Annotated in this window: 173 protein-coding genes, 2 tRNA genes, 3 rRNA genes, 1 other RNA gene and 3 pseudogenes (1 of these 182 cut by a window edge); 74 read left to right on the top strand and 108 right to left on the bottom strand. The window is 52.4% G+C overall.

Annotation, left to right across the window (positions count from 1 at the left end):
- The 4 genes from BQ5456_RS10040 to BQ5456_RS10025 form a co-directional block, all read left to right on the top strand.
- Positions 1 to 2,985 (top strand): helicase-related protein (locus tag BQ5456_RS10040; protein ID WP_071129838.1); only part of this gene is annotated, 2,985 nt, incomplete at its 5' end.
- Positions 2,982 to 3,764, top strand: a complete 783-nt coding sequence (locus BQ5456_RS10035; RefSeq protein WP_033499419.1) for a DUF4391 domain-containing protein — start codon at positions 2,982 to 2,984, stop codon at positions 3,762 to 3,764. The genes BQ5456_RS10040 and BQ5456_RS10035, both read left to right, overlap by 4 nt.
- Positions 3,748 to 4,542 carry a hypothetical protein gene (locus tag BQ5456_RS10030; protein ID WP_033499420.1) on the top strand — a complete coding sequence of 265 codons (795 nt, stop codon included), beginning with the start codon at positions 3,748 to 3,750 and terminating at the stop codon, positions 4,540 to 4,542. Before BQ5456_RS10035 ends, BQ5456_RS10030 begins: the two co-directional genes overlap by 17 nt.
- Before the next feature lie 11 nt (positions 4,543 to 4,553).
- The gene (locus BQ5456_RS10025; RefSeq protein ID WP_197702168.1) at positions 4,554 to 5,789 is read left to right on the top strand and encodes a site-specific DNA-methyltransferase; all 1,236 of its coding nucleotides are present in this window, start codon (positions 4,554 to 4,556) and stop codon (positions 5,787 to 5,789) included.
- Positions 5,790 to 5,842: 53 nt separating this feature from the next.
- Here the strand turns inward: BQ5456_RS10025 and BQ5456_RS10020 are convergent, their stop codons facing one another.
- Positions 5,843 to 6,502 (bottom strand): DUF4368 domain-containing protein, encoded by a 660-nt coding sequence (locus BQ5456_RS10020; protein WP_308197613.1) that lies wholly within the window; start codon positions 6,500 to 6,502, stop codon positions 5,843 to 5,845.
- A 173-nt stretch (positions 6,503 to 6,675) separates the two neighbouring features.
- Positions 6,676 to 8,595: a tetracycline resistance ribosomal protection protein Tet(W) gene (tet(W), locus tag BQ5456_RS10015; RefSeq protein ID WP_071129837.1), complete on the bottom strand. Its 1,920-nt coding sequence runs from the start codon at positions 8,593 to 8,595 to the stop codon at positions 6,676 to 6,678.
- Positions 8,596 to 9,200: 605 nt separating this feature from the next.
- Here tet(W) and BQ5456_RS10010 point away from each other — a divergent pair.
- The 6 genes from BQ5456_RS10010 to BQ5456_RS10510 are packed head-to-tail and all read left to right on the top strand — an operon-like array spanning position 9,201 to position 15,874.
- The gene (locus BQ5456_RS10010) at positions 9,201 to 9,926 is read left to right on the top strand and encodes a hypothetical protein (RefSeq protein WP_197702167.1); all 726 of its coding nucleotides are present in this window, start codon (positions 9,201 to 9,203) and stop codon (positions 9,924 to 9,926) included.
- 1 nt (position 9,927) lies between these two features.
- Positions 9,928 to 12,990 (top strand): type III restriction-modification system endonuclease, encoded by a 3,063-nt coding sequence (locus BQ5456_RS10005; protein ID WP_033499421.1) that lies wholly within the window; start codon positions 9,928 to 9,930, stop codon positions 12,988 to 12,990.
- A gap of 1 nt (position 12,991) precedes the next feature.
- Positions 12,992 to 13,876, top strand: coding sequence for a DUF4238 domain-containing protein (locus tag BQ5456_RS10000; protein WP_071129836.1), 885 nt, complete (start codon positions 12,992 to 12,994; stop codon positions 13,874 to 13,876).
- 24 nt (positions 13,877 to 13,900) lie between these two features.
- Complete coding sequence (locus BQ5456_RS09995; RefSeq protein ID WP_022349657.1) at positions 13,901 to 14,119, top strand: hypothetical protein; 219 nt, start codon at positions 13,901 to 13,903, stop codon at positions 14,117 to 14,119.
- Positions 14,120 to 14,170: 51 nt separating this feature from the next.
- Entirely contained in the window at positions 14,171 to 15,160 is a 990-nt protein-coding gene (locus BQ5456_RS10515) for a DUF262 domain-containing protein (protein ID WP_205407874.1), read from the top strand.
- Positions 15,161 to 15,169: 9 nt separating this feature from the next.
- Positions 15,170 to 15,874, top strand: coding sequence for an HNH endonuclease family protein (locus BQ5456_RS10510; protein WP_205407873.1), 705 nt, complete (start codon positions 15,170 to 15,172; stop codon positions 15,872 to 15,874).
- A gap of 3 nt (positions 15,875 to 15,877) precedes the next feature.
- On the opposite strand, the gene BQ5456_RS09985 is transcribed toward BQ5456_RS10510, so the two are convergent.
- Genes BQ5456_RS09985 through BQ5456_RS09975 form a run of 3 tightly spaced genes read right to left on the bottom strand, consistent with a single transcriptional unit; the run spans position 15,878 to position 17,584 of the window.
- Entirely contained in the window at positions 15,878 to 16,303 is a 426-nt protein-coding gene (locus tag BQ5456_RS09985) for a plasmid mobilization protein (protein ID WP_022349659.1), read from the bottom strand.
- Positions 16,304 to 16,308: 5 nt separating this feature from the next.
- Positions 16,309 to 17,379 carry a site-specific integrase gene (locus BQ5456_RS09980; RefSeq protein ID WP_022349660.1) on the bottom strand — a complete coding sequence of 357 codons (1,071 nt, stop codon included), beginning with the start codon at positions 17,377 to 17,379 and terminating at the stop codon, positions 16,309 to 16,311.
- Position 17,380: 1 nt separating this feature from the next.
- The gene (locus tag BQ5456_RS09975) at positions 17,381 to 17,584 is read right to left on the bottom strand and encodes a hypothetical protein (RefSeq protein WP_006681531.1); all 204 of its coding nucleotides are present in this window, start codon (positions 17,582 to 17,584) and stop codon (positions 17,381 to 17,383) included.
- Positions 17,585 to 17,724: 140 nt separating this feature from the next.
- On the opposite strand from BQ5456_RS09975, the gene BQ5456_RS09970 reads away from it, so the two are divergent.
- Entirely contained in the window at positions 17,725 to 18,138 is a 414-nt protein-coding gene (locus BQ5456_RS09970) for a helix-turn-helix domain-containing protein (RefSeq protein WP_022349661.1), read from the top strand.
- 618 nt (positions 18,139 to 18,756) lie between these two features.
- On the opposite strand, the gene guaA is transcribed toward BQ5456_RS09970, so the two are convergent.
- A complete protein-coding gene (gene guaA, locus BQ5456_RS09965) occupies positions 18,757 to 20,349 on the bottom strand; it encodes a glutamine-hydrolyzing GMP synthase (RefSeq protein ID WP_071129835.1) in 1,593 nt (530 codons plus the stop codon).
- 152 nt (positions 20,350 to 20,501) lie between these two features.
- Between guaA and pta the strand changes: the two genes are divergently transcribed.
- Both pta and BQ5456_RS09955 read left to right on the top strand, forming a co-directional pair.
- Entirely contained in the window at positions 20,502 to 22,016 is a 1,515-nt protein-coding gene (gene pta / locus BQ5456_RS09960) for a phosphate acetyltransferase (RefSeq protein ID WP_071129834.1), read from the top strand.
- Between the two features lie 23 nt (positions 22,017 to 22,039).
- The gene (locus BQ5456_RS09955; RefSeq protein WP_071129833.1) at positions 22,040 to 23,230 is read left to right on the top strand and encodes an acetate/propionate family kinase; all 1,191 of its coding nucleotides are present in this window, start codon (positions 22,040 to 22,042) and stop codon (positions 23,228 to 23,230) included.
- A 99-nt stretch (positions 23,231 to 23,329) separates the two neighbouring features.
- On the opposite strand, the gene BQ5456_RS09950 is transcribed toward BQ5456_RS09955, so the two are convergent.
- The 7 genes from BQ5456_RS09950 to BQ5456_RS09920 form a co-directional block, all read right to left on the bottom strand.
- The gene (locus tag BQ5456_RS09950; protein ID WP_071129832.1) at positions 23,330 to 24,619 is read right to left on the bottom strand and encodes an FtsX-like permease family protein; all 1,290 of its coding nucleotides are present in this window, start codon (positions 24,617 to 24,619) and stop codon (positions 23,330 to 23,332) included.
- Positions 24,609 to 25,325, bottom strand: a complete 717-nt coding sequence (locus BQ5456_RS09945) for an ATP-binding cassette domain-containing protein (protein WP_071129831.1) — start codon at positions 25,323 to 25,325, stop codon at positions 24,609 to 24,611. The genes BQ5456_RS09950 and BQ5456_RS09945 overlap by 11 nt, the downstream gene beginning before the upstream one ends.
- The gene (locus BQ5456_RS09940; protein WP_071129830.1) at positions 25,309 to 25,758 is read right to left on the bottom strand and encodes a ribose-5-phosphate isomerase; all 450 of its coding nucleotides are present in this window, start codon (positions 25,756 to 25,758) and stop codon (positions 25,309 to 25,311) included. The genes BQ5456_RS09945 and BQ5456_RS09940 overlap by 17 nt, the downstream gene beginning before the upstream one ends.
- A 27-nt stretch (positions 25,759 to 25,785) precedes the next feature.
- Entirely contained in the window at positions 25,786 to 26,511 is a 726-nt protein-coding gene (locus BQ5456_RS09935) for a glycerophosphodiester phosphodiesterase family protein (RefSeq protein WP_071129829.1), read from the bottom strand.
- Positions 26,502 to 27,323, bottom strand: a complete 822-nt coding sequence (locus BQ5456_RS09930; RefSeq protein WP_071129828.1) for a M23 family metallopeptidase — start codon at positions 27,321 to 27,323, stop codon at positions 26,502 to 26,504. Before BQ5456_RS09930 ends, BQ5456_RS09935 begins: the two co-directional genes overlap by 10 nt.
- Before the next feature lie 81 nt (positions 27,324 to 27,404).
- Positions 27,405 to 28,448: a hemolysin family protein gene (locus BQ5456_RS09925; protein WP_071129827.1), complete on the bottom strand. Its 1,044-nt coding sequence runs from the start codon at positions 28,446 to 28,448 to the stop codon at positions 27,405 to 27,407.
- Positions 28,441 to 29,793 carry a hemolysin family protein gene (locus BQ5456_RS09920; RefSeq protein ID WP_071130046.1) on the bottom strand — a complete coding sequence of 451 codons (1,353 nt, stop codon included), beginning with the start codon at positions 29,791 to 29,793 and terminating at the stop codon, positions 28,441 to 28,443. The genes BQ5456_RS09925 and BQ5456_RS09920 overlap by 8 nt, the downstream gene beginning before the upstream one ends.
- A 237-nt stretch (positions 29,794 to 30,030) precedes the next feature.
- Here BQ5456_RS09920 and BQ5456_RS09915 point away from each other — a divergent pair, with 237 nt between their 5' ends.
- The gene (locus tag BQ5456_RS09915; RefSeq protein ID WP_083378483.1) at positions 30,031 to 33,756 is read left to right on the top strand and encodes a multifunctional oxoglutarate decarboxylase/oxoglutarate dehydrogenase thiamine pyrophosphate-binding subunit/dihydrolipoyllysine-residue succinyltransferase subunit; all 3,726 of its coding nucleotides are present in this window, start codon (positions 30,031 to 30,033) and stop codon (positions 33,754 to 33,756) included.
- 101 nt (positions 33,757 to 33,857) lie between these two features.
- Here the strand turns inward: BQ5456_RS09915 and BQ5456_RS10755 are convergent, their stop codons facing one another.
- The 3 genes from BQ5456_RS10755 to BQ5456_RS09910 all read right to left on the bottom strand — a co-directional run bounded on the left by BQ5456_RS10755 (position 33,858) and on the right by BQ5456_RS09910 (position 35,049).
- The gene (locus BQ5456_RS10755) at positions 33,858 to 33,932 is read right to left on the bottom strand and encodes a 50S ribosomal protein bL37 (protein ID WP_373277209.1); all 75 of its coding nucleotides are present in this window, start codon (positions 33,930 to 33,932) and stop codon (positions 33,858 to 33,860) included.
- A 134-nt stretch (positions 33,933 to 34,066) separates the two neighbouring features.
- Positions 34,067 to 34,351 (bottom strand): hypothetical protein, encoded by a 285-nt coding sequence (locus BQ5456_RS10335; protein WP_143037077.1) that lies wholly within the window; start codon positions 34,349 to 34,351, stop codon positions 34,067 to 34,069.
- Positions 34,348 to 35,049 carry a sigma-70 family RNA polymerase sigma factor gene (locus BQ5456_RS09910; RefSeq protein ID WP_083378482.1) on the bottom strand — a complete coding sequence of 234 codons (702 nt, stop codon included), beginning with the start codon at positions 35,047 to 35,049 and terminating at the stop codon, positions 34,348 to 34,350. Before BQ5456_RS09910 ends, BQ5456_RS10335 begins: the two co-directional genes overlap by 4 nt.
- A 96-nt stretch (positions 35,050 to 35,145) precedes the next feature.
- Between BQ5456_RS09910 and BQ5456_RS09905 the strand changes: the two genes are divergently transcribed.
- Genes BQ5456_RS09905 through rsgA form a run of 3 tightly spaced genes read left to right on the top strand, consistent with a single transcriptional unit; the run spans position 35,146 to position 37,852 of the window.
- Entirely contained in the window at positions 35,146 to 35,532 is a 387-nt protein-coding gene (locus BQ5456_RS09905; protein ID WP_143037076.1) for a hypothetical protein, read from the top strand.
- 3 nt (positions 35,533 to 35,535) lie between these two features.
- Positions 35,536 to 36,864, top strand: coding sequence for a 3-phosphoshikimate 1-carboxyvinyltransferase (gene aroA, locus BQ5456_RS09900; RefSeq protein WP_071129825.1), 1,329 nt, complete (start codon positions 35,536 to 35,538; stop codon positions 36,862 to 36,864).
- A complete protein-coding gene (rsgA, locus tag BQ5456_RS09895; RefSeq protein WP_071129824.1) occupies positions 36,851 to 37,852 on the top strand; it encodes a ribosome small subunit-dependent GTPase A in 1,002 nt (333 codons plus the stop codon). The genes aroA and rsgA overlap by 14 nt, the downstream gene beginning before the upstream one ends.
- On the opposite strand, the gene hisN is transcribed toward rsgA, so the two are convergent.
- Complete coding sequence (gene hisN, locus BQ5456_RS09890; RefSeq protein WP_071129823.1) at positions 37,814 to 38,605, bottom strand: histidinol-phosphatase; 792 nt, start codon at positions 38,603 to 38,605, stop codon at positions 37,814 to 37,816. The genes rsgA and hisN overlap by 39 nt on opposite strands.
- Position 38,606: 1 nt before the next feature.
- Entirely contained in the window at positions 38,607 to 39,365 is a 759-nt protein-coding gene (locus BQ5456_RS09885) for a type I 3-dehydroquinate dehydratase (protein ID WP_071129822.1), read from the bottom strand.
- A gap of 89 nt (positions 39,366 to 39,454) precedes the next feature.
- Between BQ5456_RS09885 and BQ5456_RS09880 the strand changes: the two genes are divergently transcribed.
- Entirely contained in the window at positions 39,455 to 40,705 is a 1,251-nt protein-coding gene (locus tag BQ5456_RS09880; RefSeq protein ID WP_071130043.1) for an exonuclease SbcCD subunit D, read from the top strand.
- The gene (locus tag BQ5456_RS09875; protein WP_071129821.1) at positions 40,706 to 43,780 is read left to right on the top strand and encodes an AAA family ATPase; all 3,075 of its coding nucleotides are present in this window, start codon (positions 40,706 to 40,708) and stop codon (positions 43,778 to 43,780) included.
- 42 nt (positions 43,781 to 43,822) lie between these two features.
- On the opposite strand, the gene BQ5456_RS09870 is transcribed toward BQ5456_RS09875, so the two are convergent.
- From BQ5456_RS09870 to fdxA, 5 genes are all read right to left on the bottom strand, one after another.
- The gene (locus BQ5456_RS09870; RefSeq protein WP_071129820.1) at positions 43,823 to 44,518 is read right to left on the bottom strand and encodes a metal-dependent transcriptional regulator; all 696 of its coding nucleotides are present in this window, start codon (positions 44,516 to 44,518) and stop codon (positions 43,823 to 43,825) included.
- A 15-nt stretch (positions 44,519 to 44,533) separates the two neighbouring features.
- On the bottom strand, positions 44,534 to 45,202 hold the full coding sequence (locus BQ5456_RS09865; protein ID WP_071129819.1) for a vitamin K epoxide reductase family protein: 669 nt from the start codon (positions 45,200 to 45,202) through the stop codon (positions 44,534 to 44,536).
- 111 nt (positions 45,203 to 45,313) lie between these two features.
- Positions 45,314 to 46,654 (bottom strand): citrate synthase, encoded by a 1,341-nt coding sequence (locus tag BQ5456_RS09860; RefSeq protein WP_083378480.1) that lies wholly within the window; start codon positions 46,652 to 46,654, stop codon positions 45,314 to 45,316.
- Between the two features lie 106 nt (positions 46,655 to 46,760).
- Positions 46,761 to 47,921: a succinyldiaminopimelate transaminase gene (gene dapC / locus BQ5456_RS09855; RefSeq protein ID WP_071129818.1), complete on the bottom strand. Its 1,161-nt coding sequence runs from the start codon at positions 47,919 to 47,921 to the stop codon at positions 46,761 to 46,763.
- A 77-nt stretch (positions 47,922 to 47,998) separates the two neighbouring features.
- A complete protein-coding gene (gene fdxA / locus BQ5456_RS09850; protein WP_071129817.1) occupies positions 47,999 to 48,325 on the bottom strand; it encodes a ferredoxin in 327 nt (108 codons plus the stop codon).
- A 38-nt stretch (positions 48,326 to 48,363) separates the two neighbouring features.
- Between fdxA and BQ5456_RS09845 the strand changes: the two genes are divergently transcribed.
- Positions 48,364 to 48,597, top strand: a complete 234-nt coding sequence (locus BQ5456_RS09845; protein ID WP_083378479.1) for a hypothetical protein — start codon at positions 48,364 to 48,366, stop codon at positions 48,595 to 48,597.
- 25 nt (positions 48,598 to 48,622) lie between these two features.
- Here BQ5456_RS09845 and typA read toward each other — a convergent pair whose 3' ends face one another.
- On the bottom strand, positions 48,623 to 50,548 hold the full coding sequence (gene typA, locus BQ5456_RS09840; RefSeq protein WP_071129816.1) for a translational GTPase TypA: 1,926 nt from the start codon (positions 50,546 to 50,548) through the stop codon (positions 48,623 to 48,625).
- A 112-nt stretch (positions 50,549 to 50,660) separates the two neighbouring features.
- Entirely contained in the window at positions 50,661 to 51,434 is a 774-nt protein-coding gene (locus BQ5456_RS09835; protein WP_071129815.1) for a general stress protein, read from the bottom strand.
- A 185-nt stretch (positions 51,435 to 51,619) separates the two neighbouring features.
- Between BQ5456_RS09835 and BQ5456_RS09830 the strand changes: the two genes are divergently transcribed.
- The 6 genes from BQ5456_RS09830 to BQ5456_RS09805 all read left to right on the top strand — a co-directional run bounded on the left by BQ5456_RS09830 (position 51,620) and on the right by BQ5456_RS09805 (position 56,779).
- The gene (locus BQ5456_RS09830; protein WP_071129814.1) at positions 51,620 to 52,933 is read left to right on the top strand and encodes a magnesium transporter MgtE N-terminal domain-containing protein; all 1,314 of its coding nucleotides are present in this window, start codon (positions 51,620 to 51,622) and stop codon (positions 52,931 to 52,933) included.
- Entirely contained in the window at positions 52,917 to 53,495 is a 579-nt protein-coding gene (locus tag BQ5456_RS09825) for a DUF1003 domain-containing protein (protein ID WP_071129813.1), read from the top strand. Before BQ5456_RS09830 ends, BQ5456_RS09825 begins: the two co-directional genes overlap by 17 nt.
- 90 nt (positions 53,496 to 53,585) lie before the next feature.
- Positions 53,586 to 54,707 (top strand): P-loop NTPase, encoded by a 1,122-nt coding sequence (locus BQ5456_RS09820; RefSeq protein ID WP_071129812.1) that lies wholly within the window; start codon positions 53,586 to 53,588, stop codon positions 54,705 to 54,707.
- Positions 54,708 to 54,766: 59 nt separating this feature from the next.
- Positions 54,767 to 55,408 (top strand): O-methyltransferase, encoded by a 642-nt coding sequence (locus BQ5456_RS09815; protein ID WP_071129811.1) that lies wholly within the window; start codon positions 54,767 to 54,769, stop codon positions 55,406 to 55,408.
- A gap of 193 nt (positions 55,409 to 55,601) precedes the next feature.
- Positions 55,602 to 56,297 carry an LOG family protein gene (locus tag BQ5456_RS09810; protein WP_071129810.1) on the top strand — a complete coding sequence of 232 codons (696 nt, stop codon included), beginning with the start codon at positions 55,602 to 55,604 and terminating at the stop codon, positions 56,295 to 56,297.
- 287 nt (positions 56,298 to 56,584) lie between these two features.
- Positions 56,585 to 56,779: a DUF3117 domain-containing protein gene (locus tag BQ5456_RS09805; protein ID WP_071129809.1), complete on the top strand. Its 195-nt coding sequence runs from the start codon at positions 56,585 to 56,587 to the stop codon at positions 56,777 to 56,779.
- Positions 56,780 to 56,867: 88 nt separating this feature from the next.
- Here BQ5456_RS09805 and BQ5456_RS09800 read toward each other — a convergent pair whose 3' ends face one another.
- The 3 genes from BQ5456_RS09800 to BQ5456_RS09790 are packed head-to-tail and all read right to left on the bottom strand — an operon-like array spanning position 56,868 to position 60,004.
- Positions 56,868 to 58,091: a BMP family lipoprotein gene (locus BQ5456_RS09800; RefSeq protein WP_071129808.1), complete on the bottom strand. Its 1,224-nt coding sequence runs from the start codon at positions 58,089 to 58,091 to the stop codon at positions 56,868 to 56,870.
- Entirely contained in the window at positions 58,088 to 59,185 is a 1,098-nt protein-coding gene (locus BQ5456_RS09795; RefSeq protein WP_071129807.1) for a mannose-1-phosphate guanylyltransferase, read from the bottom strand. Before BQ5456_RS09795 ends, BQ5456_RS09800 begins: the two co-directional genes overlap by 4 nt.
- A 27-nt stretch (positions 59,186 to 59,212) precedes the next feature.
- A complete protein-coding gene (locus BQ5456_RS09790) occupies positions 59,213 to 60,004 on the bottom strand; it encodes a DeoR/GlpR family DNA-binding transcription regulator (RefSeq protein WP_071129806.1) in 792 nt (263 codons plus the stop codon).
- A gap of 127 nt (positions 60,005 to 60,131) precedes the next feature.
- Here BQ5456_RS09790 and BQ5456_RS09785 point away from each other — a divergent pair, with 127 nt between their 5' ends.
- Positions 60,132 to 61,400 (top strand): YihY/virulence factor BrkB family protein, encoded by a 1,269-nt coding sequence (locus BQ5456_RS09785; protein ID WP_071129805.1) that lies wholly within the window; start codon positions 60,132 to 60,134, stop codon positions 61,398 to 61,400.
- Positions 61,401 to 61,461: 61 nt separating this feature from the next.
- Here the strand turns inward: BQ5456_RS09785 and BQ5456_RS09780 are convergent, their stop codons facing one another.
- Complete coding sequence (locus tag BQ5456_RS09780; RefSeq protein WP_071129804.1) at positions 61,462 to 62,694, bottom strand: hypothetical protein; 1,233 nt, start codon at positions 62,692 to 62,694, stop codon at positions 61,462 to 61,464.
- 356 nt (positions 62,695 to 63,050) lie between these two features.
- Between BQ5456_RS09780 and BQ5456_RS09775 the strand changes: the two genes are divergently transcribed.
- Genes BQ5456_RS09775 through lipA form a run of 4 tightly spaced genes read left to right on the top strand, consistent with a single transcriptional unit; the run spans position 63,051 to position 67,298 of the window.
- Positions 63,051 to 64,343, top strand: a complete 1,293-nt coding sequence (locus tag BQ5456_RS09775; protein ID WP_071129803.1) for an O-acetylhomoserine aminocarboxypropyltransferase/cysteine synthase family protein — start codon at positions 63,051 to 63,053, stop codon at positions 64,341 to 64,343.
- 42 nt (positions 64,344 to 64,385) lie between these two features.
- Positions 64,386 to 65,573, top strand: coding sequence for a homoserine O-acetyltransferase MetX (gene metX / locus BQ5456_RS09770; protein WP_083378478.1), 1,188 nt, complete (start codon positions 64,386 to 64,388; stop codon positions 65,571 to 65,573).
- A gap of 59 nt (positions 65,574 to 65,632) precedes the next feature.
- A complete protein-coding gene (gene lipB, locus BQ5456_RS09765; protein ID WP_071129802.1) occupies positions 65,633 to 66,298 on the top strand; it encodes a lipoyl(octanoyl) transferase LipB in 666 nt (221 codons plus the stop codon).
- Positions 66,282 to 67,298 (top strand): lipoyl synthase, encoded by a 1,017-nt coding sequence (lipA, locus tag BQ5456_RS09760; protein ID WP_071129801.1) that lies wholly within the window; start codon positions 66,282 to 66,284, stop codon positions 67,296 to 67,298. The genes lipB and lipA overlap by 17 nt, the downstream gene beginning before the upstream one ends.
- A gap of 425 nt (positions 67,299 to 67,723) precedes the next feature.
- On the opposite strand, the gene BQ5456_RS09750 is transcribed toward lipA, so the two are convergent.
- The 3 genes from BQ5456_RS09750 to BQ5456_RS09740 all read right to left on the bottom strand — a co-directional run bounded on the left by BQ5456_RS09750 (position 67,724) and on the right by BQ5456_RS09740 (position 71,030).
- Positions 67,724 to 68,083: a cupin domain-containing protein gene (locus BQ5456_RS09750; protein ID WP_071129799.1), complete on the bottom strand. Its 360-nt coding sequence runs from the start codon at positions 68,081 to 68,083 to the stop codon at positions 67,724 to 67,726.
- Positions 68,084 to 68,116: 33 nt separating this feature from the next.
- Positions 68,117 to 68,920, bottom strand: a complete 804-nt coding sequence (locus BQ5456_RS09745) for a methyltransferase domain-containing protein (protein ID WP_071129798.1) — start codon at positions 68,918 to 68,920, stop codon at positions 68,117 to 68,119.
- 547 nt (positions 68,921 to 69,467) lie between these two features.
- Complete coding sequence (locus BQ5456_RS09740) at positions 69,468 to 71,030, bottom strand: class I adenylate-forming enzyme family protein (RefSeq protein ID WP_071129797.1); 1,563 nt, start codon at positions 71,028 to 71,030, stop codon at positions 69,468 to 69,470.
- 138 nt (positions 71,031 to 71,168) lie between these two features.
- On the opposite strand from BQ5456_RS09740, the gene BQ5456_RS09735 reads away from it, so the two are divergent.
- A complete protein-coding gene (locus BQ5456_RS09735) occupies positions 71,169 to 71,930 on the top strand; it encodes an NADPH-dependent oxidoreductase (RefSeq protein WP_071129796.1) in 762 nt (253 codons plus the stop codon).
- Between the two features lie 69 nt (positions 71,931 to 71,999).
- Here BQ5456_RS09735 and BQ5456_RS09730 read toward each other — a convergent pair whose 3' ends face one another.
- Positions 72,000 to 72,593 carry a methylated-DNA--[protein]-cysteine S-methyltransferase gene (locus tag BQ5456_RS09730; protein ID WP_235858575.1) on the bottom strand — a complete coding sequence of 198 codons (594 nt, stop codon included), beginning with the start codon at positions 72,591 to 72,593 and terminating at the stop codon, positions 72,000 to 72,002.
- A 162-nt stretch (positions 72,594 to 72,755) separates the two neighbouring features.
- Here BQ5456_RS09730 and BQ5456_RS09725 point away from each other — a divergent pair, with 162 nt between their 5' ends.
- Complete coding sequence (locus tag BQ5456_RS09725) at positions 72,756 to 74,849, top strand: SpaA isopeptide-forming pilin-related protein (protein WP_143037075.1); 2,094 nt, start codon at positions 72,756 to 72,758, stop codon at positions 74,847 to 74,849.
- 335 nt (positions 74,850 to 75,184) lie between these two features.
- Here the strand turns inward: BQ5456_RS09725 and BQ5456_RS09720 are convergent, their stop codons facing one another.
- Positions 75,185 to 77,968 (bottom strand): InlB B-repeat-containing protein, encoded by a 2,784-nt coding sequence (locus tag BQ5456_RS09720; RefSeq protein WP_235858574.1) that lies wholly within the window; start codon positions 77,966 to 77,968, stop codon positions 75,185 to 75,187.
- 174 nt (positions 77,969 to 78,142) lie between these two features.
- Between BQ5456_RS09720 and BQ5456_RS09715 the strand changes: the two genes are divergently transcribed.
- Positions 78,143 to 78,373 (top strand): PTS sugar transporter subunit IIB, encoded by a 231-nt coding sequence (locus BQ5456_RS09715; RefSeq protein WP_071129793.1) that lies wholly within the window; start codon positions 78,143 to 78,145, stop codon positions 78,371 to 78,373.
- A 13-nt stretch (positions 78,374 to 78,386) separates the two neighbouring features.
- On the top strand, positions 78,387 to 79,127 hold the full coding sequence (locus tag BQ5456_RS09710; protein ID WP_071129792.1) for an HAD family hydrolase: 741 nt from the start codon (positions 78,387 to 78,389) through the stop codon (positions 79,125 to 79,127).
- Positions 79,128 to 79,154: 27 nt separating this feature from the next.
- Here the strand turns inward: BQ5456_RS09710 and malQ are convergent, their stop codons facing one another.
- The 3 genes from malQ to BQ5456_RS09695 all read right to left on the bottom strand — a co-directional run bounded on the left by malQ (position 79,155) and on the right by BQ5456_RS09695 (position 83,844).
- Positions 79,155 to 81,332 carry a 4-alpha-glucanotransferase gene (gene malQ, locus BQ5456_RS09705; RefSeq protein WP_071129791.1) on the bottom strand — a complete coding sequence of 726 codons (2,178 nt, stop codon included), beginning with the start codon at positions 81,330 to 81,332 and terminating at the stop codon, positions 79,155 to 79,157.
- 46 nt (positions 81,333 to 81,378) lie between these two features.
- Complete coding sequence (gene ettA / locus BQ5456_RS09700; protein WP_071129790.1) at positions 81,379 to 83,061, bottom strand: energy-dependent translational throttle protein EttA; 1,683 nt, start codon at positions 83,059 to 83,061, stop codon at positions 81,379 to 81,381.
- Positions 83,062 to 83,154: 93 nt separating this feature from the next.
- Complete coding sequence (locus BQ5456_RS09695) at positions 83,155 to 83,844, bottom strand: single-stranded DNA-binding protein (protein ID WP_071129789.1); 690 nt, start codon at positions 83,842 to 83,844, stop codon at positions 83,155 to 83,157.
- Between the two features lie 156 nt (positions 83,845 to 84,000).
- On the opposite strand from BQ5456_RS09695, the gene BQ5456_RS09690 reads away from it, so the two are divergent.
- The 3 genes from BQ5456_RS09690 to BQ5456_RS09680 all read left to right on the top strand — a co-directional run bounded on the left by BQ5456_RS09690 (position 84,001) and on the right by BQ5456_RS09680 (position 86,027).
- A tRNA-Arg gene (locus BQ5456_RS09690) sits at positions 84,001 to 84,076 on the top strand.
- Positions 84,077 to 84,346: 270 nt separating this feature from the next.
- Positions 84,347 to 85,468 (top strand): IS1249 family transposase, encoded by a 1,122-nt coding sequence (locus BQ5456_RS09685; protein ID WP_328585296.1) that lies wholly within the window; start codon positions 84,347 to 84,349, stop codon positions 85,466 to 85,468.
- A 334-nt stretch (positions 85,469 to 85,802) separates the two neighbouring features.
- Positions 85,803 to 86,027, top strand: a complete 225-nt coding sequence (locus BQ5456_RS09680; RefSeq protein WP_071129787.1) for a helix-turn-helix transcriptional regulator — start codon at positions 85,803 to 85,805, stop codon at positions 86,025 to 86,027.
- A 36-nt stretch (positions 86,028 to 86,063) separates the two neighbouring features.
- On the opposite strand, the gene orn is transcribed toward BQ5456_RS09680, so the two are convergent.
- A complete protein-coding gene (gene orn, locus BQ5456_RS09675; protein WP_071129786.1) occupies positions 86,064 to 86,690 on the bottom strand; it encodes an oligoribonuclease in 627 nt (208 codons plus the stop codon).
- A 105-nt stretch (positions 86,691 to 86,795) separates the two neighbouring features.
- On the opposite strand from orn, the gene ilvA reads away from it, so the two are divergent.
- Positions 86,796 to 88,043: a threonine ammonia-lyase IlvA gene (gene ilvA / locus BQ5456_RS09670; protein WP_071129785.1), complete on the top strand. Its 1,248-nt coding sequence runs from the start codon at positions 86,796 to 86,798 to the stop codon at positions 88,041 to 88,043.
- Positions 88,044 to 88,181: 138 nt separating this feature from the next.
- On the opposite strand, the gene BQ5456_RS09665 is transcribed toward ilvA, so the two are convergent.
- A complete protein-coding gene (locus tag BQ5456_RS09665; RefSeq protein WP_083378475.1) occupies positions 88,182 to 91,292 on the bottom strand; it encodes a UPF0182 family membrane protein in 3,111 nt (1,036 codons plus the stop codon).
- A 118-nt stretch (positions 91,293 to 91,410) separates the two neighbouring features.
- Here BQ5456_RS09665 and BQ5456_RS09660 point away from each other — a divergent pair, with 118 nt between their 5' ends.
- Entirely contained in the window at positions 91,411 to 92,028 is a 618-nt protein-coding gene (locus tag BQ5456_RS09660; RefSeq protein WP_071129784.1) for a PPA1309 family protein, read from the top strand.
- On the opposite strand, the gene BQ5456_RS09655 is transcribed toward BQ5456_RS09660, so the two are convergent.
- Positions 91,988 to 93,079, bottom strand: coding sequence for a YlbL family protein (locus BQ5456_RS09655; protein WP_083378474.1), 1,092 nt, complete (start codon positions 93,077 to 93,079; stop codon positions 91,988 to 91,990). The genes BQ5456_RS09660 and BQ5456_RS09655 overlap by 41 nt on opposite strands.
- Before the next feature lie 117 nt (positions 93,080 to 93,196).
- Here BQ5456_RS09655 and BQ5456_RS09650 point away from each other — a divergent pair, with 117 nt between their 5' ends.
- The gene (locus tag BQ5456_RS09650) at positions 93,197 to 94,798 is read left to right on the top strand and encodes a zinc-dependent metalloprotease (protein ID WP_071129783.1); all 1,602 of its coding nucleotides are present in this window, start codon (positions 93,197 to 93,199) and stop codon (positions 94,796 to 94,798) included.
- Between the two features lie 110 nt (positions 94,799 to 94,908).
- Positions 94,909 to 95,850 carry a hypothetical protein gene (locus tag BQ5456_RS09645; protein ID WP_071129782.1) on the top strand — a complete coding sequence of 314 codons (942 nt, stop codon included), beginning with the start codon at positions 94,909 to 94,911 and terminating at the stop codon, positions 95,848 to 95,850.
- On the opposite strand, the gene BQ5456_RS09640 is transcribed toward BQ5456_RS09645, so the two are convergent.
- Positions 95,847 to 97,892: an ATP-dependent DNA helicase UvrD2 gene (locus BQ5456_RS09640; protein ID WP_083378473.1), complete on the bottom strand. Its 2,046-nt coding sequence runs from the start codon at positions 97,890 to 97,892 to the stop codon at positions 95,847 to 95,849. The genes BQ5456_RS09645 and BQ5456_RS09640 overlap by 4 nt on opposite strands.
- 10 nt (positions 97,893 to 97,902) lie before the next feature.
- Positions 97,903 to 98,958 (bottom strand): NAD(+) diphosphatase, encoded by a 1,056-nt coding sequence (gene nudC, locus BQ5456_RS09635; protein WP_083378472.1) that lies wholly within the window; start codon positions 98,956 to 98,958, stop codon positions 97,903 to 97,905.
- Positions 98,959 to 99,119: 161 nt separating this feature from the next.
- Between nudC and rph the strand changes: the two genes are divergently transcribed.
- Both rph and rdgB read left to right on the top strand, forming a co-directional pair.
- Entirely contained in the window at positions 99,120 to 99,854 is a 735-nt protein-coding gene (gene rph, locus BQ5456_RS09630) for a ribonuclease PH (RefSeq protein WP_288816333.1), read from the top strand.
- The gene (gene rdgB / locus BQ5456_RS09625) at positions 99,851 to 100,510 is read left to right on the top strand and encodes an RdgB/HAM1 family non-canonical purine NTP pyrophosphatase (protein WP_071129780.1); all 660 of its coding nucleotides are present in this window, start codon (positions 99,851 to 99,853) and stop codon (positions 100,508 to 100,510) included. Before rph ends, rdgB begins: the two co-directional genes overlap by 4 nt.
- Before the next feature lie 22 nt (positions 100,511 to 100,532).
- Here rdgB and BQ5456_RS09620 read toward each other — a convergent pair whose 3' ends face one another.
- Genes BQ5456_RS09620 through BQ5456_RS09605 form a run of 4 tightly spaced genes read right to left on the bottom strand, consistent with a single transcriptional unit; the run spans position 100,533 to position 103,026 of the window.
- Entirely contained in the window at positions 100,533 to 101,318 is a 786-nt protein-coding gene (locus tag BQ5456_RS09620; protein ID WP_071129779.1) for an MBL fold metallo-hydrolase, read from the bottom strand.
- Positions 101,315 to 102,130, bottom strand: coding sequence for a glutamate racemase (gene murI, locus BQ5456_RS09615; protein WP_071129778.1), 816 nt, complete (start codon positions 102,128 to 102,130; stop codon positions 101,315 to 101,317). The genes BQ5456_RS09620 and murI overlap by 4 nt, the downstream gene beginning before the upstream one ends.
- A gap of 9 nt (positions 102,131 to 102,139) precedes the next feature.
- The gene (locus tag BQ5456_RS09610; protein ID WP_071129777.1) at positions 102,140 to 102,733 is read right to left on the bottom strand and encodes a DUF2017 family protein; all 594 of its coding nucleotides are present in this window, start codon (positions 102,731 to 102,733) and stop codon (positions 102,140 to 102,142) included.
- Positions 102,730 to 103,026 (bottom strand): ATP-dependent Clp protease adaptor ClpS, encoded by a 297-nt coding sequence (locus tag BQ5456_RS09605; RefSeq protein ID WP_071129776.1) that lies wholly within the window; start codon positions 103,024 to 103,026, stop codon positions 102,730 to 102,732. Before BQ5456_RS09605 ends, BQ5456_RS09610 begins: the two co-directional genes overlap by 4 nt.
- Positions 103,027 to 103,170: 144 nt before the next feature.
- Here BQ5456_RS09605 and BQ5456_RS09600 point away from each other — a divergent pair, with 144 nt between their 5' ends.
- Positions 103,171 to 104,565 carry a nicotinate phosphoribosyltransferase gene (locus BQ5456_RS09600; protein ID WP_071129775.1) on the top strand — a complete coding sequence of 465 codons (1,395 nt, stop codon included), beginning with the start codon at positions 103,171 to 103,173 and terminating at the stop codon, positions 104,563 to 104,565.
- A gap of 141 nt (positions 104,566 to 104,706) precedes the next feature.
- Here the strand turns inward: BQ5456_RS09600 and BQ5456_RS09595 are convergent, their stop codons facing one another.
- On the bottom strand, positions 104,707 to 105,021 hold the full coding sequence (locus tag BQ5456_RS09595; protein WP_235858573.1) for a DUF3039 domain-containing protein: 315 nt from the start codon (positions 105,019 to 105,021) through the stop codon (positions 104,707 to 104,709).
- 273 nt (positions 105,022 to 105,294) lie between these two features.
- On the opposite strand from BQ5456_RS09595, the gene ssrA reads away from it, so the two are divergent.
- The 7 genes and pseudogenes from ssrA (at position 105,295) to BQ5456_RS09565 (ending at position 109,407) form a co-directional block, all read left to right on the top strand.
- Positions 105,295 to 105,673: a transfer-messenger RNA gene (gene ssrA / locus BQ5456_RS09590) on the top strand.
- A 193-nt stretch (positions 105,674 to 105,866) separates the two neighbouring features.
- Complete coding sequence (locus tag BQ5456_RS09585; RefSeq protein WP_071129773.1) at positions 105,867 to 107,006, top strand: site-specific integrase; 1,140 nt, start codon at positions 105,867 to 105,869, stop codon at positions 107,004 to 107,006.
- Between the two features lie 95 nt (positions 107,007 to 107,101).
- Entirely contained in the window at positions 107,102 to 107,686 is a 585-nt protein-coding gene (locus BQ5456_RS09580; protein ID WP_071129772.1) for a hypothetical protein, read from the top strand.
- Between the two features lie 286 nt (positions 107,687 to 107,972).
- Positions 107,973 to 108,038 (top strand): annotated as a pseudogene (locus BQ5456_RS10750) (zinc-ribbon domain-containing protein); the annotation flags it as partial.
- 18 nt (positions 108,039 to 108,056) lie between these two features.
- Entirely contained in the window at positions 108,057 to 108,650 is a 594-nt protein-coding gene (locus BQ5456_RS09575) for a hypothetical protein (protein WP_071129771.1), read from the top strand.
- A gap of 208 nt (positions 108,651 to 108,858) precedes the next feature.
- On the top strand, positions 108,859 to 109,065 hold the full coding sequence (locus tag BQ5456_RS09570) for a hypothetical protein (RefSeq protein WP_071129770.1): 207 nt from the start codon (positions 108,859 to 108,861) through the stop codon (positions 109,063 to 109,065).
- Positions 109,066 to 109,077: 12 nt separating this feature from the next.
- Positions 109,078 to 109,407, top strand: coding sequence for a hypothetical protein (locus BQ5456_RS09565; RefSeq protein WP_071129769.1), 330 nt, complete (start codon positions 109,078 to 109,080; stop codon positions 109,405 to 109,407).
- Between the two features lie 7 nt (positions 109,408 to 109,414).
- On the opposite strand, the gene BQ5456_RS09560 is transcribed toward BQ5456_RS09565, so the two are convergent.
- The 5 genes from BQ5456_RS09560 to BQ5456_RS10665 all read right to left on the bottom strand — a co-directional run bounded on the left by BQ5456_RS09560 (position 109,415) and on the right by BQ5456_RS10665 (position 112,057).
- Positions 109,415 to 110,383, bottom strand: a complete 969-nt coding sequence (locus BQ5456_RS09560; protein ID WP_071129768.1) for a hypothetical protein — start codon at positions 110,381 to 110,383, stop codon at positions 109,415 to 109,417.
- The gene (locus BQ5456_RS09555; protein ID WP_071129767.1) at positions 110,383 to 110,637 is read right to left on the bottom strand and encodes a hypothetical protein; all 255 of its coding nucleotides are present in this window, start codon (positions 110,635 to 110,637) and stop codon (positions 110,383 to 110,385) included. The genes BQ5456_RS09560 and BQ5456_RS09555 overlap by 1 nt, the downstream gene beginning before the upstream one ends.
- A gap of 220 nt (positions 110,638 to 110,857) precedes the next feature.
- On the bottom strand, positions 110,858 to 111,451 hold the full coding sequence (locus BQ5456_RS09550) for a DUF1700 domain-containing protein (protein WP_071129766.1): 594 nt from the start codon (positions 111,449 to 111,451) through the stop codon (positions 110,858 to 110,860).
- 2 nt (positions 111,452 to 111,453) lie between these two features.
- On the bottom strand, positions 111,454 to 111,786 hold the full coding sequence (locus BQ5456_RS09545; RefSeq protein ID WP_071130035.1) for a PadR family transcriptional regulator: 333 nt from the start codon (positions 111,784 to 111,786) through the stop codon (positions 111,454 to 111,456).
- Positions 111,787 to 111,931: 145 nt separating this feature from the next.
- Positions 111,932 to 112,057 (bottom strand): hypothetical protein, encoded by a 126-nt coding sequence (locus BQ5456_RS10665; protein WP_268872102.1) that lies wholly within the window; start codon positions 112,055 to 112,057, stop codon positions 111,932 to 111,934.
- Between BQ5456_RS10665 and BQ5456_RS10630 the strand changes: the two are divergent.
- A pseudogene (locus BQ5456_RS10630) lies at positions 112,004 to 112,114 on the top strand (N-acetylmuramoyl-L-alanine amidase); the annotation flags it as partial. The gene BQ5456_RS10665 and the pseudogene BQ5456_RS10630 sit on opposite strands and share 54 nt — an antisense overlap.
- A 190-nt stretch (positions 112,115 to 112,304) precedes the next feature.
- Here the strand turns inward: BQ5456_RS10630 and BQ5456_RS09540 are convergent.
- Positions 112,305 to 112,817, bottom strand: coding sequence for a VanZ family protein (locus BQ5456_RS09540; RefSeq protein ID WP_071129765.1), 513 nt, complete (start codon positions 112,815 to 112,817; stop codon positions 112,305 to 112,307).
- Between the two features lie 61 nt (positions 112,818 to 112,878).
- Here BQ5456_RS09540 and BQ5456_RS09535 point away from each other — a divergent pair, with 61 nt between their 5' ends.
- On the top strand, positions 112,879 to 113,487 hold the full coding sequence (locus tag BQ5456_RS09535) for a major tail protein (RefSeq protein ID WP_071129764.1): 609 nt from the start codon (positions 112,879 to 112,881) through the stop codon (positions 113,485 to 113,487).
- 15 nt (positions 113,488 to 113,502) lie between these two features.
- Positions 113,503 to 113,931, top strand: coding sequence for a polysaccharide deacetylase family protein (locus tag BQ5456_RS09530; RefSeq protein ID WP_071129763.1), 429 nt, complete (start codon positions 113,503 to 113,505; stop codon positions 113,929 to 113,931).
- 190 nt (positions 113,932 to 114,121) lie between these two features.
- On the opposite strand, the gene BQ5456_RS09525 is transcribed toward BQ5456_RS09530, so the two are convergent.
- Positions 114,122 to 114,610 carry a hypothetical protein gene (locus BQ5456_RS09525; RefSeq protein WP_071129762.1) on the bottom strand — a complete coding sequence of 163 codons (489 nt, stop codon included), beginning with the start codon at positions 114,608 to 114,610 and terminating at the stop codon, positions 114,122 to 114,124.
- Between the two features lie 61 nt (positions 114,611 to 114,671).
- On the opposite strand from BQ5456_RS09525, the pseudogene BQ5456_RS09520 reads away from it, so the two are divergent.
- The 3 genes and pseudogenes from BQ5456_RS09520 to BQ5456_RS09510 all read left to right on the top strand — a co-directional run.
- Positions 114,672 to 115,022 (top strand): annotated as a pseudogene (locus BQ5456_RS09520) (phage tail protein); the annotation flags it as partial.
- Entirely contained in the window at positions 114,991 to 115,917 is a 927-nt protein-coding gene (locus BQ5456_RS09515) for a recombinase family protein (protein WP_083378469.1), read from the top strand. The pseudogene BQ5456_RS09520 and the gene BQ5456_RS09515, both read left to right, overlap by 32 nt.
- 78 nt (positions 115,918 to 115,995) lie before the next feature.
- A complete protein-coding gene (locus BQ5456_RS09510) occupies positions 115,996 to 116,490 on the top strand; it encodes a hypothetical protein (protein ID WP_071129759.1) in 495 nt (164 codons plus the stop codon).
- 422 nt (positions 116,491 to 116,912) lie between these two features.
- Here the strand turns inward: BQ5456_RS09510 and BQ5456_RS09505 are convergent, their stop codons facing one another.
- The 5 genes from BQ5456_RS09505 to BQ5456_RS09485 form a co-directional block, all read right to left on the bottom strand.
- Positions 116,913 to 117,497 carry a class I SAM-dependent methyltransferase gene (locus BQ5456_RS09505; RefSeq protein WP_071129758.1) on the bottom strand — a complete coding sequence of 195 codons (585 nt, stop codon included), beginning with the start codon at positions 117,495 to 117,497 and terminating at the stop codon, positions 116,913 to 116,915.
- 9 nt (positions 117,498 to 117,506) lie between these two features.
- Positions 117,507 to 118,259, bottom strand: a complete 753-nt coding sequence (locus tag BQ5456_RS09500) for an ABC transporter ATP-binding protein (RefSeq protein WP_071129757.1) — start codon at positions 118,257 to 118,259, stop codon at positions 117,507 to 117,509.
- Entirely contained in the window at positions 118,259 to 119,353 is a 1,095-nt protein-coding gene (locus tag BQ5456_RS09495; RefSeq protein WP_083378468.1) for a FecCD family ABC transporter permease, read from the bottom strand. The genes BQ5456_RS09500 and BQ5456_RS09495 overlap by 1 nt, the downstream gene beginning before the upstream one ends.
- A gap of 9 nt (positions 119,354 to 119,362) precedes the next feature.
- The gene (locus tag BQ5456_RS09490; RefSeq protein ID WP_205407872.1) at positions 119,363 to 120,499 is read right to left on the bottom strand and encodes an ABC transporter substrate-binding protein; all 1,137 of its coding nucleotides are present in this window, start codon (positions 120,497 to 120,499) and stop codon (positions 119,363 to 119,365) included.
- A gap of 259 nt (positions 120,500 to 120,758) precedes the next feature.
- The gene (locus tag BQ5456_RS09485) at positions 120,759 to 121,988 is read right to left on the bottom strand and encodes a reverse transcriptase family protein (RefSeq protein WP_071129756.1); all 1,230 of its coding nucleotides are present in this window, start codon (positions 121,986 to 121,988) and stop codon (positions 120,759 to 120,761) included.
- A 397-nt stretch (positions 121,989 to 122,385) separates the two neighbouring features.
- On the opposite strand from BQ5456_RS09485, the gene BQ5456_RS09480 reads away from it, so the two are divergent.
- Positions 122,386 to 122,622 (top strand): hypothetical protein, encoded by a 237-nt coding sequence (locus BQ5456_RS09480; protein ID WP_071129755.1) that lies wholly within the window; start codon positions 122,386 to 122,388, stop codon positions 122,620 to 122,622.
- 161 nt (positions 122,623 to 122,783) lie between these two features.
- The gene (locus BQ5456_RS09475) at positions 122,784 to 123,869 is read left to right on the top strand and encodes a hypothetical protein (protein WP_143037074.1); all 1,086 of its coding nucleotides are present in this window, start codon (positions 122,784 to 122,786) and stop codon (positions 123,867 to 123,869) included.
- Between the two features lie 150 nt (positions 123,870 to 124,019).
- Here the strand turns inward: BQ5456_RS09475 and BQ5456_RS09470 are convergent, their stop codons facing one another.
- Positions 124,020 to 125,174, bottom strand: coding sequence for a pyridoxal phosphate-dependent aminotransferase (locus BQ5456_RS09470; protein ID WP_071129753.1), 1,155 nt, complete (start codon positions 125,172 to 125,174; stop codon positions 124,020 to 124,022).
- Between the two features lie 270 nt (positions 125,175 to 125,444).
- On the opposite strand from BQ5456_RS09470, the gene BQ5456_RS09465 reads away from it, so the two are divergent.
- From BQ5456_RS09465 to treZ, 4 genes are all read left to right on the top strand, one after another.
- Positions 125,445 to 127,340 carry an ADP-ribosylglycohydrolase family protein gene (locus tag BQ5456_RS09465; protein ID WP_071129752.1) on the top strand — a complete coding sequence of 632 codons (1,896 nt, stop codon included), beginning with the start codon at positions 125,445 to 125,447 and terminating at the stop codon, positions 127,338 to 127,340.
- A 190-nt stretch (positions 127,341 to 127,530) separates the two neighbouring features.
- The gene (gene glgX / locus BQ5456_RS09460; RefSeq protein WP_071129751.1) at positions 127,531 to 129,663 is read left to right on the top strand and encodes a glycogen debranching protein GlgX; all 2,133 of its coding nucleotides are present in this window, start codon (positions 127,531 to 127,533) and stop codon (positions 129,661 to 129,663) included.
- A 16-nt stretch (positions 129,664 to 129,679) separates the two neighbouring features.
- The gene (gene treY, locus BQ5456_RS09455) at positions 129,680 to 132,199 is read left to right on the top strand and encodes a malto-oligosyltrehalose synthase (RefSeq protein ID WP_071129750.1); all 2,520 of its coding nucleotides are present in this window, start codon (positions 129,680 to 129,682) and stop codon (positions 132,197 to 132,199) included.
- Positions 132,200 to 133,999 (top strand): malto-oligosyltrehalose trehalohydrolase, encoded by a 1,800-nt coding sequence (gene treZ, locus BQ5456_RS09450; RefSeq protein ID WP_071129749.1) that lies wholly within the window; start codon positions 132,200 to 132,202, stop codon positions 133,997 to 133,999.
- A gap of 123 nt (positions 134,000 to 134,122) precedes the next feature.
- On the opposite strand, the gene BQ5456_RS09445 is transcribed toward treZ, so the two are convergent.
- A complete protein-coding gene (locus BQ5456_RS09445) occupies positions 134,123 to 135,484 on the bottom strand; it encodes a carboxylate--amine ligase (protein WP_071129748.1) in 1,362 nt (453 codons plus the stop codon).
- Between the two features lie 18 nt (positions 135,485 to 135,502).
- Positions 135,503 to 136,309, bottom strand: coding sequence for an aspartate/glutamate racemase family protein (locus BQ5456_RS09440; RefSeq protein ID WP_083378467.1), 807 nt, complete (start codon positions 136,307 to 136,309; stop codon positions 135,503 to 135,505).
- A gap of 169 nt (positions 136,310 to 136,478) precedes the next feature.
- Here BQ5456_RS09440 and BQ5456_RS09435 point away from each other — a divergent pair, with 169 nt between their 5' ends.
- Both BQ5456_RS09435 and BQ5456_RS09430 read left to right on the top strand, forming a co-directional pair.
- A complete protein-coding gene (locus BQ5456_RS09435; protein ID WP_159428789.1) occupies positions 136,479 to 137,054 on the top strand; it encodes a DUF3000 family protein in 576 nt (191 codons plus the stop codon).
- Positions 137,051 to 138,250, top strand: a complete 1,200-nt coding sequence (locus BQ5456_RS09430; RefSeq protein WP_071129746.1) for an HRDC domain-containing protein — start codon at positions 137,051 to 137,053, stop codon at positions 138,248 to 138,250. The genes BQ5456_RS09435 and BQ5456_RS09430 overlap by 4 nt, the downstream gene beginning before the upstream one ends.
- Before the next feature lie 56 nt (positions 138,251 to 138,306).
- Here BQ5456_RS09430 and BQ5456_RS09425 read toward each other — a convergent pair whose 3' ends face one another.
- The 26 genes from BQ5456_RS09425 to BQ5456_RS09300 all read right to left on the bottom strand — a co-directional run bounded on the left by BQ5456_RS09425 (position 138,307) and on the right by BQ5456_RS09300 (position 174,546).
- Positions 138,307 to 138,924 (bottom strand): NanQ anomerase/TabA/YiaL family protein, encoded by a 618-nt coding sequence (locus BQ5456_RS09425; protein WP_071129745.1) that lies wholly within the window; start codon positions 138,922 to 138,924, stop codon positions 138,307 to 138,309.
- On the bottom strand, positions 138,911 to 142,246 hold the full coding sequence (locus BQ5456_RS09420) for a glycoside hydrolase family 2 (RefSeq protein WP_071129744.1): 3,336 nt from the start codon (positions 142,244 to 142,246) through the stop codon (positions 138,911 to 138,913). The genes BQ5456_RS09425 and BQ5456_RS09420 overlap by 14 nt, the downstream gene beginning before the upstream one ends.
- Entirely contained in the window at positions 142,239 to 143,903 is a 1,665-nt protein-coding gene (locus BQ5456_RS09415) for an MGH1-like glycoside hydrolase domain-containing protein (RefSeq protein WP_071129743.1), read from the bottom strand. The genes BQ5456_RS09420 and BQ5456_RS09415 overlap by 8 nt, the downstream gene beginning before the upstream one ends.
- 4 nt (positions 143,904 to 143,907) lie before the next feature.
- Positions 143,908 to 144,852: a carbohydrate ABC transporter permease gene (locus BQ5456_RS09410; RefSeq protein ID WP_083378466.1), complete on the bottom strand. Its 945-nt coding sequence runs from the start codon at positions 144,850 to 144,852 to the stop codon at positions 143,908 to 143,910.
- Positions 144,842 to 145,792: a carbohydrate ABC transporter permease gene (locus tag BQ5456_RS09405; protein WP_083378465.1), complete on the bottom strand. Its 951-nt coding sequence runs from the start codon at positions 145,790 to 145,792 to the stop codon at positions 144,842 to 144,844. Before BQ5456_RS09405 ends, BQ5456_RS09410 begins: the two co-directional genes overlap by 11 nt.
- Before the next feature lie 6 nt (positions 145,793 to 145,798).
- Positions 145,799 to 146,950: an ABC transporter substrate-binding protein gene (locus BQ5456_RS09400; RefSeq protein WP_268872107.1), complete on the bottom strand. Its 1,152-nt coding sequence runs from the start codon at positions 146,948 to 146,950 to the stop codon at positions 145,799 to 145,801.
- Positions 146,951 to 147,198: 248 nt separating this feature from the next.
- Positions 147,199 to 148,149: a DMT family transporter gene (locus BQ5456_RS09395; RefSeq protein WP_235858572.1), complete on the bottom strand. Its 951-nt coding sequence runs from the start codon at positions 148,147 to 148,149 to the stop codon at positions 147,199 to 147,201.
- A gap of 277 nt (positions 148,150 to 148,426) precedes the next feature.
- Positions 148,427 to 148,543, bottom strand: a 5S ribosomal RNA gene (gene rrf, locus BQ5456_RS09390).
- A gap of 168 nt (positions 148,544 to 148,711) precedes the next feature.
- Positions 148,712 to 151,796: ribosomal RNA gene (locus BQ5456_RS09385) — 23S ribosomal RNA — on the bottom strand.
- 279 nt (positions 151,797 to 152,075) lie between these two features.
- A 16S ribosomal RNA gene (locus BQ5456_RS09380) occupies positions 152,076 to 153,616 on the bottom strand.
- Together the 16S, 23S and 5S rRNA genes form the textbook arrangement of a ribosomal RNA operon.
- 574 nt (positions 153,617 to 154,190) lie before the next feature.
- A complete protein-coding gene (locus BQ5456_RS09375; RefSeq protein ID WP_071129742.1) occupies positions 154,191 to 155,198 on the bottom strand; it encodes an aldose 1-epimerase in 1,008 nt (335 codons plus the stop codon).
- Between the two features lie 84 nt (positions 155,199 to 155,282).
- On the bottom strand, positions 155,283 to 158,180 hold the full coding sequence (locus tag BQ5456_RS09370) for a leucine--tRNA ligase (protein WP_071129741.1): 2,898 nt from the start codon (positions 158,178 to 158,180) through the stop codon (positions 155,283 to 155,285).
- 144 nt (positions 158,181 to 158,324) lie between these two features.
- Positions 158,325 to 159,215, bottom strand: a complete 891-nt coding sequence (locus BQ5456_RS09365) for a cell division protein FtsQ/DivIB (RefSeq protein ID WP_071129740.1) — start codon at positions 159,213 to 159,215, stop codon at positions 158,325 to 158,327.
- Complete coding sequence (gene murC / locus BQ5456_RS09360; RefSeq protein WP_071129739.1) at positions 159,212 to 160,624, bottom strand: UDP-N-acetylmuramate--L-alanine ligase; 1,413 nt, start codon at positions 160,622 to 160,624, stop codon at positions 159,212 to 159,214. The genes BQ5456_RS09365 and murC overlap by 4 nt, the downstream gene beginning before the upstream one ends.
- Positions 160,621 to 161,742: an undecaprenyldiphospho-muramoylpentapeptide beta-N-acetylglucosaminyltransferase gene (gene murG, locus BQ5456_RS09355; protein WP_071129738.1), complete on the bottom strand. Its 1,122-nt coding sequence runs from the start codon at positions 161,740 to 161,742 to the stop codon at positions 160,621 to 160,623. Before murG ends, murC begins: the two co-directional genes overlap by 4 nt.
- On the bottom strand, positions 161,732 to 163,078 hold the full coding sequence (locus BQ5456_RS09350) for an FtsW/RodA/SpoVE family cell cycle protein (protein ID WP_159428788.1): 1,347 nt from the start codon (positions 163,076 to 163,078) through the stop codon (positions 161,732 to 161,734). The genes murG and BQ5456_RS09350 overlap by 11 nt, the downstream gene beginning before the upstream one ends.
- A gap of 1 nt (position 163,079) precedes the next feature.
- Positions 163,080 to 164,507, bottom strand: coding sequence for a UDP-N-acetylmuramoyl-L-alanine--D-glutamate ligase (gene murD / locus BQ5456_RS09345; protein WP_071129737.1), 1,428 nt, complete (start codon positions 164,505 to 164,507; stop codon positions 163,080 to 163,082).
- Positions 164,508 to 164,515: 8 nt separating this feature from the next.
- Positions 164,516 to 165,628 carry a phospho-N-acetylmuramoyl-pentapeptide-transferase gene (gene mraY / locus BQ5456_RS09340; protein ID WP_071129736.1) on the bottom strand — a complete coding sequence of 371 codons (1,113 nt, stop codon included), beginning with the start codon at positions 165,626 to 165,628 and terminating at the stop codon, positions 164,516 to 164,518.
- Positions 165,628 to 167,160: a UDP-N-acetylmuramoyl-tripeptide--D-alanyl-D-alanine ligase gene (locus tag BQ5456_RS09335; RefSeq protein ID WP_071129735.1), complete on the bottom strand. Its 1,533-nt coding sequence runs from the start codon at positions 167,158 to 167,160 to the stop codon at positions 165,628 to 165,630. The genes mraY and BQ5456_RS09335 overlap by 1 nt, the downstream gene beginning before the upstream one ends.
- 36 nt (positions 167,161 to 167,196) lie before the next feature.
- Complete coding sequence (locus tag BQ5456_RS09330; protein WP_083378463.1) at positions 167,197 to 169,140, bottom strand: peptidoglycan D,D-transpeptidase FtsI family protein; 1,944 nt, start codon at positions 169,138 to 169,140, stop codon at positions 167,197 to 167,199.
- A gap of 9 nt (positions 169,141 to 169,149) precedes the next feature.
- On the bottom strand, positions 169,150 to 169,572 hold the full coding sequence (locus tag BQ5456_RS09325) for a cell division protein FtsL (RefSeq protein WP_083378462.1): 423 nt from the start codon (positions 169,570 to 169,572) through the stop codon (positions 169,150 to 169,152).
- 1 nt (position 169,573) lies between these two features.
- Entirely contained in the window at positions 169,574 to 170,560 is a 987-nt protein-coding gene (gene rsmH, locus BQ5456_RS09320; RefSeq protein WP_071129734.1) for a 16S rRNA (cytosine(1402)-N(4))-methyltransferase RsmH, read from the bottom strand.
- A gap of 124 nt (positions 170,561 to 170,684) precedes the next feature.
- Entirely contained in the window at positions 170,685 to 171,116 is a 432-nt protein-coding gene (gene mraZ, locus BQ5456_RS09315; RefSeq protein ID WP_071129733.1) for a division/cell wall cluster transcriptional repressor MraZ, read from the bottom strand.
- 356 nt (positions 171,117 to 171,472) lie between these two features.
- Complete coding sequence (locus BQ5456_RS09310; protein WP_071129732.1) at positions 171,473 to 171,895, bottom strand: DUF3040 domain-containing protein; 423 nt, start codon at positions 171,893 to 171,895, stop codon at positions 171,473 to 171,475.
- Positions 171,896 to 171,948: 53 nt separating this feature from the next.
- Entirely contained in the window at positions 171,949 to 173,202 is a 1,254-nt protein-coding gene (gene dinB / locus BQ5456_RS09305) for a DNA polymerase IV (RefSeq protein ID WP_071129731.1), read from the bottom strand.
- A gap of 3 nt (positions 173,203 to 173,205) precedes the next feature.
- Entirely contained in the window at positions 173,206 to 174,546 is a 1,341-nt protein-coding gene (locus tag BQ5456_RS09300) for a PAC2 family protein (RefSeq protein WP_071129730.1), read from the bottom strand.
- 132 nt (positions 174,547 to 174,678) lie between these two features.
- On the opposite strand from BQ5456_RS09300, the gene BQ5456_RS09295 reads away from it, so the two are divergent.
- The gene (locus tag BQ5456_RS09295) at positions 174,679 to 176,961 is read left to right on the top strand and encodes a HelD family protein (protein WP_071129729.1); all 2,283 of its coding nucleotides are present in this window, start codon (positions 174,679 to 174,681) and stop codon (positions 176,959 to 176,961) included.
- 77 nt (positions 176,962 to 177,038) lie between these two features.
- Positions 177,039 to 178,247, top strand: coding sequence for a phosphoglycerate dehydrogenase (gene serA, locus BQ5456_RS09290; RefSeq protein ID WP_071129728.1), 1,209 nt, complete (start codon positions 177,039 to 177,041; stop codon positions 178,245 to 178,247).
- On the opposite strand, the gene nrdR is transcribed toward serA, so the two are convergent.
- The gene (gene nrdR / locus BQ5456_RS09285; protein WP_235858570.1) at positions 178,216 to 178,710 is read right to left on the bottom strand and encodes a transcriptional regulator NrdR; all 495 of its coding nucleotides are present in this window, start codon (positions 178,708 to 178,710) and stop codon (positions 178,216 to 178,218) included. The two genes, serA and nrdR, sit on opposite strands and share 32 nt — an antisense overlap.
- Before the next feature lie 157 nt (positions 178,711 to 178,867).
- The gene (locus BQ5456_RS09280; RefSeq protein WP_071129727.1) at positions 178,868 to 179,455 is read right to left on the bottom strand and encodes a hypothetical protein; all 588 of its coding nucleotides are present in this window, start codon (positions 179,453 to 179,455) and stop codon (positions 178,868 to 178,870) included.
- Between the two features lie 155 nt (positions 179,456 to 179,610).
- Between BQ5456_RS09280 and lexA the strand changes: the two genes are divergently transcribed.
- The 3 genes from lexA (at position 179,611) to BQ5456_RS09265 (ending at position 181,064) form a co-directional block, all read left to right on the top strand.
- A complete protein-coding gene (lexA, locus tag BQ5456_RS09275; protein ID WP_205407870.1) occupies positions 179,611 to 180,300 on the top strand; it encodes a transcriptional repressor LexA in 690 nt (229 codons plus the stop codon).
- 205 nt (positions 180,301 to 180,505) lie between these two features.
- A tRNA-Met gene (locus tag BQ5456_RS09270) sits at positions 180,506 to 180,579 on the top strand.
- A gap of 80 nt (positions 180,580 to 180,659) precedes the next feature.
- Positions 180,660 to 181,064, top strand: a complete 405-nt coding sequence (locus BQ5456_RS09265) for an OsmC family protein (RefSeq protein ID WP_083378459.1) — start codon at positions 180,660 to 180,662, stop codon at positions 181,062 to 181,064.
- Between the two features lie 105 nt (positions 181,065 to 181,169).
- Here the strand turns inward: BQ5456_RS09265 and BQ5456_RS09260 are convergent, their stop codons facing one another.
- On the bottom strand, positions 181,170 to 182,750 hold the full coding sequence (locus tag BQ5456_RS09260; protein ID WP_071129724.1) for a UDP-N-acetylmuramoyl-L-alanyl-D-glutamate--2,6-diaminopimelate ligase: 1,581 nt from the start codon (positions 182,748 to 182,750) through the stop codon (positions 181,170 to 181,172).
- A 67-nt stretch (positions 182,751 to 182,817) separates the two neighbouring features.
- Positions 182,818 to 183,669, bottom strand: a complete 852-nt coding sequence (locus tag BQ5456_RS09255; RefSeq protein WP_071129723.1) for a PHP domain-containing protein — start codon at positions 183,667 to 183,669, stop codon at positions 182,818 to 182,820.
- Positions 183,670 to 183,704: 35 nt separating this feature from the next.
- On the opposite strand from BQ5456_RS09255, the gene BQ5456_RS09250 reads away from it, so the two are divergent.
- On the top strand, positions 183,705 to 185,279 hold the full coding sequence (locus BQ5456_RS09250) for an aminopeptidase P family protein (RefSeq protein ID WP_071129722.1): 1,575 nt from the start codon (positions 183,705 to 183,707) through the stop codon (positions 185,277 to 185,279).
- A gap of 11 nt (positions 185,280 to 185,290) precedes the next feature.
- Here the strand turns inward: BQ5456_RS09250 and BQ5456_RS09245 are convergent, their stop codons facing one another.
- From BQ5456_RS09245 to BQ5456_RS09200, 10 genes are all read right to left on the bottom strand, one after another.
- A complete protein-coding gene (locus BQ5456_RS09245) occupies positions 185,291 to 186,061 on the bottom strand; it encodes an amino acid ABC transporter ATP-binding protein (RefSeq protein WP_071129721.1) in 771 nt (256 codons plus the stop codon).
- A gap of 5 nt (positions 186,062 to 186,066) precedes the next feature.
- Positions 186,067 to 186,720, bottom strand: a complete 654-nt coding sequence (locus BQ5456_RS09240) for an amino acid ABC transporter permease (protein ID WP_071129720.1) — start codon at positions 186,718 to 186,720, stop codon at positions 186,067 to 186,069.
- 45 nt (positions 186,721 to 186,765) lie between these two features.
- A complete protein-coding gene (locus tag BQ5456_RS09235) occupies positions 186,766 to 187,572 on the bottom strand; it encodes an amino acid ABC transporter substrate-binding protein (protein ID WP_071129719.1) in 807 nt (268 codons plus the stop codon).
- Between the two features lie 191 nt (positions 187,573 to 187,763).
- A complete protein-coding gene (locus BQ5456_RS09230) occupies positions 187,764 to 189,599 on the bottom strand; it encodes a dipeptide ABC transporter ATP-binding protein (RefSeq protein WP_083378531.1) in 1,836 nt (611 codons plus the stop codon).
- Positions 189,600 to 189,631: 32 nt separating this feature from the next.
- On the bottom strand, positions 189,632 to 190,579 hold the full coding sequence (locus tag BQ5456_RS09225; RefSeq protein WP_071129718.1) for an ABC transporter permease: 948 nt from the start codon (positions 190,577 to 190,579) through the stop codon (positions 189,632 to 189,634).
- A complete protein-coding gene (locus BQ5456_RS09220; protein ID WP_071129717.1) occupies positions 190,572 to 191,498 on the bottom strand; it encodes an ABC transporter permease in 927 nt (308 codons plus the stop codon). The genes BQ5456_RS09225 and BQ5456_RS09220 overlap by 8 nt, the downstream gene beginning before the upstream one ends.
- A gap of 148 nt (positions 191,499 to 191,646) precedes the next feature.
- Positions 191,647 to 193,305: a peptide ABC transporter substrate-binding protein gene (locus BQ5456_RS09215; RefSeq protein ID WP_071129716.1), complete on the bottom strand. Its 1,659-nt coding sequence runs from the start codon at positions 193,303 to 193,305 to the stop codon at positions 191,647 to 191,649.
- Between the two features lie 233 nt (positions 193,306 to 193,538).
- Entirely contained in the window at positions 193,539 to 195,053 is a 1,515-nt protein-coding gene (locus tag BQ5456_RS09210) for an amino acid permease (protein ID WP_071129715.1), read from the bottom strand.
- A gap of 17 nt (positions 195,054 to 195,070) precedes the next feature.
- Positions 195,071 to 196,672: a peptide ABC transporter substrate-binding protein gene (locus BQ5456_RS09205; RefSeq protein ID WP_083378458.1), complete on the bottom strand. Its 1,602-nt coding sequence runs from the start codon at positions 196,670 to 196,672 to the stop codon at positions 195,071 to 195,073.
- A gap of 257 nt (positions 196,673 to 196,929) precedes the next feature.
- Positions 196,930 to 198,612 carry a DUF885 family protein gene (locus BQ5456_RS09200; RefSeq protein ID WP_071129714.1) on the bottom strand — a complete coding sequence of 561 codons (1,683 nt, stop codon included), beginning with the start codon at positions 198,610 to 198,612 and terminating at the stop codon, positions 196,930 to 196,932.
- A 129-nt stretch (positions 198,613 to 198,741) separates the two neighbouring features.
- On the opposite strand from BQ5456_RS09200, the gene BQ5456_RS09195 reads away from it, so the two are divergent.
- Positions 198,742 to 199,347 carry a class I SAM-dependent methyltransferase gene (locus BQ5456_RS09195; RefSeq protein WP_071129713.1) on the top strand — a complete coding sequence of 202 codons (606 nt, stop codon included), beginning with the start codon at positions 198,742 to 198,744 and terminating at the stop codon, positions 199,345 to 199,347.
- A gap of 337 nt (positions 199,348 to 199,684) precedes the next feature.
- Here the strand turns inward: BQ5456_RS09195 and BQ5456_RS09185 are convergent, their stop codons facing one another.
- The 4 genes from BQ5456_RS09185 to BQ5456_RS09170 all read right to left on the bottom strand — a co-directional run bounded on the left by BQ5456_RS09185 (position 199,685) and on the right by BQ5456_RS09170 (position 202,081).
- A complete protein-coding gene (locus BQ5456_RS09185; protein WP_071129711.1) occupies positions 199,685 to 200,041 on the bottom strand; it encodes a hypothetical protein in 357 nt (118 codons plus the stop codon).
- Positions 200,042 to 200,051: 10 nt separating this feature from the next.
- Positions 200,052 to 200,441 carry a hypothetical protein gene (locus tag BQ5456_RS09180; RefSeq protein ID WP_071129710.1) on the bottom strand — a complete coding sequence of 130 codons (390 nt, stop codon included), beginning with the start codon at positions 200,439 to 200,441 and terminating at the stop codon, positions 200,052 to 200,054.
- Positions 200,442 to 200,535: 94 nt separating this feature from the next.
- Positions 200,536 to 200,763: a HypC/HybG/HupF family hydrogenase formation chaperone gene (locus BQ5456_RS09175; RefSeq protein ID WP_071129709.1), complete on the bottom strand. Its 228-nt coding sequence runs from the start codon at positions 200,761 to 200,763 to the stop codon at positions 200,536 to 200,538.
- Between the two features lie 58 nt (positions 200,764 to 200,821).
- Positions 200,822 to 202,081 carry a reducing hydrogenase subunit alpha gene (locus tag BQ5456_RS09170; protein ID WP_071129708.1) on the bottom strand — a complete coding sequence of 420 codons (1,260 nt, stop codon included), beginning with the start codon at positions 202,079 to 202,081 and terminating at the stop codon, positions 200,822 to 200,824.
- Positions 202,082 to 202,104: 23 nt separating this feature from the next.
- Between BQ5456_RS09170 and BQ5456_RS09165 the strand changes: the two genes are divergently transcribed.
- A complete protein-coding gene (locus BQ5456_RS09165) occupies positions 202,105 to 202,461 on the top strand; it encodes a hydrogenase maturation nickel metallochaperone HypA/HybF (protein WP_071129707.1) in 357 nt (118 codons plus the stop codon).
- Here the strand turns inward: BQ5456_RS09165 and BQ5456_RS09160 are convergent.
- On the bottom strand, positions 202,409 to 203,086 hold the full coding sequence (locus tag BQ5456_RS09160; protein WP_083378456.1) for a hydrogenase maturation protease: 678 nt from the start codon (positions 203,084 to 203,086) through the stop codon (positions 202,409 to 202,411). The genes BQ5456_RS09165 and BQ5456_RS09160 overlap by 53 nt on opposite strands.
- 14 nt (positions 203,087 to 203,100) lie before the next feature.
- Positions 203,101 to 204,363: the 3' portion of a Ni/Fe-hydrogenase, b-type cytochrome subunit gene (gene cybH, locus BQ5456_RS09155; RefSeq protein WP_083378455.1), read on the bottom strand. 51 nt of this gene lie beyond the right edge of the window; the window shows 1,263 of its 1,314 coding nt (coding positions 52–1,314); its start codon lies beyond the right edge, outside the window — the gene reads right to left on this strand; the stop codon is at positions 203,101 to 203,103.

Raw genomic sequence — 204,363 nt, 5'->3', positions numbered from 1 at the left:
GGGCTCGAGCTCACGCTGCGCAACAACCTAAACCAACGCGCGCTCGCCCGCGAATGCGCCGAGTGGATCCGCGAGAAGGGCGTCTTCAAGTCCGCCAAGACGTCCGGCGCCATTCAGCCGGGCGGCACCTACGTGGTGGAGAACCCATCCGGCGACGACCACGCCTTCATGGGCGCCGCCGCGAACTTCACGCAGGAGGGCCTCGGCTACGAGCGCCGTCCGGGAACCGTGACCTGCGTGAGCCATTTCGAGAACGCGACCGAGGCCGTCGGCCTCAAGATGATGTTCGAGTCGGTCTGGGACAACCCTGCCATGGTCGAGGAGGTCACCGCGCAGGTGGCCGCCCAGGTCGAGACGCTCTACCGCGAGAACCCGCCCGAGTTCATCTATTTCCTGACCCTGTACCACCTGTTCCGCGACTTCATGGAGGACGACGAGGACAACGGCATCCGCCCCGGCCTCAAGTTCGAGGAGTCCGTGGTCTGGAGCAAGCTCTACGACTTCCAGAAGGACGCCGTCGTGGGCGCCATCCGCAAGCTGGAGAAGTACAAGGGCTGCATCATCGCCGACTCGGTGGGCCTGGGCAAGACCTACGAGGCGCTCGCCGTCATGAAGTACTACCAGGAGCGCAACGACCGCATCCTCGTGCTGTGCCCGAAGCGCCTGCGGGACAACTGGACCCTGTGGACGCAGGACAACGACGACCGCAACCCGCTGGCCGACGACCGCTTCAGCTACACGGTGCTCAACCACACCGACCTGTCGCGCTACCACGGCATGAGCGGCGAGGTGGACCTCGAGCACCTGCGCTGGGGCCACTTCGACCTCCTCGTCATCGACGAGAGCCACAACTTCAGGAACAAGAGCACCGACGCGGACAAGACCGACCGCTACACGCGCCTCATCGAGGACGTCATCAAGTCGGGCCAGCGCACGAAGGTGCTCATGCTCTCTGCCACCCCGGTGAACAACCGCCTGCTCGACCTGCGAAACCAGATCGAGCTCATCACCGAGGGAGACGACGCGTACCTCGCCGATACCGATGGCATCCCGTCGATCACCCACGTGACGCGCGTCGCCCAGCAGAGGTTCAACGAGTGGAGCAAGCTCTCCGACTCCGAGCGCACGACCGAGAGCTTCGTGAACGCGGTGAACGCCGACTACTTCAAGCTGCTCGACGTGCTGACCATCGCGCGCAGCCGCAAGCACATCACGAAGTACTACGGCGCCGCGAGCGGTACCTTCCCGGCGCGCCGGCCGCCCCTGTCGTTTCAGACGCCCATTGACCTAGAAGGCGAGCTGCCGCCGATTGCCGTGCTCAACGACATGATCGCCCAGCTCACGTTCGCCCAGTACCAGGTGCTCTCCTACGTGCGCGCCGACCAGCGCCGCAAGTACGAGGACCGCTACGGGGACACGTGGGGCAAGGACTTCGAGAGCCAGGTCCACCGCACGACGGCGGTGGCCAACCTCATGCGCGTCAACGTCCTCAAGCGCATGGAGTCCTCCGTGAACAGCTTCCGCATCACGCTGCGACGAATCCTCGACGGCTGCGTCGACCTGCGCGCGAGGCTCGACGCCGACGCGTCGGGGGTCGCCTACGGCACCGAGGGCCTCGAGGACGGGTTCGACGACGACGATGCCGAGGAGTTCGAGGCCGGCGGCAAGGTGCGAGTCGACCTGCGAGACGTCGACGCCCTGCGCCTGGGCCAGGACCTCGACTTCGACATCCAGGTGCTCCGGGCCCTGCTAACCTATGCCGACGCGGTGACGCCCGAGCGCGACGCCAAGCTCGTGAAGCTGCGCGACTTCATCGCGGGCAAGGTCAGCGAGCCGTACAACCCCGGCAACCGCAAGGTGCTGGTGTTCAGCGCGTTCGCCGACACGACGGCGTACCTTTTCGAGCAGCTGGCGCCCTGGCTGAAGCGCGAGCTCGGAATCGAGTGCGCCGAGGTGGCGGGCAGCTCCAACCGGACCTACTCGCTGAAGCTTCCCAGGACCACCTTCGAGAACATCCTCGCGAGGTTCTCTCCCGTCTCAAAGGAGCTGCCGGAGAGCCAGCGGGAGCTCGGCGAGATCGACGTCGTCTTCGCGACGGACTGCATCTCCGAGGGCCAGAACCTGCAGGACTGCGACTGCCTGGTGAACTACGACATCCACTGGAACCCCGTGCGTATCATCCAGCGCTTCGGCCGCATCGACCGCCTGGGATCGAAGAACTCCCAGATCCAGCTGGTCAACTTCTGGCCGGACATCGCGCTCGACGAGTACATCCAGCTCGAGGGCCGCGTGAAGGGGCGCATGGCGCTGCTCGACGCGTCGGCAACCGGCGAGGAGAACGTGCTGGAGGCCAAGGGCAATGGAGAGATGAACGACCTCAAGTACCGTCGCCGGCAGCTCCAGCAGCTCAAGAGCGAGGTGCTCGACCTCGAGGACATCTCGGGCGGCATCTCGATCACGGATTTCGCCTTCGACGACTTCCGCGTGGAGCTCCAGCGCTACGCCAAGGAGCATCCCGGCGCGTTGGAGAACTCGCCGGCGGGACTGCACGCCGTGGCCCCCATCCCCGACGAGCTTCGCAGCGACGTGAAGCCAGGCGTGGTCTTCTGCCTCAAGCAGAACGACGAGGGCAACGATCCCAGGGACACGAACCCTGTCTTCCCGTACTACGTGGTGTACGTGTCGGCCGACGGCGAGGTCATGACGAAGCACACCCAGCCCAAGCCGGCGCTCGACATCATGCGCGCCGTCTGCTCTGGGCATCCCGAGCCCATCGCTAAGCTGTGCCGCGAGTTCAACCGCGAGACCCGCGACGGGACGAGGATGGACGCCTACACCGACCTGCTTGACGATGTCGTTGCGGCCATCACCGGAACGCAGCAGGACAAAGGCATCGAGAGCCTGTTCAGCCTGGGAGAGGTCGGCAGCGGCACCGTCATGGGCTTCAACGACTACTCGTTGGTATGTTTCGCGGTGCTGCGATGAGCGGCATCGACTGGAACGGAATCCTGCGCCTGCCCGAAGCGGCGCTCGCGGGATGCCGCCGCATTCCCAAGACGGTGCTCGTCAAGCAGGCCATGCTCACCAAGACCGAGCAGAAGAGGCTCGACAAGGTCGCGCGCCTCGAGCACTTCGCCACGGTCCAGAAGTCCACGACGCGCATCCCGCCGTACGAGGACGACGAGCGCAACGTGCAGAGCGTCGTCTTCCTCCGTTGCGAGATGACAGCCGGGACCATGGCGGTGGCCGAGGTGGCGGAGCTCGTGCACAAGTGCTTCCCGAACCCGACGGTGCTCCTGGTCGAGGCGGGCGGCTGCGCGTGCATATCGGTCGCCCTCACGCGGAGGAGCCAGGCCGAGCAGGGCGCGACGGTCGTCGACCGAGTCGAGTCGACGGGCGCGTTCGATCCTGGCCGTTCAGAATACGCGGACTTCCTAGGCGCGCTGGCATTCGGGCGGCTCTCGCAGGGCGACCTCTGGGAGTACCTGGTCGACCTGTCGCGCACCGTAGCGCTGTCCCGCGCGATTGGCGGCCTGGGGTTCTACCCCGTATGCCCCGCTCGAGACCGGGAAAAGCTGATCGCCCTCACGTCGCGCTACGATGAGATGGGAGCCTCCGTCAAGCGGCTGAAGGAGCAGCGGCGGTCGAAGGACATAACGCTCAACGAGTCCGCGAAGCTGAGGATGGAAATGAAGGAAGAGGAGCGACGCCTGAGGGCGGTCGCCGATGAGATAAAGGAGATCTGCAATGGCCGTTCTAGATGAGTATATTTTGCGAGCGGCGCGCCTTTTGAGTGATGCTGCAGATGAGGATGTTGATGCGCTCTGCCGTGAAATCATGCAGGTCTTCGACCTCGACTACACTAACCCCGAGGCTTTAAAATATATCAATTCCTCAAGCTCATTTCGCTACTCGAAAAGCGACCTAGGGATGATTCTCCAGAAGCTGCGCCTAAAGCGGGAAGACTCAGACGACAAAGCGTTCGGTGCCGCATTCTGCGCAACTATAACGCAGCATATCAGGAGACTGGAGCAAGCTCTTGAAGAGGGCGTGAAAGACGACGAGCTCAAAGCCGTATACGACTCAATCGACTACGTCTACGCAAACGCGAGGGGCTACGACTCCTACACGGACGGACTAGCCTCCTATTCCTATGGGTCTTCCAATCGCAATGATTTCAACGATGAACAGACGCAACTACGTATCGACAAACTGAAGCATTTCCGTGATGAGGAGCTCCGTAAGCTGAAAATCGCCGAAGCGCAGGGCGCTAGCGTCAGCCTCACGGCATCCGCCACGAGCAACGTACAGGTCACGTTAGAGGCAACCTTTGAACAGATTGACAAATTGCCAGAGACAACGCTTTCCGATGACGAGAAGACGCTGCTCAAAGGGATGATGGGCGATCTCAACACAAAAGATAAAAGCAAACGGGGCAGCAAGCTTGACAAACTCCTGAGCTGGCTTGCCGGCAAGGGCACCGACGTTTTTATTGCCGCCATGCCCTACATAGTTCAACTAATCAAATCTCAACTTTCCTAGGAGGAGACCTCATGGGCGAGATAGAAAAGATGACTCTTGAATCGGAGAGTCTTATTGACGACCGCCTGAATAAGCTCAAGGAGCTGATGCCCGAAGTGTTCTCCGAGAGCGGAATCGACTTCGACAAACTGCGGCTGGAGCTTGGCGACGAGGTAGACGAGGGCCTGGAGCGCTATGCGTTCACGTGGCCCGGCAAGGCCGATGCCATCCGCCAGTCGCAGATGTCCAGCACTGCTACTTTGCGTCCCCGTATCGAGAAAAGCCGCAGCCGCGATGGAGAGGATGGGTCCTTCGACTCGGACAACATTTATATCGAAGGCGACAATCTCGAGGTGCTGAAGCTCCTACAGCGCGGCTACCACGGCAAGGTCAAGATGATCTACATCGACCCACCCTACAACACGGGTCACGACTTTGTCTACAAGGACAATTTCGGCAACTCTGTCGATAACTATAAGGAGCAGGCGGGACTCGCCGGCCAGTCCAACGCCGACACAAGTGGCCGCTACCATAGCGACTGGTGCTCGATGATGTACCCTAGGTTGAGACTGGCTCGAGAGCTCCTAACCGACGATGGCGTCATTTTCATTTCGATTGACGATAACGAAGACCGCAATTTGCGCATCCTCTGTGACGAGGTGTTCGGAGAGGCAAATTTCGTTTCTCAGCTAATCTGGGAACGAGCTTACTCGCCCAAGAATGACGCCAAATACGTTTCAAATAGCCATGATTATGTTCTCGTATACGCCAAATCCATTGAGCGCTTTGTGATTGGACGCCTGCCGAGAACAGACGAGGCAAACGCCCGCTACAAGAATCCAGACAACGACCCTCGAGGCGTTTGGAAGCCAAGCGACCTCAGTGTAAAGACTTACAGCCCAGATTCCGACTATCCAATCACAACGCCCTCGGGGCGTGTTGTAGAGCCTCCAGCAGGACGCTGCTGGAGGCTCTCGCGAAACGCGTTTCGCGAGAGACTCCAGGATAACCGCATTTGGTTTGGCCCAAACGGCGACAGCGTCCCTTGCATCAAGCGTTTCCTAACAGAGCTCAAATATGATGGAATGGCTCCAACTTCAATCATGTTTTACAAAGAAGTGGGTCACAGCCAGGAAGGCGCCAAGGAGCTCGTATCTCTATTTGACGGAAAGGGCTATTTCGATGGACCGAAACCGACGAAACTACTTCAGCGCCTGATAACCCTTGCGAATCTGCTAATGTGCGATAAAGAAGTAATAGAAGTGTAAAAAATTTTGCCGTTCCTATCCGGCACTTAGGGCTGTGTCGGATAGGTCAGGCGTTAGGCTTCCGGCAAGTCTATCTTGCCGACAAAGCTGTAATAAATCTCAATGTCCTGCCTGCGGGTGCCGTTCTCGTCATAGCTGCACTCATGCACGACGATTTTCTCAATCATTTCCCGCAAGAGGGTGGGGGTCAATTCTTCAAAAGCAAGGTGCTTTCTCACAATCCCCATGAATTTCTCGGCGTTGACGGTGGCGGCCTGCGACTTGGAAAGTTCCTCCTGCAAAGCGGCAGCCCGGTCTTTCAGTTCCCGCTGCTCCTGCTCATAGTCCGCCGACAGCTCCATGAAACGCTCGTCGCTGATTTTGCCGCTTACATTGTCCTCATACAGCCGCTTGATAATGCGGTTCACTTCGGCAATGCGTGTCTGGGCCTGTTCAAGCTGCTTCGTGGCTGCGGCGGTCTTTCTCTTGCCGCCGATTTCGTTCTGCTGGATGAGCAGCTTTACAAAGCGGCTCTCATGCCTGGCGGCGTATTCCGTCACTTGCCGGAGATTGGAAAGCACGCCCGCCGTCAAAAGGTCGGTGCGGATAAAGTGTGCCGTACAGTCACGGGTACGCTTCTTGTAGCTGCCGCAGATATAACAGTCCTGCTTGCGGTTCTTGTTCTGATACCGCTGCTGATACAGCACATGGCCGCAGTCGGCGCAGAACAGCATACCCCGGCTAGTTCTTCCTGTGTCATTCCCAATTGTGTTCGCAGATGACGTATTTGCTTTCCTGTTGTAATATTCGTCTGTTCCTGGTTCAAAATAGTTTCTCCTCTCTGATACTGATTTTATCAATGATATTTCGCAATAGCCAGCAATGAACGCTTGCATTGCGCAAGACGTTACATTATCTTCTGAAACATATAGCGCACCTTGTCCAGGCGGCTGTTTGGACGGCGGGGCTGGATGACTGGCTTGCCGACAGCGGCCTGATACCCTTTCAGTTCTGTAAGGCATACGCTCTGCCCGTTGGTGTAAAAGGCCTGATCAGTACGGTATGCCTGTATACAGCGGGCGGGAATCTCGCCAGTAAAGACAACTTCATCCTTTTTTACCTGGACCGTTTCGATGGTGGCACAGTATTTCGGTGCATCATGATAAGCCCTGGAAAGATATTCCCGGGGCGCATAGAGGGTGAAGGAGAGATAAGGTTCCAGCAGTTGCGTCCCTGATTCCTTCAATGCCTGTTCCAATACAATCGGGGCCAATGAGCGGAAGTCCGCCGGCGTGCTGACCGGACTGTAATAAAGCCCGTATTCAAAGCAAATCTTACAGTCCGTTACGTTCCAGCCGAACAAGCCCTGCTCCAGCCCGTAACGGATACCATCCCTGACAGCGTTTTGAAAACTCTGGTTCAAGTATCCCAGCGAAACCCGGCTCTCGTATTGTACACCGGAGCCAAGCGGGAGTGGTGTAACAGACAGTCCGATGGATGCCCAAAACGGGTTGGGCGGCACCTCGATATGGATGGTGTGGCTGGCTGCTTTGAGCGGCCGCTCCATATAAATGACGGTGGGTTCCTTTACCACTGTTTCAAGCTTGTATTTTTCCGACAGCAAAGCGGAAACAACCTCCAACTGCACCCGGCCCAAAAAAGAAAGAATGATCTCATGGGTGATGGAATCCACCTCGCAGCGCAAAAGCGGGTCAGTATCCGCAAGTTGCGTAAGAGCGTCCAGCAGCCGTTCTCTTTGCGCTGCCGTTTTCGGCGCAATCGACGTCCGCAGCATGGGGAGGGGGTCCTCACGCCACCTTTTACGAGGGAGCCGGGTTGGGTCCCCTAATACATCGTTTAACCTCACGCTGTCGCTGGGAAGGATAACAATTTCACCCGGATAAGCGGTGTCTGTCCGAACAATTTCCCCTTTGGATGGAATACGCATCTCTGTGATTTTCAGCTTTTCTCTCCCGGCCAGGGCCACCGTATCCCGCAGGCGCAGCGTTCCGCTGTATAGCCGTAGATAGACACGCCGCTGGCCGCAATCTGTATACTCCACCTTGAAAACGCTGCCGCATAGGGCGGCGCTCCCCTGTTCCCCAATCGGTTGGAACAGCCCTGTCACCGCATCCATCAACGGTTGAATGCCAAGGCCCTTTTTGGCGCTGCCATAATAGACCGGGAACAGGGAGGCGTCTTGAACCCGCCGCTGTTCCTCCCGCACAAGTTTTTCCCGGCTGATTGGTTCTCCTGCGATATACTTTTCCAATAATTTATCGTTATTTTCGATGACCGCATCCCATGCTTCTATGTCGGTATTTTCCTCCAGGACTATTTCCGGGGACAGCGACACCGTCTGCTTGATGATAATATCGGCGGAGAGCTTATCCCGAACAGACTGAACCACGCTCTGCAAATCAACGCCAGCCTGGTCGATCTTGTTGATAAAGATAACGGTGGGAATGTTCATTTTCCGCAGGGCATGGAACAGAATACGGGTCTGGGCCTGCACGCCATCTTTAGCGGAGATCACCAAGATGGCCCCATCTAAAACAGCCAAAGAGCGGTACACCTCCGCCAAAAAATCCATGTGGCCGGGCGTATCCACAATGTTGACTTTACATCTGTGCCACTGGAAGGAAGTGACTGCCGCTTGAATGGTAATCCCACGCTGCCGCTCCAAAAACATGGTGTCCGTCCTCGTTGTCCCTTTTTCGACGCTCCCCGGTTCTGAAATGGCTCCGCTGGCATATAGCAGGCTCTCCGTCAAGGTCGTCTTTCCAGCGTCTACATGGGCAAGAATTCCAATATTGATTATTTTCATGTGATTGTCCTCCCTTTACTGCCCCGAAGGGCATAAAAATCCCCAGCAGTAAAATACTTTTACCGCTGGGGATGATAATTTGCGGACATACACATATACAGCATACACCTGTTTGTGAGTGCTGTTTTTGGGGATATGTCAAAATTGATAAGGCAAAAGTATTCTTAAATTGGGTACAAAAAACTAAGCCCCTACAAAAGGGACTATCATAATCCTTTGTTCCCACTATTTGATTATAGTTTTATTTAAGAATACCTTGCCGCATATTTTTTACTCCTTTTCTGTACTTGAATTATTATATCACATCAGTTTTAGGAAAACAAGTATCTAAAAGAAATTTTTCTTCCCCTTATATGTAACAATCATACCGGCTTCCTAACGTTCAGAATGGTTTCTACTGTCTGCTGCGGTGTTTGGTTGGAATTGTCCAGCCAAAAGCCGATCCGTGGTGTTGTCTGCATTTTACTAAATACAAATTCAATGTATACAGAAAGAAATATATAAGGAGTGGGAGGGATTCCGCCGTAGTCGGCATTGTAGGAAAATCCAAAAGTTTAGATTTTCTCAAAATGCTTATCTTTTGGTCTTTGGTTCGGAATAGTGTAGTGCTGGCGGTCTATCTATTGTTTTCGGTTGCTTGCTTCTTTACCGTACATGAGCATTTAAGCACGGGTGATATTGTGCTTGATTTTTTCTCAGGCTCAGCATCGACCGCCCATGCCATGTTCCTGCAGGAGCTCGGAAAAGATGATCGCTATCAGTTTATCCTTGTCCAGCTTCCAGAGCCTTGTGACCCGAAACGCGACGCCTACAAGGACGGGTATGAGACTCTCTGCGACATAGGCGAAGGACGCATTCGCCGCGCAGGCGACAAAATCAAAACCGAGCTCGAGGAATCCAACCGTCAACTCAAGCTTGGCGAGGGACCCAAGCAGCTTCCCGACATCGGCTTCCGTGTGTTCGAGCTCGATGAGTCCGGCATTGAGAAGCCCGAGCCCGGTCAGCTCCTCTTCGACGTGGTCAAGCCCGATCGCTCCGATATGGATATCGTCTTCGAGATGATGCTCAAATGGGGCCTCGAGCTCACGCTGCCCGTCGAGAAGTCTGAAGCCGCGGGCTATCCCATCTGGTCCGTCGCTTGCGACGAGCTCGTCTGCTGCATGTCCCGAGGCCTCACCATTGAGGCGCTCGAGGCCATCGCCGACATGGAGCCCAGGCGCGTTCTCATCCTCGATTCCGTCCTCGACGACACCCTCAAGCTCAACGCCGTGCAGATCTTCAAGCACGCCGGCGAGCGCATGGGCTGTGAGATCGAATTGAGGACGGTCTAGCATGGCGGCGCTCGAGTTCAAGTTCTCATCCGACCAGCAGCACCAGCTGGAGGCCATCGAAGCAACCTGCGATCTGTTCCGCGGACAACAATTTATTGGCAGCGTATTCTCCGCCGATTCCGGCCGCAAAGGCCAGACGGCAATCGGCGAGCTCATGGTCGGCCACGGCAACGAGCTTCGCGTGGCGCCGGGCCAGCTCCTCGACAACCTGCACGCCGTGCAGGAGGAGGGCTGCCTCCCGGCAACCGACGTCCTCACCGATGGGCGCCTGCGAGACTTCACCGTCGAGATGGAGACCGGCACCGGCAAGACCTACGTCTACATCCGCTCCATCTACGAGCTAAACCGCCGCTACGGCATCACCAAGTTCGTTATCGTCGTGCCGAGCGTGGCCATCCGCGAGGGCGTCCTCAAGAGCCTCCAGACCACCCGCAGGCACTTCGAGACGCTCTACGACCGCACGCCGCTCGACTACTTCGTGTACGACTCGAAGGACATGGGGCCGGTGGGTAACTTCGCCACGTCGAGCTCCATCCAGGTCATGGTCATCAACATCGACGCGTTCAACAAGGGCCTCGAGAAGGATGGCACCGCGAAGGAGGGCAACCTCTTCCACCGTCCCAGCGAGAAGCTCACCGGCGGCTTCAGCCCTCGCGAGCTCGTGAGCGCCTGCAAGCCCGTCGTCATCATCGACGAGCCCCAGAGCGTCGACAACACCAAGCAGGCCAAGGCCGCCATCAAGAGCCTGAACCCGCTGTTCGTGCTGCGCTACTCGGCCACGCACAAGCAGGCCTACAACATGATCTACCGCCTCACGCCGGTCGACGCCTTCGAGCGCCACCTGGTGAAGGGCATCTGCGTGGACTCGATCAAGGCCGAGGCGAACCTCAACGGCGCGTACGTGAGGCTCGAGTCCGTCAAGTCCGACCCGTTCTCCGCCAAGGTGTCCATCGACGTGCGCCAGGCCGACGGCACGCAGAAGCGCAAGGCCGTCACGGTGAAGACCGGCAACGACCTCTACCAGAAGAGCGGCGAGAACAGCGACTACGAGAGCGGCTGGGTGGTCAACAACATCGGCGCCGCAGTGGGCGACGAGTTCATAGAGTTCCAGAACGGCGAGGTGCTCGAGCTCGGCGAGGCGCTGGGCGACGTCAACGAGGAGGTCGTCAAGCGCGCGCAGATCCGCCGCACCATCGAGGACCACCTGGCCCGCCAGTTCGAGCTGTGGCCGCGCGGCGTGAAGGTGCTCTCGCTCTTCTTCATCGACCGCGTCGACCGATACCGCGTCTACGAGCCCGAAGTCCACGGCGGCCTGTACGCCCTGATGTTTGAGGAGGAGTACGCAGGTGCCCTGAACTCGAAGGCGCCTCGTCGCATCGCAAAGGCGGCGGGGATCGGCAAGGGCACGTGGCTCGAGTGCTACGAAGCCGTCGGCGCCCCGCTGGTGCGCGACCCCCACGCCGTGCACCAGGGATACTTCGCCAAGGACAAGAAGGGCAAGTTCAAGGACTCCAAGGGAGCCGCCGGCACCGCCGACGACGCCGGGGCCTTCGAGCTCATCATGCAGAAGAAGGAGACGCTCATCTCCTTCCCGGACGGCAAGGACGCGGACAAGGACGTCTCTTTCGTCTTCAGCCACTCCGCGCTCAAGGAGGGCTGGGACAACCCCAACGTGTTCCAGATCTGCACGCTCGTCGAGACAAAGGACAACCTGACCAAGCGCCAGAAGATCGGCCGCGGTCTGCGCCTGTGCGTGAACCAGGATGGCGAGCGCCTGTACGACCCAGAGGCGAACGTGCTCACCGTCATCGCGAACGAGAGCTACGACGACTTCGCCAACGGCCTGCAGAAGGAGCTTGAGGCTGAGGACTTCAAGTTCGGCGTCATCACTCCGGAGAGCTTCACGAAGGTCACGGTCAAGGGCGATGATGGCGTCGAGGAGCGCCTGGGCTACGAGAAGTCCAAGCAGGTCTACGACCACCTCGTCGCGACCGGCATGGTCGACGACAAGGGCGCGGTGACGCCCGAGCTGAAGGCGGCCGCCGAGGAGGGCAAGGTCGAGCTCCCCGCCGAGCTCGAGCCTGCCAAGGAGCAGGTCGAGGCGATCATCATCCACAAGTCCCAGAGGGTCCAGATCCGTGACAAGGCCAAGGAGGTCTCGGTCGAGCTGCAGAAGGACGTCACGCTCGACCCTGCGTTCCAGGCCCTGTGGGACCGCATCCGCCAGCGCACGCGCTTCCAGGTCGAGGTCGACTCCGGCAAGCTCATCGAACATGCCATCGAAGCTGTCGACGGCATGCTCGCCGTGCGCCCGCCCCAGGTGACGAGCGAGCGTGCCTCGCTGGGCATCGACGACGCGGGCGTGAGCGCCGAGGGCACGGGCACCTCCGTGGTGTCCGTTTCGGGAAAGGTGAAATACGACCTTCCCGACCCGATCGCAGAGCTGCAGGACGCCGTCGGGCTCACCCGCGGCACCATCAAGGCGATCCTCGAGGGCTGCAGCCGCCTCGACGAGTTCGAGATCGACCCCGCGACCTTCCTCGCGCAGGTCGGCGACAAGATCAACCGCGTGAAGAACGACCTCATCGCCCAGGGCATCAAGTACGTGCGCCTTCCCGAGGACGAGTGGTACACCATGCGCGACCTCGAGCTTGACGACTACACGGCCTACCTTGGGCAGAACGCGTGGAAGCCGGACATGACGAGCAAGAGCCTGTACAACTACGTGGTCTACGACTCGGCGGGGGTCGAGCGCTCCTTTGCCGAGGCTCTAGACAAGCAGGAGGAGGTTCTCGTGTTCGCGAAATTGCCCTCGGCGTTCAAGATCGACACGCCGCTCGGCAGTTACAACCCCGACTGGGCGTACGTCGAGGAGGCCGACGGCGAGCGCCGCGTGTACTTCGTGACCGAGACCAAGGGCGGCAAGAACGGCGAGCCCGCCCTGCGCGACGCGGAGAAGATCAAGATCGGCTGCGCCAAGAAGCACTTCGAGGCGCTGGACCTCGGAAACGACTTCCATTACAACGTGCGCACGACCTACCAATACGAGGCGGTGAAGGCTTAGGATGTCGAAGCTGCCCGGAAAGATGACGCGAAAGCAGCACTGGGTGCCGCGGTTCTACCTGCGCCATTTCGCGGATTCCTCCGGGCAGCTTCATGCCTACAGCAGACAGAAGGGCTCCTTCTTCCGCACGAATTGCGAGAACCTTTGCAGCATGCGCGATCTTTATGAGGTCGAGCATGCCGATGCGACAGGCGATGCGACAGACAGATTCTATGCGCAGAACCTCATCGAGGTTAAGCTATCTGAGCTCGAGAGCCGCATCGCGCCGCTTTACGATCGCTTTTTGGAACGCCAGAAAGAAGACCAGTGCGAAGACGAAGGGTATTCTGATGGGAAAGCCGCCGTTTGCGAGCTGGCAGCAAATATCATCGTCCGGCACCCTATCAGTATGCGCGTCGACAAGAAATGGTCACGCGAGACTGCCGAAGAGCTGCTCAGAAACGTTCATCTGACACCCTATGAGCTCGGCTTGCTCGATTGGTCGGATTGGCGCGGGGATTCCCAAGCGGTGGTCGAGCTTGCCGCCGCCGCAACCATGCTCTTCTCCAACGATGATATTGTGCCAGTTAACCGTATTCGAAAGGCTTTTTTTGAGAAGAGCTTCTCCATCCTTAGGGCACCCGTCGGCTCAGGGTTCGTTACGACGTCGATGTCTATGTTCATCATCGGGCCCGAGGACGACTCGTACGATTTTCATCTCGCGTATATGCCGTTGAGCAGTGAGTATGCTGCGGTCTTTTCAGATGACCCTCTATTTCCGCCGTTTGCGAGACTCGGTTTTTCGGGCGTCGAGTTCATGAACCGACTTCTTCTGCTTAACTGCGAGCATTGGGATGTCGCCATATCGAGGGGAAGCGGCCCGCTCGAGCACGCGGTACGCGATTGAAGTCAAGCGAACAGTGCCGAATTCATGCACGAGATGTTCACGCGCGACGGCAGGGAGCTATCCCTCGACACAGTGATCTACGACCGCTCGAAGAAGAAGGGGCAGACGATGATCGATACCATCGACCGTGGCTGCCTCGAGGGCGGCTGCCTTGATGACGAGGACCTGCGCATCATCTTCGAGCACCTTCTGGGGAGAAGACGGCAAGGACCGGGAACATTAAAGGGTCAAGCAGCGTATTGATAAAATTGACCCCGCCAGCAATAACCGCAAAGGATAGATAGGGCTTTAAGGATGGATGCAGGAAAAGCAACGATAAGCGGCGTGTTCAACGGATCGCGCCTGCTCGAAATACCTTTTTACCAAAGGGCGTACGTCTGGGGAGAAGAGCAATGGGAGCGTTTCCTCGGCGACATGGAGTTCGTCACGGCCTCGAAGCGGCCCTATTTCCTGGGCTCCATCATCCTGAAGCAGGCCTCCTCCGGCAACACCTGGTCCGAGGTCTCCGAGGTTCGCACCGTCATCGACGGCCAGCAGCGACTCACGACCATGGTCATCTTCTTCAAGGCACTCTGTGCAAAAAACGGCACCAACAATTTGTTTGAGCGAGATTTCGTCCTGGAGACCGGCGATGTCGCCTTGCGGCACGGCAAGTACGACCGGCAGGATTTCGAAAAGGTCGTCAGCGCCACGGGCTGCGAACCCCTCGAGGGCTCCTCGGCCATCGTCCTTGCCTACAACTACTTCCTCAAGAATATCGACCCGGAGAAGGTCGACAGGAACACGATCAAGTCGAACGTCCAGTTCGTCTGCATCGATCTTACCGAGGGCGAGGACGAGCAGCAGATATTCGACACCATCAACTCGCTCGGGGTGCGCCTGACGACGGCGGAGCTCCTTAAGAACTACTTCTTCAACCGCGAGAACGAGCAGGCGTTCAAGGAGTGCTGGGAAGACGTCTTCGAGCCCACGGCTGAGAAGAGGGAGTATTGGGAGCAGGAGATCGTTACCGGGCGCATCAAGCGCACGCTCGTCGACCTCTTCTTCGACGCGTTCCTCCAGATTCTGGTCCAGGACAAGAGGCGTGGCGTCACGACCGAGGACAAGCTCTTCTATTCGCGTACTTCGAACCTCTTCCAGTCCTACAAGGATTTCATCGGCAGGTACTGCAACGGCGACAAGGTCGAGATTCTCGACAACATGAAGGCGTATGCCGAGGCGTTCGAGTCCACGTTCGACCCTGGCTACTGCGACGCGGACATCCCCTCCGCTTCCGGCGTCTAGCGCCTGAACGTGCTGATATTCGGCCTCAAGAACTCGACGCTCATCCCGTACGTGCTCTACGTTCGAAAGAACGCGGAGTCTTCGAGCGAGGAATCTAAGATCTACGCCCTGCTTGAGAGCTACATCGTCCGCCGAATGCTGGTTCAGGCGACCACGAAGAACTACAACAGGCTGTTCACCTCGCTGATCTTGAACGAGGTGAAGGACGCGGAGGCGCTGAGGGAGGCTCTCGAAGCCAATGACGAGGCGACGACGTACATGCCCGGCGACGCCGAGGTTCGAGCGGCATTCGAGGAATCGTGTCTGTACAACCTCCAGTCCAAGGGCGTCCTCTATCTGCTGGAAAGCGCCATTCGTCCGGGCATGAGCAGCACGGCCCTGCTCGGGTTCAACCAGTACACCCTCGAGCACATGATGCCCAAGAAGTGGCGCAACAAATGGGGAGCCCTCGACGATGAGGCTGCCACGCGAAGGGACCGGAAGCTCCTCACGCTCGGCAACCTCGCCATCATCACGCATTCGCTCAACGCCTCCATCCGCGATGCCGATTGGCCCACCAAGAAGCAGGGAAAGGGATACAAGGACGGCCTTGCCCTCTGCGCCGCCGGCCTTGCGACCATGGCCGGCGCCCTAGAGAAGGAGTCTTGGAACGAGGGCGATATCGCCGATCGCGCCGAATGGCTTGCGGACAAGGCGTTGGAGGTCTGGCGCTAGGCCCTACCTGCGTCCCATCTCGAAGATGCTTGCGGTGTCGGAACCCGCATCGATGACGGATGGAACCGGCTCTTCCAAAAACGTAGTTCGTGGCGATGTCTCTTCCGTCGGCGCGTCAAGAGGCTCGCCGAGCGCTAGGAAGAACCTCATCACGTGCTCAATTCTCTGTTGCAGGGACTCGCTCAGCTCGCCGTAGGAGGCCGCCAGCCGCACCTCCTTGGCCAATTCCGCCATCGAGTCCCTCAGTGCCTTCTGCACGCTCACGGAGGGCCTCACCTCGACCTGGGTATCGGTGAGCTTGGCGATGATGTAGTCCTGCCTGTTCATGCCGCTCCAGGCTGCCATCTCGCATATGAGCTTGCGCTCCTCGGGCGTGCAGCGGAACGCCATCGTCTTGCTGCGCTTGCGGGCGCTGTTCTCGCACGGCATCCTTCTTACCCCCTCGCCCCGTCGAGCGCGGCGGCCATCTCGTCCTGCTTCGTGGGGAACAGGTGCGCGTAGCGGTAGGTGATGTCCACCGCCTCGTGGCCCATGCGCTCGGCGATGGCCAGCGCGGAGAAGCCCATCTCTATCAGCAGGCTCACATGGCTGTGGCGTATGTCGTGTATGCGGATGCGCTTCACGCCCGACGCCTTGCACCCGCGCTCCATCTCGTGGGCCAGGAAGTGCTTGGTCACGGCGAACAGGCGCTCGTCGGGGGCGACGTCGTCGCGCATCTCGATGAAGTCCGCCATCTCGTCGCGCAGGAAGGCGGGCATGACGATCGTGCGCACGGACTTGGGCGTCTTGGGGTCGGTCACGGTGTCAACGCCGTTGAGGCTCTGGTACGACTTGTTGATGCGCAGCCGCGAGCTCTCCAGCATGAAGTCGGACGGCGTGAGCGCCAGGAGCTCGCCGCAGCGTATGCCCGTCCAGTAAAGCAGCTCGAAGGCGTGGAATGAGAGAGGCTTGTCCATGACGGCCTCGCTGAACCTCAGGTACTCGTCCTTGGTCCAGAACTGCATCTCGCCGCCCTTCTTCGAGCCTATCTTGTCGACCCTGCGCACCGGGTTGTCGCTGAGGCCGTAGTAGCGCTCGGCGTGGTTGAAGATGGCGTTGAGCTGGTTGTTCACTGTGCGCAGGTACGTCGGTGCCCAGGGCTTCCCGTCGGCGTCCCGGTGCTCGGTGAGCTCGTTTTGCCACCTGATGACGTCGATCGGCCTCACGTCGCACATGCGCATGTCCCCGAAGAACGGCACGAGCTTGTCGTTGATGATGTACTCCTTGGTGATCCACGTGTGCTCGCGTATGCGCGGCTTCACCTCGGAGGCGTACACCTCGACGAACTCGGAGAACGTCATGTCCATGGCCCCGCCGTTAAGGCTCTTGAACTGGCTCTCCCACACTGCGGCCTCCACCTCGGAGGAGAAGCCGCGCTTCGTCTTGTGGCGCTTCGAGCCGCGGGCGTCGCGGTAGTAGCACTGCACGTAGAACGTGCCGTTGCCGTCGTCCTTGTACACGGGCATGTCAGTCCACCTCCGGGAAGTACAGGGCGTCGAAGACGTCGCTTCGAACGCGCCCGCGGATGACCACGCGCCCGCGCGCCTCCTGCTCGGCGTTTATCTTCCTGATCACCTCGTAGGCGCTGCCTTTCTTGATCCTCAGCAGCTCCGCGACCTCGTCGGCGTCCAGCATGTGCGGCCTCGGCGTCTTCGCCACCTTCTCGTCCATGGCTCCTCCAATCAATGGCGTACGGATACGTACGGTTCACAGATTCAGAGTAAACGTACATATCTGTACTGTCAATAGAATTGCGTACATTTGCGTACGCTGATAAGATGTGCTGGTACGTAATTCCAGGAGGAGGGCTCATGTCCGTAGGCGAGAACATAAGGCGGTACCGCAAGTCGCGCGGCATGACGCAGGCGCAGCTCGCCGAGGCGGTCGGCCTGACCGAGGGGGCCGTGCGCCACTACGAGAGCGGCATCCGCGCCGTGAAGCCCGAGCTGCTCGAGTCCATCTCCGCGGCGCTCGGCGTGTCCGTCAACGCCCTCAAGGATTACGGCGTCGAGACTGCGGGCGACCTCATGTCGCTGCTCGTGCGGCTCGAGGACTCCTTCGGCATCGTGCCCGCAGCCGACGGCACGGGCCTCTCCCTGAACCCCAAGGCGCCGCACGCGCCCAAAGCCGCGATGGCGATCGAACTGTGGGCAGAGAAGCGCGCGCAGCTCGAAAACGGCAAGATCGACGCCGACGAATACGAGGACTGGAAAGCCTCGCTGTAGCGGCTCTCCGCATTTCGCGATCAACGCAACCGAATCAGGACGGTGGACCAGGCGGCGAGCGCCGCTCGGGCCTGCGTAAGCTGAGTTTTTACTCCCCATTGCATGCCAAGGCATTTCCGGCGCACCTGGGGAGTAAATGACGCGGTGGCTTACACGGCGGCACGCGGCAGTACGCCGCGGCATTTCCCCTGGTTACTCCCGTTTTCATTGAGGCGGCGAGATTCTTTACTCCCCATTAACCACCTGGGAAAACGCTGTGAGAAGACCGCCGAAAAGCCTATTGAGTTCGATTTGAGTTTCACAGGCCCCGAAACGGCCCCGTTTGGCTCTCGGAGACAAAAATCGCGCGTCTACTCACTTGGGATGAATCCTTACTCCCGTTCCTCCGAATGCCGCACCGTGCCTTGCCGTCTTGAAACACGGGGGAGTAAATTGCGAAATCGCAGGTGAAAGGGAGTAAAACGACAAAGAAAAAGCCTCCGTCCCAACGCGGGAACGGAGGCTCGGTTATCGTATTTACTCACCAACATCGCTGGCGGCTTTGCCATGACTCTCGTACGAAACGAAACTCAGCGGCACAGTGCGGCACTCAAAAATGCAGGTCAGAACCCTATCAGCCTACTCCCACTCGATGGTCCCCGGGGGCTTGGAAGTGCAATCCAACACCACCCGATTAATCTCGGGAACATCCCCGGTAATCCGGTTAGTAATCCGTTCCAGTACCTCGTAAGGCAATCGGAACCAGTCGGCGGTCATCGCGTCCTCGGTAACCACTGGGCGAATAACTATCGGATGCCCATAGGTACGGGCATCGCCTTGTACCCCTACGCTGCGCACATCTGCCAAGAGGACTACCGGGCATTGCCAAATCTGGCGATCAAGGCCGGCAGCGGTGAGTTCTTCGCGAACTATCAGGTCAGCGGCACGCAAAATATCTAGGTTCTCTTTGGTCAGCTCCCCCAGGATTCGCACTCCGAGACCTGGACCGGGGAAAGGTTGACGCCACACCAGATTTTCCGGTAGCCCTAGCTCGGTTCCTAGGGCGCGTACCTCATCTTTAAACAGACTGCGTAACGGTTCGATCAGCTCGAAAGACAAATCTTCGGGCAGCCCCCCAACGTTGTGGTGAGACTTGATGTTGGCCGCGCCTTCTCCCCCACCAGATTCCACCACGTCCGGATACAAAGTTCCTTGCACCAAGAACTTTATTTCTTCTCCGGCTTCGCCGGCTTCTTTCACTAGGGCGCGCTGGGCGTCCTCAAAAGCGCGAATAAATTCCCGCCCAATAATCTTGCGTTTTTGTTCAGGATCTTTCACTCCGGCGAGGGCCTTCAGGAAGCGTTCAGATTCATCAATGGTTACGATTTTTACCCCGCTAGAGGCAGCATAATCACGTTCAACCTGTTCCCGCTCGCCAGCCCGCAGCAAACCGTGGTCTACAAAAATACAGGTAAGCTGATCACCTACAGCCCGGTGTACCAGAGCGGCCGCCACTGAGGAGTCAACTCCCCCGGACAAACCACAAATCACTCTAGCGTTTCCGACCCGCTCACGAATCTGGTGGATTTGGTGTTCTGTAATAGAGTGCGGATCCCAGTTAGGCTCCAGACCAGCCGCTTTAAACAGGAAGTTCTTGATTAGCTGGCTGCCGTATTCACTGTGACGCACCTCGGGATGCCATTGCACTCCCCAAATAGGACGCCCCTCAATTTCGAAGGCCGCAATCTCAGCCCCCGGTGAACTGGCCACCACTTTTGCCCCTTCCGGCAGCGCCTTGGCCTCGTCATTGTGCGACATCCACACCACCTGTTGGGCGGGAGTGTCCGCAAACAAGGGGCAGTCAGTAGCGACTTTCGCTTCCGCCTTGCCATATTCATGGCGCCCCGCACTCGCAACTTTGCCCCCCAACATTTGGGTTAGCATCTGGAATCCGTAGCAGATTCCCAAAATCGGCACTCCGCTGTCTAAAAGCTGCGGATCGATGTGGGGAGAACCCTCTGCATAAGCGGAATTAGGTCCCCCGGAGACAATCAATGCCAGGGGTTTCCTCGCTAAAATCTGCTCGGCAGATAGTTTCGGAGAAACAATTTCAGAATAGAGATGGGCTTCTCGTACCCGCCGCGCAATCAGTTGGGCGGTTTGTGCACCCATATCGAAAACCAGGACGGGACGTACCCAATCGGGACTTGATTCATTCACGTATCCCAGCATACCGGGAATTCATTCCCGGAGTCTGCCCCAGGAAAAAATAATCGCCCGCCAGCAATCACCACAAACTGTTATTTTGCTTTTATTTGGCTATCAATTGACCTGATAGTCTAGGGGTGGACAGTTTTTAAAAGATCGGAGGGGGAAGGCTACCTATGAAAAAATCCTATTATCTAGCTCCTTTACAGGCAGATATTAATACCGAAACTATTGCTAAATCCTTGGCAGAGCTGCTAGGAAACTACCCCATACAGAGAGTTTTCCAAAAGGGATTACCTTCCCCCGAAGAGTGGATTCTAAAATCTGAGGAAGCAGCGCAGCAAATAATAAAGGCTTTTGCTAACAATAAGGACGCCCTCTATGACGGCGCTTACGCGACTGCCTCTGCCAGCTTAGATATCACCGAGGTGCACTCCCGCGCCGCCGCCCACCTACTGGCTCCCATGATTTTATTGATTGATGCCGCTGGAATGGACGAGGAGGCCGCTATCAGCGCCAGCCATATAATGGCGCTAACGGCTTCCCACCATGGCGGCACTCCGGTGGGAACTATTTTAATTAATGCCACGTTCACTCCTTCGGTAGGCCTGGAGCATGCCCCGGTAGCCACAGTAAGCGGCTCCCAGGTTACCGTCGCTGACCTCGCTCCCCTCCGCCCGATTTTGCAAAACCCGCCGCGCGTCGCAATCCCCCCGCTTGCCTATCAGGGAATCCTGACCGAGCGAGCAAAAGCTACCCCGCGTACTATCGTGCTGCCCGAGTCTGAGGATGACCGGGTACTACAGGCAGCGGCGCAAATTTTGCAGTTGTCGGCTGCGAATATCATTCTGCTAGGCGAAGAGGACGAAGTTACGACCCGCGCCCAGGAACTCCAGCTCGATTTGAGTGACGCTAAGGTAGTTTCGCTGCGGGATGAAGCCTTGATGGAGCGTTACAGTCAGCGACTTAGCGAATTGCGAGCCCATAAGGGAGTCACCCCCGAAAAAGCCCGGGAACTGCTGACAGATTCCGCTTACTTTGGAACTATGATGATTGCCTGCGGCGACGCCGACGGCATGGTGTCAGGTGCCTGTCACACCACTGCAAATACTATCCGTCCCGCCCTCCAGATTATTAAGACTAAGCCCGAAGTTTCGACCGTATCCGGGGCGTTCTTAATGCTGTTTTCTGATCACGTGGATCTGTATGCGGATTGTGCGGTTTCGATTAATCCTGATAGTAACCAGTTAGCCGATATCGCCGCCTCTAGCGCCAAAACCGCTACCCAATTCGGGATTGACCCCAAAGTCGCCCTCATCTCCTATTCCACCGGAGAATCTGGCAGCGGAGAAACCGTCACCAAAGTGGCTGAGGCCGTTAAATTAGTGAAAGCAAATCACCCCGAGCTGGCGGTAGATGGTCCTTTGCAATTTGACGCCGCCATTGACCAGAAAGTGGCCGCCACCAAACGCCCCGATTCGCCGGTAGCTGGGCAAGCCAACGTTTTTGTGTTCAACCACCTCGATGTTGGCAACTGCGTCTACAAGGCGGTACAGCGCACCGCCGGAGCACTCGCAGTCGGCCCGATTCTGCAGGGATTAAATAAACCGGTCAATGACCTCTCGCGCGGAGCATTAGTAGCAGATATTGTTAATACCATCATTATTACTGCCATCCAGGCGCAGGGATAATCCCCTACAAGGAGGAGGGAAACATGGAAAACGATACCATTTTGGTGATTAACTCCGGTTCGTCATCGATTAAATACAAACTGATCAACCCGGAGAGCAAAGAAGAAATAGCCTCCGGAATTGTCGAGCAGATTGGCGAAGAGCGCAGTCGTATTAAGCACGTCTACCAAGACGAAGAACATCAAATGCGACGCCCGGTTCGCGATCACCTAGAGGGGATGGCGGTTGTAGAAGAACTCTTCGAGAACATCGGTCCTGCGCTTGAAGACTCCCAGGTGGTCGGAGTGGGGCACCGCATCGTGCAGGGCGGTCCTTATTTTTCGGGACCAGCCGTTATCGATAAGACCGTACATTCCCTGATTGAGGAGCTTTGCCCCCTCGCCCCCTTGCACAACCCTGCCCACTTGAAAGGCATCGATGCCGCTAAACGTATCCTGCCGAAAGTGCCGCACGTAGCAGTGTTCGATACTGCCTTCTTCAATCACCTCCCGGAAAAGGCCTACACCTACGCCCTGAAACGATCTGTCGCCGAAAAATACCGGATTCGGCGCTACGGTGCACATGGTACTTCCCACCAATACGTTGCCCACCGCGTACGCTCCCTATTGGGGACTGCCGATTTAAAGCAGATTGTTTTGCACCTGGGAAACGGGGCATCAGCGTCGGCGATTATCCGCCACCACCCGGTAGAAACCTCTATGGGATTAACCCCCCTAGAGGGGCTAGTAATGGGAGGACGCACCGGCGATATCGATCCGGCAGTAGTGTTCCACTTGTATCGGGAAGGCAAGATGAGCATCGATGAAATCGATGAGCTTCTCAACCGGCGTTCCGGCATGAAAGGCCTAACCGGTCATAACGATATGCGTGAAAACTGGAAACTAATCGAAGCGGGAGATGAACAAGCCGAAATGGCGATGAAAATTTATTTGCATCGCCTATTGAAGTACGTGGGTGCCTACTGGGCGGTCATGGGAGGGCTGGACGCCCTCACTTTCACCGCCGGAGTTGGTGAAAATGATCCCGGGGTTCGCGCGGCGCTGTGCCGTGATCTTGCCTTTATGGGAGTAAAAATTGACCCAGAGGTAAATAAAGAACATTTCACCCGGGAAGCCATCATCTCTACCCCCGATTCTTCAGTAAAGGTACTGGTGGTTCCCACTAATGAAGAGTTAGCAATCGCCCAACAGGTGTACTCGCTGGTCAAGCTATAACCAAAGAACTTTATCCGTTCTAAAAGGCGGGGATGGGACGTTTCCTATCCCCGCCCTCTTTTACTATTGCCAGCTACCGGGTCTGGCTCGGCTTATTCTCTAGTTAGTTTTTGCGGGAGGCTGATTTCTCCGGGTATTTTTTAGCGCCCTAAACATTGCTAATACGCAGCACAAAACCCCAAGGGCTGCGGCTAGAGCTAGGAAGAATAATACGATATGCGGTGCGCCAGTATCGGGACTGATAATGATTTGTTGCAGAGCATAGCCAACTATTACTCCCGCGAGGCTGCCCCCGATACCGAGTAATATGGCTTGAGCTGCCAGAACTTGAGAAACCAGATGAGGGGGAGCGCCGACACGTTGCAAGACCCAGAAACTCTCACGCTGCCTAAGAATCAATCGCGTCATGGCCGGCAGATTAAGCAAGAACAATCCCAGCAGATAAACGCCCACTGCCGGTAAGAACAGCAAGATACGCTGGGCAAAACTAATCGCTTCAAAATCCCAATATGGCCGGTCATCCGCGTTAATAACTCGCAAATGGGCAGCATTCAACTTACTCCTTTCTTCCGGAGATATTTCAGTATCCGCTAATACTTGGATGGAGTAAATAAAGTAAGGAAATTTCTTTTCCTGCTCGGTAAGTTTAGCGAATGGCCAGGTCGGGACAGTTTCTTGATTTTGCAAGCTAGCGGGAGACTTAAGAAAAGTATTTTTCGCGCTTGGCGCCAATCGGAACTGTTGCCACGAGCTGTGGGGCGCCGAAAACATTCCCACCACCCGATACTTTCTGTCCTTCAGACAAGTGTTGGCGGAACAGATTTTACTGCCAAAGACTTCCTCCCCCACTTTTACGGACAACTGCTTCGCGGTTTTTCGGCTTAAAGAAATTTCATCGATTTTAACCGGATTTTTTCCTTTTACTGCCGTATCTGCCAGTGGATCTAGAAGCTGCCAGTTTGCCGCCAGCCCCGCAAGTTCCGCACGATCGCCCTCAGAGCTAATCGTCAGAAAACTTCCGGAGCTGAAAATTAGGGGTTCTTGCCGGGTTTTTCCGAGAACTTTTGGCAAATCTTCATTGTCGGGAACAAAAGGATTTGCCCCCTCCCCGATTTGCCATTGCCGCTGGCCGTCGGTAGTTAAAAACTCCAGACCATCCACTTGTTGCCAAGTAAGCCCGGGACGGTACTCTACGGCGGCGCTCGCTGCGGGGAAAACTGCTTCTTGCGGAGAAGCCGCCACCGGATCTCGGGTTACCTGCGAGATTGTCACTACAGTCATTTGCCAAGCTGCTAGCATAATCAGAGCAAAAGCTAGCGTGGAATAGCGGGAATTTCGGACAAGACCCCGGTAGCCCAATCTCCATACCAAACCGGCCCTAGTCATCATCCTGCTCCCCTGCAGCTACCGCTGCCGATTGAATTGTCAAGGAGCGGTCAGCAAAGTCTGCTAGAGATTCTCGAGCCGAAAACAACACACAAGAACTACCGTTTTCCACTTGCTTGCGCAGTAGCTGCAAAATCTGTTCGCCCTCTGCCGCATCTAGTTCTAGTTCCGGATCGAAAGCTAATATCAGTTTCGCTCCCCCCAGTCCGGCTCTGGTTATCGCCACTTTTTGCTGGTTGAAAATCCCTATTTGTTGGGGATAGTGATCACCAATCTTAGAGGCACGCACATTTGCTAAAGCTACCCCGGCGCGCGATAGTGCCTGCTGGTGGCTAATCCCGGAAAGTTCATAAACCAGCGCTATATTCTCGGCGACAGTTAAATCACCAACCAGGTTTCCCGAGGGCATCACCACCCCGAGCTTTTCCCGTCGCAGCCAAGCACGCTGCTGGGGACTCATGGATCCTAAATCTTGTCCCTCGATTTCAATACTGCCCTCACTGGGGTCATCTAGACCAGCAATCAGGTTCACGAGAGCAGCATTGACAGAAGCGGGGGCAATAACTGCCAGTACCTCTCCGGCTCTAACCGTGAAAGATACCCCTGCCAGCAGCGGTTCCGCGGGGTTGTCCCCTGGGTAGTAAACCTCGTTCAGGCGCGCCCTGGGAACTTCTAGCTGTTTAACCGGGGAATTAGTTTTCCTGCTCATATTGGGTCATTAAATCAATACGTCGCTGATGACGCTCTCCCCCGGAAAACGGCTCTGCTATGAAAGCATCAATTATGGCTAAAGCCTGGGAGGTTTCATGCATCCGCGCCCCCACTGCCACAATCTGAGCGTTATTGTGTTGGCGTGCCAGCTTAGCGGTTTCCAGACTCCAGGCCAGGGCTGCCCGGATTCCCTTAACACAGTTCGCGGCCATCTGTTCGCCGTTACCGGATCCCCCGAGTACCACTCCTAAGGAGCCTTCATCAGCTAAGACGGCCTGGGCGCAAGGAATACAGGTGTTGGGATAGTCATCTTGGGCATCATATTCTTTAGCCCCATGATCGATTACTTCCAGACCTTGCTCTTTTAAATGAGCCACCAATGCTTCTTTTAGTTCAAATGCCGCGTGATCGCAGGCTACGTGAATTCTCATACCTCAACTCTACCAGGGCGCGGCTAACTAAATCGTTGCCAGCAATGTTTTTAAACGTGCCGGATAGTCAGTCATAATCGCGTCTACACCTAAGCGAGCTAGTTCCCGCATTTCTTGTTCATTATTGATAGTCCAAGGCTCTACCCGAATTCCTTGGTGATGACACCAAGCAACAAACACCCGGTCAACGATAGTTATTCCCCGCCACTTGAGGGGTACCTGGGCGAAGGTTCCCGAAGTTTTCAGTAGCTGGACATTTGCGCTGTGAGCAGCAATAACTGCCTTTAACACTTCGCGTGGTGAGAGGGAGGTTTGTGCTTCTGGGTGCAGTTTTCGCACTTCGCGCAGCGTCTTGGTAGAAAACGAAGAAAAAACTACCCGCTCCCAAGCGTCCGTATCACTGACTGCTTGTAGAGCTCCTTTGAGGGCGCGAGGTTCTTTAATATCCACGTTATAGGCGAGGTCGGGGAAGTCTTCCAGGGCGCTTTTTAGCGATATCGGGCGCTGACCTTGCGGACTGCGAAGAGCGAAGTATTCGCGGGAGGAAAGCTCCCCAACTTTACGCGAATCCCCCCAGGGATTATCCAGCTGCTCATCATGTTGCAGGACTACGGTTCCATCTTTCAGGGCGCGCACATCCGTTTCAAAGCGGCTAACTTTCAGCGAGGACGCGTAAATAATAGATTCCCGGGTGTTCTCCACCGTTTCCCCGCCGCCCCCTCGATGGGCAATTATCTGCGGAACTAATTGCATTTTTGCCCTAGATAACGAAAGTGATGGGATTCTAGCCAGGGTACCGGATCTATGTAGTTTTCTTCCTGGTCTGGCATTATTTCAAAATGCAGATGGTTTCCGGTAGAGTTCCCGGTTGACCCTACCGCCCCCAACTTATCTCCCGCTTTGACCTTTTGCCCTACCGTAACAGCGAAAGACCCCGGAAGCATGTGCTTGTACTGGGAAAAAACAACTCTTCCTTCTATGAGGTGTTTAACTCGCACAGTGTTTCCGCCCCCACTTATGGATCCAACAAAGACTACTTCCCCATCGGTTAAAGCGTGAATCGGAGTGCCGGCAGGCGCGGAAAAATCAGTGCCCGTATGCAGTTTACGGATTCCTGAAATTGGGTGAATACGATTTCCAAAGGGAGAGGTTTGCCTGAAAGTTCCGCGCTCCAAAGGAAATAATATTGCGCCCTCGTTGTCCATCTGTTCGGCACCTTTGTTGCCGGAACCTACGTTAGAGAACTGACACTGAGGATCCGCGCTCAAAATACGCGCACGGGTATTAGCCGCCGGATCTGGAACTAATCCAGTTTCCAGGTCTCCGCTGGCGAGCTTATTTGGGCTTTCCGCCCAGCTCTTAGAAGCTCCCTCTACCGAAAGCACATGCGCGGTCATTAATCCTGGTTTTTGTGCCTGCACAAATCCGGTCAGCGGAGCGATGATGGTGACTGTGGCTAGCCCTAAAATCACCAGGGCGCGCGGAATTGCCGCAAATCGCTGCAAACGCCGCCGGCGGGCGCGTTGGGCGCGGCGAGAACGCTTGGGCATAGCCGATTCGTGCATACCTACTTCCTCCGGGAAATTAACCAACCCTGAAATGATAACGAATTTATAACGATTTTTCCAGGGCGGGAAGTATCATCCTTATTCCAAATTACGCTGCATAATGTCGCGGACTTCCCCCACCAGCTCTTCCAAGATATCTTCTAGGAAAATAGCCCCCAAAGTTTGACCGTTTTCAGTTACCTTCGCCAGGTGAACTCCGGTTTTCTGCATTACCCGCAGCGCCTCCTCGACTTCTTCATCGGGGGAAACTTCGGGCAGGACCCGGATTCGCCAAGATTCCAGCGGCGCCTCACGTGCGGCAGTAGAATCAGCAAAAATTACGTCCTTAATATGCAAATATCCCCGTAAAGTCCCGGATTCATCGCTAATCGGGAAACGGGAAAACCCGGTCTTCGCTACCTCCGCCTCAAAATCAGCCGCCGAAAGTGGCCAGTTCAAAGTGATTAAGTCGCTGCGAGGAATCATCGCCGAACGCACGTCCTCTTTAGAAAATTCCAAGGTGCCAGATAGCAGTCCCAGGTCATCCCGCAAAGTCCCTGCCGCCGTGGACTTAGCGACAATCGCAGACATCTCTTCAATGGTGAAAGATTGCGCCACCTCTGTACGGGGAGTAACTCCCACCAGTTTCACAAACCAGTTAGCTGTCGAATCCAGCGCATGAACAATCGGTCGTACCGCGCGAGCAATCCGTACCAGGTGCGGGGAGATCACCAGGCAAACCCGCACTGCCGCTGCCACTGTTAGATTCTTCGGAATCATTTCCCCTAATAAAATATGGAGGAAGACCACTAGCACCAGCGCAAACACAAAAGCAATCGGATGAGCTAGCGCGGGGGAAACCCCGAAGAAATTTAAAGGTCGCAAAATTAAATGTGCCAGTGCCGGTTCGGCAACTGCCCCGAGTCCCGTAGAAGCCAAAGTAATCCCCAACTGGGTTACCGCTAGCACTAAGGAAACATGCTCTACCGCCCACAGCGCTGCTTTGGCTCCCCGTTTTCCTTGCGCGACCAGAGGCTCGATTTGTGAGCGCCGGGTAGAAGTAACCGCAAACTCGCCGGCAACAAAGAAGGCGTTAGCTGCCAGCAAAATCAAAGCCACTAATAAAGCCACCCAATCAGACATGACTATCACCCTTGCGCGGTTGCTTACGGTGAGTTTGAGATACGGGAGAAGTGGGTTCCGGCACGCCGGCTGTTATCAAAACTTTTTCTATGCGGCGCCCATCCATTTTGGCCACTGTCAAAGTGTGCGAACGGACTTTAACGCTCTCCCCTACTTGGGGTATCTTTCCCAAAATTACTAGCATCAACCCGGCTACGGTTTCATAAGGGCCATCATCTGGCAGCACTACATCGATACGGTCGGCTATTTCATCAGGACGCAAATCCCCATCCACCAGCCATTTATTCTTACCTTCCAGCCGGATCCCGCGCCTACGCAAGTCATGTTCGTCAGCTACTTCCCCCACGATTTCTTCCACAACGTCCTCTAAGCTAACGATTCCGCAGGTACCGCCATACTCGTCAACTACCACCGCCATTTGCAGATTAGCGGCCCGCAGCTGCACTAAAAGCGGCGCCAGTCGTACAGTTTCCGGAACTCTAAGCGCCTCTACCAGTAAGGGCTGTGCAGTCACTGGCACCTTTTTCCGCTTAGCAAATGGCACCGCCACTGCCCGGCGCAAATGCACCAACCCCAAGATATCGTCTGCATCCTTGCCCAGAACCGGAAAACGCGAATGTCCCGTACGTCGGGAAAGCTCTACCACGTCCTCGGCGCTTTGGTTCGCCTCTAAAGATTCCATCCGGCGCCGGTCAGTCATTACGTCACGGGCACAAAGTTTTCCTAGACCCACTGAACGGGTAAAAATTGTGGCAGTAGATAAATCCAAAGTACCGGCTTCGGCACTGTGACGCACCATAGCCGCCAGTTCCGAGGCGGATCGCGCCGAAGACAGCTGCTCTAAAGGCTCTACCCCCAAGGCTCGCACCACCTGGTTAGAAAGCCCGTTCAAAACCGTGATTATCGGCTTGAATATTACGGTGAACGCGCGCTGAAAGGGAGTAACCATCCGCGCCACTTCGAAAGGTTTAGCTAGCGCCAGATTCTTGGGGAACAACTCGCCGAATACCATAGAGAAGGCGTTAACCAGCACCAACGCTACTATCACCGCTATAGCAGTGGCCAGCGAGGCAGCTAGTTTTACATCCTGCAACAGCTCAGCAAATAAGGAGGTAAGCGCATTTTGGGTGGTGTATCCCAAAAGGATGGTGGTGAGGGTGATTCCCACCTGCGCCCCTGAAAGCTGGGTTGATAAATGTTGGAGAGATTTCAACACTCCCGCGGCGCCTTTTTCCTTACGCTTGGCTCGCCCCTCTACCTGAGCGGGATCTAAAGCCACCATCGAGAATTCAGCGGCCACAAATAGGGCGGTACCGATAGTGAGTAATACACCCAAAAGCACCATTAGCAGGTAGTAAATACTCGCAGGCAACTACACCACCGTTACCCGATAGTTGGGGTTAGGCCGCACAACAAACACCTCTTCAAGTAGGCAATACGTAACTTATTTTAATAGCAATCTACCAATGTTGGTAAAGCCTAAATAAACTCTCTCAATATCAAGAGAAATGCTAGGACTTTAGAACTAATTAGGCTTAGTATCTTAGTGGATACTTTCTCACCATCCAGAAAAGGAAGCGCCATGCCTAATTCGGAACATCAAATGGATCAGTCGGTAAGCCCAATCAACCAGGAGATTATTGATGAACTCTATGACAAATACTGCAAGGATCCTCTGTCAGTTCCCGAGGATTGGCGGGAATATTTCGCCGCTCTAGAGGCTCGCAATGCACAAATAAAGGATCCGGAATCCGAAGAATCCGAACCGCACCAGGTAACCCCTACGGGATCGGCAGTTAGCGGTCGGGATGTTACCCGCTCGGATTTACCCCCGGCTCCCCCGGTGGCAGCCTCGGAACCGACTTCCCCCTATGTCGCCAGGCAAACTGCCCTTGACCTGGGACCTGGCAGCCCTGGCGGGGAGGAAGACCAGGTGGAACGGTTACGTGGGGTCGCCAAAGCAGTAGTTAAGAATATGGATGAATCGCTGAAGATTCCTACCGCTACCTCTGCCCGTGAGATTCCCGCCAAATTGCTAATTGAAAACCGCAAGGTAATCAACACCCATTTGGCGGCCACTACCGGCGGTAAGGTTTCCTTCACCCACCTGATTGGCTACGCCATTATCGAGGCGCTGGTGGAAATGCCGTCAATGAATGTTCGCTTCGAAAAGGACGAGGATGGCCGCGACTGCATCCGCAAATTTGCGCACGTAGGGTTCGGCCTGGCCATCGACCTTCCCAAGGAAGATGGTTCCCGCTCATTGATGGTGCCGGTGGTTCACAATGCTGACACTTTGAACTTTAAGCAGTTCATTGACGCGTACGAGGATCTAGTTAAGAGGGCGCGCGCCGGCGCCCTCAAACCTGCTGATTTTGCCGGTGGCACCGTCACCTTGACCAACCCGGGTACTTTGGGCACTAAACATTCGGTTCCTCGCCTAATGGCAGGTCAGGGCGCAATTATTGGGGTGGGCGCCACCTCTTTCCCCGCCGAATGGGCTGGTGCCTCTCCTTCGCAACTAGCCAATGCGGGAGTCGGTCAGATTATGACTATGACTTCCACCTATGATCACCGCGTGATTCAAGGCGCAGGCTCCGGGGAGTTCTTGCGGATTGTTGAGCAAAAACTAGCTGGTCACGATGGGTTCTATGAACGGGTATTCTCCACTTTGGGCGTTGCTCACGAGCCCTATCAATGGGAACGTGACTTTAACTATGACGAGGTAACCGAGAAAGGAAAACCCGCCCGGATTGCGGAATTGATTCATGCCTACCGTTCCCGCGGACACCTGGCTGCTAATACCGATCCCCTGCAGCAGATTCTACGTCGTCACCCGGATCTATCTATCGGATCTTACGGACTGAGCGTATGGGATTTGGACCGGGTCTTCCCCACCGGTGGCTTTGCCGGCCGCGACACTATGAACTTGCGTGACCTGCTAGAACACCTGCGGGCTACCTATACTCAGGCAGTCGGGATTGAATATATGCATATTCAAGATCCGGTACAGCGCCGCTGGGTGCAAAATCGGATTGAGAAACCCGCGAAGAAACTTTCGAAAGATGAACAGATGCATGTGCTCAGTATGCTGAACCATGCCGAGGCCTTCGAAACCTTCCTGCAAACCAAATATGTGGGACAAAAACGTTTCTCACTAGAGGGCGCAGAATCTCTGATTCCACTGCTGGACAATATGCTCTTTAACGCGTCTCATGCCGGGTTGAAAGATATTACCATCGGGATGGCTCACCGCGGACGCTTGAATGTGCTTTCGAACGTGGCGGGTAAATCCTATGAGCAAATTTTCTCCGAGTTTGAAGGCTACCTGGATCCGAACTCTACCCAGGGCTCTGGCGATGTCAAATATCACCTGGGTACCGAGGGTATTTATTCTGCCGCGGAGGGCGAGGGAGTGCTAGTATCGCTGACCGCTAACCCCTCCCACCTGGAGGCCGCCAATGGAGTAACCGAAGGGATTACCCGCGCTAAGCAGGATCGCTTAGGCGGGGGTAAAGAGGCAGAAAGCCTAGTAATGCCGATTCTGATTCACGGTGATGCCGCCTTTATCGGCGAGGGCGTAGTACAGGAAACCCTCAATATGTCGCAACTGCGCGGCTACCGTACTGGCGGCACCGTACACATTATTGTTAATAACCAGATTGGGTTTACTACCGGACCTACCTCGGGGCGTTCTACCCGCTACTGCACCGACTTGGCAAAAGGGCTGCAGGTTCCAATCTTCCACGTTAATGGGGATTTCCCGCAAGACGTGGTGAAAGTGGCGAAGCTGGCCTTCGACTTTAGGCAAGAGTTTCATAAAGACGTCATTATCGATATGGTTTGCTACCGCCGGCGTGGACATAATGAGGGCGATGACCCCTCTATGACCCAGCCGGTGCTTTACTCCTTAATCGACCGCCTACCTACCACGCGCGAGGTCTATACCCGTAACCTGATCGGGCGCGGTGACCTCAGTGAAGAAAAAGCGGCAGAAGCCTTGCAGGAATACCATGATGATCTGAATAAGATTTTCCAGGAAACTCGGGAAAAGAAAGAATTCGACGCCGCCGAACATGACGACACCACTAATCCCGGGGGCGATACGCGGTGGGTGATGCCCTCCTCGCAACAACCCGGGCAGGGGATGATGATTGGCTGGACTTCAGCGATTACTCGTGAAGAGGTAGAGCGAATCGGTCAATCCCAGGTGCGGGTACCAGAGAAGTTCACTCCTCACCCCAAGATTATGAAGGTACTGCAAAAGCGGGAAGTCATGTCGCGGGAAGGCAAGATTGACTGGGGCATGGGCGAGATGTTGGCCTACGGCTCTTTGCTGATGGAAGGAACCAATGTGCGTCTGGGAGGGCAAGATTCCCGCCGGGGTACTTTCTCGCACCGCCACGCGGTAATTCATGATTACCGCAATGGTCGCGAATGGACGCCGTTGAATTTCCTCACCGAAGATCAGGCTACTTTTAGGGTCTATAACTCTCCGCTTTCCGAATATGCTCCCCTAGCTTTCGAGTATGGCTATTCGGTAGAGTCCCCGGAAACCCTAGTGCTTTGGGAAGCCCAGTTCGGAGACTTTGCAAACTGTGCACAAGCAGTTACCGACGAGTTTGTCTCCTCTTCTTTCCAAAAGTGGAATGAACGCTCGGGAGTGGTAATGCTCTTGCCTCACGGTTATGAGGGGCAAGGTCCTGACCATTCTTCGGCACGTATTGAGCGTTACCTGCAACTGTGTGCCCAAGAAAATATGTGGGTATGCCAGCCCTCAAATCCAGCGAATAACTTCCACATGTTACGTTCGCAAGCCTATAAGCGTCCGCGCAAACCTTTGATTGCGTTCGAGCCGAAGCAATTATTGCGTTTAGCAGCGGCAGCTTCCCCGGTCGAGGATTTCATTTCTGGACAGTTCCAGCCGGTGATTGGCGAGGTCGACGAGCGGGTAAGTCAGCCTTCGCGGGTGCTACTGTGTACCGGTCGCGTTTACTATGACCTGGTGAAAGAACGGGCAAAGCGGGAACGTTTTGATACCGCGATTGTCCGCCTCGAGCAACTGTATCCGCTCCCGGTAGACGAACTAAAGAAAGTTCTGGACACCTGGGGCGAATTGCCCCTCACCTGGGTTCAAGATGAACCGGAGAATCAGGGCGCCTGGCCATTCATGGCTTTGCATCTGCCGGGAGCTATTGGCAAGACAGTGCAGGTAGCTTCCCGACCGGAAGCGGCCTCTCCGGCAGCGGGTAATTCAAAGTTGCATAAGACCGAAAACGCCGAGTTAATGGAAAAGGCTTTCGCTTAGTTCAGTGCCAAGAAACTGTTTGGGGGCTTGGATGACTGCTAGTCATCCAAGCCCCCAAAAGTTTTTACCGCTAGCTTTTAGCGGTAGCTAAATACTTTTGCTTAGCAGTTAGGCCGTTTACCGTGATTGGCGGCACTGGTACGACGACTCTTGCGTTTACGTCCACGTTTAGACATCTAAAACACCTTCCCAAATAAAAAATCAACGTCCCTAGTTTTACACATAATCCCACGTTTTTGGAAACTGGACCCCAATAGCTAAGTGTCGGGGAGACACTTTTCATCCTCGGCAAAAATAACTAAGTCGTCTTCTAGAGATTTTCGTGAAATCGTTCTTCCCTATACGACACTTGCATCCCATCTGACTGCATATAGACCGCTAGGCTCTCTACTATCCGAGTCCGTAAGGTCAAAGGCGCCACGGTTCCATGACACAGGCAACGCCGCAAAGACAAGGAGATACCGGCGGCTTCGCCCTCTAATAGTTTTTGGCAACAGGGACAACAGGAGATGTGACGCGCCTCTTCTTCGCTAAGTTCGCGGGATTCTTCCGCGGCACGCCGGAAGGGATCACGCCCACATGGTTGCTCGCTCATCGTTCCACCCCGATTCCGTATTCCCGGGCATACTCGGCTAATTCTTTTCGCAATTGACTGCGTCCGCGATGCAGCCTAGACATCACTGTACCCAGAGGAATCCCCAGAATCTGGGATATTTCCTTGTAGCTGAACTGTTCCACATCCGCTAAGTACACCACGGTCCGGTTTTCATCTGAAAGCTGATCAAAGGCCGCCTGGATAGTTTCATTAGGCACACGCTCTAGGGCAATGGTTTCCGCCGAGGGCATTCCCACCTGATGATGCAAAGACTGTGCAACCTGCGCCTGATCAGAGATTTCACCGGAGCCGTCCTCTTGCGGTCGGCGACTTTTCGAACGGTACTGATTCAATAAAGTATTCGTCATTATCCGGTACATCCAGGCTTTAAGGTTTGTGCCTGGCTGGTACTGGTTGAATTTACGGAAAGCCTGCATATAGGTTTCTTGTACCAAATCTTCGGCATCGGCAGGTCTGCGAGTAAGGCGCAACGCCCCCGCATAAAGCTGATCTAGTAGCGGTAAGGCTTCGGCGGAAAAACGCTCCGCCAAAGCAGATTTTTCCTCTGATTCTGCCTGTCTATCTGTGGCAGCGCCGGGAAGATTTTCCTTCTCCCTCGCCGTTTCCCCGGCATAGTTACCTTTACCGTCAGGGGAGGGCGCATCGGTAAGCTGCACAGCTAAGGTATCGGTTTCCATTACCTTCCATTCTAGTCCAGTTCTTGCTCCGCCAGTTTGAGAAAGAAAAACCTAGGAAGCTAGAAATAGACCCCGGCAATGGGTAAGAATAGAAATATGGCTAACCGGTATGCATTTTCGCGCGCGCTGATTGCCGCGCCTTTAATTATCGAGGGAATCGATGCGGTGCGTAACAGCGATCAACACGCGCAGCTTGCCCAGTATCACCTGGAAGTTATAGAGAAAAACGGTTTTCCTCCCTTAACGAGAAGTGACGTGAAAACCCTGGCAAAAGTCTGCGGAGTAGCAGTAACCCTGCTGGCACTGAGAATGGCAACCACCCGTCGCTCTCCCCTGGCTACTAGCGCCCTTGTACTAGCTAATGGCGCAGCCACCATTGTCAACGGCTGGCAGCGAGATAAAATTGATGCTTTTAGAATCGCCCAAGGGCTCGCCCTCCACGCGGCTCTAACTTCCGAGATTTTTACCCGCAGGCAGGAGTAACTTGTGACTATCTGGAATGCCCCCGTTGGAAACCGCCCTCTAAATGCGGTAATCTCCCTGCCGCCCTCTAAATCTTTGACTGCCCGCTCCCTAGTTTTAGCCCTGCTGGCTAAAGAACCCACTTTCATCGCTAATCCGCTGCATTGCCGCGACACCGATTTGATGATTGCCGGTATCAAAGAGTTCGGTGCCCAGGTTACCGAGCAATCCGGCGGAATCCTAGTCACTCCCCCAGCTAAGCTAACCCCCCAAACCGGGGTGGTCGAATGTGGTCTAGCAGGTACGGTGATGCGTTTTTTGGCGCCGGTAGCACTACTGAGTGGTCAACCAGTACGTTTTCAAGGGGACGAGGCTGCCAGTGCGCGTCCCATGCAAGGACTACAGGACGCCCTTGCTCAGCTGGGAGCCCAGTTTAGCGATATGCCAAAACCAGGACATTTACCTTTTACTATCAGCGGGCAAATTACTCCCAGTGACCAGCTGAAACAACTGAAGATAAATGCTGCCGCCTCGTCCCAATTCGTCTCTGCGCTGCTTTTAGTTTCCCCGGCACTACCTTTTGAAATGCAAATCGAGGTGGACTCGGTACTCCCCTCTATTCGCCATGTGGAAATGACTATCGCGGAAGTAAACGCCTGTGGCGGAGAAATCGAGAACTTGGGTGGAGAAACCGGAGATTGGAACACTCGCCAGATTCGGCATCTGTGGCGCTGTAAGCCTGCTTCGTTGCGCGGGGGCGAGCGGATTATTGAACCGGACTTAACCAATGCCGGACCTTTCCTGGCCGCCGCCATGATTTGCGGGGGGCAAGTTAGTATCCCCCATTGGCCAGCAAAGACTTTTCAACCCGGGGATGCTTGGCGGCAACTCCTAACCCCTATGGGGGCGCGTATCTACCGCACCCCGGAGGGTAGCCTGGTCTGTCAAGGGCGGGGGGTCATCGGGGGAACCCGCAGTGACCTAGAGGCTCTCGGGGAGCTTACTCCCACCTTAGCGGCGCTGTGTGCTTTGGCGGTAGAGCCTTCCAAACTAACCGGTATCGGACATTTGCGGGGACACGAAACTGACCGTTTAAGCGCCCTGGAAACCGAGATTAACCGCTTGGGCGGAAAAGCTCATGCGCGGGAAAATTCCCTGGCAATTTCTCCGGCACCTTTGCACGCCGCTTTGGTCAAAACTTATGGTGACCACCGGATGGCGATGTTTGCTGCTCTAATTGGTTTGCAGGTTCCGGGGCTACAGGTAGCAGATATCGAGTGCGTGGGTAAAACCTTCCCGAACTTTACTGCGACTTGGGAAGCTATGTTGGCCGGTGCTAATGGCGCGGCGTGATATCGGAACTGACGATCCTCGAGTACGGGTTCGTCCTGCTCGTTCTAAACCGCGCCGTTCAAAAAAGCAGGTAGATTACTCTGCTAGCCCCACTGCTTTTGTTTTTGCGGTAGATCGCGGTCGGATTCACGTACAAATGGGGCAAACCAAGCTAGTGGGGGTGAAAGCCCGGGCATTAGGGCGCCACGGAATCATCGTCGGCGATCAGGTGCGCGTCACCGGAGATTTGAGCGGTAAAAGCGGTTCCCTAGCGCGGATCGTGGAGGTTTTACCGCGCAAAACAGAACTCACTCGCTCCGCGGAAGACAGTCCGGGAGCTAAAGAAAAACCCATGGTGGCAAACGCTGATCAAATGGCAATTGTTACCGCTTGCGCTGATCCTCCGCCGCGTCCGGGCATGATTGATCGCCTTTTGGTTGCCGCCTATTGCGCTGGAATCGAGCCGTTATTACTGGTTACTAAATCCGATCTCACCTCCCCGGAGCCGCTGTTAGAACTTTTCCGCCCCTTGCAGGTTCCCAGCGTGGTAACCAGCATAGAGAGCGGGGAAGGGATAGAGAAGGCAGCCCAGCTTTTGGCTGGGCGGGTTAGCGTACTGGTAGGCCACTCAGGTGTAGGTAAATCTTCACTGATGAATGAGCTTATCCCGCAGGCGGAACGCTCCACTGGTCAAGTTAACCAGGTGACCGGACGCGGTCGCCACACCTCCACTTCGGTAATGGCACTCCCCTTCCAGGATGGTTGGTTGATTGATACTCCCGGTATCCGTTCTTTCGGGCTGGCTCATATTGGGGAAGAAGATTTGCTGGCAGCTTTTCCGGATCTAGCGGAGGTAGCCACCGACTGCCCGAAACTTTGCCGCCACTTAGCGTCCTCACCAGGATGCCACTTGAGCTCCTTAGAGGTAACCGATCCCGCGCAGGAGCGGCGAGTGGAATCCTTCCGGCGTTTACTTGCCTCCCAACAGAGCCAAAATCCGCTGATGTAGGTGAGAGTTAGTGGCGAGGGCGTTACCGCCCTGGCAACCAGACTTACCTTGCAAAGAGGTAAAACGTCCCCCGGCTTCTTCAACGATGGGTACCAATGCCGCCATATCGTAGATTTCCAGTTCCGGTTCGGCCGCGGCGTCCACTACCCCTTCGGCCACCAACATATAGGAATAAAAATCCCCGTATGCGCGGGTGCGCCAGACTTTTCGGGTCAGCTCCAAGAAGGCCGGCAATTTGCCGCGTTCTTCCCAACCGCTCAGAGACGAGTAGCTGAGGGAAGCATCTTTGAGTTCGCTTATCTTAGAAACCCGGTTAGCTTGGGGTTCCCCGCCATTAAAGGCACGCCACGACCCTAAGCTGCGACCTGCCCACCAACGCCGTGCCAAAGCCGGAGCACTCACTACCGAAGCCACCATTTCTCCAGCCAGTTCCAAACCGATCAGGGTTGCCCAGACAGGTACCCCGCGCACAAAATTTTTAGTGCCATCGATGGGATCAATAATCCAGCGAGCATGGGTAGCTTCGGCAGCGTTGCCCCCATATTCTTCCCCATAAATCAGGTCATCAGGGCGGGCAGCCGCTAAGGCCTGGCGAATCATCTGTTCGGCACCGCGATCAATATCAGATACTGGGGTCAGATCAGCTTTTTCATATACCTGGTAGTCACGCTGGCTAAAATGCTGCAAAGTGTACCGATCTACCTGATCGGCGATTTCTAGCAGCAGCCCCAGGTCTTCACCAAGGTTTCGCATCTTATGATTCTTCCTTTCCGAGGGCGGATAACACTTCTGCTTGCAAAGCCGCACTGACTTGCCCGGGAGCGCTGGGATCTGCTCCCGGAAGCACCGCGAAGGTGGCGCAATTTCCGAAGGCTCCCCCAATCAAGCGGGTCGCAGTGCCGATAGTTCCCATACCGATCACCATAAATAGGCGTTTTCCAGCGGTTTCTTTATAGTATTTTTCCATTGCCGAAAATACTTCTAATAGGTGCGGAGCATCGTTAATAGTCAACGCCAGTTTGGCGACTTTTGCCCCCCGTTCATGGGCGGCATTTAGCCAGTTATAGATGTTTTCCCTATCCATTTTTTGGGCTTGCTCTGCCCCAAAGTAGTGACGAGAAAGCACGCTCACAACCCCCCGTTCATGGGCATAATCCAAAGCCTGGGTTGCCAAAGTAAAATCGTCCTCAATGTCGAGGGCGCTAGCCCCTACTTTCACCAGCATCTTCATAGTTTCCAGCTGATGGGTGGGCACCATTCGCGAGCCTCCGCCCTGCCCGGTGCTGCGGCAGGTAGCTAACCAAGGCAATTTGATGGCGGGAGCCACCTGTCCCACAATTTCCCGCAAATAGGCGGGATTATGGTAGTCGCGGAGCTGGTCTAGCCGCCACTCAACTAGGTCTGCTACCCGCGGAATCCGAGAAATTTGCCCGCGCAGTTCAACCTGATTTCTGCCGGTCAGCGGAACAATCAACGCTGGTCGCCCCGGGAAAAACAGTGACTCCTGTGCCATAGCTTCGCCTCCTGGAAGTATTGCTATCTTTAAACATACAGCACCTGAAAGCCTCGGTGCCTAGCCGGCAAATAAGTAAAATAGATTGTATGAAGTTAATCCACACCTCTGATTGGCATGTGGGACGCACCCTCTATGGCGAAGATTTATCTGCGGCTCATCGTCAGTTTTTTTCTTTTCTCACTCAGCTGGTTCGTGAGGAAAAAGTCCAGGCAGTAATGGTGTCGGGAGATGTTTTCGATCGCGCCATTCCCTCGCTGGAATCTTTAGAAATTGTTTCTCAGGCACTGGCGGAACTAACGCAGTTAACCGCAGTGATTTTAACCCCCGGCAACCATGATTCTGCCGAAAGATTGGGGTTTTTAGCTCCCTATGTGCGCGGGAACCTATATTTACGTACCACCTTGGCTGATATTACTCACCCGGTAGAAATCTCCACGGCAGGTGAAACCGCGCGGATTTGGGGACTGCCCTATCTCAATCCCGATATGGTGCGCACCAGTCTTTATGACGGGCCGCTACCTGCAGAAAATCCAGAATCAACAGCGGATAATCCGGGTGAAGATCCCCTTCCTCGCCTGCCACGTTCTCATGAAGCAGTAGTAGCGGCGGCCATGCGCCGCCTCGGCAAAGCCCAGCAACTGCTACCTGCAGCTGACCGCACTATCATCATGGCACACGCTTTCGCCGTAGGCGGCGCGGCCAGTGATAGCGAACGGGATATCACCGTCGGTACCGTGCAATCCGTTCCCCTCCAGGTTTTTGAACGTTACGGAGAAACTGACTCGGGCGCTTTCCTCGACTTGCCAGCTCCAGATTATTTGGCCTTGGGACATTTGCACGTGCCACAAAAACTGCATACCGTCCGGTCTGCGGGACGCTATAGCGGCTCCCCGATAACTTTCTCTTTTTCGGAATGCCACACCCCCAAATCTCTGGTGCTGTTAGATACTGCCGCCCCGGATATGGATCCCCAATTAGTTCCCACCCCGGTGTTCCGACCGGTAGGACGCATCAAAGATTCTTTTGAAACCCTGATGACAAGCCCCCGCTATGAAGAGTTCACTGGCTATTGGTTGGAAATTACGGTCACCGATTCTGACCGCCCCAATTTCATGGTCACTAAGTTAAAGCAGCGTTTCCCGAAAGCTTTAGCGATAATACAGGAAGTCACTTCCCCCAACTTGGAAGATCAACGCCAGGCGCTGCGAACCAATCGCTTCCGTCCTCAGGCACTTGCCAAAGATTTCTTTTGCCAAGCCCGCCTAGGCAAGGAGCTAAACGAAGAGGAAAACCAGCTGGTAGAGCAGGTTTACGAGCAGGTACGCGAGGAGAGCTAAATGCGGATTTTAAAACTTAGCTTCGAGGCCGTGGGGTCTTTTGGGGGCAAAGAAACTATTGATTTCACCAAACTCGGTACCGGCTCCGGGGTGTTTTTGATTCATGGCCCCACTGGTTCCGGGAAATCTACGATTCTGGATGCGATTGTTTTCGCCCTCTATAATGACGTGGCCTTGGAATCTAACGCTTCGAAAAGCCGTCTTCGCTCCGACTATGCCGGTGATGATCAAGTTAGCTGGGTGCAACTAGATTTTGAGGCGCGGGGACAACTTTATCGAGTCTGGCGCACCCCAAAATATGACCGCCCCAAACGTCGCGGTTCCGGTACCACTTCCCAGGCGGCGGAAGCTTCTCTCTGGCGGCTTAGCAGCGAAGATGCAGATCCCGGGGACGCGATTGCCTCCCAACCTAGAACCGTCAATGAGGAGTTAGTTTTCAGAATCCTCCCGTTGACGAAGTCGCAGTTCTTACAAACCGTGATTTTGCCGCAAGGGGCATTTTCTCGTTTCCTGCGGGCGTCCTCGGATGAACGGCAAGAGATTTTGCAACAGATTTTTGGCACCCAGATTTTTGAGCGGATGCAAAACGAATTCATCGAGCGCGCCCGCCAAGCACAAACTAGCGCCAAAACAGAGTCGCGCACGATATCCAGCCAGCTTAAGCTGTTTACTGAAAACTGGAGTAACTTGGCGAAGTCGGTTGCTAGTTCCCGCAGCGAGTTAGAAACTTTACGCGATACCCAAGCCTCCTTACCAGAAGTTTTAGATGAAGATTTGATCAAATCTTGGGAACCCTACTATCTGTTGCCTTCCGCGCACTCTAGCGAGTGGATAGCAGAACATACTCAGCAAGTAGACGCGGCTCGAAAAAAATATCAAGCCGCCTTGGAAAATAAGGAAAAGGCGAAGACTTTAACCCAAGACTTCCAGGAACTAACTCGCCTGTTAGAAGCAGAAAAACAACTTCGAGAACGCCAGGATCAGGTTAAAAGCTATCGCGAAAAAATAGCGCTTCATGAACGCGCTACCCGAGTGCATACGGAAATAAAAGCAAAACAGCAGTACCAGGAAAACTTGGTTAAAACCCAGGAGCGGCTGACAAAAAATCTACAAGCTGCTCCCGTGCCTTTTAGTACTTGCCAGCCGCCAACCGATGCCGCCGGGTTAGCTGATCTAGAAGAAAAGATAACCGGGCAACAGAGGAAAAACGATAACGACCTGGGGGCACTGGCTCCTCTAATCGAGCGGCAGAAAAAACTAGAGAGCCTGGAAAATGAGGCCAAAAAAGCCCGCCAGGGGTATGTCGAACATTCCAAAGCTGCTGCCCAAGCCGCAAAAGAGTTTACACAGTTACTGCCGAATCTTAGGTCGCTGCTACGGCAGCAGTCACGCCTAGAAAAAGAGCAACTCCGTTTTGAGCCGGCTCGACAAGAACAACTCAAGTTACGTCAGTATGAGGGGGAACGCCAACATTTCTTGCAGGATTTCCAGCGATTTCAGGATGAGGCAAGTAAACTTCCGGCCTTAGAGAAAAAGGTGATGAAGGCGCAGGCAGCCGCCGCCGCATACGAGCGCGAGTTTTTCGTGGACTCTTCGATTCTTTTAGCTGACCGCCTACAAGCGGAGGAACCCTGCCCAGTTTGTGGATCGCCGACCCATCCCCATCCGGCTCATGGCACTGCCAGCGGGAAGCGTTCTCTCAGCAAGTTAACAGAGCTCAGAGAGGAGTTCACCAGCACAAAGACGACTTTAAGAGAGAAACACGAACAGTTAAAAAATGAGCGGAATCGGTTGCGCACTGAAATCAAGCAGCTACGGGGAAAGTTTCCGGGGAATGCGCAGGTCATTGACCACCGCGTTGCCTACTTGCAGGAACAAGCTGAAAAATTAAAGAAACTACGAAAGCGGCTAGCAGAGTTAGAAAAACAGGCCCAAAAGTATCGAGACGCGATCCAAAAGTCGGCTAATGCTGCGAAACTTGAAAAAAATAAGGCCTCCACTGCGCTGGAGCAGATCCGGGAGATAAAAGCGGCGATCGCTGCTTCGGGAGAATCTAGCGACCTGGTGACTCGCCAACAAACCCTCAAACGGGAGCAAGAAAAACTTTCTTCTTTGATAAAAACGCTGCGAGAAACCAAGGATGCCTTGAACAACTTGGCGCAAGCGCAAACCCGTTTAGAGCAGTCCCTACGGGAACAACAGTTCCCCGATGCCTCGGCAGTAGAGACCGCCCTCTTGGAAGAGGAGAAATACCAAGAACTAAAGCGCGAGGTACAAACCTGGGAGGATGCGTTTAAAGCCAACCAGGTAAAGCTAAAGTCCGACCGGATTCAGAAAGTTAAAAAAGCAGACTTTGTGCTCCCGGATTTAGAAGCTTTAGAGACCAAGGCGAGCGGGGAAGCAGAGATTTTCCAAAAGAAGCAAGGGGAACTAGCCAAGGTTAAAGAACAGCTAAAAACCGTGGAGATGACCGTAAGTGACCTGCAGGCAGAGACCGCCCGGTATTTGGAGTCCATCCGGGACACCTCCATGCTGATTACATTCGCTAATTTGGCGAAAGGCGAAGAAGGGTCCGCCCTAAGAGCGCCCCTGGCTACCTGGGTGTTGCTTGATCGCTTCGAAGAAGTGCTAAACGCCGCCAATCCTTATTTAACGGGTATTTCCGGAGGGCGCTACCAGCTTTCTCGCACCGATACCGAGTCTTCCCGCCGTCGTAACCAGGCTTTATCTCTAGCCGTCACCGATAATTTTTCCGATAAGACCCGGGAAATTTCTGCGCTTTCTGGCGGGGAACTATTTTATTGTTCTTTGTCATTAGCTTTGGGATTATCGGAAGTGGTAACCGCTGAGGCGGGCGGAGTCGAGATCTCTTCTATGTTTATTGATGAGGGCTTTGGCACTCTTGATGACACCAAACGGGCGGAGGTTATGCAGGCTTTGAAGAAAACCTCCGCTTCAGGTAGAACCGTAGGGTTAATTAGCCACGTAGCTTCACTGCGCGGCGAAATCTCTGACCAGATTGAAGTGATTGCCAGTAAGGGGCAGGGGTCTACCCTAAAAATCACCGGCAACTAGCTGCTCAGAATGGGCTTAATCAGCAGGTAGAATCTACCGGCGTTAAGCAGTTACCCAGATTGCGGCAACTGCCGGTTTACCTAGGGTAACTTCCTGCCCGTCTACCTCTATCCGCATAATTCCGGCTTCTGGGATTTTCTCTATAGGAACCAGGGCGCAGCCAGGAACGATCGCTACTGATTCCAAGAATCGCAGCAGCTGGGCATTGGAGTCTTTTATTCGTGCCACCGTGGCGAGGGTGTTTATCGGAGCCTTAGCTAGCGGCAAGGTGGAAACTTTCGGGAGGTAACCATCCGCGGTGGGTATCGGATCCCCATGGGGATCCACCTTTGGAGCTCCCAGCGCTTGATCCATAGCCGCAATTAACTTATCGGAGGCCGCGTGTTCTAGAACATCGGCCTCGGCATGGACTTGATCCCAGGGGTACCCCAACTTTTGATGCAGATAAGTCTCGAGGATGCGATGCTTGCGCACCATCTTCAAAGCTAACTGTTTACCCTTAGCAGTCAGAGTAATGCCCCGGTAGGGAACATGGGTGATCAGCCCTAACTTGTCTAGACGCCGCACATTTTCAGAGGCAGTGGAGACCGCTACCCCCATTCTTTGGGCTAGCCCTGATACCGAAAGGGTACTTCCTCCCCACTCGGTAGCTCCTAAAAGATGCTTTAAATAATCTTGCACTACCCGAGAGGTAGTTCCCTCAGAGTCTGCCTGACCACCTAGCGATTTCCGGTTCATAACGTACCCCCTAAGTTAAAGGCGAAAAATCTCCAACCCGAAAACGGTAAATAGTACCGCTACAATGACTGCTACGTTCAAAACGGCGCCCAGCCACCAATAGCCCACCAGCACGCGCCGCATCCCCCTTAACGGGCTGACAGGGCTAGCAGCTGCCCGCACCCAAAGAGCATAAGAGAGCCAGGCTAAGAAAATCGTGGCCACCCAGGTTAAGAAGCAGTAGGGACACAGGGAATGCAGCTGGAATACCGAGACTATTAGGAAGAAAATTATTGTTCCCAAACCGATGGTGGTTCCGATAGCGAAGAGCAAAAGTCCCCATTTAGGAAGTCTCCCCCCGGCTAGTAGATAGATTCCTGCCGCTACCAGCGCTGCGAAGGCTATCATCCCAAAAACTGAGTTCGGGATCCCGAAAAGCAGGTGACCGGCTGCAGATTCCATGGCTCCGCGACAATCCACTACGTCGTTTAGAGAGCACCCTAAGCCGCGTCCCGGCTGGGCGCGGTGAATCATCTCTGTACGCCATAACTGCCAGGATGCCGCCAATCCTAGCAGTGAAAATAAAATAATCCCGGCACTGGAAACACGCGGAAGGCGCCCGGAGCGCATCGCCGGAGGCGGAGAAAGTGGATCGATGTTAAAAGCAAGTTCACCTGCAGTTAAACCTTCCTGAGTATGCTGCATTCTTCCCCTCTTTTAGTGGAAAACATCTGTCCATAACCTAGCATATTGCGAAGAAAGAAAACGGGTGAGGCCGCCAAGCGACCTCACCCGCATCCTAGCTAGTAGGGATAACTATTTTGCTTCCCGCATCCGCAGCGGAACGTAGTCACGCTGGGGAGCTCCCTGATACACCTGACGGGGACGCCCGATACGGGTCATGGGGTCATGAAGCATTTCGATGTATTGAGAAATCCAGCCGGGCAGGCGCCCGAGCGCAAATAGCGGGGTGAACATTTTGGTGGGGAAACCCATCGCCGAATAGATTAGACCAGTGTAAAAGTCCACGTTCGGGTAGAGTTTGCGTTCAATGAAGTAATCATCAGATAACGCTACCTGCTCTAGTTCCATAGCTAGATCAAACAAATCGTTGTTCTTGCCCATACGGGCGAGGACATTGTGCGCCTGTTCCCGCACAATCGCGGCACGCGGGTCATAGTTCTTGTACACGCGGTGACCGAAGCCCATCAGCTTCACGCCCTTTTCTTTATTTTTAACTTTCGCTACGAAGTCTTGAATCGACATATTGGTGTCCCGAATGTTGATCAGCATCCGCAGCACGGCCTCATTGGCGCCGCCATGCAGCGGCCCCGATAGTGCCCCTACCCCGGCGGCAATCGAGGCGTACATATTGGCGTTTGAGGAACCCACCAAACGCACCGTGGAAGTGGAGCAATTTTGCTCGTGATCAGCATGCAAAATGAAGAGCACTTCCAGGGCACGCACGATTGCGGGATCGATATCGTAGGACTGGTAAGGTAAACCGAAGGTCAAACGGATAAAGTCCTCTACATAGGAGCGTTCGTTATCTGGGTAAAGCAGCGGCAGACCGGCAGCCCGTTTAGCAATATAGGAAATCATGGTCGGCACTTTTGCCAGCAGCTGCACCGCCTGAATATCTTGCAACTCCGGGTCATGCACATCGGCGAAAGTTTCCTCGTAATAGGTTGCCATCCCGGCGATGCCACCTTGCAAAATCGCCATGGGGTGACCATTGGAGGGGAAGGCGGTAAAGAATGCCCGGAAGTCTTCATGCAGTAGGCGTTGCCGTTTTACCCGCCGTACGAACTCATCTAATTGGGAAGGCGTAGGTAACTCTCCCCTGATCAGCAAATAAGCAACTTCTAGGAAACTAGAGTGGTTGGCCAACTGATCAATCGGGTAACCGCGATAACGTAAAATCCCCTTACCACCATCAATGAAGGTTACTTTAGAAGTACACGAAGCAGTGGTGGAAAAACCCGGATCTAGCGCCACCAGTCCGGTTTGATTACGGAGTTTAGACACGTCAATACCTTGGTCACCGCAGGTTGCTTGCACTGGCGGAAATTCAATAGTTTTACCGTCAACTTGCAGTACACCCGGTTGGCGGCCGAAACTATCTGGTTCTGAGGTATTTTGAAAATCTTCAACCATTTCGACAACCTTCCCGAAAAAGGGGGTGACTTAGTGCCATCCCATGTTTTTATGTAGGACTTATTACCCTTAAGACTATAACAGTTTCTTAAAGACTTCACCATTCTTAGGCAAATGTTGCTAAACGCTTTGCAGCTTTTTCTATTTCTTGATTACTTACGCAGAGCGCCACTCGCACATGTGAACCAGGGCTAGAATTATAGAAACTCTCCGGAGCTACTATCATTCCTACCTGTGCAAACCTGTCCAGTAAACGCCAATCCGCTCCGCTATCAAATCCCATTTTTTCTTTATCACTTTGGTCTTTGGGGTCAAAAACCCAAAGGTAAAGACCAGCTTGACATTCTTTAGCAATGTTAAGCCCCGCATTTTCCAATGCTGCCGCCAGAACTTTTCGTCGCCACGCATAACGCGCTACCTGTTCGCCAACGTGGGAGCGGTCTAAAAGCACCTGGGTTAAAGCTGATTGCACCGGAGCCGGCATCATTTGCCCACAATGTTTGCGCACTGCTACCAGCGCGGAAATTAGTTGCGGATCTCCAGCTACGAAGGCCGCACGGTAGCCCGCCAAATTAGATTCTTTGGAAACCGAATACACCAGCAGCAGATTTTCACTGCTCCCCCCGCACACGTCTGCTTGCAGCAACGAGGGGGCAGGGCCTGCGCCCTCGTAGGTGAGCTCGGCGTAGCATTCGTCGCTGGCTACCACGGCACCTACTTCCCGCGCCCAAGAAACCACGTCTCGCAGCCATTGCTTAGATGCCACCCAGCCAGTGGGGTTAGCGGGGGTGTTTATCCAGACCAATGCACTATCGCGTGGCCAAGTAGAGATGTCGTTAGAGACCGGAATCCCCTGAGCACCTGCAAGTCGAGCACAAATATCGTAGGTCGGGTAAGCAATTTCGGGGAACAGAACTTTGTCGCCAGCACCTATTCCCAGCTGCCACCCCAGATTCGCTACCAGTTCTTTAGAGCCCACAGTTGGCAGGCAAGCGTCTTCACTTAAACAGGTAATTCCCCGCCCGCGCGCCCAGCTGACCATTGCCTGACGCAGCTGGGAATTGCCGATAACTGCAGGATAACCGGGAGTGTTTGCTGCCGCCTGTAAAGCGGATTGCGCAATATCTGGGCAGTCGTCAATCGGGGTGCCGATAGATAAATCTATAGCTCCCCCTGGGACAGCTGCCGCTTTTTTCCGATAAGGGTCAAGTAAGTCCCAAGGGAAAACCGGCAGATTCAGGGGGCGTGGAAGGTCGGTGTTTTTCATGTTCCCAGCCTAAGGCACCGTCACCACCTAAAAGCGTTACTTCCGCCAGATAAAGCGGAAATAGGAGGCACTAAAAGCTATTCTTCGCGGGGAGGCAGCTTTTCAATCATAGGATCGTCATAGCCGGTGGGGCCAACACTGGAGGCGCCTCCGGGCGAACCCAAACCTTTAAGTTCAAAAAAGTCCACGTTGGCGCGATAGTAGTCAGCCCATTCTTCCGGCAGGTCATCCTCGTAAAAGATGGCCTCCGTGGGGCAGACCGGTTCGCAGGCCCCACAGTCCACGCATTCTTCGGGGTGAATATAGAGCGAGCGTTTGCCCTCATAGATGCAATCGACAGGGCATTCGTCGACGCAGGCGCGATCCTTAACATCTACACAGGGCTGAGCAATCACGTAAGTCATAGATTCTCCTTAGGTTCCGATATTGCTAGTATCTCACTATGAAGTTTGTGGGCAATCAGAAACCGCCGCCGCGCCTTCCTTGGCTGTCTTGGAAAGTAGGCGAACGGGTAGTGCTGCGCCGCAGAGAAGCCGATGGTCTCTACGACGCTTTGGGAGAAGTCCAAGACGTAAGCCCAGATAGCGTCACTATTTTGACCCGCAAAGGCCCAGTGACAGTCCCAGCAGAAAAGATGGTGACTGGGAAAAGAGTTCCTCCCCCGCCAAAAATCTAGCCGCCCAGATTCCTCAATAAATCAGCTATTCGCCGCGTTCTTGACGACGGCGGCGAGACGCAATTTTGAAACGGTCTTGCGCACTTAATACCACTTTGCGGATCCGGATCTCTTCCGGGGTAACTTCCACACATTCGTCCTCGGCAGCAAACTCTAGCGATTCTTCCAAAGTAAGTACCCGGGGAGGAACTAACCCCTCAAAAGCATCGGCAGTGGAAGAACGCATATTGGTTTGCTTCTTTTCCCGGGTGATATTGACGTCCATATCTTCCCCCCGCGGATTTTCTGCTACCACTTGCCCCTCATAGACTTCGCTACCGGGTTGAATAATGAAACTGCCTCGCTCTTGCAACTGAATCATCGCGTAGGGCGTAGATTTTCCGGCGCGATCCGATACTAGGGACCCGCTTTGGCGGCGGGTAATCGTGCCTTGCCAGGGGGCGTATCCATCGGCAATAGAAGAGGCAATCCCCGATCCGCGAGTTTCGGTTAGAAACTTGGAACGGAAGGAAATCAGACCGCGAGCCGGCACCCGGAAAATCAGGCGCACCCAGCCCGTGCCATGATTAGACATAGTCTGCAATTTGCCTTTGCGCGCGGCCATTAACTCGGTTACTTTACCCAGGTAATCTTCGGGTACATCGATGGTCATTTGTTCCATCGGCTCGTATCTTTTCCCGTCAATCTCTTTGGTGACTACCTGGGGTTTTCCGGCGGTTAGTTCGAAACCTTCCCGGCGCATTTGCTCAATCAAAATCGCCAAGGCCAGTTCCCCGCGCCCCTGTACCTCCCAGGCGTCAGGGCGTTCAGTCGGCAGTACTTTCAAGGACACGTTCCCGATTAGTTCCCGATCGAGGCGGTCTTTAACTTGGCGAGCCGTAAGTTTATGTCCCTTTACCCTGCCTGCCAGCGGAGAAGTGTTGGTACCGATAGTCATGGAGATAGCGGGATCATCTACCTTAATCAGCGGCAGCGGGCGGGGGTCTTCCAGATCCACCAGAGATTCCCCAATAGTAATTTCGGGGATGCCGGCTACCGCCACGATATCGCCGGCGTGGGCTTCCTCTACACTTTTACGTTCCAATCCGAAAGTAGCCAGCAGCTCGGTGAGCTTTACGTCAGTAATCGAGCCGTCATGACGCGCCCAACCTACGTGTTCACCATGCCGCAAAGTCCCGTTGTGGATCCGCAATAAAGCCAGGCGCCCGAGGAAAGGCGAAGAATCCAGGTTGGTTACATGGGCTGCCAAGGGAGCATCCGGGTCATATTCAGGCCCAGGAATCCGGTTAATAATCGCGTCGAACAGGTCGTGGAGGTCGCTGCCGGGTAGTTTCCCGCGAGCCGGTTTTTCCCAGGAACAGCAGCCAGCTTTTGCCGAGCAATAAAGCACCGGAACATCGAGCAAAGAATCTAAATCTACTTCTTCGCCTTCATCAACCAAGTCTTGTGCTAGAGCCAGCAACAGGTCAACAGTTTCGGCTTCTACTTCTTCAATCCGCGAATCTGGGCGGTCAACCTTATTTATCACCACGATTACCGGAAGGCGGGCAGCCAGCGCTTTACGCAATACAAAGCGGGTTTGCGGCAGCGGCCCTTCGGCGGCATCCACCAGCAGCACTACCCCATCCACCATCGAGAGGGCACGTTCTACTTCCCCACCGAAATCAGCGTGTCCGGGAGTATCAATCACGTTAATGGTGATCCCTTCGCTGACCCCCACATTTTGGGCAGCTTTCCCCGCATAATGAACCGCGGTGTTTTTCGCCAGGATGGTGATGCCTTTTTCCCGTTCCAAGTCGCCTGAATCCATCACCCGTTCGCCGGTTTTTTCTACGCTGGCATGATCGCCGAAGGCTCCCGATTCCCAGAGCATTTTGTCCACTAGGGTAGTTTTCCCGTGGTCTACGTGAGCAACGATCGCCACATTTCGCAAATCCTGGCGAATCTTCATGCGCTCCTCCTTATAACCGTTCCAAGTATTAACTCGAGCATGAAAAAACCGGCGGGATTAGGGTCGCCGCGCCGGAACTTCCTTAAATATACCCCTGCCCTCGCTACCAGTGCTAACGGGCGTCATTTTGGTCACTGTCTAGAGGCGTTTCCTTCGGTACTTCCTCGTTTTCTTCCCGCCCAGCAGTGTTTTTCTGCTTGCTTTCTAAGGTTTTCGGGGACGGCTCGGCACAGGTCGGCATCGCAGCCGCAGGCACTTGATCTTTTAATTGTTCCTGTTGGGAGCGTAATTGGCGGCGAGCATCCGGGCTTAGCCGCACCCCGTAGCGTGGCTGTTCGTCAGCACCCGAACCAAACTCGGTGGGACCGGCAGTGACGCTGCTAGGGGCATCCTGTTCTACTACTGCCGCTTGAAAACGGGGATTGTCCAAGAGCAGGCGCCGAGCAGTGTAGTAATCCTCTCTGACCATAAGTACGTGTTTTTCAGCGGTTAAGGAAGAAGAAAAAGCAATGGGATAACCGGAGGAGGAAGAGCGAATCGTCCAAGCAACAAGGCGTTCAATAGCTCGAAAAATAGCAAAGGCGCCGATTATTAGAGGAGCAAAAACTGCCCAGGCGGGTTTCCAAAGTACGAAAAGTAAAGCCAAAAAAATTCCCATCATTAGACCGCGGGTAAAACCAGCCAGCAGGGCTTTAGGCCAGGTGACTACCCCAACTACTTGATTTATGCGAGTCAATCCGCGCTCTTGTACCAGCAGTTGCGCCACTGGGAAATCTTTAGAATGTAAGTAGTTAATGGCTTCTTCAGCGCTTTCTTTAGAAGGAAAGGTCGCTAAATCCCGCCCGCTGGGCAGGGTGGTCTCCGGATGATTTTGGAATAAAGCCATATCTTAAGTGTGTATGTTACGGTCTGGCAATGCAAAACTATTTGCCGTAAACCTTGCAGATTTTACCTCCGGCGAATCTGGCTGGTGATCTTGATTCCCCGGACAAGAAACAGTTTCAGCAATAGCGGAGCATAATAAGACAGCTAACCTCTTACCTTCCACAATCTTCAAGTAGAGTTAGAGACATGGAGCACGCCAAGCACTCAATCAAACCCGTCGGTTCCCGCGTTTTCATTGGAAAACTGGCGGGAACTCGAGTATTTGACCCGGTAGGAGACGAGATCGGTCAGGTAACCGACGTAATAATTGTTTTACGTTTTACCGGGTTGCCAACGGTAGTGGGTTTGGTGGTGGAAGTTGCCGGACACCGGCGGGTGTTTGTGCCGGTAACTCGAATTGTGGCTATCCAGCCGGGACAAGTAATCACCACCGGATTGGTTAATATCCGCCAGTTCCAGCAGCGAGTAGCGGAAACCATGGTGATGGGCGAACTCATGGATCGGGTGCTATCCATGCGGGATGGTTCTGGGGACGTAAAAATCCAGGATATGTGCATGGAGCAGGATGACCGCCGCGACTGGTATATCACCAAACTCTATGTACAGCGGGTAACTTCCGCGCTAGCTCTTAGCCGCGGGGAAACTATGCTGATTGATCCGGCAGAGGTAACGCATTTGCGTAAATCAGTACTCCCGCAAGAGGCAACTACCCTACTGGCTCAGTTAGAGGGTGCGAAAGCTGCCGATGTGGCAGATGTGCTGGCTGATCTGCCGGAAGAACGCCGCCTAGAAGTTGCTGCACAACTGGGAGATGAACGCCTAGCGGATGTGTTGGAAGAACTCGGTCAAGAAGATCGAGTTGCCATCCTTACTTCTCTAGATATCGCCCGCGCGGCCGATGTGTTAGATGTTATGCAACCCGACGACGCTACCGACTTGGTAAAAGAGCTGCCCGAAAAACAGGCACAGATTTTGTTAGCGGAAATGGAACCGGAAGAAGCGGCGGATGTGCGCCGTTTGATGGTGTACGGGGAACGTACCGCCGGTGGTTTAATGACCACCACCCCGGTGATTTTGCCTCCAGATGCTGACGTTGCCACCCTGCTAGCCCATGTGCGGCGGCAAGATATTCCTCCGGCTCTGGCCGCGATGGTGTGTGTTACCCGCCCGCCAACCGAAACTCCCACGGGGCGTTTCTTGGGAGCAGTTCATATTCAAAAGGCACTACGGGAACCTCCCCAAACCCTGCTGGGGCAGATCCTGGACGATGATCTAAAGGGAGTGGATCCTACTGCCGGTATCGGCACGGTAACCAGGCTGCTGGCTACCTATAATTTAACCGCAGTACCGGTAGTTGATAAGAATCGACATCTACTGGGTGCAGTCTCGGTTGATGACGTCCTCGATCATCTTCTACCTGCAGATTGGCGCGATGCTGACGAGGATGAAACCGATTTAGCAATGGAAAGGGAAAGGAGCGAAGATGGCGGACAGGCTTGATACTCCCCGTGAAAGAAAACGTCGTTTTCGGCTTCCGCGCATAAATTTACAATCCGAGGGCGTGGGGCGGGTTTCAGAATCTTTTGCCCGTTTCCAGGGAACCCCCCAATTCTTGGTTTACCTGACGGTATTCGTGATTATTTGGTTGGGCTGGAACTCTTGGGCTCCCGAGGCTTGGCGTTTTGACAGCTCTGCTCTTGGTTTCACCGCCCTAACTTTAATGCTATCTTTGCAGGCTTCTTATGCTTCTCCCCTGATTTTGTTGGCGCAGAACCGGCAAGATGACCGCGACCGGGTTTCCGCGGAACAAGACCGGCGCCGAGCCGCAAAGAATCATGCCGAAATCGAATATCTCACCCGCGAGATTGCCTCTTTACGTCTGTCAATGTCTGAGGTAGCTACCCGGGACTTCGTTCGGGGCGAACTCCGCGACCTCTTAGATGAGCTTCGCGCAGAGGAATACCAAAAGGCTCGCAGAGATTTAGAGGAAAATAAACACCATCCTGAACAGGGAAAATATAAACTTGGGGACAATAATTCTTCCTCGATTTCTAATTTCTAAAGTAAGCATTAGCTAAAAACCCGGTTTTTACCTCCTTAAGGTTCCTATCGGAAAGTGAGGTCGAGACGCTCACCCTATAGGATGGAAGGCATGAGTCAGTTAAATGAAGAGACAATCAGGCAGGCACTCTCGCGGGTAATAGATCCGGAACTGGGACGGTCAATCACCGACCTGGATATGGTACGGGAAGTTTCTATTGGTGAGGAAGGCGCGGTTACCGTCAAGGTTGACTTAACCATCGCCGGCTGCCCCCTACAGGCCACCATTGAAAAAGATGTTCGTGAAGAAGTAGCCAAAGTTCCCGGAGTGACGGCAGTAACCGTAGAAATGGGCGTGATGGATGAAGCTCAAAGGGCTGCCTTGAAAGAAAAACTTTCCGGTCCCCAAAATATTATTCCTTTTGCCCAGCCAGATTCTTTGACCCGCGTCTATGCGATTACGTCTGGTAAAGGCGGGGTTGGTAAGTCTTCAATGACCGCCAACTTGGCGCTGGCTTTGGCAGCGCAAGGTCTTAAAGTTGGGGTGTTAGACGCCGATATTTACGGTTTCTCAATTCCTAGGATGCTGGGGGTGGCGGAAGAACCCACAGTTATTGATGGCATGATTGTTCCCCCGGTGGCTGGTGGGGTGAAAGTTATCTCTATCGGAATGTTTGTGCCGGATGGGCAGCCGGTAGTGTGGCGCGGTCCGATGCTGCACCGTGCTTTGCAACAATTCTTAGCCGATGTTTACTGGGGTGACCTGGATGTTTTACTGCTGGATCTACCTCCAGGAACCGGTGACGTGGCAATCTCTATTTCCCAGCTGCTGCCCAGGTCAGAGATATTGGTGGTGACCACTCCGCAGGTAGCGGCGGCAGAAGTTGCTGAGCGCGCCGGAGTTATCGGGGCGCAAACCGATCAGCGGGTAATCGGAGTAATCGAAAATATGTCTTATCTGCCCCAGCCGGATGGCAGCAAGTTGCACCTGTTTGGCAGCGGCGGCGGGGAAATGGTAGCGGGACGGCTTAGCGCGCAACTGGGCTATCAGGTTCCGGTTTTAGCGCAAGTACCGCTAGATATTGCCTTGCGAGAGGGCGCTGACCAGGGAACTCCGGTAGTGGCGATGCATCCAGATTCTCCGTCCTCGCAAGCTATTAACGAGGTGGCGCAGGCGCTTACAAAACGCACCCGCTCCCTGGCGGGACGTAACCTGGGGGTCAAACCGCTGTAAGCTGCCCGGCAGGTTTCATAAACTGGAGAAAACGTAAATCCGTTAGCAAGGAAGTCGTTATGAATAACAACAAGGCTTTAAGTTGGGATTGGACCGAATCCCAGGTAGTTGAGGACGAAAACACGGCGGCAGCGCGCGCCCTAGCCGTCGAACTGGGGGCTAGCCCGGTTTCTCCCGCTACCGGAGCAGCCTTGCGGATGCTCTCTGCCGCTTGCGGGGCGAAAGCAATTTTTGAGATCGGCACCGGGGCGGGAGTTTCGGGTCTCTACTTGCTGGAGGGAATGTCCGAAAATGGGGTGCTGACCACTATCGACTCGGAATCAGAGTTCCAGGCGGCTGCCCGTAGTGCTTTTCGATCCGCTGCCCACCGGTCGAATCGTAGCCGTCTGATTAATGGTCACGCCCTAGAGGTACTCCCCCGGATGGCAGGCGCCGCCTACGATCTGGTGGTGATTGACGCCGACGTGCGGGAAATTTCCAGCTATATCGAACAAGCTACTCGAATCTTACGCCCCGGCGGGATGGTAGCAATTGTGCACGCCCTCTGGATGGATCAAGTTGGAGATCCTGCCCGCCGGGAAATGGAAACCACCCACATGCGGCAAGCAGTAACTTCCCTACTCGCTGATGAGCGTTTTATCGCCAATATACTCACCTGTGGAGATGGACTAGCAGTTGGGGTTTATTGCCCACAAGATTAATCCCTGAAAGTTTTCCTTACTACTCACGGTTTTTATCTGCTTTTACCCACCCTACCTGGACTTTTATTTTCAGTATCCCGTCAGGTTACCTCTGGTTTCGGCGGGGTTAACTTGGGCTTAACCTGCATACTGATATGCTTCGCGAGTGAGAAGTTTTAAGAATAAAGGCGTTTACCGGAGCGGTCCCATTCAGATGCGCAGTCCCTTGCGACCCAGGGAGACTTCCGAGCAACGCTTGCTCCGTCCGCAAAAAAATACTGATTGGCTACATGAAGACACTTGGCGGGTACTGCGGATTCAAAGTGAGTTCGTAGAAGGATTTGCCGCCCTCGCCGAATTAGGGCCGGCGATTTCGGTTTTCGGTTCCGCCCGCACTCCCCTGGGTAGCCCCGAGTATGCCCTGGGGGAAGAAACGGGGAAGTTACTGGCTCAGTCCGGCTGGTCGGTGATTACCGGCGGAGGCCCGGGACAAATGGAGGCAACTTGCAAAGGCTGCACCGAGGCCGGAGGGATTTCAGTAGGGCTAGGTATCGAGCTTCCCCATGAGCAAATGTTTAATGACTGGGTTTCGCTGGGGATCTATTTCCGATATTTTTTTGCCCGCAAAACCATGTTTGTTAAATACGCCCAGGGTTTCGTAGTCCTTCCGGGCGGATTCGGTACTTTGGATGAACTTTTTGAGGCGGTAACCTTGGCGGAAACCGGGAAAATTAAGTCTTTCCCTGTTGTCTTGGTAGGACGCAGCTACTGGAGTGGGCTGATCTCCTGGCTAAAGGATCAATTATTGGGCGCGGGAATGATTACAGAGGAAGAGTTAGCGGCGGTACAACTGGTTGATACCCCCGCCCAGGCTCTCGAAATTATTGGGAAAGCTCCCGCAAATTCTTAGGATTGTTACCTTCGATACCACGTCCTATTTGTAGAATCCCATCATGAAGCCCACCGAAAATCACTAATATTTTTGACATAAATTATTATTGTTTGCGCAAATTATTTTAGGTTACTGCCAGAACCTGTCGTACTCGCAAGATTAAAGATGTCCGACGCGACCGGAAGAAAGCAGAGATAATAGGCATTCGGGCGCTAAATCTCAGCTAATTTTTAGGTGTCTATCTGCTATAATTGCTCAAGTAAACTCTAATTTTCTGGTATTGGTTTAGCTCTCTGGGGGTCAGCATGGCAGCAATGAAACCGCGAACCGGAGATGGTCCGTTAGAAGTAGCAGAGGACGGTGCGCGCACAGAAGAAGGTCGGGAAGTCGTATTGCGGCTACCAGCTTTGGGAGGCGGACGCCTGGTTATCGAAATGAGCAAGAAAGAAGTCATCGATTTAGCGGCAGCTATCCATCAGCTCTATCCCGACGAAACCTAAGTCTGAAGGAATGCGTTTAATCCGCTAAAAATACAACGCTTACTAGAGAGTTTAGTTCGCTAGTACCTGCCTAAAGGGAAAGCTAAGATTACAGTTTCAAAGTTCCCTGCCGGAATTCTTCTTCTATTATTTGCGACTTTTTCTTAACCTCATTAGGAACCGTCGAGTCATATTCGTAAAACGGTGTGAGCCCTACCCAACCATTCTGATAAGTTCCCAAAATCTGGGTGGAGTTAGCGGCAAAGCGATCTTTACGGGCTTCTTCAATCAATGAAATCATCGCCTGGGAAATATCGGGAACAATCGAGGTTAAGATGGGAGGATTCTTTCCCGCTGGGCTTCCTTGAGTTTGGTGCCCATCGGTCAGATACCAAATCGCGGTAATCGAACCGACAGCGTCATTTTCTGCCAGGCTGTCAGTAGTTGCAGGAGAAGATGTAGTTTCTTCGCTACTTTCCGGAGTGCTCTCACTGCCATTATCTGCCTCGGGCTCCGCGCTTTTACTGGCTTCCGCAGCAGCTTTAGCCGCTTGGTATCTGTCTTGATTTACCTTACTAATCGCTGCTAACCCCTCTGGACTTTGCGCGCCCTCGGCAAAAAAAATTACATCAGCGCCCTGCTTTATCAGGGTTTCTACTTGCCCTTTTACCTTGGATACCGGGGCTTTCTCCCCCAAATACAAACCGTTACCGTCAGCCTTTGCATTCACCTTCACCGCCGAGGATTTTTTTGCCCCCTGCTCGGCGTTATAGCGCTCCACCCCTTTAGCAAAAGCAGCCAGCAGCGTTTGATTAGTCTGGTTTTTCTTACCCGCAATCGCGGCTACCTGCCCACTGGCAGAAGTTCCAGCCGCGATAAACCCGGCTACGTATGCCGGTTGACTCAGGTCATAGGTAACTATGGCCAGGTTCTCTCGGGTGGCTTGGGCAGATGTACCCGGCGGCAACAATAGGGCGAAATGACGAGAGCGGTGATATTTTGCCTGTTCCATCAGGGGTTCAACAAATGCTTCCCCCACCCCGATTATCAAAGAACAATTGGCAGAAATATCACGGGCAATAGCCTTTTCTATCTTTGCGGGGGAATCTAGGGTACTCCGCCGCGCCGCCACCCCGAGACGTTTTTGACCATCCTTTAAAGCGGTAATAGCACTGGCGTTAATCGATCCTACCCCGCCCTTTCCCAAGGTCAGCAGACAGGTGCGAAAGTCAGCAGCATTTATATATCCGGAGGGCGCCACATTGGTGCCTGCACATCCCGCAAGTGCCAGAGCCGCTATCAACAGCGCTATGGTCTGCCTAAAGAACTTCAAGCTAGTTCCCCTTGTTCGCCAGCGACATCCCCTATTTTTTGGGCGCTCTCTGTGGTGGTCACCAAAGTTACGTCCCCGCGGCGTATTACTACTGCATTAGGGATCCCCACCACTACAAGTTTTTCTTCCCCTTGATGGTCTATAAATGCGCCCGGGCTAGCAAGAACCTGACTTTCCCCAGTTCCGCGTACTACCGGATTTAGTGGATTATCTCCGGTAAGCGCGGCGTGTAGGGAATCAAAATCTCCTACATCTGACCACCCGAAATCGGCGGCAGCTACCACTGCTACCCCGCCGCGGGCAGCTACCGGTTCAGCGATTGCAGTATCGATGGGATAAGAAGGCAGTGATTCCCAGAGCGTGACAAACTCTGCCGTCCCGGGGGTAAGTCTCACCATCTCTTGGATAGTTTCATAGTAGCTGGGAAGCAATTCGCGTAGGTGAGAAAGGAGAATCTCCGTGTTAAAAACAAACATTCCCGCATTCCAAAAGTAACCGCCGGTTTCCAGGTAGTTTCTGGCCTGCGGCTCGGAGGGTTTTTCTTTAAAACTTTTTGCTACCAGGACTGGCGGCTGGTCGCCTTCCGCCCTCAAAATCGTATCGGAGGCACAAATATAGCCATAAGCAGTAGCAGGGCGGCTAGGGGCGATTCCGATAGTTACAATTTTCCCGCCCTCAGCAGCTTTGACTGCAGCAGTTACTGCCTGACGGAAGGCGGAAACATCTTTGATGGCATGATCAGCCGCAAAAGACCCGGCAATCACTGCCCCATACTTTGCCTGCAGTCGCGCTGCCGCCCAGGCAATCGCCCCCAGCGAGTTTTTCCGGCTGGGCTCAAGTAGCATCGCATATTTACTTTTAACCTCGGGGTTTAAGCGTGCGGGGAGGTTTTGGGAGGCTACCGCCTCGCCGTGACTGGCGCCAGTTACCACTGTTAATGAAGCTGTCAGCGGGCAGAGCCGGTCAACGGTGGCTTGCAGCAGGCTAGATCCTTGCCCCAACAGGTCAAGTAGAAACTTTGGTTGCGCGGCCCTTGACAGGGGCCAGAGGCGACTTCCCGGTCCGCCAGCGGGAATAATAACGTGCAGGCTCATGACTTTTACTATCGTATAGCGGTCTGCTTAAGGTTCGCGTACATCCAACATTATTTGCGCCTGGGTGAGCGCTTCGGCTATTTCTGTAGGAGGTTGCGTAGCAGATACTATCCGCGAGAGCTGATTCAAGGGACAAACTACGTTTAGAGCGGTGCGTCCCCAACTTCGGGTAGGCACCATCACGGTGGTGAACTCACAATTGCGGATCAGCACGCGATTCAGAGCCGCTTTGTCGATATTTTCACAGCTCAAACCAGTATCTTTGTCTATTCCTTCCGCCTCGATAAATACCGAATGAAAATAAAAATTAGAGGCATTTGTCAGGGTTAGCGGGCCTAGATTTTCATAGTTTTCCGGCTGTCCCCCAAAAATAATTACTTTAGCCGGGGCGCTACCTTTGTCGCGTTGTCCCTGCTGGGCATGGTCAAGTATCTTAGCCACCGGCAAATAGTTGGTTGCTACTGTAAGTGAAGAGAAAAATTCGCTCTCGGTTATTAGTTTAGCCAGAATCGTTCCACAGCCACCGCCGCCAATAAACACGTTTGATCCGGGGCGAATAGTTTCTAGGGCGGCTTGTGCAAGTATTTTTTCTTCTCCGCTGGGAGCACTCACGGGGAGATTACCGCCTCCCGGCGCCCCCTCCAGCCGAATTGCCCCGCCATGAACCCGCTTGAGTAGCCCTTTTGCAGCCAATACCCGAATATCGCGCCGCACCGTCATTTCTGATACGTCCAGCTGAGTTACCAGATCAGTTACTCGCACTGACCCGTTTTGATTTACCTGCTGTAAAATTTCATCGTGCCGCTGGTGCGCTAACATGAGCTACTCCATGTGTGGGAAAACCTTTCCCCTAGGTTACCCCAAATGTTGTAAATTGTCTTTTTTCCCGCGCGTTTTTGTTCGTTTTCAGAGTGCTTCTGGTGACCGAAACCGCTAGATTTAAACTATGCAAGAAACCGCCAATTCTCCGCAGCTATCAGTGCGTGCTCGGCACCGTGAACAATTCTCCCCTAGCTTCCGCGAGGTGAGAACGCAGGCAGGAATAGTTGATAAAGCCAAGATATTTGGGCTGTGGGTGCAGCGCACCCGGATTGTTCGTTCGCTCATGCGCTACAGCAACGGACGAGGAGCGCTGCTTGCGGGAGGGATTGCCTATTCCGCGATATTTTCGCTAGCTGCCGCGTTAACAATCGCAGTAACGGTATTCCTGGGACTACTTGGTCGCAGCCCGCACCTGAAAGACGCGATTTTTTCTTCTCTGGCGACTACCCTGCCGGGAGTGCTGGAATGGAAGGGATCTTCGGGGATTCTTAACCCTTCAGACTTGGTGCTTTCTAATTCGTTTTCTATCACCGGGATAGTTGCGGTAGTAGTGCTGCTATTTTCAGCCACCTCCGTTATGCGCGCGATGAAATCTTCCATCCGCGCCATGTTTGGAATTGATCAAGTACCCTACGGGGTGGCGATGGAAAAGCTACGTGACCTGCTAGGATTCGCGGCTATTGCTGTCGGAGTGGGCGCTACCGGGGTTTTGACCTTGGCACATACCGTCATTGGTACCCAGATATTTTCGGCACTTGGCGTAGAATCTGCCTTTGCCTCGGCGATGATTCGGATTGGATCTTTTTTAATCAGTGCCACTATCGACGGATTAATCCTGTGGGTTCTGATTCGGTTCGTGGCACTAGTTAGGGTACCCAGAGTCGATTTGATCTGGGGGTTAGCGATGTTCGGGCTGATTTCTACCCTGATTAGATCCTTGGGAACTTCGGCAGTCGGGGCGGTCACTAACCCCTTACTTGCTTCTTTTGCGGCTGTCGCCACGCTGCTGCTGTGGATTAACTTACTCTCGCGAGTGATGTTGATTTCTTGCGCATTTACCGCTAATCCCCCCAAAGCCCTCAAAGCTACCCAGGCCGAGGATCTTCATGCCGAGGAGCGCCCTAACTACGTTTCTCTTTCTCAACCCCTAACTTTAGATTGGGCGCATCATCGTTTGAGCGGATTGGTTGACCTGGATGCTCCTGCTGATACCTCTTTACCCGGCCAGTCACCGCTGGGAACAGCGAAAAAGTGGCGTTCGCGCCTGGTAAGCCAAAGCGGTAAACCCTGGCAGGGCAAAATTTCCGCCCATATTGACCGCCTGATTACCCGGCAGGAAAAGCGGATAGCCTTCTTGCAATCCCTCAAAGACTCGCGGCGTGACCCTCGTTAGCGCACACGAATCCCAGAACACTAGCTACTAGCCAAAAGCGCTGCTAGCATTACAAACATCCTTATTTATAATCACCCACGATTCGATTCTTCATGTGATGAATCACCGAAGAACGCAGTCCCCCATCAATCACCAGCATCACTCCCCCCAGCAGAGATAGCCGGGAGAAACGCTTCTTTCCGATTAAACCAACCACACCGGCTCCCACCAGTCCAATTCCCACTGCTAACTGAGCGATATTAGCCACTTTCATCAAAGTGGGGTGCTCTATTTCTAGTTTCCGCAAGATACCGAAAAGAGTTTTCTGATCCTCATCAGAATGCAGAATCCGCATATCTACGCTGTGTCCCATGGCAGCCGCCCAACCGGGCTCGTGAAAGATTTCGATACCGGGTACTTCCTCAAGGTCGAGCTGTCCATAGAGGAAGGCGGCGGCTTCGGCTGGTAGTCCCAAGACTTCTATTGTCCGCACCATACCATCTTGACCTGGCGTTTTGAAGGTTTCTGCTAACTGTTCGGCATCGCAACCAGCGGTTTCAGCAATGCGTTTAGGGGAAGATGAATGTCCTAGGTATTCGCGTATTTTCTCTAACAGTGCCGAATCCGGGTATTTGACTGCCCCGGGAACCACTTGGTTTTGCAACAGCCAGGAGTGGATTGCTAGTTTTTCGGGGTCGGCAATTTCATCGGAAGTCACCGCCACTATCCGTTGATCATGGTCAGAAACATAGAGCCCCAGAGCCGGGATTCTAGAAATCAGGGAGCCTTCCACAATGTCACCCCGGATAGTTTCATAGAATAAGGCGATTCGCCCCTCCGAAAGGGTAACGCAGCCCAAGGTTTTACCTTCTGAGGCGGCACAAAACGGCACCGACGAAACCGGCATTTGCGAGATTTCTACTACCCGTACCGGCTGGGTGGAATCGGCGCTGCGGGAAGGCATCGGTTTATCTGCAGGCAGCTTATTGGAATGGTATTCGCCTATCAAAACATCAGCTGCAAACTTTTCTGCCAGTCTGTCTACCACTTCTGGAAGCGCTGCCCCCACTCGCAGAGGTTGCTCTGCGTCATCTAGGGCAGCCAGGCCATCAGCTTGGTTACGAAGCATATTTACTCCCAGCAAGTGCGGGGTGTCCGGGAACCAGTCAACCTCAGCTACGATGTTTTGTTCCTGGAAAAACTGGCAGACCGCATGAGGATCGAGCTTGGCAGCTACCATCGCTCCTTCTTGAACAGTCCAGGAAACTACCGGGTCGGCATCGGTGTCTACACTGGGCAAGCTGTCTTGGCTCATGATTTCTCCTTTACGGTTTCTCTTTCCTCCAGATTAACCGCTAAGAGGCGCTTTTTCAGCCGTTAGAACGCTGAGAATCAAAAAAATTCCCTTACCGAAACAGTGACTTAGTTCTCAACTTTTAAGACAGGCTTGCTATTGGCGGGGAATACTGGGTTATCTTAGGGGCATGACACGTCGAATGTTCAGCTGACCCGCACGGTCAGCTCTTCTCAGTCCGCCCCTAGGCGGCGACGCGTTTGCCCGTGCAAAGAAAGTCCCTTTGGACTGCCTTGCCGGGCTTTTTCTTTATCCGAAGTGGACTATTGGCAAACGTTTTAAAAAACCCAAATCTACTTTGAAAAGGATAAAAGAAAATGACTAAGCAAAACTGGGGCTTTGATACTCGCCAGATTCACGCCGGATACCGTCCCGATAAAGAAACCGGATCCCCGGTGCCTCCCCTTTATCAAACCAATGGTTACGTTTTTAAGGACGCGAAACAGGGCGCGGATCGCTTCGCCTTAAAAGAACCCGGTCCTATCTACACTCGCCTAAATAACCCCACTAACGAGGTTTTCGAGCAGCGGGTTAACTCGCTAGAGGGCGGAGTGGGGGCGCTTTCGACTTCTTCGGGAGCCGCCGCGATTGCGCTGACTATTTTGACGATTGCCGAGGCCGGAGACAATATCGTGGCTTCGCCTTCGCTATACGGAGGCACCATCGCGTTCCTGGCCAATAATCTGCCGCGTTATGGCATCACCACTACTTTTGTTGCCGACCCTACCGATGCATCGCAGTGGGAGGCAGCCGCCGATGAACACACTATCGCGTTCTTTGGGGAAACTATTCCCAATCCGAAAAATGATTTTCTAGATATCGAGGCCGTCGCCCAGGCGGCGCACCGGGTCGGAGTACCTTTTATCGTCGATAACACCGTGGCCACCCCCTATTTGACCCGCCCCCTAGAGTGGGGAGCCGATATCGTGGTGCATTCGGCCTCGAAATATCTGTGCGGACATGGCAATTCTATCCAAGGAGTGATTGTCGATGGCGGCACTTTCGATTGGGGAGCTGATCCGCAGCGTTTCCCCCAATTCAACCAACCGGATCCTTCCTATCACGGCCTGGTATATAAAGACCTAGGGGAAAGCGCATTCATCGTGAAAGCCCGGGTGCAGGGGCTGCGTGACTTTGGGTTCGCGGCCAGCCCCTTTAACTCCTTCCTAGTAAATATCGGGATCGAAACCCTGTCACTGCGGGTGCAACGCCACGTAGAGAACGCCCAAAAAGTAGCAGAGTTCTTGGAAGCACATCCGCAGGTAGCAGCGGTTAACTATTCGGGGCTAAAATCGTCCCCCACCCATGGTTTGCAGCAAAAATATGCTCCCGGCGGCGCGGGCGCGGTTTTAGCTTTTGACCTCAAGGGCGACCGCGCGGCTGGGGAGGCTTTCGTAGATGCTTTGGAGCTGCTAACTAACGTTGCGAACCTGGGAGATTTGCGTTCCCAAGTTATTCACCCGGCCTCTACTACCCATTCGCAAGCTAATGAGCAAGAGTTGGCGGCGGCGGGTATCAGCCAATCCACTATCCGCGTTTCGGTCGGCCTAGAGGACGTGGCGGACATTATCGCTGACCTAGAGGCCGGTTTCGCGGCGATTAAGCAGTAACCCTCGTACCCGCAGCAGATAGGACTTAAAGGAAGAACCAAAATGCAAACGGCCATAAAAGATAAAGCGCAAGGCGTTAGCGTTAATCCCCGCCAGCAATATCCCGGCACTAACTGGGCAAATAATCCCGCTTGGCTACCGGGGGATGATCCCGGTAACCGCCAGTTTGTTTCCCTGGGGGAACTGCCTTTGGAAAATGGAGGCTCCCTGCCAGGTGGCTACCTGGCGTATGAAACTTGGGGGAAACTAAACGCGGATGCCTCTAATGCAATCTTGATTGAACACGCGTTGACCGGGGATTCTCATGTGATTGGGTTACAAAGCCCCGCACACCCCACTGCCGGTTGGTGGGAGCGAGTAGTTGGCCCGGGCAAACCGATTGATACGGATCGTTACTTTGTGGTGGCACCCAATTGTTTAGGCGGATGCCAGGGCTCTACCGGCCCTGCCTGGCCAGCACCCGATGGTCTGCCTTGGGGTTCGCGTTTCCCGGAAATCACTACCCGTGACCAAGTGCGCGCGGAAAATCATTTGCGCAGGCACCTGGGAATATTGTCTTGGGCCTTGGTGGTGGGGCCTTCCGCAGGAGGCTTTCGCGCTCTGGAGTGGGCGTGCCTCTATCCGCAGCGGGTACGCGCTTTGGCGCTGGTCGCTACCGCCGGAGCGACCAGCGCTGACCAGACCGGTTGGGCACATATGCAGGTGTGTGCCCAAGAGTTAGATACCAGCTTTGATGGTGGGGACTATTATTTATCGGGCGATAAACAAGCGGGTAATCCCGGAATGGCGTTGGCGCGGCAAATCGCGCACGCCACCTATCGCACCGCCGGCGAGTTAAACACCCGGTTTGGGCATGACCCTCAAGGCGGTGAAAATCCCCTGGCGGGGGGACGCTATGCGGTGGAGTCCTACCTGGATTATCACGGGAAGAAACTGACGCAGCGCTTCGACCCTGGTTCTTATCGAACGTTAACTCGCGCGATGATCACTCACGATATCGGGCGCGGGCGCGGCGGTACCCGCCGCGCCGCCGGCTCTATCTCCGCACTCACCCTGGTGATTGGAGTAGATTCTGACCGCTTATTCCCGGTGGAAGAATGTGCAGAACTGGCGCGTCAAATTCCGGGTGCCCAGTACCGGCAAGTCACTTCTTCTTCCGGTCATGACGGTTTCTTAGTGGAAACCCGACAGGTGGAAGAAATCTTGGCGGATTTCGTTGCTGGCTTATAGTCCCCGCTCCCGTCCTCTAGACAGCAGGTAAAGCAGGTAGGCTGGAAGGCGTGCAAATAATGGATTTAACCGGGCAGCTGCAGGACTATCGCACCCTGGATAAACTGCATAAACAGGTACATTCCGAGGTAGCAGCGGGTACGCGAGAAAACACGACGCTCTTAGTGCAGTACTCCCCCACTTTCACGGTGGGACGCAATACCAAACCGGAAGATGTACCTAATAAAGATGTACCGGTGATCGAAGTAAACCGGGGTGGTTCGGTGACTTGGCATGGCCCGGGGCAACTGGTTTGCTACCCGATAGTGAAACTGCCGCAGCCTCTAGATGTTATTCGCTTTATTCGCGCCGTGGAACAGGTAGTAATCGACTCCCTAGAGCCCTACGGGATTCATGCGCAGCGGATTAACGGACGAGCCGGTGCCTGGGTATTAAAACCCGGGGAAATTGATAAAAAGATTGCCGCCATCGGGATTCATACTGCGCGGGGTGCATCCATGCACGGTTTCGCCCTCAATGTGAACCCCACTTTTAGTGATTTTGCCCGGATAATTCCCTGCGGCCTGTCCGATGCTTGGGTAACTTCCATGAGCGAACAAGGCTGCCAGGAAACCGTCGCCTCCATGCGTACCCCGGTAATAGCTAGTTTGCAGCGCATCTTAGATACCCCTTACTTTAGAGGTGAGGAACAACGTAGGGAGGACGCAAATGTCTACACTTCCTGAAGTGGGAGACCGCAAACTATTGCGGGTGGAGGCACGGAACGCCCTCAGCCCCATCGAAAACAAGCCCGAGTGGATAAAAACCAAGGTAGTTTCCGGTAAGAACTATATGGATATGCGGCACTTGGTGCGCCGCTCCGGGCTAAACACCGTCTGTGCGGAAGCCAATTGTCCCAATATCTACGAATGTTGGCAGGATCGAGAAGCCACCTTCCTGATTGGAGGAGCGGTCTGTACTCGGCGCTGCGACTTTTGCGATATTGCTACCGGGCGCCCCAGCGAATATGACCGCGAGGAACCGAGCCGAGTTGCGGACTCGGTTGCTGAATTAGGGCTGCGCTACGCGACGGTCACTGGAGTTTCCCGCGATGACCTACCCGATGGAGCCTCCTGGATATATGCGGAAACTGCCCGCCAGATTCACGCTAAATCCCCCAATACCGGGGTAGAACTGCTGGTAGATGATTTTCGAGGGCACCAGGGCGCCCTAGAAGAAGTGTTTTCCTCCCGCCCGGAAGTATTCGGACACAACCTGGAAACCGTACCCCGGATTTTCCGGCAGATCCGCCCCGCCTTCCGCTACGAGCGTTCCCTGCAAGTATTAGAGGCCGCCTCAGATGCCGGTTTGATCACCAAATCGAACCTGATTTTAGGAATGGGAGAAACTCGCGAAGAAATCGAGGCCGCCCTGCGCGCCCTAAGGGATGCCAAAGTCGATATTATGACCATCACCCAGTACTTGCGTCCCTCTCCCCTGCATCACCCCATTGATCGCTGGGTAAAGCCCACCGAGTTCGTGGAACTTTCAAAATATGCCTATAGCCTGGGATTTTCGGCGGTAATGGCCGGCCCCTTAGTGCGTTCTTCCTACCGAGCCGGGCGGCTGTGGGCGCGCGCCATGCAGGCGAAAGGCCGAGAGCTTCCCGCTAATCTTGCGCAACTTGGTGAGGAAGGCACCGCGCGCCAAGAAGCCTCCGCCCTGCTAGCGTCCCGTACTAACTAATTTTCTTGGATACGCGTGGGGGCAGTTTTTACCTCACGCCCCGAAATCCGGGCTGAATACCTGGGTATCGCAGGGAGTAAGTTTTTCCTCCCGCCCAAGAATTCGGAAAAAGACCGCAGGCATTTTCCGAATTCTTATGCCCACCGCGCCCACTCGGATAAAACTTACTCCCTGCTCCCTACAAAAATTTCTTACCTGCTTTCCTTGCAGCTCGTACATCTATGCGGTACCTGTCCAGTCGGATAAAACCTATTCTCACAGCCAGCTTTTCGCTCATTACAGCTCGTTTAGTCTGGCGCTATCTTGCTGCGCGGATACTTCCCCTGGTTCTAGCGATAACTTTCCCGACGCTTAAGTTCCAGCTTGTTTAGCGGGGAGCTTCCCGGCCTGAAAGATAAAAGTAAAATATGTGATCGCTCTTTTGACTAGCCGTTTCTTTGAGTTTGCGGTCTTGCCAGCATGTACAGCACCATTTTTGATGGCTTGATGGCTTTAACGGCATGCGGCAATCGGGTAGTGAAATGTACTAACCCACCAGGTAGTAGGGTTACTGTTTTACCCTCGGCGGTAATTTCAAGCTCACCTTCTAAAGTTTCGACGAGCACCGGCATCGCAGCCGTGTGCTCGGACAGTTCCTCGCCGGCATCGAAGGAAAATAGCACGACGTTGACGCCCTCTGCGCGCAGCAAGGTTTTGGAGACAGTTGAGCCTGCCGCGTACTCGATTTCATTAGCTAGATTGTTAATAAAGCCTAGGGCTGGGGATGCTGGAGTTTCAGCGCTCATAACGGTTACCTTTCAGGTGATTAAGGAGATAAATTACTTGGATGGTTTCTTAGCTACTATAGCGATTCCGGTCAAGTGGTCGCGGTATTTGTTGAAAGTGGATCGCATCTGAAGGACCCGGGCTCGTAGGTCTTTATCCCGGATTAGGTTACGGATAATCCGGGCAACCCCCAATATGCCTTCATCAGCCAGGTTACGCCTGGGCGATAGTAATGCCATCGGCGCAAAACCTCTCCATTCCACCTCAAAACCTGCATTCGTGAGTACCGCACGCCATTCATTCTCGGTCAACGGGCGCGCGTTAACTCGAATCGTGCGGGCTAATTGCTTGCGTAACCCATCAGCCAACTCTGGGTCAATATTATTTGGGGTGAGCCCTAGCTCGTGGATGGCGTAACGACCCCCTGGTTTGAGGAGACGAAATGCCTCGGCAGCGATTTCGGCCTTAGCTTTCTCACCTTGCATGGTCAGCATCGCTTCCCCCACCACTACCTCGGCGCTTTCACTACGCAACCCGGTGTCTTGCGCTTTAGCATTAATGACCGTTCCGCCGTGGGGTTTGACGATGGCTTCCACCCGGGCGACTGCCGCCGGATCCTGATCGACACCAACATAAGAGGCTACGCCTCCGCTCACGATTAATTGTGCGGTACGACCCAGCCCTGGCGCGAACTCCACGATTTTCTTTCCCTGCATATTGGCGGCACTCAACATCCGTTTCGTCAGCTTCAACCCGCCGGGGCGAAGCACTCGCTTACCGGCACGAGCGAGCACCCAATGCCCGGCCGCGGTACTGGTTGAACGATCAGATTGAGGCAAAGAAGACGCATTTTCCATACCAAAATTCTAATAAGTAAGGTAAGCCTTAGTCAACCATTTGTAGCTATTAAATTTGTTGCGGCCGCGCCGAACCACCACAGCCTTCTTGGAACTTTAATAACGTTTGGAAATGTGCAGGGCGCGCCAAGAAGCCTTCGCCCTGCTAGTGTCCCGTTCTAAGTAGTAAGGCTGGGAGAATAGGTTTTTCCTCCTGCCCAAGTTGGGTTAAATCATAGAGATTTAACCCAACTTATGCCCACTTAACCTACTCGGATAAAATCTATTCTCCCAGCAAACTTTTCAGCTATTACAGCTCGTTTAGTCAGACGCTATCCTACTGGGCGAATACTTTCTTATAACCTTGCCTCAGCGATAACTTCTTCGCACGCTTACGTTGCAGCTTGTTTAGCGGGGAGTAAGTTTTATCCGAGTGGACAGATCTTTCATCGCAAGCTCATAGCTTCGGATACCCGGCAGCAAAATAAGAAATCTATCAAGGCTTAGGGCATAAGAATTCGGAAAATGCCTGCGGTCTTTTTCCGAATTCTTGGGCGGGAGGAAAAACTTACTTCCCGCGACCGCCGTTACTTAAAGATTCTCTGAGGGTTTGGCGGGATAGTTTTCCGGCGCTGTTTAGGGGCAACTTTTTTACTTGGATTATTTGTTTGGGAATCTTGTAGGCGGCTAGTTTGCCTGTTAGGAAGAGTTTAATGTCCTTGAGGGTGGCGGTTCCGGTGATTACTGCGCAGACCCGCTGCCCCCAATACTCATCCTCCAGGCCGATTACCGCGACCTGTCCGATACCGGGAAAAGTTGAGAGCGTGTCCTCGACCTGCGCGGGGAAAACATGTTCCCCGCCGCTAATGATTACGTCGCTTGCCCTCCCGCTCAGGCGCAGCAATCCGTCTTCACCGATATAGCCAATATCCCCGGTTTCAATCTGCTCCTCAACAGCGCTGATGGCTATGCCCGGATAGTTAGTTTTGCATACGTGCGGGCCGCCGATGGTTACTTGCCCTTGGCTACCTGCAGGCAGCGCTTTTCCGTCCGCATCGCGCACCGCCACCTGAGAATAGGTGAAGGGGCGCCCCGCGGCCTCGGGGTGCGCTAAGGATTCGTTTATTCCCAGGTAGCAACCAGCCCCTCCGGTTTCGGTCATCCCCCACACTTGGATAGGACGCAGTTCAAGTTTTTCCATCCGCCGGGCTAAGGCTGCCGGTAGGGGCGCTCCTCCGATCAGGGGACGGCGCCAGTGTGGGAAGGGATTTTCCGTGAGTTCTTCCCCCGCCTCTTTTTCCAGGGCATCTAGCATCCCGGTGAACATGGTGGGAACCGCGAACCCGATGCTGACTTGTTCTTCCCGGATAATCCGGGCGGCAGCAAGCGGAGAAAATCCGGCAATCACTACTATTTTTCCGCCGTGGCAAAAAATATCGTTAGTGGTGCCGTTAAAGCCACCGATGTGGGATAGCGGTGCCAGCGCCAAACCGGTATCCGAGTTGCGGTAGTCAAAAGCGTCCCGATAGTTCGCCCACGCCCAATACATGGTTTCCCGAGAGTGCTCCACCCCCAGCGGCCTACCGGAAGTCCCGGAAGTATAGATGATCGCCGACAGCTCACCCTCGGCTACCGGAGCAATCTCACCGGCTAGTTTCCCGGGAGAAAAAGGTTGCTCTCTATGGGCAGCCATGAGCTGTTCATGCAGCTGATCCAGGTTTATGACCTGCAGTTTTCCGAGGGCGCCCCCCGGGGAGGACGCTGTTTCTGCGGCAGCGGGGTCAGAGCTAGCTAACGAAAATTCCCCCTTTTGGTCGCTAAAAAGCAGACGCGGGGCGCAGTCGGTCACCATCGCTCGTAAATCAGCAGGCGCGGCGGCTTTAGCCAGGGGAACGAACACCGCGCCCATCTGGTCGCAGGCTATCCACAGCAATAGGTGGTATTCACTGTTGGCACTGCAAATCGCTACCCGATCCCCGCTCACTACCCCACGTTCTCGCAGGTAAAGCAGTAAATATTGCGACAGCGACCAGGTGTCGGACAAAGAAAAATACCCCCGAGGACCGGCCAGGCTTTGCGCATGGGGATGGTCAATCGCGGCTCTTTGAAAGTTTCGTATCGGTCTAATCATGACTTCCCCCGTTTAGCGTCCTCGGCTATATTACCCACCCGGTCACCTCTGCGAGTTAACCAGCAGGTAGGTTAAACTTAACGGCAAGGAAACCGGCAGCCCCGGTGGCGAAGGTAGGCGAGGATTTTAGGAGTACTCATGTCTGAAACTATTGAGAACCAGTTGGCACACCGCTCGGTGCGTCGTTTTGATACTCGCCCAATCTCGCCAGAGATATTAGCGCAGCTCAAAGAGGCTACCCGGCGCACCGCTACCTCCTGCGGGGTGCAAATGGCTTCGATTATTCAGGTGGGTGATCCCGAAAAGAAGCGGGAAATCTCCCAGCTTTGCCAGCAGGACTATATTGCCGATGCTCCCCAGCTGTGGATTTTCCTTACTGACCTGTACCGTTCCTATCGAATCGTGGAGGAAAAAGGCGAGCAGACCGCCAACGTGCGCGGCATGGACGGCTTTTTCCAAGGCTTTACCGATGCGGTACTGATGGCGCAAAACTTGGTGAATGCCGCCGAATCTCTGGGGTTAGGTACCTGTTTCTTAGGGTCGATCTTGAATGACCCGGCGCGGATGATTGAGATTTTGCAACTACCGAAACTGACTTTTCCCGCCCTGGGGGTAATGTTTGGTTACCCGGGGCAGCAGCCGCAGTTAAAGCCGCGGATGCCGATGGAGCTGCGTATGTTTGAGGACTCCTATAACTGCTTTGAAGGCTCCTATCTGGAAGCGTTCGCGGATTATGACCAGGAAATGACTACCTACTATGACACTCGGGCACACGGCCAGCGCTCGGATACCTTCACCGACAGCCTCACTCGGATTATGCTCCGAGATGCGCCCCTGCGGCGCGGAATGTTGAACACGGTGCGCGCCCAAGGTTTCGACCTCGCCCTCCAGCCCCGCTAAGGGTTAAATGTAGATAGTACCCGGGCTTGAGGTAGCTATGTAGGGATGCCTGCGAAACTCCTATTTTATTTAGGAACGAGGGCGCGGATTCTTTGGTAGCGGCTGTTTCTTTGGTTCCGACTTTTGCTTTGGTATGTGCAGCGGGGACATATCGACTTTTTCTAGTTTTAACAGCTGGATTTTTCGCTCCATACCCGCGCCATAGCCGGTAAGGTTACCGTCCGCACCGATCACTCGGTGACAAGGAACAATTATCAGAATTGGATTTGCCCCGACTGCTCCCCCAACTGCCTGCGCCGACATGCGGGGAATCCCTCGCTCCCGCGCGATCCGGGCAGCGATTTCCCCATAGGTAACGGTTTCCCCGTAAGGGATGGTGAGCATGATTTCGCAAACCCGTTTCTGAAAGTCCGAACCTGAGAGCTGTAGGTTTGGGGTAAACGAGGGCGCGCGTCCTCGAAAATAAGTCTCTAACCAGCGGGAGGTTTCTTGGAATATCGGCAAAGATTTTTCCTTAGGACGGGTGTCCGCAATAGCTGCCCCCGCGGCCTGCTGTGATGCTAGCCCCAGCCCGATCAGCGCACTACCATCGCTAGACATTACTAGCTTGCCCAGTGGAGAATCATGAAACTGGATATAGGTATCCGTATGCTGCTTCCTCAACCCCCCTCCTAACGCACTCGCTTTAAATGCCCGCATAGTATCTCTCTTTGCTACCTACATCAGTACCACAACCGAGCAGAAGCGAAAGTTAAGTCTCATTAACCTATATTTCATTGAGAATGGCCTTAGCGTTTCCTATACTTATAAAGATCCCTCTCTTGTTTGATTGTTGAAAGAAAAGAAAGCTTTATTATGATTGCTTCACGAAAGCTACATTATCGGATCCTCGGAATCATAACATTAATTGCTCTGGCGCTAGCATTATTTACTCCTGCAGCTTATGGTACGGAAGGGAACGAGAGCGCGGCCACCAAGGATCTTTCTGCAATAGTTGATAAAACCGGCTTAAAACTGGCCCCTAGCAGCAATAAGGCCACAGTTACTAAGGGGGACTATGCCGGAGATTTTAAATTTGCGCTAAAACACGAACCTGAGAAAAATGGGATTGATATCAAAGATGGCGACTCCCTCAGTATCAGTGTTGTTGCAAAAGATCCCAATCTAGATTTTCTTAGATTTACTAACAAGGCCACGAATACCGTTCTTAAGGATAAAGACTCACAACAAGAGTTAGCAGACGTACGCTACAGCGGAAACACCATTTATTTTACTTTTAAAGATGTTGACCTGCCATTTAAGGCTAATGGATCCGTTTCTCTATTTGTCTCCGATTCAAAGGTAGAAAAATATTTTAAGGATAATCCTCAGTCCGAAAAGGTTGATTTCACTTACGAAGTGCAAGTAAACGGCAAAAATACAGGAGTAACAAAAACCTGGACTTTAAAAAAGCCCTCTCCTACCCTTCCCACTGCCGTAAGTTACGAAAAATCGAGCGGTGGATACTCGGAGGAATCTGGTGATCAAGCTGGGCGCGGCACTATTTATTATGAAATCCAAATAAGCACTTTGCTGCGGCATAACAATGAAATGGTCATTTATGATATGCCAGATGTGAATTTAGAATTGGATAAAAAATCCAACCTAGCCGTATATTTTTCACCGCGTGCCGGCTACAAAAACTACGCTATTTACTACTTTGGTTCATGGAATTCCCCGGAAAAATGCAAATCATACGCGGGATCAGGTGAGTGTAAGTTTTACAATAAATTTGACGCAGGTTCCGATCCTGAGAAGTCTACTGAACTATTTTTGACAGACGTCTATTATGTCACTGACAAACCTGCCTCTAAAACGGCTTCTAGAATGGCCGGATATGAAGAAAAAACAATCAAATTTCCCCGCCACAACATTATTGATGACACCAACACGGTTACCAGTACAGGCACTATAACCGCGCCGAAGAACATTATTTTGGAAAAACCGGCCAGAGCTGAACTTACGGAAGCAGAGCAGCAGCTGATAGACGAAGCTGGTGGCTTGCACAAAACGGTCGGAAAAGGATTTAAGCTCCGCATTAAGAATCACCGCAATGATGCCTTTGAAAAGGGCGGAAATATCATTCTGGCATTCAGCATGAGGGTGGTAGATGATTCCCTGATGCTCGATGGCAAGGGCAATCCGATGTATTTCAACGCGTTTTCTTACTATGGCCAGGAAATCCCCAACTGCAAACCCGAAGACGACAACTGCACTCCTATAAAAGTAGAGCGCATGGACCCTGGCCAGGTTAAGGCAAAACAGATTAGTAGATCTGCAACACCTCCGGGCTTAGTGGCAGAAACCGACAAATACCAGCACCTTAACTTCACCAAACAGGATCCCGAAGGGAATCCTCTGGCTGGAGCCAAGTTCACCATTTACAAGGCAACTAGTGAAGGCAAACGAGGCGAGGTAGCCGAAAACAAAGACGGTGTGAAACTGGAAAACCTGATAACCAACGCCGCCGGAAAACTACGCCTGCCGAATAGCGATTCGCCGCTAGAAATTAAAGTTCTGCGCGGAAATTACATCCTCGCAGAGTTGGAGGCCCCTCAGGGATACCAACTGACGGAAGACCCCGATACGCTGATATCAGTGCAGGTGGCGAAGAAGGACAATGTGGTAGTTAACCACCCGGTTCCGGCACCTAATCCGCCGGCACCCAATCCGCCAGCTCCGAATCCCCCGGCACCCAATCCGCCGGCACCCAATCCGCCGGCTACCCCAACCGTGTCGGCTACACCTGAAAAGCAAAGCAAACCAATCGCTAAAGCGGCTAAACTACCCCGTACTGGGGCAGCGACTTCTTCTTTAGCTTTCATGGCTGGAATGCTAGTTATAGCTGGAATGGGTCTCCTTTACAAAAGACGCTGGTAAAACAACTGGCTACTTTTTAGATCTTGGGGGGGGAGCATGTGTGCCCCCCCCAAGATTTCTCAAATGTTCAATAGTGCTATTGGCGGCTTGCTGGTTAAGCGTCCCTGGCTTTGCTCCGATTTTTATATCATAATCCCGGCATCGCGAATCCATACATCAATAAATCCGCCACTGTCTGTAAGGGCGTGCTAACGGGAAGTGTAAGGACGGGTGCCAAGCAAAAGCGTACGCTTTGGGGATTAACTCAAATTTCTTCGAAAGTTTAGGGGACAACTAAAGGCTGCTCACAAGCAGAATGCCTGTGAGCAGCCTTTAGTTATTTGTTTTCGCTAGGATTAGCGCTGATTACGCCGCCGGCGGCTGATCAGGAATAGCCCACCGGTTGCTAGCAGCAGCAACGAGGCATAGAGGGAATACATCCCATTAGCCCCAGTCTTTGACAGGTTCCCGCCTACTGCTGGGTTCTGATTCTGCGGTTTCGCCTGGTTTCCAGGTTTGCCTTTGCCCGGAGTAGTCGAGGAAGGAACTGGCTTGTCCTTCCAGAGGGCTTTAACCGTCACGTCACCATTAACGGCGATGCTCTCGCCTACCTTGTGGGGGTTACCGTCAATTTGCCAGCCATTGAATTCCTTGCCGCTTGGCGGGGTAAAGCCGTTTGGTGGCAATTCCACGGTGGCACCCTTCTTAACGGTCTTCCCTTGCATATCTCCGCTTCCGCCATTGCCATCGAAATTAACCTTGTATTCGATCTCTTTCCAGATAGCTTTGATAACGGTATCCTTATCAGCCTTGATCTTGGTTCCAGGCGCAACCTTCTGGCCATTAACTTCCCAAGTATCAAACTCTTGAGTGTCATCCGGAGCAGTAAAACCGTTAGGCAACACCGTGTACTCACTACCCTTATCCACGGTCTTACCTTCCATAGTGCCTTTACCACCGTTAGCGTCATAACTGACCTTCACCGGAATCTTCTTCCAGACGGCTTTCACTACGGTGTCTTTAGTGACCGTAATCTCGGTACCCGCAGCTACCTCTTTGCGATCAACTTCCCAGGCTTTAAACTCTTGGGTGTCATCCGGGGCTTTGAATTTATTATCCAAAATCTTGTACTTTGAGCCCTTGTTGAGCTTCTTGCCATCCATTGTGTCAGTGCTGCCATTGCCATTGTAGCTAACAGTGGCAGTTTCGAGCTTCTTGGTTGCCGGATCTGAATCGAGCTTATCGGTGTCACCCTCAAGGCCACCGTTGTCCTTAGCGGTTGCCGTGATGGTTCCAGCGAGTTCGATCTTTTCCACACTCAGAGTGATCGCACCGGATTCCTCATTAACACCCGGTCCGCTCCATTTATTGGTTTGCAAATCTCGCGTTGCAGTTATGGTTTTATCGTTACCATCAGCATCCTTATAGGTGACGGTGTAAGACAGCAAGTCAGTATCATCACCGGGATCTTTATATGCCGGTGGAACAATGGTGACTTTGCCGGTATCCGTATCTACCTTAATCACAGGAGATTTAGGTGCGATATTTTTCACCAGATCTTTAGCTGGGATTGTTATTACTGGTTGAGCTCCATCTTTTAATTTATATGAACCATCATCATTTGTTTCTGGAACAAATTTATAATCATTGTTCGGGTCCCAAGTACCTGCTACATCATTTCCACTAAATATCTTGGCATTGCCGCTGTCATCAATTTGTATGACTGCCGGAAACCCATCCCTGTCTGGATTTCCGTTTGGTAGTTTAGATGTCCCATTTATTGTATTTGCTTTCCTAATCGCCGCGTCAATGGCTTTCTTATCGTCATCAGTTAGTTTTTTAGGATCCCGAACTTCTGTTTTTTGGGGAGAAGCCAGTATGACAGTAGAGCTTTCACATGATACAAACTTGTTCTTTTCTTTTACAGTAACGCCAACTACTTGATCTCGGGGAAGACCAACAGTACCTGGAATGGTGTATGTGAACTCGCCTGTGGTGGAATTTACACTCACCTCTACTGGTTTATCGGAATTTTTATCAACCGTGCATTTCCCACTGTTAAAAGTATCTATACTTGCCATGGAAAGCTTCGTAGATATTTGGACCTTTATGTCATCAAAAGGCGCTGTGCCCTGCAACTTCCCCTTAATCACATTGTCAACAACTGTAATATCACTAATCTTAGCGCCAATTGAAGTTTCGGTTACTTGTTTTATTGTTAAATTCGGAGCTTGTATTTCTTCTGATTTTGATCCATCGGTGTAGGTTACTGTATAAGAAGCAGTTTTAGTATTCACACCATTGATTTTAAAATCAACAGACTTAATATCCTTAGCTATAGTTGGATTTGCCTTTTTTAACAAATCTATAGCTTCCGCTTTTTCGTCATCGTTAACTATATTCGCAACGTATTGTTCAATCCAGATTTCGCCGGATGGCATGTTAAGTTTATCTTTATTTTGACCGGCAAGTGATGGTTTAGATTCTACAGGATCTGTCACAGGTGATTTGTTTCCATTGAGTTCCTGATATGCCGTTACCGTATCTCCTTCTGCAACTTCAACGCCGGCAGGTAAGTTTACTGTCCAAGTTGTTCCACTTCTAGGTGTAACGGATGCAGTGGCTTTTACTGTACCATCTTTAGCCTTTAATGTTACATATACAGTTGCTCTTACAACTTTTCCACCAACTCTATCTCTAACCAAATTACCTCCGGAAATACTTGTATTTCCGATAAATACATCATTAATTTTCGGTGCCGGTAAAGTTGATTGACGCACGGGTTGCCCAATAATCTCCGGTCCGATCTCTAGGCCATCGCCGGTCTGGGTATTCGCTTTGGCAGGCGCCTTGTTTTCCGGTACTGCACTGGCTATAAGCTCTGCAGGGGCTGCGGTGTTTACTGGCTGCACATTAGTGCTTGGTTGCTCCGCCGGCGTCCCCTCCTGCAAATCCTCGGCCCGCACCAAGGAAGGCGCTGAGAGCATGAAGCTCAAGGCACAAAATAGGGTGACCAGCAGCAGCCTCTTAAGGAAACTGGCAGACTGCTGAATCGCGCCGCCAGATTTCTCTGCTAAAAAAATACCCGGTTTATTATTAAAGTTGAGCATAAGACCTTCCCGTAACTTGCGGTTACTCATGACTATTGCTTAACAATCGTATCATTGTCACTGCAAATCCACTAGACAGGAAATTCCCGCTTGCAGCAGCCAGCAACCCGTCTACCAGGCATTTCTCTGTGACCCTTGCAGATTGATGGTAATCTCACTATTGAACAGGCACATTCTTAAAGGTTTAGATGCAGGGAGAAACTCATGGAAAAGGCAAAACAGCTGCTGGCAGGGCTAGGTGGCACCGAAAACATTACCGAGATTGAACCGTGCATCACCCGCCTGCGGGTAGAAGTCAAGGATCCGCAAAAAGTTGACGAGGAAGTGCTCACCAGCGCCGGCGCCTTAGGGGTCGTAAAAATCGATCACACTGTTCAGGTAGTCGTGGGACCGGTAGCCGATGAACTAGCCGCCGACATGGAAAAACTACGTTAAACAGCCAGACTTTATGTATCCTCTCGAAAACGGTAACTCCCGCAACTCCCCTAAAGTCTTAACCGCGTCCTCCCCCGCTAAGGTCACGTCAAGCCCTAACTCCTGCAAAAACAAATCTTTTAAGGGGCTACTGCTTGACCTAGACGGCACGCTGATCGACTCTGAACACACTCATCTGGCGGCCTATCGCAGAATGTTTACTGCCAAAGGATGGCAGGTAGCTGAGGAAGAAATGGAGATTTTCAAGGGACGTCCCGGTCCGGAAGTGTTCCAAAACGAACCCGGTCCCTGGCGCGGTCTTGACCCCGAAGAACTGGGGTTAGAAGCCCGCTCTTATGTGGATATTCGCCGCGATCCCCCGCGCCTCTTTGCTGGTGCCCGCGAAATCATGCACCTAAAGCTGCCAAAATGTTTAGTCACTTCCGCCTGGAGGCAATGGGCGCAGTTAGCCGCGCGCCTACTAGACGCCCCCGCTAGCCTGAAAGTGATTAGCCAAGAAGACATCCGTGCCGGCAAACCCGACCCGGAACCCTACCTGTTAGGAGCAAAAACCCTGAGGCTACCCGCGTCCTCCTGCATCGTCATTGAAGACACCACCAGCGGAGTTATCTCAGCGCGCAAGGCCGGAGCCGGCAGGATCTATGGGGTAGCTACCAGCCACGGTCGAACAGCCCTAGCAGAAGCAGGAGCCGACCTAGTAACCGACAGTTTGCAAGAACTCTTGCCCTACCTCGGCGAAGAAACCGCCTGCTAACTGCCCCGCGAACGCGTCCGGGACGCCCTAGCTAGGGTGTACTGCTTCCTCTAGCATCTCCAAAAGCTGATTAGCGAACTGGTCAGCAGTAACGTCTTCTAAGAACCGGGTGTTGCCCTCTTGATCACGCAGAGGAACACACCAATTCGGGTATTCAAACTTGGTGCCGGGTTGATTCTCGGTTAGCTGCTCTTGCACCGCATCCGCCAGGGTCAACACCACCAGCTGAGCGGGAGTAGCCGCTACATAGCGGTAGAGGGCGCGAATAATCTCGCCCATATCGTGTTCATCTTCGGCGAGACCCGCATATTCAACCAACGCGCGGCGCACTGCCCCAAAAACACGCTCTTGATTGGCTTCCGCTTCCTCACGAGTCGAATCCAAAAGATCCAAAGATTCTCGTATCCGCAGGTCCTCGCCGGTAAGGTAACCGGCCACCGGCGGCATATCGTGGGTATTCACCGCCGCCAATTGTTCGCGTCGGTAATCTTCCGGCGGTACCAAATGGTCGGGGGCATCGAATTCAAAGAAGAACACCCCGGTACCCAGAATCCCCCGGTAACGCAGGTAGTCGCGTACCCAAGGCTCTACGGTACCCAAATCTTCGCCCACTACCACCAGGTTGTTCCGGTATGCCTCAAGCAGCAGTACTCCCACCATCGCTTGATGGTTGTAGCGCACATAGGTTCCATCTTTAGGCAGCATTCCTTCGGGAATCCACCATAGGCGCAGCAACCCCATAATATGGTCAATGCGCAGCGCACCCCCCATTTTTGCGGCCGCCGCTACCGTGCGCCGCAAAGGCTCGTAGGCTTGCTGTTCTAAGCGATCTGGGCGCCACGGCGGCTGCGTCCAGTTTTGTCCCAACTGGTTATACATATCGGCGGGTGCGCCCACCGAAATCCCCTGTGCATAAACTTCTGGGTCACTCCAGTGGTCGGCGCCCAAATGGTGTACCCCCACCGCCAGATCGTGCATGACCCCAATCTTCATGCCCGCATCCAGAGCCACTTGTTGCGCCTGGCGCAGCTGCCGGTAGCAAACCCATTGCAACCATTTGAAGAATTCGCGCCGCTGCCGCAGCTTGCCGCCGCATTTTTCAAACTGGGCAGCATCTGGGGTTTGCCACTTTTCAGGCAGCTCTAAACCGTATTTTTCGGTTAAGGCACACCAGGTGGCAAACTGTTCCAAGGCTGATCCTTGTTCCTCTAAGAACTGCTGGTAGTCGGCTTCTCTCGCATCTGAGCGGGGAACCTCATAAATGATTTCGAGGGCGGCCAGTTTCTGCTTCCAGACGGGATCGCGTTTGATTAAATCACCGCTGAAGAAGTGCGCGCCCGAGCCGGAAACTCCCGGATGATCAGCTGGCAGCGATTCGCTAAGCGAAGACTGCGCCTCTTCCCGCAGCTTCGCAATTTTTTTACGCTTCTTATCAGAAAGTTCCTGGTATTCCGCAATCGCATCGGGGCGAATATAAATCGGATTCCAAAAACGACGCGAACAGGGCAAATAGGGAGAATTTTCCAAAGGTGAAGTCACTTGGGAAGCGTGTACCGGGTTAATCAGTAAGAAATCCGCCCCCTTGGAGGCGACCCACTTGCAGATGGTAGCCAAATCTGCCGCATCCCCAATTCCCCAAGAATCCTGCGAAGGATTGGCATAGAACTGACTCATTGCCCCCCAGGCACGCCCATCACGCAAATTAGGCATCCCCAGACGCGCCGGAGTAACCGCTACTGGGCAAGTATAGGGGCGTTCATCCCCCTCGACCTGTGCGGTTAAGCGATGCCAGCCCAAAGGCTGCCCCGGAGGGATATTAAATGTGGCTTCCCCGGTTAGCACTCCATTGATTTCTCGGGGCGCAACCAGCACATCAAGTTGGGGCAAATCCCAAGACCCGCCCTCCTCAAAATGCATAGTTACAGTTACGGATTTGCCGTGCGGAACGTGTACCCGTACCCAATAGTTGTCATCGTTGCGAGTAACGATGCATTCGGGCAGCACCCGCCGCCAGGGACGCTCCTCAACCATTTTTAGCGATGCCGCCACCTGCGCAGGCGTATCGGCGTCAATATCCATCGCTTTGAGGACTGCACGTAAAGTTTCATCAGAAACTATGCGGTGAATCCCGGAATAATCCCAGTAGTCAATGGCAACTCCGTAGGCGTTTGCCAGTTCTTGCAACTGATCTTGGCTCTCGCTCATTTGTTATCCCTGTTCTTGTAGCTGTTTTATTGGCGGTTTATATCCGTTAGGCGCGGCGCAAACGGCGGTGAGTTACTCGATGCGGACGCGCAGCCTCCGCACCCAGGCGGTCAACCTTATTCTTTTCGTAGGACTCGAAGTTACCCTCGAACCAATACCAGTTCGCGGGATTTTCCTCGGTCCCCTCCCAGGCTAAGATATGAGTCGCTACTCGGTCGAGGAACCAGCGATCGTGAGTAATTACCACAGCACAACCCGGGAACTCGAGCAGCGCATTTTCCAGGCTGGCCAAGGTTTCTACATCAAGGTCGTTGGTGGGCTCGTCCAGTAACAACAGGTTTCCGCCTTGCTTTAAGGTCAGCGCCAAGTTCAAACGGTTACGCTCCCCACCAGAAAGCACCCCGGCCGGTTTTTGCTGATCCGGACCTTTAAAACCAAACGAGGCTACATAGGCGCGGGAAGGAATGGTCACTCCCCCCACGTCCAGGAAGTCCAGACCATCAGATACTACTTCCCACAAGGTCTTATCGGGATCGATCCCGGCGCGGTTCTGATCCACGTAACTGACTTTTACGGTCTCCCCAATATCGAGGGTGCCTGAATCGAGTTCCTCTAGCCCCACAATCGTCTTGAACAAAGTGGTTTTCCCGACCCCGTTCGGGCCGATAATCCCCACGATTCCGTTGGGGGGTAGGTTAAATGATAAATCCTTGATTAGTTCGCGATCGCCAAAGCCTTTACACAGGTTTTCGGCGCGCAAAACCACGGTTCCCAGCCGGGGTCCGGGCGGAATCTGGATTTCTTCAAAGTCCAGTTTCTTGGTGCGCTTGGCCTCTGCCTGCATTTCCTCATAGCGCTGCAGACGTGCCTTAGATTTCGCTTGCCGTCCTTTGGCTGAAGAACGCACCCACTGCAGTTCCTCTTTTAGCCGCTTTGCTAGTTTCGCGTCCTTGCGTCCCTGGATTTCCAGGCGTTCCCGTTTCTTTTCAAGATAGGTTGAATAGTTGCCTTCGTAAGGGTACAGACGCCCGCGATCAACTTCCGCAATCCATTCCGCCACGTGATCCAGGAAATAACGGTCGTGGGTAATGGCGATGACTGCTCCCTTATAGGAGTGCAGGTGCTTTTCTAGCCAGAGGATGGATTCCGCATCCAAATGGTTAGTGGGTTCATCCAGTAATAACAGGTCAGGGGCTTTTAATAGCAACTGACAGAGGGCAACGCGGCGGCGCTCCCCACCAGAAAGTACCGACACCGGAGTTTCCGGGGGCGGGCAACGCAAAGCATCCATTGCCTGTTCCAGTTGCGAATCAACGTCCCAACCATCGGCAGCGTCAATCTCTGCCTGCAGAGTCCCCATTTCCTCCATCAGGGCATCAAAGTCAGCATCCGGATCCGCCATTTGCGCGGAAATCTCGTTGAAGCGATCGAGCTTGGCCTTTAGCGGCCCTACCCCTTGCTCCACGTTTTCCTTAACCGTAAGCTCATCGTCCAATTCCGGCTCTTGCATCAAGATCCCAACGGTGTATCCCGGAGAAAGCCGCGCCTCCCCATTGGAAGGTTCATCTAGACCCGCCATAATTTTGAGGATCGAGGATTTACCGGCGCCGTTAGGGCCGACCATGCCGATTTTGGCTCCCGGAAGGAACGCCATAGTTACATCGTCCAAAATGACCTTGTCACCTAAAGATTTGCGGGTGTGGATCATTTGGTAAATGAATTCTGCCACTGCTGCCACTTTCTGCCAGACGGTATTGTTTCTAATACCCAGAATAGTGGAGTTAAAAACGCAAAGCGAACCCCCGCGCGACTAGGACGGCAACTAGGCGGCCTCTCCGCGGAAAGTCGTCTCTAAAATATATTCCCCTTCCGGGTCGAGAGCGTTTTCGGCGGCGCTTGCTTCCGAGGATGCGGGCGGGTTACTTCCACGGGTACTTTCTGTTCCCGCAGCCAGGATTTCCCCAGTGTTAGGATCCACGGCGCCCGCAGCTGCCTCGCCCTCTGCAGGTTGTGACTCTGCTTTAGCTGTTCCCTCGGGCGCTGCTGCCGGGGAGGTCTCAAACTCGCCCTCGGGATCAGCTAGGGAGCCCACCCCTTCTTTACTGGGGGTAGCGAAATTCCCCCGTTTAGGCAGCGCGCCTACCATCCGCACAAAGTTAGACTCCCCCATAGTCAGGTCATGCCCCAGGGAGGAGGCAGTTAGCTCTAACCCATAGTGGGTAACCTGCTCTTTGTCCTGCCATTTAGAGCGGATCAAACGTCCGCAAACAATAATCGGATCCCCCACCCGAATCGAGCGGGACACATAGTGCGCGCCCCACCCCCAAACTTTTACCCGAACCGCGAGCGACTCCCCTTTTTGCCAATTTCCCTGGCTATCACGGGAGAAAGGGGTGTGCATCACCCGGAAAGTACTGAGCGCCTTCTCGGGTTTTGTCGGGTCAGGACGGTGGAAAGTGGGGGCAGTTGCTACCCAGCCGGTAAAGGTAACCTCAATATTTGCTTTGCTCATGATTCCTCCTAGTGTTGGTTACCTCACCATGTTGCAAAGCCACAGCTAGATTTTCGAAAAATAAATCTTCGCCACCAGGAAGAAGGAGGATTATCTACCCCTGGGGACAAGGAATTAGCACCCGGGAGATTTCTCGATAAACTTGAGGAACAACCAGCCCCCGTAGCTCAAAGGATAGAGCAAGGGCCTTCTAATCCCGAGGTTGCAGGTTCGATTCCTGTCGGGGGCGCCAAGTATCGCCTAACATGGGCTTCATTAAGTCCCAGGGCGTAGTATCGAAGACCGAAGCCACGCTATCAAGCTCCTGTATCTTCCATTCCCACTTACCTAGCAGCTTATTTCCGATAGCCGGTTAAAATTTGGGTTAATAAGGTTAGAATTATCGGGTTAATACCTAAATGTGTGTACAGAATCGCTGTTTTTGCTGGTTTGACTAGGGGTTTTAGGGGTTTGCACATGCTTTGAGAGCATGTGGTGTGAAGGGTGCTTGTAATCAACCTGTTTGTGCTGTATGTGGCTGGAAGCTAGTAATGCCTCCACTAGCGCGGGTAGGACTCGTTGGCGTTGTAAATCTTGTGGTGCCTCAACGACTAAGTCCCGCCCCGATATAACGGCTAAGACCCAAGCCAGTATGTTTCTGGACTGGTTCTTAGGCAAAGGAGGCGTAAAACAGCTAGATATTCCTAGACGGACTTTCAGCGGGCGAATCAGCTGGTGTTGGCAAATTGAGATACCTAAGCCACAAGTTACCGGCGAGATATATAACCAGATCCTCCTTGATGGGATCTACCTTCCCTATAACTGGTGCCTAATCACCGCTACCAACGGTAAACAAATCATCGACTGGCAGTGGTGCCAAAGAGAAAACGCGCCCGCCTACCAAGCATTAATGAACAGGCTTCCCACCCCGAAAGTAGTAGTAACCGATGGCGGAGCCGGAATCCAAAAAGCCTTGAAAAATACCTGGCCAAAAAGCACTATCCAACGCTGCCTTTTCCATGTTAAAACCAACACCATCACCGACTTGACCCGTAGACCAAAAACTGCCGCCGAAAAAGCCCTGCTAGCCCTTACCAACCAGTTATTAACCATCAATACCCCTCAAGAAGCCGCTAACTGGATTAGATTGCTACACCAGTGGCACCAGCTCTACCAAGAGTTCATCAACGAGAAAACCTACAGCACCAACCCCAACGGTAAAACCCACTGGTGGTGGACACACGAACGCTTAAGGAGAGCCTACAAACGCTTAGAAAGACTTTCTAGATCCGAAAACCTATTTACCTACCTAGAGCCCGAATTCGCTAACCAAGGCATTAACCGCACAACCAGCCAGTTAGAAGGAGGTATCAACGCCCCCATCCGCCGTCTCCTCAACACCCACCGCGGCCTATCCGAACCCCACATGAAAACAGCGATCGAATGGGGATTAAACCAAAAATCTATCGACCCAGCAGACCCTATCACCTGGCTTACCAAACATCACCACAACACCAGCCAACAACAGCCACCTCCAGCCACCAACGCCCCAATCGGCCCGGCCCTCTACGACACCGCTATCAACTACAACCCCGCCTATCAAGACGGCTCCCTACACATCCGCAAAGGCAGGATCAGACGATAAAACAAGCCACAACACGCCGAGACCGTACACACATTTTGACCATTAACTCGAAAGAATATCCCCCGGGCAGGCCGGGGGATAAAACAAGAGAAAGGAATATCATGTTAGTTGTCGAACTGCTAAACATGATTATTAGCCTTTCAATTGCTATTGTAGCCTGGCTCACCTGGTGGGACAAGCGCAAAAAGTAAATGAAAGGTTACCCCCTCCGAAAGGAGGGGGGACTTTCTCTTACTCTAGGAGGGTTACATCATGGTTTTGCAGATATTGCAGCTGCTAGTATCCCTAGCGGCTCTCGCTGGCATTATTGCCTTATACCGCCAAAACAAGCGCGATGATTAATTATTTAACTGTGAACGGGATAGCCCGGCGTTTCGGGCTATCCCCTCACACCATAAAAAGCCATATCACGCGCGGAACATTCCCCGCCCCCGATGCCGCACTTGGAGCAGGAAACGCCGTTAAATACGGGTGGTTACCCGAAACCGTGGACAACTGGCAGCAAACCCGCCCCGGAAAGGCTGGCAGACCCAAAGGCGCCTTTAAGCAGCAGCCATAACCGCCGCCCGTTTAAGATACTCAGCCCCGAATCCGGCTAGGCGCCCAAGCCTTGCGTCAAAACTTCTTTCGCGGCTGCCTCACATTCCTCACTAGATGGCCCTTCCCCGGCCGGCCAGAGCACTTTGCGGTAGTAGCGCAGCTCCTGGATGGATTCGCGAATATCAGCGAGGGCGCGGTGTCCTCCATGCTTTTCTGGGGCGTGATAGAAGGCGCGTGGATACCAACGTTTCGCCAGCTCTTTCACGGAAGAAACATCTATTAGACGGTAATGCAAATGCGAGATTACCTGCGGCATTTCCTTTTCCAGGAACTGTTTATCAGTCCCTACCGAATTCCCGGCCAGCAGCGCCTGCCCCTTTCCGGGCACGAAACGTTTGATATAGTCCAAAACCTGTTTTTCGGCCTCGGCCAGTTCGAGCGCTGCCGGAGATTCCAGTTCTTTCAGCAAACCGGATTTTGTGTGCATCTGCCGCACAAAATCCCCCATGTGTTCTAAGGCACCCGCTTTAGGTTTAATCAGCAGGTCGATCCCCTCGTCCACAATCTTGGTTTGCCCATCGGTGATAATCACTGCCACTTCTACCAGGCAATCCTGTTCTAAATCCAGGCCGGTCATTTCGCAATCGATCCACACTAAGGGATCTTTCAGGTTATTCGTCATACCTTTACCCTAGTCCATTGAGCTTTTGATGCCAGATAGCGAAAGGGCGACGCACCTTTAAGAAAAATCCCGATAGGTTATTAACTATCGATTATTGGAGGAGTAATGAGCACAGTTACCGCGAAAGATATAGAGGCAGCTGCCGGGGTATTAGCCAAGGTAGCTACCAAAACTCCGCTGCAAAAGAGCGAGCGGTTAAGCGAAGAAGTCGGGCGTCCGGTTTATTTAAAGCGCGAAGACCTGCAGATTTGCCGCTCTTTTAAAGTGCGGGGCGCCTATGTGCGCATGGCAGCTATGGATGAGGACGAACGCGCAGCCGGAGTGGTATGTGCCTCGGCGGGTAACCATGCCCAGGGAGTCGCCTACGCCTGTGCGCACCTAGGAATAAAAGGCACGATTTTCTTGCCCGCCTCCACTCCGCGGCAAAAACGCAAACGCATCGCCACTATCGGCGGCGAATGGGTAGAGCCGGTGATCGTAGCCGGGGACTTTGACGAAGCCAATCGGGTGGCCGGGGAGGCGGCTAAAGATGGGGGCAAAGTCTATGTACACCCCTACGATGACCCCTACACAATTGCTGGTCAAGGCAGTATCGCGGTGGATCTAGATTCCCAACTGCCAGAAGATACCGATATGATTTTGATCCCGGTGGGAGGCGGCGGATTAATCGCTGGAATGGCGACTTGGCTGAAAGCCCATCGCCCCGGAATCCGGATCGTGGGGGTGGAATCGGAAGGCGCGGCCTCGATGAAAGCAGCGCTGGAAGCTGGGAATCCGGTATCCCTGGATCGGGTAGATTCCTTCGTAGATGGTACTGCCGTGGGCAGAGCTGGGGACTTGACCTACCAAGTGGTGCGGGACTTAGTCGATGACATAGTTGTGGTGCCTGAGGGTGCGGTTTGCACCGAGATGCTCGACCTATACCATTCCGAGGGAGTAATTGCCGAGCCTGCCGGAGCCTTAGCTTCGGCGGCAGCGCGCAACTTCTTGCCGCAAATCCCCAACGGCTCCGTGGTCTGCCTGGTTTCTGGCGGTAATAATGACCTGTCGCGCTACGCGGAAGTAACCGAGCGTTCCGGGCGTTACGAAGGTTTACGCCACTACTTCCTGGTGACTTTCAACCAGGAGCCGGGAGCTTTGCGCGCATTCCTAAATGATGTGCTCAGCGAAGGCGAAGACATCATTTACTTCCAGTACACCAAGAAGAATAACCGGGACACCGGACCGGCCTTGGTGGGGATTGAACTGCCAGATCCCACCGATATTAAAGGGCTGCGCCGCCGAATGGCGGCCTCTCCCCTGCAAGTGCAAGAGATTGATCCTTCCTCCCAGATCTTCAAGATTTTGGTGTAGGAACAAGCCAGCTGGCGATAGATACCGTTAGGTAAGAGCGGCGACGCAGCTAGAAAAACCCAATATTTAAGGGGGCTAGGCTGCCAGTTTTACCTGGCGACCTAGCCCCCTTAGCTATGTCTCTTGCGCTGCTAGCGGTTACTTTGCGGTCTTGGCGCCTTCATCTTGAGCAGCCACCGCCCGGGAAATCGCGTCATTTAGGGACTTTTGGGCTTCGCCGTACTTCGTCCAGTCCCCTGCTTTCATCGCGGCATCCGCATCTGCCATCGCTTTCTTGGCGTCCTGCAATGCAGAGTTTAGTTTCTCTTGCGCACTGGGAGCTTTAGCAGCAGACTCTCCCGCTTTACCCTTAGCCTCTGGGGCATTCTTATTGCCATCATTAGAGGCAGTAACCGCCCCGGAATCTCCCCCGAACACCTGGTCAAGAGCTTCTTTAAGGGTAGGTGCGAACCCGACCTTGTCCCCGAAACCAACTAGTACGCTTCGTAGCTGCGGATACTGGGTGGTACCGGTAGATTGTACGTACACTGGCTGCACATAAAGCAGACCGCCCCCTACTGGCAAAGTCAGCAGATTACCGCGGATAACCCGGGAGCCCTGCTGGTCTTGCAAGTTTAGCTCTCGGTTGACCTCCGGGTCAGAGTTGAAGGTGTTTTGTACCTGACCAGGGCCAGGCACCGTGGTGTCCGAAGGCAAAGCCAAAAGCCGCATCTTGCCGTAGCCTTTACGGACTTTACCTTTCTCGTTACCAGTTTCGGAATCCACCGCCAGGAATCCGGCCATCGCCGCGCGCCGGCCTTCACCGCCAGGGATAAACACGGAAGTCAAAGAGAACTCGGCGCTGCCCTGATCGGTATTCTTGCCGGTAGGCATCTTCATGGTCAAGTAGTAGGGCGGCTGGAGCTTGCCAGAGCCCTCCAAGTCACGGGAAGTTGCCGTGGGATCTTCAGAGAGTTTCCACTGGTCACCGCCGGTATAGAACTCTGAAGGGTTGGTGACGTGGTAGTTAGCTAGCAAAGTACGCTGGGCTTTGAAGTAGTCCTCGGGGTAACGCAAGTGGCTCATCAAATCCCCGCTGATCTGCGACATTGGCTTGATTTGACCGGGGTAAATCTTTTGCCACGCTTTCAGGATCGGATCCTTTTTATCCCACTGGTACAGCTGTACCGAACCATCATAAGCATCCACTACAGCTTTAACCGAGTTACGCATATAGTTCACGTTATTTTGCACCGCGAACTGGGCGGTTTTAGCAGTCGCGGTATCCGCGGTGGCATCCGTGAGGTTAATATGCTGGGAATAAGGATAGGAATCGGTGGTGGTGTAACCATCAACGATCCACACCAGCCGTTTCTTGGCGCCCTGCTTGCCATCCATATCCACAATCGCGGGATAGACTCGCGAATCCAAGGTTAGATAGGGGGCAACTTTGGCTACCCGCAGCGCCGGATCGCGGTCATAAAGAATCTGCGACTTGCTGTTGATCTGGTCAGAGAAGAACAGGTCAGTAGAGCGGAACTTCAAGGCATAAAGCACCTTGTTTAAGAAGTTTCCAACCTGCGGGCCGCCATTACCATCGAAAGTGGTGTAAACCTGCTGGTTATTCTTAGCGTCCTGGTAATCCAGCTCTTTAGGATCAGAGCCTTTGGGAGCACCCACTATGGAATACAATGGGGAGGCCTGCGAGAAGTAGATTCGCTTCTCGTAATCTCCGATTTCCCCGTATTCCTTAGCCGACAGAGAAGATTCCCAATAGGACGGCAACCCCTCGGAAGTTACTTGGTTACCGTAAGCGGCCACCACCCCGAAACCGTGGGTATAAACCGTATGGTCATTAACCCAATTGCGTTGGGATTTCGACAAACCATCAAGGTTAATATCACGCACCGCAATTACAGTGTCCCGCTTTTCCATTTTTCCGTCTTTATCCGGGAAATTGTAACGGTCAACCGCGAATTGATCTGGGAAAGAATAGTAAGGACGCGACTGCTTCATCTGCCGCACCGCGGGGGAAATCACCTCAGGATCTAGGAGGCGAATCTGCTGGGTGGAGTCGGCGTCCTGACGCAGCTGGTTAGCGCTGGTTTCATTAGTGACCTGATCATAAGAAATCAGATCTAAATCTTTCATTCCAAAAGCATCCAAAGTGGCCTTGATATTGCGGTCAATATATTGACTTTCCAGCTCTCGCTCGTTAGGACGCACCCGGAACTGTTGAATAATGAACGGGTAGCCTGCCCCAATCACCAGGGCAGAAACCACAGTCACCGCAATACCTGCCGCCGGCAGGTACCAGCCCCCTCTAAAGGAAGCAAATACGAACAGCGCCGCCACGATCAGGGCAATAACCGCCAAAATAGTGCGTGCCGGAATAATCGCATGCACATCGGTATACATCGCACCATCAGTCGGTGAATTCTGCCCATAAACCATGGTCCAGCGATCAACGAAATAGGTAACGCCCACCATCACGGAAGAGATCGCCAGCAGGATTCCTACATGGATACGCGCCGGCTTAGTAGCTTTCGCCTTGGGAGTTACCGTCATTGACCCCAATAGATAGTAGGCAATCAAGCAGGCAACTAAGGAGATTCCTAGCAAAGTAAGCAGGAAAGTTACCACCATATCGATTAACGGCAGACGGAAGACGAAGAAAGAAACATCAAAACCGAATTGGGGATCTTTTTTACCGAAAGAACCACCGGTGAATGCCACCAGAACCTGCCGCCAACTAGCAGCCATACCGGTTGCCAGGAATAGGGCAATCAATGCCGGAATTCCTAAGAAAATACCGCGGTGATGACGGGTAATAGTGGAACGATAAGACCGGATCGAGGAAGCAATGGTTCCCATTTCCGGGCGGTTACGGTAGGCAATCTGCAAGTTAAGTGCCACAATCGCCCAGGCAATCAAGAAGGCGACAATAAACATTCCCCCGGCAGCAATCCACTGGGTGAGCAACACCCGCAAATACCCGGTCTGGCGATACCAGAGGATCTCCGTCCACACCCGTGAAGCAACCAGTAGTAACACCACAAGCAACACGATTACGCCAATAGCGATACCTAGCGGCCCGGGTTTCTTAAACTTTATTTGCGGCAAGGGCGGACGTGCCCCGCCCTCGCCTCCGCGAGAGCCGCCACCTCCGTTTCCGCCAGCTTTACCGGCTCCAAATCCGCCGGGAAAGCCACGGAAACCACCGCCTTTACCGCCGCCGAAGCCAAGATTTCCAAATAGATCGTTACTCACGAGCCCCTCCGGGTATTTCTCGATATCTGCCTGTAGGCATTCTTTCACGTTTAAGGTTTTTACTCACCCCGGCGAGGATAACTAGCCGCTACGCTGCAGAAAATGGCAACATAACACCATGACTACTTCACCGGATTTATCTGCCGCGCAGCTATCGCTGCGTCTAGCGGTTTCCTCTTTAGAAAAAGACGTGGCTCAGCTGGGATGGGATCGCTCCCCCAGCCTGTTTGCTTTTGTCTATACCAAGTCGATTTTCCCTCAGTTAGCAGCACAGATGGATCCGGCTCAAGCAGATCAGCTGCGCGAGGCACTATCCGAAAATTCGCTGCACCTGACGGCAGTCCTCCAAGATCACCTGCCCCCCGCAGATTTAATGGAGACTCTCGGGCATTTAGTTTTTGGCGAGGACGTGGCGGGAGTAGCGGTCGCGATGGAACGTTTCCTGGTTTCCCCGCAAGCTGATGCCGAAGCGCCCACAGATCCGAAAGAGCGCGAAAAGTTCTTACTTGCCCACCCCTCCCGCCAGGACGTGCGGATTGTGGCCGGGGCTACCCGCGACGGCAACACCTGGTGCGCGAGCCGCGCCCGCGTCGAAGATAGCGACGAAATGGTGGCGCAAGGAGAAAATATCGTGCCGGAGCTGCTGGAAGTATTAAAAGCTATGTTGGTTAGCGATGAGGAACTAGCCCAGCTCGCTATTGAGCCGGGCAGCGCGGCAGTTTCTGAATCTGATTAGCGGCGATTTGCGCGGTTACCTGACGCGCCTGATGCAGATTTTGCACCGGAATCGCGCGGATTCCTTTAATCGGTTCTACCTGCGGGCAATTCGCTTTCGGCATTAAAAACCACTGCGCACCATCTTTTTTAGCGCCTGCCATCTTTTGGGGAATCCCCGAAATCGCCAGCACCTGTCCCCCGTAGGAGATAGCTCCGGTTCCCGCTATTTCTTTTCCGCCGGTCAAAGAGGGCGCGCTCATGCGGTCAATTATCCCCAGCGCAAACATGGTTCCTGCCGAGGGACCTCCTACTTCCTGCAAAGCGATTTTAATGTCCACCGGCAGTTTTGCCTGGGGATTCAAGAAAATTCCCAATTGAGATCCCTGGCGACCATCATTAGGTTTACGGGTTTTGCCACTAACTGAAATAGTTTTGCCTGCCCGCTGCACGCTGAAGTCCAGCGAAGTTCCCGGCGGGGTTTGCTCTAAAACATCAAAAAGTGAGTTAGCCAGCTCTAACTGCCGAGTTTTTCCCCGGAAAGTGACCGTCTGCAAAATGTCATTTTCTTTGAGCTTGGCCGCGAAATCGGAGTCCGGGGCTACCCCGGTAACTTTGAACTTTGCCGGAATCTTATATCCGAGTTCACTCAGCGCCGCCACTTTCGCGCTGAGCTGTGAATCCTCCATTTGTGCTTGCGAAACCTGTTCTACCTGTTTGGCAGTCACTCCTGCAGGGTAAACCGAGGATTCGGGTAAAACTTCGGTAAAAGAACGTATTTTAGCCAGGAGTACTTCTGCATAGGTAACGTGGGTTCCCGGACCGCCTCGCATAGAAACCGTTACCATCCGCAGCTGCCCCTTCGTGGGATAAGTTTTCGCGCCCTCGACTTTAATAATCTGACCTTGCCCCGACTGGGAGCCAAGAACATCAAAAGTGGGGCCCGGGGATTCGATTACAAAGGGGGCGCGAATAGCGAAACCAAGCACCAGGAAACCGACTAGGGACAACGCCATCATGGCTTTCCCGATTCTCCCCTGTCGGCGGGATTTCTTTGACTGTTTACCGGCCACGAACTCTCCTTCTTTAGGTCTCAATTTTGCTCCGCCCAAGGCGAAACTAGCACTGCTACCTAGTCCTCAGCCAGCAATACCGATACTCTTAAAGACAGTAGTCAATTTTTAGGGGGTGTGCAGCACTTGCAGGAGCATAGCGGCGATGAGCAGCGACCGGAATGGTTCCAGATGCTTAAACAAATGCTGGGGGAAGAGGCTGCCGAGGACGCCTACCGCCAGCTACAAGAGCATGGCATCGACCCCGAAAAACTCGCGGGCGGCACGATTCCGTTCCCCTTCCCTGCTGGCACCTCTAATCCTGCCAGTCAGTTAAAACACTTCTTCGCTCCCCGCGAGGGCGCCGTTAACTGGCAGGCAGCTACGGAAGTTGCTGCTTCCCGCCTCCCCAGTAGTGCCCCCACCAGCGCTGCCCAAGCGCAAAAGATTCGTGAACAACTTTCGGTAGCAGATTTATGGCTAGATACGGTCACTACTTTGAGCCCGACTGCCACCACTCGAGTAGCCTGGACTCCCCAAGAATGGATACAGGCGACTTTGCCGGCATGGCAGCGTCTCACCGAGCCGGTGATCGCAAACGTTGTGCGGGCGTTTACCGAGGCCATCGGGGAACAATTGGAGCGCCAAGGCATTGATACTGAAGAGATGAAGGCTTCGGCCGCTATCCCGGGAGTTGGGCAGATTCTCGGTCCTATGGATCCCGATTCTTTACTAAAAAACCTGGCAGCCGGACTCTTTGCAGTACAGATTGGGCAGGCCATGGGGCAAATCGCCCAGGCCGCTTTTGGCTCTACTGACATCGGTATTCCCCTGGCTAAGGAACAAATCATGGGGTTGGTACCGGTAAATATCGCAGCCTTTGCGAAGGATCTAGATATTTCAGAAGGCGAAGTCGGTCAATATCTTGCGGTGCGTGAAGCCGCTCATGCCCGACTTTTCCATTCGGTCCCCTGGCTGCGCCACAAGTTATCGCAACTTATTGGTCGCTATGCGCAAGAGATTCGGGTCGATGGAGACGCGATTGATCGTTCGGTAAGAGATTTACAAGACCGTCTTCAAGAACAATTTGGCGAGGGGGAAGGGATGATTGGTTTCCCACTGGGAAACTTCGACCCTTCCAATCTGGGAATCGGAATTCCCGCCGATATTTTTGCAGCTGAAGAAACTGACACCCAGCGCCAAGCGATGGAAGATTTACAAACCGTATTGGCGTTGATTGAAGGCTGGGTGGATGAAGTTTCCACTCGAGCGTGTATGCCTAACCTGGAACACGTAATTCAGCTACGCGAGTTAATGCGGCGGCGCCGAGCCACTACTTCCCCGATCGAGAAGGTGCTAAAGCCACTGATTGGAATGGAGCTTAGCCCCAAGTATTCTCGGCAGGCCGCAAATCTTTGGTCCACGCTGCTCAGCCAGCAAGGGATGGAAAAACGCGACCAACTCTGGTCACACCCGGATATGATTCCAACTTTGCAAGACTTAACTGACCCGGAAAATTTCGTAGCAAACAGTGGGAAAGAACCAGAAAAAGACCAGGTAGACCAGGATCTGGATTCGTTGCTTTCTGGAACTTTAGGTTGGGCGCAAGGACTAACCCCGGAAGTTGATTCTCAAGGTGATCAGATGATGGGCAATCCTCACCCCCACGACCTAAGTGAGGACGGAAAAACTCCTCCTGAGGACACTGCTCCAGATTCATCAACCACAGATCAGTCTTAATGGAAACGATTACCCAACGAGTTAGCAGCTAAATATAGGTTTAAAATAGGTTATCCACAGTTTCAAAATCACTCTAGTTTTGAGAGCGATCCCCTGGGATGCTTCTTTTTATGCGCTTAATAAACGGCTCAGTATTGTTGCTACGATCCGGAGGAAAAGCCCAATTCGGCACCGGAGAACGTAACGGATTCCTAGTGAAGGGACTAACTCCCGCCCATATAGCCATTTTGAAATGGATATTCGAGAAACAAAATTGGTACAACTCTCACCTCGAGCGTCGCTTCCCCGAAAACAAGAAAGAAGTCGCTGAAATCCTAAAGGTACTCTCCGATGGGGGTCTGACCGCGAAACATCAGGTACCGGATGGGGACTGCGCCTGTGCCTTCCACCTCTACGGTTCAGATGCCCCGATTAAAGCCCGCAAAGAAGCCTTAATCGGAATCAGCGGATTGGGACCCTTAGGAATTTCCCTATCCCGCAAGCTAGTAGCCTGCGGGATAAAATCTTTAATTTTACGCGATCACGAGCAAGTTAAAACCCGTGACCTGTGTGTTTACAGTGATGGGCAGTTGGGCGCAGTTCGCCAAGATGTCGCCCCCTTGCTGCTAGGGGTAAATAAGCAGCTGCCTAACCGGTCAGTTACCTTAGAAATCGCAATCTGTTCCTATCTGACGAATCCGACGTGGGCAGAAGCCTGCATCAAGCAGGGGCTACCTCATCTGCCGATTATTAAACGGGAAACCGAAATCGAGGTCGGCCCCCTGTTTATTCCCGGGCGTACCTGTTGCCTTCACTGCCAACATTTAGCGAAACGCGACGTGGATCCAGAGTGGCCGCAGCTGGCTGCCCAACTGACCGGCAGCGATCCGGTAATGGCAGATACTTCTTTATCCGAATATGCCACTGCTTTCGCGGTTAGAGAGATTTTAAGCTATCTAGCTGGTCTGCCAGTCTCCTTAGTAGGAGCCTCTTGGGTTTTCAATCCCGCCGACCCCTTGCCGCAGGTACGTCAATGGCTACCACATCCGCAGTGTGGCTGCGTAAGCTGCTAATTTTCTAGAATCTTCAGGTTCTCCCCGGCAACCTGCAGTGGATCTGCCCCGCCAATGATTCTCAAAATTGCCGCCCCAAACTTCTCTAGTTTTACCGGTCCAATCCCTCTCAGCAGTGAAAGCTGCTTGAGATTCTTGGGAGCTACCGTGGCAATATCGCGCAAAGTAGTATCCGAAAGCACCGTATAGGCCGGTTTATCCAGCCCTTTAGCCAGTTCTAGTCTCCAGTGCCGCAAGTGCTCAAAAAGTTCTTGTTCCTCCGGGCTGGCTGCAAGCAAGAAACGTTTAGTTTCCCCGCGCGCCTGGGGGCTGCGCGTAGCTTTCACTGCCGAAGTCTTTCGCGGCCAAACCGGAGAGAAGAACCGCGAGCAGGCACGGGTAGCCTTGCGATCTACAGAGCGTTTTGCCCCGTAACTAACAAAGAGTTCATCGCGCGCGCGGGTAACTGCCACATAAGCAAGGCGCCGCTCTTCTGCCAGGTCTTTAGGGGATTTCGCCTGGGCAATAGGCAGTAACCCCTCGCTTACTCCCGCTAAGAAAACAGTTTTCCATTCCAAGCCTTTCGCGGAATGGATAGAGGCCAAGGTGACTCCCCCGCCCGAGGGATCTAACTCTGCCTCTGCTAGTTCTTGCCACTCGCGCACTAAAGACTCCAGAGATAATCCCGCCGCCTGTTTGAGCTGTGCCTGTTCTACCAGGGAATTTAGGGCTTCCCAACGCTCCAAGATTGCCCCTTGAGTGGGGGGCGCCTGCTGCGACCATCCCAGCGGACGGGCTAGTTCAGTCACGATTTCCCCAATATCCCCTTTAGCTCCCCGCCGCGCAAGCGCGTGTGCCTGTTTCACCAGGGCAGAAACTTCGGGACGTTTGAAAAAACTTTCGGCTCCGCGCACGCAATATTTCACTTCCAGATGCGCCAAAGCCGCCTCAAATTGGCTGGACTGCGCGTTAGTCCGAAATAACACCGCAATTTCGCTAGGGCGGGTACCAGCTTCGATTCGTTCCTTAATCATTTTTGCAACCGCGCGCGCCTCGTCCTCGTCATCCAGGTAACGGTCAAAACGCACCGCTTTCCCAGATTCGCGCATGGAAGTGAGCCGTACCGCCTGCTTTTTAGTTTCTTTATCGCGGGTAACGATGCCGTTAGCTAAAGAAACTATTTGCGGAGTAGAGCGATAGTCTCGAGAAAGCGTCACCACTTGGGCTCCGGCATATTCCTTGGCGAAATTGCCTAAATACTGCGGGCTGGCTCCGGCGAAAGAATAAATGGTTTGTGCCGCGTCCCCGACTACGCAAAGATCCCGATTCCTCGGTCCCAGCCAGAGTTCTAGCAGGTGCTTTTGCAGCGGAGAAATATCTTGATACTCATCAACTACAAAAAAACGATATTGGGAGCGAATCTGCTGGGCAATATCGGGACGTTCCTCAATCATCCCGCAGGTCAAAGCGAGTACATCTTCGAAATCAATCACGGAACGTTCCCGTTTCGCTTCGGCGTATCCGCGCATAATATCGGCCATATCGTAGGTGGAAATCCCTGCCGGGGGTTGCCAGCCTCCGCTCTTTGCCCACTTGCCGTAGTTATCAGGGTCAACCATACTCACCGCGGCCATTTCAATCGCTGCCGCATAGTCGCGCAAGGCTGCTCGATCATGCGGCAACCCCAGACGCGAGGCCACTGCCCCCACCAGGGAAGATTTAGTTTTCATGATTTTCGGTAACTCGCCACCGACGGCAGTGGGCCAAAAATATCTCAGCTGCCGCAAAGCTGCGGAGTGAAAAGTACGCGCCTGCACCCCCTCGACTCCGAGGGCGCGTAGCCTGGCAGCCATTTCCGCAGCCGCCCGCACCGTAAAAGTAACCGCTAATACTGAGGTAGGAGTGTAGACGCCACTGCGCACCCCGTAGGCAATGCGATAGGTGATTGCCCGGGTTTTACCGGTACCCGCCCCCGCCCGAATACATACTGGTCCTCGCAAAGCGCGGGAAGCGCTTGCCTGATCGGGATCTAAATGCTTTAGTAGTTCTTCTGCCTGCTCCACATTAATTACCTTAAAGGTTACGGTCTTCAGGACGAACGATTGGTTGCCCCAGCCACTTTTCAATCAGATTAGCGGCAATGGTGGCCGGCCCGGGAGGACTAATTTCTTTTCCCGCCACTAGCTCCATAAACTCTGTGCGAGTTACCCAGAGAGCGCGGTCGATTTCGGTTTCATCCAACCGAAAATAGGGGTTTCGCGCACGCGCAAAAAATCCCAACATTAACGAGCGAGGATACGGCCATGGCTGAGAGGTCAGGTAAGTAACTTCATCAACTTCTAGTCCTACTTCTTCCTCAATTTCGCGGTGAACAGCCGCTTCTAGGGATTCGCCGGTTTCTAAATATCCGGCAATCAAAGAATAAAAGTCGCTTTCCCAAGCGGTATTGTGCGCCAATAGCAGCCGGTCAGACTCATCGCAGATAGCTACAATAACCGAGGGATCTTGGCGCGGGTACACAATGTTAGAGCATCCCGGGCAGTGCAGTTCCCACCCGCCGGCCGCCACCCTAAGAGCCGCCCCGCAACGCGAACAATAGCTGGTGCCGCCGTGCCACACCGCTAGGCAAACCGCATGTGTGGCGATTGCTGCGTCCTCGCCCCTTAGGAACGCCCCAACTTGTCGCAGCGGGATTAGCCCTAGGGAATTAGTGGTGTGTTCGGCGATTCCTGCCAGTTCATGGTCGCTAATAAACAGAACCACCCGGCTAGTAGCACCTACTCTGCCTAGATACCAGGCTTTACCGGCTTGATATCGCTGATCCCAGGACGCGATTTGTCCTAACATTTGCCTTTCCGCGCTGCCTAGACGGTAGAGACGTCCGCTACCTGCGGGGGCATCCACGTGGGATCGGGAAGCAGCCATTTCCGGGCCAGCGCTAACTCCCGCGGTAAGGGGTAGCAGCACCCGGCGGCGATCAGCGACCGCAAAAACTTCCGTGGCACTTTCCCGCAGCAAACTGGGTACGTGTACAAACTGGCGTCCCCCGGTGTCGAGATCGATGCGAAAACGCGAGAGTGCGGGAGTGTCCATATTCCCTAATCTATCGGCTTTACGCCTATGCGGCATCTGCTACCTGATTACCCCAATCATCTAGGTGCTATTTTCCCTAATAAGTCGCTAAATCACTGCGGAACTTTTTTGTAAAAACTAGAGCCGACTTTATCGCTGGGAGCCGACTGGAATATATAAATGCCGCTGAAATCGGCTCGCAACATATAATCGTCAACGTGAATAGTGAAAAGTTTGTGCGCGCCGATGGGCGTGCTTTTGACCAGATGCGACCGTTAAAAATCACCCGAGGATGGGCAAAGCAAGCAGAAGGCTCCGTGCTGATTGACTGTGGAAATACCCGCGTCCTCTGCAATGCTTCCCTGACCCAAGGGGTGCCGCGCTGGCGGCAAGATTCCGGCCTGGGATGGGTAACTGCCGAGTATGCGATGTTGCCGCGCGCCACCTCTACCCGTTCGGGACGGGAATCGGTACGCGGAAAAATCGGAGGACGCACCCACGAAATCTCCCGGTTAATCGGACGCTCCCTGCGCTCGATCGTAGATATGAGCGCCCTGGGGGAAAACACTATCGTACTGGACTGCGATGTTCTCAGCGCTGATGGCGGCACCCGCACCACTTCGATTACCGGCGCTTATGTGGCTTTGGTAGATGCGATTAAAGTGGGGCAAGAAAAAGGGTGGATTCGCCCTGGCAAAGTACTCTCGGATTCGTTATGTGCGGTCTCGGTTGGTTTTGTTGAGGGAAACGCCCTGCTAGATTTGCCTTACGAAGAGGATTCGCGTGCCGATGTAGATATGAATATCGTGGCGACCGGCTCGGGCAATTTCGTGGAAATCCAAGGCACCGCCGAGGGGCAAACTTTCAACCGCCCCCAGCTAGATGAACTGCTGCGGCTGGCAGATAAAGGTACCCAAGAAATTTCTGCTGTCCAGGCGGAGGCGCTTTCATGAAGATACCAGCAGGGGCACGCTTGATTCTGGCCACCCATAACCCTCATAAAGTGCGCGAACTAGCCGAGATTCTCTCTCCCCTAATCCCCGGATTTTCTTCGGAGATGATTGTGGGGGCAGGCGGATTAGGAATCGAAGAACCGGTTGAGGATGGGGTAAGTTTCACTGAAAATGCCCTGATTAAGGCACGTTTAGTGGCGCAAAGAACCGGGCTACCCACAGTCGCGGACGACTCGGGACTATGCGTAGACATTATGGGAGGCGCGCCCGGGATTTTCTCGGCGCGCTGGTGCGGGCATCACGGTGACGACCGGGCAAACCTGCAGTTATTGCTTGACCAACTGCGCGATGTTCCCGAAGAAAACCGAGGAGCCAGCTTTGTTTGTGCGGCGGTACTGGTGTCACCAGCAGGTTTAGAGCGACACTGCCTAGGGAAAATGAGTGGGAAACTGCTTTATGCCCCGCGCGGGAAGGGCGGCTTTGGTTACGATCCGATTTTCCTAGCCACAGGGCAGCAGCTCACTAACGCGGAGCTCAGCCCGGAAGAAAAGAACAGCCTTTCGCATCGGGGCAAAGCCTTCCGCGCCCTTGCTCCTGCAATCGCGGCCACTATCGAGCTTGGAGGTCAGGTTACTCCAGCTCAGGCGCGCCCCTAAACGCGTCCTTTGTGGACGAAACTTAAAGTTCGAAGCACATTCCCGAGCGGGCGATTTCTAGGTCGCCTCGCCAGGTAGTTTTCGCTTCCCTAAGGGGGATGTCCGGGTCAGTCCAGGGCTGAATATGGGTGAGTACCAGTTTCTTAGTTCCCGAATTTTGGGCTACTCGCCCGGCACGATCGCCCGACATGTGGATACCACGCACTTCGTCTTCCCTGGTAAACCCACATTCAGAGAGGAATAGATCCGAGTTAGCGGCGGCTTGCACCAAGGTATCGCACTCGTCCGAATCTCCCGAGTAGGTGAAAACTGCCTGACCGTTTTTACCAGGACCAGTAACCCGTAAAGAAAACGCAGGAACAGAGTGCCATGCGGCAAACGGTTTAATCTGCAAGGGACCGACATCAAAAGCCCGTCCCTGCTTTAGATGGTGAAAATCGAACTCGCCGCTAAAGTCATCGCGGGGACTGAAACCGTCAAGGCCGCGCACCCGATCCTTGACTCCCTTGGGCGCATACACCGGGATGGGACCGAGGGAACCGCGGGGATTCCAACGTCGGTGTACCTGCATAGACACAATATCTGAACAGTGATCGGCGTGCAGATGCGAGAGCACCACCGCGTCCAGTTGCGTGGGATCCGTATAGTTCCAAAGCTGCCCAAAAGAACCCGGTCCTAAATCAAAAACCACCGAGTAGGTGTGGGGAAGCCCTAGGGAATCAGTTCCTTCCGCCTGCACCAGATAGCAAGAAGCTGGGGAGGCGGGTCCGGACATGGAGCCAGTTACCCCTACCACTGTCACTTTCATTGAGTGATTTCCTCCTCTTTAATTCCGTTGAAGTTTGCCCCCATTATTCGAGAGGCAAGGGCGGTAAAACTATCTTTAGCTTCGGTACAAATAAAGTGATGATTAGCTTTTTCTGCCCCGAAAGGACGCAGCATTTTCGCGTCTACCAGTTCCCCATAAACTTTTCGCGCCGCTGCCGAGGATGAAGAAATCAGGGACACGTTTTCTCCCATGAAATAGGAAATCGGTCCTTCCAGAAGTGGATAGTGGGTGCAACCGAGTACTAAAGTATCTATTCCCGCTGCTTTCAAGGGGGTTAGATATTCCTCGGTAACGTCAAATAATTCTTGCGAAGCGGTGATACCATCCTCTGCGAACTCTACGAAACGCGGACAGGCTTGAGTGAAAACCTCCGCTCCCATGCGAGAGAGTTTACGCTGATAAACCCCGGATTCAATCGTGGCTCGGGTACCGATAACCCCAATCTTGCCGTTACGCGAACGGGTAACCGCACGTTCTACTGCCGGCTGTACCACTTCAATTACCGGTATCCCCTGCTCTTCTTGGTAACGAAGTCGCGCCTGATCCAATACTGCACACGAGGCGGTGTTGCACGCGATAACCAGCATCTTCACCCCTGATTCCACCAGGGAATCCATAATAGATAGGGAATACTGGCGTACGGTGTCGAGATTTTTTTCCCCGTAGGGAGTGTGGGCAGTGTCCCCCACATAACGGATTTCTTCGCGCGGCAACACATCTAAAACTGCGCGCGCTACCGTCAATCCTCCGACTCCTGAGTCGAAAATACCGATAGCAGATTCATTAGTCACAAAAACAGCCTAACTAGGCTGCGGCCAGCTATCTATCGCCTGCAAGAGTGAATCTTGCCACCCAGAGAGCCACTCATAGAAGGAAGAAACCAGAGCTTCCTCAAATTTTTCATTCCCAGTTTTGGGGTTTACCTGCTTAGACAGTTGTCTATCTGGTTGAGATTCGGCGTTTAAGTATTCGGGACTCAGCTTGCCAGATATGGCAAGACGCACATCGTTAATTCCCCCCAACCAATCCCACTCTTGCCCACTTTTTATCACCAACGTCGAACCGGTCTGTTCGGAAAGTATTTGATAGAGACGGTCTAGCCTCTCAGCTTTTTGGGTGCGCAACTGGGAATCAGTCAAATCCCGCATAGTTTGTGCGGTTCGCTCATCAGCCGCCCCCGGGGGCAAAAGCCGATCCAAAGAAGCGTTTGAAAGATGAATATCTTTAGCCGCGCCCTCGCTATCGTCCTCCCCCAGCATAGTGGTGATTTCGAAAGGCAATACCGGAGGATCCAGCAGGGTGCGCACTTCGGAAATGGCTTTTAGGAATAGTCCGCGCTCAACTTCCCCTATCTGACATGCCCATCCCCCAGGAACGGGACGGAAAATGTTCATTTTTTGTCCGGTCTGTTAAGGGTGGCACGCAGACCATAAGCGTGCAATGCTTGCACCAGGGCTTCCATTCTTTCGCGGGTGCCACAGGCCAGCTCAGCTTGCCCCTGGTTGAAAATCTCTAGCCGAGTGCGCCGGGCTTTCTCACCGGACATAGAAAACTGGTTCGCTAAAACTTGTTCCACGTAACGCGGCTGGTTAACCGGATCTCGCGAGATAGTAACCCGCCACTGCTTTAGGCGAGTACTGCCCGGATATGCAGGGGTACCCGGGTCAGAAGCCAGATGATTAACCATATATTCAGGGTATTAAAAAGCATGCGGGTATTGGGCTGTTTTGAAAGATGATTTTATTTGCGCCGCTTTTTACTTCCCAGTTTTCCTGTTTTCGCCCACCAGGCGAAAACTGGAATATAAGCCGTTTTTGAGTATGCTGAAACCATGAGTTCTTCAGTAACCACTTCTTTGTTAACCGATATGTACGAGCTGACTATGGTGGATGCCGCCTTGAAATCTGGCACCTGGAATCGCGGCTCCATTTTTGAACTATTCGGTCGCCGGCTACCGGCAGAACGTCGTTTCGGGGTGATGGCTGGCAATGCCCGCGTTATCGAAGCCCTGGAGCGTTTTCAGTTTTCGGCTGACGAGATTGACTACCTGTCTCGGGAAAAAATAGTTAGCGATGACTGCCTGGATTACCTGAAAAGCTATAAATTCAAGGGCAATATTCGCGGCTACACCGAAGGGGAATGTTACTTCGAGTCCTCTCCCCTACTGCAGGTAGAAGGCACTTTTGCCGAGTGTGTTTTATTGGAAACCGTGTTGCTGTCGATTCTAAATCACGATTGTGCGGTGGCTAGTGCGGCCTCGCGGATGACTATCGCGGCTCACGGAAGGCCGTGCGTGGATATGGGAGCGCGACGCACCCATGAACGTAGTGCAGTTTCTGCCGCACGCGCCTCCTATATCGCCGGTTTTAGAGGAACTTCCTGCTTGGAGGCGGGCAAGCGCTACGGGATTCCCACTATTGGAACCGCGGCGCACTCTTTCACTTTGATTCACGACTGCGAAGAGGACGCTTTCCGGGCGCAACTGGCAAGCCTGGGGCCGGGAACCACTTTACTGGTGGATACCTACGATGTTGCGCGCGCGGTTAAGCGGGGAGTAAAGCTGGCACGGGAAGCCGGCGGGGAACTTGGATGCGTGCGCTTGGATTCTGGAGACCTGGTTGCGGAGGCTTTCAAGGTGCGGGCGCTACTTGATTCGCTGGATGCCCAAAGCACCAAGATTACGGTCACCAATGACCTGGACGAATATGCGATTGCCGCTCTGGGGGCGGCTCCGGTTGATTCTTATGGGGTGGGCACCAAGATGGTAACTGGCTCCGGCATTCCCACTGCCGCTTTGGTATATAAACTGGTGCAGCGGGTTAATGAGGATGGCTCGATTCACGATGTCGCCAAGCGTTCGACCTCTAAATCCACTTTAGGAGGACGCAAGTTTGCGGGGCGTGCTCGCGGGGAGGATGGCTACGCTAATGCAGAGTTGGTAGTGGTGGCCGATAACGCCCAGCAGGCTGAGGTCGAGTTTGAGCGCCGCAATGCCCGTCCGCTGTTAGTTGATTTGGTTACTGATGGTCAGCCTAATCCACGTTACGTTGGCAAGCAGGCTTTGCAAGATGCTCAGGACCACCATGTGCAGGCGCGTAATGAACTCCCCTACCCCGGCTGGAGGCTGTCGGCAGGGGAAGCAGCGATTCCCACCGAGATTATTGATTTAACTGAGCGTGAGGACGAAGTAGAGGCTCCTAGTAGCAAACCAGAGCCCCGTCGCTAATCGGTTATTGCTGAGTAGCAGGCTCGGAAGACCGCCGAACCTTGGAGGTTAGGTGTATTAGATCTTCGCGCCCTCACATTTTAGGAATCGTTAACCGGCGTTTTCTGGGGACAGTACGCGGTGATACCTGCCAATAAGGTTTTAGCGGGATCCTCCCGGGCCGCGGAATGGCCAGTCGGGACCGCCGGAGGCATCCATTTCTTTCTTGATTTCTACACAGCGCGGGCATATCGGGTGATTACGAACCTCGCGGGTAGGCACCCAAACCTTGCCGCAAAGGGCGACTACTGGCTGTCCGGTGAGCCGCGAAGCTGCTAGGCGGTGCGCCGAAACATAGTGGGCGTAGCGGTCTTTGTCGCCAGGCTCTTGCCGACGAGTTTCTGGACGCTCCAGAACTCCTAGGCCGCCCTCACTCTGCCCACTGTCTGGATCTGATAAACCGCTGCGCATATCCATACCCTCCATCTTAGGCTAAGTGGCTAAAAATCGTGGCTAGCTGTGGAAATTAGCGGAGCTGAGACGCAGATATTTGCTGAGCGCGAAAGCATAGCTCGGTACAGACGGTGATTCAGTTCTTGGGGCGCACTGTGTAGAGTTTTATTGAAGAGCTCGTGGATCTGGGGGTCATCGGCCTCGAAAATGTGAGGTATTACCGTACCTATTGACTATTGGGGAAAAATTTTCGACAATTGTAGGTGGCGTTCGCGCCGGTTGTTTTTCAACTTAATAGGGGTCGATCGGTTTCGACAGCTGGTATTGGTTGCAGAGAAGCGTGCCGAGAATGTGAAGTCATCTCGCTAACGTCCTTCACAAAACAATAAGTGCTAAACATAACCGCACTGACTTCGCTCTAGCTGCTTAAGCAGAGCCTTTAAAAGTCCGTCAGCTCCGGGGGTGCTTCTACCTCGGTTCCTGGCGTCGTTTTTCAGGAGCCACTGGCTGCAGTTTTCGTCAATGGGATTGCAGCGACACTTTACAGTGACTGAGCCTATAGAATCTCTAGTTTGCCAAGTAGATTCAGGCTGAGAAAAAGCTCAGGCAAACTGCGCACGGAGAAGAATGCAGGAGTATCAGTTGGACCGGGGTTCGATTCCCCGCGGCTCCACTATTCGCCCTGGCTAACATGATGTTGGTCAGGGCTTTTTCTTATTTTTAAGCCTCCTAGCTGCAATAATAGTCAACCACACCGAGTAAAACTAGGGTAAGTGGAGCGCAATGAAGTGAAACAAAACTACGATAAGCGCAACATTTTAATGGTAATTTTAATGGTAATTTCTTAGACACCCACCAAGGAGAAAACCATGACCCCAAAACGAAGCAGCTTCGGCTATATCCGCCCCCACACCCTAAAAAGCGGCACCAAATCCTACACAGCATCATTCATAGACCCAATCACCAAAAAACGGATATCCAAAACCTTCCGCGCCCAAAGCGAAGCCCGGAAATGGTTAACAGAGCGCAAAAAAGACATCACAACAGGACAGTTCCGTACCCCGGAAGAAACCGCGCCGCTATCGCCTACGGTTAAGGAAGTGACCGATCAATGGCTAAAGGATCTGCGGGCGCGAGGAAGAAAAGAATCCACTTTGTACAGCTACGATTCAAAAATAAAGCATCCACTAGCGCAGCTTGGGGAAACGCGGCTATATGAAATAACCCCGGAAGTGATCAACCAGTATTGCGTTAAGGTTCAGTCTGACTTGCAACCGGGCGCGGCATCTAACGCCCTTGCTAAGCTGCACGCGATCCTTGCCTGGGCGGCTAAGCAGGGCATGATAGACCGGGTGACTATTGATAGGGCTTCGTGGCCGGTAATCGGGGCGGTGAAAGACCCAGAACGCCGCCAAGTAGCCACACCAGAAGAAGTAAGAATCATGGCGCAGGCTATGCCCCCAAAATACGGTTTAGCGCTGTATCTGGCTGCTTGGTGTGCTTTGCGTATGGGGGAAGTTAGGGGTTTGCAGCGTAAAGACTTCCTACGCCTCGATGAGCCGGGTAAAGCGGTGGTACAGGTGCGTAGGCAGGTTAATTCGAAAATGCATCACCAATACACCGATCTAAAAACTAAGGCCGGCAAGCGTGATGTGACGCTCCCGTCCTCGCTTATTCCAATGGTAAAGGAGCATCTGCGCGAATATGTTGATGATGCCCCGGATGCGGTTATATTCCCCAGCCCTACCGTCCCTGGCAGACCGATAGGTGACAACCTACTGAGAGAATATTTTTGGGTTGCACGCGCTAAAGCCGACATGCCCTGGTTCGTATTCCACGACCTACGCCACACCGGGCTAACTATTTTCGCGCAGCAAGGCGCAACCCTAGCAGAACTCTTAGAGCGCGGCGGACACTCAGACGTAGAAGTCGCCTTGAAATATCAGCATGCCACCATAGAGCGTGACCAAACGCTCACCGCGAAAATGGATTCGCGTATCGAGATTTAGGGACGTTCGGGTTTCGCCTTTGCTGATTGCTGGGTATGCTAGGGATTAACGGACAAAGCGCGACAGGGCGCGACATTTCGAGGCAAGGAGAGGAAGTGGCAGACAATGACGAGCAGCAGCATTTTCCCAATGAGGCAGACGCTGAAGGTGAACCTCTTCCCAACCTACGGTCTGGAGAACTGGAACAGAGGAATAGACCAAGCAGCGATGCAGTCGAGGGAGCGTCTGGAAGCGACCTACAGCCAAGCGCGGACACAGTCAGCCCTTCAGAAACTCCTATCGAACCGCTTGAAAACATTACAGGAGAAACGCTAATACAGCTCCTGGCGAGCGAAAATTACTCTTGGCGCGGTCTTTTGCCGCCTCCTGAGCATTTTAAGCAGTATAGTCCGCAAGTCCAAGGGAAGATGGTCGCTTGGAATGATGCACGCATATTAGACGAGTCAAAGCGGCTTGATAAGTTGACCGATGCCCAGATAGAGAACTCTAAAAATCTCACCGGCTGGGCGGTGTTTCTTACCATACTCTTTACTATAATGGCCGCTATCGCTGGTTTTAAGTACGAGAATACGGTGTTAGCAGCTCTTTTCTTGGGAGTCCCTGCGCTTTCCACCGTTGTGTCGATGATTAATAGCGCTCGCATAGGTGGCAAGGAGCCTCCGAAGCCACAAGAGCGCTAAGACTCTATTACCGCGAGCTCAAAAACCGACATCAGCAGCTAGGAACCGAGCACCAGCGCATCGCCGGCCAGATTGATGACCTTCGTTGCCGCCGTGCCCAAGCCATAGAAGTCCGCGACTATTTCGCCAGCCAGCCACCCCTCGATTACAGTGACCAAGCATGGAACATTCTCGTTGATCACGCAACAGTGCGTAACGACGGGAGCATAGATGTTCACCTCAAGACTGGATGACGAACTACTAATTCAAATCGCTAAAGCTATAGAGAATTGCATATCATGCAAGTATGTTATGTAGTCGTTGCCATGAATCTGCCCCGGACAATTCAAAATTCTGCCCAAAATGTGGGGAGAAACTGGGGCAGACAAGCATGAATTCCTTGACGATGAAAAGAAGTAGAATCGTTGGCAATATACAGCAAGCGGGTCGTGACATCTATAACTTTCCAGAGAGGAGTCAGAATCCAGATGTCAAATATGAAGTGACTCCTCTCTGGCGTAGCCCGATTACGCAAGCTATATTAACCTGGATAAGTTTCTTTACTGGACTAGGGTCGTTAGGAGCATTTGGCAAAGTCGTTGGAGATGTCTTTCAAAATTTAAATGCTGGGAAAGCGCACACCCAGAACATGTTCCTTTATCTCATTGTATTTGCAGTTCTTTTTATCGTTTTTGCTGGGGCATTCTCGTTGCGGAGAATAGCAAAGAATGAGACTCGGCACCCAATAGGTTTCAATAACTTGGCGATCAATGGCGAGGGGAACCGTCTGACGCTTGAGAAAATACGCGACACTTGTCCTTGCGGGGGAAAGTTGAAATATATAAATGCTCCTGTTGAGTGGATAGATCACGATAGAGATGGCAGAAAAACGCGTGAAATTACAAAACGTCATCCCTCACTGGTTTGCAATAGAAATCCAGACCATAGTTATTCAGTGGATATCGCGGAGAATAAGAAACAATAGATGAGGAAAGTGTCTAGCCTGCCTCTTTTCAAAAAATATTCGTCCACTTTATTATCTGCACCCACCTAGCCGTTCACGCACCCACCTAGAGCCTCGTATCAAAATGAACGTCTAAGTAACCTACTCATCAGCGTGAATACAGTGAAAACCCTGTGCCGATGCCAAAACTGGCACCCGAATACTTCTCTCGACCAGGTGACCGATCCGCGTGGGATATGGTGCTGCCATTGCGGCGGGTATATCAGCGTGGGTATGGGGATGCGCCGCCCCAAGCCTTGACGAGGAAACCATCAAGACCACATTCACCGCTGCTCTCCAACAGATGCTGGACGGGCAGACCGGGGTGGACGAAGTACCAGATCAGGCTGTGCGAGCCGAGTTGGATACCAGCGCGCTTGAAGCAGAAACCGAGTAACTCCTAGCTGAATTGGATTCTGCTGCGGTCGCTATAGACAAGCTCATCTACCGGAATGCGAAAAGCGCACTCAACCAGGACGAATACGCACGCAGTTTCAATGCACTAGCCACCAGGCACGCGAAGCTGGCCGACCAGCACGAGAAGCTCACCAGCCAAATCATCGATGAGCAAAAACAGGCTCAAAGCCTACGAATATTACAAGACCGAAGTCGCCAAACTAGACTGGCGCACCTCGAATTCACGCCCTATCTCTTCCATACTCTCATCGACCACGCCATCGCAAAGACCGACGGAACCATCGAATTCACCTTCAGATACGCAACTGAAGCAGCAATCTAGATGACGCTTATTTGAAAGCTTTGAGCACGTCGATGCCCTTTTTGAGAACTGCAGATTTTGCTACATGTGCCATAACGACACCAACCCCACCAACTACAATGAGCTTGCCAGCAGTTTTCGAGGCTTCTTTGACTTGATCGGGATCTTTCCATGCCTCACGCCATGACAATGGCTCTAGCATCCTATGATCTTTGTCAATGCCAAGTGGCTTACGGAAGCTTTCAATCTGGTCAGCAGTAGTGTTAATAGCCTCAACGAGGCGCTTGGCGACATTAGGATGGATAATCGTGCGTCCGACCGCAAGTGCTCCAGCTTGGTCAAGCGCAGCTAAAACCTGGCTTGTTTGATCAATTACTTTGTTCTGTCTGCGCTGTCGGTTTTTGGCTAGCCCTTTGCGATGCCCATCGTATTTCTTTGGGGCAGTCATCATCACGTGATCAAGCTCAATGAGATTAAATTGGTCTTTCAGCTCAAAACAACGCGCTAGCACGCTCAACCAGAGGTTGACTTTACCTTCTATCTCTTGGCTAAGCTTCTTCATCTCCTTGCTTGAATCGGCTCGCTTGGCCGAATCGGCCACAGAACCGAGGCTCTTCAGGGCTTCATTTTGTACGGTGGTGATACGTCCGTCTGCACTTCGCACAAGCTCCCAAATCGTCTGCGGATCACCATCTGATTCAAGCAAGGCGCAAGCTTCCTCAATTTGCTCCGCTGCAGTTTCGATTTTTGCGAGAGTCTCGTTGCGTTGATTCGTGAGAACTTCATCGAGCCTCGCATCTACGCGTGCCATGAACTCGTTAAGTTCTTTGGCTTCAAGTTGCTGAGAGAAACTTGCTAGCAAGCCACTCACGCCGGTAAGCACTGCGGGATTACCGATTAGGGCAGATGTGCTGGTATCAGCCTGAAGCCACTTCATAGAGTGATCGCCGGTTTTGCCCAGCATCAGATGGCTCACGCCTTTCTTCGCAGTGGGCATTAAACCGCCAGCCTTTTTAAGGCTTCTAACGATTCGGGAGTGAGCTTCACATACATTCCAGATTGCTGCGCAATCTGTGTAATCCTATTTGCCGCTTCAGTTCCCAAGTGCAGCCAACGACTAAACCTATCAAGAGGAACCCTGCGAGCCCATTCCGAAAGTCCGTATTGCGCAGAGAACTCCTGGATAGCATTTTCGTCACCGAGAATGAGCGCACCGTCCCCATCAGAAACAATTTCAATTTCAGCACTCATTTTCTGCTACCTCTGTACTTTCTCGACTGAACCCTTGCTAACTATTCTGAACCGGCTAAGCCACGAATGCCAGACAATCGCTATTTTGTATCCAATTCGAGCAGTAAGTTTCCATCTACTGGTATCAAATCCGGGCACACCACATTGTTGCACTCAAGATAATCTAATGTTTGCCACCATGATTCTTTATTTTATCCAAGACCGTGTAAAAACAGTACTGTCACGCTTCACTCCTTACATCACTATCCAATTTCCATTTCGTTGACTGCAAAAGGCGAATGATTCCTACAGTTCCTTTCCAGCATAGAATTCCTAAGAAAAAGAAAACAACCGCCAATAACAATCCTACCAAAAGAGCAGGAATCCCTTTTAATTCGTACATGAAAAAAACAAATTGCATCTTATCAATAAGCGGAAAATGCAGGAAGCCTTTAAGCAATCCCATTGCTCCGGCAAGAACGCTGACGCCACACGAAAAGAAGAACGAAACCGAAAATATAGCTAATGTAGGAATCAGTGAAACCCACGCTAATGAAGCAAAAGAGTAGAATCCTAAAGCCATCATAAAATGTCTGAATGAAAAATTTTTATTCTCGACAATAGCCTTGCCAAGGTAGCTTAATGCGAAGTCCTTTGCGGGTCCCATTTCCGCAATAATATCGTTTTCTGTCTGCCCCTGTTCCATGCGCTCATAAAATGAACTCTTGAGTTCACTTAAAATGTCAGTCTTTTCGAAAGCGGGCATATATTTTAAATGCTTGTCTACCTGCGACAAATATTTCTCTAACGCAATATTGTTTGACTTGTTTCCCATTTTTATAATTCTTTCCTTAGCTTAGAAATATCTTTCATCAGTGTCTTCCAGTCACTGTTCAACTCATCAAGATAGGAACATCCTGATTCAGTTATTCGATAATACTTTCTCGGTGGCACACCGTCATCCGTGTTCTGCCAATACGATTCAAGATATCCATTCTTTAATAATCGTCGTAGCAATGGATAAACCGTGTTTTCTTTTGTTTTAAGCATAGGGTAATTATCTAATGTTTGTATCAAGTCATATCCGTATCTATCCCCATCTTTGATCAGGAGAAGAATGGCATATTCAAGTGTTCCTCTTTTAATTTGCGAAATCCATTCTTCATTCATCAACTCCATCACCTTTCGTCAAATACAGTGCTACTGCGCCTTGACATGTATAGTGTACTACACAGTATAGACGTTGCAAATAGTATCATCTGCATAACAAAAAAACACCCGACCGTAGCCGAGTGCCTTAAACATTTGTATTCTGTTATGCCCGTATCTTCGTGCCGTCCAGGAAAGTGACCGTAATTGCCTTGTCTCTACCCACCAGAGAGTCAAACACCGCGACTTTTCCGCAACCGAATGCCCCGCCTCCATAGCCGGATCCCAACACGCAACCTACATGAGTAGAGCCATCTACTGGTACGACCAAATCAGCGGAAACAAACCCCAGGCGTCGAAATAGAAGAAGCCCGAATCAGCCTGTTCACGAAAACCAACTACCTGGCACTAAGAGACCAGATCACGAAAGCTCTAATCAGCGCTCGCCTGGTTATCACAGGCAGGCGCTATATCGGATACGAGGACGATACCGGCTACCACCACTATTCCATCGATGTTTCGAGTTTTAGAGCCTGTCCTTAAGAGTTTGCAATGATCAGGAAAGTCAAAAATCCGATGAACAAGATCTCCAGGACTAACCCGATGACGTTAATGACTTTTTCGCTCTTTTCAGGCCAGAATCTGGCTAGCAGAGCAAAAACTACTAAGCCAGTAGCGGCTCCAGCAGTGTTCATTATGACATCGGTGATATCGCTGACCCCGATAGCGAAAACGTACTGAACGACCTCGAATGCCACGCTTGCTAAAAACGGTGGGAGCAATTGAATTAACCATGAGCGCCGTTTCAACAACATCCTCATGTACATGCCAAACGGGATGAAAATAAGGAAGTTGACCACGATCTCATCAAAGAAGTTCGACCCGTAAAGATTCGCAGAATCTGTAAATGGGATCAGATTTAAGTAGCGCACATGCCGCATGCTCAGTATGTCGTCAACGCTGGTGGCGAATTTGAACAGCACCATCCACAACAACAAGAGCAGATAAATCCCGAACACCGCATAGGTCAAGCATCGCGTTTTCTCTCTCATGTCCCAATTCTATCTGTCGATGACATCTAACGAAAATTACTACCCAAAAGGAGAAATACTCATGGCAACTATTGGTTTAGACAAGCTCTACTACGCGAGCATTAGTGAAGATCCCACTAGCGGTGAGGAAACCTATGCCGTTCCTAAACCGCTCGCTAAAGCAATATCCGCAGAATTGTCTGTGGAGGTAGCTGAGGCAATTTTGTATGCCGATGACGGGGCATCCGAGATTGTCAAGGAATTCAAATCTGGAACGCTCACTCTTGGGGTTGATGATCTCGGGGCTGAGGCTGCAGCTGCCTTAACTGGTGCGAGACTGGACGCCAACGGGGTACTTATCAGCACTTCTGAGGATGGTGGCGCACCCGTGGCTATTGGTTTTAGAGCTGCACGCTCTAACGGGAAGTACCAGTATTTTTGGCTTTACCGCGTCAAATTTGCTCTGCCGGGAACCACGCTGGCAACCAAAGCTGATTCGATCACGTTCTCTACCCCGAGTATTGAGGGAACGATCCTGCGACGTAACAAACCCGACGCTACCGGCAAGCACCCGTGGAAAGCCGAAGTCACCGAAGGAGCGATCGGCGTCAAGCCGGAAACCATTACTGGCTGGTACACCCAGGTGTATGAGCCTGCCGCTACAAGCAGCATCAAACCGACAAACAACTAGAAAAGCAGGTAAGCCATGACAGCAAAAACCCAAACAAGCCCGGCCGATAGCCCCACTTTAAATAGCGCGACAATCACTATCGCAGGTCAAGAATACGAACTCGTCCTCACTACCCGCGCTACCCGCCTAATAGCTCAACGTTACGGAGGTCTAGAACATTTAGGTCAAGCCCTGGAAACTAGCGAAGATATGGATAAGTCACTCGGTGAGGTAATCTGGCTAATCGCCCTGCTCGCTAACCAGTCCGTACAAATACACAACCTCACCCATCCAGACGATAAGCGCCCAGAGCTGACCGCAGAAGCGGTGGAGTTACTAACTGTGCCTGCAGATTTAGCTGACTACCGAGAGGCTATCGCCCAGGCATTACAGCGCGGCACCCGGCGAGCAATCATGACCGAGACCCCAGACCCAAAAGGGCAAACCAAGAAAAAGGACACCTAATAGATAGTGACGAGGCAATCTTTACCCGCCTGACCTATATCGGGCTCGCCCACCTGGGACTGACCCGCAGGCAAATCGACCTGACCATATTCGGTGAACTATTAGATCTGGTGGACTGCTGGCGCATCGAAACCGGCAGAGCCCAGCCGAAACGCATCTGGTTTATTGATGATATTATCCCCGCCGGGGTTTAGCAATCTCGGTGAGGCAATGGTGATTCATCTACGAGACGAGCAAATTCCCTCCGTGCCGCATCTTCAATTTCATCCCACGAAAACAATTTCTTGAGGTAAGTACAGCGAGAGGTATTCGCCTCTATAGCAAGAATGCGTTGTAGTACATCCTTGTCGTCTTTTAGGAGTCCCAGCGCCTCTAGAATCCATAGCCGAAGCTCGGGTCGCCAATTGAACGATTTACTCTCCCAGACTGTCTTGGCAGAAAGATCGGTGTGCTCCCGGTCTCTCTTCTCTTTAGGCTCACCTTCCTTCTGCACTTTTTTTATCGTCAGATGTTCGTAGTACTCCTTCGAGAAGAATACTGAAGCGGCGTGGGTGCGAACAGAGAACCACCAGCGGCTCCCCTTGGACTGGGGAAAACGCGTTTCGAAGGCATCAGCTAGTGGTGTGGGCGCGGTTAATTCAGCAAGTACCGCCCCGAAGTCCTCTGCGCTCATTCCCATGCTCGTACCTTTCGCAAATTAATCCATTCGTCTCCATTTTACCTCGGAGGGGTGTCTGAGCATGGCTGATTCGTCTTTGGGTTTGAAGATTGGCCTTGAGGGTGAGCGGGAGTTTAAGCGCGCGATCACGGATATTAATCGTGAGATGCGGGTTTTGGGATCCGAGATGAAGTTGGTGGCTTCTCAGTTCGATAAGAACGATAAGTCTGCTTCAGCGTTGACTTCTCGTAACCAGGTTTTGGGCAAAGAGATTGAGGCGCAAAAAGCCAAGATCCAGACCCTGAAGAGCGCTCTTGATAACTCTGCTACCGGTTTTGGGGAAAATGATTCTCGTACGAAGAATTGGCAGATTCAGCTCAATAACGCTCAGGCGACTTTGAATGGTCTTGAGGGTGAGCTTAAAGAGAATAGCCAAAGAACTCACCACCGACCAGATTCTCACGCCGCACGGTAAAAACATCTGGTCAGCCAGCACCATCCGCTCCATCTTGACCAACGAAAAATACAAAGGCGATGCGCTACTACAAAAAAGCTTCACCACCGACTTCCTGACCAAAACCATAAAAGTCAACGAAGGCGAAGTACCCCAATATTATGTGACCGGAAATCACGAGCCGATCATCGAACCCGCTACCTGTGAAATCGTGCAAGCAGAACTAGCACGCAGATCAGGAAAAGGAACCGCCTCCACGTACCCGTTCGCCACCCGGATCAAATGCGCCGACTGCGGCGGCTGGTACGGACGCAAAGTCTGGCACTCAACCAGCAAATACCGCCGCTACATCTGGTGCTGCAACAACAAATACAAGCCCGGCTACCACTGCACAACCCCACACGTCACCGAACAACAAATCAAAGAAGCCTTCACCCAAGCCCTAACCAAACGAGTCAAAGATAACGCCACCCTCGATCACGTGATACAGCTACTTGACGACACGGTATACAACACAACAGAACTCGAAACTCGGCAAACCAAAATCGCTAAAAAGATGGAAGAAACCGTGGCGTTAATAAACCAACTCATCACCGAAAACGCCACCGCAGTACACGACCCTGACGAATATGACCAGCGTTACCACCAACTCGAACAACGCTACCAACGCCAAGAAAAAGAACACCAAACAATTAGAAACAGGATCGCAGACCTCATCACCCGCCAAGCACAAGCCAAAGAAATCCACGACTACCTAGCAACCCAGCCACCACTGGAATACAGCAATCAAGCGTGGAATGTTCTTGTGAACCATGCCGTCGTGAACCATGCTCGTACGATTATGATCCATTTCAATAGCATAGAAGTACGATAGTTTGATTATCGGGTACAAGCCATTAAGCGAAATTTTAGAGTAATAGCACTTAGCACGACTGGTATGCGGGGGAAAACAATGGACGTTGTAGTGAATCTCCTTTACAAAATGATAACTACCTTTTGGATACGGGACTTCTATCAGGTGTTCGCCTCTTTGGTAGCAATACTAGCTCTCGCCGCATTCTTAGGACAGGGCATAGTACATCCCTCAGACACCATCCAAATGGAGGCTTTTCTAGCACTTCAAGGAACCCCACTTGCTGTCCTATACAGACTCTTAGAGTTGTTCTCCGCCCCAACAGGCTGGATAGAGGATGTAACGGAATACATAGCCGCCAGCGCTCAACGGGCTCAGGTAATTGGAGATTTCGCAGCTATTATCGGGATAGCTGTTAGCCTCTTTTTGGTGCCGGATCCAGATGCTAATCCTGTTCCCACACCATCTGTTCAAGCATCTACTTGGTGGATCGCATTCGCTACCACGATGCAGACGAACACCAACGAGGGGGTTCTTGACCAGCAACTCTTTTATTATGATAGTGTGTCTCGCTCTACTCTGGGGTTTCTATGAAATTCGGAATCGTTTTTTTCATAAAGGGATACACGATAGATGCGAACTTGACTTTGTGCAATTAGGCTTTGCTGCATTGTATTTCGCCAGAATTTTGATTCCGATAATCTTTTCGGGTCATCCTAAATATCGGAGTAACAATACGACATAGCCCCCATCTTTGATTAGATGCTATCGTCTTGACACTGCCTGTGCGTGGAGTCCATGATGCTACGCCCCACCAAGTCAGATTCTGTATCCAAGATTCGTAGCTTGCACCCAAAAACAGCGCTGTATCAAAATGAACGTCTAAGTAACCAATATATGCAGGTCACAGGTTTATCCTGGGGCCTGCATATATTTTGAGCCCAGGAATCGAACCCGTGAGGGCTGGCGCGGGAAGGTATTGATCGAACGTGAATACGGACGCCCTAGTAAAACACTCAGAGGCGCACCCCGGAGAAGGCGTAGAATTCGGGCGTGTCCACCAGCGCTTCGATATCGAAGCGCGTTCTCCAGAGCTCACTTTCCTCGGAAGCCGCTCGTAAACCGGAGCTTACTCCGGCAGCAACCGCTTGATGATGTCGGTTGATGTCGTCCTTGCCCTTTCCGTGCGCAACTACGAAGCGCTTGCCCGGCTTCAGTAAGCGATACACCTTTTCAACCAGGGCGGGCTTGTCCATGAAATGAGGATATGCATTGTAGATCACCACGGCATCGTAGGGGTGCTTCTCGTCCAGATCTAGGGCATCGGCGGCAATGAAGTCCACGGCATCAACTCCTTGGAACTTCTCGCGGGCGTATGCAACCATGCGCGTTGACAGGTCGACACCCGTAGCGGACGCCACTTTAGCCTCGAGGTACAGCGGAATCATTACGCCCGTGCCACACCCTAGGTCAAGCACCCGGTCGCCTTCCTGCACGCAGGCAAGCGAAAGCACAGCTCCCTGCACGCGGTTACGCTCGCAACTGCCCGATGCCTCCCATTCGTCTGCGCGTTCGTCGAAATACTGAGCTACCTTGTTCACGTTTCCTCCTTACGACGGAACGACCAAGCGCCGTCCGCGATGCTCGATAATTTCACAATCCATTCCATAAACCCGTTTGACCTGCTCCGCAGTTACCACTTCCATGCCGCCAACCGCATCGACAGTCCCTGCTTTCAAGAACAGGAAGCTATCGCAATAGCGCAGAGAAAGATTAATATCATGCATGACTGCGGCCGCAGCGATGCCCCGCCGCTCAACCTCGGCACGCACTTCCCGCATCACCTCCTGTTGGTTTGCGAGATCGAGGTTGTTAGTGGGCTCGTCAAGCAGCAACGTCTCTGCCTGCTGAACGAACGCGCGAGCCAGCACCATCTTCTGGTATTCGCCGCCCGACAGCTCGTCGGTGTAGCGGAGTTCGTAGCGAGCAAGACCAAGCCGCTCAAGCATGTCAAGGACGATGTGATGGTCTTCTTGCGAAGGCGCGCCCTGCATATACGGTCGCCGCCCCAGCAACACCGAATCGTACACGGTGAGTCTGTTCGCATGGCTGTGCTGGGCAACGTAAGCAACCTTCCGTGCCCGCTCTAGCCGATGCACCTGCCCCAACGGCACACCGTCGAGGAACACCTGACCGGATGAGGGGCGGGCAGCCCCGGTCAAACATGACAACAGCGTGGACTTCCCACAACCGTTCACCCCCAGAATTGCCAAAAACGACCCCGAAGTCACCTCTACATCTACACCGGCGAGGATGGGGACACCCGCACGATACGAAAAATGCACCTCACGAGCTTCAAGCATCAGCGGTTCACCCCCTTGAACAGCAGGTAGACAAATATAGGCGCTCCGACGAACGAGGTGATAGCCGAAATCGGCAGTATTAACGGCGCGACAAGCACGTGACAAAGTATGTCGGAAACCAGCAGCAACCCCGCACCAGCTATGGCCGAGGCGGGCAGCAGATAACGGTAATCCGAGCCCAGAAGGCGCCGCATGATATGCGGTGCAACCAGTCCGACAAAGTTCACAATGCCACAGAACGCGATGACCGTGGAGGCGACGGCACTGGCGACAAACATGTTCGCCAGGCGCACGCGGGAAACTGACACGCCCAGGCTATGAGCCAGACCTTCGCCTGATTCCATGGCGTTGAAGTCCCAGCGACAGGCGCGGAACACTACCGCGCCAACTAAAGTGACCGACGCCATTAGCGCAAGCTGATCCTTACTTACGCGGGTCAAATCGCCGAATGTCCAGAACACCACCGCCGCCACCTGGGAGTCTTCCGCGAAATACTGCACGATTGTGGTTCCTGCCGTAAATACAGCGGACAGCGCCACGCCCAGAAGCACGATGCTCTCCGGCGTCATCTCGCGAAAGCGCGAAAGCAGCAGGATAAGTACCGTGGAGAGCATGGCGCCTGCAAAGGCCAGCAGCGCGGTCGTTACAGGGTTGGCTGAGGACACGCCCTCGTATGCCGCCGATGCACCGCTTCCTGCGAGCACGATGATGGCGATGGAGGCTCCGAAGGCCGCGCCTTGCGAGATCCCCAATGTGCTGGCCGAGGCTAGCGGGTTGCGCAGTACGCTTTGGTACGCGCAACCCGCTAGCGACAGTGCTATGCCCGCAACCACTGCGGTAAGCACCCGGGGCAGGCGGATGTTCTGCACTGCAGCGACAGCGCGCGCATCCCCCTGCCCGAACAGGGCGAAAACAACATCGTGTGCGGAAAGCTGCAGCGAGCCCATCCCCATTGAGGCCACGGCAATGACCGCGACCAAAATGGCAAGCACCGCAATCACGATGCGCTTATGCCGGATGTAGCCCCGGTAGCGGCTGCGGAACGATTCCTCCTGGAGAGGAAGGCTGGCACCCGTCAGCTTCTCTTCCTGCACGATGGAGCCTTACTTAAAGGACAGCGCCTTGAAGTCCATGCCCTTTTCTTTCATTGTCTTGTAGAAATCCACGCCGACCAGGGTGGAGTAGATTTCGGAATACTTGGCCGGCAGGTCAACATCAGAAAACTTGTCGGGGAAGATAGTTGCGCCGATGAAATAGGTGTCGCAGATACCCGTGTCGATGTTGGTGCCGTTGAAGTTGAAGAACGGCTGCGTGTACAGGTGGTTCTCTTTGAATGCTTTCAGACCGTCGAAGAATACCGGATTGGCGGCGTAGTCGGCTTTCATGAGATCCATATTGCCAGCGTTGAGGAACATATAGTCAGGATCCCACTTACCGATCTGCTCAAGGTCGACGTCGACCGCTGCCTTTTGACCAGTTTGATCGGCAACGTTATTCGCACCCAGTTCCACCAGCGGAGCATAGTTTGCATACGTACCGGTGAAGCTCTTCGCGCCCTTGTAGTTGACGGCACCCACGTACACGCTGGGCTTATCGGCATCGGCGATCTTGGAGGTGCGAGACTTCAAATCCTGGTTCCATTCCTTCAGTTTCGCGATTACCTGATCGGCGTGCTTCTCGGTTCCCAACGCCTGGGCGACACAGGAGATGGACTTATACACGTTGTCGGTGAACAGCTGGTTTTGATAGCTGATGCCGATAACGGGGATACCGGTCTTTTGCTGAAGCGAATCGCATTCCTCGGCGCTGCGACTGGAGATGATGACATCAGGTTTCAGATCCATGAGCTGCTCGGCGTTGACGTTAGTCTCCAATAGATGGTTGCCGTTGCTGGTGGCGGGCAGGCTTGCGAACAAATCCTTATACGCCATGGCGTATGGGCGGTTCATCTCCGGTTTGGTTTCCATCTCGGTAACCGCGATCAGCTTGTCCTGCGCTCCGGCATACACTACGAAGCGCGCGCCACTGCCCACGGTTGCGGCGGTTTTGGCATTGACCGGCACATCGACTTTGCGATTATAGGCATCAACCACCGTTTTGGTGCTTGAGTTGTCGGCGGCTTTCGAAGTCGACCCAGCATCCTTCGTGCTATTCGACCCGCAAGCTGTCAACATCGGTATGCAAACGCACAGGCATGCCACAAAAGCGATAATGGTCGTCAGCGAGAGTCTCCTCTTCATCCCAATTTCCTTTCTTTGGTTTTGATTCCGGGAACGTAGTGTTACGTGACCGATTAGTGTAACACAACACACGTCATTAAATTAACCCTTAATTCGTTTGTAACCAGGTACGCCGAGATAAAGTGTCCTTGGTTTTTTCCTAGAGTTTGTGTGTTTCCTATTTTCTCTGACAAATCTTAGGAATTCCGGCAATCAGCTCCTATTTTAAATCGGGATTACGAGTAGTTATCTCAGTGATCTTTGGAAAACAATGCGGGGATTATCTCGTTACTTCGCCAACCGATAATGCCCTTTTCAAGTTTGTTTCGCGTGTTTCCCCGTACCAATACTCAATTCCTTTCGCAAAAGCGATTAATCCTTGCAGATGATTTAGGAAACTCAACACTGGGGGCGGGGTGCCTTTAGTGTGCGCCACGTGTTGCTGAAGCCCAAATTTAGCAATTCCGCGTATGTGGTAGTCAATATTTTTCTTGAATGCGGTATCTAGACGGACGCTGTCGTCCACTTGCAGACCTAATATCAGCTTCTTAGACCCGGGCGGCACTACCCTGGTTTTGCCTTGGTTTATCCGAAAACCATGTTTTAGTACGGCTCGATTGACGTCACGGATGATTAAACCTGCGAAGCTGCGGTCAAAATGTTCATGGTCAGGGCGCGGGGAGAAAAACAAGTCATCACAGTACCGCGAATATCTTAAACCGTTATACAGCGCTAAAGACGCAAGCTCTTTATCGAGTTCACCAGCGCAAATATTGGCGATAATCCCGGATGTGGGGGCTCCTTGCGGAAGCACGCCGCGAATGATCTTCCCCGCGCTACCTCTATACCTCGGGTAGGGGCCACTGCTGCTATCTATTGATATTTCGAGCTTCGTGTAGTTGCGCGCCGCCGGGGTTATTTCGAACTTTTCGTTATATAGCGCCTGAATATTGCGTCTTATATTCTTATCCGGCAGGAAAGTCGTCAGACGCGCTAACTCAAAAGCGACAAGCTCTTTATACCCAATAGCTCTAAAGAGTTCATATACCCGAGCCTCGGAAATTCCCCCAAAGAAATCTTTGAGGTCGAGCTTAAGGAGCCATTTAGCACCAATATGTACGGCTGCGCAATCTTGAATTGAACGTCCCGGGCGATAGGCATAGGCGGCAGGGGAAACCATATCGTCGGTGAAGCAATGCCGCAGTATCCATCTTTGTAAACTTTTCAAACTGGAGCTTGGTTCCGACAATATCCGCCTGCCACCAGAATGCTTAGGGACACTGCGATACTTGTAGTACAAGGGTACTTTACGCAGCGAGGTAGTTTTCTCGTGATCGAGCCAAATTTCTGCCGTATTGTGGCTGCTGATCGCTACATGGGCAGACGGATACAGAATCGATTCTTCTGGATTCTCTAGATTGTGCAAACGCAAAAGATACCTAAGCGAGTTAATCTGCGCAGGCGCCACTCTTGATGGTTTCACGATGGGGTTGAAAGGAAGAAGTTCCATAACGATCTACTGTCAGCCTAGGGCTTTCTTTTGCCACGACGTGGCAAATTCCATGTCAATCTGTGAACCAATGGCAGGGAAATCCCCTGCCGTCCTGATTGAGAGAGGCACGCGAATCGCGAACCTTCATCACTAGAGCCGTCGGTGACTCCCTCCTTTCAGCCCTGGCATTTATATTAGATCCCGATGCGGATCTGTTTGCCATATTTGTAAAGATACCGGGCGGAAATTTTAGTCGGAAGATATCTTCCGCAACTTTTTCATCAGATTTAAGGTAGTTGCGCTTGCTTTGCGGGCAAGGGCGCCAGCAATAAGCTAGCAAACGTCGCAATAAGTGCGTATCTAGCTAAAAATCTACTCGATTTATAACCGCGCCCGATGTTAAGGAGCAGCACCAATGATGGGGTACTTAGACGCCTGGGACCTGGTTCTTGCCACTATTAGCAAGGCGGGTCGCACAGACCTACTAGAAAATCTTAAAGAGCTGGAAATCCAGGATGGCCCAGATCTTGATCTGGCACTTGATTGGGCAAGTGCCGCAGGTATCCCCCTATCTGATGACATAGAGACAACAGCTCGGGAGTTAGTTGCTGGCGGCGATCTGGAACCAGAAGCTCTAGAAGCATTCGAGTAGCGACAAATTAACCAATGTCGGCAATACAGTTTAAAGCAGGCAAGGAGCTATTGGCAGTAGCTTCATACTCAAGAGCCCATAAAAATTAACTAGCGCTTGACGATTGGGGCTGAAAAATCTAATCAGTATGTCTATTATTTTTCACAAACTATTATTTGGAGGTGGCAGGGATGCTTTTCAATGAAGATGGTTTCGAGGAGTCGGAATCATTAATTACTGAGGCTTATGAACGCGGAGAGTTACCGGAGGTACGGTTCCGGCGACACTCAAGTTTTGAACCGCCAGAACCAGACCTGGAGTTGATTTTTGCGGGTATTACCGTGTGGGGAGAACTGCTCACCCAGTGGGCTACTCCTAAAGATGCAGATCTGGCTTTTGAGCGGGTACTAAACTCAGGGGGAGCATCTTTTCTTCGTAGCACCACCCGCTCTCCCATCCGGAATTTGGTTATCTGTGGTGATCACCGCGTTGATATTAAAGAGACTTCGCGCGCCAGCTCTGATGTACAAATGCTGAGCGATGGACGCGTAATTCAAGTAGCTGGCCGGGCAAGGTGGACACCCGATGGTGGAGAAAAGAATGCAGGCTTGTATTCTCCGGAAGGCGACTTACTGAAAGAAGCATGTGTCGGTGATGGGATTGCCAAAATGTACACGGACGCTGAAGATCGCTTGTGGGTAGGTTACTTCGATGAGGGGGTTCTCGGGAACTACGGCTGGGGCAGTCTCTGGGACGAGAAAACCGAACAGTATCACCCAACAGAACCCCCCATCGGGGAACCAGGACTTAATAGATATACCGCCGACCTTTCACTCGATTGGTCATATCCGGGCGACACTAAAGGTGCTCCCTGGATCTGCGACATTTACGCTCTTAACGTTGGTCTTAAAGGTGTCTGGAACTGTTCCTATACAGATTTTGCGGTTACCAGAATAGTCGGCGATGAGGTAGAGGTTATATGTAAAGAAGGTCCGGCAGCATCTTATTTGGTTGCTGATGATGAACGCTTTGCTGCTCTTTATCCCTATGATCTTGACGTCTTTAACTACGGGGTACGTGTCCCTGAGGGGATTGAGCATCGCGGGATTGGGACTTTACGTTCCCCCGAAGGAAAACCCTTAAAACATTGTTACCTCGATGCCCACGATGACGTACTGTACGCGATTTGCGGAAACGAGATATGGAAACTTGATCTGCAAGAAATCGCTCGGCTCGACCGGGGAGCATTAGATAGATGGTACGGGTAGGGCGCTAAGAAAACCGATAGGTGTCTACTGGCACGGTTTTACAGGAATTGAAAGACCCAGATTAGCACGAGTTTGTAACGAATCCTCTTGTTGACGAGAAGCCACTCCTGAACGGCAATTTCGCCAGGCAACGATTCCAAACAATATCTCCTAGCTCAAGGCAGTGATGGTACGCAATACTTTGGCGGCATTTTCGCGGAACAAATCTTCTTCTAACAGCAACGACAGGCTGATAGTGCCACTGAAGGGCAAATCAAAAAAGTATCCGGGCTGGCAATAAATCCCATAGTCGTTTAAGAGTTTTTCCACCAGCTCGTCCTCGTCAATATGGGAGGGAAAACGCAGCAGTACGTTCCAGCCTCCTTGCGGAGCCATCACGGTTATCGGGCTGGCCGGATCCTCCCCTATTAAGTCTTGCAACATGGCCAGGTTGGCTGCGCACCGCCCGCGAGTTTGCGCCAACTGCGGCGGGATTTTCTCCAAGAAACCAGGCAGGTGCGCGGCCAAAATATCACTAAAGGGCAAGAACGCATCCGCGATGATATCTAAACGGGCTTTCGCCTCCTCCACTAGGGCAGCCGGTCCCGATACCTCCAGCCAAGCAATCTTGAAACCGGGGGCACACAGATTCTTCGATAACCCGTCGAGGGCGAAAGTGAGGATTTCGGGGCAACCGGCGAGGCGCGAGCGGGATTCTAAAGCCGCAGCCAAGGGGAAATCATAAAACACTTCATCGGCTATCAGAGGAAGATTATTTTCGGCGCAGTATTCTTGCACCCTCTCTCGCTCTCCCCTATCTAGATAGGCACCGGTGGGGTTACTTGGATTGATGACCACCAGGGCACGCGGACGCGGGGAAACACCAGCAGCCGGCAGCGAGAGCGGATCCAGTTCCCAGTTTCGTCCTAGCCAAGCAAAACTATAGGACGCCACCCGCACATTTTCTAAGTTAGCTAAGGCCTCTATCAGCGAATATCCCGGGGTAGGTGCCAGCACTGCCTCACCGGGATCACAAAACAGTTTCATCAGCCAGGAGTAGCCTTGCGAAGTAGAACTCAGCAGATACAGGTTATCGGGGTTGACGCTGTGCCCGTCCCTCTGGGAAAGGAAATCGGCGAGGGCGCGGCGGGAGGCGCCAGATCCGCACGGATCTGCCTGGTAGGGGCTACCCGCTTCCCCTAGCCCGTGCCGAGTGGGATTCGAGTCAGAGATATTTACCAGTTTCTGCCCCTGGGCGCGCCGTTTCCCAGCCGCCACGGTGATGGCGTTGGGCTGAGAAAGGCTAACTCGCTGTGAAAAATGCATCGCTCCTACTCTATGCCGGCGAATGCCTCCCCCGCATCGCCGCTACAGTTTCCGCGTTTACCAAACCCGGGGAATACGAAAATTCAAGGAGACAACAGTCTCTAAACAGCGCACTTAACCCCAGCAGCTATAACCAAGCGCTAAGCGCAGTGGGCATGACCTTCAATCCACCTTTCGAATAAACAGAAAACCGGAAGTTTACTGCCGGTATCTGTGACAGGAGAACATAATAGTAAAAGCAGCAGTAATCCACTTACGGGAGGAGCGGTTATGATCGGCGCAATTATTGGGGATGTTATTGGCTCAACCCGAGAGTTTTCACCGGTAGATCGCCGCGATTTTGAGCTGTTTCCCTACAGCACCAACTACACTGACGACTCTTTAATGACTATCGCCCAGGGAATGGCGTTTTTAAGGTGGCTAAACCTTAAAGATTCCGAGCGCACTGAGCAGCATCTCTCCCGGCTGCTGGTGCAAAGTATGCAGGAAATGGGGCGGCGCTTCCCCGAGCCGATGGGCTACTACGGAGGCCGTTTTGCTGCTTGGCTATTTGAAGATAACCCGCACCCTTATAACTCTTGGGGAAACGGCAGCGCCATGCGGGTATCGGCAGCCGCGGAATCAGCGGGGAGCCTAGAGGAAGCCCTCAAATTTGCGGAAATAGGTGCGGCAGTCACCCACAACCACCCCGAAGGTATTAAAGGCGCAAAGGCGGTGGCCGCGGCAATCTATTTAGCGCGTAATAGCAGCAGCAAGCAGGAAATCGAATCCTATATTTCGGAGCATTTCTATCCTCTTAACCAATCGCTTGCTGAAATCAAGGCTAACTATCATTTTGATGAATCCTGCCAAGGTACGGTACCTCAAGCTATCAGGGCGTTTACGGAGTCGATTAGTTTTGAGGACGCTATTCGCAACACCATTTGGTTAGGGGGCGATGCGGACACGATGGGGGCAATCACCGGCGCTATCGCCTGGGCATACTATTCCACCCTGTACGGGATTGATGAACGCATGAAATTTATGGCGCAATCAGCACTCCGCTATTTCCCCGAGGACTTACATGCGTACGTTGCCTCTTATGAAGCAAGGTTTGATACCAGTTTTGAGTGGCCGGATAACTACCGGCTGAAGGACCCTAAGCGGGACGAGCCAGTTGATTATTCATGCACCGAATCTTTGTGGAGGTTGTTACTAGAAAAAGGCAACTACGATGCTGAGCTACATAGCAATGTGGAAGAGCTCTTCGAGGTTGGAGAGCCTTCGTGTGCGCTCATGCTGATTCTTAATGCTCTGAAAGAGCAAAAGATAAAAATCCCTCGTGACCTGGTAGAGGAACTTTGGGAAGGTGTCGATTGCCTGGACGATTTAGATGGTCTAGAACCTCCGGAAGGAATAGAAGTACCCTTTGCGCAGGCACTAGCTACTATTGGCGAACGGATAGCAGACGATCCGAACCTGGTTCTGCATGATTACGGCTACGATATGGGTTCAGTGTGGGTACCGGTAATAGAAGATAAGCGCCTGCCCTTTACCTATCCCCATATTTTTTATGGTGGCGACCTAAGTTGGATAAGAACCTGCGACTTCCTAGTAGTTGAAAAATACTATGGTGCCGTGCGAAAAGTTTCGCTGAACTTTTATGATTTTGTCCATGCCACCTGGGTGGGAAACTGGCCGAAAGATGCTGCGACTACCCGAGTAAAAACCCTAGAAGGGTTTAAAGATGACCTGAATTGGAGAAATAGACGCCGGGCAGTGACAAGATTTCGCGACCGGCTGCTAGCCGGGGATTTTGGTGAGTTGCGTTCCCGGCAACGAGAAGATGACGGTTCTTTATTAATCTTTCCCCCTAAAGAGTCTCTGTGGCTTTATCAGGGAGTAGTCGATACTCTCGATTTCCTGGCAGATGAACTAGACGCAGATGACGAACAGCATTTCCAAGAAGCTTTACGAGGAAAGAAAGTACCTGTGGAAGAAGCAGATGTCGATTGGCTATTTTCAAAGCTACTAGCTTTATGGCATCTGGAACGGGCCCAGGAAGGAGTAATCACCAGTGCTGCCCGCAGCGGGGAGCTACTAGCATTGCTTGAAAAGATTCTCGTTTTTTCAATGCCCGCAAAGATAAATATAAAGATAAACGGGGATTTATTGAAGATCTTCTAACAAAAGATCCAGCGCTAGGCTTGCAGGAGATTATCGATTTGGATAGCGATTTCACCGGTCTTGGTGAAATCTACTAACAGCTAGCGGCAAAAAGTTGAAAACCGGTCGCCTCCGCTGTGCTATCTCCCGCATCTTTGCTATTCAGCTGTAACTAAGTGCTAAATGCTGCGTTTTGTGACAACCTAGAAGCATGGAGATTTGGCCAGGGAAACCGTATCCGCTCGGCGCTACATACGATGGAGCCGGGGTAAACTTTGCAGTATTTAGCGAGGTCGCAACCAAAGTCTATCTTTGTTTAATAGCAGAAGACGGCAGCGAAGAACGCATCGAACTGCGCGAAGTCGACCACCACGTGTGGCATTGCTATATTCCGGGGCTGCGAGATGAACAGCGTTATGGTTTCCGAGTTGAAGGCCCTTACGATCCAGCACAAGGACACCGCTGCGACATCAATAAGTTTTTGCTCGACCCTTATGCGAGGGCAACTGATGGCGTGGTGGGAGCAAAGCAGTCTTTATATTCCTACGACTGGAACGACCCCAGCGAGACAAACCATGACGATTCCTTGCCGGATATGGCGGTTTCGGTAGTGACCACTCCCTATTTCGATTGGGGAAACGATCGCCCACCCGGACATGACCTGCATAAACTGGTTATTTACGAGGCACACGTCAAAGGGTTCACCAAACTAAACGAACAGATCCCGGAAAAAGAACGCGGCACTTATGCCGGGATTGCCAACCCGGTGACTATCGAATATCTGAAAAATCTAGGAGTAAACGCCCTCGAACTGATGCCGGTACACCAGTTCGTTAACGACTCCACCCTGCAAGAGCGGGGACTATCAAACTATTGGGGCTATAACACCATCGGATTCTTCGCTCCCCACGCCCAATACCGTTCCCAAGATGTGGTCGATGGGCAAGTCCAAGAGTTCAAGCAAATGGTGAAAAACCTGCATCAAGCGGGGATTGAAGTAATCCTGGACGTGGTCTATAACCACACCGCCGAGGGCAACCACATGGGGCCGACTCTCTCTTTCAAAGGGCTGGATAACGCCTCTTACTATCGCCTGGTAGAGGACGACAAAGAACACTATTTCGACACCACCGGAACCGGAAACTCTCTGCTGATGCGCTCCCCTGCAGTGCTGCAACTGATTATGGACTCTTTGCGCTATTGGGCAATCGAGATGCACGTGGATGGTTTCCGCTTCGACCTGGCATCTACCTTGGCGCGCGAGCTGCACGATGTAGACAAGCTGTCGGCATTTTTCGATATTATCCACCAAGACCCGGTACTTTCCCAGCTGAAACTAATCGCCGAACCTTGGGACGTAGGCGATGGCGGCTACCAGGTGGGTGGTTTCCCTTCCATGTGGAGCGAATGGAACGGCAAATATCGGGACACTGTCCGGGACTTTTGGCGCGGCAACTATGCCACCTTGCCCGAGTTCGCCTCCCGCTTCTGCGGCAGCGCCGATTTGTATGAACAAAGTGGGCGCCGCCCGAATGCTTCTATCAACTTCGTTACTGCCCACGACGGTTTCACTATGCACGACCTAGTTTCCTATAACGAGAAGCATAACGATGCTAATGGTGAGGACGGAGGCGATGGGGAATCCCATAACCGCTCCTGGAACTGTGGAGTGGAAGGTCCCACCGATGACCCGGAGATTAATAAACTTAGGGCGCGTCAGCACCGGAACTTCCTGACGACCCTATTCCTCTCCCAAGGGGTACCGATGCTGCCTATGGGAGACGAGATTGCCCGTACTCAAAAAGGAAATAACAATACATATTGCCAAGACAACGAACTTTCTTGGATGGATTGGTCCTTCGAGGAAGCCGATGAGGACGACTACCGAAATAAACTCCTAAAGTTCACCAAACATCTGATTAAGTTCCGCAATGACCATCCGGTGTTCCATCGCCGCCGCTTCTTTGCGGGCGCCCCTTCGCGCGGCGGACAATCTGAGCTGGGCGAGATCGACTGGTTCGCTCCCGATGGACAAATAATGACCGAGGAAGCCTGGAATAATGAGGAAGCACGTTCGCTAACAATTTTCTTGAATGGCGAAGCTATTCGCGAGCCTGATTCTCGCGGACAACGCATTGTGGATGATTCCTTCTTGTTGCTGTTTAACGCCGACCCGGAACCTTGCACTTTCCAGATTCCGGAAGGTTACGGCTCAGGCTGGAAGATCGCCATTTCCACTATGGATGACGTCCCAGATAACGAAACTGAGTACAGTGAAAATGACCAGCTAGAGCTACTAGATCGCTCGGTAGTGGTGCTGATCCGCGAAGTAGCGGAGGAATAATTTTAAGGAGATTTAAATGACCAGCCAACACTCCCACCTGCCAGCAGAAGATAGACATACTCCCATCAGCACTTATCGAATTCAGTTAAGTTCTGATTTCACTTTCGAAGACGCGCGCAAACACCTGGGGTATTGGCGAGATTTGGGGATAACTGACCTGTTCCTCTCCCCCATTTTGCAGGCGGTTCCCGGCTCTATGCACGGATATGACGTAGTTGATCATAAACATATTTCTAAAGAACTTGGGGGGCGCGAACAGTTTGAAAAACTAGCCGATGCTGCCCACCAGACCGGGTTTGGAATCGTGGTTGACCTGGTACCTAACCACATGGCGGTGCCAACCCCGGTGTGGATTAACCGGCCAATGTGGTCAGTGTTGAAGAGGGGAAAGGAATCCCCCTATGCACACTGGTTCGATATTGATATTGACCAACCGATTCTGATGCCTATCCTGGGTAAGCGCATCGGGCAGGTTCTCGCTGACCAGGAACTCAAACTTGAGCAGATGGTGATTCCTACCGAGCCAGAACGCGGCGAGCAGTGGATTCTGCGCTACTATGACCACTACTTCCCAGTAGCTGCCGGCACCGAAGCCCTCCCCCTGGAAGTCTTGGTGGAACGGCAACATTACCGCCTGGCGCATTGGAAAGTGGCTGATGAGGAACTCAACTATCGCCGTTTCTTCGATGTAGATACCCTGGCGGCGCTGCGGGTAGAAGAACGCGATGTTTTTGACTCTACCCACGCTTTGCTACTGGAACTGTTCAACGCCGGCTACATCGATGCTTTCCGGGTTGACCACCCTGACGGCTTAGCTGACCCGGGCGGCTATTTTCATTGGCTTTCTCAAGCTACTGGGGGCGCTTGGATCGCGGGAGAAAAGATTCTCGAGGACGCCGAGCGACTGCCTAGCGACTGGCCGATTGCTGGCACTACCGGCTATGACACTTCTTGGCGGCTAACCGCCCTGCAGATAGACCCACGCGCCTCCTTGCCACTGGGAACCTTGATGCAGACTTTGACTGCAGATTCACCCTCCTCCTATCCGCATATACAACGCGAAGCCAAGGCGCAAATAATTGATACTTCCCTGGCAGCGGAAGTGCGACGCATCGGGCAGCTGGTGTGGAAAATATGTCAAAACGATTTCCGCTTGCGCGATTACACTTTCCGTTACCTAGTTGATTGTTTGCGGGAACTGATTATCGAAATGCCCTGCTACCGCGCCTACGTAACTGCCGGGCAACCCGCCCCCGCCCTCTCCCGAGAAATTGTTACAGCCGCCGGAACGAGGGCGCTGCGCCACCTGGAACCGGAGCATGCTGACACCATGGCGGTGGTGATCGCCCTGGTACTCGGGGATGAAATCGGATCCGCTGCCCTAAAACAAAGCGACCTGGATCGGCAAGAATTTTTGGTGCGTTTCCAGCAGGTTTGTGGAGCGGTCATGGCTAAAGGGGTAGAAGATACTACCTTCTATCGTTGGACCCACCTGCTGTGTCTAAATGAAGTGGGCTCTAACCCGCAAGCCTTCGGAATTTCTTCCGATAGCCTGCACCTTTTTGCCCGCGATATTCAAACTAACTGGCCATCCACTATGACCACCAACTCTACGCATGACACTAAACGTTGCGAGGACGTGCGGATGCGGCTGGCGGTAATCAGCCAATACCCCACGCTCTGGGCGGAAATAGTTTCAGATCTGCGCGCGGTGACTCAGCCTTATTGCCCTAATGACTTAGATGGTCGCAGTGAAAATATGCTGTGGCAAACCCTCATCGGCACCTGGGATGATAACGGCCCGATTTCACCCTCCCGACTGCGCCAATATCTAGTTAAGGCGATTAGGGAACAAAAAACTTGGACTACCTGGACTGCCCCTGATCAGAGCCGGGAAAAAGAACTACTAGATTATGCAGAAAAGATCCTGTCGGATCCGCAGGTAGCCGAGATTGTTTCCCGTTGGCAAAGCGAAACCGGTCTAGTCACCCGCTACACCATCGTAGCTAATAAGGCTTTGCAACTTACCATGCCGGGGGTAGCCGATGTTTATCAAGGCTCGGAGATAACCCAAACTTCGCTGGTAGACCCGGATAATCGCCGTCCGGTAGATTTCACGGCGCTGGCAGGAACGCTATCTCGACTTGACCAGGAAGGTCTAGATCATGGCGGAGACCCGGCAATAGATGATTTGAAACTGAGCTTGACGGCCGCTATTTTGCGGCTGCGGCGCCGCCGCCCCGAGTGTTTCGTTTCTGCTGCTGCCTCCTATGAGGCGCTCGCCCTCTCTACCGGATACGCGGTAGCTTTTGCGCGGGGAACCGAAAATGACGGGCCGCAAATCGTCACTCTTGCCCGCCGCCTGGCCGGTGTCCTTGCCCGTTATCAAGGTGATTTCAGCCCGGAACATACCGTGGTTTTGCCGGAAGGATCCTGGAAAGATATTTGTTCCAATGAGGTTTTCTCCGGAGGAATCCAGAGCCTGGAGGAACTTCTAGCCAAACGCGGCGCGCGGATATTGGAGCGGGTGGAATAGATGAATCTAGATTCCTATGACTGGGATTTTGAGGGGGTTCCTCCCTGGGAACTGAAAGCCGGATGCGAACGAGTACCGCTGTGGGCGCCAGGAAAAGAGCAGGTTAACCTGCTGGTAGGCTCGCCGGATAATCCTCGAAAAACTCCCATGATTCAGCATGGTCAGTGGTGGCTGGCTCCGCGGTCGCTCCCCAACGGCACCGTCTATGCCTTTGAGGTAGAGGGAAACGGTCCCTTCCCTGACCCCAGGGCGCGCGTGTATGTTCCTGGCAGTGAACTGTGGGTAAAAACTGCCGATATTGCCGCCCTTAAACGCGGTTCTAACTGGCAACCCGATGGAAAACTTTTGGGGAAGGTCTGGTACGAACTACATATTGGGACTTTCACTGCCCAGGGAACCTTGCGGGCAGCCATTGAGAAACTCCCCTATCTCGCTGATTTGGGAGTCGAAGTCATTGAGCTGATGCCTACAGCGGTTTTCCCTGGAGAGCGCGGTTGGGGCTATGACGGGGTGGGGCTATATGCCCTGTTTAACCCCTACGGCACCCCGGAAGATTTGGTGGCTTTTATCGATGAGGCACACAAACTTGAAATTGCGGTTGCCCAGGATTTAGTGCTGAATCATTTGGGCTCTTCCGGAAACTATTTGAGTCAGTTTGCACCTTATTTTTCTGCCCGCCACGTAACTCCCTGGGGCGATGGCTATAACCTAGATGGACCGGATAGCGAGCCGGTACGAGATTTCTTAGTCGGGGCGGCTGTGGCTTTGCTGGCTGACTATGGGTTTGACGGTCTGCGCCTAGATGCGGTTCATGAAATCCAAGATGATTCTGAACTGCATCTTTTAGCGGAACTTTCGCAAGAAGTTCACGACCTTTCGGAAGAGTTAGGCAGGCCGCTTACTTTGGTGGCCGAATCTGATCTTAACGATCCCCTAATGGTTACCGCGGTTGATGAGGGTGGCTACGGAATGGATGGTCAATGGGATGACGATATTCACCATGGTATTCACGTAGCTTTTACTGGAGAAACTCAAGGCTATTACGAAGATTTTGCTGATCCCGAGGCGCTGAGCAAGATATATTCGCAGGTGTTTTACCATAACGGCACCTTTTCTAGTTTCCGCGGCAAGAATTGGGGGGCTCCGGTTCCGGCAGATATGGAACGTAACCGTTTCTTTGGTTTTGCTTCCAACCATGACCAGGTAGGTAATCGGGCTTTAGGAGATCGCCCTAGCGAAAAACTTTCTCCCGGACTTTTAGCTGGTCAAGCTGCTTTGATTTTAGCCTCTCCGTTTACGCCGATGCTTTTCCAGGGCGAAGAATGGGGCAGCCGTTCGCGTTTCCAGTTCTTTACCGACTATGCGGATGAAGGTATTGGTAAAGCGGTAGATGAGGGACGCAAACGCGAGTTTGCCTCCCATGATTGGGACAAAATTTATGGCGGTGAGGTAGAGGTGCCCTCTCCGCAAGCGCTTTCTACTTTCCTCAACTCTAAGCTGCTGTGGCAGGAGCTTTCTGAGGTTGAGCATAAAAAGATGCTCGCCTGGTATCGGCACTTAATCGCGCTGCGTCACGAGGGCGTATTTGCTGATTTTATTGCTCTTGAGCGCCAGCGAAAGCTGCTGGTTCTGAAGGCAGAGCACGCTCAGGTAATAGTGAATTTACATCGCAAGCCCGTTAACATCAGCGAGATTGTCACGCATCTGCCCGAAGGAAACTATTTTTCCTTCACTAACGGGAAACTGGAGAGCGCGCCCCAAAAAATCTCAGGTGAAGACACCCTGCTAATCATCGCTTAGAGTAGCGCTACCTGCTGGCTTTCGTTCCTTTAAAACTGCGGAAATCCGGCGATTGTCCGGAATCGAGCATCTAGGGTTGGGTTAGCGCAGACGTGTGCCTGGCTTTCTTCCCGACAATACAACTCAGGATTCTTTTCCCAGATTAGAACTGGGAACATAGTCGCCACCGCCGAGTTCACGAGCCTTCGAGAGCGGAAAATAACGATGATATTTTAATATATGTTTCCAGGTACTTGCGGTCACGTAAAACCAACGCCGCAGATAACGTAGAGAAAATTCCCGTTCCGCGGGAGAACTTAAAGGATTAGCAGTGCGCCGCCTAGCGACAAGTTTCAGAACCTGACGCCGTAGCTTTCCTCGGGTATACAGCACCACTAAGGGCTCAGGCAAAATAGAATACAGTACTTTTCGCTGTCGGGTAGGTACCAAATAGCGCCGATCGTAGACCAAATCATCAATAAACACCCGCATGGGATTCATTCCTGCAGCAGTACTGTAATAGTTCGATCTTCCGATACGAGGATTAACCTCAAAGAAATAGGCTTTACCATCCTGTGGATCAACTTTAATATCAAAATTGGCGAAACCGCGCCAGTTCAATCCTTCAAGGAACCTAATTGCGGGTGCAGTTAAATTGGGAAAACTCTCAGTTATCAGCGCTGCGGGGTTACCGACAGCGGTAGGGTTATGGTCTTCGAGCAACAGGTGACTAGAAACGCTAAATGCTGTTTTACCTTCAGAATTTACATAACACATAACATGGAAGTTATAGGTGTCATCCCCTAATATTCGCTGTTGAATAACAAAATGGTTAGCATCTGGGTGTCCACTGGTTTCCTTAATTAGCAGCTTTAAAATTTTCTTAAGCTGCTCCATGTTATCAATGAAATAAACCTTAGCTTTACCGGGAAATTTTAGTCCCTCATATCCGTATGAGGCTGCCGGTTTAAGCACAATTGGAAATGCCGTAGCCGAATTTACAAATAGTTCCAATATATGTTCAAGACCATCGGTAAGGTAAAAGTCAATAGTCGTTGGACAAGGAATGTTGTTCTGCTCTGCAATCTTTGCAAATGCTACTTTGCTATTGGTAGCATCAAGCAATTCCACAGAGGGTACCTGAAATAAATAATTACGCGCTAATACTTCGTGATTTTCAGCAAGACCAAATACATGGGAATCTGCCTCTGGACAGATAACCAGCTTTTTACCTGGGTACCTATTCTTCAGCTCACCAACATTCTCTAACAGATAATCTATAAGCGGATATTCGCTTGCTGGATTGGTAATCTGATTAGGCTTGACCACGATTACGTCAAATAGTTTTGAATTGGCGATTGGTCCGAGAATTTGTTTATACGTAAGGATTACCGGGCGTACCGACCATTCTTCGGCAAAAGATCTGGCCATTGAATAGGCGCCGATATCCGCACTTAAAACAATGGGAATAAAATCTTCGTTCGGTTTCTGTTTCCTCAAAGTCATATTCCTTTTCTCTAATTTTTATTCAGCAAACGTAGGTTTGAGTTTTGCGCCGGCAGCTTTAACCGTTTCAATCGCTAATGCATCAACTGAATCTGTAATAGGTAATACGTTATTGGGTAATGCTGCCTGAGCTATTGATAGCTCGGTGCAACCCGTAATCGCCCCGTCAAATCCTGCGGTGTCAAGACCGCTCAACAGGTTGTTCCACAAATCTTCCGGTACCGGCACATTTGCTTTCACGTGTTCATAAATAATGTTAGTGACAATCTCTTGTAAATCTTCAGAGGGATATCCCACCTCAATATCTAAATCGCGAGTTGCCTGCTCATATAGCCCCGTAGTGCGGGTACCTACTGTCCCTAGGATAGCTATTTTTTTCCCACCACCCAGGCGATCTAGCAAATGGTTCACAGTTACTTTAACAGTGTCTATTAACGGTAACGGAAGATCACCCTTGACCTGATTTAAGTGGTACATGCCAGTATTACAAGGCATTACTAAGAAGTCAGCCCCCGCCTTCTGCAGAATACTAGCATCTCTTAAAAGCGATGCTGTTGGATTCGGTGCTGAAGGATCAGTAATCGATAGGGTTCTATCCGGCGTCGAGGAGCGCTGGGTAACGATTAAATCTACATTGTCTTGATCAGTATGCGCATCCGTAAAGTCCACAACACGTTGTAAGAAATGAGCGGTAGCTGCTGGTCCAACTCCACCAAGTACCCCCGCTATTTTACGCGAGCCTCCCCAAGGGTAGTGAAGCGAGATTGCGCAATCTCGTTTTTCAGCAGTTTTATCTGCAATTTCCTCTGGAGATTCAAAAGCCATGAGTCAACTATATTACCAAACTGATTTTTTAGCCTTCACCTACGTTTTATTCTTTCATGTCGCGAATATACTCACAGATTAATATTTTCTGGACAATACCCAGGGATAGGTCGGCTGATTATCGGCGTGGCAGTGACTTTAGCAGAGGTTTCCTGCCTACGCTGAAATAGTGAATCAGAAGACGCCTGCAGAGTTTACCGATGCTCTACTCACTTTGCGCCATGCCGCCTATGATTCTCACGTGGAAGTCAGTGAAATTCCTGCTCCCCATGGAATCGCTCCTTTTTCGGCTGCGATTCGCATGGACTGTGGTTCCTTGGAGGATAACTCCCATAGCGGCGGGTCAGGGCGGCTCGTGATTCTTTATGACCCCCAGGAGCAACCCGGCTGGCAGGGACGTTTTCGCCTAGTGACGATGCTAAGTGCGCATGTAGATGTAGATCTGGTTACCGAACCACTAGCCGACCAGGTTTGTTGGTCCTGGTTCACCGATTTTTTGACCCAGGCAAATGCCAGTTTTTTCCAGGCTGCCGGATCGGTCACCCGCTCCCATTCGGCCAGCTTCGGAGAGTTAGAAAAACGCTCTGAATCTGCAGAAATGGAGCTGCGCGCCTCCTGGACACCCCTAGAAAATGACCTGGCTCCCCACGCGGGGGCAATCTCACGACTTTTAGCGATGATGTCGGGACACTCGGTGGAAGTTAGCGCCGGAATATCTCGCCTGGGACAGGTAAAGCTGGTATGAGCGAAACCCTTTACCGTCCACGCCTTGGGTCGGTTCCCCTCACCGATAACCAGCAGCAATACCGGGAGTGTCTGCGCGAATATAGTAGTCCCGGCGAATACGTGGCTTTTGATACTGAACGCGCCAGCGGTATCCGTTACCTGGACAAGGCCTATTTGATTCAGGCGAAAGGGCAGAGCGCTCCCCTGGTTTTACTGGATCCTCTGACCTTGCCGGATCTATCGGATTTTAGCGCTGCCTGCAAAAACAGTACTTGGGTGCTGCACGCTGCCAAAGAAGATTTAGAGTGCATGGAGTGGGCAGGCTTGCAGGCTCCCCACCTATTCGATACTCAAATCGCAGCGAAACTACTGGGGTATGAACACGTGGGATTGGGGGCAGTTACCGAGGAAGTGCTGGGGGTAAAACTAGCCAAGAACCATACTCGAGAAAACTGGTCATTGCGTCCCCTCAAACAATCGTGGCTCGATTATGCGGCCCTGGATGTGGAATATCTGGTGGAGCTGGCAGTTACGCTCAAAGAACAACTAGAGGCGGCGGGACGGCTGCCTTGGGCAGAGCAAGAGTTCGCCTACGCCTTGGCCAACTTTCACCGACCAACAGATACCGATCCCTGGAGGCATTTAAAAGGCGCTGGAAAAGCTAAATCCCCCCGGCAGCTGGGTTTATTGCGCGAGCTCTACTATCAGCGAGACCAGGTAGCGAAGGAACGAGATTTAGCCCCTAGCCGAGTACTACCTAACCGCGACCTCGTAGATTTGGTCTTACAGCCTCCTCGTAGCTATCAGGAGCTGTCTGCCCGCCCCTTAATGAAGCGCCGACAGCTGCGCCGTCACGCCCGGCTCTGGTGGCAGGCAATAAAGAAAGTTCGATCCTTACCCAGTGAGCAGCTACCAGGAAAAGCGCCGCTGCGTAAATTGCATGAAATAACGGCCATCGCAACCTGGGAGAAAATTGATCCCGCGCGTGCCCAGCTTTACCGCACGCTAAAAGAGGATGTTGCCACCTGGGCTCAGGAAAATCAGATTTGGGCAGAATGCGCGCTTTCTCCTAGCGCCATCCGGCAGGTAGCCGCCTATTGGGAAAAATCAGATGATACCGCAACCCTATTGGAGGCAGCTGCTGCCAGAAGCTGGCAAAAAGAGATCTTCCTCCCCCGCTTTGAAAAGATCTGTACTCATTGGACTCGAGGATAAACTTCGAGTGCGCATCAAAGGATGCCTACCAGACTAAATAACTTAATCTCGTCCACTTATTTGTTATGGAAGAAGTTTTCTTCCACTGTCACCCGCAAGGTTACCCCGGTAAATTCAGAGGAGGAATCTATACGTACTGCCTCTGTAATATCAAAAATCACCAAATTACCCGGCTCTAAAGCAACCGTGCGCAAACCAGAAACGTAACCGCCATCTTCAGAATTTGAGGTTAGACGAGGGCGCGTAAAATATTGCCTATCAGAAAGATCGCTGTATTCCGTTATTGCCCTCAGCTCGTTAATCGGAGCCCATTCCAGAAGAATTTTCCCTTGTTCACAGTAAATTACTGATAGATATCTTCTAGAGGCTACGAGTGCAGGAGCATGGTTATTTTGCTCATCTGAAGAAGGAATAGGCAAAATACCGGCAAAGGAGTCATCGTCAGCCAGATTACCTACCAGTGATGGGAACTGAGTGCCCACCATTATCGGTTTTTTATTAACGTTATTTTTTTCTACTGGCACTGTTCTCAACCAGGTAAGAGAATCCCCCACGGAGTAGGTTACTCCCGGCAAACATTTCTCACTGTCCTCAATTGCTTCTAATGTACGTCCCCATTTCCTCACCTTCCCTAAACATGCCCGAAACTGAGATAAATTCTCAAAGAACTGCATCTACGCCTCCCGGTAACATAAATATTTCATGAGAAAAATCCTCGAACCGCACGCGGTAGCTGTCCAAGACTTCACTCCCCCAAGAGTTAGATCCCAACCCCAGTACCTGCGGACAAAGATTAACAGTGATGCTGTCCTCTGGAACTAGTTCATCATTATGTCTAGCCTGAGAAACTTGTTCATCAGAAAAGTAGGAAGCACTGAAATTCAAGGGTCGGTCTCCGGCTAAAATCACCAGAGAGTCGCGAAGCGCATCTGCCCTTTCGTTCTGTTTAGCCTCGAATCTCTCCACGGAGAATTTGCACCACCGTACCTCTCCACGATTACCGTTTGCCTGGGGATAGATATAGGGAGTATTTAATTGTTCAATATTCGCTCCCCAATGACCATTGAAGCAGGCCGCGGAAGAATCTGGATAATTCTCCCCTGGACCTAGCCCCCACCATTCCACTTGTGATAGCTCTTTTCGCAAAGCGAAGGTGATCCCAATCCGGGGGATAATATCACGATAAGATCCGTAACTTTTCCCATCTATTTGCAGTTTCAATACTCCTGATTTTAAAATCGTCCACCGGTATCGACAGCGCATTCCAAAATCCCATGCAGGCGGAGCCACTCGAGAATAGATATCTACGTGATAGCCTTCATCGTCCTGAAAATACTTGACCTCTCTGACTGATTCTTGTAAAGCATCAAAATAATAAGGCTGCCACAATTCTGTATTTTCTTGACCGTGATTATCAATAACCGGCTGCCAGAAGCTAAAAGCAGGAGACTTTACCAAGAGGTTTTCTCCGCGCCTTGTTGCCAATCTGTTTAATTTACCGCCTACTAAATCAAACTCGTAAATAAACCCTTTTTTACTAACTTCTAACTTGCTTGGAGTGCCATCAAATAATTCACCACTGGTATTGACCTCGAATTCAGATTCTGATTTTTTAGAGATAATTTCATAGAGATTCTTTGGCAAACTTGAGTTACAGCAGCTTTTCATCCCGGTGGGATTACTGGGCATCAGTTCACTCAGTGACCACTGCGCGGCACCAGGGTAACGCGAACATGGCAAGCTTTCATTTTCTCTCTCAAAAGTAACTACTCTGATTTGCAGGAAAAGATCTTCTCCTGCTCTCGCAGAAATAATTTCCGGAATATCATTCAGCAGTTTGCTGCCAGATAATACAGATTTTTCGGCGGGCGTCAGTTTATCAATTAAGATAGTTTCACTTGCATAGACTGTGCCGGTTCCTTTAAGAGCTTCACAGTTATCGCTCTTTACGCGAGCCCTAACTATTGATTCTGCTTTGTGTTTCGAGTTTGCACCTGGATCTGCAATAATTTGTATTTCTAGACAAATATCATGCAGAGCAGTGAACCAGTTGCGAGTTCGAACAGAAACTTGTTTTCCATCAAATTCGAACTGAACTGGCGCCAATAAAGCTGCATATTGCTGCAGACCAGGACTAGGTTCACGCCAGGGGAAGACTAAACCATCGATGCAGAAATTCGCATTGTTCGGATAATCTCCAAAATCACCGCCGTAACGATAAGCTTCCTTATCCTTACCCTTGCCAATTTGCACCCCATGGTCGATCCATTCCCACACAAAATGTCCCTGGATATGGTCATAGCGATCAAAAACCGCCTGGTATTCGGCTAACCCCCCAGGACCATTGCCCATCGCATGACCATATTCGCAGATAATACGGGGCTGCGGCGCAGGGTGCTGCCCAAAGTCACACATTTGAGAAACACGCGAGTACATGGTGGAAATAACATCTACTACCTCAGCGTAGCGATCCTCTTCATAATGGATAGGTCGAGTCGTATCCAACTCTCGACACCGCTCTACCATGGACTTGATGTTGCACCCATAGCCAGATTCATTACCCATTGACCAAATGATGATAGAAGCATGATTGCGTTGCGCAAATACATGACGCTCAATGCGGTGGACGAAGGAGTCTTTCCACTCCTGGTCATTGGTAATGCGCGACAAATCTCCCAGATTTGCAAACCCGTGGGTTTCCATATCTGCTTCCGCAACTACTAGAAAACCCATTTCATCGCAAAGTTCATAAAACCGGGGATCGTTTGGATAGTGAGCTGTACGTATTGCATTAATATTATGCTCTTTCATCAAATCCAGATCCCTACGAACCAGATTCATATCGACAGCTCTGCCTTTTTCCGAATCAAAATCGTGCCGATTTACCCCATGCATTTTGAAATACTGCCCGTTCAAGAGCAGTTTTCCGTTTTTTATCTCAACCTGTCGGAAACCTACACGGTGTCGTATTACTTCCAATACCTCATCGTCTTGGTACAGGGTAAGGTACAAGTCGTACAGTTTGGGATTCTCCGGATTCCACCAGGTCACATTGGGCAGCAAAATTTGCGCCTCGTAGTAGTTCAGAGATAGTTCTTGGATTTGCCCGCTCACATCTATCCATGAATTATCAACCGCAGGTCGCTCCACATCTTCGTTTCCGATAGACTGCACCTGCCCGCTTGCTATGGATTGTTGTCTGTCCTGTAATTCCCAAGCTAGCTTCACAGAATTTTTCGGATACTTGTTCGCTCTGCTATCGCCTATCCAAACCGATAAATCTAAAGTTGCCGATCCCCGCCCATAGTTCTCAACTTGGTCAGATTCACTATGGTGCACAGTTGTGTTAATAAAAAAATCGGCCACATATCTATTGGGACGTTCATAGAGCCAAACATCGCGAAAAATACCTGACGCCCACCACATGTCCTGGTCTTCTAGATAAGTCGCATCGCTATACTGTAGCACTCTGACAGACAATAAGTTATTTCCCTTTTTTATTACGGGCGTTACGTCGAACTCTGCTGTTAAGCGGGAACCCTTAGACCAACCAAGTGGAGTTCCATTTACATAGACCTCAAAATAGGATTCAACACCATCAAAACACAAAATATACTGCCTATTTTCAGATAACTCATCAATATAGAAACATTTTTGATAGGCACCGGTGGGATTTTCAGCTGGTACAGTTGGCGGATCTATAGGAAATGGGTACCCCTCGTCGGTGTATTCCATTTTTCCATAACCGTCAAACTGCCACATGTGTGGCACAGTGACAGTCTCAAAGTCGTCTTGCCACTCCTGGGTGAACCGTTTAGGAACTGATTTCGGGTTATTAAAGAAGGCGAAATTCCATTGACCGCTCAAGTTTTTATAACCAGCAACCTTTTCGCGTCCCTGTTTCTCGGCACTCAGCCTATCTTCGCTAGATAACAAGTATGCATGGGAGGGTAATTTACCTGCAAAATGCTGATGGATATTCTCCCAGTTATTCATGCTGTTCCTTTGCCTCCATTACAGCTAAATCGATATACAGTGCGGCAGACCAGGCAAAATTTACGGTTGCAGATTCGGCTCTTTGCCCGTTATCTGGGTGAAAATGTTCCATGGGACCTCCTGCAGTTTCTAGAGCATACATGGTTTTTTCACGTAAGTGTTTGGCTAGCTCAGAGAACCCAGAACGTTCCATTCCTTCGGCGACTAAATAATTGGTATTTATCCATACCGGTCCGCGCCACATGCGATTGGGTACGTAAGTTTCTTCATTCCGAGCTACCGTAGTTAAACCAAAATCACTGGCAAAAGTTTGCGAATTCTCTATATCTGCAGCCAATGCGTTCTTTTCTATGTCCGTCAATCCACCGGCAAAACAAGCTAGCAAGGACACGATAGTACGAGGAGCGGACTCTTGCCCCGGTATCACCGGTTTAAACATACCCAAGTCCTTATTGAATAAATTCTGCAATAAAGCATGAAGTTTTTTACGAGTATCTTTTAGGAATAAGCGATCAGAAGATAAGTCGCTTCCAGAGGACAGCTCTAACTCAACTGCCCAAGATTCCAATATTTCTACTTGATTTTCTAAATAAGCGAGCAAATCGGGACTAATTACCGGCAATGCTCCGTCAAATATAGGACAATCATCTAATCCGGAGGAATACGGATGGGCATATATGGGATACTCCCCCATAGTTTGATTCATCCACCAGCGACTATTTGCTACTAGAATGGGATACCATTTCTTTATCCAATACTGCTTTTTCTCCTCGGGTAAATCCTTAATTAATCGATTAGCTGCCCAAGCCCCAAGAGGAGGTTTCGTGAGCGGTACCGGACCTCTGCTACCGCTCTGTGACCCTGCTGCTTCCAGGCGAGCGCAATCTGCGATGGGAAGATCCCGACTCGAAGCCAAAATCCCGTGTTCATGAATTACATCAGGTAGTTGCCCATCACCACAGTCATAGAGTGCAATGTCTAACAGCTCCAGAGCCATCCGAACATTTGCATGAGCTAACCCGAGACAAATAAAGTATGTGTCCCACTGCCAAAGACCTACGTAGCCTATTTTAGAAGGAACTACTACACTGACTACTTTCTCTTTTTTATTTTGAAGTGGAACTTTTATCTCAATAGTATTGACGCCCAAAGTCCACCAACACTGGTCTACCATTGCTTGGCGCTTGGGCAAGACCTTTGGCGCGAGCTGCATCCAGTCATCGATTACTCTATTTGCTTTTAGTTCGAAATCATGATTTGAAATCTTTAAATATTTAGGCGCGCTATCGTGGACAGATGTAAACACCCAAGTATAGGAATCTCCTGATATCTGATTTTTCTCTATACCTTTAGCTGTTGCTTGTGAGGTGTCGATCGAGATGGATTTTGCACTAATACTTGGTTTATCGACAATAAGCCTAAGAGCCGAACCTAAAACTACAATTTTAAACCCGTCACCGAGCAGTGTCGCTCCCTTTGCTATCAGTTGAAGAGGTGACGAAGATTCTACCTTTGCGACCAGGCAGTTCTCCATTTCCACTTCATAACTTGTATAAAAAACATTAATAATGTTTCGATTCACAGTTAAGACGAAACGCGATTTCGGTACCGTGAATGCACCGCTTTCTAAATTTATGAAAGGGAGCGACACTGACATGGCTTTACCTACCTCCTAATCCAGAAGAAGCCAGGGAACTGATTATCTGACGCTGCCCGATTATGAACGCTATCAGCATCGGGATGGTGGACAACGAAGTAGCCGCCATGATAAGGCCGTAGTTAACTCCTCCGAATTGTCCCTGGAACTGCGCTAAAAGTAACGGAACTGTGTACAGCTCCGTGCTGTTTAGCAAGATCAGAGGCATCAAAAAGTTATTCCACGCATCAATGGCAATGATTACTCCCAATGCACCCAAACCTGGGCGAATCAGCGGCAAGATTACTTGGAAGAAAATCCTAATACGGGAGCAACCATCGAGAGTAGCTGCTTCTTCAAGTTCCTTTGGAATCGAACGAATAAACTGACGACATAGGAATATGCCAAAAGGATTCATTAGAATTCCAGGAATAATGATTGCTAGGTGAGAATCCACCCAGCCTAGCCAGGACATCAACTGATAAAAGGGTACCAATGTAACTTGCTTGGGAATCATTTGGCATACCAGCACCGCAGCAAATAAATACTTCGCCCCCTTGAAAGGGATACGCGCAAATCCGTAACCTGCCATGGCGGTGGTCAGGATTCCTCCCGCAACAATCAAAATCGTAATGTAAATCGAGTTGAAATATGCCCGACCAAACGGCAGAGCCGCCCATGCCTCAGCAAAGTTATTCGCTGTAAACGGGTCAGGCAGGAAGGAAAGTGGATGGGTTAGTAGCTGCGGCAACGTCTTAAATGAAGACAGCAGCATCCACACGAATGGCCCAAACATGCATATCGACCCCAGAATCAGGAATGCATGTAAAACTATGCGCCCGGGGCGTATGCGTTTACTAGTGGCTTCTATTCTCTGGGAATCTCCAGAGGGTTTTTCAGGTGCCTTTTTAGCTCTGTTTTCAGGAGTATCCGTCAATGTATTATTCGAGTTATTGTCATTAGTCTTCATAATGTACAAACCTCTTTTCCAAACCAAATTGGAATAATGTGATTAACACCGACAGTAAAAGCAGGAATATTGAAGCCGTTGCCGACATTCCCAAATCCATTTTTCTGAAGCCTAAATCGTAAATGTGATAAACGATTGTGCGCGTGGCATTATCAGGACCTGCATTCTTAACTAGCACGAACACCAAGTCGAACGTTTGTAGAGAGGAAATAAATGCTATAACCGACTGAAAGAAAATTGTTGGTGAAAGCATAGGTAATATAATGCTGAAGAAAGTACGTATCTTTCCTGAACCATCAATCTCTGCCGCTTCTAACACCGATGGTGAAATATTCTGCAAACCCGCCTGGAAAATTACCACGTTAAGTCCAAGTGAAGACCAGATAGTAACCGCACAAAGAGCCAACAAGGTCAGGCGGGGATCATTTAACCAATCGGGGGGAGCTACACGAAATATTGTCGCAATCGTCGTCGACAGCAATCCATCAGCTCGCAGTAGCTGCTGCCAGATTAGAGCCACTGCAACAGAGGATGTAACCACCGGCGCGAAGAACATGATCATGTACAAAGTGCGATTCTTTACAGAATTCAGCATAACGGATACCACAATAGCTAGTAGAAGTCCTATTGGGACTGTAATAACCGCAATACCTAAAGTATTTAATACAGCCCGGCCAAAGAGTGGGTCAGTCAGCTGTGCCTTAAAATTATCAAAAGACACAAAAGTCATAGGCCCCAAGCCATTCCAACTGTAGAAGCATAGAACTACAGAAAAGGCGAATGGCAGCACGGTAAATGCAAAAATACCAATTCCTTGTGGTGCCAGGAAGAACAGTGCCCACCACCTATCGAGTTTCTTCCACCGTGGCGTTCCATTAGGAGCCGCCACGGTGGAAGCCTTCGCTCCGCCCGAGGACGGAGCGGGCTTTGTAGTTAACATAATTAACTACTTCCCTGCCTTTTCAGAAACCATTTTTGCGGTATCATCCAAAGCTTGCTGAGCCGTTTTCTGTCCCTTATAAAGTGGGAGCATTATATTTACAGAAATATCATTCGACAGATCCGGTACCCCAGCCTCTGTTGGGAAGTTAGCAAATCCCTTGTCGCGCATCTCGATAAGCGACTGCACATTTGCTGGCTTTCCGGTGTCAGTTACTATCTCATCAATTCCTTTAATAGAGGGTAACGCATTACCGCTATCCTTTAAACGCAAAGTTTGCCCTTCTTTGGACAGGAATTCTTTGAAGAAAGTAAAAGCAGCATCCAAATCAGCTGCGTTTTTATTCACTGCCAGGAAGGAGGAGGCTACACCATTGCGTCCAATAGTTCCTTGAGGGGTTGGCCACCCTACTACATCAAAATCTGAACTGTCCCGGCTAGCCTTTTCAATGGTTCCCAAGGTGTATCGTCCCTGAACCATAAACCCTAACTTGTCGGTGACAAATAATGTGTCAGAATCTGCACCCGAGGGCATCTCGTCCGCAACCAAAAGTTCTCCAGATTTGAACTTGTCTGCCCAATCTTGTAGTGCCTTTACCGACTTAGCGTCTTTATTTGCTACGTATTTCCCGGAGTCATCGTAGACTTTGCCACCCTGACTAATCATAATAGAATCCGTGGTTGACCAGTAGTTCCAGAAAGCCGCGCCTTCTTTACCTGAGGCTTTTATTTTATCGAGCATTTCGAAGAACTTTTCAGTTGTCCATTTGCCCTCTTTGGCTAACTGCGCGGGATCCTCAGTAATGCCTGCTTGTTTGAGTACTACCTTGTTGTACCAGAATGCATCGGGATTTACGTCATTGGGAAGAGCGTATGTTTTACCATCCATCTCCGCGATGCGGTAAATGTCATGGTTAAAATCCTTCAAAGATAGCGCGGAGTCGCCCGTGCCCAAGTGATCGTCGATAGGAGCTAGAGTTTGATTGTGTACCAGGGAAGTAATCCGATCATCACCGACATAAAAAACATCGGGGGCAGTTTTTGAGCTAAGTTGCGTAGTCAACTTGGAGTGATAGTCAGAGTAAGATGCTACCGGCTGAAATTTGATTTTAATATCCGGGTGGCGCTGCATGAACTCTTTATTAAATTGTTCGAAGATTTTCAGTTCATCGGGAGTACCCCAGGTTGACCAAGTTACCGTGCCCTTAGCTCCTCCTGAGGACTTACTCTCAAAAAGAAAAGACTTTCCCCCCCCCCCCCCCCCCCGAACAGCCGGAAAGGCAAGTAGCAGCTAGCACCGTTGCTACCCCCAGAGCCAATACTGATTTTAGTGTTTTCATTTTTATCTCCTTTTCATGAAACACTCACAGGTTGGTGATTTCGTTAAAGTTAATAAATTCCCCAGTCTTACCGGTTTCCGCTCTTAACACGTTCCGGCAATAGTTCAGTTCCAAACATTGCAGCGAGTATCAATCCTCCTCCCACGAGTAACCGCCAGGTTATATGTTCGCCACCTAGAGCCACAGCAAATCCTGCCGCGAAAAGAGGTTCAGTTGTCATAATGATTGCTGCGGACGTAGCACTTATACGCGCCTGAGCCCAGGTCTGGAGTAAAATAGCAAGTAAACCAGCAATTATTGCCATATAAAGCATCTGCATCCACTGTATAGGGTCGTGGGGAAGTTCTATCCCACCTGGAGTAGAAGCAATGAAACAAATAACTCCAACAGTCATGACTTGAATAGCCCCAAGCAACATGACATCACTGTCGGGAGCCCAATGTCCCAACATGACAATATGCAATGCATACAGCAGAGAACCTATAAGTGTGATTACTTCTCCGTAGCCTAAAGCAAAACCATTAAGGCTGAGGATCATTAGTCCTGCTGTTGCTACTATTATTGTCCCCCAAGTTAAAGCGCTAATTTTTTCGCGAAATAACAGTAGCAAAACTACTGGAGTTAACACTACATACATTCCAGTAATAAAACCCGAAACCGATGCGTGCGTATGTTGCAACCCCATAGTCTGAAAAATTTGTGCTGAGGCATAGATTAGTCCAAGTACAGCGCCCTTACCCCATATCGCAGCTGAAGCCTTTAATAAAGAGCGAAAACGGAGTGAGCCGATCAAAACACCGGCAATCAAAAACCGTATCCCAAGAAAATCAATAGGAGGAATAGTCTCAACTAATCCCTTGATTAGGAAAAAAGTAGATCCCCAAACTGCGGTAACTGTGGTAAGCGCCAGGGCAGGAAGTAACGCATGTAAAGAGCTATGAGAACCAGAAGGCTTATTTGCTACACCAGTATCTGACCTAATCTGATCGTTTTCAAAATCATTGTTTCCAGTAGACACAAAAACTTCCTTTATTTCCTGTGCTTCCTTGCACCTGAAACCACTTGCTTAATGGTATCACCGCAAGCCGGTAATTCTGTTGGTTTAAAAAAGTAATTTTTCAGCAAACAACGGAGTCGCTATCTGAGGGCTAAGAGACTGTTGAAAAAGCCTGCTTACAACGTTTAGATGATTTCGATTCCTGGCAAAAATCGATTATTAACTTCGTGAAGAAATTTATAGAAAGGCAGGGCACAAAAACTGTAACCAGCTTCTGTGCCCTGCCTCAATAAAATGGTTGTGGTGGTGTCTTACTCTCCCGCGCTCGTTGGGGCGTAGTACCATTAGCGCTGCCTAGCTTAGCTTCCAGGTTCGGGATGGGACTGGGCGTGTCCTAGGCGCTATGACCACCACAAGACTATGTGTTTACCCCCTTGCTTGTTCTTCTTGAACCGGTGATTGTCTTTTAAGGACCGGTTTTTTGGGGGGTACCGTTCTTGTAGACGGTGTTTGAGAGTGGGTGTGAGCGTCTTCGTGACGACAATTTTGTGTGGATGCTTGAACACGTGTTTTAGTGTTGTGATTTGTTTTTTTATGGTTGTTTAGTACCAGTCAGCTTTGCGTTTTACAACGTGTACACTTCTGGCCTATCTACCCAGTAGTCTACTGGGAACCTGAAAGACCTTATCTTAAAGCAGGCTTCCCGCTTAGATGCTTTCAGCGGTTATCCTTTCCGAACATAGCCAACCAGCCATGCACCTGGCGGTACAACTGGCATACCAGAGGTTCGTCCATCCCGGTCCTCTCGTACTAGGGACAGGACTTTCTCAAGTCTTAACGCGCGCAGCGGATAGGGACCGAACTGTCTCACGACGTTCTGAACCCAGCTCGCGTACCGCTTTAATGGGCGAACAGCCCAACCCTTGGGACCAACTCCAGCCCCAGGATGCGACGAGCCGACATCGAGGTGCCAAACCATGCCGTCGATATGGACTCTTGGGCAAGATCAGCCTGTTATCCCCGGGGTACCTTTTATCCGTTGAGCGACAACGCTTCCATAAGCCATTGCCGGATCACTAGTTCCTACTTTCGTACCTGCTCCACCCGTCAGTGTCACAGTCAAGCTTCCTTGTGCACTTACACTCGAACCCTGATTACCAACCAGGATGAGGAAACCTTTGAGCGCCTCCGTTACCATTTAGGAGGCAACCGCCCCAGTTAAACTACCCACCAGGCACTGTCCCTAACCCAGATAATGGGCCCAGGTTCAGATAACCAGCAACATCAGAGTGGTATTTCACTTGCCGACTCCACAACCACTAGCGTGGCTGCTTCAACGTCTCCCACCTATCCTACACAAACACAACCAGCTACCAATACCAAGCTATAGTAAAGGTCCCGGGGTCTTTCCGTCCTGCTGCGCGTAACGAGCATCTTTACTCGTAATGCAATTTCGCCGAGCTCGCGGTCAAGACAGCACAGAAGTCGTTACGCCATTCGTGCAGGTCGGAACTTACCCGACAAGGAATTTCGCTACCTTAGGATGGTTATAGTTACCACCGCCGTTTACCGGGGCTTAAATTCACCGCTTCGCCCAAAAGGGCTGACAGTTCCTCTTAACCTTCCGGCACCGGGCAGGCGTCAGTGCGTATACCTCGCCTTACGGCTTCGCACGCACCTATGTTTTTGATAAACAGTCGCTTCCATCTTGCTATTGCACCCCACACCCCCTAACCACGCAAAGGCAGTTTCAAGGGGTGGGGCCTCCTTCTCCCGAAGTTACGGAGGCAATTTGCCGAGTTCCTTAACCACGATTCACTCGCTCGCCTTAGTATTCTCTACCCAACTACCAGAGTCGGTTTAGGGTACGGGCGGAATAACACCTCACAACGCAGCTTTTCTCGACAGTACAGACCAACCCTGTTATCAACCCAAAAGGGTCTCACCATCACCCCTCACCCTTATGCGTCTTCCGGATTTGACCTAGAAGACAGGCTACAGGCTTGAACACGGTAAACCACCACCGCGCCAGGCAATCTCACTGTGTCACCACGAAGCTAAAACACTCAAACCAAAAACCCAAAACCCAACGACCCTTATCAACCCGAAGGAAGACAAGAACCGGAAAGGGCGTCAAGCTCAAAGAAATGAGTACTATATACGGTCTTATCCCGGTAGCAGAATATCAACTGCTCAACCATCGACTACGCCTGACGGCCTCGCCTTAGGACCCGACTAACCCAGGGCGGATAAACCTTCCCCTGGAACCCTTAGTTTATCGGCGCCAGCGATTCTCACGCTGGACTCGCTACTCATGCCTGCATTCTCACTCCCACACCACACACGACCCATCACCAGGCCGCTACAACAATGCAGGACGCTCCCCTACCCCACAACACAAAAAGCGTTGTAGTCACAGTTTCGGTGGCATGCTTAAGCCCCACTACATTATCGGCGCACAATCACTCGACCAGTAAGCTATTACGCACTCTTTCAAGGGTGGCTGCTTCTAAGCCAACCTCCTGGCTGTCAACGCAACTACACATCCTTTCCCACTCAGCACACACTTAGGGACCTTAACCGATGATCAGGGCTGTTTCCCTCTCGACAACGAAGCTTATCCCCCGCTGTCTGACTGCCCCACCAACTTAACGCGCATTCGGAGTTTAGCAGATCTCAGTAACCAACAAGGCCCATCAACCAACCAGTAGCTCTACCACACGCAAGCAAAAAATGGGACGCTATACCTAAATATATTTCGGGGAGAACCAGCTATCACGGAGTTTGATTGGCCTTTCACCCCTACCCACAACTCATCCCCCAGGTTTTCAACCCTGGTGGGTGCGGACCTCCACGACGTTCTACCGCCGCTTCATCCTGGCCATGGGTAGATCACCCCGCTTCGGGTCTATACCACGCAACTAAATCGCCCCCAGGACTCGGTTTCCCTACGACTACCCCACAACGGGTTAACCTCGCCACGCAACATAACTCGCAGGCTCATTCTTCAATAGGCACGCCACCACCACACCAACCCAAAAAGGATCCCATGGCTCTGACGGCTTAAAAACGCTTGGTTTCAGGAACTATTTCACTCCCCTCCCGGGGTACTTTTCACCATTCCCTCACGGTACTAATCCACTATCGGTCACCGCGCCCGTCCAGGCTTACCCAATGGTCTGGGCAGATTCACACGAGATTCCACGAGCCCCGCGCTACTCGGGAACAAAACCCGACGCCCTGCATGCGCAACCAGCTACCCGACTGTCACGGTCTACGGCCAGGCATCCCAACCTGTTCACCTCACACACACAATGACGCCCCAAGAACCGGCAGATTCTCAACGACTTTGCCCCACAACACCGACTGCGCAACCCCTGCCGAGTATCACACGCAAACGGTTTAGCCAACACCCGCTATCGCTCACCACTACACACGGACTATCTCACAAAAGGCGGTACTAAGATGTTTCACTTCCCACCCTACCAACACACACCTATCAAAACTTCAGTGCGCGCCAACCACACACAACTATGGTTAGGTTACCCCATTCGGAAACCCCCGGATCAACGCTCGCTCGCTAACTCCCCGAGGCTATCGCCAGCCACAACGTCCTTCATCGGCACACGATGCCAAGGCATCCACCAAACGCTCAAAAACAAAAAACAAACCAATAAACAAAAAAACACCAACCACCCAAAGGTGGTCAACGAACAAGATTCTCACTTTCAAAGCATCACAAAGACACTCACATCCACTCTCCAAAAAACAAACAACCAACCCAAAAAACCCCAAAACCCAAAAGCCTTGAAAGTTAATGAGCCAAACAAACAAACCCACCGGATCTGATTGTTCCTATACCCGACAGCCCCCCAAAACCCCAAAAAGCCTTGGGGGGAAAGTGTTTCCCTGTTCCATTTGCGTTTTAAACAATAAATTCTCCCTAGAAAGGAGGTGATCCAGCCGCACCTTCCGGTACGGCTACCTTGTTACGACTTCGTCCCAATCGCTAGCCCCACCTTCACCCGCTCCCCCTCAAAAAGAGTTAGGCCACAAGCTTCGAGTGTTACCAACTTTCGTGACGTGACGGGCGGTGTGTACAAGGCCCGAGAACGTATTCACCGCAGCGTTGCTGATCTGCGATTACTAGCGACTCCACCTTCACGGGGCCGAGTTGCAGACCCCGATCCGAACCAAGACGCCCTTTAAGAGATTCGCACCACCTTGCGGTATCGCAACCCTTTGTAGACGCCAATGTAGCATGCGTGAAGCCCAAGACATAAGGGGCATGATGATTTGACGTCATCCCCACCTTCCTCCGAGTTAACCCCGGCAGTCTCCCACGAGTCCCCAACACAACTTGCTGGCAACATAGGACAAGGGTTGCGCTCGTTGCGGGACTTAACCCAACATCTCACGACACGAGCTGACGACAACCATGCACCACCTGCACACCAGCCAAAAAGGAAAACCCATCTCTGGATCGGTCCAGTGCATGTCAAGCCTTGGTAAGGTTCTTCGCGTTGCATCGAATTAATCCGCATGCTCCGCCGCTTGTGCGGGCCCCCGTCAATTCCTTTGAGTTTTAGCCTTGCGACCGTACTCCCCAGGCGGGGAACTTAACGCGTTAGCTACGACGCAGAAGACAAAAAAGCCCCCCACACCCAGTTCCCAACGTTTACAGCATGGACTACCAGGGTATCTAATCCTGTTCGCTCCCCATGCTTTCGCTCCTCAGTGTCAGTAACAGCCCAGAGACCCGCCTTCGCCACCGGTATTCCTCCTGATATCTGCGCATTCCACCGCTACACCAGGAATTCCAGCCTCCCCTACTGCACTCAAGCCAGCCCGTACCCACCGCAAACCCACAGTTAAGCCATGAGCTTTCACGACAGACGCAACCAGCCACCTACAAGCCCTTTACGCCCAATAATTCCGGACAACGCTCGCGCCCTACGTATTACCGCGGCTGCTGGCACGTAGTTAGCCGGCGCTAATCAACCCCTACACTCAACACACCCAAAAGTGCGCCTTGTTCAGAGCAAAAGAAGTTTACAACCCGAAGGCCTTCATCCCCCACGCGGCGTCGCTGCATCAGGCTTTCGCCCATTGTGCAATATCCCCCACTGCTGCCTCCCGCAGGAGTCTGGGCCGTATCTCAGTCCCAATGTGACCGACCACCCTCTCAGGCCGGCTACCCGTCAAAGCCTTGGTAAGCCATCACCCCACCAACAAGCTGATAGACCGCGAGCCCACCCAAATCCGGCCAAAGCCTTTCCCACCCACCCCATGCGAGGCAGACAGAACATAAGGTATTAAACACCCTTTCGAATGCTTATCCCAAAGAAAAGGACAGGTTACTCACGTGTTACTCACCCGTTCGCCACTCTCACCAAAAAGTGCAAGCACCCCTTGGATCCCGTTCGACTTGCATGTGTTAAGCACGCCGCCAGCGTTCATCCTGAGCCAGGATCAAACTCTCCAACAAAAACCAAAAACAACCCACCAAAAACAGCAGGCAAAAAAACGATCCAACCAAAAAAGCCAGACCAAAAATGGTTCAAGCCAGAAAACAATCCAGCAAAAACAAACACCAACAATCAAAAAACAAAACGTTCCAAAATCATCAGCATCAAAAAAACAAAAACAAGAAAAAACCAAACCCACCCCAAAAACAAGGCAAGCCCAGTCCAATCCCACACAAACAAAACAAAAAAACACACTATCGAGAACACAAACAACCAAACCACAAACCAACCAAAACTGACCGGTCAGGATTCGTCGCGAGCAAAAAATAAGCGGCGGGAAAGTTTTTCTCCCGCCGGCCTCTGCGCTCGGCAACGAATACAAAGTTACCGCCCTCAGCCCCCAGCGTCAAACCAGATTCCCTAAAAGTAAGCGAAGCCACATAAACTTTTAAAAAATAGCGTATTTACCTGCGTAAACTCGGATTTTAGTAGAAAAAAAAACCGCCGCAACCGCGAGGTTTCGGGCGGTTGCGGCGGGATTTATAAGTGTGAGACAGCTAGTACCTAGGTCGGATATCCAGATATCTTCCTAAACTAAGAAAGCTGTCGCGGACTGCGGTGTTCTAACGCAGCATGTAATTCTTGGACACCACCAGGCGGTACCGTAATCAGTTCTGCACACTCGGGACGATTGAAAGCATCCGTCATTGCCAGCAGCGGCTCCACAGCCACCGACAATCCCCGGCGATAAGCCAAATCTTGGGCGGTGTAGACATGCAGGGTAGCTAACCCCAGACCCTGACGTGCATCTTTTAGCTCTACGGCAGTCTGCGATCCATCAGCATGGTCAACTAAAGCGGTAGCTACCCCGTCTTCGGCCACCAAAGAGGTCATCCCCCAGTCAATGTCGCGGCGGTGCACCAGAGTAACCGGATAAGCTTGCGTGGAAAATCCTTTGATTCCCGGTTCTGGAATCAGATTGTTATCGGTTTGTACGCGAACCTGAGAGGGTACCGTAACTCGAGTATTTTCTACGCTGCCCCCTTGGCAAGCAATATATGGATGCCAACCTAAAGTAATCGGGGCATCGCCCTCGCCATTATTTCTGGCAAGCAAATCTAGCGACAGCCGGTGCGGATTAGAGCTGAGACGGTAAGTAACTTCTACTTCCACCTCGAAAGGATAGGCGTCTAGCTTTGGCACCTGTACTTTTGCCCGCAGGAAATCTTCCCCAGACTCCAGCAATTCAAAAGGCTGATTGGTCACCAGACCGTGCAATGCCAGCGCCCCGCCCACGGTCTTACCCCGGAAATCATATTCGCGTCCTTGGAAAGTATATTTACCGTCACGCAGACGATTTGACCAGGGAGCGAGCAGCGCGCTGCGGAAGCCGTCCATCTCGCGTGCCTCTGCCTCATCCCGATAACCGTCGATGACATGCACGGTACGCATTTCCAGCTCCCGCGGATCATCTAAAGGTGTGGGAACCGCGCAAGGCTCCTCAAAGAGGTCTTCAACCTGCCAATCTAAAACCGTTGCTCCGATTTTAGCTATCGACACCGAATCTTTGCCCGCTTTCAGCGTCCAGATTTCGTGGCTCAAGTTTGCTCCTTAATATATCTCCGGGCTAAAACTCTACAACTATTGGAAACGAAAAAGCTCACTTCCTTTAGTTTTCAGTAGCGGTTACTTCTTCTTTCTGATTACTACGTTTACTAATTTCGGTTCCCGGACAATCACTTTCAAAGGCTCAGCGCCATCCAGATTCCGTTTGACCACTTCGGTTTCCAAAGCCTGCTTTTCCAGTTCCTCCGCAGAAATCGATTGTGGAACTTGCAGGCGATATTTCACCTTGCCATTGATCTGTACCACCGCAGTAATTTCCTCTTCTACCAGTAAGGACTCATCGGTTACTACCGGGAAAGGCTCGCGTGCCAGCGAGGAGGAGTGTCCCAGCCGATTCCAAAGTTCCTCGGCAATATGGGGAGCGAGCGGAGAAATCATTAACACCAGCGCCTCCGCGGCTTCACGCGGAACCGCCTTCAGCGCAGTCAAATGATTATTGAGCACAATCAGATCCGAAACCACCAGGTTGAGACGCATTTCCCGATAATCCTCGGTAACTGCCGCAATCGCCTTGGCTAGGGCGCGCTGGGTTTCCAAATCAGGCGCGTCCTCGCTAACGGTAACTTCACCAGTGTTTTCATCAATCACATTCCGCCACAGCCGCTGCAAGAAGCGCTGGGAGCCCACCACTGCCCGGGTCTCCCACGGACGCGACATATCCAGCGGTCCCATCGACATTTCATATACCCGGAAAGTGTCCGCCCCATACTCGGCGCAAATATCATCAGGAGTGACGATATTCTTGAGGGATTTACCCATCTTGCCGTATTCACGATTTACCGGCTCCCCTTGATAGGTGAACCCGCTAGCCTCATCACCTGTTACTTCTGATGCCGGCACGTAGGCTCCCCGTTTATCGGTGTAGGCATAAGCCTGGATATAGCCTTGGTTAAACAGCTTATGGAAAGGCTCCAGGCTAGATAAATGTCCCAGGTCATAGAGTACTTTGTGCCAAAAACGTGCATAGAGTAAGTGCAAGACCGCGTGCTCTACCCCGCCGACATAAAGATCGGTACCTCCCGAGGATGCACCCTCGCGCGGCCCCATCCAGTAACGTTCATTTTCGGGGTTAGCTAGGAAATCCTTTTCCCCTGGGTCGAGGTAGCGCAGCTCGTAGCAGCAGGAACCTGCCCAGTTAGGCATCACGTTAGTGTCCCGGTAATAGGTTTTTTTACCTTGTCCTAGATCCAGTTCTACTTTTATCCAGTCCTCGGCGCGCCCAAGTGGAGCCTCGGGTGAAGAGTCAGCATCGTCGGGGGCAAAAGTACGCGGAGAAAAGTTATCTACCTCCGGCAAATCCAGGGGCAACATTGATTCAGGGAGGGCGTGTACCACTCCGTCCTCGTCATAGACCACCGGGAAGGGCTCTCCCCAGTAGCGTTGGCGCGAGAATAACCAATCCCGCAGGCGATAAGTAGTGGTAGCTTCCCCCAGTCCCGCAGTTTCTAGCCAAGAAGTTATCTTCTTAATAGCCTCGGCTTTACCCAAACCATTCAGAGAAATCTGGTCATTAGCCGAATTCTGGATAACCCCGTCGCCTATCCAAGCGGCGTCTTCATCCGCATCCGGGGCGGGGGTAATGGTGTAGATAATGTCTAGGTCGAATTTCTTAGCGAAATCCCAGTCACGCTGATCGTGGGCAGGAACCGCCATAATCGCTCCTGTACCGTACCCCATCATCACGTAATCGGCAGTGAAAATAGGAATCTGGCAATTATTAACCGGGTTGGTCGCAAATAAACCAGTAAATACCCCGGTCTTTTCCCGGGCATCTTCTCCGCGTTCAAGCTCGCTACGGGCGGCCGCTTGTTCCTGGTAAGCGCGTACTGCCTGCTGCGGATTTTCATATCCCCCGGTCCAAGCCTTCCGGGTACCCTGTGGCCACTGCGCAGGAATCTGGGCGGCGCCCTGGGGAAGTTCGCTTTGCCCCAGTCCGGAAAGCAGCGGGTGTTCCGGCGCTACCACCATAAAAGTGGCTCCAAATAAGGTATCGGGGCGCGTGGTGTAAACCTGCAGGTTGTGTCCCTCGGTTTGGAAAGTTACCGTGGCACCGTGGGAGCGTCCAATCCAGTTCTCCTGCATAGTGCGCACTTTTTCCGGCCAATCCAAAGTAGCTAGATCCTGAATCAGACGGTCACCATAAGCGGTAATCCGCATCATCCATTGCCGTAAGTGAGACCGAAATACCGGGAAGTTACCCCGTTCGGAGCGCCCCTCGGAGGTTACTTCTTCATCAGCCAGTACCGTCCCCAATCCCGGACACCAGTTAACCGGGGCATAAGACAAGTAGGCTAAACGGTAATCCTCAAGGACATCCTCGCGCTGCTTGGGAGTTAATTCACTCCACTTCGCCCCCTCGGGCAAAGCCTTTTCCCCGGTACTAAACTTATCGATTAGCTCTTGAATGGGACGAGCCGCGCCTTTCCCCCCATCTGGGCGCTTTGCCTCCGGGTCGTACCAAGAGTTGAAAATCTGCAAGAAAATCCACTGTGTCCAGCGGTAATAATCCTGATCAATAGTAGCGAAAGAACGCCGCTGATCATGGGAAAGACCAATGCGCGCCAACTGGCGATGCATAGTGGAGATATTTTCCCGGGTAGTCTTGCGCGGATGCTGCCCGGTAGTTACCGCATACTGTTCCGCGGGCAAACCAAAAGCGTCATACCCCATGGTGTAAAGGACGTTCTTTCCTTGCATCCGTTGAAAACGTCCAGTTACGTCAGTAGATATATAACCGAGGGGGTGTCCCACGTGCAGCCCTTTACCGGATGGGTAAGGGAACATATCCATCACGAAGAATGATTCTTTTTCCGCCAAGGGACCAGCTAGGGAACCCACCGGGTTATCGGCATTAAAAGTACCTTGCTCTGACCAGTACTTCTGCCATTTTTCTTCGATTTCCCCTGCCATCTTGGCGGTGTAACGATATGTCGGTATATCGCTGACGCTGTTGCTCATGGACTTTTCTCCCTTCATTACTCCCTCAAAGCCTACCCCATACAAGGCACTGCTCTATTTTCAAGGCGTGTCAGTGAAATCTGCCTTCAAGGTCTTGTTTTCCCTTGCTAGCTGGACTTTGAATCTATGTCCCTCGTCTACGTGCTAACCAGTAATCGTAGGGTGTGCATAATCGGTGACGTTATAGACACTGCCTTCGCGCTGCAAAAGTACCGTCAGCACCTGCGCTTTTTTCTGGTTATCGCGGCTGGCACCCCAAACCACCTTGGCTCCCGATTTGAGCTGCAGCTCTACATTATCTAGCCGCACCACCTGGGCGCTATCCATTTTTTCTTTAAGTTCGGGGGGAAGGGAGTTTATCACCTGAGTCACTGACTTAAAGCAATCAGTTGCGCGCGCTTGCGGACAGTTACTCCCTACCTCTACCAGTTTTGACACCTCAAGCCCGTTTGCGGGTAACACTTTCCCCTCTAAGTCAACTACCGCGCCTTGTGCAGTTCGGGCTACCGGCTGGCGCAAGGTCAGATAGACGGCAAGCCCTTGGGGAAACTCCCGTTTAACCTGCGCTTGTTTAATCCAAGGATTTTCTTTTTGTAGTGAGGACGCTATTCTCCTGGTAGGCAAGCGTAGCAAGGGTTTACCTTCATAGCCGGCAACCTCGTCTTTTACCGCTTTAGCAGGCGCTTGCGCACTGGCTCCCATTACTCGAGTTTGCGCGGGGTCCAAGGCAAAAACCGGGGAAAACCAGAACAGATATCCCAAAGCTACTACAACTATGGTGATTAGGACGCTGATGACGACACGCCGCAACTGCCGCCGCCGTTTAACCTGGGCTATTTCCTGGCGCCGTTGCGCCAGACCGCTAGAAACTACCGCCCGATCCCTGGAGGCTAAAGTTACCTGCCGGGCGCGCGGTTTTGACAGGGCTTTTTCGCTTTTACTGCCCGCTTGCCTACGGTTTTTACCCGCCCGGGTTTTCCCCGAGACTTCGGTGGCTTTCGGGCGGCGCGAAAAGGAAGATTTGCGATTGCTCACTGGGCAAACCTTTGCTCTAAAGTACGCAAAATAACTGCTCCCGCTGCAGTTACGTCCCCGGCTCCCACCGTTAGGATTAAATCTCCTGGCTGCGCGGCTTCGGCGAGGAGGCGTGCAGCAGTATCTCGATCTGGCAGATAACTGCCGTGCTGCATCTTGTCGGTAATGATCTGGGAGGTAACCCCGGGGATAGGATCTTCACGCGCTCCAAAAATATCGCAAACTATTACCTGGTCAGCTAGATCCAGGGCGGAAGCAAAACGGGAAGCAAAGTTGCGGGTACGCGAATATAGATGCGGCTGGAACAGCGCCAACACCCGTCCGGTAACAGCAGCCTCGCGTGCCTGATGCATCAGTGCTTCTACCTCGGTGGGGTGGTGAGCGTAGTCGTCAATTACCCGGATTCGCCCCACTTCCCCTTTAGTTTCAAAGCGGCGTGCAGTTCCCGCAAAATCCCCTAAAGCCTGGGAGATTTCAGAACCAGAAAAACCTGCTACCTGCGCAGCTAGAAACACTGCTGCCGCATTCAATAAGTTGTGTTGTCCCGGCATCGGCAGGCGTACCGTTGTGGATTCCTCCCCCAGGATAAACTCTGCAGACACGGAGGCGGGTTCTTCTTCCTGCGGTTTAACCTGACAAAAACGATCAAGACCGGCGGGAGGATTTTTTATGCCATACCCCAGCATCTGGATTTTACTTTTCTGGTCTGCAGCCGCCCCCTGCGGGCTGCGTAGCCGCGCTAATAAACGGCAGCAACCGGGATCATCGGTACAAAGAATCACGGTCCCACCAGGCTTAATACAATTGGTGAAGTCAAAAAATGCCTGTTCAAACTTTTCAGCAGATCCATAATTATCCAGATGATCAGGCTCGATATTAGTAATGATTGCTACCTGCGGGCGATAATTAAGGAAAGAAGCGTCGGATTCATCGGCTTCGGCAATAAAATAGTCACCTTTACCCAGGTGAGCGCCGGTTTGATAGTGGCGCACTACCCCGCCAACCGCGAAGGAGGGATCGGCGCCTAGTTGCGAAAAAGTTTGCGCCAACATTCCCGAAGTAGTGGTTTTGCCGTGGGCACCTGCTACTGCCACGAACTTACAATCAGCGGAGGCTAAGGCAAGCGCCTGCGAGCGATGCAGGAACTTGCATCCGGCAGCTTTAGCCGCCGCAAATTCGGGATTGTCAGGGTGAATCGCACTGGAATAGACGACGGTCATTTCCGAGGTAATCAGCTGTGGCCTGGTGCCCACCCAACAGTGAATCCCCAGTTCTCGTAGTTTTTTTAGGTTAGCAGAATCGTTTTGATCTGAGCCGGTAAGCTGCCAGCCACGCGCGAAAAAAAGCTGCGCCACCACCGACATTCCGGCTCCGCCGACCCCAATAAAATGATATTTTTCCTTACTCATCTGCTTACTTCCTCAGCGATTTTTGCCAGTTTCTCCGCGGCGTCAGTCCCTTCTTTTGGCATTGCCTGCGACATCTGTTCCAAGCGTTCTGGTGACAACAGCAAAGGCATTACCTTTCCGGTAACGAAATCCGCATTAAACTTGGCGTTATCAACCAATAGCGCTCCCCCACTTCTGACCGCATCCAAGGCGTTAAGGCGTTGCTCACCGTTTCCAATTGGAAGTGGCACATAGATAGCGGGCAACCCTAAGGCAGTCATCTCCGCTACCGTTCCCGCCCCGGAACGGCAAACCACCAGGTCGCTAGCGGCTAGAGCTCGTTCCATATCTACTAAATAATCCAAGATGCAGTAGCGAGCTTTTAGGGATTCGGGCAGGGCGCGCCGCACCGGCTCATCTTTACCTTTCCCGGTTAGATGAATCACCTGGATGTTTTCCGGTAGCTGTTCCAGTGCGGCTTGCATTGCTTGGTTTAAGGAAAGCGCCCCCAACGATCCCCCGGTGACCAGCAGGGTTGGTAACTGGGGATTAAGATCAAAAGATTTCAATGCCGCCTGGCGCTGCCGTCCTTGTTCCTGCCGATCTTGACGTTTCTTAGCCAGAGCCGCTATTTCGGGACGCAGGGGCAAACCAATACAAACAGTTTTCCCCCGTTTAGCCTGTAGTTTCGTGGAGGGGAAGGTTAAAGAGACCACTTTTGCCCAGCGCGCCCCCAAGCGGTTAGCTAACCCGGGACGGGCATTTTGTTCATGAATCACCAAAGGTACCTGCGCGCGCCGCGCCGCGAAATAGGCGGGAGTGGATACGTATCCTCCAAAGCCGATCACCACGCTCACCTTGTTCTGCTGAATCAAGGATTCGATTTTCCGCACGGTCGCACGCATCCGGGTGGGGATAGTAAAAAACTGCAGAGAAGGACGACGTGGTAACGGGATTCGCGGGATAGTGTTCAGCTCAAAACCGGCTGCCGGTACTAGCTCGGCTTCTTTCCCTTCCCTAGTACCAACAATCGTCACCTGCCATCCTTTATCCCGCAGGCAACGCGCCGCCGCGAGTAGAGGATTAACGTGACCGGCGGTTCCCCCTCCGGCTAAGAGTACCGATTTCCTATTTTCCATTGCGTTTCCCCCATCTCACTGCACTAGTGGCACGTAGATATTTTGGTCTGCGTGCTGCCGCCTGGGCTACTCCCGGTTCGGCGCGCACGTAACTTAAGAGCACTCCCATCTGTATTAGGGTTGCCAAAGCAGTAGATCCTCCCGAGGAAACTAGCGGTAAAGGTACCCCCACTACCGGCAAGAATCCGATTACTACCAGGATGTTTATTAAAGCTTGCGCGATTATCCACCCCAAAGTTCCTCCCGCGCAGATTCGAGTAGCGGGATTCGCGGAATGAATAACGAGTCGGCACAGTATCCAAGCTAGCAACCCGAAAAGTAACAGCACTAGCAACGTTCCCACTAGTCCGAACTCTTCTCCCAAAATGGCATAGATAAAGTCAGTATGTGCCTCTGGCAGGTAGTTCCATTTTTGCCGCGAAGCCCCCGGCCCCACCCCGGTCAGCCCCCCGGTTCCGAGCCCCCATTTGGCGCGTAGCGGCTGCAGTCCTGAGCCCATGGGATCTGCCTGTGAGGGATTTAAGAAGGAAAGTACCCGGCGTCGCCGCGAAGAAGAAGCCATTACCGCACCGACTGCCCCCAGGGCGAGCAAGGCGATTCCCGCCCCCAACCAACGCATAGAAATCCCCGCTACCAGCAGCACGCACAACAGAATAGAAACGAAGATTAACAAGGTTCCCATATCGTGACCACCCATTACCGTGGCTACCACTATCAGGAAGGGTATTCCCACCCATTTTGCAAGTGAACTAAAGGAATCTATCTGGCATCTACCACTAACAAACACTGTGATTAGCAGCAGGATAAAAGCAACTTTTAAGAACTCCGAGGGCTGGAATACCTGGTTGATGCCCGGAACATATACCCAGTTACGGTTACCTCCTTGGGCGCGACCCAGGCCGGTAAAAACCGCTAACTGTCCCGCCACTGCCAGGGGAAATATGAAAATAAGGGTATATTTTTCTAGGTTTCCGGCGGGCAGGCGCGAAATAAAAATCATCACCGCGAATCCCATAGCGATAATGACCAAGGGACGGATGATTCCCCAGTAGGGATTAATTCCGGCAGAAAGTTCCAGGATAACTGAAGCTGAAAATTGCATTAGCAATCCAATAAGCGACAGCGCAATAATCAGGAACCATAGCATTTGGTAGTCGAAGAGCGGATTACGGGTGATAGAACGCCACAGGGTAAGCAGCTGGCGCTTATCTTCTGGGTTATCGGAGCGGAAACTGGGAGCTCGTTCCACTTTGATACGAGGAATTTTTGCTTTTACTGCCCCGGTAACCCCGCTGCGGGATTTCTGTTTTTTCTTCGCCGCTTTACCCTTGACCATCCTATCCCTCCAAACGGGATACAGCCTCGGCAAACGCATCCCCTCGCTGAGAATAGTTTGCGAACTGATCCCAGGAGGCGCAGGCGGGAGCCAAGATTACTTGATCTCCGGGGCGCGAAAGTGCTACCGCCTCGTTTACCACGGAAAACATCATGTCCTCGTGACCAGCAACTTCTACCACCGGCACTTGCGGTGCATGCTGCGCTAAAGCCTGACGCAGAGCGGAGCGATCTTCTCCGATTAGCACTACCCCCCGCAAACAGCTGGCTACCTCGGGAATTAGCTGGTCAAACGACTGCCCCTTGGCATCTCCGCCGGCAATCCAGACCACCGAATTAGGAGAACTCCCCGCTAGGGAGGCTGCAGCCGCATGAGTATTGGTAGCTTTCGAGTCATCTATCCAGGTAACGTCAGCTGCTCGACCAACTGTTACCCGCCGATGCGCCTGGGGAACAAACTCGCGTATCCCATCGCGTACCGCTTGTGCCTCTACCCCAAATGCCCGGGTCAAACCGGCAGCTGCCAGTGCATCTTGCAAGACGGTAATCCCCGGTTCTGCCTGGTAGTAGTGGAAATCCCCTCTGCCCGCTAACGCTACTGCTTCTTGGCGAGGATTAGCGCTAAAGGCGCGATCTACCAGCATGTCCTCTACTATGCCCAGCTGATAAATATCGGGAGTACCGGTAGTAAAACCGATTGCCCGGCAACCCTCGATTACATCGGCATCCAGCACCATTTGCAGAGTCTGGGAATCTTGCTGATTATAGAGGGCAGCTTTTTGGGCGCGTTCATATACCCGCGCTTTTGCTGCCGCATAAGCCTGTTGGCTGCCATGCCAATCAAGATGATCAGCATCAAGATTCAAACATACCGCCGCCAGGGGCGATAGCGTCCTGATAGTGTGTAGCTGAAAACTGGATAGCTCCACCGCTAGCACCTGGGCTTTAGCGTTAGCTGCCGCCAACACCACCGGAGACCCAACATTGCCTACCGCGAGCGCCTCGTATCCAGCAGCCTGCAAGATTGAACGCGTCATCCCCACGGTGGTGGTTTTCCCGTTAGTACCGGTAATAGTAAGCCAAGGGGTATCGGGACGCGCGGTTGCGGTTTTTTGAATCTGCCAGGCTAACTCCACCTCGCCCCACAGTTCCACCTGGCGCTCCCTCGCCCAGGAAAAAGCGCGGTGACGGGGAGGAACCCCGGGACTGACTACTATTAGGGAAGGGGAAATCTTATCGAGGAGAGCTGCGCAGCTTTCTTGATCCGCCTGGTAGAAGTGCGCCCGGGGATAGTCCTGAGAGCAGCGCTCTACTGCCTCTTCCTGGTCATCAATCCCGGATACTTTCGCTCCTAAAGTGGTCAGCACTTCAGCGCAGGCGCGTCCGGAGGAGCCTAAACCGATAATACAGACCCGCCGGTCTGCCCACATTTGGTTTGTCACTTGATTGCAACCACCCATTCGGCATAGAAGAGAGCCACTCCTGCAATCGCAAAAAGCCCGGCAATAATCCAGAATCGAACAACGATGGTTACTTCTTTCCAGCCTTTTAACTCGAAATGGTGGTGCAAAGGCGCCATCTTGAACACCCGTTTACCGGTTAGTTTAAATACCCCCACCTGGATAACATCCGACATTACGATCATCACGAATAACCCGCCGATGATAACTGCCAGGAACTCGGTGCGCGTCAAAATCGATAGTCCGGCGAAAGCTCCACCTAGAGCCAGGGAACCGGTATCCCCCATGAAAATCTGGGCAGGAGAAGTATTCCACCACAAGAAGCCAAAACAGGCACCGACTATTGCCAAAGAAATAATGGCTAAATCTGCCGGATCACGTACCTCGTAACAAGCATCCATTACCTGGGGAGCAACTTGCCTAAGCGGGCAACGTTGATAGTACTGCCAGGTAGCCACCCCGGTATAGGCACCGAATGCGAATAGGCAGGCGCCCGAGGCTAAACCGTCTAGACCGTCAGTCAGGTTCACCCCGTTTGACCAGGCAGCGATAAGAAAGTTTGCCCAGATTGCAAAAAGAATAAAGGCTACTACTACGCCCGCAAATGCCAAATCCAGACCGTCTATATCGCGCACCAGCGAAATTTTGGTAGAGGCGGGGGTAATCGCTATCCCGGTTTCTTCCCGGCGAGGAAATAGTAAAGCTAACACCCCAAAAGTGGTACCTACCGCCAGCTGACCAGCTATTTTAGCCCATCCTGTCAGACCTAAAGAACGCTGCCGGGAAATTTTTATGTAGTCATCAAGGAATCCAATCAGCCCCAGCCCTAATATCAACAGCATTAGTAGCCATCCCGAGGCTGAGGGGAAAGTCCAAGACGCAATGTGCGCGGCAATCCAACCGCAGACCGTAGCTAAAATTATTACAATTCCCCCCATAGTGGGGGTACCGCGTTTAGTGTAATGCGCGGTAGGACCATCTTTGCGAATGAACTGACCGTATTGGTGTTTGCGGAGCAGCCGAATAAGCACCGGTGTCCCCGCTAACGAGATAACTAGAGAGGTTAAAAGCGCTATTCCCAAAGGCACCATTAGCCCTCGTCACCTCCTGTAAGGGCGTCTGCAATTTTCCAGACCCCAGATCCGTTAGATCCTTTAATCAATACCGTATCGCCGGGAGTTAGAACCTGCTTTACCACTTTAAGCGCCTGCTGGGCATTTTCACAGTGTTGTGCCTCGGCGTGGTCAGAAACTGTCTGGTAAATAGGTTTTGCCGCTTTCCCCACAGTGATAACTAGGTCAAGGTTTGCCTCCCGGCACGCTTGCCCAACCAGGCGGTGATGGCTATCGGAATCCTCCCCCAGTTCCAACATTTCCCCTAAAACTGCTATCGCGCGTCCCTGCCCTTTAGCTTTCGCTAAAGTCTGTAGGGTTTTTATTCCCGAACGCATCGAATCCAAATTGGCGTTATAGGAATCATCGATGATGGTAATCCCGGCATCGATTTCCCGCACATCCAAGCGGTGCTGTGATAGCGGATGAGCCTTTTCGAGGACGTGAGCTGCGTCCGCTAGAGAAACCCCCAGCTCAGTAGCGACAGTCACTGCCGCCAGGGCATTGGAGACATTATGCCTACCTACTAACCCTAATTTCACTTTGAGAGTTTCTTGCCCGCGAGTCATTAAAAATTCGGCTCGCCCCTGGTCATCTATCTTTACTTGGGAGGCGTAAACCCCTACGTGATGCTTACTGATTTCCCCAGCGGAGTCAGCGTCATTTTCCCCAAAATAGCGTATTGCCTGACCCGAAGCCATTTGCTGCACTCGCTTATCGTTCAAATTCAAGATGGCTAGGGAGGGGGCAGCGGAAGAAACCGGGAAGGCATCGCGATATCCGTCTTGCGCGAAAACTTCTTTTGCCTGCAAAGCCGGTTCGCTAAGCGGCCAATAACGCTTCCCTGGGAAGTTTCGCAGTCCCCACAGCAGTTCCGCCTTGGCCTGCGCCAAGCCTTCAATACTGCCGAATCCGCCTAGGTGGGCATGCCCCACCATCAGCTCAATCGCCATATCCAAAGGGGCAATTTCAGTAAGTAACGCCAAATGCCCCGCCCCGGATGCCCCCATCTCTAACACCAAAAAGTCGGTAGTTTCATCCGCACGCAGAATGGTTAAGGGTACCCCGACCTCGTTGTTATAGGACTTTTCCGGAGCCACTACTGCCCCGCGCAACTGGAGTAAGGAAGACAGCAAATCCTTAGTGGTAGTTTTACCCGCAGAACCGGTAATCCCTACGCAAATAGGTTTGTTGCCGCTCGCTTGGGATCGCAGATTCGCTAAATGGGAATGAGCCAGCCACCCTAATGCCCGTGTAGCTTCCGGAACCTGAATATAGGCAATCCCCGCTTTTTCAGCCTCTTCCGAGCGTTCAACGATTGCCGCCGCTGCTCCCGCGTTTTTTGCTGCCGCTAAGAAACTGTGACCATCAGAGTGTTCACCGCGCCGTGCCACATAGAGATCCCCTGGTTTAACCTCACGTGAATCGGTGACTACCTGTCCGGTAACTTCAATATCCGGATTCTGACAAGACCGGTTAAGGGCATTGGCAATCCAGCCTAGGGTCCACATATTTTCACTCCTAAAAGACGTCTATCCTAAGAATACCTACTGAGCTGCAATCGGATAAAGCTTGGGCTTAGTGGCAGAAGGAGGAACATCCAAGAGTGTCAGCGCTTGCGCAGTGACCTGTGAGAATACCGGACCGGCAACTACCCCGCCATAGAACCCGGTTGTAGGTTTATAAATAACAACCGACACCGCTATCTCGGGATTTTCTGCCGGGGCAAGCCCCACAAACGATGCCACCACTCCCTCGGAGGCACCCGAGCCCGATAAAATCTCACTGGTTCCGGTTTTACCGGCGGTGCGGTAACCAGAAACCTGGGCATTGCGGGCAGTACCCTCGTCGGTGGTTACCGATTCCATCATCCGCACCAAGGTAGCCGCGGCATTTTGGTCTACTTTTTGCGCAGCAGCTGGTTGTTTAGCTTTATGTAATACCCCTTGCAGATCTTCATATCCCTCGACCAGATGGGGTTTCATCCGCACCCCGCGGTTTGCGATAGTGGAGATCAGCGAAGAAATCTGAATGGGAGTGCACGCCATCCCCTGCCCAAACATGGTAGTCATCCTTTGGCGACTGTCCCATTTATCCGGGCTACCGATTATCCCCGGGGATTCGCCGGGCATTTCAATGCCAGTTTTTTGCCCCATCCCTAATCCGGTCATCATCTGATAACGCTGCTTGTCAGTAACCATTTGACCGATTTGTACCGTGCCGGTATTAGAGGATTCCGCCAAAACCCCCGAAGCGGTTAACGCCAAAGTGGGGTGAGAATGGGAATCCCGGAATGACTGCCCGGCAAGGGTGATTTCGTAAGGAGCGCTCACCGGGGTTAGGGGAGTTATTTTCTTTTGCTCTAAAGCGGTAGCAAAAGTCACCAGTTTTCCACTGGAACCAGGCTCGTAGGTGTATTGCACCGCCCGAGAGCCGGTGGTGCCAGAGGTTCGTTTTCGTACTTCCTCGGGAGGCTCGTTTCCCGAATCCGCTAACGCCAGAATCTGTCCGGTACCGACTCTTTGCACAATAGCCACCCCCCAGGTGGCACCAAAATCAGAAATCTGTTTGTTAAGGATGCTTTCCGCACTGTTTTGTAAATCAGCATCAATCGTTAGTCTTACTGTTTTACCCGGTTTTGCCGCCTGCAAAATATCGGTTCCGCCCGGAATAATTTGCCCCGAGGGAGATATCTCTGTGGAACGTTTACCCGGGGTTCCGGTTAAAAGCTTATTTTGGGTGGCTTCCACACCGGCTTGCCCGACGCCCTCGTAATCAGTAAAACCTAAAATCGATGAGGCGGTTGCCCCGTTAGGATATTCTCGCTGGTAGCGACGCTCCGCATCAATCCCATCTATCCCTAACTTCCGAATTTTTCTCCAGTCTTGCGCACTAACATTTTTTGCCAGGTAAACAAATCCGCGTTTTCCCACCATTTTTCCGCCGAGTACTGCGGGATTCATTTTCAAAATAGGCGCAAGTTGGCGAGCCGCTTCCGCTGCCCCGGTTCCTATTATTTTTTCACGATTTCTGGGGTCGCGAAGTTTAGCTTTATCGGTAACAATCTGACCTGAACTATCTACCACTTCGCGGTGAATATAGTCCTTAACTAATAGCTGATTTACGGCAACGTTATACACTTCGATTGAAGTAGCTAACACCGTTCCCTTACGGTCAACTATGTCCCCTCGTTTAGCCACAATCTCGGTGGAAGAGGTACGAGCCTGGGTAGCTGCATCAGCTAAAGATGGTCCTTGAACCACTTGTAAATCAAATAGTCTGCCGGCACAAACCAGGGAAATTACCGCAACTATCAACAGCAGCAGCCTTCCTCGCTTCTTGGCTACTTCCGCAGTTAAATATTCTTTCGGAGATTGCGATTTAGATGCCCCCTGTGCAGCAACTCCAGTTGAATTGCTGCGACTTTTGGTTGCCTTCCCCCGCGAAGAAGCGCTCTCGCTGCGCGGATAGTTCCGCTTCTTCTGAACCATCGCTACCTATTATTCCTTTGATTCCTCGACTGGAGGAGCTCCTCCCTCAATTTTTCCTGTCTTCAGGGTAACGTATCCGGTTTCTCCCGCTGGGACATACCCAGCATCCAAAGCAGCTTCCCGCACTTTCTCGGGACTAGATTGCGAATCGACTTGGGAATGTAACTTTTGGTTATCTTCTTGCAATTGCGCCAGTTGCACCTGATCATCATGAATTTGGTAAGAAATAACCGCTAATTGGGTATTAATTAACAACGGAGAAATAATCAAAGCCAGCAGAGTTAGGGCAGCAGCAAAGATTTTCACTACTAGCGGGGAACGCTTCTTAGGGGTTTGACTTTCCCCCACCACTCGCAAATGGCGAACCTCCGAGGTGCGAACCGGCCTTCTGCGAGTTGGCGATACCTGTCGTAGGGCGGCGGAATTAGCCATTTTATTCCCCGTTCCTTTCTGCTTGCGCACTTAATTTGCGAATTGCTCGCAGCCGCACCGATGCGGCGCGAGGATTGTTTTCTATTTCTGCCTCTCCGGCTTTCTCTGCTCCGTTAATCAACAATTGGAAAGTTTTTACTTCCGTTAGTGGAATCCCCTCTAGAGCCGCCGGCGCTACTGCCTGCTGAAAGGCACGTTTAACTAGCCGATCCTCTAGAGATTGGTAAGCTTCTACCACCAGGACTCCCCCCGGAGATAGAGCTTGTAACGCTTTGGGGAGGGCATTGCGAAGAATCTTGAGTTCCTGGTTAACCGCTATTCGTAGTGCCTGGAAGGTACGCTTCGCCGGATTCCCACCCTTGCGCCGGGCGGGTGCCGGGATAGTTTCCCGCACAATCTCTACTAACTGGGAAGAGGAGGTGATCGGGCTTTCCTCCCGCGCGCGCACTATTTCCCGAGCTATCCTAGAAGCAAATTTTTCTTCACCATACTGACGTAAAATCTCGGTCAACTCAGCAGTGGATAGTTCAGCTAGTAAATCAGCAGCTGTTTTCCCGCTGCTTTGATCCATGCGCATATCTAGGTCAGCTTCGCGGGCATAGCTAAAACCGCGCGCAGTGTCATCGAGCTGCATTGAGGAAACCCCTAAATCCATTAGCACTCCGGCCAGCGGATATTCCTCGCTCCCGTAGGTTGCGGCAACTTGATCAATAGCATCATAGGTGGCGTGTACTGCCGTAAAGCGCTCCGAGTATTCCCGTAGACGCTTTGCAGCTCTAGCTAAAGCCTGTTTATCTCGATCAATACCCACTAAGCGCACCTGGGGATAGGTCTGCAATACGAGTTCGCTATGTCCTCCCAACCCCAAGGTAGCGTCAATAAGCAAGGCACGCCCCTCGCGTCCTACCTGCTTAATCCCTTGTCCTAAGAGCGCAATGCAGCGCTCAGCCAACACCGGTTGGTGGGCGAAAGTAGCGCTTTGGGACATATTTTTCCTTAGGGAGATTCGGGATTTGCAAGTGAAGATTTTTTGGAAAACCAGGGCTTTCCCCGAAGATCTGCTACCGGGGAAGAGGCATCAGAGCATTCGGGAAAAGACCAGGCTCTCCAAGTCAGAACATTCCAGGAATCACTTCCTCTCCGGTTTGCGAGAAGGCTTCCTCTTGTTCAGCCAGGTACTGATCCCAAGAAGCGGCATTCCAAATTTCCACGCGCGCACCAGCACCGATAACCGCCAACTGCTTACCTAAATCTGCGTAGGCGCGCAGCTGAGGTGGAATCACTATCCGTCCTTGTTTATCGGGGATTTCATCGGAGGCACCGGAGAGCATCACCCGCACGTAGTCACGTCCCTGCCGGGAGGAAAGTGGAGCCCGGCGTAATTCTTGGTACATTTCCTCGAACTCGCGCGCTGGAAACACGTAGAGGCAACGGTCTTGACCTCGGGTAATTACCAAACCGGAGGCTAGTTGCTCCCGAAATTTAGCAGGAAGGATTAAGCGCCCTTTGTCGTCCATTTTCGGTTCATAGGTACCTAAGAACATAGGGGTTTCCTCCTTTCCAGCCAGATAACTCCACTTTACCCCACTTTCCCCCACTTAAGTAACAAATCGCGGAGTTTTTAAGAAAAATCAGAGAAATATTACCTAGCTAACCTGCGCAGACTAGATTTTTAAGAAGTGGAGTAAAAATTTACGATTTCCGCTAAAAATTTACTGATGAGGGAGCATCAAAAATATCTTCCTTGAGCGCGGGAAAAATAGACCCGGAAAAACGGCTTTGAGAAAACGGAAGGGAACTAACAAGAAAAATACTCAGGGAAACCCACCGGATAATAAAACGAGAAACCCAAACCAGAAAAGTAACCGGAAAATTAAAAGGAAGAAAAACTGGCTATCGGCTAGCGCTCGCGATTACGGCGATCCCATTTATCTGCTTGCCGCTGTTTAAAGCTGCGCCTAGAATCAGCCCCCTTGGAAGAGGGCTTGCTCTTCCCTGCGGATTTATGGGAGTTCACCCCAAAGCTAGCGAAACGCGGATTCATCGGCATGGTCACGGAAAATAGCACGACTACGAAACCAATTACCGCCACGGCAACGGCTAAGAACTTGGAAATTGTCCAGATAGAAATCCCTACCAATAACAGGGCTATTCCTACTAGAACCAGTAGGGTCATAGTGGCGAGCAGCCGCGGCGAAAGATTGAGCTTTCGCGTTTTTTCTTCTCTTGAGCTGTTTTCAGCTGGAGGTGCAGCTACGCGGACATCGGAGAATTGGCGTTCCATCTCTGCCAAAATCTGTTTTTCTTTCTCAGACAGCCCCATGGTAGTTCACTCCTTTCCGCGTCTGTGCTTCCAGCATAAAGCAAAACTCTGTTTTAGCGAGATTCGGTTCCATAACCGGACGCCTCATCTATTTTTCCCGGTTTAACTAGCGTAGCCGGACGGAGGGAGATATCACCAAATTTTTGGTGAATTTTATCCATCGCCACTTCGGTTGCCCGCCCGCGGCCATCACTCCCCCAAGCCATTTGCACTCCCGATATGGCGGAAGTCAGTTCTTTAGTAGTTACTCCCACAAGACGAATCCCACCTTTGGGAAGATTCTCTTTCGCAAATAGTCCCAAAGCGGCCTGGGCGATATCCCTAGCCACATCAGTGGACTGCCGCAGGGTGCGCGAGCGCGTCCAGGTACGAAAATCTGCAGCACGCAGCTTAATGGTGACATTGCCGGCTAAAAGATTATTGGCTCGCAACCGGGCGGCACACTGATGGGATTGTTCCAGCAAAGTTGTGGCAATCGTTTCTCGGGAATGCACGTCTTGGAGGAAGGTTATTTCAGTGCCGATAGATTTTTCTTTAGCCCCCTCGCCAACTTTGCGCGAATCATGTCCGCGCGCCATCTGGTACAGGCGTACCCCCATAGCTTTTCCAAATAACGCGTTCATTTGAGAAATATCTAGGGAGGCTAACTGCCCGACTGTCGATATTCCTTTGCGCTGCAGTTTCTCGCCCGCGCTAGCTCCAATCCCGGGGATGGCTCCCACGGGAAGGATTCGCAAGAAATCCAAAGTTCTATCTGCGGGAACCAGCAAGATCCCATCGGGTTTGGCGTGTGCAGAGGCGATTTTTGCTACCAGTTTATTACGCCCTATACCTACCGAGGCTGGCAAGGAAAGCTCGCGTCTGACTCGAGTACGCAGCAGCTGCGCAATTTGCAGCGGAGTCCCCAGTCTGCGCCGCGCACCAGAAACATCTAAGAAAGCCTCATCAATCGAGATCTGCTCCATAACTGGAGTAATCTGCCCTAAAATCGCCATTACTTTCTGAGACAGCGCCGAATAGTAACCGTGCCCCGAGGCAACCACTATCGCCTGGGGACAGAGCCTTTTCGCCTGGGACACTGGCATCGCGGCATGTACCCCTTGTGCTCTCGCTTCATAAGATGCTGAGGACACTACTCCCCGATTGCTTTTACCCCCTACGATCACCGGCTTTCCTCGCAACGCCGGGTTACGCAGAATCTCGGCCTCTACAAAGAAGGCATCCATATCTACGTGGAGGATGTTGGTGCCGCTATCATCGCTGCCCCAATCGCGTTTGGCGGCGGCAGCCTGGGGCGCTTTACTCATGGGTCAGTTCTTTCCGCTATCCCCAAAATCATCAGCTTTATCTGGTTCATTTTCTGGGGAATCAGGATTTTCACTACCAGGGGGCGGAGGGGGAGCCGGTAAATCTGCCCGCGATTGCTGAGAGGGATTCTTGGCACGCCGAGCTTTTAGATGCGAGCGCCGGGGCGGAAAATGCCTACGTGTAGCGGTATTTCCTGGGGCTGTTTCCTCAGATTTAGCCGCGCCCTGCTTTCCGGTTACCCTAGTTTCCCCAGAATCTGAGGATCGCATTTCTCCCTCGGAAATAGTTTCTTTTCGCTCCGTAATGGGCTTTGCTAGCTTTCCCAGGATTTTCGGGTCGTTATCGGGTAACTGTTGCGAGGCCACCTTTTGAGCCAGATGTGCTAACAGATCATCCCGACCAGCTAAAAGCCCGTCAGCGGCGTCCTCTTGAGAATCTTGTGGCTTTACCTGCGCTAAGAATCTTTCAATACGTTCGGCAATGGCGTCCCCAGAGCGCGAATCGACCGATTCGGCTAAAGATTTGGGGTGCAACTCTCCCCACGGTTGAGTTAAAGCCTCATCGTAGTGCTGCTCCATTTTTTCCACGAGTTCTTTGGCCTCGGGATTATCATCCAACTGCTGGTTAATTTCCTGGGTCATTTGGGCGCTGGCCGCTTCCAAATCACCCATAGGCAAGTCCAGGTTCAGGGTTTCGGAAAGGTATTGGATAGCGCTGACCGCGCCTGGCGGGAACTGTCCATCCGCCAGGTAATAGGGCACGCCCACCACAATTCCGCGCGCCTGCACTGAGATCATCTTGAAAAGCATTTGTAGATACTGCCCAAAAGAGGCGGTAATGATGAAGGTTCCCGGCATCTCGGTTTGCGGCGGCAAAATATCCGGATTGGGAGAAGTCTGATTAATAAAGGGAATCCGGGTATGGGGAATGTTGGCAGCTATCCCCATCAAATCAACTGCCTGTTTAACCCCCATTTTTTGGCAAACTTCAAAGATTGCCAAAGAAAAATCTTCCCAGTTGATATCCGGTTCCAGGCCGCGCAACAGCAAGATATTGCGTCCGGAATAATCGGTAATCCGCTCTAGGGTACAGCTGGGATAACGCATATCGGTCATCGTCCAGTTTTCGATAGTGATTCGGGGGCGCCGCGCCCGATAATCCAGCACAGTCTCTAGGGCGAAACGGGCAACTTCTTCATGCGGGAGGGCGTGCAAGAGCTGTTCAATAATCATTCCCCCGATGTCGCCAGAATCTATGGCCCCCGAAAAGGCATAGAGTAGGACTTCCGCCTGGGTATCCTCATAAGCGGGACCGGGGATTATAAAACGGCTTTGCTTTGTCATCTACCCTCCATTCTGTATTCCAGCCTACCTGGATAGCGTCAGGTACGCACCTATCGCTCACCCCAGCTATGGGCTTTTCATGTTTAGCCGGTAGAATAGTTGCCTACTTTTTCTTAAGGGAAGGGGCGCATCTTGAATGACCCAGCAGAACTGGCGCGTGAGCAGGCGGCAGTTGACGGTATCTACCAGATTCTTGATGATGCTCGTCGCCGTTACCGGCAGCGACAACGACAAATCCAGGCGCATGGCGCCACCGGTTCTCCCCAAAACCGCTCTGAACGTGACGTGATGGCAGCTCACCTGGGAGATCAAGCAGCGCGGCTAGAGCGAGTAGAAGAAAACCTAGTATTTGGACGGCTTACTCCGCTCCAGGGTGAAAGTTACTATATCGGTCGCGTGGGACTGCAAGATGATAACCATGCGCAGGTGTTAATGGATTGGCGCGCCCGGGCAGCGACTCCCTTTTACCAAGCCACCGCCCGTCACCCTTTGGGAATGGCGAGCCGCAGACATATCGCTCTGCACCGCCGGCAGGTGATTTCGCTGGAAGATGAAGCCTTTAATTTATCCCATGCTCGTGAAGAAGGGATTGAGCTACAGGGCGAGGGGGCACTGTTAGCAGCATTGCAGGCGGGACGTTCTGGTCACATGGGAGATATCGTCGCCACTATCCAAGGTGAACAAGACCGCATAATCCGCGCTGCCACCTCCCAGATTTTGGTAATCCAAGGCGGCCCTGGTACCGGTAAAACTGCCGTAGCCCTACATCGAGCCGCCTTTTTACTCTATGAACAGGCAGAACGTCTAGCGAAGTCCGGGGTGTTAATAGTCGGTCCCTCCCCTGCTTTCTTGCGCTACATCGAACAAGTGCTTCCGGCGCTAGGGGAAACCGGGGTGGTTTCCACCACTATGGCAACTTTGTTGCCGGGAATCCGCGCCGAAGGAAAAGAACACCCCGCAATCTCGGCTCTAAAAGGAGATTTACGCTGGGTCAAGCTGATTAAGCAGGCAGTACGTTCCCTACAGAGGGTTCCCGATGCTGATAAAAATCTGACTGTGGGTGCCAGTAAACTGGTGCTGCGTCCGAAAACAGTTAAAGAAGCGATTCGCCGGGCACGTTTGAGCGGAAAACCCCATAACCAGGCACGCGAAATTTTTGTTGCCCAGATTTTAGATTCCCTAACTGACCAATATTTAGACACTGAGAATCGCCGAGAAGAAGCCGAACTAGCTGCAGCAGCTAGTGCCGCTGGACTGGGAAAAATCGAAACCAATCGCGATTCTCTGTCCGAACGAGCCTTGGTGCGTGAGGATTTACGTTCTAATCTCAATGTGCGCCGGGCAGTCAATCTTTGTTGGATGCCCTACTCTGCGCAGAATCTTTTGCGACGCCTTTATGCCTACCCCGCTTTTCTTGCCCGTTTTGCCAACGATTTTAGCGATGCGGAACAAGAGATTCTTTACCGCCCCAAGGAAGCGGAGTTTACTCCTGCCGATGTGCCTTTGCTTGATGAACTGGCGGAACTTTTGGGAGACCTGCCCAATGCTTCCTCCCCTAGCTCGCGTAAGGATAGAGCGCTCGCCCGTCAGCAGGAGCAATCTCGCGCACAAGCTGCTATTGAAGGACAAGGTCTAGGAGCAGGCATTGTGTCCGCAGAAATGTTGGCTAACCGAGCAAGCGCCCCCCGCGAACAGTCGTCTTTAGCGGAAATGGCCTATCAGGATCGCACCTGGACCTACGGGCACGTGGTGGTCGATGAAGCCCAAGAACTTTCCCCGATGGATTGGCGTTGCCTGTTGCGGCGCTGCCCTTCGCGCTCTTTTACTGTGGTAGGCGACTTAGCACAGCGCATTTCCGCTGGGGGGTCTTCCTGGCTCCAGCTCCTAGGGCCGGCCGCTGACGCTCTGGAGGAAGAAACCTATTTAACGGTGTGCTATCGCACCCCGAAGGAAATAATGGATTTAGCGGAGGCGGTTACCCGCGCAGCTGGGCGCCCCTCCCCCTATCCTGTGCAGGCCGTTAGGCAAGATCCGGACTCGCTGCTAACCGAAAGGGTCACGGCGATTGACGCGGCCACTGTAGAAAAAACTCTTAAAACAGAACTAGAGTACCTCGATAGTTGCTTAGGAAAAGGCAGAGGTCGGATCGGAATAATCTGTAGCCAAAAGGACTTGCCTGCTTTCCAGCAACTATCTTCCCAACTTGCGTTTACGGTAGGCGGTGACCCAGTTAGCGATCGGGTATGTATTTTAGATGCGGTTACTTCTAAAGGACTAGAGTTTGACAGCGTGATTTTGCTAGAACCAGCCCATATCTGCGCTCAAAGCGTCGGTAATCTGTTTGTGGCGATGACCCGCCCCACGCGTCGCCTAGTCACACTACATTCCCAAGGTCTTCCTCCCGGCTGGGAGTAACACCTTGCGAGCAAGGCGACAAATACCGTTTGCCGGACGGTTTTGCTAACTGCTGGCGACGCTGAAAAGATAGAAATATGACAAAGGCAGTACTACTTGAAGATCCGCACCAAGTGGCGGATGAAGTTTTTTCTGGTTTCAACATTGAAGTAGAACGAATTAAGGGTTCTTTAGACGAAGACGCCCTGATTGAGCGGCTGCAAGATGCCGATATTGTGGGGATTCGTTCGAAAACTCACATCACTTCGCGGGTGATTTCTTCTTGCCCCCGTCTGCAAGTAGTGGGCTGTTTTTGCATTGGCACTAACCAAGTTGATTTAGAGGCTGCCACCAAGCGGGGGGTCACTATTTTCAACGCTCCCTATTCCAATACCCGTTCGGTGGTGGAACTGGCAATCGGACACATTATTAACTTGGCGCGCCATATTGAAACCCGTAACCAAGATTTACAGCGGGGAATCTGGAATAAAAGCGCCTCTGGTTCTCACGAGGTACGCGGAAAAACCCTGGGAATCATTGGCTACGGCAATATCGGTACTCAGCTGTCGGTACTCGCCGAAGCTATGGGAATGAATGTAGTCTTTTACGACTGCGCCCAGCGCTTAGCCATGGGTAATGCCCGGGCGCTGCCCACCATGGATGAGGTACTCAAAACTGCCGATTTTATTTCCGTACACGTAGATGGTCGCAAATCCAACGAGGGACTGATCGGGAAACGCCAGTTTGAGTTAATGAAAGAGGGTGCAATCTTCATTAACCTTTCCCGCGGTCTAGTGGTGGACGTGGATGCCCTCGCAGAAAATATCCGTTCCGGGAAAATTTCGGGAGCTGCGGTGGACGTGTACCCGGAAGAACCGAAGAAGAATGGCAACGAGTTCCATTCCCCGCTTTTGGGACTGCCGAACACCATTTTGACCCCGCATATTGGGGGTTCAACTTTGGAAGCCCAGTTCGATATCGGGCAGTTCGTATCCCACAAAATCGCTGATTACTGGCGCTTAGGTAGCACCGAGATGAGTGTTAATATGCCGAATCTAAATCTTTCTACCCACGATAATTCTCTTTATCGTCTAGCATTTCTGCACCGTAACATTCCCGGAGTGCTGGGTCGGGTAAACCAGGTTTTTGCGGATCAAAACGTAAACATTAACGGACAGCTCCTGGGAACGGAAGGCGAAGTTGGTTACGCACTTACCGATATTGCCTCTGAGCTCCCGGTTTCCGCGGTAGCCCAGATTCGTTCCCTGCCAGAGGCTATCGGTCTGCGGGTTTTATCTCTGAACTAGCTTCATCCTGCTCAGCACGGATTTCATCAATGACAGTCTGAAAGTCATCCAGATTGTCGAATGAGGAATACACCGAGGCGAAACGTAAATAGGCGACCACGTCTAGCTCTCTCAGCGGCCTGAGGATAGCGCGCCCAATCGATTGGCTATCTATTTGCGATTTCCCGGTAGCACGTAGATCCTCTTCCACCTGCTGCGCTAGTTTTGCAAGGTCATCGTGGCTGACTGGACGTCCTTGACAGGCCTTCTTCACCCCGCTTACTACTTTTTCGCGCGAAAAAGGCTCCAAGATTCCCGAACGCTTACGCACTGCAAGAGCCGCAGACTCTATGGTGGTGAATCGTTTATTACAAGAAGTACACTCCCGCCGCCGCCGGATAGCGTTCCCGTCATCGGCGGTACGTGAATCAATCACCCGCGAATCATCATTATGGCAGAACGGACAGTGCAAGATTTCCCCCATTAATAAACAACCTGGAGGTCTAGCTTATCGCAACATCCGACACTCTTGCACCAATACCCTCAGAAAGACAATCACGAGCTATAAACCACGCCCAGGAAACCCCCTTAAATCCCGAGAAAACGGTTAACTGCGAGAGCCGCAATACCGGCAAGTTAAGTTACTGCCCTAAGAGCAGATCAGCGGAAGATCCGCTGGTGCCTGCTATCGCACCACTCCCTGCTACCTGAGTGACTTCCCCGTTCCCAATGGTATTAGCATCCCATAAGCTACCTATGCCTGCGCCGGCTATCAGCGCCCCCGCCACAAAAACTAGGGTTAGAGAAACTTTGGCTAGGCGGCGACTAATGGCGGGAACTTCAACACGAGTCGCCCGGGTCTTTTGGGGAACCGGGCGCCGCGTCACCGATGGTTGCTCCTGCTTGACAGTGGGAGGAACCACCGTCAAAGGAACGGAGCAATCACTGTTGGTGCGGGGCGCCCGGCGCGCCCACTGTGGAAGCGAGTCAAAAGCTGCAGCCGCCCCGTCCGTGCGGTTCTCCCTACCGACGGCGGGCGGGCAAGGCAATTTTGAACCCGCAGGATGACGGGTCTTTGCCCGTACACGTTCTATATAGGTGGCGTCAACCAATTGCAGACGGGGACGCTTAGTTTTTACAACTGCCTGTTTATGCAGCTGATAGTCCCCCAAACCCACGACTCGCTTTTGAGCCAGTTCTTCCAAATCAAAGGAAAGCTGTGTGGACATGACTACACCTTTCTCGAACAAACGTTCGTCGAACATCTGTTTGATATACTAACGAGTAGATACTGGGAAATCAAGTGAAAAATACAAATCTATCGAACAAATGTTTGCATAATGGGTCACAATTTCTTATGATCGAGTTAACAGCGGGAGGGAAGATGAGCAAACAGCAAGACCACGCCTTAGATATAGAAGATTTACGTCCGCGCGCGCGCTCTATTTTCGAGGCGGTGTTAGCTGGGATTCGCACTCAGGGTTACCCGCCTTCAGTGCGGGAAATTGCGACGGCGGTAGGGCTTTCCTCCTCCTCCACCGTTAAACATCACCTAGATAATCTGGTCAGTCAGGGTTTCTTGGTACGCGCCGCGGGACGCAGCCGCGCGCTCGAGGTAAACCCGCAGTTTACGACACTTTCTGCCAGCGATCCGGCTCCCGAATCCGCAACTGCCCAACTTGGGGAAGTAACCCCCTTAAACCATCACGCGATTCCCTTGGTGGGGCAAATTGCTGCCGGCACCCCCATTGATGCCCAACAAGACATAGAGGACGTTTTCACTATTCCTACCCGTTTTACCGGTGATGGCGAACTGTTCATGCTCAAGGTGCACGGAGACTCTATGATAGAGGCCGCTATCTGTGATGGTGATTGGGTGATTGTGCGGCGTCAAAATGTAGCCGAACTGGGTGAAATCGTGGCCGCTATGATCGACGGCGAAGCCACCGTGAAAACCCTGGCGCGCCGCGAGGGGCATATCTGGCTGCTCCCTCACAACCCGGCATTTGAACCGATTCCCGGTGATAATGCCACTATTTTAGGAAAAGTAGTTACCGTCCTGCGGGCGCTATAAAACGGCCACTTCCTGGCTCTCTAACGATTTTTACTTGACCATTTAGCGCCCGCTCCGCCGTTCTTGCTTTTCTAAATCAGTTCCTTCCCCTCCCCTAAAACCCCTTTCAACTGCCCTTTTAGGTTCTATAGTTCCCAACGTGACCTCTTCGACATCAAATTTTTTTGCCTTTAACCACCTCTCCTGCTTAACATAGACAAGTCGACGCGGGGTGGAGCAGTTCGGTAGCTCGCCGGGCTCATAACCCGGAGGTCGTTGGTTCAAATCCAGCCCCCGCTACTAGTAAAAATCCTGCAGCCTTAGGTTGCAGGATTTTTTATGTTCCTGCGCTTACCGCCATTTCCTGCCACAATAAAGGCATGAGTAATATTTTGTGGGCACAGCGAAAAGGCAAGAAACACTACGTAGGACAAAATGGTCGCGGCGCCAAAGTAGAAATCGGAATGGGGGAAAACCAATTCACCCCCGGGGAACTGCTGCAGCTAGCGCTGGCAACCTGCCATACTTTTTCCGCCGATCACGTGTTTGCTGCCGCTTTGGGTAAGGACTTTGACGCAACAGTGGGGGTAGCAGCGCAAAAAGACGAGCGCCGCGATTCCTACTCCCACCTGACGGTAGAAATGGTAGCTAACCTATCCAATCTCAGCGGGGAACAGGTTACGCAACTGCGAGAAAAATCCCAGGAGGCAATCGATAAATATTGCACCGTCGGCCATACCCTAGACGATGGCGCCAGCTACGACTTTGACCTGGTTTCAGAATAGGCACGTCATTAGGGATTAGCTCGCCCAAAAGTACAGCCATCCTACCCCCCCCCCGCGGAAAAGCCTCCAGGTGGGGTACGCGTGAGGGTACTAGCTTCTACGGTATTACCCCTTAATGTGGGCGCGGTTCTTATAGGCCGCTAGGCAATCGCGAGCCACCGGGGTGTCGTTAAAGGCGTGGAAAACTCCTTCAATTTCTTGATAGGGCTCCGCGCCCTTGCCGGTGATTATTACCGTGTCGTCCAAGCCGGCTGCCAAAATGGCTTTACGGATGGCGTCTCGACGGCAGGTAGTTACTTCACAAACGTTCTCCATCTCGGGGCGTTCCTCTTTAATCCCGGATAGCAGCTGGGCGCGAATACTTTCCGCATTCTCGGTGCGCGGATTTTCGTCAGTTACCCAGAGAATATCTGCCTCTTTAGCAGCTACTTTAGCTAACGGCACCCGTTTGGTGGCATCACGATCCCCATCGGTACCAAAAACCAGGTGCAGTTTTCCGGGCGTAAACTCTTGCATAGTGCGCAGAATCGAAGCTAAGGCCTCGGGGGTGTGGGCGTAATCATTGATGACCAGCGGAGTTCCTTCATTGCGCCGCCCCACGATTTCTAGGCGCCCGGGAACGGCTAGGCTCGCTAAGCCCGCTTTTGCGGCCTCGTAAGGAATCCCAATTCCGGTTACCATCAAATAGGCAATCGCGGCATCTTGGACATTGACCTCTCCGGGCAGGGCAACGGTAATTTCTTCCTCGCGCCCCACATTCGGTTCTGTCTTCCCAGTTAAAGTAAAATCACAGGCTGCGTGGGCAATGTTGTTAACTTTTCGAGTCACCACCCAATCGGCTGAGGCATCCGGATCGTAGGCGGATACCGTCACGTTTTTGGTGTCGCAACTGGCTGCTAACTGCTGCCCCCACTTATCATCGACGCAGATCACACTATAATCTGTAAACTCTTTAGAACACAGCCGGGCTTTAGCTGCCAGATAGTTTTCCATCGTGTGGAAATAATCCAGGTGATCATGCTGCAGGTTAGTAAAAGCAGTGGCATCAAACTTCATTCCGGCGATACGAGCCAAAGCCAGGGCATGTGCGGACACTTCCACTACCGCGGCTTGCATCCCCTGCTCTACTCCATAAGCCAAGATTCGCTGCAACATCGGACCTTCAAACGTGGTACGGGCAGACTGAATCCGCAAATCCCCCACCTGCGTTTCCGCAGTGGAAAGAATCATGGTGGACAGCCCTGCCGCCTCAAAAGCAGCTTTGGCAGCAAAACAAGTAGTGGTCTTGCCGTTAGTTCCAGTTACCGCCACGGTTTTCATTTTTCCCGCCGGATTATCGAAGGCTCTAATCGCCAGTAAGGAGGCCGCTTCGCGCGGATCGGTCACTGTTACCACCGGGATTTTCACCCCTTGGGAACGAGCAATCTCCGCGCCCTTTTCATCAGTAATCACAGCTGCAGCCCCCAGGGATTCCACCTCACTGGAAAACTTGGCGGCATGCACATTCGCCCCGCCTACAGCGATAAAGGCCTCCCCGGCTAAAATCTCATCAGACGCCATCGAAACCCCGCGCACCTGGACATTTTCCCAGCCAGAATCAATTTCGGTGGTAAAGCCTTCGACTAGACGCGCCAGCGAAACCGGAGCAATATTTTGGGGACGAAAATCTCGAAAAGTTACGGTCATAACCTCTACTCTAGTGGCAACTTCCTTACAAACGATAAAGTGAGCATCCGCAGCCTCTACCCCCTTCTCAGGGACGCACCAGTTCTCCCGCTCCCCTGTTACATATTTCCGCGAATACTTCCGGATTCGTGAGGCATTGTCCCAGTTGATTGGGCTTGCCGCTGCCGTGATAATCCGAAGACCCGGTAATAGCCAATCCCAGAAGTTCCGCTATTTCCTTGACCTCGGCCTGTTCAATCGGATTTTGTTCCGGGTGGAAAGCCTCCAGGGCAAACAGTCCCGCCTCTTTTAACTGGGCAATAGTGTCTACCGACAAGAAACGGCGCTGCCGACCGCCGGCTCGCGGGTGCGCCAGAACCGGGACTCCCCCAGCTTTTATTACCTGTTCCACTGCCTCGATAGTATCGGGCGCCTGATAGTGCACATAGTATTTACTGGAAGTAGCTAACACCTGCTTAAATGCGGCAGAGCGATTCGGGAAATACCCGACCTTAACCAAGAGATCAGCAACGTGCGGCCGCCCTAAGGGGCTCGAACCCGCCTGCTCGGCAACTGCCGGATAAGAAATATCAAAATCTGCGGATAAACGCTGCACCATTTCCCGCATCCGCTGCTGGCGTGCCTGGATAGTTTTTTCAAATAAATCCGCTAACACCCGGCTTTTAAGATTCGGTAAATATGCCAGCAGATGAGCGGTGATTCCCTGATGGGAAGTAGAAATTTCTACCCCCCGAACCAAAGTAACCCCGCATTCCGGAACCATTTTACTGGCGGCAGCTATCCCCGCGAAGGTGTCGTGATCAGTGAGCGCGACGACATCCAAACCTGTTCGCGCGGCCAGGGACATTACCTGCTCTGGGGTGTCAGTACCATCTGAACAGGAAGAATGGGTATGTAAATCGATTCGCGTCGCCGCCATAGGACTATTTTAGGTCATCGTGGCATGATGGAAGCATGGAAGAAAACTTAACAGCAGCAGAAGAGCAGCCCTTAAAAGACCGGGTAAATAACCGTTCTCGCCGGATTGGCAGTCCCGCGTTTCGCGAATTTATTGGCAGCGGTTGGGGCGAACGCAAAGATCCCGACCCTACCCCCAGTCACGCGCGAGACTTCTTGGCAGCTCGCTACCAAAAACTGGGCGCCCAGTTCCGAGGGGAACGCCTGGTAATCCCAGCTGGCAATTACAAGGTACGTTCTAATGACTGCGACTACCGCTTCCGCGCCCACTCCGCGTTTGCCCACCTAACCGGGCTAGGCGGGGAGCTCGAACCGGATGCCGCGCTAGTTCTGGAACCGCTAACCGATAAAGAGGGGACGCCCTTAGAAAATGCCCCCGAAAATGCAGGGGCAGCTACCCATCGGGGAATCGTATTTTTCCGTCCCCAAGCCCCGCGCAGCAGCGAAGAATTTTATGCCGATTCTACCTACGGCGAGTTCTGGGTAGGACCGCGGATGACGCTTTCCCAAATGGAGGCGATTACGGGGCTTCAGGCACGCCCCTTAGATACTCTGCCCGATCAACTGGCTAAAGACGCTGGTATAGTGCAGCTGCGGGTTATTCGCGGGGTCGATACTTCCCTGCAGGTGGCGGTAGAGAAAGTACGTAGGGAAGCCGGATTGCCAACCGGAGAGGACGCACGCGGTCGGGATGAAAAACTGGAAGAGGCTGCCTCAGTACTGCGCCTGCAAAAGGATGCCGCCGAGGTCAAGGAACTAGAGCACGCGATCGCCGTTACCAAGTCAGGCTTTGAAGCCATGATTCGAGCGCTGCCACGCGCAACCCAGCACCACCGCGGTGAACGGGTAATTGAGGGAGCTTTCCAGGCTCGGGCTCGTGAAGAAGGCAATGGTCTGGGATACGACACCATCGCGGCCTCGGGAAATCACGCAAATACCTTGCATTGGATTGATAATGACGGCCCTGTCTGTGAAGGCGATCTGATTTTGATTGATGCCGGAGTGGAAGCCGATTCGCTCTATACTGCGGATATCACCCGCACCCTGCCGGTAAATGGCAAATTCACCCCGGTGCAGACCAAGGTGTATAACGCAGTCCTCGATGCCTGTGAAGCGGGCTTAGCGCAAGCCAATAAGCCGGGATGTAAGTTCAAAGATGTGCATGACGCAGCAGTTGCAGCTTTAGTTAAACATCTGGATGCCTGGGGAGTGCTGCCGGTTAGCGCCGAACAGACCTTGTCAAAGGACGGCGGGGAATACCGGCGCTGGATGCCGCATGGAGTCTCCCACCACCTAGGGCTAGACGTCCACGACTGTGCCTTAGCCGCTCGGGATATGTATATGGACGCCCAGCTAGAGCCGGGAATGTGTTTCACCATTGAGCCAGGTCTTTATTTCCACCAGGACGATCAACTCTTACCCGAAGAACTACGCGGTATCGGGGTGAGGATCGAGGACGATGTGCTAGTGGAAGCGGACGGCAGCGTACGCCGCCTGTCGGAAGATATCCCCCGCACTATTGAGGACGTAGAAGCCTGGATGGCGCGCCTTAATGAATATCCCGCCTCATAGACCAAGGATTATTAATCTGCAGAAGCGTTTTGCCCGCGTAGTTTATTGAGGAACTGGCGGGTACGCTCCTGGGAAGGATTGCGGATTAACTGCTTGGCATCCCCAGATTCCAATACCACTCCGTTATCGATAAAGAGGGCGCGATCCGCGACTTCGGCAGCGAACTCCATTTCGTGAGTCACGATTACCATTGTCATTTGCTCCGCTGCCAAAGAGCGAATAATCTGCAGGATTTCTCCGGTTAGTTCTGGGTCCAAAGCCGAGGTGGGCTCATCAAAATACAGCATCTTGGGCTTTAAGGCCAGTGCCCGAGCAATCGCCACCCGCTGTTGTTGCCCGCCGGATAACTCTGCCGGGTAGGCTTGCCCTTTATCGGCTAGGTTCATCCTTTTTAGTAGTTGCAACGCTGTTTCCTGGGCTTCTTCCCGCCCTCTCCCCTGTACCTTTATCGGGGCGTCAGTGAGATTTCGCAGCACTGTCCAATGAGGAAAGAGGTTAAAGTCTTGGAAAACCAGCCCGAAGTCGCGCCGAAACTCGCGCTCATCGCCTAAGGAAACCTTAACTCCGTCCTCTTTCTTTAACGCCTGCTTACCGAAATAACAGATTTCTCCGCTGTCCATTTCTTCCAAGAAAGTACAGCAACGCAGCAGCGTAGATTTTCCGGAACCGGAAGGCCCCAGAATAGCTAGCACTTCCCCGGTATTGACCGTCAGGGACACTCCTTTCAGCACCTGGTTAGTGCCGAAACTTTTTTCCATACCGGTAATACGTAGTGCTTCCATTTTCCTCACCTAATCTTGTAGCTTCCCATGCGTTTTTCAATCCGCTCCATCACTACCGCTACTACCAGGTTAAACACCCAATAGAAGATCCCCGCTGCCACAAAGGGAAGCATAGAAGCACTAGCGGCGGCCTGTTGCTTCGCAATCGTGAACATCTCCGCGTAGGCAATCGCAAAAGCTAGGGAAGTATCTTTTACCAGGGTGATTACCTCGTTAGTGATCGAAGGTAGCACCGTACGGAACATTTGCGGCAACTTGATAGTCAAGAAGGTGCGCGCCGAAGAATACCCCAGGACGAAGGCGGCTTCCGATTGCCCCACCGGAATCGCCTGGAAACCACCACGGTAGATTTCCGCAAAATAGGCGGCGTAATTAATGGCGAAAGCAATAATCACGGCACTGAAACGGTAGGCGGCTCCTATTTGCATCCCAAAAAGGAAGAAGGGACCGAAATACACCACCAGCAGTTGCAGCATTAAGGGGGTACCCCGCATCACCGAAATATAGAACTGGATAAACCAGGCGAGCGGCTTAAACCGGCTAACCCGCCCTCCATAAACCACCAGCCCCAAAGGCAGGGATAAAATCAGGGTGAGCGCAAAGATGATGAAGGTTTGTAGCATGCCGCCGGCTAGTTCCGGCAAAAACGATAAATCCATTACCCATAGCTCCCTGCGTTAGTGTTTCAACATCAGTGCAGCGAACTAATCAGTAACTATCGATTTTTCTAACTGGTACTTCTTAGCGATTTTGAGGAAAGTCCCGTCTTTCTTCATCTCATCCAAGGTCTTTTGCACCTGGTCGCGCAAGGCTTGGTTACCTTTCTTAAACCCGATACCGTACTGCTCGGTGTGGAAGGGCGGATCCATAATTTCGAACTTGTCTTTGCCGCGCTGCTCCAGCTGGTAGTCGGCTACCCCAATATCAATCGCAACCGCGTCGGCGGCTCCCGCCTCTAGGGTCATGAACGCATTATTGTAGTCCGGTACCTGGGTCATTTCTTTGAAGCTGGAAACCAAATCCGCGTTTTCCTTATCTTGCAGAGCTGCCAGACCCGAGGAATCAACCTGCACCAACACGGTTTTATCTTTCAAATCCGCCGGGGACTTAATCCCGGATCCGGCTTTAGTAACGAACACAATCGAGTTATCTACGTAGGGCTTAGAGAAAGTGTATTGTTTTTCCCGCCCGTTCATGGTGAATCCATTCCAGATGCAGTCGATGGTCCCCGACTTGAGTTCCATATCTTTAGAATCCCAATCAATAGCCCGTTTTTGCAGTTTCCAGCCGTTACGTTTAGCAACTTCGGCTGCCAAATCCAAGTCGAAACCTACATACTCTCCGCTTTTATCTTTATATCCATAGGGCGGGAAGTTGGCGTCAAAGCCCACTGTGAAGTCATCGCCTTTTGCTTTACCCGCATCACTGGTGCCCGAGCCTCCTGTGCATCCAGAAAGCGAAAGTGCCAGCACCAGACTGGTTAGCATTAACAGTGTTTTCTTCAACTTCATTTGGAATCTTTCTCTCGGACAAACCTGCAAAACACCTCGAGTTTAACAGAGCGTCTTGCAGAAGCTTTTAAACGTCCATTCTCATCTCAAAGTGCAAAATGTTTTTGGAATTGCTGGCCTTGGGGTATAAAAATCCTGCGCTATAAAACCTTCGCGGTTGTCTCGGCAGAAACTGGGACGGGAAAAGCTGATTACTCTACCTGGTAACCGGTGCGGGCTTTCAGCAAATCCCCACCGGGAACGGCTTCGATAAGTTCGCGGGTGTATTCCTTTTGCGGATTAGCGAAGATATCGTCAGCTTTCCCGTATTCGACCAGTTTGCCCTGCTCCATCACCGCGATATCGTCAGCGTTTTCACGCACCACCGCCAAGTCATGGGTAATGAACAGATAGGTCAGTCCCAGCCGGCCTTGTAGTTCGTTAAGCAAATGCAGAATCTGATCTTGCACCAGCACATCCAAAGCGGAAACTGCTTCGTCCAGCACTACCAGTTCCGGGCGCAGCGCCAAGGCACGGGCAATCGCCACCCTTTGCCGCTGACCACCGGACAGCTCATTCGGGAAACGCCGCATAGCGCTGCGGGGCAATGCCACCATATCCAGCAAATCTGCGACCCGCTTTTCCCGCTTAGCACGATCCCCAATGTGGTGAGTGCGCAGCGGTTCTTCAATGCAGCGATAAACCGAGAACATGGGATCCAAAGATCCGTAGGGGTTCTGGAAAACCACCTGCATCTTGCGGCACAGCGCAAATAACTGTTTGCGCCGCAAAGTAGACAGGTCAATTCCCTCGTAATATACCTTCCCGGAAGTGGGATCAAGCAGGTTCAATATCATATTGGCAACCGTAGACTTGCCGGAACCGGACTCCCCTACCAGCGCTAAAGTAGAGCCTCGGCGCACCTTGAAAGACACGTCATCAACGGCGCGGAAGGTCTTCTTCTTGCCTTTTTGCCCCCGGATATCAAACTCTTTAACCAGATGCTCAACCCGAATTACTTCGTCACCAAGATGCTTTTCTAAAGGCTCTCCCAGAACGTTGGTACCCATGACTTTTTGTCCCGAGTCTTTAGAGGCAGCCACCGCCAGATTTACATCCGCGGAGGTGCGCGAGTCAATAGTATCTGGCACTTCTTCGGTATTTTTCGGAGAATAATTTATTTCAATCCGCCGCGATGCCAGCGAGGGCGCGGCATTAACCAAGCGCCGGGTATAGGGATGGCGCGGGTCGTTCAAGATTTCCCGCGCCGGCCCAGATTCTACTACCCGTCCGCGGTGCATAACCACCAGGTGCGAAGCACGCTCGGCAGCTAGTCCCAGATCGTGGGTAATAAACAGGGTGGAGGTACCAAGCTCTTTGGTTTCTTTTTCCAGGTGATCTAGGATTCGCCGCTGAACGGTCACATCTAGGGCGCTAGTGGGCTCATCAGCGATTAATAGTTTCGGGCTAGCCGCCAAACCGATGGCAATCAGCGCGCGCTGGCGCATACCCCCGGAAAACTCGTGCGGATACTGCTTCGAGCGTGCTTCCGCATCCGGCAAACCCGCATTCGCCAGTGCTTTCATTGCTTGCTCGTGGATATTGCCACCCTTGGTAGCTTCGTTATATTTCAACGCTTCTGCTACCTGAGCGCCGATTTTCCAAACTGGGTTCAGGTTTGACATCGGGTCTTGCGGTACCATCCCGATTTGGGCTCCCCGTACCTGCTGCATTTCTTTTTCAGTCAGACCGGTTAGCTCGCGACCATCAAACTTTATGGAGCCGCCAGCAACTTTCCCGGTACCGGGCAACAGTCCAATGATTGCCATTGCCAAAGTAGATTTACCAGACCCGGACTCCCCCACAATCGCCACCGTTTGTCCCCGGTAGAGAGTGAGATTGGCTTTGCGCACCGCCGGAACTACGCCGGTAGTGGATTGGAAATTCACCTCTAAGTCCGTTACTTCTAGCAAAGGCACGGGCGTAGCAGTGTTCTCAGCGTTATCGGCGCTGAGGTCGGCAAGATTCTGATCCGAGTCAGCTGCCATAATCTGATCCTTTTGGTTATTTTGATTCACGATTAATGTTTCCTCTGGTTCGGGTCGAGGGCGTCACGAATTACGTCTCCCATCATGATGAAGCTCAGCACCGTGAGCGCCAAGGCGATTGACGGCAAGAACAAAATCATAGGCGCAGTACGTAGCTGTTGCTGGGCAGTAGAGATGTCTCCACCCCAAGAAACGATAGAGGACGGTAATCCAATACCCATGAAGGACAAGGTCGCCTCCGCCACGATGAAAGTTCCCAGCGCCACGGTGGCATAGACAATCACCGGCGCAGCCGCATTCGGCAATATATGGCGCAGCAGAATCCGGATATTTGATACCCCCAGGGTACGCGCCGCAGTTACGTATTCCTCGTTCTTAATCGAAAGCACCGCGCCCCGGGTAATCCTGGCGATTTGGGTCCAACCAAAGACCCCCAGTACGATTACCACCATCCAGATAGAGCGATGTTCTTTGAACATTTGCATAATCACGATGGCGGCCAGCACCATGGGGATGGCGAAGAAGATATCCACAATTCGGGAAAGGATAGCGTCTAGGATTCCTCCAAAATACCCTGCTAAAGCACCGAAAACTACCCCGATAATGGTGGCAGTTAAGGTAGAGAAAATCCCCACTGCTATCGAGGCACGCGCCCCATAAATGATCCGGGAATACAGGTCGCAACCCTGTTTATCGAATCCAAAAATATGACCTTTACTTGGTCCCTCAATAGAGTTTTCTAGGGTGCAGTAGGTGGGGTCTTGAGAAGTAAATAACTGCGGCACAACGGCCATCAGCACTGCCAAGACAATAATCACCAAAGCCACCCAAAAGAGGGGGCGGCGGCGCAACTGTTTCCAGGCTTCGCCCCACACCGAGGAGGGTGCCGATTCATCGGCTACGGCATCGACTGCCCCCAGGCCGGTTTCATCGACCTTGTTAACGAAATGTTTTTGTCCGGGAAGTAGTTGGTTACTCATAGCGAATCCTCGGGTCTAGTACAGCGTATAACAGGTCTACTAGCAGGTTTGCGACGATATAGACCAGCACCAGCACGGTAGTAATGGAAACCACGGTGGCGGCTTCCCCGCGCAAAATAGCCTGGTAGAGGGTACCGCCCACACCGTTGATCGCGAAGATACCTTCGGTCACAATCGCGCCGGTCATAAGACCCCCCAGGTCGCCACCTAGGAAAGTAGCCACTGGAATTAGCGAGTTTCGCAGCACGTGGTGGGTCATTACCCGGCTTTCGGGTATCCCTTTGGCGCGGGCAGTGCGCACGAAGTCGGCGGTCAGGTTTTCTGAAACCTCTTGCCGAGTAAGGCGAATGACATAGGCACAGGAAACTGCGCCCAGCACTAGCGCCGGCATCAGTAAGGACTGGAAATTAACGTTTGCCCCTACAGTCGTAGGCAGCCACCCCAGTTTTACTCCGAATAGGAACTGCCATACGAAACCGATAACGAAAGTCGGCACCGCGATTACTACTAGGGAAATCACTAGCACAGTCGAGTCAAAAAGTTTGCCTTTTTTGAGTCCGGCGAAAAATCCGAAGAATATTCCGATAACGGCCTCGAAGATAATCGCCATAAAAGCCAGTTTGATAGTTACCGGGAAGGCATTAGCCATCACTTCGGTAACTTCCCTACCCGAGAAGGTTTTCCCGAAATCTAGGGTGACGATTCCTTTTAGATACAGCAGGTACTGCATCCAAAGTGGTTTATCGAGGTTGTATTCCGCGCGAATCTGGGCGGCTACCGAGGGGGGCAGTCCCTTATCTCCGCCTAGTGCCTGCACCGGATCTCCCGGCATGGCATACACCATCGCGAAAATCAGCAACGTTGCCCCGAAGAATACCGGGACCATCTGTAGTAGACGATGCCCTATGTATCTGAGCATAGGTCTCTCCTTGACTATAAGCTGTGTTAAACCTTATCGCGTTAAAGCGTCCAGGAAAAAACCGGAGGCGGGTCGAAAGGCATTTTTCTGCCTTCCAACCCGCCTCCGAGCCTGCATTTACTTGCAGTATTAACTTTTTTCGTTGTCTTTAGGCGTTCTTAGTGATCTGGTAGTAAACCGGCTCACTCTTCCAGTTGAAGTCAACGTTGGAAACATTATCTTTATTCCAAACACCTAGAACATTGGAGTACCACAGCGGGATGGCGGGCAGATCGGTGAACAGAATCGACTGTGCTTCCGCAAACTTCTTATCCTGCTCCGCACCTACCGGCAGCTTCGCAATGTCTAGCATCAACTGGTTGAATTGCGCGTTGTCGTACTTACCGTCGTTGGAGTTACCGTTCTTAGAGTATAGGGGCTCCAAGAAGTTGCTCATACCCGGGTAGTCAGCCTGCCAACCAGAGCGGAATGCACCCTTGATGGTTTCCTGGGTAATGGCATCGCGCAAGCCCTTGAAGTCCGGGTAAGGATCGCCGACCGCATCAATACCTAGGTTGGTCTTGAGCTGGTTAGTAACCGCATCTACCCAGTCTTTGTGGGAGGAGTCAGAGTTATATCCAATGGTGAACTTGCCATCAAACTTGGAAATAGCGTCAGCTTTCGCCCACAGTTCCTTAGCCTTGGCTTTATCAAACTTCAGCACTTCCGCACCCTTTACCTGCTTCATAACCTTGTCATAGTTAGGCATGGCTGGAGAGGTGAAATCTTTCGCCGGTACCCGCGTCTTCTGGAAGATCTTTTCACAGATACTGGCGCGATCAATAGCGTAAGAGAGCGCTTGACGACGCAGGCGGCCTTCTTCATCCATTCCGAAGTGCTTTAGCCGATCCGGAATCGTGAAGGACTGGAAAATAGCCACCGGCTTATTAACGTTAGAGTCAGGGAAATCAGTCTGGAAGTTGCTCATAGAGGCAGCTGGAACATCATCTAGTACGTCTAGCTGACCAGACTGCACATCGGCATAGGCGGCTTCAGACTTGGTGTAAATCTTGAAGGTTAACCCACCATTCTTAGCTTCGCGGGGACCGACGTATTTGTCGTTCTTTACCAGTTCAATAGACTCATTGTGGTGCCAGCCCTTGTCCTTGAGGGTGTAGGGACCGGAGGTAACCGTGGGGTTCTGGCCGAAGGCTTTCATATCTTTGAAAGCCACATCCGGCAGCGGTGCATAGGCGGAGTAGCCTAGACGCAGCGCGAAGTCAGAAGTCGGCTGGTTAAGAGTTACCTCGAAAGTGTAATCATCAATCTTCTTTAGTCCCGACAGTTCCGGAACATCGGGAGCTTCGGCTCCTTCTTCTTCCGGACCAGGAGTAAAGCCCTTAATAACCTCGAAGAAAGAGGAAGACATTTGCGCGTTCTTCGGGTTTGCCCCGTAGTTCCAGGCATTGATGTAATTGTCGGCCTTAATCGGCGAGCCATCGGAGAACTTGGCGTCCTTCTTTAGCTTAATGGTCCAAACTACCTGATCTTTAGATTCAATCGACTCGGCCAGTTCGTTCTTGGCTTCGCCAGTCTTAGGTTCGTAATAGACCAGGCCAGAGAAGAGCGCGTCTAGAACGCGCCCGCCACCGGTTTCATTAGTAGAAGTAGGAATCAGGGGATTTTGAGGTTCTACGGTGTTTACAGTAATAATCCCTTTGTCATCTGCTTTAGCTGCGGAAGAGCCACCGTCGCCATTGGAGCAGCCGGCTAGTCCCAGGGAAAAAGCAAGTGCAGATGCAAGGGCCAATGCGCCCCGTCGTTTCACTATTGCCTCCAAGCTTGTTGCTTACATTAAAAAGCTGATGTATCAGCAAAATCGTTTACACGATTACAGCCAAATATAGCATTGCAGCTTGGATTTTTTACAAAATCCCAAGATTTTTTCGACTTGCACTTGGCTAAGCAATAACTGCTAGGATAGCTTTCACTCAGGCTTTAAGGAATTATTTCCCGGGAAATCCCCAGCCAAAGCAGTGTGGTATTTCTACTTGTTATCGCCTATACGTGGCGCGATAAATCAGCTTCTTCCGGTTTAACTGCGGGACAGCGGGTAACCAGTTTGTGTCCAATCCACAGCGCCAGGAAGAAAATCAAACCTATGTAAATCCCTAAGAAACTCAATATAGAGAACTCCCCGGTAATCACGTCCAAGGACTGACCTACTACCACGATGGCACACATTATCAGGGCGATAATCGGTCCGGCAGGATAGAAAAGTGCCTTATAGGGTAGCTCCTCCACCGGTTTCCCCTGTGCCTTGTATGCCCGACGGAAACAATAGTGTGACCAGGCAATTCCCATCCAGGTAATAAAACCGGCAAGCCCGGAGGCATTAACTAGCCACACATAAACCTGACCGGTACCTACCCGCGAGGTAGCAAAGCAAAGCGCCCCCATCAAAGAAGTGAAAATCAGCGCCACAATGGGAACTCCATGCCTGGTTAGGCGGGCAAAAATCTGGGGTGCTTTCTTTTCTTTGGCTAGCGAATAGAGCATCCGGGTAGCTACATACATACCGGAGTTACCGGCAGAAAGAATCGAAGTTAAGATAACCGCGTTCATAACCCCTGCCGCAATCGCAATCCCAGCTCGTTCAAAGAGTAAGGTAAACGGAGACTTGGTGACCGCCTCGGTAAAGCCCTGGGTAGTATCCGAGTCCGCGCTGGCTCCCTGCAAAAGGGCGGGGTCAGTGTAGGGAATCAGGAAAGCGATAACCGCAATCGCGCCGATATAGAACAGCAAGATGCGTACAAACACTGCCCGAGTAGCGCGGGGAACGTTAGTTTCTGGATCCTGGGTTTCCCCAGCGGCAATCCCAATCATCTCCGTTCCTTGGAAAGAGAAACCCGCAATCATGAAGACCCCCATAATGCCCCAAAAGCCATTGACAAAGGGGGCGTCTCCCCGGGTGAAGTTGGTAAATCCCGGGGATTCTCCTCCTAGAATCCCGATTACCATCAGCAGCCCCAGCACCAGGAAGACAATCACGGTTACTACCTTGATGGAGGCAAACCAGAATTCTGATTCCCCGAAACCGCGGACAGTGAAGGCGTTAAGAACAAATAGGATTACCAGGAACAACAGTGACCAAACCCAAGCCGGAACTACCGATTCTGGGAACCAGTATTGCATCACGATAGTAGCGGCCACTAGCTCTGCTGCCACCGTAATCGCCCAGTTATACCAATAGTTCCAGCCTTGCGCGAACCCGAAGGATTTGGAAACGTAGCGGGTGGCGAAGACTTCAAATGCGCCCGAGGTTGGACAATAGGTGGCCATCTCCCCCAGCGACTGCATCAAGAAGAACACCATGACGCCAATGGCTCCATAAGCGACCAGGGCGCCCCCCGGACCTGCTCCGGTGATGGTACCCCCGGAGGCTACAAAGAGTCCGGTACCGATCGCTCCCCCGATGGCGATCATGTTGAGGTGACGCGCCTTTAGCTTGCGGTGAAGACGAGGGGCTTCTTCCGATTGTGGATTGTTATTTGAAGAAACCTGGTTATTGGCCACTGTTACCTCCGAGTTAGTTATTTCTTCGTAACTTTATGAAAAGCTACCTCACCTTTCCAATCGGTGGTCACATTGCCCACATACTGGCTAAAACCGATATTAGAACTGGGCGACCAGAGCGGAATCGAAGGCAAATCATCTAGTAGCAGTGTTTGCGCCTGCTGATAGAGCTTACCTGCCGCTTCGGGAGTATCAGCAGCCTGCGCCCTCGTCAAAAGCTCCGTGTATGCGGGGTTTTCGTAGCTCATTTTATTGCCGTTGCCACCTTTAACGTAGCGTCCCGCCAGCAGATTATTCGGGGAGGGATACCCCATTGACCAGCCCATTCGGAACGGTCCGGTAAAGGAATGTTCGTCCATCATTTCAAGCAGGGTCTTAAAGTCAGGTTTCGGGTCACCGACTGCCTTTACCCCCAGGGTGTTCGACAACTGGTTACAAATCGCATCTACCCAGGGCTGATTGGATTCATTGGAGTTGTAAGTAACTTTCAGTTCTCCCTGCCAAGGGCTAATCTCATCGGCAGCCTTCCACGCCTGTTTGGCAGCCTCGGCATCAAATTTAACTACCTGGTTCTTAGCACCGGTATCCGTATGTCCCAAGATTTGGGGAGGTAAGAAATCAGTAGCAGCTTTCCGGGTGTTATAAAAGATGGTTTTGATGATTTCTTCCCGATTTATCGCCTGAGAGATGGCTTGACGACGTAGCTTTCCTTCTTCCCCAGAAAAATGTTTGGTCTGGTAGTCAATATCCAAGGTTTGCATACTGGCTTGTACTGCGCTCTTGCGGTTCTTTCCCAAATCTTTGGGAGCATTAGGAAGTTCCCCATCTGGGATTTGATCTAAAACATCCAGATTTCCAGCTAATAAATCCTGGTAGGCAGCAGAAAGATCGGCATAAATTTTCACTTCAATACCGGCGTTGTCCGCCTGGCGTACCCCCCGATAGGTGGTGGATTTATCTAGTAGAATCCGACTGGAGGGCTCCCAACTGACCAGGGTATAAGGACCATTCCCCACCGGTTTTTGCCCGAACTCTTTTTTGATTTTCCCCTGTCCGTCAAAAGCGCTGTCCGGTAGCGGGTAAAAACCATTGATTCCCAGGCGATTAGAAAAGTCAGCCACCGGTCGTTTCAGCTTAATAGTTATTTTGTAGTCACCGTTCGCCATTACTCCGCTAAGGTTTCCGGTGCCATCATCTTCCGCGCCATCAATTGCTTCAAAAGCGGTGGTGGCTCCCAATTTTTGCGCCGCCGAGGCTTTCCAGGCACGCACATAGTTCTTGGCCAACACCGGGGTGCCATCAGAAAACTTCCGGTCAGTGTTCATCTGGATGGTCCAGGTTTTATGATCGGGAGAATCAGTGATTTCCCGCGCCACGTCATTTACTACTTTCCCCTGCTGATCGTAGGTAACTAACCCCGCAAAAAGAAGATCAATAATCTTAATTCCGGCATCGTCATCGGCAGCGGCAGGAATTAGCCCCCGCGCGGGTTCCTCTCCGTTAATTAACACCCGGTCTACGGCGTTTTCTTGCGAGTTATTACTGCTACAAGCACTCAAAGACCCGCCGGCAAGCAGGGCCGCTGCCAGGACTGCTAGGGGAAGCCAACGACTGCGCATAGTTATCCTTAGCCTTTCTGAAAACTGAAAATATTAACTTTAATAATACCGACTTATTACTATTAGTTGATATTGTGCGCGTTTAGCTTTTATTTTTCCAAAATAAGCTGAAATGATCTCTGGTAAAATAAGCTGAAATAATCTCCGCTTTTCTCTAGCAGCGTCATCTTTCTCGAAAGGTTTATTAGCAGGAGGATGCACTACCATTTTACCTGGCTCGCATCTATAAAAACACGGTCTGAGCTAGGTTTTCTCAGTTAGAGCATCTGCTGAATAACTTTAAAATGTACCGCTCCTGCCGGAGCTACCTTCCGCACGAAATCGCCAAACCCCTTGCCCCCGGAGGCTTGGAATTGGCGATAGGCTTGCTGCCAGTGACGCCAACCGTACCAGGGAGCCAGACTCAGAGCGGGAATCCCCAGGTAACGCTGACGCAGTAGCACCTGGTTCCAGGGATCAGAAACCGTATCGTCAAGGTAGGCGATTGCTTCCGAAAGCCCCCAAGCAGACTTACCTTCCCCCTGACCGCCATATAATTGCAGATCAGCTAAGGCTAGCGCCACATAGCGCATAATGCGTTCCTGAATCAACAAACTAATTTCTGTGGGAATATCCCAAAGTTCTGGAGCCATTTCTAGGGCAAAAAGATCCCATCCCAGGTTGGAGGCCGGCAAATGGGCGGCAATCCGCGTAAATAGATTAGCCCCGTAAGCCTCTCGCGCTCGCGAGTAGAGATGACTGCCGGGTATTCCTTTCTCCAGAGCGGCTAGCGCGTAATAGGTATCATCAATTTCTAGGAAAGAATCAAAAGCGCTGCCGCTAATAGCTGCCGGATTTTCACTGCTTTGGTATGCGTGCGGCGCCCGGCTGGCTGCACATTTACGGGGAAGAACCCGCGAACTGTTAGACAGGCTAACTCCCGCTGGATAGTAGGGGTGGACTAGACATCCGTACGGATCGTTTTCCCATTTAAGGGGAGATTCCTGGGGGCTAACCAACTCAGCTAACTCCGGATCTACGTTGGTGCGAAAAGCGTCCCACGCGTCCTCCATCGCCCAAGTCAGCACATTAAATCCGTCAGCAATCTCTAGGTCAGAGAGCCGATAGGCGCGTTTATCCCCCAGTTCACTGCGCAACTGATCGCATCGGGCTCTCAGGCGAACTAAATCTTCGCTAGCTGTTTCGAAAAGATCAGCCGGGTCTGGTTCACTGTCCCCCACGCAGAGCAGGGAGATGAAATAGGAGTGGGGGTCTATCAATCCGATTGGCGAACAGGTGGGCAGGATTTCCTGCTGCAAAAAGCTCGCCATTTCAGAAAATGCAGCTTGGGCAGTGGTTATTCCTCTCTCGAAGGCGCGCTCCCCCATTTGGGAAAGTCGGGTATCGCTCATTTCTGCGCGTTTCCCCTGATAAATACCATGCCCTGGGTCAGACAGTATCTGCGCTTGTCCCAGCACCATCTCCAAGGCTTCTTGCGGGAATACGTAACCGCGATCCCTAGATTCCCGCATAGTGGTGCGCAACCCCTCGAAAGCTTGCGGTAGCGCCAAGAATCTGCGGGTCAAGTTGCCCACTCCCGCCTCGGAGGTTACGTCCATCAGTTTGAAGGTTTCCGCAAAGACCTGAATAGGAGAGTTAGTGCCACTGATTTCGGAGGCTAAGAACCCGGATTCGAATTTTTCTTGTTCGGCGCGGGCAAGCAGAGTGAATCCTTCGGATTCTCTTAGCTCCCGAGCACTACTCTTAGGGGTTTTTGCTACTCGCGCCAAAGTATCTTTACGCAGGTTGTAGCGTTCTGAAATTCCGGGAGGGGAATAATCTGGCAAGAAAGCATCATACCCCGAGATTCCCCATTCGGTTGCCTTAAACGAATCTATCCGGGCGTAGGCGGTAACGTACTGGTTGAGCACGTTGTCGATTTGGGTGACTTCCGTTTCCACCCCGCACCGCCTTCCTTTCGATTTACACCTACCTGTATCTGCCGGGTTAGTTCGGCGCCTGGCAGGCATAGCTAGCCCTATATTATGACCTCCGCGCATTAAGAGGGCAAAAACAATAGTCTAGAGGTGATGGAACAGTATTTTACGAATCAACCGGCGGCTAACGCCACCGAACGCACCAGGATTGCAGTATCGCTGGCAGGAAAAGAACTAAGTTTAGAGGGCGCCGAAGGAGTTTTTTCTGCTCGTCACCTAGATAAGGCAACTGCGATTTTATTGGCAGGCGCCCCCACTCCCCCTGCGGTCGGGACTTTTTTAGATCTAGGATGCGGCTGGGGGCCGCTAGCCATCACCTTGGGGCTTTTAAGCCCGTCTGCACAGGTCTTGGCGGTGGACGTGAGCGAACGCGCGCGCGACCTCACCCGCACTAACGCCCAGCGTGCCGGGGTCTCCCTACAGGTAGGATGCCCGGAAGAGATTCTGGCGACTACGAAAGCCAGTGGCGGGCTCGATCTTATCTGGTCTAACCCTCCGGTGAGGATCGGGAAAAAACCCCTCCAAGACTTACTGCTGACCTGGTTGCCACTATTGAAACCCGGTGGAGAGGCGATTTTGGTAATGGGGAAGAATCTGGGAGCAGATTCGCTGCAAAAGTGGCTGTGTACGCAAGGTTTCCCCACTCGCCGCCTTGCCTCGAAGAAAGGTTTCCGCCTGTTAGCGGTGTCCCCTGCCTAGCCTGCGATTACTCCCGGAAAACGCAGGAAATAACTGTTCCTCGTCTTCAATGTCTACCGCAGATATACCAAAGCGAGCTGCAGTTACAGACGCGGGGGATAACTTTTATCCGAGTGGGCGCGGTGGGCATAAGAATTCGGAAAATGCCTTGGCGTTTTCCGAATTCTTGGGCGGGAGGAAAAAGTTATTCCCCGCGTTTATTGGTGCTAATGCCTGTTCATTAGCTACTGCAGATATAGCAAAGCGCGGGCAGATACCTTTATCAGTATCTGCCCGCGCAAGTATTTAGTTTTATCTATTCAGCAAGTTTCCCCTGGTGGAGAAACTACTTAGGTAGTTAGCGAGAAGCCACTAACTCTTTCGCATCGAGGCTGGCCTCACTGCCACGTTGGGCAAGCTGGGCGTTGCGTACTCCCCGGGGATCCTTGACGATTAGGTAACCAATCCAGACGACGCCGGCCAGTGCCACCACGAACAGACCAAGATAGGTGTCGTTGAGCATATCTTGTACTGGAGGCACGAAAACATCCGCGCCCTCTTCGATATATTCAGCGGCTAGATCAACTGTCCACATCAGGGCGGCACCCCAATACATCCAGCAAAGCAGGTCTACCCGCATCTTTGACTGGGGAGCATGGGAATACCACCAGGCGGTGGAACAAATTGCTGCAAAAAGCGTAATTACTAGGGTCATCGCTAATCCTTTAGGCCTCGATCTTTTCTGGGGCTGGGTTGGTGCGCCGTTCGTTAGCGCGAATCAGGGCTACTCCTACACCCCAAACCACAGTCACTAACACTGCCATTCCGACACCCACAGTCCCCATCTCAAATAGCATTTGCTGGGTGGTGGAACGCTCAGTCAAAGCAGTTAGGAACGGGAAATAAGGAACCACTTCTCCGTGCCACAGGTGCTCAAAAGCCAGCAACAAAGCTCCACCCCATAGCAGGTTGGTTAGCCAAGTCAGCTTGCGAACCAGATTCAGTGAACGCTGGGTACTCTCGGGCGAGGCTCCGCTCTTGGCTTTCCTCGCAATTTGCTTCTTGGCTGCCGTTACGGCAACTGCTTCCACAGTAGGAACAATAAAACACGCCATAATAACTCCTTTGAATATTTTGCGTATTCAATCATTCAATTTAATATCATTTTGAAAGCAATGCCACCACTTTGGATTATTTCTCTGGCTGCAGTTAGGAAATCATCCCTAAATCCCGCCAAGTATCTAATGATTCCTTAGCTTCTTCAGCGGTTAAAAGGTTCATGGCGAAACCATTTTGAATCAGAACGTAGTCACCCACGCGTGCCTCGGGAAGATATGCCATGCAGGCATCTTGTACCTGCCCAGCCACATCAATACGCCCCATGGGCATTACCCCCGACTCAATCGACAGAATCTTACAAGGTACTCCCACGCACATGGTTTACGTCCTTTCTTGCGGCAAACGCTGGAATCCGCTAATCCCAGGATATCCCCCGCTACTTTTCGAGGTTATCAACTTTTAGCCCCATTTGACCCGCCGGGGCAGAACTGATTGGCAGACAGGGGTCAGCCTCCCGAATCGATTGTTCCAGGGCATCTGCCCTACCCGCATCCTGAAGGCTGATTGCCTGAGTTAGCAGATCCGCCAGCCAAGGCTCATTTTGGGCAGTGGGGGTAAGAATTGTGGCAGCGCTGATTACTCCCTGAGCATCAGTAGCATAAGTGTGAGCGAGAATCCCTCGCGGACCATCTACCAGCCCGGTGGCAGTTCCGGGTTGAAAACCTATCTGCTCTTCTTGCGGACAAGGCTCAAGCCTGCCGGCTTCAAGCAGAGCTAATAACTGCTCTACCACCGCAACCGTTTTTTCCAGGACGTGCAAAGTAATAATCGCGCGGGCATTAGCCGCATCCCGACTACCCGCTAACCAGCGTGCTTGCGCTGCTGCCGCCAATTCACTGGGCAAAGTTCCCACCGAAAGTTGCGCCACCGGTCCCACCCGATAACGACCATCGCGAGGATTACCTCCGCGTAGGTAAGGGTGGGGAGCCGCCGCACCCGAATTTTCTTCCGCAACCTGCTGGTCCCAGCGGGAGAATTCAAACTCGTTTACCGTTTTTCCCTGGCGCGCCACTCTTACCCGCGTACCGAAAACATCTGGATTCCCGTCCTCATCAATTAGCGCTAACTCTGCCCCGGTAAATTCCCCGAACCCGCTAGCGTGCGGTTGGGCGTTAAACCCTAGTTCACAAAGTTTTTGCGCCACCTGCAGGACTGCGGGCAGCTCTTCCTGCAAGATTTTTAAGTTCTCTACTTCCGGCCAGCTACTCACTCCACCCGGAACAGCAGTTGTAGGAAAATGTCCGGGAGATCCTGCTGCCACCAGCATTTTCTTGGAGATTTTCTTTAAAACCACCCCGCTGTCGCGTTCTTGCAGCAAGAATCGTAGGGAATGGGTTTCTACCAAGGATCCGTAATGTAATAACCGGCGGGTTAGCTCAGCCGCTGGGGATAGCGGAGCGCTCCTACTCAGGACGTCTAGGGCGCGGTTTCCCGCCAGGTGATGCGCTACAGGGCAAATCCCGCATAGATGTTCGGTCATCTTTAAGGCTTCTAGAGCCGTTTTCCCTACTAGCATCCCGTCAACTCGTGGAAGTCCTTGCAGGTCAAAGCGAGCTTGTTGCTGTCCAGCAGAGTCACGGGTTACCACTACCCGCCCTTCCATAGGATCGATGATTTCATCTAGGTTGATTTTCATGGCTCTCCTGGGAAAATGAATGTATGCATGAACTCGGGTTATTAACTTCGGTAGTGGAAGCGGTGGAAAAAGCAGCCGCTGACGCTAACTATCAGGTTACCCGAGTTGAAAAAGTGGCGCTAAATGTGGGGACGATGTCGGGAGCTGTCCCGGAGGCTCTCTACGGTTCTTGGCCGATCGCCCGGGAAGGTACCATATGTGCCTCTGCCGAACTCGAAGTCAATACCGTTCCCGCGAGCGTCTATTGCCCCGGTTGCGCTCAAGACGTAGAAATCGATGAGTTCTTTGCGCTGCTGTGCCCAATATGCGGGATGCCCACCGGGAATCTCACTCACGGGCGGGAGGTCGAGATCTCCTGGGTGGAGTGGGATAAGGATTAACCCACGAATCTAGAACTTCCGCTGCCAACGCGGCAGCCGGTTCTATTCCCGCGGCGGCTGTGGGGGTCAGCCCCAAATTTAAATCTACTTTTTCGCTGACCACCCCCACAACTTCCAAAAGAGCAGGTTCTTTTCCGGTTAGGCGAGCAGAGCTTAAAACATCCAGCAACCCCACTTGGTGGGGGGACATCTTCATCGAAAGCAGCCGCGGCACATGATCCCCGCTCATGCGCAAGGCTTGACCGGGTTCCCGCCCATTGCCGGGAGCTACCGAATCCAGGATTAACAGTCGCTCGGCCTCTTGGACTACCGGCACCAATTCCATACCGTTGGTGCCGCCTTCCAGCAGTGCTAGTTCCCCCCTAGCTACGGCGGTTTGCCAGGCGGGACGCAGGGGAAGCATGGCTTGTAAGCGAGCCAGAATCTCTAGACCAATAGCATCGTCACCCATAATCGGATTACCGACTGCCAGAACCGTGAAACGGCTGCCTGCCCAGCCGGTGCCATCTACGGCAGAAAGGTCAGGTAATGCCCGATGTCTATCTGGAGCGATTGAAGCAGTGGCGCCATCCGCAGTATTCTCTGGAGCACCTTCAGCTGCGGGCAAACTTTTGCCTGAACTCATCGCATCCTTTCAGTTTAAAGTTCTGGGGCATCGTAGGGTTTGGAAGTACGGCGCATCCAAACCCCTCCAGAAATCATGGAAGAAATCCCACCATGCCGTTCCAAGGAATCCGCTCGGAAGGCCAAATAGATATGCCCGATAACGAAACCCCAGAACATGAACATAATCATGGCGTGAATGAAGCGCATCATGGGAATCCCCAACCAATCGTTGGGAGCCGCCAAAATCTGCCAGAAGAGACTGGTGTTCTTGTAGGGCAGCGCGTATAGAGCCAGCCCTATCAACATCTGGAAACCCCCTAAAACATAGATGGAGGTGTAAGCCATCTGTTGCAAAGGATTATGCGCTACATAAAGCGGGCTTTCTTTCCTTAAGAAAAGATAGAATCCTACTGTTTCCTTGAAATTTATCCAATCCTGCTTTTTCTTAAACGGCCAGAAGGTTTCCCAACGCATATAGCGATCCTTAGAGATGAACGCAATAATCACGCGGGCAGCCCCCACCGCCAGCCAAGCGAATGCGGCTGTGAAGTGAATGAAACGCATAATTCCCATGAGGAATCCCGGATCAATGCCCCGGAAGAAAGTATCTCCAAAGAACGGATCCATAATGTAGTACCCAGTTACTGAGAGGGTAACAATCAGGAGAACATTAAACCAATGCAGGAAACGCAAGCTGCCTGACCATACGCTGAGCCTAACCCAGTCTTCGCTGGTGGGAGTGAGCTCTCCGCCTTGTAGACCGGTACCCACTGGGCGCACATTAACAAAACCCTCCATAGAGAAGGGGCTAATTTCGCCGTTTTCGTCTACAGTGGCGGTGGCGACCCCTAAGCAGCGGTAACCGCGCGAACCTGCCATCTGGGCGTTCTTCCTTAATAGGGTACGCAGCGCCCGCTCGGGTTTGGCGACATTCATCACCGACTCAAGATCGCCGCGAGCAATGATAGTGTTACGCGACTTGCCAGACTTGGTGCGCTTCATATCATTGATACGTGCCAACGAATAGCGCCGATCCACAGGCGGATCAAAGTTCTCGGCGGGAATATCCACGTTAGGGGCACCATGACGGAAGCGGTAGCGCAGCGACTCTTTGAGCGCTACATCTACCGGATCGGTGCTTCCCTTTGGGGAAACTGCCGCCATTACTAGCAGACGGCGCAGGGAGATATCAGAACAGCTAAAACCGCCACCGACCTCAATTCCTTTGGTCTTTGAAGCGTCTTTAGGAAAAAACTCTATTTGCCGATCTGCATTCGCCTTCGCCAAATCTTTCTT

This window comes from Varibaculum massiliense (assembly GCF_900106855.1).
GTDB lineage: Bacteria > Actinomycetota > Actinomycetes > Actinomycetales > Actinomycetaceae > Varibaculum > Varibaculum massiliense.
Note: the sequence above shows the minus strand (reverse complement) of the source record. Positions and strands in the feature narration are given on the sequence as shown.

Bases quoted from the DNA above. Each gene is read 5' to 3' on its own strand.
- BQ5456_RS09470 (WP_071129753.1), bottom strand. From the start codon at position 125,174: ATGCATTTTTCACAGCGAGTTAGCCTTTCTCAGCCCAACGCCATCACC.
- dapC (WP_071129818.1), bottom strand. From the start codon at position 47,921: ATGAAAAACACCGACCTTCCACGCCCCCTGAATCTGCCGGTTTTCCCT.
- ilvA (WP_071129785.1), top strand. From the start codon at position 86,796: ATGAGCACAGTTACCGCGAAAGATATAGAGGCAGCTGCCGGGGTATTA.
- BQ5456_RS10030 (WP_033499420.1), top strand. From the start codon at position 3,748: ATGGCCGTTCTAGATGAGTATATTTTGCGAGCGGCGCGCCTTTTGAGT.
- BQ5456_RS09420 (WP_071129744.1), bottom strand. From the start codon at position 142,246: ATGAATAACTGGGAGAATATCCATCAGCATTTTGCAGGTAAATTACCC.
- metX (WP_083378478.1), top strand. From the start codon at position 64,386: ATGCAAACGGCCATAAAAGATAAAGCGCAAGGCGTTAGCGTTAATCCC.
- BQ5456_RS09830 (WP_071129814.1), top strand. From the start codon at position 51,620: ATGGAGCACGCCAAGCACTCAATCAAACCCGTCGGTTCCCGCGTTTTC.
- treZ (WP_071129749.1), top strand. From the start codon at position 132,200: ATGAATCTAGATTCCTATGACTGGGATTTTGAGGGGGTTCCTCCCTGG.
- BQ5456_RS09915 (WP_083378483.1), top strand. From the start codon at position 30,031: ATGCCTAATTCGGAACATCAAATGGATCAGTCGGTAAGCCCAATCAAC.
- BQ5456_RS09925 (WP_071129827.1), bottom strand. From the start codon at position 28,448: ATGTCTGATTGGGTGGCTTTATTAGTGGCTTTGATTTTGCTGGCAGCT.
- BQ5456_RS09410 (WP_083378466.1), bottom strand. From the start codon at position 144,852: ATGAAGACTAATGACAATAACTCGAATAATACATTGACGGATACTCCT.
- BQ5456_RS09525 (WP_071129762.1), bottom strand. From the start codon at position 114,610: ATGGGAATGAGCGCAGAGGACTTCGGGGCGGTACTTGCTGAATTAACC.
- BQ5456_RS09950 (WP_071129832.1), bottom strand. From the start codon at position 24,619: ATGATGACTAGGGCCGGTTTGGTATGGAGATTGGGCTACCGGGGTCTT.
- BQ5456_RS09185 (WP_071129711.1), bottom strand. From the start codon at position 200,041: ATGACCCTAGTAATTACGCTTTTTGCAGCAATTTGTTCCACCGCCTGG.
- BQ5456_RS09955 (WP_071129833.1), top strand. From the start codon at position 22,040: ATGGAAAACGATACCATTTTGGTGATTAACTCCGGTTCGTCATCGATT.
- treY (WP_071129750.1), top strand. From the start codon at position 129,680: ATGACCAGCCAACACTCCCACCTGCCAGCAGAAGATAGACATACTCCC.
- BQ5456_RS09265 (WP_083378459.1), top strand. From the start codon at position 180,660: ATGAGTAATATTTTGTGGGCACAGCGAAAAGGCAAGAAACACTACGTA.
- BQ5456_RS09720 (WP_235858574.1), bottom strand. From the start codon at position 77,968: ATGAGTAACCGCAAGTTACGGGAAGGTCTTATGCTCAACTTTAATAAT.
- BQ5456_RS09905 (WP_143037076.1), top strand. From the start codon at position 35,146: ATGGCTAACCGGTATGCATTTTCGCGCGCGCTGATTGCCGCGCCTTTA.
- BQ5456_RS09180 (WP_071129710.1), bottom strand. From the start codon at position 200,441: ATGGCGTGTTTTATTGTTCCTACTGTGGAAGCAGTTGCCGTAACGGCA.
- lexA (WP_205407870.1), top strand. From the start codon at position 179,611: ATGAGCAAACAGCAAGACCACGCCTTAGATATAGAAGATTTACGTCCG.
- BQ5456_RS09220 (WP_071129717.1), bottom strand. From the start codon at position 191,498: ATGCTCAGATACATAGGGCATCGTCTACTACAGATGGTCCCGGTATTC.
- rsgA (WP_071129824.1), top strand. From the start codon at position 36,851: ATGGCGCGGCGTGATATCGGAACTGACGATCCTCGAGTACGGGTTCGT.
- rsmH (WP_071129734.1), bottom strand. From the start codon at position 170,560: ATGTCCCAAAGCGCTACTTTCGCCCACCAACCGGTGTTGGCTGAGCGC.
- BQ5456_RS09545 (WP_071130035.1), bottom strand. From the start codon at position 111,786: ATGAATGAAGAATGGATTTCGCAAATTAAAAGAGGAACACTTGAATAT.
- BQ5456_RS09715 (WP_071129793.1), top strand. From the start codon at position 78,143: ATGGAAAAGGCAAAACAGCTGCTGGCAGGGCTAGGTGGCACCGAAAAC.
- BQ5456_RS09260 (WP_071129724.1), bottom strand. From the start codon at position 182,750: ATGACCGTAACTTTTCGAGATTTTCGTCCCCAAAATATTGCTCCGGTT.
- BQ5456_RS09845 (WP_083378479.1), top strand. From the start codon at position 48,364: ATGAAGTTTGTGGGCAATCAGAAACCGCCGCCGCGCCTTCCTTGGCTG.
- BQ5456_RS09995 (WP_022349657.1), top strand. From the start codon at position 13,901: ATGCACGAGATGTTCACGCGCGACGGCAGGGAGCTATCCCTCGACACA.
- BQ5456_RS09695 (WP_071129789.1), bottom strand. From the start codon at position 83,844: ATGAGCAAAGCAAATATTGAGGTTACCTTTACCGGCTGGGTAGCAACT.
- BQ5456_RS09405 (WP_083378465.1), bottom strand. From the start codon at position 145,792: ATGTTAACTACAAAGCCCGCTCCGTCCTCGGGCGGAGCGAAGGCTTCC.
- guaA (WP_071129835.1), bottom strand. From the start codon at position 20,349: ATGCTGGGATACGTGAATGAATCAAGTCCCGATTGGGTACGTCCCGTC.
- BQ5456_RS09750 (WP_071129799.1), bottom strand. From the start codon at position 68,083: ATGAGCGCTGAAACTCCAGCATCCCCAGCCCTAGGCTTTATTAACAAT.
- BQ5456_RS09235 (WP_071129719.1), bottom strand. From the start codon at position 187,572: ATGAAGTTGAAGAAAACACTGTTAATGCTAACCAGTCTGGTGCTGGCA.
- BQ5456_RS09835 (WP_071129815.1), bottom strand. From the start codon at position 51,434: ATGGCTTTATTCCAAAATCATCCGGAGACCACCCTGCCCAGCGGGCGG.
- BQ5456_RS09480 (WP_071129755.1), top strand. From the start codon at position 122,386: ATGATGGGGTACTTAGACGCCTGGGACCTGGTTCTTGCCACTATTAGC.
- BQ5456_RS09250 (WP_071129722.1), top strand. From the start codon at position 183,705: ATGGAAGAAAACTTAACAGCAGCAGAAGAGCAGCCCTTAAAAGACCGG.
- mraY (WP_071129736.1), bottom strand. From the start codon at position 165,628: ATGGTGCCTTTGGGAATAGCGCTTTTAACCTCTCTAGTTATCTCGTTA.
- serA (WP_071129728.1), top strand. From the start codon at position 177,039: ATGACAAAGGCAGTACTACTTGAAGATCCGCACCAAGTGGCGGATGAA.
- BQ5456_RS09330 (WP_083378463.1), bottom strand. From the start codon at position 169,140: ATGGTTCAGAAGAAGCGGAACTATCCGCGCAGCGAGAGCGCTTCTTCG.
- BQ5456_RS10335 (WP_143037077.1), bottom strand. From the start codon at position 34,351: ATGAGCGAGCAACCATGTGGGCGTGATCCCTTCCGGCGTGCCGCGGAA.
- BQ5456_RS10515 (WP_205407874.1), top strand. From the start codon at position 14,171: ATGGATGCAGGAAAAGCAACGATAAGCGGCGTGTTCAACGGATCGCGC.
- BQ5456_RS09490 (WP_205407872.1), bottom strand. From the start codon at position 120,499: ATGAAGAGGAGACTCTCGCTGACGACCATTATCGCTTTTGTGGCATGC.
- BQ5456_RS09680 (WP_071129787.1), top strand. From the start codon at position 85,803: ATGATTAATTATTTAACTGTGAACGGGATAGCCCGGCGTTTCGGGCTA.
- BQ5456_RS09735 (WP_071129796.1), top strand. From the start codon at position 71,169: ATGTCTGAAACTATTGAGAACCAGTTGGCACACCGCTCGGTGCGTCGT.
- lipA (WP_071129801.1), top strand. From the start codon at position 66,282: ATGTCTACACTTCCTGAAGTGGGAGACCGCAAACTATTGCGGGTGGAG.
- BQ5456_RS09885 (WP_071129822.1), bottom strand. From the start codon at position 39,365: ATGGCACAGGAGTCACTGTTTTTCCCGGGGCGACCAGCGTTGATTGTT.
- nudC (WP_083378472.1), bottom strand. From the start codon at position 98,958: ATGCCGCATAGGCGTAAAGCCGATAGATTAGGGAATATGGACACTCCC.
- BQ5456_RS09425 (WP_071129745.1), bottom strand. From the start codon at position 138,924: ATGCAGTTCTTTGAGAATTTATCTCAGTTTCGGGCATGTTTAGGGAAG.
- BQ5456_RS09170 (WP_071129708.1), bottom strand. From the start codon at position 202,081: ATGAAAATCAACCTAGATGAAATCATCGATCCTATGGAAGGGCGGGTA.
- BQ5456_RS09195 (WP_071129713.1), top strand. From the start codon at position 198,742: ATGGAACAGTATTTTACGAATCAACCGGCGGCTAACGCCACCGAACGC.
- BQ5456_RS09660 (WP_071129784.1), top strand. From the start codon at position 91,411: ATGACTACTTCACCGGATTTATCTGCCGCGCAGCTATCGCTGCGTCTA.
- hisN (WP_071129823.1), bottom strand. From the start codon at position 38,605: ATGCGAAACCTTGGTGAAGACCTGGGGCTGCTGCTAGAAATCGCCGAT.
- BQ5456_RS09790 (WP_071129806.1), bottom strand. From the start codon at position 60,004: ATGTTAGCGCACCAGCGGCACGATGAAATTTTACAGCAGGTAAATCAA.
- BQ5456_RS09795 (WP_071129807.1), bottom strand. From the start codon at position 59,185: ATGAGCCTGCACGTTATTATTCCCGCTGGCGGACCGGGAAGTCGCCTC.
- BQ5456_RS09535 (WP_071129764.1), top strand. From the start codon at position 112,879: ATGGCAACTATTGGTTTAGACAAGCTCTACTACGCGAGCATTAGTGAA.
- BQ5456_RS09555 (WP_071129767.1), bottom strand. From the start codon at position 110,637: ATGAGTGCTGAAATTGAAATTGTTTCTGATGGGGACGGTGCGCTCATT.
- BQ5456_RS09980 (WP_022349660.1), bottom strand. From the start codon at position 17,379: ATGCCCGTGTACAAGGACGACGGCAACGGCACGTTCTACGTGCAGTGC.
- BQ5456_RS09575 (WP_071129771.1), top strand. From the start codon at position 108,057: ATGAATTCCTTGACGATGAAAAGAAGTAGAATCGTTGGCAATATACAG.
- BQ5456_RS09930 (WP_071129828.1), bottom strand. From the start codon at position 27,323: ATGCACGAATCGGCTATGCCCAAGCGTTCTCGCCGCGCCCAACGCGCC.
- BQ5456_RS09445 (WP_071129748.1), bottom strand. From the start codon at position 135,484: ATGACTTTGAGGAAACAGAAACCGAACGAAGATTTTATTCCCATTGTT.
- BQ5456_RS09515 (WP_083378469.1), top strand. From the start codon at position 114,991: ATGGTCTTGAGGGTGAGCTTAAAGAGAATAGCCAAAGAACTCACCACC.
- BQ5456_RS10035 (WP_033499419.1), top strand. From the start codon at position 2,982: ATGAGCGGCATCGACTGGAACGGAATCCTGCGCCTGCCCGAAGCGGCG.
- malQ (WP_071129791.1), bottom strand. From the start codon at position 81,332: ATGAGCGAGAGCCAAGATCAGTTGCAAGAACTGGCAAACGCCTACGGA.
- BQ5456_RS09940 (WP_071129830.1), bottom strand. From the start codon at position 25,758: ATGAGAATTCACGTAGCCTGCGATCACGCGGCATTTGAACTAAAAGAA.
- BQ5456_RS09910 (WP_083378482.1), bottom strand. From the start codon at position 35,049: ATGGAAACCGATACCTTAGCTGTGCAGCTTACCGATGCGCCCTCCCCT.
- murC (WP_071129739.1), bottom strand. From the start codon at position 160,624: ATGAGTAAGGAAAAATATCATTTTATTGGGGTCGGCGGAGCCGGAATG.
- typA (WP_071129816.1), bottom strand. From the start codon at position 50,548: ATGAAGATTCGCCAGGATTTGCGAAATGTGGCGATCGTTGCTCACGTA.
- BQ5456_RS09920 (WP_071130046.1), bottom strand. From the start codon at position 29,793: ATGGTGCTTTTGGGTGTATTACTCACTATCGGTACCGCCCTATTTGTG.
- BQ5456_RS09205 (WP_083378458.1), bottom strand. From the start codon at position 196,672: ATGCGCAGTCGTTGGCTTCCCCTAGCAGTCCTGGCAGCGGCCCTGCTT.
- BQ5456_RS09255 (WP_071129723.1), bottom strand. From the start codon at position 183,669: ATGGCGGCGACGCGAATCGATTTACATACCCATTCTTCCTGTTCAGAT.
- BQ5456_RS09245 (WP_071129721.1), bottom strand. From the start codon at position 186,061: ATGGAAGCACTACGTATTACCGGTATGGAAAAAAGTTTCGGCACTAAC.
- BQ5456_RS09985 (WP_022349659.1), bottom strand. From the start codon at position 16,303: ATGCCGTGCGAGAACAGCGCCCGCAAGCGCAGCAAGACGATGGCGTTC.
- murG (WP_071129738.1), bottom strand. From the start codon at position 161,742: ATGGAAAATAGGAAATCGGTACTCTTAGCCGGAGGGGGAACCGCCGGT.
- BQ5456_RS09780 (WP_071129804.1), bottom strand. From the start codon at position 62,694: ATGAGCCAAGACAGCTTGCCCAGTGTAGACACCGATGCCGACCCGGTA.
- BQ5456_RS09875 (WP_071129821.1), top strand. From the start codon at position 40,706: ATGCGGATTTTAAAACTTAGCTTCGAGGCCGTGGGGTCTTTTGGGGGC.
- BQ5456_RS09865 (WP_071129819.1), bottom strand. From the start codon at position 45,202: ATGCAGCATACTCAGGAAGGTTTAACTGCAGGTGAACTTGCTTTTAAC.
- BQ5456_RS09415 (WP_071129743.1), bottom strand. From the start codon at position 143,903: ATGTCAGTGTCGCTCCCTTTCATAAATTTAGAAAGCGGTGCATTCACG.
- BQ5456_RS09740 (WP_071129797.1), bottom strand. From the start codon at position 71,030: ATGATTAGACCGATACGAAACTTTCAAAGAGCCGCGATTGACCATCCC.
- glgX (WP_071129751.1), top strand. From the start codon at position 127,531: ATGGAGATTTGGCCAGGGAAACCGTATCCGCTCGGCGCTACATACGAT.
- BQ5456_RS09975 (WP_006681531.1), bottom strand. From the start codon at position 17,584: ATGGACGAGAAGGTGGCGAAGACGCCGAGGCCGCACATGCTGGACGCC.
- BQ5456_RS09825 (WP_071129813.1), top strand. From the start codon at position 52,917: ATGGCGGACAGGCTTGATACTCCCCGTGAAAGAAAACGTCGTTTTCGG.
- BQ5456_RS09550 (WP_071129766.1), bottom strand. From the start codon at position 111,451: ATGGGAAACAAGTCAAACAATATTGCGTTAGAGAAATATTTGTCGCAG.
- BQ5456_RS09370 (WP_071129741.1), bottom strand. From the start codon at position 158,180: ATGAGCAACAGCGTCAGCGATATACCGACATATCGTTACACCGCCAAG.
- BQ5456_RS09165 (WP_071129707.1), top strand. From the start codon at position 202,105: ATGCATGAACTCGGGTTATTAACTTCGGTAGTGGAAGCGGTGGAAAAA.
- fdxA (WP_071129817.1), bottom strand. From the start codon at position 48,325: ATGACTTACGTGATTGCTCAGCCCTGTGTAGATGTTAAGGATCGCGCC.
- BQ5456_RS10020 (WP_308197613.1), bottom strand. From the start codon at position 6,502: ATGCTGTTCTGCGCCGACTGCGGCCATGTGCTGTATCAGCAGCGGTAT.
- BQ5456_RS09300 (WP_071129730.1), bottom strand. From the start codon at position 174,546: ATGACAAAGCAAAGCCGTTTTATAATCCCCGGTCCCGCTTATGAGGAT.
- BQ5456_RS09335 (WP_071129735.1), bottom strand. From the start codon at position 167,160: ATGTGGACCCTAGGCTGGATTGCCAATGCCCTTAACCGGTCTTGTCAG.
- BQ5456_RS09610 (WP_071129777.1), bottom strand. From the start codon at position 102,733: ATGAACATTTTCCGTCCCGTTCCTGGGGGATGGGCATGTCAGATAGGG.
- BQ5456_RS09935 (WP_071129829.1), bottom strand. From the start codon at position 26,511: ATGCAATTAGTTCCGCAGATAATTGCCCATCGAGGGGGCGGCGGGGAA.
- BQ5456_RS09600 (WP_071129775.1), top strand. From the start codon at position 103,171: ATGAGTTCTTCAGTAACCACTTCTTTGTTAACCGATATGTACGAGCTG.
- BQ5456_RS09485 (WP_071129756.1), bottom strand. From the start codon at position 121,988: ATGGAACTTCTTCCTTTCAACCCCATCGTGAAACCATCAAGAGTGGCG.
- BQ5456_RS09540 (WP_071129765.1), bottom strand. From the start codon at position 112,817: ATGAGAGAGAAAACGCGATGCTTGACCTATGCGGTGTTCGGGATTTAT.
- BQ5456_RS09945 (WP_071129831.1), bottom strand. From the start codon at position 25,325: ATGAGCAGGAAAACTAATTCCCCGGTTAAACAGCTAGAAGTTCCCAGG.
- BQ5456_RS09510 (WP_071129759.1), top strand. From the start codon at position 115,996: ATGGACGTTGTAGTGAATCTCCTTTACAAAATGATAACTACCTTTTGG.
- BQ5456_RS09645 (WP_071129782.1), top strand. From the start codon at position 94,909: ATGCGCTTAATAAACGGCTCAGTATTGTTGCTACGATCCGGAGGAAAA.
- BQ5456_RS09230 (WP_083378531.1), bottom strand. From the start codon at position 189,599: ATGGCAGCTGACTCGGATCAGAATCTTGCCGACCTCAGCGCCGATAAC.
- BQ5456_RS09280 (WP_071129727.1), bottom strand. From the start codon at position 179,455: ATGTCCACACAGCTTTCCTTTGATTTGGAAGAACTGGCTCAAAAGCGA.
- BQ5456_RS09350 (WP_159428788.1), bottom strand. From the start codon at position 163,078: ATGGTCAAGGGTAAAGCGGCGAAGAAAAAACAGAAATCCCGCAGCGGG.
- BQ5456_RS09805 (WP_071129809.1), top strand. From the start codon at position 56,585: ATGGCAGCAATGAAACCGCGAACCGGAGATGGTCCGTTAGAAGTAGCA.
- rdgB (WP_071129780.1), top strand. From the start codon at position 99,851: ATGAAGATACCAGCAGGGGCACGCTTGATTCTGGCCACCCATAACCCT.
- BQ5456_RS09820 (WP_071129812.1), top strand. From the start codon at position 53,586: ATGAGTCAGTTAAATGAAGAGACAATCAGGCAGGCACTCTCGCGGGTA.
- BQ5456_RS09970 (WP_022349661.1), top strand. From the start codon at position 17,725: ATGTCCGTAGGCGAGAACATAAGGCGGTACCGCAAGTCGCGCGGCATG.
- BQ5456_RS09440 (WP_083378467.1), bottom strand. From the start codon at position 136,309: ATGGCTTTTGAATCTCCAGAGGAAATTGCAGATAAAACTGCTGAAAAA.
- BQ5456_RS09815 (WP_071129811.1), top strand. From the start codon at position 54,767: ATGAATAACAACAAGGCTTTAAGTTGGGATTGGACCGAATCCCAGGTA.
- BQ5456_RS09745 (WP_071129798.1), bottom strand. From the start codon at position 68,920: ATGGAAAATGCGTCTTCTTTGCCTCAATCTGATCGTTCAACCAGTACC.
- pta (WP_071129834.1), top strand. From the start codon at position 20,502: ATGAAAAAATCCTATTATCTAGCTCCTTTACAGGCAGATATTAATACC.
- BQ5456_RS09880 (WP_071130043.1), top strand. From the start codon at position 39,455: ATGAAGTTAATCCACACCTCTGATTGGCATGTGGGACGCACCCTCTAT.
- orn (WP_071129786.1), bottom strand. From the start codon at position 86,690: ATGACGAATAACCTGAAAGATCCCTTAGTGTGGATCGATTGCGAAATG.
- BQ5456_RS09160 (WP_083378456.1), bottom strand. From the start codon at position 203,086: ATGAGTTCAGGCAAAAGTTTGCCCGCAGCTGAAGGTGCTCCAGAGAAT.
- BQ5456_RS09530 (WP_071129763.1), top strand. From the start codon at position 113,503: ATGACAGCAAAAACCCAAACAAGCCCGGCCGATAGCCCCACTTTAAAT.
- BQ5456_RS09310 (WP_071129732.1), bottom strand. From the start codon at position 171,895: ATGGGGCTGTCTGAGAAAGAAAAACAGATTTTGGCAGAGATGGAACGC.
- BQ5456_RS09560 (WP_071129768.1), bottom strand. From the start codon at position 110,383: ATGCCCACTGCGAAGAAAGGCGTGAGCCATCTGATGCTGGGCAAAACC.
- BQ5456_RS09870 (WP_071129820.1), bottom strand. From the start codon at position 44,518: ATGAACCGGAAATCGCTAGGTGGTCAGGCAGACTCTGAGGGAACTACC.
- lipB (WP_071129802.1), top strand. From the start codon at position 65,633: ATGGATTTAACCGGGCAGCTGCAGGACTATCGCACCCTGGATAAACTG.
- nrdR (WP_235858570.1), bottom strand. From the start codon at position 178,710: ATGGGGGAAATCTTGCACTGTCCGTTCTGCCATAATGATGATTCGCGG.
- BQ5456_RS10005 (WP_033499421.1), top strand. From the start codon at position 9,928: ATGGCGGCGCTCGAGTTCAAGTTCTCATCCGACCAGCAGCACCAGCTG.
- BQ5456_RS09595 (WP_235858573.1), bottom strand. From the start codon at position 105,021: ATGGATATGCGCAGCGGTTTATCAGATCCAGACAGTGGGCAGAGTGAG.
- BQ5456_RS09620 (WP_071129779.1), bottom strand. From the start codon at position 101,318: ATGAAAGTGACAGTGGTAGGGGTAACTGGCTCCATGTCCGGACCCGCC.
- BQ5456_RS10025 (WP_197702168.1), top strand. From the start codon at position 4,554: ATGGGCGAGATAGAAAAGATGACTCTTGAATCGGAGAGTCTTATTGAC.
- dinB (WP_071129731.1), bottom strand. From the start codon at position 173,202: ATGAGTAAAGCGCCCCAGGCTGCCGCCGCCAAACGCGATTGGGGCAGC.
- BQ5456_RS10000 (WP_071129836.1), top strand. From the start codon at position 12,992: ATGTCGAAGCTGCCCGGAAAGATGACGCGAAAGCAGCACTGGGTGCCG.
- BQ5456_RS09775 (WP_071129803.1), top strand. From the start codon at position 63,051: ATGACTAAGCAAAACTGGGGCTTTGATACTCGCCAGATTCACGCCGGA.
- BQ5456_RS09710 (WP_071129792.1), top strand. From the start codon at position 78,387: ATGTATCCTCTCGAAAACGGTAACTCCCGCAACTCCCCTAAAGTCTTA.
- BQ5456_RS09430 (WP_071129746.1), top strand. From the start codon at position 137,051: ATGAGCGAAACCCTTTACCGTCCACGCCTTGGGTCGGTTCCCCTCACC.
- BQ5456_RS09240 (WP_071129720.1), bottom strand. From the start codon at position 186,720: ATGGATTTATCGTTTTTGCCGGAACTAGCCGGCGGCATGCTACAAACC.
- BQ5456_RS09325 (WP_083378462.1), bottom strand. From the start codon at position 169,572: ATGGCTAATTCCGCCGCCCTACGACAGGTATCGCCAACTCGCAGAAGG.
- BQ5456_RS09785 (WP_071129805.1), top strand. From the start codon at position 60,132: ATGCAAGAAACCGCCAATTCTCCGCAGCTATCAGTGCGTGCTCGGCAC.
- BQ5456_RS09500 (WP_071129757.1), bottom strand. From the start codon at position 118,259: ATGCTTGAAGCTCGTGAGGTGCATTTTTCGTATCGTGCGGGTGTCCCC.
- BQ5456_RS09605 (WP_071129776.1), bottom strand. From the start codon at position 103,026: ATGGTTAATCATCTGGCTTCTGACCCGGGTACCCCTGCATATCCGGGC.
- murD (WP_071129737.1), bottom strand. From the start codon at position 164,507: ATGTGGGCAGACCGGCGGGTCTGTATTATCGGTTTAGGCTCCTCCGGA.
- BQ5456_RS09860 (WP_083378480.1), bottom strand. From the start codon at position 46,654: ATGGTTGAAGATTTTCAAAATACCTCAGAACCAGATAGTTTCGGCCGC.
- BQ5456_RS09585 (WP_071129773.1), top strand. From the start codon at position 105,867: ATGACCCCAAAACGAAGCAGCTTCGGCTATATCCGCCCCCACACCCTA.
- BQ5456_RS09465 (WP_071129752.1), top strand. From the start codon at position 125,445: ATGATCGGCGCAATTATTGGGGATGTTATTGGCTCAACCCGAGAGTTT.
- BQ5456_RS09175 (WP_071129709.1), bottom strand. From the start codon at position 200,763: ATGTGCGTGGGAGTACCTTGTAAGATTCTGTCGATTGAGTCGGGGGTA.
- BQ5456_RS09225 (WP_071129718.1), bottom strand. From the start codon at position 190,579: ATGAGTAACCAACTACTTCCCGGACAAAAACATTTCGTTAACAAGGTC.
- BQ5456_RS09810 (WP_071129810.1), top strand. From the start codon at position 55,602: ATGCGCAGTCCCTTGCGACCCAGGGAGACTTCCGAGCAACGCTTGCTC.
- mraZ (WP_071129733.1), bottom strand. From the start codon at position 171,116: ATGTTCTTAGGTACCTATGAACCGAAAATGGACGACAAAGGGCGCTTA.